Source organism: Terrabacter sp. NPDC080008 (assembly GCF_040702505.1).
Lineage (GTDB): Bacteria > Actinomycetota > Actinomycetes > Actinomycetales > Dermatophilaceae > Terrabacter.
Genome location: NZ_JBFBLC010000002.1, coordinates 331,652 through 557,643, shown reverse-complemented (window position 1 = coordinate 557,643; position 225,992 = coordinate 331,652). Strand labels below are relative to the sequence as shown.

Sequence of the window (225,992 nt, the reverse complement as noted above, 5' to 3'; positions counted from 1 at the left end):
CGTCGTGACACCGTCGGCCGCCACCGTGAACTCGGAGACGGCCGAGTCGGCCAGGTCCCGGTCGATGACCTGTGCGCGGGTCGCCGCGACGGCCCGGGCGTCGGCCGCGCCGTGCAGCTCCTTCGAGCGCCGGGCGAGGCGCGCCTCCTCGGAGGCCGTCAGCAGGATGCGGACCGGGGCGTCGGGTGCCACGACGGTGGTGATGTCACGGCCCTCGGCGACGACACCGCCGGTCGCCTGCGCCGCCTCGCTGATCAGGCGGCGCTGGAGCACCCTGAGGATCTCGCGGACCGGCAGGACCGTCGCGACGGCGGAGACGTTGGTCGAGATGCGCGGCTCGCGGATGGCCGCGGCGACGTCGGTGTCGCCGACGGCAACCGTGGGCGCGTCGGGGTCGGTGCCGATCGCGAGGGGGAAGTCCTCGGCCGCGGCGATGACGGCGTCCTGGTCGGCGAGGTCGACGCCGCGCTCGAGGCACCACCACGTGAGTGCGCGGTACATCGCGCCGGTGTCCAGGAAGCCGTAGCCGAGGGTCCGCGCGACCTGCTTGCTCACGCTCGACTTGCCGGAGCCGGAGGGCCCGTCCACGGCGATGACGAATCCGGAAAGCTGGTCCTCAGGCGCGGCAGGCATGCCGCCGAGGATAGTGCCTCGGTGTCGAGCGCCCCGACCGAGGCCGAGACCAGGAGGGCCGTGACGACCCCCCGGATGTCACGGGTGTGTGGAGGCGCTCAGTCGTGGACGCGCCAGCCCAGCCGCTCCAGCTCGGCACGCAGCGGCTCGACCGACGCAGGCACGACCGACAGCTCCGCCACGCCCACCGCCTGGCCGAGCCCGTGCTCGAGGTGCAGGTCCTCGAGGTTGATGCCCGCCTCCCCCACGTCGCCGAGCAGCCGCGCGAGGGCGCCGGGCTCGTCGGGCACGACGACGGACACCACCTCGTATGCCGCCGGTGGCGCCCCGTGCTTGCCCGGGATGCGTGCACGGCCGAGGTTGCCGGCCTCCAGCACGCTGCTCAGCGTGCCCAGCGCGCCCGCGCCGTCGGAGTCCACGAGCGAGTCGAGGGCCGCGACGACCTCGTCGACCTGCTCACGCACGTGGCGCATCACGTCGCGGACGGCAGGTGCGTTGCCGGCGAGGATCTGGGTCCACAGGCGCGGGTCGCTCGCGGCGATCCGGGTCACGTCGCGCAGGCCGGGCCCTGCGAGGCCGACGGCGGACTCGGGCAGGTCGCGCAGGCAGGCGGCGACGATGCTGGCCGCGAGCTGCGGCACGTGCGAGACGGCGGCCACCGCCTCGTCGTGCTCGTGGGCCGGCATGACGAGGACGAGCGACCCCACGGCCAGGGCGATCTCGCGTACGCCTGCGACCGCGGCGTGCGTCGAGGCCTCGTGCGGCACGACGACCCACGCCCGGCCCTCGAAGAGGTCGGCGCGCGCGGCTGCCGCACCGGACCTCTCGCGTCCGGCCATCGGGTGCGACCCGACGTAGCGGCTCGCGTCGGCGCCGGAGTCCAGGACGGACGTCAGCACCGACTCCTTGACCGACGCCACGTCGGTGACCACCGCGTCGGGCCAGTGTTGCAGGGAGGAGACGACGACGTCGGCGGCCACGTCGGGCGGCGCGGCCACGACGACGACATCGGGTGCAGGTGTCCGTCCGGTGGCCACGTCCCCCGCCCTGAGGTCACGAGCGAGGCGGACCGCGGTGGGCGACGGGTCCTCGAGGGAGACGGCGAAGCCCTTGCTGGACAGGGCGATCCCCAGGCTGGTGCCGATGAGACCCGCACCGATGATGCGGACGTGGGTGGTCACGGCGTCACGGTAGCCGGGGGTACGACGGGCGGCGGCTGCGGGTCACAGCCCGGCGGCCTTGTACAGCGCGCCGATCTCCGCCTTGTTGAGCCGGCGGGTGCGTCCCGACTTGAGGTCGGCGAGGCGGATCGGCCCCACCTCGGTGCGCACGAGCTCCAGGACCGGGTGCCCCACGGCCTCGAGCATGCGGCGCACGACGTGCTTGCGACCTTCGTGCAGCACGACCTCGACCATCGCCTTGCCGGGCTGGTGGTCGACGATGCGGAACGAGTCGACGCTCACCGGCCCGTCCTCGAGCTCGACGCCCTCGCGCAGCCGCTTGCCGACGTCGCGCTGCACCGGTCCGCGGATCGTCGCGACGTACGTCTTGAGCACGCCGTATGCCGGGTGCTGCAGCCGGTGGGCGAGGTCGCCGTCGTTGGTGAGCAGGAGCAGACCCTCGGTGTCGGCGTCGAGGCGGCCGACGTGGAAGAGGCGCTCCTCGCGGTTGCCGACGTAGTCCTCGAGGGAGATGCGGCCGAGCTCGTCGTGCATCGTCGTGACGACGCCCTTGGGCTTGTTGAAGGCGAGGTAGACGCGGTCCTCGTCGAGGTTGACGCGCACGCCGTCGACGTGGACGACCTGCGTGCGCGGGTTGATGCGCACGCCGAGCTCGGTGACGACCTGGCCGTCGACCTCGACACGTCCCTGCTCGATGAGGTTCTCGCACACCCGGCGGGAGCCGACGCCGCCGGCCGCCATGAGCTTCTGCAGCCGCACGCCGTCCGGGTCGTGGACGTCGATCTGCGGGGTGGGCTTGCGCTCGGGCAGCTTGGTGGGCTGGCTGGCCTTGGTGGAGCCGGCGAACCGCGGACCCGCGGTCTTGCCGCCGCCGCTGCGTGCGCCGCCCTTGCCGCCGGCGACGGGACGCCCGGTGCGGCCCTTGGCCCCCGCGCCGCCGGGACCGCCGCGCCGGCCGCCGGCGCCGCCGGCACCCGAGGAGCCGGACCCCTTCTTGCGGGGCTGGCGGGGTGACCTGGAGTACTCGCTCATGCGTGTCCTTCCTCGATGAGCTCGTCGATGACGTCGGCGTCCGGTAGGTAGGGCGCCAGCGCCGGGAGGTCGTCGAGCGACGACAGTCCCATCCGCTGCAGGAAGTAGGGCGTGGTGCGGTAGAGCACCGCCCCGCTCTCGCCTGCGTCCTCCACCTCTTCGATGAAGCCGCGGGAGGTGAGGGTGCGCACGACGCCGTCGACGTTGACCCCGCGCACGGCGCTGACCCGAGCGCGGGACACGGGCTGGCGGTAGGCGATGACGGCGAGCGTCTCGAGCGAGGCCTGCGTGAGCTTGGCCTGCTGGCCGTCGAGGACGAACTTCTCCACGACGGGGGCGTAGTCGGCCCGGCTGTAGACCCGCCACCCGCCCGCCACGCTGCGCAGGGTGAACCCGCGCTGCGCGGCGGCATACTCCTCCTCGAGGGCGTACAGGTGGCCCCGCACGTCCTCGACGGGAAGCTCGAGCGCCGAGGCGAGGGCGACCTCGGTCACCGGCTCGTCGACGACCATGAGGACGGCCTCGAGGGCCGAGCGGGCGCCGCCCGGGAAGTCGTTGATGTCGAAGGCGATCTGCTCCTCGGCACCCGCGGGATCGTCGAGTACCTCGGGCTCGGCGGTCGCGTCGGGCCCCTGTGCCGACTGGTCACTCATCGTCGTCTCCTGTCCGTGCTGGTCCCTCGCCGACCGACGGGTCCTTGCCGCCGCCGTCGTCGCGCGCGGCGTCGTCGTGTGTGCGGTCGTCCTGCGTGCCGGCCGCGGCCTCTTCGTCGAACTCGTCGTCGATGGCGACCTCGCCGGCCCCGGCGCCGGTCCACCGGATGTCCAGCTCACCGAGCGCCTCGGCCTGCTCGAAGGCGATGGCAGCCTCCTTGAACAGCTCGAGCAGGGCGAGGAACCGGGCGACGATCACCAGGGTGCTGTCGGCGTCGGCCACGAGGCTGCGGAACGAGACCTGCCCCCGGTGGCGCAGCCGCTCGACGAGGATGGCGGCCTGCTCGCGCACGCTCACCTGCGGGGCGTGCAGGTGCTCCAGTCCGACGGTCGGGGCCACCTTCGGCGTCATCGCGCGTGCGGCGATCTTCGCGAACTGCTCGGGGGTCACGGCGATGACGAGCTCGGGCAGCAGGCTCGCGAACTCGGGGTCGAGGCCGGCCTGGCGCGGGGTGATGCGCCCGGCGGTGGCCATCCGGTCGCGGAAGGTGCCGGCGATCTGCTTGTAGGCGCGGTACTGCAGCAGCCGAGCGAAGAGCAGGTCGCGGGCCTCGATGAGCGCGAGGTCCTCTTCGTCCTGCGGTCCGGACTGCGGGAGCAGGCGCGAGGCCTTGAGGTCAAGCAGGGTCGCGGCGATGAGGAGGAACTCCGAGGCCTGGCCGAGGTCCCAGTCGCTGTCGGCCGCCTGGGCCGCCTTGATGTGCGCCACGAACTCGTCGGTCACCTTGGCCAGCGCGACCTCGGTGATGTCGAGCTTGTGCTTGCTGATGAGGCCGAGGAGCAGGTCGAAGGGACCGGAGAAGACGTCGAGGTGCACCTCGAACGGTGTCGAGGCCCGGCGCGTGATGACCCCGCCGGGGGTGAGCTCACCGTCAGGTGCCGCCAGCGTGACGGGGAGGTCGACCAGCCCGTCGACGCCGGGAGCCTCGGCGAGGTCCGTCGGCGACGCGGAAGCAGCCTCGTCGGCGTCGACCGCTTGGCGGTCGACGGTGTCCTGCTCGGTCATCGGCTCGGGAGTGCTCAGGCGGCGCCGCCGCGGGCGATCAGCTCTCGGGCGAGCTGGCGGTAGGCGTTGGCCCCCGAGTGCTCGGACGAGTACGACGTGATCGGCTCGGCGGCGAGGGTCGCGTCCGGGAACTTCACGGTGCGGCTGATGACGGTGTGGAAGACCTGCTCACCGAAGTGGTCGACGACCGAGCGCACGACCTCGCGGCTGTGCAGCGTGCGGCCGTCGTACATCGTGGCGAGGATGCCGTCGACGGTCAGCCGCGGGTTGAGGCGGTCGGTGATCTTGTCGATGGTGTCGATGAGCAGGGCCACGCCGCGCATCGCGAAGAACTCGCACTCGAGCGGGATGATGACGCCGTGCGCCGCGGTGAGGGCATTGACGGTCAGCAGTCCCAGGGAGGGCTGGCAGTCGATGAGGATCACGTCGTACTCGTCGACGACCGGACGCAGCACGCGGGCGAGGATCTGCTCGCGGGCCACCTCGCCGACGAGCTGCACCTCCGCGGCGGACAGGTCGATGTTGGCCGGCACGACGTCGAGGTCGGCGGTACGCGTCTGCTGGATGACGTCGTGGATCTCGTGGCCGCGCTCGACGAGCAGGTTGTAGATGGTGACGTCGAGGCTCTGGGCGTTGACGCCGAGCCCGACGGACAGGGCGCCTTGGGGGTCGAAGTCGACGACGAGCACCTTGCGGCCGAGCTCGGCCAGGGCGGCGCCCAGGTTGATCGTCGTCGTCGTCTTGCCGACGCCGCCCTTCTGGTTGCACATCGCGATGATGCGCGCGGGGCCGTGGCTGGAGAGCGGCACGGGATCCGGGAAGTCGGGCAGCGGGCGCCCGGTCGGTCCCATGGCGCCGGAGCCGGCGGTCTCGGTGCCGGGCAGGTGGGCGACTCGAGGCACGGCGCTGACCGGACCCTGGTCGAGCTGGTCGAGGTCCCCTGCCGGCACGGACTGCATGGTGTCGTGTGACTCCTCGTTCACCAGGTGTTCCACTCCGCTCGGCCTAGCCTTCAGTTTGCTGCGGTCAGCCTCGCGCTGATCACGTGTGACCCTATCAGCGGGCACGGGGGTGGGCGCCCGCATAGACCTCGCGGAGTCGGTGCACCGAGACCATGGTGTAGATCTGCGTCGTCGTCACCGAGGCGTGCCCGAGCAGCTCCTGCACGACGCGCACGTCTGCGCCGCCGTCCAGCAGATGGGTGGCGAAGGAGTGCCGCAGCGTGTGCGGCGACACGTGCTCCGTCAGGTCGGCGCGTTCGGCCGCCCGGCCGATGATCGCCCATGCGGACTGGCGCGAGAGACGGGAGCCGCGCTGGTTGAGGAAGAGGGCCGGACCCCCACGGCCGTTGGCCGCGAGGGCGGGACGCCCGCGGACGAGGTATGCCGTGACGGCCTCCACCGCGTACCGCCCGACCGGGACGATCCGCTCCTTGCCGCCCTTGCCGTGCAGGCGCACGGACGAGGCAGCCCCTCCGGTGCCGTCGGTCCCGGTGTCCGCGCGGGAGGGGTCGACGTCGTCGACGTCGAGGCCCACCGCCTCGGAGATGCGCGCCCCGGCCCCGTAGAGGACCTCCAGCAGGGCCCGGTCACGCAGCGACTCGGGGGTGTCGCCGACCGACGCGGCGGCGAGCAGCCGCTCCACCGCCTCGACCGGGATGGCCTTGGGCAGTCGTGCCGGCGGCTTCGGCGGGGAGACGTTGGCGGCGGGGTCTGCCGGCACCAGGCCCTCGAGGGCGAGGAAGCGGTGGAAGCCGCGGACGGCGACGAGGGTCCGGGCCGCGGAGGACGCCGCCAGGCCCCGCTCACGGAGGGAGGCCAGGAAGTCGGTGACGTGGGTCTCGCGAACGGCACGGGCGTCCGTCACGCCGTGCTCGGCCAGGTAGGTGGCGTATGCCCTCAGGTCACGCGCGTAGGACTTGAGGGTGTTCTCCGAGGCCCCTCGCTCGACGCGGACGTGGTCGAGCCACCCGCGCACGTCACGCTCGAGGGGCGTCGGACGGGCTGCGGGTGGCTCGGTGAGGACCTGCTGGGTCAGGAGAGGGCTTCCTCGAGCGACACGGACTCCATGCCGTGGGCCTCGGCGACACCGCGGTACGTGACCTGGCCGGCGTGCGTGTTGAGGCCGAGGGCGAGCGCCGGGTCGGCGCGGAGCGCGTCGTGCCACCCCAGGTTGGCCAGCTTGACGACATACGGCAGCGTCGAGTTGGTCAGGGCGTAGGTCGAGGTGTTCGGCACGGCACCGGGCATGTTGGCCACGCAGTAGAAGACCGAGTTGTGCACGGTGTAGGTGGGGTCCGCGTGGGTGGTGGCGTGGCTGTCCTCGAAGCACCCGCCCTGGTCGATGGCGATGTCGACGAGCACCGAGCCCGGCTTCATCTGCGAGACCAGCTCGTTGGAGACGAGCTTGGGGGCCGCGGCGCCGGGGATGAGGACGGCGCCGATCACCATGTCCGCCTCGAGCACCTGCTCCTGGACCGTCAGCCGCGACGAGGCGAGCCCGTGCACCCGGTTGTCGTAGCGCCAGAACGACATCCGCAGCTTGTCGAGGTCGGTGTCGAGGAGGGTGACGTCGGCGCCCATGCCGAGCGCGATGTTGGCGGCGTTCTGGCCGGAGACGCCGGCGCCGAGGATGACGACCTTGGCGTTGGCCACGCCACCGACGCCGCCCATGAGCACTCCACGGCCGCCCTGGGCGCGCATCAGCGCGTGTGCGCCGACCTGCGGGGCCAGGCAGCCGGCGACCTCGGACATCGGATAGAGCAGCGGCAGCGCGCCCGAGGGCAGCTGCACGGTCTCGTAGGCGATGCCGGTGACCTTGCGGGTCATGAGCTCCTCGGTGAGCGGCCGGTCGGCGGCGAGGTGCAGGTAGGTGAAGAGGGTGAGCCCTTCACGCATGCGGTGGTACTCCTCGGCCACGGGCTCCTTGACCTTGAGCACCATGTCGGCCTCGCCCCAGACGTCGTCGGCCGACCCGATGATGCGGGCCCCTGCCGCGACGTAGTCGTCGTCGCTGATCTGGGAGCCGACACCGGCGTCCTTCTCGACCAGCACGTCGTGACCGTGCTGGGTCAGCTCGTGGACACCCGACGGGGTGATGGCCACGCGGTACTCGTTGTTCTTGACCTCACGGGGAATGCCGACCTTCATGTCCGACGCACTTCCTTCTGTGGTGATCCGTGCTGGCAAGCAGGTCCGGTCGGCGCTGACCGGCGAGCCAACTCTATCGGCGAACGCGGACAGGACCGGGGCGGATGGCGTCCCGGCTCGCCGTAGGTTGGGTCGCACCGGATCGAGGAGGTCCCACGCATGAAGCTGTATGCCGATGCACCGGCGCGCCGCACGCGCCAGCTGCTGGCCGACGCCCTGGTCCTGCTCTGGGTGGGCCTGTGGGTGTGGCTCGGTCGGCGCACCCACGACGTCGTCGACGAGCTCCGGGGCCCTGCCGACTCGCTGACCGCGGCGGGCACCTCGGTCCACAGCTCGCTGACCGGGGCGGGCGACCAGGCCGGCCGGCTGCCGCTGGTGGGCGACCAGCTGCGGCAGTGGCTGGGCCAGGCGGCCCGGTCCGGCACCACCCTCAGCGACGCCGGGACCTCGATGGCCACGACCGTCGAGCGGGTGGCGCTCGTTTTCGGCCTCGTCGTCGCAGCCGTGCCGATCGTCCTCGTGGTGTCCCTCTGGCTCTATGTGCGGGTCTCGTTCGTGCGGAGGGCCTCGGCGGCCCAGCGCTTCCTCGACAGCTCCGCCGACCTCGACCTCTTCGCCCTGCGCGCGATGTCCCGGCAACCGCTGACCGTGCTCGCCAGGGTCAGCGACGACCCGGCCGGCGCCTGGCGTCGGGGGGACACTGCCGTGATCCGTGAGCTGGCCACCCTGGAGCTCCGGGACGAGGGGCTGCGGCCGCCGCGCGTCTGACGTCGTTCCGGCCGATGAGCCGATCCGTCCCAGCCAGGACCGCTGAGGCGGGACGGCCGACGTACGCGGCTGCCTCCGCCTCAGTCCGCCACGCGGGTCACGACCGGGTGGAGGTCCTCGACGGGAGGCGCCCACGACTCGGCAGAGGCGGGCACCTGCTCGCCCGAACGGATGTCCTTGACCTCGTCGCCGGACTCCCCCGCGTCCGGGAACCAGACGAAGGGGATCCCGCGTCGTTCGGCGTAGCGGATCTGCTTGCCGAAGCGCGCCGCCGTCGGCGCGACCTCGCACGCAATCCCCCGGCGGCGCAGCGCCGTCGCGACCGCGACAGCCCGGTCGCGGGCGTCGTCGTCGGCCAGGGCCACGAGCACTGCCGCCGGCGTCGAACGTGACGCGGTGACGAGCCCACGGCCGATGAGCAGTCCGAGGATGCGGGTGACGCCGATCGAGATGCCGACGCCCGGATAGGTGGTGCGGCCGTCGCTGGCCAGGGCGTCGTAGCGGCCACCGGAGCAGAACGAGCCCCACGACTCGTGCCCGACGAACTGCGTCTCGTAGACGGTGCCGGTGTAGTAGTCGAGGCCGCGGGCGATGCGCAGGTCGGCGACCAGCTTTCCCGGTGCGTGCGCCATGCCGGTGCGGATGACGTTGGCCAAGGACTCGAGCCCCTCGTCGAGAAGCGGGTGCTCGACGCCGAGGGCGCGGACCTGCTCGACGAAGGAGAGGTCGGCGGACCGGATGCCGGCGAGGGCCAGGCACTGGTCGGCCTGTTCGTCGGTGGTGCCGGACTCGACGAGCAGCGCCTTGACCTTCTCGGGCCCGATCTTGTCGAGCTTGTCGACGATGCGCAGCGTCCCGATGACGTCGGAGATGCCGATGCCCTGGTAGAAGCCGTTGGGGATCTTGCGGTCGTTGACCTGGATGACGAACTCGCCGACAGGGAACTTGCTGAAGACGTCTGCGATGACCAGGGGCATCTCCGCCTCGAAGTGCGGCGAGAGCTGGCCCACGTCGACGACGTCGATGTCGGCCTGGGTGAACTCGCGGTAGCGCCCTTCCTGGGGGCGCTCGCCGCGCCACGCCTTCTGGATCTGGTAGCGGCGGAACGGGAAGGCGAGCTTGCCGGCGTTCTCGAGGACGTAGCGCGCGAACGGCACCGTCATGTCGAAGTGCAGGCCCCAGCGCGCGTCGTCGTCACTGCCGCCGGCGAGCCGGGAGACGGCGTAGATCTCCTTGTCGGCATCCTCGCCCTGCGAGCTCAGCCGCTCGATCGGCTCGATGGAGCGCGTCTCGATGGAGGAGAACCCGTGCAGCTCGAAGGTCTCGCGGATGACGTCGAGGAAGCGCTGCTCGACGATGCGCTCGGACGGGAGGTACTCGGGGAAGCCGCTGATCGGGGTGACCTTGCCGGGCTTCGAGGCGGGACGCGTGCTCACGCGGGCAAGTCTCTCAGGTAGGGGTTCGTCGCCCGCTCGTGGGCCATCGTCGTCGCCTGGTAGTGCCCGGGCAGCACGAGGGTCGTGTCGGGCAGGGGCAGCACGACGTCGCGCAGGCTGCGCTGCATCGCCGCCGGGTCGCCCCCGGGCAGGTCGGTGCGCCCGACGCTCCCGGCGAAGAGGACGTCGCCGGTCACCATGGTGCGGTCCACGTCGACCTGCCCGCGCAGGCCGTCGGGCACGCGGTCGATCCCGAACATCACCGACCCCTCGGTGTGCCCGGGAGCATGGAGCACGTCGAACTCCATCCCGCCCAGCGTGAGCCGCGTCCCGTCGCCGATCTCGACGACGTTCGTCGGCTCGGTCCACGTGGCGGCCACGCCGAACTGCTGCTCGAACATGGCGATCAGGCCCGGGTTGCTGCGGCCGAGGAGGTCGTGCAGCCGGTAGCGGTCGTCGGCGTGGATGTAGGCGGCCGTGTCGGAGCCGCAGACCGGCGTGACCGAGTAGACGTGGTCGACGTGTCCGTGGGTGAGCAGGACGGCGGCGGGCCGGAGCCGGTGCTCGGCGAGGACCTCGCGCAGCGTCTCGACGACACCCACCCCGGGGTCGACGACGACGCACTCCTCCCCCGCCTGCGGGGCGAGCACGTAGCAGTTGGTGTCGAACGCCTGGGCCGGGAACGCGATGGTGAGCACTCCGGGAGCCTAGCGACGGCACCCGCGTGCGAACCGCGCGTCACCCGTGGCCCGGCCACCCGGCATACGTCCTCGGAGCGCTCCCGGAGACGACCACGGGTATGCCGTCAGGGCCGTGACGCGGCACGTTCCCTCTCCGACCGGCAGATGTCACGGACTCGTGACCCTCCCGCCGCACGCTCACCCCGGTCGTTCCATAAAATGACCGGACGCCCGGGGACGACCCACGAGGCCCGTACGAGGAGAGGTTCGTGACCAAAGAGCAGGAACGCGCACGTGCGCGCCGCCGCCACGAGGAACAGCTGAAGACCGCCAAGCCCCCGGTGGGTGACGCGACCCGCGACAAGCAGGTCTTCGGTGTGATCCTCGCGGTCATCCTCGTCATCGCAGCGGTCATCGCCGTCCCCAAGCTCGTCGGCAGCTCCGACGGGCCCACCCCCGCAGCAGGCGGGGCCACCACCCCGGCGACGGGCGAGACCAGCACCAGCGCCGCCGCCAAGGGCGGCCTGCAGGCGGGGCAGAAGCTCGCCGCCGGGTGCACCGCTCCCCCGCCGCTGCAGGCGACGCCGAAGAAGCAGAAGCAGGTGCCGGCGAAGGCGACCGCGGCGGGCAAGACGTTCGTCGCCACCGTGAAGACGACGTGTGGTGACATCACGCTCGAGCTCGACGGGGTGCACGCGCCCCAGACCGTAGCCTCGTTCATCAACCTGGCCAAGACCGGCTACTGGGCCCCGAGCCCCTGCCACCGCGTCACGACCGAGGGCATCTTCGTGCTGCAGTGCGGTGACCCGACCGGCACCGGACAGGGTGACCCCGGCTACGGGTTCGGCATCGAGAACGCCCCCAAGGACGGCAAGTACGCCAAGGGGGTCCTCGCCATGGCGCGCACCCAGGACCCCAACAGCAACGGCGGCCAGTTCTTCATCACCTACAAGGAAACGCAGTTGCCGACCGACGGTGGTGGCTACACGATCTTCGGGAAGGTCACCAAGGGCCTCGACATCGTCGAGAAGATCGCCGCCAACAAGGCCCTGCCTCCCAGCCCGCAGGACGGCACCCCCGTCTCCCCGATCAGCATCCTCAGCGTCAGCGTGACGGAGAAGAAGGCATGAGCGACATCCAGAACCCCCAGCCTGACGAGACCACGGCCTCGGACGCGCAGGTCGAGACCCAGCCGGCGACCGAGGCGCACCAGGGCGACCAGCCCGAGGTCGCTCCGGCTGAGACCGAACAGTCCGAGGCCGAACAGGGCGCCGTCACCCCGGCGGCTGAGAACGCTGAGACGGTGCAGACCACGGAGCCTGTGGCCGCAGCGGCCGAGCTCGCGGACACCGTCGCGTCCGTCAGCAGCACCGAGGTCGGTGACACGGCCGAGGCACCGGCACCGGCACCGGCAGAGCCCGCCGCTCCCGGCACGCCGGAGCCGGCCACCCCCGAGCCGGCCGCGAGCAAGCCTGCGCCCAGCGCCCCGACGCCCGCGAGCATCCCCAAGCCCTCGGCGATCCCCACACCGGCGGCTTTGGCCAAGGCGGTCCCCCACCCGGCGGTGACGCCGGCTGCCCCTGCGCTGATCACCACCGACCACTCGGCCTCGGCGGCCTTCGGGCGGGTCGACGAGAACGGCACCGTCTTCGTCCGCACCCGTGACGGCGAGGAGCGCGAGGTCGGCTCCTACCCCGGCGCGAGCGACGAGCAGGCCCTGATCTACTTCGCTCGCAAGTACGACGAGCTGTATGCCTCTGCCGTGCTCCTCGAGCAGCGGCTGGCGCAGCCGGAGGTGCCCTCCAAGGACGTCGCCGAGGCGCTGAAGACGCTGGCGGCCCAGGTCAAGGAGGCGACCGTCGTCGGCGACCTCGACGCCCTGGCCACCAAGCTCGACGAGATCCAGTCGGGCCTTGCCGCCAAGCGCAACGTCGAGCAGCAGCACCGCGCCGAGGCCCGCGCCGCCGCCACCGCCGAGCGCGAGAAGATCGTCGCCGAGGCGGAGGCCATCGCCGCACAGCCCGAACAGCGCATCCAGTGGAAGACCAGCGGGGCGCGTATGCGTGAGCTGCTCGACGAGTGGAAGGCGCACCAGCGCTCGGCCACCCGCCTCGACCGGGAGACGGAGTCCGCGCTGTGGCAGCGGTTCAGCGCTGCCCGCAACAGCTTCGACAAGGCCCGTCGCAGCCACTTCGCCGGTCTGGACGCGCAGCACTCCGAGGCCAAGGCCGCGAAGGAGCGCCTGGTCGCCGAGGCCGAGAAGCTTTCGACGAGCACCGACTGGGCTGCTACCGCCGGCGCCTTCAAGCGCCTCATGGACGACTGGCGGCGCGCCGGGCGGGCCAGCAGGTCCGACGACGACAAGCTGTGGGCCCGGTTCAAGGCGGCCCAGGACCGCTTCTTCGCCGCGAAGGACGAGGTCGTGGCAGCCGAGGAGGAGCAGTACCGCGGCAACCTCGAGGTCAAGGAGGCGCTGCTCGTCGAGGCCGAGGCGATCCTGCCCGTGACCGACCTCGAGAAGGCCAAGGCCCAGCTCCGCGTCATCCAGGACAAGTGGGACGCCGCCGGGAAGGTGCCGCGCGCCGACATGGAGCGGGTCGAGAAGGCGATGCGCCGGGTCGAGCAGACCGTGCGCGACGCCGAGGACCGCAAGTGGAGGTCGAGCAACCCCGAGGTCGCTGCCCGCGCCCGGGCCATGGTCGACCAGCTCGAGCGGGCGGTCGCCGACCTGCAGGACGACCTCGCCAAGGCCGAGGCGTCGGGCAACGCGGGCAAGGTCAGGAAGGCCCGTGAGGCGCTCGAGGCGCGCCAGGTGTGGCTCGACCAGGCCCGCGCCGGCGTCGCCGAGTTCGGCGGCTGAGCGAGGCCCCAGCCGACGCAAAGTGCCCACTCGACTTTCTCCAGTCGAGTGGGCACTTCGCGACATCGAGTGGGCACTTTGCGACGTGGCGCGAGCCCTCCGAGCTGTGGACAACTGCAGGAAAGTGCCCACTCGACGTGTTCAGTCGAGTGGGCACTTTGCGGTCGCAGCGCCGGGCCCATGCCGCCGGCGCCGCACTCACATGGTCGACTTGCCGCCGTTGACACGGTAGACGTCGAAGACGCCGTCGATCCGGCGCACCGCCTTGATGACGTGGTCGAGGTGCGCCGGGTCGCCCATCTCGAACGTGAACCGAGAGATCGCCACCCGGTCTCGCGAGGTCTGCACCGACGCCGACAGGATGTTGACGTGCTGGTCGGACAGGACCCGAGTCACGTCGCTCAGCAGCCGGTTGCGGTCGAGCGCCTCGACCTGGAGCTGGACGAGGAAGACGCTGGCCGAGCTCGGCGCCCACTCGACGTCGATGAGCCGCTCGGGGTTGGCGGTCAGCTGGTCGGCGTTGGTGCAGTCGACGCGGTGCACCGAGACGCCGTTGCCGCGGGTCACGAAGCCGATGATCGGGTCACCGGGCACGGGCGTACAGCACTTCGCGAGCTTGACCCACACATCGGCCGTGCCGACGACGACGACGCCCGGGTCACCTGCCCGCCGACGTGACGCGGCCCGGGTCGGGACGGTCGCCTCGGCGAGATCCTCGGTGGCGCCATCGACGCCGCCCATCGAGGCGACGACCTTGCTGACCACGTGCTGCGCGGAGACGTGCCCCTCGCCCACGGCGGCATACAGCGCCTCGATGTCCTGGTAGCGCAGGTCGGTGGCGACGGCCGTCATCGAGTCGTGGCTCATCAGCCGCTGCAGCGGGAGGTTCTGCTTGCGCAGCGCCTTGGCGATCGAGTCCTTGCCGGCCTCGATGGCCTCCTCGCGCCGCTCCTTGCTGAACCACTGCTTGATCTTGTTGCGGGCGCGCGGGCTCTTGACGAACTGCAGCCAGTCGCGTGAGGGACCGGCACCGTCGGCCTTGGAGGTGAGCACCTCGACGACGTCGCCGTTCTCGAGGGTGGACTCGAGCGGCACGAGGCGGCCGTTGACGCGCGCGCCGATGCAGTGGTGTCCGACCTCGGTGTGCACGGCATACGCGAAGTCGACGGGGGTGCCCCCGGCGGGGAGCGCCACGACGGAGCCCTTGGGGGTGAAGACGTAGACCTCGCTGCTACCCATCTCGAAGCGCAGCGAGTCGAGGAACTCGCCGGGGTCCTCGGTCTCGCGCTGCCAGTCGAGCAGCTGGCGCAGCCAGGCCATGTCGTTCTGCGGGGTGACCTCGCCGGGTCGGGCGGTGCCGCCGCCGTTGTTCTGGTCCTTGTACTTCCAGTGGGCGGCGACGCCGTACTCGGCCCGCCGGTGCATCGTGTGGGTACGGATCTGGATCTCGACCGGCTTGCCCTGCGGGCCGATGACCGTCGTGTGCAGCGACTGGTACATGTTGAACTTCGGCATCGCGATGTAGTCCTTGAACCGGCCGGGGACCGGGTTCCACCGCGAGTGCAGCGCACCGAGCGCCGCGTAGCAGTCGCGCACCGTGTCGACGAGCACCCGGACGGCGACGAGGTCGTAGATCTCCTCGAAGTCGCGGCCGCGCACGATCATCTTCTGGTACACGGAGTAGTAGTGCTTGGGCCGGCCCGTCACGACCGCCTTGATCTTGGCGGCGGCGAGGTCCTCGGTGACCTGGGCGCGCACGCCGGCGAGGTACTCCTCACGGGCCGGGGCGCGCTCGGCGACGAGGCGCACGATCTCGTCGTAGACCTTCGGGTAGAGCGTCGCGAACGAGAGGTCCTCGAGCTCCCACTTGATGGTGTTCATGCCGAGGCGGTGCGCGAGCGGGGCGTAGATCTCGAGCGTCTCGTTGGCCTTGCGCTTGGCCGACTCGGCGCTGACGTAGCGCCACGTGCGCGCGTTGTGCAGGCGGTCCGCGAGCTTGATGACGAGGACGCGGATGTCGCGGGCCATCGCGATGACCATCTTGCGCACGGTCTCGGCCTGGGCGGCCTCGCCGTAGGTCACCTTGTCGAGCTTGGTGACGCCGTCGACGAGCATCGCGATCTCGTCGCCGAAGTCGCGACGCAGCTCGTCGAGGCCGTATGCCGTGTCCTCGACCGTGTCGTGCAGCAGCGCCGCCGCCAGGGTGGGCGGCGTCATGCCGAGCTCGGCGAGGATCGTGGCGACCGCGAGCGGGTGGGTGATGTACGCGTCGCCGCTCTTGCGCATCTGGCCCTGGTGCGCGCGCTCGGCGACGGCATACGCCCGCTCGATGACCGACAGGTCGGCCTTCGGGTGGTTCTGGCGGACCGCCGTCATGAGCGGCTCGAGCACGGGGTTGCCGGCCGGACGGGTGGCCCCGAAACGCGCGAAGCGCGCCCGGACCCGCGACGGGGTGGACAGCTCGCTCCGGACGTCCTCGCTCATGAACAGAGTCTAGGCGGTCCCGCGAAGGTCACACCGTGAGGATCGCGTTGACCGGCCGGTGGGCCAGCCGCTTGCGCCCCTCGAGGAAGGCGAGCTCGAGCACGACCTCGATCGCCGCGACCTTGGCGCCGGCCCGCTCGACGAGCAGCGCCGTCGCCTCGGCGGTGCCGCCGGTGGCCAGCACGTCGTCGATGACGAGCACCCGCTGGCCCGGCTCGAAGGCGTCGGTGTGCACCTCGATCTCGGCCGTGCCGTACTCGAGGGCGTAGCTCTCGCGCAGGGTCTCCCCCGGCAGCTTTCCGGCCTTGCGGACCGGCACCATGCCGAGCTCGAGCTCGTAGGCCACGGCCGCGCCGAGGATGAACCCACGCGCCTCGATGCCCACGATGACGTCGACCGAGCCCGCGTAACGCTGGGCGATGTCCCGGACGAGCTCGCGCAGGGCCGGACCGTCGGAGATGAGCGGCGTGAAGTCCTTGAACATCACCCCGGGCTTGGGGAAGTCGGGAATGTCACGCAGCTTGCTCGCGACGAGGTCGCTGATCTGGCTCACGCCGTCTCCTTGGTGGGTGTGCGGGCTGTGCCGGGCGAGCCCGACGTCAGCGCCGCGACTTCGGCGCGCGTCGGGGCTGGTTGCGCGGGCCGGCCTGCGCGTACTTGTGGACCGGACGGGGGGAACCGGCAGCGGGGGCGTCGCCAGCGGTGCTCCCCGCAGCCGCGGCCCCGGTCGTGTCGGCGCCGACGGCGACCGGCTCGGGGGCACCCTCGGGGCTCTCGGGCCGGGTCTTGGCACCGTGCCGGGCGACGTACTTGTCCAGCTCGCGCACACCGGTCTCGTTGCGGCGCAGGTCCACCAGCAGCGGGGTCGCGATGAAGATGGAGGAGTAGGCGCCGACGGCGATGCCGATGAACAGGGCGAGCGACAGGTCGAGCAGGGTGCCCGGGCCGAGCAGCGTGAAGCCGACGAAGAGGACGGCCGCGATCGGCAGCAGGGCGACGACGGTCGTGTTGATCGACCGCACCAGGGTCTGGTTGACCGCGAGGTTGGCCGCGGCGGAGTACGTCATGCGCCTCGTCCGGAACGCGTCGGTCGTGTTCTCGCGCACCTTGTCGAAGACGACGACGGTGTCGTAGAGCGAGTAGCCGAGGATCGTCAGGAAGCCGATCATCGACGACGGCGTGATCTCGAACCCGAACAGGGCGTAGATGCCGACCGTGATGACGAGGTCGTGCAGCAGCGCGACCAGTCCGGAAACCGCCATCTTCCACGTGCGGAAGTAGAGCGCCATCACGAGCGTGACGAGGACGAGGAACACGACCAGACCGCGGATGGCCTGCTGGCTGACCGACGCTCCCCAGGACGGCCCGATGAGCGAGGCGCTGACCGCGCTCTCGTTGACACCGAACTTCTGCGCCAGGGACGTGCGTGCCTCGTCGGTGCGCTCGGAGGCCGCCTCCGACTGCACCCGGACGGTGTTCTGGCCGATGATCGTCGAGGTGACGTTGCCCGAGATTCCCGCCGTGGAGATCGCCGACTGCGCCTTGTCCTCGTAGCCCTGGGTGTTCGTCACGCCCTGGACGCGGAACTCCGAGCCACCGCGGAACTCGATGCCGAAGTTGAGGCCCTTGACGAAGATGCCGACGAGGGCGAGCACGATGAGCACGCTGGAGATCGCGTACCACGTCTTCTGGCGCTTGATGAAGTCGATCGAGCGCTTGCCGGTGTAGAGGTCGTTGCCGACCTGGGCGAAGTTGATCATGCCTGGGCCTTCCCCTCGGCGAGGCGGGCCGAGCCCACGGTGGCGGGCGGGCGCTGCGCGCCGGGTGCCCCGAACTGGCCGCGGCCGCGGTAGCGGACCGACTCCTTGGCGCCGAGGCGCTGGGGGTCCAGGCCCGACCACTTGTGGCCGCCACCGAAGAACTTCGTGCGCGCCAGCAGCTGCACCGTCGGGTGCGTGAACAGCACGACGATGACGAGGTCGATGATGGTCGTCAGACCCAGCGTGAAGGCGAACCCACGCACGTTGCTCGAGGCGAGGACGTAGAGCACGAGCGCCGCGATGAAGTTGACGGCGTCGGCGGCGATGATGGTGCGCCGGGCACGCTTCCAGCCCGTCTCGACGGCTGCCACGAGCGGGCGCCCGTCGCGCACCTCGTCGCGGATTCGCTCGAAGTAGACGATGAAGCTGTCGGCGGTGACACCGATGGCCACGATGAGGCCCGTGACGCCGGCCATCGTCAGGCGGAAGCCGGAGGTCGTGCCGAGCACCGTGACCGAGAGGTAGGTGATCACGGACGCGACGACGAGCGAGGCGACGGTGACCAGGCCCAGGGCGCGGTACTGCAGCAGCGAGTAGACGACGACGAGCAGCAGGCCGATCAGACCGGCGAGCAGGCCGATGCGCAGCTGCTCCTCACCCAGCTGGGGGGTGATGTTGTCCTGTGTCTGCAGGGCGAACGAGATCGGCAGGGCGCCGAACTTCAGCTGGTCGGCGAGCTGCTTGGCCGAGTCGATGGTGAACGAGCCGGTGATGGAGGCACGCCCGTCGGTGATGACCGCGCGCGCCTGGGGGGCGGTGATGACGGCCTTGTCGAGGACGACGGCGAACTGGTCGAGCGGGGGCTGACCCTGCAGCGCGAAGAGGCGCTTGGTCACGGCCGCGAACTTGGCCTTGCCGGTGTCCTTGAACGACAGCGCCACCTCGACGATGGAGGTCGGCTGGCCGTTGGGGCCGGGCTGGTAGCCGCTGGTGGCGTCGGCGATCTCGCTGCCGTCGATCTCGCTCGGGCCGAGCACGTACTTGGTCACCCGGTCCTGGCCGCAGGTGGCCAGCGGCTGGGCGGGGTCGTCGACGATCTTGTCGAGCGCCCCGGGGGTAGCGCAGTCGAGGGCGGTGTATGCCTTGGCGACCTTCTCGGCGGCCGCGTCGGCCTTCGCCTTGTCCCAGCCGAGGCCGACGAGGCTCTTGCTCGTCTGGTCCTTGACGGCGGCCTCGGTCTGGGCGGCCGTGGGCGCGGCAGGCGTCTGCGCCGGTGTCTGGGCAGGCGCCGGTGCACTCGTGGTGGCCTTGGCCGCGGGGGTGCTGGCCGCGGGGGTGCTGGGCGCCGGGGTCGGGGCCGTGGTGGCGGCGCGCAGCGCGTCGGGGATGACGCCGTTCTGGGCCGTCTTGGAGACCGACGGCGTCGCGGACGCGGTGGGCTTGGGCGTCGCGGGCGCCGAGGGGGTGCCGGACGGGCTCGCTGTGCCAGTCGGCGTGCCGGTCGGGGTGCCACCGGGGTTGGCCTGCGCCGCGTTCTGGTCGACGGCCTGGACGAACACGGCGCGGAAGCGCAGCTGCGAGGGCTTCCTCAGGGCGTCGAGCTGGTCGGCGGTGGGCTGCCCGGGGATCGACACGACGATGTTGCGGCCACCCTGGGTCGCGATCTCGGCCTCGCTGACGCCGTTGGCGTCGATGCGCTGGCGGATGATGTCGACGGCCCGGTTGACCTGGCCCTCGCTGATCGTCTGGTTGCCGACGAGCTGGGGCTGCAGCACGAGCTCCGTGCCGCCCTCGAGGTCGAGTCCGAGGCGCGGGGTCAGCGAGCCGCCGCCCCACTTGGTGAGGCCGCCGGCGAGGGCGGCGAGGCCGAGGATGACGACGACCAGCGCGAGCAGGTGCCGTCTCGCGGACTTCTTGGTGGAGCTGCGTGCCACGAAACCCTCACTGACCGTTCTGCTGGATGCCCGGGGTCGAGCCCGGCTCGTCGGAGTCCGGGCCCTGGACGGCGTCCGTGCCGGTGGGCTCGGCCTGCTTCATGGCGATGGCGCGGCGGTCGATGCGGATCGTGGTGCCCTCCGCGACCTCGAGCCAGGCGCTGGTCTCGTCGAGGTGCTTGACGGTGCCGAAGATGCCGGAGGTGGTGACGATCCGGTCACCGACATTGAGGGAGGAGCTGAAGTCGCGCGCCTGCTTCATCCGCTTGTTCTGGGTAAAGAACAGCCAGCCGAGAAGCAGCAGGGGCAAGGCGAAAATCAGCAACGAGAAGGTCCCGTTGTTGTTCATGTCAGCTCAGTCCTTCATCGTGTCGTCCGGTCGTCGCACCCGCGCGCCACAACCCGTGTGTTCGGGGTCGGATGTCGCGTCAACGACCGGGAGCACCGGATGGTGCCGCGGCAGCGGCGATGGTGCCCGCAGGAGTCTACGTGCGCCCGTGCAGTTTGTCAGACGGGACGACACGCGCGAGGTGCACTGACGTGTCACGTTTTGGCAGCGTTCTGCAGCGCTTGACCCGCGGCTGCCGAGCGGCCCTCGCGAAGCCGCGCTCAGCCCTCGAACCGGCCGCCCCCGGCGTCGTCGATGGGCAGCGTCGCGGTCCACAGCGACTGCGCCTCGACGGGCGGCGTCAGCCCCAGGTGCTCCCACGCGAGGCCCGAGGCGGCACGGCCGCGAGGGGTGCGCACCATGAACCCCTCCCGGACGAGGTAGGGCTCGGCGACGGTCTCGACGGTGTCGGGCTCCTCGCCTACGGACACGGCGAGCGTCGAGAGGCCCACGGGGCCGCCGTTGAAGCGCCGGCACAGGGCCTCCAGGACCGCGCGGTCGAGCCGGTCGAGGCCGCGCTCGTCGACGTCGAAGAGGGCCAGGGCCTGGCGCGCCGCCGTCTGCGTGACGCGGTCCTCGCCGTGCACCTGCGCCCAGTCACGTACGCGACGCAGCAGCCGGTTGGCGATGCGAGGGGTGCCGCGAGACCGCAGGGCGATCTCGCGGATGCCGTCGTCGTCGGCGTCGAGCCCGAGCAGCCGCGCGGACCGCTGCACGATCGTGACGAGGTCGGAGGCGGCGTAGTAGTCCAGGTGACCGGTGAAGCCGAACCGGTCGCGCAGCGGCGCGGGCAGCAGCCCGGCCCGGGTGGTCGCGCCGACGACGGTGAACGGCGGCAGCTCGAGCGGGATCGCCGTCGCACCGGGACCCTTGCCGATGATGACGTCGACGCGGAAGTCCTCCATCGCGAGGTAGAGCATCTCCTCGGCCGACCGCGACATGCGGTGGATCTCGTCGAGGAAGAGCACCTCGCCCTCGGCGAGCGAGGAGAGCACCGAGGCGAGGTCGCCGGCGTGCTGGATCGCGGGACCGGAGGTGATCCGGATCGGCTGCTCGAGCTCGCCGGCGACGATCATGGCGAGCGTCGTCTTGCCGAGCCCGGGTGGCCCGGAGAGCAGGACGTGGTCGGGCGGCGTGCCGCGGCGCTTCGCCGCCTTGAGGACGAGCCCGAGCTGGTCGCGCACCCGGGTCTGGCCGGGGAACTCGTCGAGCCGCTTCGGACGCAGTGCCGCCTCGACCTGCCGCTCGTCGGTGTCGCCCGCGGCATCCACGATGCGCGCGGTCGCGTCGAACGAGCCGTCGTCCCAGACCTGCCGCTCCCCCTCGGCGTCGTCCCACGGGCCGACGCTCATCGACCGAGCTCCTGCAGGGCCGCGCGCAGCAGGGCCGAGACCCCGGCCCCGTCGGCGGCGAGCGGAGCCACCTTGTCGAGCGCGTCGTCGGCTTGGCGGGCCGTCCAGCCGAGGCCGACGAGGGCCTCCCGGACCTGCTCGCGCCACGCCTCGCCGGTGTCGGCCGGGACGGGCTCGGCGTGGCCGGCCGAGCCGGGCAGGGCGCCCAGCTTGTCCTTGAGCTCGAGCACCATGCGCTCGGCGCCCTTCTTGCCGATGCCGGGGACCTTCGTGAGTGCCACGAGGTCGCCGGTGCCGAGGGCGACCCGGACGGCGTCGGGCGAGTGGACGGCGAGCACCGCGAGGGCGAGGCGCGGCCCGACCCCGGAGACGGTCTGCACCGTCTCGAAGACGTGCTTCTCGTCGTCGGTGGCGAAGCCGTAGAGCGTCAGGGAGTCCTCGCGGACGACGAGGCTCGTGGCCAGCTCGGTGGGCTGGCCGAGCCGGACGGACGACGCTGTCGCCGGAGTGGTGTGGACGAGCATCCCGACGCCGCCCACGCCGACCACGACAGAGTCGAGGCCGACCTTGAGGACGGTTCCGGAGAGCGAGGCGATCATCGGGGCTGGGCTCCAGGGTGGGGTGGCTGGGGTCGGTCGGTGGCGGCGCGGGCGCGGCTCGTCTGGGTCGTCGCGGCACGGAGGCGCTGCACCGGCGGCGCGGCACCCGGGGGCACCCGACGGGGTATGCCGCTCCCCCGGCTCCCGGTGCGCGCCAGGACGTCGCGCCGGGCCTCCTCGAGCCGGTTCTGCGTGCCGCCGCGCCAGACGTGGCAGATCGCGAGGGCGAGGGCGTCGGCGGCGTCGGCCGGCTTGGGCGGCGTGTCGAGGCCGAGCAGGCGGGTCACCATCGTGGTCACCTGCGCCTTGTCGGCGCGGCCGCTGCCGCTGACCGCGGCCTTGACCTCGGTGGGCGTGTGCAGCGTGACCGGCAGACCGAGGCGCTCGGCGAGGATCATCACGATCCCCGTCACCTGCGCGGTGCCCATCACGGTCGAGACGTTGGTGTCGGCGAAGACGCGCTCGATGGCGACCGCCTCGGGCCGGTGACGGGCGAACCACTGCCGCATCTCGTCCTCGACGACGACGAGACGCCTGGGCGTCGGGTCGCTCGAGGGGGTCCGGATGACCCCGACCTCGACGAGGGAGAGCTTGCGTCCCGGGACCCCGTCGACGACACCGACGCCGCACCGGGTGAGCCCGGGGTCGACCGCGAGGACGCGCACGGCATACCTCCTCGGGGTCGATGGGAGCGGGTCGGTGGGTGGGTCGTCGAACGGGACGGACCCGAACACCTGTTCGGGACAACGCTAACGGGCAGGCCCGGAAAGCACGGGAGGCACGCCGGTCACCGGCGCGCCTCCCGACGTGGGCCGAGCCCCGTCACTCCTCGTCGTCGTCGAGGTCCGCGAGCACGTCGTCGGGGATGTCGCCGTTGGCGTACACGTTCTGGACATCGTCGCTGTCCTCGAGTGCGTCGATGACGCGGATCATCTTCCGGGCGCCGTCGAGGTCGAGCGGAACCTGCAGGTTGGGCACGAACGAGGCCTCGGCGGAGTCGTAGTCGATGCCGGCGTCCTGGATGGCCTGGCGGACCGCGACGAAGTCGCTCGCCTCGGACACGATCTCCCAGGTGTCGCCGTTGTCGTTGACCTCCTCGGCGCCCGCGTCGAGGACGACCTCGAGGATGTCGTCCTCGCTCTTGTCGGCCTTGGGCACGGTGACGACGCCCTTGCGGTTGAAGACGTAGGCGACCGAGCCGGGGTCGGCGAGCTGGCCGCCGTTGCGGGTCAGGGCCGTGCGCACCTCGGCCGCGGCGCGGTTGCGGTTGTCGGTGAGGCACTCGATGAGCAGCGCGACGCCGTTGGGGGCGTAGCCCTCGTACATGATCGTCTGCCAGTCGGAGCCGCCGGCCTCGGCGCCCGAGCCGCGCTTGACGGCGCGGTCGATGTTGTCGTTGGGGACCGAGGTCTTCTTCGCCTTCTGGATGGCGTCGTAGAGCGTCGGGTTGCCGGCGGGGTCACCGCCGCCCTGACGGGCCGCGACCTCGATGTTCTTGATGAGCTTGGCGAAGAGCTTGCCGCGCTTGGCGTCCTTGGCCGCCTTCTGGTGCTTCGTGGTGGCCCATTTGGAGTGGCCGCTCATGCAGTGTCCTCGCGTTCCGGTGACTGGCGTGCGCCCGACTGCTGGAGTCGGTGCTCTCTGACGATCGAGACGAACTCGGCGTGGATCCGGTGGTCGGCCCCCACCTCGGGGTGGAAGGACGTGGCCATGAGGTTGCCCTGCCGGACCGCGACGATCCTACCGGCGGCCTGTCCCTCGCTCACGCGGGCGAGCACCTGGACGTCCGGGCCCACCTCCTCGACCCAGGGCGCGCGGATGAAGACGGCGTGCACCGTGCCGGTGTGGTCGGGGCTGCACCAGGCGTAGTCCAGCTCCTGCTCGAAGGAGTCGACCTGTCGGCCGAAGGCGTTGCGCCGCACCGTGATGTCGAGGCCGCCGAGCGTCTGCTGGTCGGGGCGCGCGTCGGCGATGCGGTCGGCCAGCATGATCATCCCGGCGCAGGACCCGTATGCCGGCATGCCCTCTCCGAGTCGCCGCAGCAGCGGCTCGCGCAGCTCGAAGGCGCGGACGAGCTTGTCCATCACGGTGGACTCGCCGCCCGGGATCACGAGGCCGTCGATCGCCTCGACCTCGGCCGGTCGGCGCACGGTGACGGCCTCGGCCCCGAGGGAGGTCAGGGCGGCGAGGTGCTCGCGCACGTCTCCCTGCACCGCCAGGACGCCGATGCGCGGCCTCGGCTCGTCGGGGCGCGCGTCGCCGGGTGCGGGGCGGGCGGGGCTGGTGGTCGTGCTCACCGGGTCAGCCTAGAACGCGAGAGCTGCTCGGTCCGCCACGGGTGGCGACGACCGCTCGTCTCGCTCCCGAGACACCCCGGGCGCCGTCGCTCTGACGCCGCGGCCCGTGGACCGGATACGTTGCGGCCATGACGACGGTGCACACCCACGACGCCCTCCTCACCCGCGCGCGGCAGGCCGACGACGCCTCTCCACTGCGCGGAACGCGAGAGCTCTTCGAGCTTCCCGACGACGTGATCTACCTCGACGGCAACTCGCTCGGGGCGCTGCCCCGCGCCGTGCCCGGGGTCGTCGACGACGTCATGCACCGGCAGTGGGGCGAGCGACTGATCCGCTCGTGGAACGAGGCCGACTGGTGGGGCGCCCAGACACGGGTCGGTGACCGGGTGGGTCGCCTCGTCGGAGCCGCTCCCGGCCAGGTCGTCGTCACCGACTCGACGTCGGTCAACCTCTTCAAGGCCGTCATCGGGGCAGGACGGCTGCGGCCGGGACGGCGCGTCGTGCTGACCGACCCGGACTCGTTCCCGACCGACCTCTACATGACCGAGTCGGCGGCCGCGCTGGCCGGGCTCGAGGTGCGGCGCGTCCACCCCCGTGAGGCGGTGGCGGCCATCGCCGAGGTGGGCGACGACCTCGCCCTCGCGTCCTACTCCAGCGTCGACTACCGCACCGGCGAGCTGTGGGACCTGGTGGCTATCACAGACGCCGCGCACGCCGTCGGGGCGCTGGCCTGCTGGGACCTGTGCCACTCGGCCGGCGTCGTCGAGGTCGACCTCGACGACGGTGGCGCCGACCTCGCCATCGGCTGCGGCTACAAGTACCTCAACGGCGGCCCCGGCGCGCCCGCCTTCATCTACGTCGCGGCCCGGCACCAGCACGACTTCCACCAGCCGCTGACCGGCTGGCACGGACACGCGCACCCCTTCGCGATGGGGCCGGACTACGAGCCGGCCCCGGGCATCACCCGCGCGAGGGTCGGCACCCCGCCCCTGCTGTCGGTGCTGGCGCTGGAGGCCGCGCTCACGGCATACGACGGGCTCTCCCCCGCCGACGTGCGCGCCGCCTCGCTGTCGGTGACCGGCATGTTCATCGACGCGCTCGACTCGCTCGGCGTCGACCTGCCGCTCGCGACGCCGCGCGAGCCGGAGCGACGCGGCTCGCAGGTGTCGCTGCGCCACCCACAGGCCTTCGCGGTCGTGCAGGCGCTCATCGCGCGCGGCGTCATCGGCGACTTCCGCGAGCCCGACATCATCCGGCTGGGCTTCCCGCCGCTCTACGTCACGCACGTCGACGCGGTGCGGGCCGCGGTCCACGTCAGGGAGGTCCTCGAGGGGCGCGAGTTCGAGCGGCCGGAGTTCGCCGAGCGCGGTGCCGTCACCTGACGAGTGGTGTGGCGGATGGTCCTGCGCCCGGTGGGGTGATCACCCCACCGGACGCAGCATCATCCGCCGCTCGATCCCCTCGGCGCCCGGCGCAGGGCCGGCCGGGTCAGCACGTCGACGTTGTCGCTCCACTGCTCGACGGCGCCGACGCCACGCGGCAGGGCGCGCACGACCGGGTCGGTGATCCTCTCCGCCAGGACCGTGACGGCCGAATCGCGCACACCGCGGAACGGACGGTCCCAGAACGGCCCGACCGGGTCGTCCACCGCGGGCAGCCCCGCGTCGGCCTGCACGGCACTGAGCTGCCGCAGGGCCGAGACGAGGCCATCCTCGCGGCCCTGCCAGTCGGCTGCCCCGAGCGCCGACTCCAGTGACGTGGCGGCCACGCCGGCCCGCGGCAGCTGGGCGAAGCTCGTGCCGAGCCACTTCGCGTAGGGCGGCCAGCAGCGCTCGAGCAGGTGCCCGAGGTGCAGAGCGATCCCCGCGAGCCGCGCCGCCACCACCCGGGAGCCGAGGTCGTCGCCGCGCTCCCCGGTCCGGCCGACGAACGGCAGCTCCTGGGCCAGCCGTGCCCAGTCCGTCGCGACGAGGTGGCGCCAGAGGTCGTCGGGATACCAGGCGAGCCGTCGCCGTATGCCGTCCAGCTGGCCCGTGTGGTCGACGAACACCTTCCCGGCGGTGAGCTCGAGGACCGCCTGGCCCGTGAGCGTGAGCCACTCGGTGACACCGAGGTCGCCGGTCGCGTCGACCCCGAGCCGTGCGAGGGCGAGATCGCGGGCGGTCGAGACCTGCACCCGGTGGCGGATGCTGGGGTCCCAGGTGGTCGGGAACCGCACGGGATGGCCCGCGAAGGTCTCGGGAAGCACCTCGTCCAGGTGCGCGTCGACCTGCGCCACGCGGTCTGCCGGCACCAGCAGGTCCAGCCGCAACCCCCAGTCGTGGTCGCGCGAGCGCTCGTCGTCGAGGCCGAGGACCTCGGAGCCGCTGCCGAGCCGGGCAGCGGCATACGGCATTCCCGGCCAGCGGGCCTCGACGACCGGGCGCACGACCTGCTCGAAGTACGACTGCGAGAGCTGGGTTCCGGAAGGGCTCACCCCCCGATGCTGCCAGTTGCCGGCCTCCCCCAGCGCCGTGTGCAGAGGTCGGCGTCAGGACCCCGGTTCCTGCACACGGCGGTGCTCAAGACGACGTATGCCGCCGCGCCCGGTGGGGCACGGCGGCATACGTCAGCGGGTGGCTGGGAGTGCGGGCGTCACCAACCGCGCTCGGCGAGCCGGTGCGGCTGCGGGATCTCGTCGACGTTGATGCCGACCATCGCCTCGCCCAGGCCGCGGGAGACCTTGGCGATGACGTCGGGGTCGTCGTGGAAGGTCGTCGCCTTGACGATGGCCTCGGCGCGCTGGGCGGGGTTGCCCGACTTGAAGATGCCCGAGCCGACGAAGACGCCCTCGGCGCCGAGCTGCATCATCATGGCGGCGTCGGCGGGGGTGGCGATGCCGCCGGCGGTGAAGAGCACGACGGGCAGCTTGCCGGCCTCGGCGACCTCCTTGACGAGGTCGTAGGGGGCCTGCAGCTCCTTGGCGGCGACGTAGAGCTCGTCCTCGGGAAGGCTCTGGAGGCGGCGGATCTCCTGGCGGATCTTGCGCATGTGCGTCGTCGCGTTGGAGACGTCGCCGGTGCCGGCCTCGCCCTTGGAGCGGATCATGGCCGCGCCCTCGGTGATGCGGCGCAGGGCCTCGCCGAGGTTGGTCGCGCCACAGACGAAGGGCACGGCGAACTGCCACTTGTCGATGTGGTTGGCGTAGTCGGCCGGGGTGAGCACCTCGGACTCGTCGATGTAGTCGACGCCGAGGCTCTGGAGCACCTGGGCCTCGACGAAGTGGCCGATGCGGGCCTTGGCCATGACGGGGATCGAGACGGCCTCGATGATGCCGTCGATCATGTCGGGGTCGCTCATGCGCGACACGCCGCCCTGGGCGCGGATGTCGGCGGGGACGCGCTCGAGGGCCATGACGGCGACAGCGCCGGCGTCCTCGGCGATGCGGGCCTGCTCGGCGGTGACGACGTCCATGATGACGCCGCCCTTGAGCATCTCTGCCATGCCGCGCTTGACGCGGGTCGTGCCGGTCGTGCTGCCCGTCGCGTTCGTGCCGGACTGCTGGTCAGCGGCGGTGCTGCCCGAGGTCGGGGTGGTGCTCACGATGTCCTGCTTTCCCGTGTACTGGAGTGGTGCTGGACAAAGCGTAGGCCCACGCGGGACGTCGTCACGACACGGTCCACGCCGCGGTGGCCGGCGACGGCAGCGGCGACGGGCGCGGCCGGTCACACCGGGGTCAGGTGCTCCGGCGCCTCGTCGTTGAACTCGACCGTGTGCGGCATCGGCGTGTAGCCGGCGAGGTGGAAGAGGCGGATGGCCCACTTGCGGCGCACCCGGCGCACGTCGGTGACGGCGTCGTTGTGGAAGCGCCGGGCCAGCTGCACCCGGGTGCAGGCGGATCCGACGCGCGAGAGCACGTCCTGCCCGAGCGGGGTCGAGCGCAGCTCGGCAACGGCCTCGGGCGTCAGGGCGAGGTCGAGGGCCTCGGTGAGGTCGTTCTCGGCGAGCTCGCGCTCCTCGCCGTGGTCGGCGGGCGCCTCGAGCGACCCGGCCGCGGCGTTGGCGAGGATGAGCGACGTCGCGCCGTCGAGCAGGCCGCTGTTGGCCAGCTCGACCGCCGCCTCGGCCCGGCGGACCAGCCGCGCGTCGAGGGCCGCCAGGGTGCCGCTCAGGCGCACGTGCAGCCGATCGAGCCGGGCGGCGGTGTAGGAGAGGTACCAGGCGGCGACGACGAGGAGGAAGAGCGCCGCGAAGACCCAGGAGAGCACCTCGCTCATCGGCCACCTCCGCGCAGGAAGCGGTTCCAGCGGCCCTGCGGCTCCCACTGGGCGGCTGCGCGGCCCTCGATGACCGTCTCGTAGACGGCGAGGATCTCGTCGGCCACGACCGACCAGTCGAACAGGCGCGCGCGGTGCTGCCCGGCGGCAGCGAGCTCCGCCCGCCGCTCGGGGTTGCGGAGCAGGTCGACCAGGACCCTGGCCAGCTCGGCGGGCTGCTCGTTGGCGAACATCGCACCCGCCGCGCCGCCGTCGAGCACCCGGGAGAAGGCCGGCAGGTCGCTGGCGAGCACGCAGGCACCGGCACTCATCGCCTCGATGAGGATGATCCCGAAGCTCTCGCCGCCGGTGTTCGGGGCGATGTAGGCGTCGACCGAGGCCAGCAGCGAGGCCTTGTCGTCGTCGGAGACCGCGCCGAGGAAGTGGCAGGCGGCCCGAACCTCGGGTGGCCAGCCGTCGGTGACCTCGTCGACGTCGCCGGGGCCGGCCACGAGGACGCGCAGGCGCGGGATCTCGCGCAGGACGCCGGGCAGGGCGGCGGCGAGGACCGGCAGCCCCTTGCGGGGCTCTCCCATGCGACCGAGGAAGGCGATGGTCGGCGAGGCGGGCGTGCCGACCCAGGGCGCCTTCCGCGGCGCGTCGGCGAAGCGGTCGACGTAGACGCCGTTGGGGATGACGACCGCGTCGCCGCCGACGTGCGTGGTGACCGTGCGGCGCGCGTCCTCGCTGACGGCGATGCGCCCGGCGATCTTCTCCAGGCTGGGCCGGACGATGGGGTATGCCGCCTGCATCGTGCGCGACCGCAGCATCGAGGTGTGGAAGGTGGCCACGATGGGCCCGTCGGCTGCCATCAGTGCCAGCACGCTGATGCTGGGCGTGACCGGCTCGTGCAGGTGGAGCACGTCGAAGTCGCCGGTGTCGAGCCACTTGTTGACCTTGGAGGCACTGACCGGGCCGAAGTTGAGCCTCGCGACCGAGCCGTTGTAGCGCACGGCGGTCGCGCGACCGGCGGACGTCACGTAGTCGGGCAGCTCCGTGTCGCTCTCGGCGGGCGCGAGCACCGACACCTCGTGCCCCTGGCCGATGAGGTGCTCGGCGAGGTCGCGGACGTGGAACTGCACCCCGCCGGGCACGTCGAACGAGTACGGGCAGACGATGCCGATCCTCATGGAGCCTGTCCCGCGACGGGAGCCGTGGCCGCCGGCGCTGCCGGCGCATCGAGGTCGTTTCGGTCGTCGAGGTCGTCGACGAAGACGCGCTGCAGCATGTGCCAGCTCGAGGTGTGCTCCCGGATGGTCACGGCCAGGTGGTCGGCGCACTGCTGGACCAGGTCGGCGGCCCGGACGGCGGTCGTGCCCGAGACGCGGGGCAGCAGCCGGTCGCTGAACTCGATGACGGTTCGGTGGCCCCCGAGGCCTGTGCCTGGTGCGGCGGGTTCGTACCAGATCCGGGCTGCGTAGAGCGGCGCGCCGGTCATGAGCGAGAGGACTGCCGGGCCCTTGGCCATGCGGGCGCGGTGGCCGAGCAGGTCGACCTCGACACCGCCGTTGGTCAGGTCGCGGTCGGCCGCGAGGGCGATCATGCGGCCACCACCGCGGGCGGCGGACAGGAGCCCGTGGAACGGGTCGTCTCCCCCGGTCAGCGGCAGGATGTCCATGTCGATGCTGCGCCGGAACGCCACGAACTCCTGGTAGACCTCCTCCGGCTTCAGCCGCTCGGCCACGGTCGTGACGGGCATGAGGTTGCCCGCCGACCAGGCGGCCGCGAGGTCGAAGTTGCCGAGGTGGCCGACGAACGCGATGACGGACTCACCGCGGGCACAGAGCTCGCGCACCTCGGCGTCGCGCCGCACCTCGACGGCGCCGTCGATCTGGGCGCGCGAGAGCGACGGCAGCCGGAACGCCTCGCAGTAGTAGCGCATGTAGGAGCGCATCCCCCGCCGCACCAGGGCGTCGAGGTCCCTCTCGGACAGCTCGGGTCGCACGCGGCGGTAGTTCGAGCGCAGGCGCTCGATGCCCTTGCCGCCCCGGCGGACCAGCACGTCCGCCACGCGGTCGAAGAGGGCGTATGCCGTCCGCTCCGGCAGGGCACGCACGGCCGACCACCCGAGCCGGAACCCGAGCACGCTGACGGTGTCGGTCGCCCGGCGGGCGATGCCCGTCACGCGCCCACCTCTCCGGAGGCCAGGGCCTGCCGGCGGACGGTGAGCATCCGCTGCAGCACGGTGATGAAGCTGGCGACGGCCAGCAGCCCGAGCACCACGCCGAGCAGCACCGTGGAGTTGAAGACGTCGGCGAAGAAGGCGGCCACGAGCACGGCGACGAGCCGGTCGGCGCGCTCGGCGATACCGACGTTGGCGGTGTAGCCGAGGCCCTCGGCGCGGGCCTTGGCATAGGAGACGACGCTGCCGAGGATCAGGCAGGCGAGCGCCAGTCCGGCCATGAGCTGGTTGTTGCCGCGGCCGGCGTAGAAGAGCACGAGGCCGCCGAAGATGGCGGCGTCACCGATGCGGTCGAGCGTCGAGTCGAGGTAAGCGCCCCACTTGCTGGAGCGGCCGGACTCGCGGGCCATGATGCCGTCGACGTTGTCGGAGAAGACGAACGCGGTGATGACGAGCACGCCGACCCAGATCTGCCCGCGGGGGAAGAAGGCGAGCGCCCCCACGCACACCCCCAGCGTGCCGACGATCGTGACGATGTCGGGGCTGATGCCGAGCCGGAGGAACAGGTGGGCGATCGGACCGAGGAGCTTGGTCATCGACGCGCGCAGGAGTCTGTTGAGCATGGTGGGACCAGCGTACTGATGGCAGCCGGGACCCCGGGCACCGCACGGACAGCGGCGCGCCGTGCACGGCAGGTGCGGTCAGTCGCCGTCAGGCGCCGTCAGGCGCGGTCAGTCGCGCTCAGGAGGCGGGCGCGGCCCCGGGCCAGGCCGCGACGAGGCGCGAGCGGGTGTCCTCCAGCAGCACCGGCAGCGCCTTGGTCTGCCCGATGATCGGCAGGAAGTTCGAGTCGCCGCTCCAGCGCGGCACGACGTGCTGGTGCAGGTGCGCCGCGACGCCGGCCCCGGCGACGGCGCCCTGGTTCATGCCGAGGTTGAAGCCGTGCGGCCCGGACGCAGCCTCCAGGGTGCGCACCGCCTGCTTCGTCAGGGTGGTGAACTCGGCGGTCTCCTCGTCGGTCAGGTCGACGTAGAGCGAGACGTGGCGGTACGGGCAGACGAGCAGGTGCCCGGGGTTGTAGGGGAAGAGGTTGAGCACGACGTAGCAGTGCTCGCCGCGGTGGACGACGAGGCCCTCGGCGTCCGACTTGCCGGGCGCCGCGCAGAACGGGCAGCCGGTGCCGGCCTCGTCCGTCGGCTTCTCGCCCTCGATGTAGGCCATCCGGTGCGGCGTCCAGAGCCGTTCGAAGCCGTCCTCGACGCGGGCGAAGTCGTGGGCGGGCTCGACCGAGGGCTCCACCGGCGGCTCGGCCGTGGGCTCGGCTGACGTGTCCGTCGCGTCGGCGTCCGGCGCCATGGTCGCGCCGGGCATCGTGGGGCCGCTCGCCTGCCTCGTCATGACACGTGATCCTAGGCCGCGCGGCTCGTCGGGCGAGGACCGGACCCGCGGGCGAGAATGAGGCGTGACCGCCGCCGACCCCAGCTCCGAGCTGCTCGCGACCTGGACCGAGGCGTGGACCACCGAGCACGCCGGCTGGGACTTCTCGGACGTCGCCACGGGCATGAGCGAGGGCCCGACGCCGTGGGACTTCGACGCCGAGTGCGTGCGCGCCCTCCGGGCTGCGGGGTCGGTCCTCGACATGGGCACGGGCGGGGGCGAGCAGCTGCTGCGACTGCTCGACGCGGTGGGCCCAGCTGCCGACGGCAGACGTGTCGTCGCCACGGAGGGCTGGCCGCCCAATGTGCCGGTGGCGCGGGCAGCCCTCGAGCCACGGGGCGTCGAGGTCGTCGAGCACGACGCCGACCGGTGCGTGCCGCTCCCCCTGGCCGACGGGTCCGTCGACCTCGTCACGAACCGGCACGAGGCCTACGACCCGGCCGACCTGGCGCGGCTGCTGGCGCCCGGCGGAGTGCTCCTGACCCAGCAGGTCGGCTCGCGCGATGCTGAGCAGGCGCGGGAGTGGTTCGGCACGCCGGCTCCCCGGACGTGGACGCTCGAGCGCGCCGCTGCGGACCTCGAGCAGGCCGGGATTGTCGTCGAGGACAGCGCCGACGCGGTCGGCGTGTACCGCTTCGACAGCGTGAGGGTGCTCCTTCGCTACTTCAGCCACGTGCCGTGGGACCTTCCGGTCGGGTTCCGTCCGGAGGACCACGTCGACGTCCTCGGCGACCTGCACGCCCGTGCCGGCCGCGGCGAGCCGATCGAGATGACGCACCACCGGTGGTGGCTGCGGGCCGTGAGGCGTTGACCCGCCGCGTGTCGATTTCGCGTCGCGCGTCCCCGTTGGGTTCAATGGGGAAGGCCCTGCGGTGTGTGAGACCGCAGGGCCCTCTCGTTCCCGTTCCTGCTCTGAACGCGGTTCGGCCCCTCGGGTGTGAGAGCCGCAGGGCCGGGACGGTGAAGGCCCGGGAAGTATGAGTTCCCGGGCCTTCTGCTCCGGCTCGCCGAAGCGATTCGGAGAACCGTTCCGCCGGAGCGGTTCGGTTGTTCCTTTGTAGCACGGGCACCCCTGCCGCGCGGGCCTTTTCGAGAAACGAACCAGCGGACGTATGCCGTCCCGCGGGGCCGGCGGGACGGCATACGTGGCATGGGGTGAGGACTCAACCGAGGGACACGGCATAGACCTCGAAACGGGCGTCGTTCGGCAGGGTCACGGACTGCAGCTGCTTCGCGGGGTCGGCCGCCACCGTGGTGCCGAAGAGCTGGACCGGGGGTCCGTCGACGCCCGAGCCGCGCTTGATCCGGTGGTCCATGGCGATCGCGACCGAGTTGCCGTTGTGGCCGCTCCCGGCGGCCCAGTCTGTCAGCGACACCGGGACCGACTGGACGCTGCCGTCGGTGTAGGTCAGGCGCAGGGCCGTCGTCACGTCGCCGTTGTGCGTCGACCCGATGAGGTGGATCGCGCTGCGGCTGCCGGCCTCGACGAGCAGCGTCTGGCCCCTGCCCTCGACGAAGTTCGGCGTCGGGCCGGCGGTCACCGGGGCGGCATACGTCACGCCGTTCCAGTCCCAGGCGCCCGGGGCGGGCAGCAGGGCCGCGTCGTAGCTCCAGCCGCCGCCGTCGAAGTTGCCCTCGTCCGGCGCTGCCACGGTGGCGGTGCCGTCGTGGTTGCGGGCGTCGCCGAGATCGACGGCGCAGCCCGTGGCTCCGGACAGGCACTGCAGCGCCTCCTGGAGCTGGACCGTGACGGTCCTCGTGACGGGCTCCACGCCCGGGGCCGACGCCGTGACCAGCACGTCGTGGGATCCGACACCGAGACCGGCGGGGAGCGTGAGCGTCACGGGCAGCGAGGCGCTGGCGGGGACGCCGTTGCTGTGCAGCACGGTGACGCCGTCGCCCTTCGAACCGGCGGCCGCCTTCCAGCCGTCCGGGACGGCGACGGTGACGTCGACCGGGAGGCCCTTCGGCGCCTGACCGACGAGGTCGACGCTGAAGCGGGCCTCGCGGGCGCCGGTGGGCACGACCACGGGGTTCGGGTGCGCGCTCATCGACAGCGACAGGCGCGGGTCACGCCCGGCCTGGACGGCCGACGGCGGCACGTCGGAGGGCCGGGTGCCCCACCGGCTGGGCGTGCTGCCCACCGTGTGCTCGAGGCTGCCGCCGCCTCGGATGGCGTCCCAGCCGACCCAGCTCTTGGTGCTCTTGCGTCCGTTGACTGCCAGGGTCTGCACGTAGCGGTTCTCGTCGGAGACGCCGGGAGCCGTGATGGTCAGGCGGCCGCCCTGGCCCGTGCGCGTCGTCGTGGGCGAGGCGACGTCGATGTCGACCCGCTCGAACTGGGGGGAGCTCACGACGAAGTAGTTCGCGCCGCTCATCGTCGGGTAGAGGCCCCACGAGGAGAAGACGTACCAGGCGCTCATCGTGCCGAGGTCGTCGTTGCCCGTCATGCCGTCGGCGCCGTCGGTGAAGAGTGTGAAGGCGGCGCGGGCCACGGTCGCGATCTTGGCCGGCTGCTGGACCCACGCGTAGACGTAGGGCGCGAGCAGGTCGGGCTCGTTGTTCGGGTTGTAGGTCGGCTTGCTGTAGTAGGCGTAGGTCGCCTCGATCCAGTCGGTGCGCGCCGTGCCGGCCGGGTCCTCGAGCAGCTTCGGGTAGGCGAAGAAGTCGTCGAGGCGCTTCTCGGCCGCCGCGCGGCCGCCCATGAGGTCGACGAGACCGGCAGGGTCCTGCGGGGCCAGCCACTGGTACTGGTACGAGCCGCCCTCGTGGAAGGCGTGTGCCCCGTCGACCGGGTCGTACGGGTCGAGCCACGTGCCGTCGGCCAGGCGCGGGCGGAAGGTCTGCGTGCCGGCGTCCCAGAGGTTCTTGTACCAGCCGCTGCGCTCGGTGAACATCGCCGCGTCGGCGGTGTGGCCGAGCGCCTTGGCCATGATGGCGAGCGAGCCGTCGGCGGCGGCGTACTCCATGGTCGCGGACGCCGGGTGGGCGCAGTCGTTGTCTCCGCCGTGGGAGACACAGTCCGTGCCGACCTGCAGGCCGAACGGGATGTAGCCGAGCTTCTCGTAGTAGTGCTGGCCGGCGCGGCCGTTGTACTGGCTGTCGGCGGGCGGGCGCTCGGTCGCGTTCTGCTTCAGCAGGGCGTACGCCTCGTCCTCGTGACCGGCGAGGAAGCCCTTGCTCCAGCCCTCGACGAGGAACGGGGTGACGGGGTCGCCGGTCATGATGTTGGTCTCGCTGTTGACGAGGGCCCAGCGGGGCAGCCAGCCGCCCTCGCGGCCGATGGCGAGGACCGAGAGGTAGGAGTCGCGGGCGACGTCGGGCGCCAGCACCTCGAGCAGCTGGTTCTGGGGGCGGTAGGTGTCCCACAGCGAGAAGTTCTGGCGAGGCGTGTAGCCCTGTGCCACATGGTTCTTCCCGTCCCAGCCGTGATACGTCCCGTCGACGTCCGAGGCGAGGTTCGGGTGCATGAGCGAGTGGTAGAGCGCGGTGTAGTAGGCCGTGCGCCGCTCGGACGTGCCGCCGGTGATGCGGGCGTGGCCGAGCTGCTCCTCCCAGCGCTGCGTCAGTGCGGTTCGGGTGGCGTCGAAGTCGAAGCCGGCGCCGGTCTCCTTGGCCAGGTTGGCGCGGGCGCCGTCGACGCCGGTGTAGCTCAGGCCCACCTTCATCGTGACCGACGTCGTGCCGGCCGGGAAGGTGAGCGCGGCGCCGTTGCCCCCGCCGGTGGTCGCAGCGTCGCGCCGGCCGCTCGTGAGGGTCGACCCGCTCCACGTGCCGAAGGTGTCGAACGGCCGGTCGAACTCGGCCCGGAACCAGACCGTGTGCTGGTCCTTGCCGGCGCAGAAGTTGCCGTCGTGGATGCGGCCCTCGACGACGCGGTCGCCGACGACGTGCACCTCGGAGTCGAAGACCTTCATGTTGGCCTTGCCCGTGTTGAGCAGCACGTTGGCCTGCTTGCCGGCCGGGAAGGTGAAGCGCTGCCAGCCCGTGCGGTCGGTGGCCGTCAGCTCCGCCTGGACGCCGTAGGTGGGCAGTCCGACACGGTAGTAGCCCGGCTCGGCCTGCTCGTCCGAGTGCGAGTAGGTGGAGCGGTAGCGCGTCGGGTCGACCGTCGTGACGCTGCCCGTCGTCGGCATGACGGGCAGCTCACCGACCACCGGGCATCCGACGCCGGACAAGTGGGTCTGGCTGAAGCCGTAGATGGCGTTCTGCGAGTAGTCGTAGCCGCCCTCTCCCCCGGTGTCCGGGCTGACCTGCACCATGCCGAACGGCGCGCTGGCGCCGGGGAAGGTGTTGCCGTTGTCCTGGGTGCCGATGAACGGGTTGACGGAGCGGACGAGCGGATCTGCAGCAGCAGCGGACGGTGGGGAGCCGGAGGGCAGGACGGGTCCGAGGGCGGTGGCGGCCAGCACGACGGTGCCGGCCGCGCGGAGCACGAGGCGCATGGGCGTTCCTTCAGGGGTGCGACGACGGTGTCCCGCACGACACTCCTGACGCGCACTCTGCCCGGCAACCCGAAGCGCTGTCCTGTCCGATGGACGCACGACATCGGACAGGAAGAGGACGTATGCCGTCCCGCTGGCTCAGCGGGACGGCATACGTCCTCGGGGTGCGCGGGGTCAGACCTGCGCGCGGCTCTCGATGGCGCCCAGCACCTCGGCGATGGCGTCGTCGATCGGGACGCCGTTCTTCTGCGAGCCGTCGCGGTAGCGGAAGGAGACGGCATTGGCGGCCCGGTCCTCCTCGCCGGCGATCAGCGTGAACGGGACCTTCGACTTGCTGGCGTTGCGGATCTTCTTCGGGAAGCGGTCGTCGCTGGCGTCGAGCTCGACGCGAACTCCCTTGCGCTTCATGCGGCCCAGCACGTCGGCGAGGTAGTCGGCGTAGTCCTCGGCGACCGGGACGCCGAGCACCTGGACCGGCGAGAGCCAGACCGGGAACGCGCCGGCGTAGTGCTCGACGAGGACGCCGAGGAAGCGCTCGATGGAGCCGAACTTCGCCGAGTGGATCATGACCGGCTGCTGGCGGGTGCCGTCGGCGGCCTGGTACTCGAGGCCGAAACGCTCGGGCTGGTTGAAGTCGTACTGGATCGTCGACATCTGCCAGGTGCGGCCGATCGCGTCACGTGCCTGGACCGAGATCTTCGGGCCGTAGAAGGCGGCGCCGCCCGGGTCGGGGACGAGCTCGAGCCCCGAGGCGACGGCGACGTCCTCGAGGACCTTCGTCGCCACCTCCCACTGCTCGTCGGTGCCGATGAACTTGTCCTTCTTGTCGCCGTCGGTGTCACGGGTCGACAGCTCGAGGTAGAAGTCGTCGAGGCCGAAGTCGCGCAGCAGCGACAGGACGAAGTGGAGCAGGTGCTGGATCTCGGCCGGGGCCTGCTCGGCGGTGACGTAGGAGTGCGAGTCGTCCTGCGTCATGCCGCGCACGCGGGTCAGACCGTGCACGACGCCCGACTTCTCGTAGCGGTAGACGGAGCCGAACTCGAAGAAGCGCAGCGGCAGCTCACGGTAGGAGCGGCCGCGCGAGGCGAAGATGAGGTTGTGCATCGGGCAGTTCATCGCCTTGAGCTGGTACCTCGAGCCCTCGAGCTCCATCGGCGGGAACATCGTGTCGGCGTAGTACGGCAGGTGGCCCGAGGTGTGGAAGAGGCCGTCCTTGCTGATGTGCGGGGTGCCGACGTAGTCGAATCCCTCCTCGATGTGCCGGCGGCGGACGTAGTCCTCCATCTCGCGCTTGATGACGCCGCCCTTGGGGTGGAAGACGGGCAGGCCCGATCCGAGCTCGTCGGGGAAGCTGAAGAGGTCGAGCTCGGCGCCGAGCTTGCGGTGGTCGCGGCGCTCGGCCTCGGCGAGCCGGTCGAGATAAGCCTTGAGCTCGTCCTTGGTGGGCCACGCGGTGCCGTAGACGCGCTGCAGCTGCGGGTTCTTCTCCGAGCCGCGCCAGTAGGCGGCGGCCGAGCGCATCAGCTTGAAGGCGTTGCCGATGAGCTTGGTGTTGGGGATGTGCGGGCCGCGGCACAGGTCGCCCCAGGCGCGGGTGCCGTCGCGGCGGATGTTGTCGTAGATCGTCAGCTCGCCGGCGCCGACCTCGACGCCGGCGCCCTCGGCGGCCTCGTCGGCGTTGCCGCCCTTGAGGCCGACGAGCTCGCACTTGTACGGCTCGTCCTTGAGCTCCGCGAGGGCCTCCTCGTCGCTGACGACGCGGCGGGCGAAGGTCTGCCCCTCGTTGATGATCTTCTGCATGGCCTTCTCGAGGGCCTTGAGGTCATCGGGGTGGAAGGGGGTGTCGACGTCGAAGTCGTAGTAGAAGCCGTCGCGGATGGGCGGGCCGATGCCGAGCTTGGCGTCGGTGCGCAGCGACTGGACGGCCTGGGCGAGCACGTGGGCGGTGGAGTGGCGCAGGACGGACAGGCCGTCCTCGCTGTCGACGGTGACCGCCTCGACGACGTCCCCGTCCTCCAGGACGTGGAACAGGTCGCGCAGCTGGCCGTTGACCCGGGCCACGACGACGGCGCGGTCACCCTCGAAGAGGTCACCCGCCGTCGTCTGCTCCGCGACCGATCGCTCGCTTCCGGCGACGGTGACGGTGATCTGTGCAGACACGGTTGGTGCTCCTCGTTCGGCAGGGACCCGTCGACGGGCGACGGGTCGTGGTTGGCGCCGCTCCGACGGACGCGGGCGGCCTCCGCAAGCGTATCGAGATGCCGCCACCGCCAGCGACGCGGTTTGCCCCCACCCGTCGAGAGGCCAGACTTCGCGAAACCTCGAAGGGTCATGACTCGCGAGGTTTGGCCTTTCGACGGTTACCAGGTGTTCTCGACGACGGCGTGCTCGACCTCGCCCTTGGCGTTCTCGAGGACCGAGAGGGTCGCTGACTGCTCGAAGGCGGTGCGCAGGCGCACGGTCGACGGCAGGCGCACCGGTTTGCGGAACCAGACCCGGCTCGTCAGCCCGGACTCGGGCAGCCTCGGTCCGAGCGAGGCGAGCACCCGGGCGTAGGAGTACATGCCGTGCGCGATGGCGGTCGGGAAGCCGAGCGGTCGCGCGGTCAGCGCGTGCACGTGGATGGGGTTCCAGTCACCCGACACGGAGGCATACGCCCTCCCCGTCCCTTCGCCGAGGCGCCAGACCGGCCCGGCCGTGACGCGCTCGAGCGGCGCCGTCGACGGCGGCTCGGACGACGGTGCCTCCGGGTGCTCGGCGCCGCGGGAGAGGTAGGTGCTCGTGCCCCGCCACGCCACCTCGCCGCGCACGCTCACCTCCGAGACGAGGTCGACCTGCCGTCCGCGGCGGTGCGGTCGCAGGTCCGACGCCCAGACCGACACGTCGAGCGGGTCGTCGAGACCGATCGGCCGCACCACCTCGATGCGGTTCTCCACGTGGACGGCGCCGAGCAGCGGCAGCGGGAAGCCGTTGCTGCTCATCACCGCCATCTGCAGCGGGAACGCGACGAGGTGCGGGTAGGTCGGCGGCAACGTGCTGCCGACGCTGAAGCGGCAGACGTGGGCGTAGGCGACGAGCTCGTCCACGTCGACGCGTATGCCGGCCCGCGAGTAGCGCACGTCGGGCAGCGTCTCGCTCGAGCTCCCCCGCCGGAGCGCAGCGGTGGCGTAGATGCGGCGCAGGTCGGGGGCCTGCTCGAGCACGATCTCCCTGGTCACGGCTGCCTCACGCCCCGAGCAGGCTCTGGCCGCAGACGCGTACCACCTGGCCCGTGACGGCTGCCGCGCCGGGTGAGGCGAACCAGGCGATGGTCTCGGCGACGTCCTTGGGAAGCCCGCCCTGCTGCAGCGAGTTCAGCCGGCGCCCCATCTCCCTCGTGGCGAACGGGATCCGCGCGGTCATCTCGGTCTCGATGAAGCCGGGAGCGACGGCGTTGACGGTGATGCCGCGATCCCTGACCTGGGCAGAGAGAGCGGTCACGAGCCCGATGACGCCGGCCTTGCTCGCGCCGTAGTTCGTCTGGCCGCGGTTGCCGGCGATGCCGGCGATCGAGGCGACGCAGACGATGCGGCCGCCGTCGGCGAGCCCGCCCTCGCCGAGGATCGCCTCGTTCATCCGGAGGATCGACCGGAGGTTGACGTCGATGACGCTGCGCCAGCGGACCTCGTCGAGGTTGACGAAGAGCTTGTCGCGGGTGATGCCGGCGTTGTGCACGACGATGTCCAGGTGCCCGTGGCGCGTCGTCGCGTGCTCGACGATGCGACGGCCCGCGTCCTCGGCCGTGACGTCGACCTGCAGCGCGGTGCCCTTCACCTCGTTGGCGACAGCCGCGAGGGCGTCGCCGGCCGCCGGCACGTCGACGGCCACGACCGTGGCACCGTCGCGAGCCAGGACCCTGGCGATGTCGGCCCCGATGCCCCGCGCGGCGCCGGTCACGACGGCCACCTTGCCGGCCAGCGGTCGCACGGCGTCCACCGTGTCCGTGGTCGACTCGTCGACACGGACCACCTGCCCGTCGACGTAGGCCGAGCGTCCCGAGAGGAAGAACTCGACGGCCGAGCGCACACCGCCGGTCGCCCCCCCCTGCGCGAGAACGAGGTTCGCGGTGGCCCCGGCGCGCAGCTCCTTGCCCAGCGAGCGCACCGTACCTTCGAGGGCTCGCTGCGTCGCCACCTCCGCGACCCCGGAGAGCGTGGCCGGGTCGGTGCCGACGACCACGACCCGCCCGTTGCGCTTCAGCGCCTTGACGGCGGGGGCACCGACGACCCGCAGCTGGTCGAGCTCCGCAGGGTCGGCGGCAGAGCTCAGGTCGAGCACGACGGCACCGACCTTCTCCCCCGCCTCGGGCTGGGCGCGCACGGTGGCGACTCCGATGTCGTCGAGCCAGGACGCGATGCCGTCGGCGAAACGCCCGCTGCCGGCCACGAGCACGGGCCCCTCGCACAGCGGCATGCCGGGCTCGTAGCGGCGCAGCCGGGTGGGCTGCGGCACGCCCACCCGCTTGGCGACCGGCGAGCTGATGATGGTCGTGAACAGGTCGCTCATGTCAGGCCTCCAGGATGGCGACGACGCCCTGCCCGCCGGCAGCGCAGATGGAGATCAGGCCGCGCCCACCGCCGGCCTCGTGCAGCTGCTTGGCCAGTGTGGCGACGATGCGCCCACCGGTCGCCGCGAAGGGGTGCCCGGCCGCCAGCGAGGATCCGTTGACGTTGAGCTTGCTGCGGTCGATCGATCCGAGGGGTGCGTCGAGACCCAGCCGCTCGCGGCAGAAGTCGGCGTCTTCCCAGGCCTTGAGGGTCGTGAGCACCGTTGCGGCGAAGGCCTCGTGGATCTCGTAGTAGTCGAAGTCCTGCAGGGAGAGTCCGTTTCGCGCGAGCAGTCGCGGAACGGCATACGCGGGAGCCATGAGCAGGCCCTCCTCGCCGTGCACGTAGTCGACGGCCGCCGTCTCGGCATCGACGAACCAGGCGAGGGGCGTGAGCCGGTGATCGGCCGCCCAGTCCTCGCTGGCCAGCAGGACGGCGGACGCCCCGTCGGTCAGGGGCGTCGAGTTGCCGGCGGTCATGGTGGCACCCTCCCCCTTGCCGAAGACGGGCTTGAGCTTGGCGAGCTTCTCGACGCTGGAGTCGGGGCGCAGGTTGGTGTCACGTGCGACCCCGAGGTAGGGCGTCACCAGATCGTCGAAGAACCCTCGCTCGTAGGCAGCGGCGAGGTGCTGGTGGCTGGCCGCCGCCAGCTCGTCCTGGGCCTCGCGGGTGATCCCCCACTGTGCCGCGGTCAGGGCCATGTGCTCGCCCATCGAGAGGCCGGTGCGCGGCTCGACGTTCTCCGGGATGGCCGGGACCAGGTGGCCGGGGCGCAGTCCTGCGAGCGCCTTGGCGCGCTCCCCCGCCGACCTGGCCCGGTTGGCGGCGAGCAGCGTCTGGCGCAGTCCCTCGCTCACGGCGATGGGCGCGTCGCTGGCGCTGTCGACGCCACCTGCGATGCCGGCGTCGACCTGGCCGAGGGCGATCTTGTTGGCGACGAGGATCGCCGCCTCGAGGCCGGTCCCGCAGGCCTGCTGGATGTCGTATGCGGGCGTGGCCGGGTCGAGTCGCGTGCCGAGGACGGTCTCGCGGGTCAGGTTGAAGTCACGGCTGTGCTTCAGCACGGCACCGGCCACCACCTCGCCGAGCCGCTCCCCGGCGAGACCGTGGCGGGCGACGAGCCCGTCGACGGTGGCCGTCAGCATGTCCTGGTTGGAGGCCTTGGCGTACGGGCCGTTCGACCGGGCGAACGGGATGCGGTTGCCGCCGAGGACGGCGACGCGCCGGGGTGCGCGCGGCGTGGTCTGTGAAGCCATGGGGTCTCTCCTGATGCTGGATGCGGACCGGTCGTCCCGACCAAGATAACCGAAACTTCCAGTAGTCGATACAGCAAGTACCTGTTACTTTCGAGGAGTGGACGACGACGTGGTGAGCCTCTCGGCGGGGCGTGGACCGGCCCGGGACGGGCGTGACGCCCGCTGGGAACAGCACCGTGAGCAGCGGCGCGAGGCGCTCGTGGACGCAACCATCCGGGCCATCCGCAAGCACGGTGCGGGGGTCGGCATGGACGACATCGCGGCCGAGGCCGGCACCTCCAAGACCGTCGTCTACCGCCACTTCGACGACAAGGCGGGGCTCTACCGTGCCGTCGCCGCCCGGATCGACGCCCGCGTCGTCCGCAACGTCGGAGCGGCCCTTGCCAGGGCGAACGGGCCGTCGGGCGCAGCCCCCGCCGGCGCCCGAGAGCTCGTCGCCTCCACGGTCGAGGCCTACCTGTCCCTCGTCGAGTCGGACACCGAGGTCTACCGCTTCGTCGTGACGAGACCCCTCGTCGACCGGCCCCTGGCCGACGACCCGGTCGACGAGACCGTCGTCCAGGTCGCCGACCAGCTCACCGGCCTCCTCCTCGACTCGCTGACGGCGCCCGGCACCGACCCCTCGCGAGCCCGCACCTGGGCCATCGCCCTCGTCGGCGCGGTCCGCGCCGTCGCCGACGACTGGCTGGCCACCCCGGTCCCCGACCGTCTCCCGCGCGCCGTCGTCGTCGAGTCCCTCACCGAGCTCGCCTGGCACGGGCTCGCCCCCGCGCTCGCCTCGCCCACCCCGACCGAGTCCACCCCGATCGAGTCCACCGCGACTGCCCCCACCACGAGACCGACCCACTGAGGTCCACACCGGAAGGCACCAGATGTCCACGGCCACCGACACGCCCGCCGAGTCCTCGGCACCCGAGCCCACCGACCACCCCGCACCGACGCCGGCACCGAGGCTCGCGGCGGACGACCCCACGGCGCTCGTCGCCGCGCTCCGGCGCCACCTCGACGGGCCCTTCAGCGACGTGCGCGAGCACTGCCGGGCCCTCGACGCCGCGACGTTCGGGGCGCTGCCTGAGCCCCTTCCGATGGAGGAACACCGGGCCCGCGTCACCTCCCAGCTCGCCGCACTGGCCGAGCAGCCCTACGCCGCAGCGGGATTCCCGGCGCACCAGGGCGGGACCGCCCGCTACGGCGAGGCCGTCGCCGCCTTCGAGATGCTGGGGCACAGCGACCTGTCATTGTTCGTCAAGGCCGGGGTCCAGTGGGGCCTCTTCGGCGGCGCCGTGTCGCTCCTCGGGACGAGCCGCCACGACGACCTGCTCCCCCGGATCATCTCCGGTGAGCTGCAGGGTTGCTTTGCGATGACCGAGACCGGTCACGGCAGCGACGTTCAGAGCCTGCTCACGACGGCCACCTTCGACCCCGCGACGGACGAGATCGTCGTCCACTCGCCCGAGCCGGCCGCCCGCAAGGACTACATCGGCAACGCCGCCCGGGACGGCCGGATGGCGGCCGTCTTCGCCCAGCTCGTCGTCGACGGCGAGTCCCGCGGCGTCCACTGCGTGCTCGTCCCGATCCGCCACGACGACGGCACGCCCGCCGACGGCGTCACCATCGAGGACTGCGGGTCCAAGCTCGGCCTCGCCGGCGTCGACAACGGTCGCCTGCTCTTCGACCACGTCCGCGTCCCGCGCACCAACCTGCTCGGCCGCTACGGCGACATCGGCGACGACGGCACCTACTCGAGCCCCATCGACAACCCGAGCCGGCGCTTCTTCACCATGCTCGGCACGCTGGTTCGCGGACGCATCTCCGTCGCCGGCGGGGCAGGCGCCGCGGCGCGCTCCGCGCTCGCCGTCACGACGACGTATGCCGCCGGCCGCCGCCAGTTCCCGGCCCCGGGCACCGACGTGGAGACGACCGTCCTCGACTACCTCACCTACCAGCGGCGGCTGCTGCCCAGGATCGCGACGGCATACGCCCTGCAGGTGGCCCAGCACGAGCTGGTCTCCGCCATGGACGATGTGCTGAGCGGGCGCACGGCCTCCGAGCAGGACCAGCGCCGGCTGGAGACCAGGGCGGCGGGCATCAAGGTGCTGACGACGCGGCACGCGACCGACACCATCCAGGAGTGCCGCGAGCTGTGTGGCGGCGCCGGTTACCTCTGGGCCAACCGCATCGCCGCGCTCAAGGCTGACACCGACATCTTCACCACGTTCGAGGGCGACAACACCGTCCTGCTCCAGCTCGTGGCCAAGTCGCTGCTGGCGGAGTACCAAGCGACCTTCGGCGACCTCGACACCGCGGGCATCGTGCGCTTCGGGGCGCGCCTGGTCGGCAGCACGGTCATCGAGCGGTCGTCGGCCCGCGGCATCGTCCAGCGCATCGTTGACGCGGCGCCCGGACGCGAGGAGGTCGTCGCCTTCGGGATCCGCGGCACGCAGCTGCGCCTGCTGCGGGAGCGGGAAGCGCACCTCATCGAGGGCCTGGCCCGGCGCCTGCGCCGCGCGACCGCTCCGGAGGCCGACGCGTTCGCCGTCTTCAACGCCACCCAGGACCACCTCGTCGAGGCGGCCGTCGCGCACGTCGAGCGCACCGTCGCCGAGTCCTTCGCCGCCTCGGTCGAGTCGTGCACCGACGAGCAGGCCCGCCGACTGCTCGCCCGCGTGTGCGACCTTCACATCCTGTCCACGATCGAGCGGCACAAGGCGTGGTACCTCGAGCACGACCGGTTGAGCCCCGCCCGGGCCAAGGCGCTCACGGCGCTGGTCAACGACCTCTGCGCCGAGCTGCGACCGCACGCGACGACGCTCGTCGACGCGTTCGGCATCCCCGAGGGGCTGCTGACGACGGAGATGTCGGGCACCGCCTAGGGGCGGCGCTCGTAGCGGCCCCTCCGGTGCACGAGCACGTCGTCGTCCCCGCCGATGACGACGTGCTCGACGGTCGCCTCGACGAGCACCGACCACCCGACCTCACGAACGCTCGAGGGATCGAGGCGCACTCCGGCCCAGGTGTGCGCGGACAGCGCCCTGGGCCCCCACTCGGTCTGCTCCCACTCGGCCAAGCGGAACGGGCCGCCGGGTGCGGGCATGGTGCCGGCGAAGGCCTCGGCCAGGCGCTCGTCCCTGGCCCCGAGCAGCGACACCACGGCCGTGCCCGTCTCCTGCAGCCGGTCCAGCAGGTCCGAGTCCGGGTGCAGCAGCCCCACGACGCGTCCCGGGTCGCCGGTCGCGACGAGGTAGGACGAGACGGTCAGGCCGGCCCGCTCGACGCCCTGGCCGGCGGTCCAGAGCGACACCGCTGAGCCGACACGGCCGCGGAGGCGGCGGACCTGGTCACGCTCGTCCTCGGGCGTGGCGAACGGGTGGCCGCTGTGGATGGTCATGGTGCGACGGCGCGGCCGGTCACTCCGGCTCGCCCACCAGCAGGGAGTCCTCGACTGACACCGTGCCCGGCTCGACGACGCGCGCGTAGACCCCCGCGCACTGAGACGGCGTCTGCGTCACCTCGAGGGTGCAGTCGCCGAGGCGCACGACGCGACCGACGAGCTTCTCGAGGGCGGAGGAGTCCATGTCGAGGACGATGTTGGCCTTCGGGTGGGTCTCGACGTAGTCGTCGACCGACACCAGGTGCACGGCGTGCTTCTTCGAGCGGTTGCCCTCGGGCCCCGACTCGTTCACCTGGACCGAGTCCAGCTCCTGGCCGGGGGCATCCGAGTCGGGGTAGATGTAGAGGCTGGCCACCGTGGCGATCATGCCTCCCACGCTAGTCCGCTGCACGGCCGTCGGCGCCACGCCGCTCCGCGCCGGGTCGCGGCACGTCAGAAGCCGGACGGTTCGGTCTCGAGCTCCGGCTCGGTGGGGCGTTCCTCGTGGTGGACGGGCCGCAGCGCCGTCGTCTCCTCGAGCCAGAGCAGGGCGTCGTAGCGCCCTCCCATCCGCGTGGGGACGTAGTTGCCTCGCTCCCGCTCGGGGTCGTAGACGACACCGATGGCGCGGTGCCCGGCCGACAGGGACAGCCACGGACCGCACCTGTCACCGGGGAAGACGAGCACCGCCGGAGTGCCGAGCACCCCGTGGAGCAGCGCCTCGTGGCTCCCGGCCCGAGCGGGCGGAACGGGGAACACGGTCTCCGGCGCTCCCCACGCCTCGCCGGCAAGCACGGTGCCCCGGTAGCCGGCGAAGCCGACGAGCGCCACGTCCTCGGCCGGGTGGCGCTCGCGCAGGAGCTGACCGACGTTGACCATCCCGCTGCGCGCCATGTCGGTGGCGCGTGCGTCACCGATGTGCGTGTTGTGCTCCCAGACGATGCCCTTCGACCGGGGGCCGCCGTGCCGGGCGAGGCGCTCGATAGTGTCGACCATGTGGTGGTCGCGCACGTTCCACGAGCTGCGGTCGCTGCGCACCATCGCGCGGTAGTAGCGCTCCGCGTTGCCGGCGACCTCCGCGTTCTGCACGACGTCGAGCAGGTCGCCGCTCGGGTCCACCATCCGTGCGCGGCGACGCACCTCGACGAGCAGCCGGACGACCTCCGGCTCGCATCCCTCGGGCACCAGACGCGTGCTCCTGGCGTACCGGTGGGGGTCGCCACCGAACGGCACGAAGCACTGCCAGGCCTGCATCGCCGTGGGCAGCGAGTCGGGGGCGTTGGCCTGCAGCCAGGACATCACCTCCCACAGGGAGTCCCAGAGCGAGTAGACGTCGAGCCCGTAGAAGCCGACGCGCTCGCCGGGCGGGCGCCCCAGGTTGTGGGCGCGTAGCCAGGTGAGGAACTCGGCGACGTCGGAGTTGGCCCACATCCACGTCGGCCAGCGCTCGAACCGGCGTAGGACGCCGACGGCGTCGAGCTGCTGGTCGGCCTCTCCCCTGACCCACTGGTTGATGCGCCAGCAGTCGGGCCAGTCGCCCTCGACGCCGATCCAGGTGAACGCGTGCTCCTCGACGAGGCGGCGGCTGAGCACGGCCCGCCACCGGTAGTAGTCGGTCGTGCCGTGCGACGCCTCCCCCATGCACACGAAGCGGGCCTGCCGTATGCGTTCGACGAGCTCGTCGAGGTCGGCGGGCTCGTCGAGGGGCCGGGCGAGGGAGGCCAGCTCGGCGGCTGCGCGTGCGTCATCGGCGGTGACAGGGGTGACAGGAGTGATGGTCATGACCGGCCCTCCCCCTGTGCTTCCGCCCTGACCTGCTGCCCGGTCGGCCGGGTGTCGGCCCCGAGGTGCGCGACGAACCAGTCACGGGCGAGCTCGGCGGCGCGGGCGAGCGTCCCGGGCTCCTCGAAGAGGTGGGTGGCGCCGGGCACCACCGCCAGCTCGCTCGGGCAGTTCCGGAGCTCGGCGAGCGCTTCACGGTTGAGGGCCAGCACCACGCGGTCGTCACCTCCGACGACGAGCAGGGTGGGCGCGCGTACGTCGGCCAGGCGCTGCCCCGCCAGGTCCGGACGACCGCCGCGCGACACGACGGCCCCGACCCGCGAGCCGGGCTCGGCGGCCGCCCACAGGGCCGCCCCGGCGCCGGTGCTCGCACCGAAGTAGCCGACCCGGCACGCCGCGGTCTCCTGCCGCTGCGCGAGCCAGTCGGTCGCGTCCCTGAGGCGACCGGCGAGCAGCGCGATGTCGAAGACCTTGGCGCGGTCGCCCTCCTCCTCGGGCGTCAACAGGTCGAGCAGCAGCGTCCCCAGCCCTGCCTGGTGGAGCACGTCGGCCACGTAGCGGTTGCGCGGACTGTGCCGGCTGCTCCCGCTGCCGTGCGCGAAGACGACGACACCGGTGGCGCCCGGGGGCACTCTCAGGTGCCCTTCGATACGGACTTGGCCGCTCGGGATGACGACGTCCTCGTCGCTGTCGCGCACCGCCGGGTCGGCCGCGACACCGGACGCACGGCTCGAACGGCGATCGGCCTCCTTCAGCAGGGCCACGACCTCGTCGTCGGACGTCGGCGAGAAGTCCTCGTAGTGCGCACCGACGGCGCGGAAACGCGCGGGTGCGGAGACGCAGACGACCTCGTCGGCCTCCGGCAGGCGCGCGAGCGTGTCGGCGGGGGCCACGGGGACCGCGAGGACGACGCGGGCGGCCCCGAGCTCCCTGGCCACCTGGCAGGCCACGCGCGCCGTCGACCCGGTGGCGATCCCGTCGTCGACGACGACCGCGACACGGCCGCGCAGGTCGACCCGAGGCCGCCCTTGGCGCAGCCGCTGCACCCGGGCCTGAAGGACGGCCCGTTCGCGGCCCTCGACAGCCTCGAGCTCCTCCTCGCTCACCCGGGCCCGCCTGACCATGTGCCGGTCGACCACACTGGTCCCACCCTCGCCGATGGCGCCCATGGCGAGCTCCGGCTGGAAGGGCACGCCGAGCTTGCGCACGACGATCACGTCGAGGGGGGCGCCGAGGGCGCGAGCGACGACGGCCGCGACGGGCACCCCACCGCGGGGCAGGCCGAGAACGACGACGTCCTCACCGTCGAGGAAGCCCAGCTGCCCGACGAGCCGGCTGCCGGCATCCTGCCGGTCCTCGAAGACGACCATGACGCCTCCCTGGGATGGGCGCTCTCCCTCCCATCGTGGACTGGCGGGGGACGTCGTGGGCAGAGACCATGGTCCCGGGCGGCAGCTGAGCCGGCGCGGCAGCCAGACCCGACGACGACGAACGGCCCCCGTCCGCGGAGCGCGGTCGAGGGCCGTTCGGTGGTGCGTGGTGGACGTGAAGGGACTCGAACCCCTGACCTCTCGCGTGTGAAGCGAACGCTCTAACCAACTGAGCTACACGTCCGGGCGCCCTGCTGCCGACGAGGCGTCGGGGCGACGGTTGCAAACAATAGCCGCAACGGACTCCGTCGCGGAAATCGACCCACCGGCAGGGCGGCTCGGCGGCGCCTCACTCGATCCCGGGCACCTGGGACAGCAGCTGGTCGGCCCACTCGGGCACGAACTGCGGCACCCCGGCCACCGCGAGGTAGGCCCAGACCACGACCCACACGATGGCGAGCGTCCCGAGGCCCACCAGCCCGCGGACCCACACCGCCTGGCCCATGATCCAGTCATTCCATCGGCTCACGTGGTGCTTGGCGAAGTCGAGCCAGCGCTGCGCGAACTCGAACTCGCTGGCGAGGATGAGCAGCCCGAAGAAGACGACGAGCCAGCCGGGGCCGGGCGCGGGGACCATGATGAGCCCGGCGACCGTGACGAGGCCACCGACGACGCCCACGACGGTGCGCCACACCGCGTGCGTCACCGGGTTGTGGCGCAGGCGCGCCCGCCAGGCCCAGCGGTCCTCGTCGGCGTCGAGCGTCACGTTGGCGTCGGAGTAGTCCACGGGGGTACGCGTGTCCTCCCGCGCGCGGTCGCGGGGTGCGGCGGGCTCGGTCACGGGTCGGCGTCCCGCTCGGCGTTGTCGCGGAAGACGCGCTGCAGCTCGTCCGTCACCGGGTGCGCCTCGGGCAGGGTGCGGTCGTCCACCGCGTGGATCGGCAGGACGTCCTTGGTCGTGCTCGTGATGAACACCTCCTCGGCGGTGCGCAGGACCTCGAGCGGCAGCGGCTCCTCGCGGACGTCGATGCCTGCTGCCCGGCCCCACTCGATCGTGAGCTCGCGCGTGATGCCGGGCAGCAGCCCTGAGTCGGTCGGCGGGGTGAGCACGGTGCCGTCGACGACGACGAAGACGTTGCTGCCGGTGCACTCGCACAGCTCGCCGCGCGTGTTGGCGAAGACGGCCTCGACCGCGCCGTGCTCCTTGGCGCGGGCCAGGGCGACGACGTTCTCGGCGTAGGAGGTGGTCTTGAGCCCGGCGACCGCGGAGCGCTCGTTGCGGGTCCACGGCACGACGGTGAGCTTGCCGCTCTGCGGCGGACGGGCCTGCGGTGCAGCGAGCACGATGTAGGTCAGCGCGGCGTCGTCGCGGTCGGACCCGAGGGGGCCCGGTCCGCCGGTGACGCTGTAGCGCAGCCGCCCGAAGTCGATGGGCGGGCCGTCGAGGACCGCCGCGACGCCCTTGTCGACGACGGCGAGGTCGAGCGGCGGCAGGCCGAGGCCGGCGGCGGAGCGCTCGAGCCGCCGGTGGTGGCGGCTGAGCGCGAAGGGGCTGCCGTCGACGATCTTGGCGGTCTCGAAGACGCCGTCGCCGACGGTGACGGCGTGGTCGAGGGCGGAGACGGAGGGGCCTGTCGGGTCGACGAGGTCGCCGTTCACCCAGACGCGTGTGGTCGTGCTCATGTCCCTCTCGAGTCCCTTCCCGTGGAGCGCGGAAGCCACCGGGAGGGCGGCCGTCCGGCAGTGCTCATGGTGTCACAGCGCCCGCGGCGAGCCCGATGAGCCGCGCCGCCTTGAGCTCGGTCTCGGCCCACTCGCCCTCCGGGTCGGACTGCCAGGTGATCCCGGCGCCGGTGCCGAACCTCAGCCAGCGCCGGCCGGTGCCGTCGCGCTCGGCCCAGAAGGTGCGGATGCCGACTGCGAGGACGGCCTCGTCGCGGTCGGCGTCGACCCAGCCGACCGCGCCGCAGTAGGGCCCTCGTTGGGCCGTCTCGAGATCGCGGATGGCATCGAGGGCGCTCGACTTGGGGGCTCCCGACACCGAGCCGGGCGGGTAGGCGGCGGCGAACACCTCGGCCCACCCCGCGTCTTCACGCTGCTGCCCGCTGACCGTCGAGACGAGGTGCACGAGCCCGGGGTGCTCTTCGATCTCGCAGAGGCCGTCGACCGAGACGGACCCCGGCTCGCAGACACCGGACAGGTCGTTGCGCATGAGGTCGACGATCATGACGTTCTCCGCGTGGTCCTTCGGCAGCATCGCCGCAGCCGTCGTCGCGGTGCCCTTGATGGGGCGGGTCACGAGCCGCCGGCCGTGCCGCGAGAGGTAGAGCTCCGGCGAGGCGCTCACGACGTCGAGACCGGCCGCGTCGCAGCGGATGCGCGCCGCATGCGGCGCCGGATTGCCGTGCCGCAGCAGGGCGTCGAGCGCGTCGAGGTCGGCCTCGGCCGCGAGCTCGTGGCTGAGCACGCGGCACACGTTCACCTGGTAGACGGTGCCGGCGGCGATGCGCCGCTGCACCTGCTCGACCGCGTGCACGTATGCCTTCCGGTCGAGTGACGTGCGCCAGTGCCGGTCGAGCGGGCGCCAGGCCACCGCGGGTATCGGCGCCCTCGCGGGACCGGGGGAGGCGGCATACGCCCCCGTCGTCACGTGCTCGAAGCGCACGGCCGTCACGTCGCCCTCGAAGGTGGCCACAACGGCCCAGAATCCCCCGGTGGACAAGGCCTGGAGGGCGTCGGGGCCGTGACGGACGTCGAGAACGCCGTGAGCCTCCCTCTCGGCGAAGCGGGCGTGGTCCACCCGCCGATCGTAGGGCCTGCGGCTACGCGGCCCCGAGAGCCGTCTCGATGTCCGCGGCCAGGTCGGCCGGCTCGGTGTTCGGTGCGTACCTGGCGATGACCGAGCCGTCGCGCCCGACGAGGAACTTGGTGAAGTTCCACTTGATCCGCGCGCCGAGGAGGCCGCCCTTCTCCGACTTGAGCCACGCGTAGAGCGGGTGCTCCCCCGAGCCGTTGACGTCGATCTTGGCGAACATCGGGAAGGTGACGCCGTAGTTCTTCTGGCAGAACACGCCGATCTCCTCCTCGGTGCCGGGCTCCTGGCCGCCGAACTGGTTGCACGGGAAGCCGAGGACCGCGAAACCGCGGTCGCGGTAGGTCTCGTGGAGGGTCTCGAGACCGGCGAGTTGCGGGGTGAAGCCGCACTGGCTGGCGGTGTTGACCACGAGGACGACGTCGCCGGCGTAGTCACGCAGCGACACCTCCCTGCCGTCGAGGGCGGTGGCCGTGAAGTCGTGCAACACCGTCACGGTGTCTCCTCTGCTGTCGATCCTGCTGTCGGTCTGTTCGATGCGGGTTTCGGGAGTTCGGTGCGGGTGCCGCGCCGGATGGCCCCGCGAATGTGACGGGCTCAGCCCGACGTGTCCTCGGGCTCCGGCGGGAGGTCCTTGCCGCTGCGCTCGTCGCGCTCGGCCCACTCGAGCAGCGGGCGGAAGTCGAAGACGGCGTCGTCGATGCCGGCGTGCAGGTCACCGAGGCGGGCGAAGCGCTCGGGCATCGTCGCGATGGTGAAGTCCTGCGGCTCCGCGTCGGGGATCTCGTCCCAGTTCAATGGTGCCGAGACCGTGCCGCGGGGGTTGCCGCGGACGCTGTAGGCCGCGGCGATGGTGTGGTCGCGGGCGTTCTGGTTGTAGTCGACGAAGAGGTCCTTCGGTGAGCGGTCGCGGCGCCACCACGTCGTCGTCACCTCGTCGGGCAGCCTGCGCTCGACCTCGCGGGCGAAGGCGAGCGCGCCCCGTCGCACGTCCTTGAAGCCCCACTGCGGCTCGATCCGCACGTAGACGTGCAGGCCCGCGCCTCCCGACGTCTTGGGCCAGCCCACGGCTCCGAGCTCGTCGAGGATCTCGTGGGTCGTGGCGGCCGCGCGGCGTACCGTGTCGAAGCTGCACTCGGGCATCGGGTCGAGGTCGATGCGCCACTCGTCGGGCTTCTCGGTGTCGGCCCGCCGGCTGTTCCACGGGTGGAACTCGACGGTCGACATCTGCACGGCCCAGATGACGTCGGCCAGCTGGGTCACGCACAGCTCGTCGGCGTGCAGGCCGTAGCGCGGGAAGTGCAGCCGCACGGTCTGCACCCACGGTGGCGCGCCGGCCGGCAGCCGCTTCTGGTGGACCTTCTGCCCGTCGACGCCCTTGGGGAAGCGGTGCAGCATGCACGGCCGCTCGCGCAGGGCGTTGACGATGCCCGGCCCGACGGACAGGTAGTAGTCGGCCAGGTCGCGCTTGGTCTCGCCGCGCTCGGAGAAGTAGACGCGGTCGGGGTTCGAGAGGCGCACCGTGTGGTCGCCGACCTCGAGCTCCACGGCGGGGGTCTTGCTCGACGCAGCCATGGCCGACAGCCTACGGACCACGGGCGGACGCCCACGGCATACGACTCGCCCCGACGAGGCGTGCCGCGGACGGTGAAGGGCCCGTCGACCGGAGTCGACGGGCCCTTCGAGCGGAGCGGACGACCGGGCTCGAACCGGCGACCTCAACCTTGGCAAGGTTGCGCTCTACCAACTGAGCTACGTCCGCCTGCAACCGTCCGGGCCATCGGCCCGGGGTGCGAGGTAGACCATAGCGGACGGTCGGCCCCAGAGCGAAACCCGCTCTGCGCGTGGTGCTTCGGCAGGTCCGCGGCTACTTCTCGACGGCCATCTCACCGAGCTCGGACCACTGCGTGCCCTCCACCGTGGTGTTGACGATCCTGGGTGTGGCGGACAGGTAGGACGGCAACTTCGAGGTGGCCTCCTTGAAGTGGTCGCTCTGGACGTGGGCGGCCCCGGCCGCCTCGTCGCGGAACGCCTCGACGAGCACGTACTCGTTCGGGTCGTCGAGGCTGCGCGACCAGTCGAACCACAGGCAGCCCTCCTCGGCGCGGCACGCCTCGGTGAAGGCGCGCGACAGCTCGGGCCAGTCGTCGGCGTGCTCGGGCTTCACAGGGAACTTCGCGGTGATGAAGATCAAGGTGCTTCCTCCTGGGTCGGGACGGCTGGGGGCGCCCGGGGCGGGCGTGCAGTCGCTGGTGGCGTACCCGTGTCGACACCGGGACGCACCGCGCCTCGTCTGCCGGGGGTGCCGCGGGTGCTCCGTGAACCACCGGGGTATGACGCGGCCGTGACCCCACTCGACCGACCGCGTACTTCCGTGAGCCGCGCCGTACGCCTCACCGACCACCCGGGCGACCGAGCGCAGGACGCGCTGGCGGCCCTGCTCGACGACCTCGGGAACGGAGCGGACCCGGCGTCCGCACTGGCCCTCGTGCGGAGCCGGACCGAGCTGTTCCCGCTGCCGGGGACGGGCGAGACCACGCGGCTCTGGGAGTCGCTCGCGTCGGTCGCGTCCGTCAGCCTGAGCGCGGCGCGTGCGATCGAGCCGCACCTCGACGCACGCGCCATCCTCGCCCAGGCGCGCACCGCCGGACACCTCACCCTGGGGCTCGACGAGGACGCCGTCTGGGGCGTGTACGCGGCGGAGGGTCCCGGGGTGCGGCTCGAGGCGGTGCCGGCAGGCGGGGCGGGCGAGCCGTCGGGCGGCGAGGCGGTCCGGTTGCACGGCACCAAGCCCTGGTGCTCCCTCGCCGGGTCGCTGTCCCACGCCCTCGTCACGGCGTGGGACGGGCCCTCGACGCGCCGGTTGTATGCCGTGGCCCTGGGTGCGGCGAACGGCGTGACCGTCCACGAGTCGGCGTGGTTCGCTCGTGGGCTCGTCGACGTGCCGAGCGGGCCGGTCACCTTCGACGGCTCGCTGGCCAGCCCCGTCGGTCCGGCCGGGTGGTATCTCGAGCGTCCGGGGTTCGCCTTCGGAGGCATGGGGGTCGCCGCCATCTGGTACGGCGGGGCCGTCGGGGTGGCGCGGCGGATGCTCGTGGCCGGCCGGGAACCGGACCAGGTGGCGTTGATGCACGTGGGCGCGGTCGACGCGGCCCTGTGGGCGGCCCGGGCCACCTTGGCCGACGCGGCGCAGCGGGTCGACGACGGCCGTGCCGAGGGGTCGGAGGGTGGGGCGCTCGCCCTGCGCGTGCGGCACGTGGTCAGCCGGGCTGCGGAGCTCGTGCTGCAGCGCGTCGGGCACGCGACGGGACCCGCTCCCCTCGCCCTCGAGGACGAGCACGCCGGCCGCGTAGCGGACCTGCAGCTCTACCTGCGGCAGGAGCACGCGGAGCGCGACGAGGCCGCGCTCGGCCGGTTGGTCCTCGGCCGTGAGGTCAGTGCCTGGTGGTGACGTCGCAGCAGTGACGCCGGATCAGGTCAGGGCAGGCGCAGGTCCGCCACGACGAGGTTGTGGTCGGATGGCCGGGCGCAGTCGGTGGTGGTCATGACGTTCTCCCAGCGCGGCGCGCCCCGGACGCCCTTGACGGCGACGACGTCGAGCCGGCTCCCCCATCCGCTCCCGGGCACCGCGAGCGTGCAGTAGAAGTGGTTCATCGTCGTGAAGCGGACGTTGACCTGCGTCGTCGCCGCGGCGGTGTCGTAGTAGCCGCCGGCGATGAGCGCGTCGTGCGCGTCGTAGCCGCCCTGGTTGTTCTGGTAGGTGTTGAGGTCGCCGGCGAGAACGACGGGGAGCTTGCCGGTGTTGAGCTGGTCGATCCGCGCCAGCACGGTCCTGACCTGCGTGGCGCGCAGCTGCTCGTAGGTCCGCTCCACGCTCGGGGTGGTGCTGTGGCGCTGGTCCAGGTGCGCGGCGACGACGTAGAAGGAGCGTCCGGACGCCCGGTCGGCCAGGACGGCGTAGGAGGCGCGGCGCTTCGTCCAGGCGCTGTCGCCGGCCAGGGTCGGGAGCAGGACGGTGCACGAGCTCGACCAGCTGTTGTCGCTCAGCGGCAGGCTGTCCGACCGTTCGGGGCAGGCGCTGGCGAGGCGGTAGCGGGTGGTGTCGTAGAGGATCCGGGCGCCCTGGATCGCCTCCGGCGTGCCGGGCGCCACGAACCGGGTGCTGCGCACGAGCTGGTAGCGGCCCCCGCCCTGGGCGCGCAGCGTGTCGAGCAGGCTGCGGATCTGGGTCAGCGTGGTGCCCATGGCGGGTGTGCTTCCGCCGTCGGCACGCCCGATGCCGAGCTCCTGCAGGCCGACCACGCCGGGGTTGCGCGACAGGATCGTCTTCGCGACGCCCGGCACACGGGTGAGCCAGGGCCGCACGCCGGCGGACGGCGTGGCCGTGTGCACGTTGTAGGTGGCGACCCGCAGTCCCACTCCCCCGCCGGCGGGGGTCGCCGGCTTGACCGGGACGTTCTGCAGCGAGGGCCACGCGCGCACCGCCGTGCCGTATGCCGTCGTGTGCACGGCCTTGAACCGGTAGTAGAGGTGGTTGGCCGAGCCCACGGGAGCACCGGCGGAGGCGACCTGCGCCGCCGACAGCGTGACGGAGCGTCGGTTCCCCGGCACGGTGAAGTACGTGGCCCGGCGGCCGTGGTCGGGAAGCGTCGGGTCGCCGACCTTGAAGGTCGTCAGGCCCGTCTCGATGACGAACGAGGTGGTGTTCGCGCCGGTGGCCGTCCACGAGAAGGTGACCTGGCCGGCATACGGCCCGGGCTTGGCGGAGACGGCCGAGATGGGGCCCGGGGTCGACACGGCGGCCTGCGCCGGCGGTGCTGCCGTCGTGAGCAGGGCGGTGGCGGCCACCAGGGCGGAGACCGTCGCAGGGACGGCGAAGGTGGCGGAACGCATACGGCGCATGGCAGGTCCTCGGGGTCGGGCTCGGGCGCCGGAAGCGTAACCAGCGCTCCGCGCCCACCGCAGGCGTTTCGGGCAAATCGGACGTCTCCGCGCGGACCGGATTCGCCCTCGCGGGGTGATGCCCCCGGCGACCCGCCGGGTGTCGACTGAGGACATGTGCCGCTGGATGGTGTACTCAGGTGACCCGGTCCTCGCGGAGGACCTGCTCTTCAAACCGGAGCACTCGCTCATCGAGCAGAGTCTCCACTCCCGGATGGGGGCGACGACCACCAACGGGGACGGCTTCGGGATCGGGTGGTACGGCCTGGGTCCCGTGCCGGCGATCTTCAAGAACGTCGACCCCGCCTGGAACGACCGGAACCTGCAGGAGCTGACCCGGCAGGTGCGCACCGGCCTGCTCTTCGCCCACGTGCGGGCCTCCACGGGAACGCCCGTGCAGCGCAGCAACTGCCACCCGTTCCGGCACGGTCACTGGCTCTGGATGCACAACGGGGCCATCTCCGGCTTCCACGAGCTCAAGCGCGACATCATGTTCGCCGTCGACCCGTCCCTCTACCCCGACGTCGAGGGGTCGACCGACTCGGAAGCCTTCTTCTTCCTCGCCCTGACCTTCGGTCTCGAGGACGACCCCATCGCCGCCGTGGCCAAGGCCGTGGGGTTCATCGAGGACCTCGCCGAGCGCCGCGGCGTGGCCGATCCCGTCCAGGCCACGGTGGCCACCAGCAACGGGCACTCGGTGTGGGCCTTCCGCTACTCCTCCCAGCACCAGAGCCGGAGCCTCTACCACTCGACCGACGTGACCCGGCTGCGCGAGCTGCACCCGGAGGTCGAGATGCTCCGCACCCTCAGCGCCGACACCCGGTTCGTGGTCTCCGAGCCGCTCCGTGACCTGCCCGGGGCCTGGCGCGAGGTGCCCGAGTCGACCTGCGGCATCATCCAGCCGGGCGAGGACGAGATCCGCCCGTTCGAGCCGACCCGTCCAGTCCTGGTTGGCTGACAGCAGTCGCAGCCTGACTCGCCGGCCGCGTCGGGCCGGCGAGTCGTCACCCCGCGGCGAGATGTCACCCGCAGAGGGCGATGGCGCCGCGCCCCGGCCGGGTGATCGTGAGAGCTGGGAGCGGTCCCCTTGACCGCAACGTCGCTCAGTCATGGGAAAGGACTGGCTCACCATGGACTTCTGGAGCTTCTTCTGGCTGCTTGTGTGGTCCTTCTTCTTCGTCGCCTACCTGATGATCCTCTTCCACATCTTCGGGGACCTGTTCCGGGACAAGGAGCTCGGAGGTTTCGCCAAGGTGGTGTGGGTCGTGGTGCTGCTGGTCTTCCCGTTCCTCGCCGCGCTGGTCTACCTGATCGTGCGCGGGCACGGCATGGCAGAACGTCAGCTGCAGGGCGCCATGGAGCAGAAGGCCATGCAGGACGAGTACATCCGCAGTGTCGCCGCACCGACGGCCGCGTCGCCCGCCGCCCAGCTGTCCCAGGCCAAGGCCCTGCTCGACAGCGGCGCCATCACCAGCGCCGAGTACGACGCGCTGAAGTCCAAGGCCCTCGCCTGAGCGGGTGAGGCCATGAACTTCTGGAGCTGGTTCTGGCTGCTGGTGTGGACGTTCTTCTTCGTGGCCTACCTGATCATGCTCTTCCACATCTTCAGCGACCTCTTCAGGGACCGGGAGCTCGGTGGCCTCGGCAAGGTGGCCTGGGTGGTGGCGTTGCTCGTCGTGCCCCTGCTCTCCGCGCTCGTCTACCTCGTGGTCCGCGGACGAGGCATGGCCGAGCGGCAGATGGAGCGGACCGTGGGTCGCGAGAAGGCCCGGCAGCAGGCGGTCGGCGGCCTTGCGGTGGGCGACACGTGGTCACCCACCGACGAGCTGACCCAGGCGAAGTCGCTCTTCGACAACGGCGCGCTCACCCCGGAGGAGTACTCGCAGATCAAGGCACGAGCCCTGTCCTGAGCCGACCCCACCGGCGCGGGTCCACTACACCTGGGGTGCGGGACTCAGCCAGTAGTGCAGAGCTCGGGGGCCGGGGGTGCCGTGGTAGCGGCCCCAGGTCTCCGCGCGGTCGACGACGAACCCGTTCCGGGTGAAGATCTCCTTCGCCTTGCTGTCACCGATCATCAGTTGGTGCATGTCGTCCGGCTTCTCGTGCTGGTCGAAGGTGAGGTAGGCGCGGCCGTCCGGCTTGAGGTAGCCGCGGAGGTTCTTGATGGCAGCCTCGAAGTCGTACCCGTGGTCGAGGGCGTTCACCGACACGATGAGGTCCGCACGGCCGTGCAGCTCGGCGATGTCCTTCTCCACCGGCACGCCGTAGATCTCCGCTGCCTGGTCGAGGTCCTGCCACTCGACCTGGGCGATGAACTCCTACGCCAGCGGCTCGATGGCCGCGATCGTGGCGCCGCGGAAGTAGAGCGTGCGCAGACGGCTCCCGGCACCGACGTCGACCACCACTTTCCCGTCCCAGCCGTCGGGACTGAAGTGTCGTCTGGCCCAGAACTCGGAGTTCTTGCTCTCCCACTCGCCGCTGGAGCGAAGGTTCGGTCGTTTGTGATAGGCCAGCTCGCCCCGCTGCGCCACGTCGCTCCACGTCTCGCTGCTGATGGTGGTCGGGCTCTCCAGGCGGTGCAGCCGGCTCAGGATCTCGGCGAACTGCTCGTTCTGCCTCTCCAGCGCCTTCATGATGCGCTTCTCCGACTGCCGTACTGCGCTGTCGCCTCGTGCTCGCTTCACCCACTGCCGGATCTTGGACATGCGTCACCCTAAATCGCGTCGAGGGCCGAGTGGCGGGATCAGGCGGATTGTTCCTGAGCGGGCGGCGCTGGGTCGGAGCCCGGGGCGGTGCGCGCCCAGGGCGCCAGCTGCTCGAGCTGCGCGGCCACCGACAGCAACAGCGTCTCACCGCCGTCCGGTGCGACCAGCTGGACCGCGAGCGGCGTGCCGGTGTGCGGGTGCACCCCCGCTGGGACGGACATGGCCGGGTAGCCGGCGAAGTTCCACGGGGCCGCGTACGGCGCATACCGGGCGTTGGCCGAGAAGACCCGCGGCCACCGCCGCCGCCCCCACCGCGCAGCCTCGATCGGCGGGGTCGCGAGGGTGGGCGTCACCAGGACGTCCACGTCGGCGAAGAAGCGCTCGAGCCGGTGCCGGAAGCTCGCGCGCTGCCTGTCGTCGACGTAGTCCCGTCGGCGCACCACGTCACCGAGGGCAGCGTGCCGGCGTACGGCTGGGTCGAGCCGTGCACGGTCGAGGCCGTCGGCGTCGTGCGACGTCCCGGCGACCCAGCGGGCCAGGACCGGCAAGGGGTTGGCCGGGTACGGCGGGTGGGCCTGCGCCACGTGGTGACCGGCCTGCGCCAGGAGCCGCGCCGCGCCGGTAGCCGCAGCCGCGTGGTGGCGGTCGGGCCGGACCCCCGCCACGGGCGAGCGGGTCGACACCGCGACCCGCATCGGGGCCTGCGGCTGCTGCACGGTCGCGAGGTCGGGCCGGGCTGCCATCACCGACAGCATGAGTGCGGCGTCCGAGACCGTCGTGGCCAGCGGGCCGTTCTCGGCCATGCCGAACCAGTCGTTGGCCCCGAGACCCGCTGGAACGACACCGCTTCCTGGCTTGATGCCGACCAGCCCGCAGCACGCCGCGGGGATGCGGATGGAGCCCATGCCGTCGTTCGCGTGTCCGAGGGGAACCATGCCAGAAGCCACCGCTGCTGCCGAGCCTCCGGACGAGCCCCCTGGTGTGCGAGCGAGGTCCCACGGGTTGCGGGTGATGCCGAACGCCGAGTCGGTGGCGCCGAACACGCACAGCTCGGGGGCGCGGGTGATGCCGACGACGACGGCACCTGCGTCCCGAAGGCGTTGCACCACAGGGTGATCGGTCTCTTGTGGGTCGTCCGGCGTCGCCCAGCTGCCGTGGCGCATCGGCTCGCCGGCCACCGCGACGTTGTCCTTGACCGCCACCGGGACACCCGCCAGTGGCAGGCGCGCCAGGTCAGCGCGCGCGGCGACCGCGCCGGCCTCCGCGAGCGCCTTTTCGGCGCGCACCAGCTGGAACGCGCCGAGCCGGTCGTCACGCGCCGTGATGCGGGCGAGCGCGTCCCGGACGACGTCGTCGGGCCTCAGCGCGCCGCTGCGCACGCGCTCGGCGATGTCGGCCGCAGTGGGGGTGGTTGGGAAGGACACGCGGTCAGCGTAGCCGCGCAGGAACGGCTGGCAGGAGCGGGACTTTCGTCTCTGTCGAGGCCTCGACCTCCGGGTCAGCATGGACGGGGAGGCCCGCGCGAGAAAGGGAGAAGCATCGTGGCGCCTGGTGGTCCGATCGCCACATCGCTTCACCGACGGCCCACGTCAGCGGGGACTCCCGGGCACGACGAGGGGGAACCGCCGGGGCCGCCGGATCGTCCGGGCGGACGCGAGATCCGTCCGCCCCAGCACCCTGTCGTCCGGACCGCTGTGCGCGGCGTCGCGGCCGCGGCGCTGGCCGTCGGCGGCTCGTTCGCCGCCTCCGCGCATCTCGGCACCGCCGTCCTCGCCGGCGGGGCCGCGCTGTGCCTCCTGCTCTTCCCCATGGACGGACTGGTCGACCGGCTCGTGGCCTTTTTGGCGATGGAGGGCGCGATCCTCATTGTCGTCTGCCTCGTGGGACCGGTGTGGCCGACCGTCTACGCGCCCCGCGCGCTGGGCGCGGCCGCCATCCTCCCCGGTGCGGTCGCTCTGGTGATCGGACGGCCCCTGCGCCGCGTGTCGCGGCCGGTGTTGGCACTCGACCTGATGGTCGTCGCAGCTGCCGTGGCGACGGCGGCCCAGTTCGCCGCCTACACCTCCGGCGACCGGGTGACCCGGCTCGCGGCGATGGTCCGTGGCGGGACCGACTACCTCGCGCACTTCGACTACCTGCAGAACGTCTGGCTGCATCACGGGTTCGCGTTCGTCAACGCGAGCGGTCCCCTCGTGGAGTCCCGCGCTGACCTGCGCGCCACCCCCACGGGGTTCGAGGCGGTGTGGTCCGCGCTGGGAGTCCTCGTCAACGGGAGCAGCTCCCTGCCGGGGCCGTACGCCTTGTTCGACTTCTTCTCCATCGCCCAGCTCTGGCTCCCGGCGCTCCTCGTGCTCACGAGCGTCTGGGCACTCTCCCGCGTCCTGCGCAGCGCTCGCGTCGGGGTCGCCGCGTCCCTGCCCGCGCTGGTGTTCATGGCGGCGGTCACAGCGGTCGGCCCGCTGAGCTCACTCGTGGTCATCGGGTTCAACAGCTTCACACTGGGCCTGGCGGTGACCTCCATCGCCACCGGCTTCGCGATCACCACGTCCGGCACCGACTGGCGCGCCCACGGACTCGCGACGTGGGCCGCTGCGGACGTCGGCGCCTTCACCTACACCTTGCTGATCCCGGCGCTGGGCCTGTTGTGGCTGATCCACGTCCAGCGCAGCCGGCCGTCGTGGCGCCTCCGTAGGCGTGACCGGGCGTACGTCCTGGCGACCACGCTGCTGCTGGGTTGCGCGTTCGCGGCCGCCACCCTGAGCGTCTGGCCGAACGGCTCGGCCATCGACGCCAGCGGCGGCATCCAGTCCCTTCCCCGCGGACTTCTCCTGGCGTCAGCGATTCTCGGACTGGTCGTCGCGTGGCTGGCAGGTACGCGGCTCCCAGCCTCCGTGCGGCTGCTCGCCGCCTTCTCGGGCGTCGTGGGACTCATGGCAGCAGGCTTCGCCGTCGCGCAGATCCTCCTGGTCGGCTGGATCCACTACTACGCCGAGAAGGTCGGCTACGTCTGGCTCATGCTGGCACTTCTGACGGTGGCGGCGGAGGCCGCAGTCGGGCTGGATCTGCTGTTCCGGACGAGCACCGTCGGCCGGCTCAAACCTGTCGTAGTGCTGTTGGCATGTGTCGCAACCGCCTGGTCGTTCGGGTACGTCGGCCCTGGGATCGACCGCGTGACTCCCAGGGCTGAGGCGCGACCCGGGGTGGTCACCTGGTCGGAGGCAGCACTGCTCCCCCCTGCCGAGCGGGCCCAAGCCGCAGCCATCGCAGCCGCCGTCTGGGACGGCTTCGCCCGGACCGACGATCGACTGCCACTGCTCTGGCAGGCCGGCGTCGCCACTCGGCACAATCGCTGGATGGCCGTCCTGGGCCACCGCTGGAGCAACCAGGCGGACGACCTCATCCTGACGTTGGGACAGCAGCAGGGGGTCATCGACTGCAGCCCTGAGCCCCTCGTGACCTGGCTCCGCGCCCATCCTCGCCAGGAGGTCGCCCTGCTGGCATCGGGGCAGGACTGCACACGGAGCGCCCAGGAGGCCTCGCGGGTCCTCGAGCCGGGACAGGTGTCCGTCATCAAGCCGGCGGGCGGACCCGGCTAGCTCTCGGCTCACCGCGGATGTCCCGAGGGGTGCGGCCCTGTGGCCGACCTCGGCGTCTGCCGACGCCACCTACCACTCGACGCACCTTGCGTTGCTGGCCACGGACGGCACCACCCGCGGGCCGGGCTTCGTCGAGAACTTCCACCCCAACGGACCGAACGTCTACGCCCATGAGCAGTATGTGCTCCAACACGCAGGCCCCCGGCACCTTTCATCAGGTGACCCTGCACATCCATAGGGAGTGCCGCACTGCATCGTCTGGACGGTGAGCGCCGGCCAAGGCAAGAGCTACGCCTCCGGGTGCGAGACAGTCGTCCTCGACTGATGCACCCGTTCGCCGGGGTCGGCGCGATGAGCGACCCGGTGACGCGGGCGTAGGGACTGGCTCAGCGACACGGCATACGCCATCACGTCTCCCGGGAACTCAGGCAAGCCTGCGCATCAGCTGCTGACGAGCTGACGAGTCCTGCCGTCGACAATCTCGGTGACCCGGTCGGCGGACTGCAGGTGCTCCTGGTTGTGGGTGACCATGACGGTGGTCAGACCCCGGTCGGTGGTCAGCCGCCGCAGCAGGCTCAGGACCTCGACCCCACGCTGGCTGTCGAGCGCGCTCGTGGGCTCGTCGACCAGCAGCAGTGACGGCTGGTTCATCAGCCCTCGAGCGATGGTGACTCGCTGTCGCTGCCCTCCCGAGAGCTGGTGGGGGCGCCTGTCTCGCTGGGCGGCGAGCGCGACAGCGTCGAGCAGCTCGTCGGCGCGCTCCGAGGCGACGCTCATGTCGTCGCCCGCCATGTGGGCGACGACCAGCAACTGGTCGCGGGCAGTGAGCGAGGCCAGCAGGTTCGAGCTCTGGAAGATGATGCCGATCTGCTGTCTACGGACGGCGGCAGTGTCAGCGGGCCTGAGCCCCGCGAGGTCGCGCCCGTCGAGCAGCACGCGGCCCGAGTCGGGAGCGATCAACGTGGCAGCGACGGCGAGCAGGCTGGACTTGCCAGAGCCGGAAGGCCCGACGACTGCGGTCAGGGTGCCGCGTTCGGCGGTGAGGCTGACGTGGTCGAGGGCAGTCAGGCGCTGGTCCCCGTCGGGATAGGTGAGGGTGACGTCATCGAGCTGGAGGGTCATCGGGCACTTCCCAGGGCAGTGAGTGGGTCGACAGTGGTGACGGTACGAACGGAGACCGCGGCCCCGGCGAGGCCGAGGACGATCATCACGACGGCGGGCAGCAGCAGCGTGGGGGCATCGAGCACGAAGGGCACGACTGAACCGGCGGTGGCGGTGAGGATGGCTCCGATGCCCGCGGCGAGTGCGGCGCCGGCCGCGGTACCGAGTGCGAGAAGAGCCAGTGCCTGGCCGAGGGCGTCCTTGAGCAGGTAACGGGTGGACGCGCCGAGGCCCTTGAGGATCGCGATCTCGCTGCGTCGCTGGACGGTCCAGACGGTGAAGAAGGCGCCGATGACGAGCGCGGAGATCGCGAAGAGCAGGGCTCGCATCAGTTGCAGTGAACCGTTCTCGGACGTGTATGAGCCGATCGCTGACAGTGAATGGGCCGGGGTGAGGGTGGTGGTGCCGAGGCGCTGGTCGGCCGCGTCCAGAGAGGCTGCGTCCGACGTCGCCCCGTCGGTGGTCAGGGCGAGGAACGTGGCAGAGCCCGGTTCCTGGCCGGTCGGCGGAGCAGTGGTCGCCGCGGCCCAGATGACCGGTGCGTGGGAGAACTCGTCGTCGCCGGACACCGCTGCGACGGTGACGGGCCGACCGGACACGTCTATCCGGTCTCCCGCCGCGACCTCGAGGGCGGCGGCCGCTTTGGAGGACAAGACCGCTCGGTCGGTCGCGACCTCGGGAGCCAGCTCGGATCCGGCGGGGACGGCGAAGAGAGCGATGCCGGCGGTGCGTCCACCCGCTGCCGCCCGCGTCATGGCGACGGTGACCGGCTCGGCCCGCTCGACGCCCGGCACCTGGGACCAGCCGGCCTGCACCGAGGGTGGGAGGGACGAGTCGGTGAACGCCAGCTTGGCTCCGGAGGCGGGCGCGGCGAACACCAGGTGGTCAGCGGGCAGGTCGGTGATGGCGGAGGTGTTACCACGGCCGAGCCCGGCAGTGAGACCCGAGAGCAGGACGACGAGCAGGGTGATGAGGGTGACGACGGCGCCCATGAGGGCGAACCGTCCTTTGGCAAAACGCAGATCTCTGAGGGCGACGAACACGCCGCGACTTCCTTTCACGAGGGCCCGTCGCCGGCACGCTCCTCCGTGTGGGGCGTCGGGCCGGGTGCGCCGCGGGGTGCGGCGTCGACCTCCACGGTCCTCGACCCGGGCACCGCCCGGCATCGCCAAGCGGGTTGGTTGCACGTCGTCGTAGGACTGGGCCGGCGATCAAACCTTCGATGGATGCCGCGCCCGAGGCAGCGCCGTAGGGTGACCGAGACATGTCTGCTCACCCGCCGGCCGCTCCGGATCCCGCCGTCGACGGCGTCCCGCTGGACCGGGTCCCGGTCCCGACGGCGCTGCGTTGGGGTGTCCACGTGCTCGTCGTGGCACTGCTCGTCCTCGCCGTCATGCGTGGGGTGGCCGCGGGGACGCCGGGGTGGCCCATGGTGGTCATCCTCGCTGGACTGGTCGGGGTCGTCTACGCCGTCGGAGCCGGATCGCCGAGGGTGAGCCGGTCGCCACGTGCGGCGCGGATATGGCTCGCGCTGCTGCTGGTCGCGTGGCTGGCGTTGCTGGCCTTCAGCCCGGAGGCGGTCTACCTGGCCTTCCCCTGGTTCTTCCTGTTGCTCCACCTACTCCCCCGCCGCGCAGGGCTCCTCGCCATCGGCGTGGTCACCGTGACCGCAGTCGCGGGATTCGCTTGGCACCAGAGGACGCTCACCGCTGCCATGGTCATCGGCCCCGTCCTCGGCGCCGGCGTCGTCATCGCCACCGTCCTCGGCTACCAGGCCCTGTATGCCGAGTCGGAGAACCGCAGGCGGCTCATCGTCGAGCTCGACCGCGCGCAGTCCGAGCTGGCTGCTGCGGAACGCCGGGCCGGGATGATGGCCGAGCGCGAACGGCTGGCCCGAGAGATCCATGACACCCTCGCCCAAGGCCTGTCCAGCATCCAGCTGCTGCTCCGAGCCGCCACCCGGTCCCTGGAACCGGAGCGTGGGGTCGACCCGGGCCGGGCCCGGGACCTCGTCGAGCAGGCTCGTCACGAGGCGCACGAGAACCTCGCGGAGGCGCGACGGTTCGTGCGTGCCCTGGCCCCCGGCGACCTCGAGCAGTCGACGCTCACAGGAGCCCTGCAGCGCCTGTGCGAGACGACGACGTCGCGCGCCGGCATACCGGTGTCCTTCCACGAGGTCGGGCCTCCCGTGGCGCTGGCCACCCCGGTCGAGGTGGCCCTCCTGCGCATCGCCCAGGCGGCACTCAGCAACACGACGCAGCACGCGAGGGCGACGCGCGCCGACGTCACCTTCACCGTGATGGACGGCGCCGTGTCCCTCGACATCGTGGACGACGGGATCGGCTTTGCTCCCCGGCCCGACGCGGCGGGTCGCGAGCCGATCGACGGCAGCAGCGACGGCAGCAGCGTCGGCGGCTTCGGACTCCGGTCGATGGCGTCCCGTGCCGCGGAGCTCGGCGGATTGCTTGCGGTCGAGTCGCAGCCAGGGAGTGGCACGGCGATCTCGGTGCGGTTCGAGCGAGCCGCCGTCGCTCCCGCAGCCGCCGCTCACCGCGAAGCGGGTGGGAGCAGATGAGCACGATCCGGCTCCTGCTCGCCGATGACCACCCGGTCGTACGCGCCGGGCTGAGGGCGGTACTCGAGTCCGAGCCTGACATCGCGATCGTCGCCGAGGCGGCAACGGCCGAGGACGCCGTCGTGCGCACCGAGACCGGAGACGTGGACGTCGTGCTGATAGACCTGCAGTTCGGAAGTGGAATGGGCGGCAGCGCAGCCACCCGGGCCATCACCGCCAGGGAGGGGTCGCCGCGCGTCGTCGTGCTGACCACGTACGACACCGAAGCGGACATCATCTCCGCCGTCGAGGCGGGCGCCTCGGGCTACCTCCTCAAGGACGCACCAGCCGATGAGCTCGTTGCTGCCGTCCGGGCCGCAGCGGCCGGGCAGTCGGCACTCGCGCCCGCGGTCACCGACCGGCTCATCGAGCGGATGCGGACCCCGGCGACATCGCTCAGCGTCCGGGAGACAGAGGTGCTGACACTCGTGGCAGATGGTCTGTCGAACCAGCAGATCGCCCAGCGGCTCTTCCTGTCGCAGGCCACTGTCAAGTCCCACCTGGTGCACATCTTCGCCAAGCTCGACGCAGACTCCCGCACGGCGGCTGTGGCCGTGGCTGTGCAGCGCGGCCTCATCCGACAGAACCGGACACCGCCCGCAGACAGGTGATCACGGGCCGCTCATGCGAGGCCCTCCCATCCGCGCCAAGCGCCTGGCGGGAGCTCGTCGGCTGGCGGAGCTCGTCGGCCGGGGTGGGGCCATACGTGGCTACGGCCCACGCCCTCCGGCCCTCGCCGCAAGTGCGCCCATTGCGCATGGAAAGGGTCGTCTTCGACGTCGAGATGGGGACGTCCTACGGATCGGAACGCCTGCGGCACTGTTGCTCCCGGAGGAGACTCGGAAGAACGAGATCCTCCCGACCTGCCCAGCCGAGTCGGTCGGGCACCTCTGACGAGGAGGCCCCGATGACCACGACGACCGCCCATCACGAGGGTCACCGCGGCTCAGGGGAGCGTCCCCGCGGCCTCGGGCGCTGGTCCGCGGCACGGACCATGAGCCCACCGGGCGCACGGCGGCTGCTCGGCGCGATCATCGCCGGCGTCTCCGTCGTGGCAGCCCTCATCTTCTCGGCCAGGCCGGCCTTCGCCGCCAGCCTCGCGGTCGACACGACGGTCACCACCCACCAGGGCACCGCGTCCACGACGATCACCTCTCCCGTCATCACGACGCATCAGACCAACGAACTGTTGATCGCATTCCTTGCGTCGGACGGCAACCTTTCGGGGACTCAGAGCTTCTCGTCGGTCACGGGTGGGGGTCTCACCTGGACCCGGCGAGCCGCCTCCAACCAAGAGCCCGGGACGGCGGAGATCTGGCAGGCGGCTGCGCCGAACCTGCTCTCGAACGTCACGGTGACGGCAACGAGGACCGTCGGGGGTTACGTCGGGTCGATGGTCGTCGTGGCCTTCAGCGGCGCCGATCTCACGGCGTCGGGCGCGACGTCGACGAACAGTGCCGCAAGTGGCGCGCCGAGCACCTCACTGACCACGAAGTCAGCGAACTCGTGGGTGTGGGGCGTCGGTAACGACTGGTCGACCGCGACAGGCCGCTCGCCCGGTTCCAACCAGACGCTCGTCGACCAATTCCTCCCGTCCGTCGGCGACACCTACTGGGTCCAGCGGCAGAACACCACGACTGCATCCGCGGGTACTACGGTCACCATCAACGACATCGCGCCGACCTCCGACGTGTGGGACCTCGCTGCCGTCGAGGTCGTCGCTGCCGGCGGTACGACCACACCCCCTCCCTCGACGCCGACCAACCTGGCCGCCAACGTCGTCAGCGCGGGTGAAGTCGACCTGGGCTGGACCGGCTCCACCAGCTCCGTCGGTGTCGACCACTACACCGTCTCGCGCGATGGGACGAACATCGGGACGTCGACGACCACCTCGTATGCCGACAAGACGACGGCGGGCGGGAACACCTACAGCTACACCGTCGCCGCCGTCGACACCCAGGGGAACGTGAGCGCACCGTCCAACACCGCCACGGCAGTCACGCCGGCTGCAGGCGCCGACGTCATGGGGCAGGTGGGCTCGATCATCCCGTGGCCCATCGTCTCCATCCACGCTGCCCTCACCCCGTCAGGGAAGGTCCTGACCTTCCAGGGTGACTTCACGCAGGGTGGTCAGCAGTACCTCTGGGATCCGGCGACCAACGTGCAGAAGCAGATTCCCAACGCCGCAGCCGACCTCTTCTGCGCCGGCCAGGCCGTGCTCGCGGACGGCCGCGTCGCAGTCATCGGTGGCACCAACACCACGGCAGGCCTCGGGATCCCGGACGTCACGGCCTTCGACTGGAACACCGAGCAGTGGCAGAACCTCGCACCCATGCACTACCCGCGCTGGTACCCGACGGGGACCACGCTCGGCGACGGCAAGGTCATGGTCAACTCGGGCGCCAACACCTCCGCGGCGGACATCGTGGCTACCCCGGAGATGTACAACCCACCGACCAACGCCTGGACCACGATGACGGCGGCGGCGCACTCCATGCCGATCTACCCCTTCATCTACCAGCTGACCGACGGACGCATCCTGCACGCCGGCGGCTCCGAGACATCCACGGCGACCGAGGCGCTCGACCTCAACACCAACACGTGGTCCACCGTGGACTCGCGCGCCATCGACGGCGGCAGCATCGTCAACTACGCGCCGGGCAAGTTCATGAAGGCCGGGTCGGCGACCGACAGCGGCGGCTCCGGCGCGTCGACCAACACGGCATACACGCTCGACATGAACCAGCCCAATGCGACGTGGCAGCCGACCGGGTCCATGGCCCATCCGCGAGCGTTCCTCAACCTGACCGCGCTCCCCGACGGCTCCGTTCTCGCCAGTGGCGGTGACACCGAGAAGTCCGGCTACAACGACGCCAACGGCGTGCTCCCGATGGAGATCTGGAACCCGGCGACGGGGCAGTGGAAGACGGTCGCCTCGTTGACGGAGCCGCGGCTCTACCACTCGGTGGCGGTCCTGCTTCCGGACGGTCGCGTCTTCATCTCGGGCGGCGGCGGCGACGCCGGCGTGCCAGACCACAAGACGGCACAGCTGTACTCGCCGCCCTACCTCTTCAACGGTCGGCGCCCCACGATCAGCTCCGTCAACAGCACGGTTCAGTACGGGGGCTCCACGTTCGTGCAGACCCCGGACGCGGCAAGCATCACGAAGGTGACGTTGATCCGCACCGGTTCACCCACTCACTCCTTCGACCAGAATGCGCGAGCGCTCACCCTGTCGTTCGCCCAGGGCACCGGCGGCATCGACGTGCAGCTGCCCGCGAACGGCAACTACGCGCCGCCGGGGTACTACCTGCTGTCCATCGTCAACGGCAACGGCGTCCCCTCGGTCTCGTCGGTCGTCCGCTTCCCGGCGCCGTACGAAGACACGCAGCCTCCGTCGGCAGTGACCGACCTGGCGGCAACGGCGGACAGCTCGACGCAGGTGACGTTGAGGTGGTCGGCGTCGACCGACAACCAGGGAGTCGTCGGTTACAACGTCTTCCGCAACGGGGTGCGCCTGACGTCGACGCCCACGCCTGGCTACGTCGACAAGACGGCCGTGGGGAGCACGACGTACAACTACACGGTGACGGCGTACGACGGTGCCGGCAACACGAGCGCCGCCTCCAACACCGCCACCGTGACGACACCAGGAGATACGACGCCACCGGTGATCTCCAACGTCGCGGTGAGTCCCTCGTCCAGCTCGGCAACGGTCACCTGGACGACTGACGAACCGAGCAGCAGTCAGGTGCTCTACGGCCTGGACGCGACCTATGGAAGCACGACGCCGGTGGACGCACACCTCGTGACGTCCCACTCCCAGACGCTCACGGGTCTGGTGCCCAGCACGACGTACCACTTCCAGGTCACGAGCGTCGACGGCGCGTCCAACGCGGCGACCAGCGCCGACGGAACCTTCACGACAACCGCCCCGGCGCTTCTCGCCGTCGACGCACGGGTGAGCGCACATCCGACGTCGAGCTCGACGAGGCTTCGCTCGCCGACGTTCACCACGACGCAGGCCAATGACCTGCTGGTCGCGTTGATCTCGGCGGATGGGCCCAGCTCGTCCGGCTCGCAGTCGGTCACCGGTGTCACCGGTGGAGGAGTGACCTGGACGCTCCAGGCCCGCTCCAACGCACAGCCGGGTGACGCCGAGATCTGGACTGCGACTGCGCCCACGGTGCTGACGAACAGTCAGGTGACAGCCTCGTTGAGAACCAGCGCGGTGGGGTCCGTCACGGTCGTGGCCTTCAAGGGCGCAGCTACGGGAGTGAAGGGAAAGACGGCCGTTGCCTCCGCTGGAACCGGTCCACCGACCGCGACCGTCACGACCTCGCGTGCCAACTCGTGGATCTGGGGAGTGGGCACCGACTGGAGCAGCGCGATCGCGCGTACGCCTGGCGCAGGGCAGACCGTGGTCGACCAGTACCTCGCGCCGGTCGGTGACACGTACTGGGTTCAGAGGCAGAACAACGCCACCGCCGGCGCGGGCACCGCTGTCGCGATCAATGACACCGCACCGACATCGGACAGCTGGAATCTCGCGGTCGTCGAGATCCCAGCACAGTGACCGCCCCTCTCATGCCGGCTCGAGCACGAACCACACCGTCATCCCAACGGCGTCGAGCTCCGAACCCCACCGGGTGGAGAGGGCGCTGACGATCTGCAGCCCACGACCGTGCACCGCCAGCGGTTCCGCCGGGGCACCGCGGAGATCTACGACCATCTTCGACCCGCCGTCGCGGACGGTCGTGGTGAGCACACCACGGTCGAGGACCGCACGCAGCTCACAGCCGGCTCCGGTGTGCAGGATGGCATTGGTTACCAACTCGCTCAGGCACAGGACCGCCGTGTCGACGGTCTCCAGATCGAGGGCCCAGGCGACGAGCGTGCTGCGCAGGAAGTGGCGCGCGGGTGCGACAGCGCGAGGGTCCGCGCCCACAGAGCAGGTGACTGCCAAAGCCCCATCCGGCACCGGCTCGTGCACCAGCGACCTGCTTGCGCGAGGGGTGGCGCGTTGTACGCGGCGAAGCGCGCCGCCCAAGGTCATCCCCAGCTCGTGGAGGTGCGTCAGCTGGGGGCGGTCGAACCGCTGAGGGGTCCCGTAGTAGAGCGCGTATCCGCCCTGGACGTGACCGGCAGTCCAGAACGGGAAGCAGGCGAGAGCACAGGTGGTTGAGAGCTGCCGGCGGATGAACTCGGGGTAGCTACCGGCCAGGTCGTCAAGGGAGCCCACCACATGCTGGCCGGTACGCACTGAGTGGTTGAGCGGGACGTCCTCATAAGCGTCGATCTCACACCAGTCGACGCTGCGCCCATTGTCGCGGTCGCTCGAGCTGAAGAGCAGACGTCGTCCGCCGCCCTCGGCCAACGCCACGCCCGCCCGTTGTACGCCGGGCAGGTTGCCGAGCTGCTCCAGCGCAAACCGCACCCAGGTGTCCCCGTCCGGGGACGGCCTGTTCGCGACCGTCTGCGCCACCTTGTCAGCATAGGTCCGCGGGACCATGGCAAGGAACAGTCGCGTGCCGACCGCCCATAGTGGAAGCAGCACCGACAACCACTGCATCCCGAGATGCCAGCAGCCCCTGACCGGCGTTTCCGCTGGTCAGGGGCTGTCTCGTGCTGATGGACGATACAGCCACCATGGGCGTCTCCGGACGTCCATCTGAGCACGAGCCGGATGCGCCACCGTCCCACGAGGTCCCTGCAGAACGGCTGTCGTTGTCAAGCCGTAAGTCAAGCAGCCTCGTCTGCAGCGCGCTTCCGTTTCCGCCCGCATGCCGCCAGAGAGACAGGCTCCCCCGCGCGCGGTCGGACATCCGTTGGGAGCGCTGTCGGTCTGGTTGCAGCCGTGCGCTCTCGCTGGGCTCATGCCCACCCGAGCGGCTCACATCTCACGTGCGGTCTTGCGCGAGCCGGGTGCGCCGCTCCTCCTCACGCTTGGAGTACGCGGCCGCGCGGATTGCTTCCTCGGACTCGAGACCGCTGCCCAGCGCACCGCCGACGGTCGCCACCGACGCCACGAACCAGGCCAGCAGGAAGATGTCGCCGTAACCGAGGGAGGTTCGGGCATTGCGGCTCATAACGGCGGGGTCGAGCACGAACAGCGCCCACGCCAGGTTGAGGACGTAGAGCGCGAGGTAGCAGATGATCACCCCCACCGACAGGGTCAACAGCGTCGAGGTGTTGTAGAGACGTGACCTCTCCCGCGCGTCGGGAGACTCATCCTCCGGACGGTCCCAGAGCTTGCCGTCGATCACGAGCCAACCGACGACGAGTGCCATGGAGGCGATCATCGCTACGATCAGTCGCCACAACGGCAACGACCCCGCCAGCTGCCACACCGTGGAGTTGATGGTGGCGATTCCGCCCGTCGTGAGTGCCGCAACCAGCGCTGACTTGAGCCCGGGCACGAGCAACCAGGGACGGTTGGCCAGCACCATCCCCAGCAGCAGTCGCGAACGCCCACTGCGCCGAGGAAGCGGCACGCGACGTCTGCTCCGCGAGTCGGGGTCCGCCATGCCTCTGACGAGCTCGCTCAGCGCGTGTCTGCTGCGCGCGTGCATGCGAAGGCCGCCCAGCGCCGGCAGGGACAGCATCGCCGTCTGTCGGCGCGGGTCACTCTCGATCAGCACGTATCGGCCGTCGTCGTGCCGAAGTGGGAGTTCGGTGAGACCGATGACCAGGTCCCACCGATGTTCCTCGGCTCGGTCCGTCAACCGTGACAGCGCGGTGCCCACGTCCTCGCAAGCCAGAGTGAACGGCTCGCTCACGACCTCGATGTCCCAGGCCTGTGGATCCTCGCCGTCCGGCGCGCCACGGTCGCCCATCTGGCGCGCGATGTCAGTGGGCTTCGCAGGATCTGCAACAAGGCCGACGCGAACCGGATCCATAGCGGCCGAGTACCCGGACCGCCCAGCTGTAAACGCCGCAGCGACCGGGCGACCGCTGTCCGCACCACCCGGACGTCGATCGTGAGCCGTCGGTCAGTAGTCGATCCCCTTGACCGGAACAGCCAGCGGGCCGACTGCGATACGTCCCGTCGCATCCTTCAGGAGTGACTGTGGCTCACCGTTGAAGAGGTCCACGCCCTCGGCGATGCAGATCATCATCGAGTCGAGTGACCTGACGGGAAACGTCCATTTCAGTCCCACCTCATCGGGCAGTCCGCCCTCATGAGCTGTATGCGGGACAGCCCGGTCCGCGCACCCCGCCATGAGCCGCCTTGCACGAGCCATGCACCGGTGCTGCCCAACAACTCACATGACGTCGCCGCGGCGTGCGGCGTGAGTCCGTCGGTGTCCAGGATCACCCGCACACGTACGTTGCGTGACTGCATGGCCTCAACGAGCGCGGACACGTCATGGACCAGTCGCTGACCACCGTCGGCTACCAGCCGGTCGGCGTCCGCCAGCATCCCGAGGTCCGTCGCGCCTTGATCTGCCAGCGATCCGGCTTCCGCGAGCAGCGCAGAGGTGCAGAGCGACTCCACGGCGCCGCCACTGCGCCAGCCGGGGATCGTGACCAGCCCGACCGAGGTTCCGGCCAAGCGCGCACCGGCGGTGGCCACGAAGCCAGGTAGCACGACCACGCCGGCCAGACCGTGGCACACGGCATACGCACAACCCTCGTCCACGTCCTGACAGGTCTCGCCCGAGGCGTAGAGCCGGTGCTCGAGCCTCGCTGCGACTTCGCCGACACTCAGGAGTCGCCGCTCCACTGCGAATGGCCCGGATCCATGGGTCGTCATTTCATGCGCTGTGCTCACACGGATTCCCCCTGAGCTGAGTAGTGCCGCCAACGGGTACACGGGGACGAGGGAAGGGATACCGAATCTGGGGCCGAGCGGTCCCGAGGAGGTGGGGGTGCATCCCGGGACCGCTCGCTGAGTTGCCAGTGGGGTAGCTGGCGACCCATATGTGGCTTGCTCGGATCGCTCCTCCTTCGCCACAACCCTCGGATCTCGCCGACCGTCGCCTCGGAGCACCGGCCCCGCTTTGGGACCTCGGTGCTGAGTCCGCACGTGAGGAACGGCTGGCAGAACATCCGCCACCATCCAAACGGGCCCTCATCACCTTCGACTAGCCATGCCGCGCAGTGCCTATGGCCGAATCACGCAATATCTGCCCTGTGTGCTCATCACGTCCCTATGTCGGGTGCCGCCTCAGGGTGTGCGAGGGCAGCTCCCCGAATGCCTGGCGGTAGGCCGCAGCAAAGCGGCCGAGGTGCACCATTCCCCAGCTGTACGCAACTGTCTCCACGGTCGTCGTACCAGGAGATGCCCGCGTCAACTCATCATGGATGCCTGCTAGCCGCAGGTCGCGCAAGTACGTCATGGGCGGCTTGCCGACATGCTTGAGGAACCCGCTCTGCAGTGAGCGCACACTTACGTGTGCCTCTCTGGCCAGGACGGTGCTCGACCAGGCGTCCGCTGGGCGGTCGTGGAGCAGGTCGATCGCGCGCATGACGGCCACGGGAGCGGCCGGCAGGTCAGGACGGTTGGGCTTTTGGACGTTGTTGTACGCGTGCCCCAGGAGGAGTGCGTCGAGCAGCGTCCTTTCCAGCTGTCGTCCGGCTGAGGGGTGTGACAGGAGACGTCCTCGAGTGGATATTTCCCCAGCGATCACGTTCACCATGCTCCGCCAGACTCGTCCCTCGGGCGTGTCGAGGCGCATGTGGAACGGCAGATGCAGGGGTCGTTTGACGGAATGCCCCAAAAGCTCTTCGAGCTCGCGCTCCAGCGTTGAGCTGGGGATCATGATGCACAGCTGGACAGCGTCCTGACTCCACTCGATGTGAGCGGCCTCGCCGACCGGAAAGACGGCCGCCTGCCTGCTCGAGGTCATCAGCGGCGCAGAGCGGCCCACACGGGACACGACCGTCCCCGCCACCGGCGTGTTGACGTGGATGTGGCCGGCCTCTTCCGTCACCAGGCGCATGCGGCGTCCGTATCCCAGCTGTCCCACGGTGGTCGTCCCCAGGCGCACGGCGGCCAAGCGCATGGCCAGTGCGCCCGGCTCCAACTTTTCCAGGCGGTTGGGCAGGTACACGTCGGCTACAGCTGCCTCAGCCTCATCGCATGCAGAGGCCGTCACGACCTTCACCGCCCGCACTCCTGCCGCGAGCCTGTCCTTGGTGGATCTCGGTTCGTGAGGCCACCCCGGCGACCCTTCCGCGCGCGCACTGTCACATCCATCGCGCGTTCGCCCAAGGCGTGCGCGCGCGCCACCATGACTGTTCATACGTGCACCAACGGCTTCGACAGTGGGACCTGGTCAGGTGCGCCACTATAGGCAGTTGACGCCGAGCAGCGGCACAACTGACTCTCAGCCCGCGGCCGCACTCCTACCGACGCGACGCACATCGCCGACCGGGTCAAGCTCTCTCGTTCTCGCTCCTCTGCCGCTCCTGTCGAACCTCCACGCGGGCGGCCTGCCAGGCGGACCAGTGGCCGGAGACGAGCGCCCAGATGCTCAGCGCGGACACGTAGACGACCGAGTTGAGCCAGCCGAACCACATCGAGATGGGGATCATCACGATCCAGAAGATGGCCAGCCAGCCGTTGACCTTCCGCATGAAGGTGGGGTCACGCTGGATGGAAGCCCACAGGCTCTTCACGACGCTCACGGGCGTTCCTCGACCGACGCGATGAGCTGCGCCATGGCACATCTCCTCCTAGGGCTGTCTCGACTCGTACGGTCAGTCGGGGTCGGCTTCTGCCTCGGGCTACACGTCTGCGGCCCGAGCACGCGACAACGCGCGTTTCACCACGAGGTAGCTCGCCGCGCCGGCACCAATCCACGGAGCCCCGACGATGAAGGGATCCATCCACTGGTGCTTGATGTCAGTGCGGTTGTGGCCCAGCCGCGAGCGAATGCCGTGGTACTTGGCCTCAGCCAGAACACCGGTCTCCGTGATCGGGTTGTCGGGATGCAGCGTCAGCAGTGAGCGCATCCCGCTTTCGACGGTGTCGACCCGGTCGGCCATCACCAGCAGCAGCCAGTGGGCGGTCTGGCCCTCGCTGTACTTCGCGTAGGAGTACTTGCGAATGACGCCCGACAGACCTTTCGGTGGGCACGTCGTGCCGAACACCGGGGGAAGCTGCGTGTGCTCCACCGACCGTTCCCGAGGCCACTTCTCCGGCTGCCGCTCCGGGTACTCCCAGTGCGCCCCGGAGAATGTCGGATCGAACCGCTCCCGTGGGACCGACGGACGGTCGGCGGGGTCCAGATCGGCGCCCCAACCGGGGATCCGGGCCCGGAGGGTGTCGCTTTCCTCTGCCAGCGGGGGCTTCTGAGGTGTGTACGTGTAGGTCATGAGGGACTCCTCCTGTGGCTAGGCCGCGCTGGGCACCACGATCGGTTTGATGCAGTTGTCGAGCTTGGACGAGAACAGGTGGTAGCCCTCGGAGATGTGCTCGAGCGGGATGCGGTGCGTGATGACGTCGCTGGGCTTGAAGTGGCCGTTGCGGATGTGCTCGAAGAGTCGCGGCCACTGCCGCTTGACGGGGCACTGGTTCATTCGCAGTGTCAGGCCCTTGTTCATCGCGTCACCGAACTTGACGGCGCTGAAGAGCGGCCCGTACGCCCCGACGACCGACACCGTGCCGCCCTTCCGAACGGTGTCGATCGCCCAGTTGAGCGCGACGGGCGACCCACCTTGGAGCTTGAGCTTCGCCGCCGTCACGTGCTGCAGGAAGTTGCCGTCGGCCTCTGCGCCGACCGCGTCTATGACGACGTCTGCGCCGAGGCCGTCCGTGAGGTGCTTGATGTGGCGGACGATGTCGGCGTGCTCGGTGAAGCTGATCGCCTCGGCGTGGGCGAAGTCGCGCGCCTTCTGGAGCCGGTAGTCGAGGTGGTCCACGACGATCACTCGACCGGCTCCCATGAACCACGCCGACCTGGCCGCGAACAGCCCCACCGGGCCGGCCCCGTAGACCACGACGACGTCGCCCTCGACGATGTCGCCGAGCTGGGCCCCGAAGTATCCGGTCGGCAGGGCGTCGGTGAGCAGGACGGCGTCGTCGTCATCCATCCAGTCCGGGATGAGCCCCGGCCCGACGTCCGCGAAGGGCACCCGGACGTATTCCGCCTGGCCACCGTCGTACCCACCGCAGGTGTGCGAGTAGCCGTAGATGCCACCGACCGCCGTGGCGTTGGGGTTCACGTTGTGGCAGTTGGAGTAGAGCCCTCGCGCGCAGAAGTAGCACGTCCCACAGAAGATGTTGAACGGCACCATGACCCGGTCCCCCGGCCGCACGTTCTCCACGGACGACCCCACCTGGTGCACCTCGCCGATGAACTCGTGCCCGAACGTCATGCCGACGCGGGTGTCCGGCATCATCCCGTGGTAGAGGTGCAGATCCGATCCGCAGATCGCCGCCCGGGTGACGCGCACGATCGCATCGTTCGGATGCTCGACCGCCGGGATGTCCTTCTCCTCGACACGAACCCGGTAGGGCCCGCGGTAGACCATCGCACGCATGCGCGTCTCCCTTCAGCGATCCCCGCTGGTGCATGACCACCCGTTTGCGGCCATCCCGGTCCATCCGGGAGCGACGTCGCGTTTCTCCATTAGAGGGGGCCGCCGCCCACAGTGGTATCGGCAGAGCTGCCCATAGCGGCCTCGGCACCTTGCCCGAGACCGCTGCGACCGGGCGTGCTCCGTACGCCGACGGTCGGCGGGTGCGCAGCGGTGCCCGAGCGTCGGCGTGATCGCCGAGGTCAGGACCGGGCACATGAGCACGGCGCGACGACGAGCCGTCCGGCGCTCGCGCCGTGCGTCATCGTTGGCGGCTGGGTCCGCCGCTTCGGCGGCCGAGGTGGACGTGGTGCCGGGCCCGCCTAAGCGCCCTCGATGACCTCGCTGATCCTGTGGGCCAGCGCGACGTCGAGGTCCGTGACGACTCCGCGTGCATGCGTCCAGACGCGGAACGTCGTTCCGTCCGGCTGCTCCTCCACCACGGCGTGGTGGTTCGTGTCGTGCTCGACCCGAGCAATGCGGTCGCGCAGCTCCTGGCCGACTCCCGGGGGAAGGACCACAGTCCGCTCCAGGGCACGGACGTCTCCGGTCCACCCCGGAAGGGAGGCGAGGGCCTCGGCGACTTCTTGCGCCGTCAGGTCGGTCGGCTCAGGAAGCGCGGCCGTCGCCGCCCTGTCGGGAGGAGGTCCGTCCCCGGGCGCAGCGAAGAGGTCCCCGAAGTCCTCCGGCAGCTGGCTCCGGACGGTCTCAGCCGTGGTGGCGTCCTCGTCAGCGAGCGCGGACAGGACCGCTTGCGTCAGGACGCGGGCCCGCTCTGGGGAGGTCTCGAGGTCGGCAGCCACCGTCTGCAGGAACGCAGTGCTGGACTCCGGGCGGTGGAGCGGAGCCGACCCCTGAACGAGTCTCGACAGCTGGTTGGGCAGCGTCTGCCCGAGAGCCTCTCGACCGGCGCGGTCAAGCCGTCCGGCGATGCCCACGAGGATGACCTCTACCGGCCGTTTCGCGGCATCCGGGGGGTCGAGCCCGGCTCGTGATGCGATGTCGGCGAGGAGTTCGCGATGAGCCAACAAGAGTGCAGTCCTTCCTCTGGCGGGTGTGATGTGGCGCGCCCTGGCGGACCGGATCGCGCGCTCCCCCACCGCGGACGCGATCCCCTTGGTCGAGCCGCTGAGTGCGTGGCCAACCCGGGAAAAGTTCGTTCACCTGGGTCACCGCCAGCCACCCGGTCGGGGTGGCTGGCGGGAGCCGATGGACGAGCCGAGCGGCGGACCGCCGGGACGGCCCGGCGGGCGCGGATTCCGCAGGCGCGGAACCCTCGCCACCGTCGTTCCAGGGTGCCGACGTCAGGAGCCGCCTACGTCGGCGGTCTCGGGAGCCTTCGCGAACTCCTGGACGATCCTCTCGCAGAATGCCGGGAGGTCGTCCGGCGACCGGCTCGTGGTGATGTTGCCGTCCGTGACGACCTCCTCGTCGACCACCTCCGCGCCGGCGTTGCGCAGGTCGGTGCGGACGCTGGGCCACGACCTCAGCCGGCGCCCTCTCGCGACATCGGCCTCCACGAAGTTCCACGGGCCGTGGCAGATGGACGCGACCGGCTTGCCGGACTGGACGAAGTCGCGGACGAATCGCACCGCGGCGGCTTCCATCCGCAGCTTGTCCGGGTTCACCGTCCCTCCCGGCAGCAGCAAGGCGTCGTAGTCGTCCGGCGAGACGTCACCCACCAGCTGGTCGACGGAGAAGGTGCCGGCGTCCTCCAGGTCGTTGTTCCGCGCCTGGATCTCCCCCTGACTGATCGAGACGAGCACGGTGCGAGCACCGGCGTCGTCCAAAGCCTGCCGCGGCCTCTCGAGCTCCACGCGCTCCACGCCGTCCGCAGCGAGGATGGCGACCCGCCGTCCGTCGAGCGCTCCCGCCATGTCAGTCACCCGCCATCGCCGGGTGCAGGACGATCTTCGTCCATCCCTCGTCGCGGTTGTCGAAGTGCTCGTAGGCCTCGGGCGCCTTGTCGAGCGGCAGCTCGTGGCTGACGATGAACGACGGCTCGGCCTTGCCGGCGGCGATGAGGTCGCGCAGCTGGCGGTTGTACTTCTTGACCGGCGCCTGGCCGCTGCCGATGTGCTGGCCCTTGAACCAGAACATCCCGTAGTCGAAGGCGAGCTTGCCCTGCTTCGCCAGCTCGTCCTTCGCTCCGGGGTCCTGGGGCACGAAGACACCGACGTTGCCGATCTTTCCCGTGAAGCGCACCGAGGCGACAAGCCGGTTCATGGTCAGGTTGGCCTGCTCCTGACCGTCCGGCTCGTGCGCCTGGTAGCCGACGCACTCGCACCCGTTGTCCGCACCCAGCCCCATGGTCTGCTCGAGCACCGCCTCGACCGGGTCGACCTTCGAGTCGTCGATGGCGATCGCGCCGATCGACTCGGCCAGTCGCAGCCGGTCGGGATGCCGGTCGACGACCATCACCTTGCTGGCTCCGCGGATGGTCGCCGACAGGGCCGCCATGAGCCCGACCGGTCCCGCTCCGTAGATGACCGTCTGGTCACCGGGTTGTACGCCGGCGAGCTCGGTCGCGTGGTAGCCGGTCGGGAAGATGTCCGCGAGCATGACGTAGTCGGTCTGGCGCTCTTCCGCGTCCTCGCCCAGCCGTAGGCAGTTGAAGTCACCCCACGGCACACGTAGCAGCTCTGCTTGCCCTCCTCCGTACGGTCCCATGTCGGCGAAACCGTACGCGGCGCCGGCCATCTTCGGGTCCGGCTGCGCGGTCAGGCAGTAGTTCGTCAGCCCGCGTTCGCAGTTCTTGCAGTGCCCACACGCGATGTTGAACGGCAGGACGACGTACTCCCCCACCTTCACCTTGTCGACGCCGTCTCCGACCTCCACCACCTCGCCCAGGTTCTCGTGCCCGAACCAGCGACCGGTCTCGAAGTCGGTGCGGCCCTCGTACATGTGCAGGTCCGACCCGCAGATGTTCGCGGACGTGACGCGCACCAACACGTCGGTCGGCCGCTCGATGCGCGCATCGGGCACGTCCTTGACGCTGACCTTGCGGGGTCCTTCGTACACCACTGCCTTCATGCTGCCTCCTCGTCGTGAGATGAGCAGCCACCCGCCGCTCGGGCGGCCGTCTCCATTACAGGCGGACGACCTCCGGGCCCGGTATCGGCAGAAGTGCCCATACCGGCACGGCACGGCACGCACGGCATCCTTCCTCGCACCTCGAGGGTCACGTCCCACGTGGTGGGCACATCGGGGCCGGGTGAGCGGACGACGAAATCGGTTCGGCATCGACGCGTGGGGTACGCGGGAGGTGCCCCTCGATGCGAATCTCTCCGGCCGCGGCTCACGAGCTTGCGCGCGTGGCACCGCGCGGACGTCGCGTCCGCTTCTGGTTGCGAGTCGCGGAAGGAACCCCCGTGCCGAACGATGTGCCCATTGCCGAGATCGTCGACATCGCCGCCTCCACCGTTCCCCTGCTGGAACGGGCACGAGGCATCGTGGAGAGCCTTGACGCCTGGTTGCCCGTCGAAGCCATCTGGTTGACCCTCTCCGATCCGCAGTCGCACGTCTACGCAACCATCGGAAGCACAGGGCTGGAGCGACCCGTCCTCGACTACCTGGACCGTCCGACGGTTGCACGAGAGATCCAGCTTGCCGAGCTGAACAAGGACCGCCCGCCCGTCGCTGTCACGGAGCTGCCTGTTCCCATCGAGGAACTGCCGACGTGGGCGGACTGCCTGATCCCGGTCGGCTTCCGCGATGGCCTGGCCGTGCCTCTCGTCGAGCCCGGGGGCCCCTACCTGGGGATGCTCAGCCTGCTGCACTCGAGTACAGAGCTACCCGCAGGTGTGGTGCGAGACAGCGTCGGGCAGCTTGCTCCGTTGATCGCTCGGGCAGTGTCCCCGCTGCGTTCGCTGCTGTCGACCGCGCGCCTCGTTCAGGGTGCGAGGGCGGGTGCGGTCCTGCTTCGCGACGGCAGCACCTATCCCCTTCCCGGGCTTGAGCCCCACCCGTCTCTCGTTCACTCGCTGGTCCTGGACATCGCCCGGCGCACGCTGTTGGAGGGCGTCGTGTACCGGTCGTTCATGTGGCCGCTGCAGAACGATGGCGGCCTCGACGCCCACACGCGCGTCACCGTCATCGCAGCAACCGACGTACCGGCTTTCGTGCTGGGCACTCTCCTGCTCACACCGGATGCCGAGTGCCACGGCCTCACACTCCGCGAGATGGAGGTGCTGGGCCTGATTGTCGACGGGCGCTCGAACCAGCAGATCGCGACGCGACTCACCATCGCCGCTCGCACCGTGGCCGCCCACGTGGAACACATTCTGCGCAAGTTCGACGCACCGACGAGGACGCTGGCTGCGGTGCAGGCGGAGCGCGAAGGATGCCATGTCCCCCCAGCCCTGTCAGTGCCGTCGAGGGGCCGGGGTTACTGAGGGGCTGGGCCGCAAAGGGGGTGGGCCGCAAAAGGGGTGGGTGGTGCGGAAGGAGCGCTTTACCCGTGCCGACGTTCGAATTACCGTCGAGGACCGGGAGAGCGTTCCGGCACGGGGACTCTCCGGCTTCGGCCGCCGAATCGATGACCTGGTATGGGGGCGATGGTGAGCGGGAACGCGTCGCTGCGCGCCGAGATGGCGCAGATAGCCACAGAGGCAGGCGCCGTCGAGCAGCGAGCAGACGCGCTGTTGACGTGTCTGAGCCGAGCACTGCCCTACACCGCGGCCTGGATCGGGTTGCGTGATCCGGAGACCCGGGTCCACCACCGGGTCGGCTCCTTCGGCGATGGCGACGCCCTGGTGCGCTACTTCGCACATCCGGAGGCCGACGAGGAGGTGGAGGCGTTGGGGCTCAACCGGTGCCAGCCGCCTGTGCCGGCCTCGAGCCTCGGGGTTCCTCTGGCCGAGACGCGGGCTTGGGGGGAGTACCTGCTTCCGGCAGGGTTCGTCGACGGGGTGGTCGTGGGGCTGTTCGCCGAGGATGGTCGGCACCTTGGCTTCCTGAGCCTGCTCAGCGCTGACCCGGCTGAGCGCGCCGGCTCCTACGCCGCTGCACTCGCCGACCTTCGACCCATCATCGTCGATGCGGTCGATCGGCTGCCGTCGTTCTCCGCCGCAGCTCGTCTGGTCGGTGATGCGATCGGGGGCCTTGTCATCACCCGGGCAGGCCGCTCGGTGCCGGTGCCGGGCCTCCGCACCCATCCGTTGCTGGCCGAGGGGTCCGCGACGCTTGCCGCCGCGCGCCGGCATGCCAGCGCGCCGGGCACGGCCGCGACGTTCATCAGCCCGTGGTCAGGGAGTCTGCTGGCGATCAGCGTCCTCGACTGTCGTGACGCCACCGACCACCTCAGCGCACTCGTGCTGGTTCGTCCGGCAGATCACGCCGGTGGCCTCGAGATGCCCGAGCTGCGGCTGCTCGGCGCGCTGGTGGAGGGCTGGGATGACGACCGCATCGGGGCAGCCCCCGGCCTGATCCGTACCTCTGGTGACGCGTTGCGACTCGCTGAACGGCTGGGACTGCCCTCCGTCGAGGCACTCGTGCAGCACGCAGCGCGGAAGGGCTGCTACGTCCCCTCCGCGCTGTGGCCATGATGGGCTGGGTCCGGAGCGATCCGTCTACGGCCAGAGCCGGCGGTTCCTCAGCGTGTTCTCGAGCCTGGAGAGTGCCGCGGGCGGTGCCGTCGCCCGGCGTCCAGGCTGCTGGGTTCCCGCATGCGGCCACGCTCCGAGGCTCAGTCGTGCGAGCGTTGACGCGGTGTCAGCGAGCCGGTAGCGCCCGCTTGGCAAGCACTGCTGCGCCGGCCCCGGCCAGGGCGGCGGTCAGGAGCCTCGGCGACCACCGCGTCGCTGCCGTCACCAGTTGCGGTGGGCTGCTGCGCTGCGGATCCGACCGCGAGTCTGAGTCCGAGCTCGTCACCGCAAGCGATCCGTCCGCGAAAGCGTCGAGCATGGCGGGTATGAAGGCCGCCATGTCCTGAGGTCCCCGACTGGTGGTGAGGTTGCCCTCGCGAACGACCTCCTGGTCGAGCCACGTGGCACCCGCGTTCACCACATCGTCCCGGATGCCCGCCCACGAGGTGAGGGTGCGTCCCTCGAGGACACCGGCCGACGCGAGCACCCACGGCCCGTGGCACAGCGTGACGACCGGCTTGCCGCTCTCGACGAACTGGCGGACCAGCTCGCGCGCGGGTGCGGACTGGCGGAGCAGGTCCGGGTTGATGAAGCCGCCCGGCACCAAGAGACCGTCGTAGTCGCCGACGCCCGCCTGGGCCACAGTCCTGTCGACGCGCACCCGCGTGGCCGGCAGGTTCAGGTTCAGACCGCGGATGCGGCCCTTCTGTAGCGATACCACGTCGACCTTCGCGCCCGCCGCCTTCAGCGCGCGCAAAGGGACGGTCAACTCGACCTTCTCGAACCCGTCAGCAGCGAGAACCGCGATTCGGCGGCCCTTGAGGTTTCGTCTGTCGGACATTGCTCCACCTCCTGTGAGTCGCCGGGACGCGTACCCAGTCCCGGGCATCCGACACCCCGTCACTTCCCATGGCGTATCGGGCGTTCTGCCGATAGCGGCTCCCCTTCGCCGCACGGTTCGATGGGGAGGACCGGCGTCTCGTGACCCGCCGGGCGGCGCGTCCGACCCGTGCAGAAGGAGGGGAGACCATGGACCGGTACCAGTCGGCCATCGGCGGCCAGGCGGCAGGCATGCGATGCTGAGCAGGCTGCGAGTCCAGCGCTTCATCCACTCGAGCCTGTGGCTGTTGCCGGTCGGATGCCTGGTCGCGGGCGTCGTCCTTGCTCTCGGCGCGCTCGCACTCGACCGACTCACGGCATACCAGCTCGTTCCGAGCAGCCTGACCGGGACACCGTCCGACGCCCAGACGATCCTGTCGACCTTCGCCGGCGCCCTGGTGTCGCTGACCACACTCGTCCTGACGGTCACCCTCGTCGCGGTCCAGTTGGCGATGGAGCAGTTCTCGCCCCGCATCGTGGGGGCTCTGCTCGCCGACCGGTGGAGCCAGCTGGCGATCGGGTTGTTCGGCGCGAGCTTCGTCGTCGTGGTGCTGACCCTGCGTGAGATCCGCGGCTCCGACAAGGGCACGGTGCCCGGAGCGTCCATGGTCCTGTCCTACGTTCTGATGCTCGCCAGCATCATCGTGCTGATCCTTTTCGTGCACCACGCCGGGCAAGGCCTGCGGGTCGCCGGGCTCATCGATCTCGTCGGTGACCGCAGTCGCGCGTTCATCGTCCGCGAGCACGGGGAGCTGCCGGTGGTCTCTGCTGGCCCGGGCGAGATCGTCGCCGCGGGGCCGGGCAATGTGGTCCGCGTCGATCGCCCCGCCCTAGTCGCCGCGGCCCGCCAGGCGGACTGCGTGCTGGAGATGGTCCCCGTGATGGGGGACTTCGTGGTCGGCGGTGCACCTCTGTTCCGTGTGCATCCGCGCACCTCCTCTATGCCGACTGCCGACGCAGGTGCCGCCACAGGTGCTGCCGCTCGGCTGCAGGCCGGCGATGTGGCCCGTCACGTGCTGCTCGGACCCGAACGCGTCCACACCGAGGACCTTGCCTACGGCTTCCGCAAGCTGGTCGACATTGCTGTCCGGTCCATCGCTCAGCCCTTCAACGACCCCACCACGGCGGTCCAGGCTCTGCATCGGCTTCACGACCTGTTGCGTCAGATAGCCGCTCGCCCACTGCCCGGGGGCGAGCACCGTGACGAAGACGGCGTGATCCGCCTGATAGAGCGCACAGTCAGCTGGGACGGCTACGTCAGGCTGGCTTTCGACGAAGTCCGCCTGGCCGGGGCGTCGGAGCCGCAGGTGACCAGGAAGATGTGCGCGGCACTCACCGACCTCAAGTCCGTCGCACCGCCCGAGCGACAGGGACCGCTGGACCACCAGCTGCGGCTGCTCACGGCCGCCGTCCACCGCTGTCATGAGGATGAGGAGGACGTCGTCGCGGCGCTCACCCCGGACACCGAAGGGATCGGGTCGGGTGCCGACGTCACGGTGGCACCGGATCTGGGGTGGGTCCCGGACGTCGCGGCATTCGGTGTCCGAGTTCCCCCGCGCTAGCCCTGCCCTCTTAGCAGTAGGCGGTTGCTCGGTGCGCCGGGCTCCAGGGGCTGAAAGGTACCGGGCTCGCTAGCCGGGAGAGGGGCAGACGCGCAGGTCACCAGGGCCCGGAACGGCCGCGGGGCGGATGACCGCCGACGCGAGGAACGCGCGGAAGAGAGCGCCCAGACTCCCGACCTTCGATGGAGGTCGCCAGCTCCCGGTTGATCCAGCGCACGATCACCTCGACCACGTAAGCCCGCTCACCGCCGTCGAGCCGATGCCCTTTCCCGATGCCGTGCCACGTCTCCAGGCAGCTGCGGCAGCAGGTCCCGGTGGCGTGCTGGGCCACGAAGACCGGGTGATTGCGGTACGGGGTCTGCCGTCCGTCGTTGCGCGGCTCGGCCGGCGCCAACCGCTCCGCGATGATCTCCGCGGCATGAGCACGCATCGTCTGCGGACCGCGGAGTTCGGCCGTGGCCCGCTCGCGCCCGCGTAGATGGAACCGCCGCCCGAACGGTCGCGCGCTCGCGCGGTCGATCCGCGCATCGATCTCGGCAGGGTCGGCCATGACCACAGACTAGGCACAGTGCGGACGCGAACCGCCACGGACCGAGCAGGGCGAGCCTCGACTCCCGATGCGACAGCGCCGCCGAGGGCGACTGGGAGACGTCGTGCTCAGGCCAGCCCCTCGTTGTGCGGCTCGATGCTCGCTGAGGGGTCGACCCCCTCGTCGGCGTCGGGCTGGACAGGGCCCTCGCCCGGCTCGGAACCGGAGCCGGCCGCAGTGTTTCGAGAGGACCTGTCCGGGTCTGTCACGTCGGTGGTCGTCGGCGCCTGACCGATGCGCTTGGCGGCCTCTCCAGTCCCGGTGTCCTCCAGCTCTGAATCGCTCATTTCTCCTCCTTGGATTCCATTCGCTGCTCGCGCACACGCCGGTGGGCTGCGCGAGCGCAATCTGTCCGACGTGCGTCGTAGGTCTGTCTTCGTCGCCGACACCCGCCGTCAGGCTCGGCTCGATCCGGGCAGGAGCCCGGCGAACTCCCTGCCCAGTTGGGCGAGCACGTCGTCGAACTCACCCGGCGAGACAGCCTCGCGGGTCGTGGCGAGCACGGCGACCATCCCGTTCCGAGCCTCCTCCTTCGACAGGCGCGCCATCCGCGCGACCCGCACGGCGAAGTCCTCGGATTCGAAGGAGTGCGCCTCCGGCTCCGGGGGGATGAGGTCGCTTTGCAGGGGCCGGGGCAGCTGAGCACGTAGGTCGTATGCCTCGTCGGCATTCAGCCGCTCGGCCAGCACTCTCAGGGTCGCGTGGACGAGCGTCTCACTCTCGTCGCGTGGGCGCCCGATGCGAGCCTGCACGGACCAGATGAAGTCGTCGTACCGCACTGCTCCTCCTCCATCAAGAAACCAGTCGGCTCACGCGCCGGCCACTGCTCCACTCTGGACGTCGGTGCCTGAGGAAGTACATCGGCAACCCTGCCGATCTGCTCCGCCGTCGGCGACCAGGACGCCTGTGCCGAGCGGCTCGCATCGGCAGACCTGCCGATGCCCCATCGCGACTTCAATCCGTAGTGTCGAGTGCATCCCGACGAGAGGACCATCCATGACCATCGACCGCGGACTGCTGGCCATCCTGAAAGCCAAGCCCGGCAAAGGCGACGAGCTCGGGGCGTTCCTCCAGCAGGCCCGCCAGCTGGCGACCCGGGAAGAGGGCACGGTCAACTGGTACGCCTTCCGAATCGACGACACGACGTACGGGATCTTCGACACGTTCGAGACCGAGGAGGCCCGACAGGCACACGTCAACGGCCAGATCCCCGCGGCACTGCAGGAAGCGGCCCCGGACCTGCTGGCCGAAGCCGCTGACATCAAGCCGATCGACGTGCTCGCGGTCAAGTAGCCGCCTTCTGCTCGGTGCTCTCGATACGCGTCGGGTGTCGAACCACCCGGCTCTGCCGCGGCTTCGTCGTTGCGGGCAGTGCTGTGGGCGCTGCTGGGCCCAACAGCTGCCTGGGGGCCGAGCGCGTGAAGCACCCCAGCGGCGGGTAGAAGACGCAGACCGAAACCGGCAAGCACAGCGCACGTCACCGGACGGAAGAGGAGGACCCGAGATGAACCAGACACCCGAGGACGCCGACCAGCGAAGGGCCGTCGATAGTGCCGAGCCGGACCAGGACGAGGTCTTCGATGACGTCAACCTTCCGGAGGATGACGGGCTTCCACGGCCGAATCGGCAGGGCCATGCCAAGATGCCGGAGCGGCTTGACGACGACGCGTTGGAGCGTGCCGTTGAGCGTGAGAGAGCAGACGCGGGCATTACCGACTACGCCCAGGCAGATGTGCCACCGGCAACGGATCCCCTTCCCGAAGGGTCGTCGCAGGCGGCGGACCTCGCTCAGCGGGGCCTGACCGACGAGCAGGCGGGTTGAGCGAGGCGCCGGAGTGTCTCGACGGCGCTGTCGCGGACCGGACGTCTGCATCGAGGCGGTCGGTATGGAGGCGCACTCCCCGGGGCCGCTGCACGTGTACGACCAGGTCAAGCAACAGCTCCGGCTTCAGACGGACCGGCCCACGGCCGTGCGCGAGGCGATCTACGCCTGTCGCAAGGGCGGGTCGGTGTTCACCCACGGTGTCTTCGGCGGGGTCGTGGACAAGTTCCCGCTCGGGGCGGTGATGAACAAGGCGCTGACGCTGCGAGGCGCCCAGCAGCACGGACATCGCTACATCCCCGAGATTCTCGACCTCATGAGCCGCGACGAGGTCAGAACCGAGCACCTCGCCGCCCACGTCATGCCGCTCGACGACGGTCCGAGGGGCTACCGGATGTTCAAGGAGAAGGAGCATGGATGCGTCCGGGCGGTGTTCCGACCGAACGCCTGAGTGGCGAGGAGGCCTCGTCCCAGCCTGAACTTCCACGGGTGGGACGGGGTCTCCGTCCGGTGGCGCCAAGGGGGAGCCATCACGGAGAACGGTCGCCCCTCCTCGGTCTCGAAGGTGTCCAAGGCCGTACGTCGTGTCGTCGATCCAGGATGCGTACCAGGTGACGGTGCCCTGTTCGTGGGTCGCCAGCTCGCAGGCCTGCTGGCGGGAAGACGAGCGGGGAAATGAAGAAGCACGTGTGATCGCGCTTCGTGCTCTTCGCACGTGGCGGTTCAAGATCCCCCACCCTGATAGCGACGGAGAACCCGATGTCGAGCCAACCGGTCCCGCAGGTACGACTGCCCGCTGGGGAGACGATTCCCGTGATGGGGCTGGGCACCTGGTACCTGGGCGAGGATCCGGCCCGGCGGGACTCGGAGCTCGCGGCCCTGCGCCTGGGCATCGACATTGGGCTCACGTTGATCGACACCGCCGAGATGTACGGCAACGGCAGGGCGGAAGCGCTGGTCGGCGAGGCGATCGCCGGCCGCCGCGACGAGGTGTTCCTGGTTACCAAGGTGCTGCCCTCACACGCCTCGTACGCGGACACGATCCAGGCGTGCCGCCAGAGCCTGGGCCGGCTCGGCACCGATCGGCTCGACCTGTACCTGCTGCACTGGCGCGGCCAGGTGCCGCTCGAGGAGACCGTGCGCGCCTTCGAGGAGCTGGTCCGGCTGGGCATGATCCGCTACTGGGGCGTCAGCAACTTCGACACCCAGGACATGGCCGAGCTGCTGAGCGTCCCCGGCGGGCAGGCGGTCCAGACGAACCAGGTGCTCTACAACCTCACCCGCCGGGGCATCGAGTACGACCTGCTGCCGGCCCTGCAGCGACAGGGCATCCCGGTGATGGCCTACTCACCGATCGAGCAGGGCCGGCTGCTGGACCACCCCGCGATCATCACGGTGGCGAACGAGCTCGAGGCCACCCCGGCACAGGTCGCCCTCGCCTGGGTGATGACCCGGGACGGTGTGAACCTCATCCCCCGTGCCGGCACGCACCAGCACGTTCTGGAGAACCGGGCAGCGGTGGGCCAGCGTCTGACCGAGCAGCATCTGCGCGCGCTGGACGAGGCGTTCCCGCCGCCCCGCCGACCCAGACCCCTCGAGATGCTTTGAGGTCCTGCCGTGCCCGGTGGAGTGGCGACCGCGATGCCCGTGGACCACGGCGACGCGACAACCCGTTCGCACGCTGCAACATCGACGGGCCCGTCAGGAGCGACATGACCGGACGAACTCCTCCACGCGGCTAGAGCGCGACTCCCGGACCACGACAGCGCCGCCCGGGTGGTTCTGCGCAGCCTGGCACTCAGGTACGACCCGTGCCGGGCCGTGGAGGCTGGGGCAGCTCGCCGGTCTCCAGGAAGGTCTGCGCGACCTCCCGCAGCTTGATGTTCGCGTTCTGCGAGTGGCGCCGCAGGACGTTGAAGGCCGCGTCGCTGCTCAGGCCGTGGCGCTGCATCAGGACCCCGACGGCCTGACCGATCATCTCGCGGGTGCCCAGGGCATGCCGCAGGTTCTGGGCCGAGTGCACCCAGCCCACGAGAGCCGACGCGGTCACCCGGCAGCTCTCGGCCAGGTTGAGGGTGTCGGTGTCCAGCCGGTGCGGGCGCTCCCAGTAGAGGCCCAGCGCCCCCAGCGTGCGACCCCCCCCAGACGAGCGGGACCGCCACGGTCGAGTGCACGCCGGCCGCTTGGGCTGCGGCGCTCCAGCGAGGCCACCGCCGCTCGACAGGCAGTGAGTCGCTGACCACGGTCAGGCCGGTCGTGATCGCCTCGAGACACGGTCCCTCCACGAGGGGCACCTGAAGTCCGTGCACCTCGGCGATGAAGAGGTCCGACGCGGCCCTGGACACGACATGGGGCGCTCGACCGACGATGGCACCTGCATGCTCGAGGACCGGCACGAGCCTGGCGGCGGTGGCGAGTACCTCGGTGAGCGTGTCTTCCACGGTCCGCGCGCCGTACGGCGGCCTGCTGGACCCGGCAGTCGTGCTCGCAACGTCAGGGGCGTCCATGGGAGGTACCTCCGCGGGTCCCAGGTCCTCTCGTTCTTGAAAGTCCCGTTCCGGGAGTCGAGCCATGTCGAACCCCGTGCCCTGACCTGAAAAGTACTGAGCGGGAACCCCGCCCCGATATCGGCAGATCTACCCATTTCGCGGGCTGGCTCCTGCCGAGTCGGTGCCCGACTCGCGGACCTGGGGACATGACGAGACAGCCCCTGACCCGCGTCTCCGCTGGTCAGGGGCTGTCTCGTGCTGGTGGGCGATACTGGGTTTGAACCAGTGACCTCTTCCGTGTCAAGGAAGCGCGCTACCGCTGCGCCAATCGCCCTTGGGTGTTGCTGGTACTGCTGGGTCCTGCGTGGTGTCTCACCGAGGTGGAGACGGGATTTGAACCCGTGTACGCGGCTTTGCAGGCCGCTGCCTCGCCTCTCGGCCACTCCACCGTGGAAGGCAAGTGGATCTTTGCCTCCGAGCGGACGACCGGGCTCGAACCGGCGACCTCAACCTTGGCAAGGTTGCGCTCTACCAACTGAGCTACGTCCGCGGGAACACCAGCGGTGTAACTTCCCCGCTCGGTGCGTGGTAGACACTATCCGATCGCTCCGGGAGATACAAAACCGGCTCCGGCACCCTCGTCAGGGCCGGTTTCCGGGCGGGTTCGGCACCGGATCCGGCGCCTCGTCGACCTCTTCTGCACCGTCCGTCCGGGCCTGTCCCACTCCCCTTCGGATGGCGGCCCCCAGGGGCCCCGGCTCCCTGCTGCGGAACTGCTGGTCGCGCCCACGCTCGTCCCCGTCGGCCTCTCCTCGCGCAGCCTCTGGCTCAGCCGATCGCGAGTCACCGCGCGCCAGCAACGCGCCGGCCCCCTCCTTGGCCCAGTTCACGAGCCGCACGTCGGTGCCCTCGTGCAGGTCCACCGGCCACAGGATGCGCACCGCGGCGTTCATGCCGGCGCCGATGAGGATCGCGACGGCGAGCGCGTAGAGCCACACGAGCAGGACGATGGGGGTGCTGAGCGGGCCGTAGATCGACGAGCCGCCCATCGAGGCCTCGAGCGAGACGCGTACGACGTAGGAGGCCCCGATCCAGATCGCCATGGCGAGCACCGCACCGGGCAGGTTGCGCCGCCAGGGACTGCGGTGCGGCGTGGACACGTGGTACATCGAGGCGAGCAGCACGACGCCGAAGGCGAGCAGGGTCGGCCAGTAGAGCGCCCGCGTGACGGCCGCGGCCAGGTCGGGCAGCCACGAGGCCAGCAGTCCCGGACCGAGCAGCATGAGCGGCAGCACGAGCACGGCCGACACGATCCCGAAGGAGTAGAGCAGCAGGCTGAACGCGCGCATGTGCACGATCCCACGGGCACCGTTCTGCCCGTACATGATCGACACGGTGTCGACGAAGACGTTGAGCGCTCTCGACCCCGACCACAGCGAGAGCAGGAAGCCGACCGAGACGATGTCGACGCGACCGCCGCGCAGCACGTCCGTGATCGTCGGCAGCAGCAGCTCGTTGATGCTCGACTCGGAGAGGAAGCGGGACGCGTACTCCTCGATGGCCGACACGATCCGCTGGGTCGTGTCCGGACCGATCCACCCGCCGACGAAGCCGAGGCCGCCGAAGAGACCGAGCACCAGGGGCGGCAGGCTGAGCAGCATGAAGAAGGCGCCCTCGGCCGCGAGCCCGGTCACGCGGTAGCGCAGGCAGACCCGGATCGTCTCCCGCGTCAGCCTGCCGAGCCGCAGTCCCCACGGGACCCGCTCCAGCACTGCCCGCGTCCTCGTCCGCACGCTCATCGTGTCCGAGGCTAGTGGGAGGCGGCGAACCGACGGCAGGTGACCGGCCCGACACCCCGTGCGCGGTCGGTCAGCCGACCTCCCGACCTACGCTCTGCACGTGAGCACACACGAGGTCACCAACCAGGTGCCGCCCTTCGTCGGCAGCGACTTCCTCCTCGACGACGCGACGCTGCGCGAGGCCGTCGAGCGCTGGGCCGGCCCGTCGGCCGCGGCCGAGCTCGCGCCTCTTGGCGCCCTCGCCGGCACCGAGGAGGCGCAGGAGCACGCCCGGCTCGCCGACACCCACCCGCCGGTCCTGCGCACCCACGACGCGCGGGGCAACCGCATCGACGAGGTGGAGTTCCACCCCTCGTGGCACTGGCTCATGACTCAGGCGGTGGGGGCCGGGCTCACCGCCGAGCCGTGGACGCGGCCCGCTGGCTCGGGCGCCCACGTGCGCCGCGCCGCCGGCTTCCTCCTCTGGTCGCGCGTCGAGGCCGGCCACGGGTGCCCCGTGTCGATGACGTATGCCGCCGGGTCGGCCCTGCGGCACGACCGCACCCTGGGCGACCGCTGGCTGCCTGCTCTCGCGAGCCGCGACTACGACTTCGGCATCCGGCCCGTGTCGGTCAAGGCCGGCGCCGTCGCGGGCATGGGCATGACCGAGAAGCAGGGCGGCTCCGACGTCCGCGCCAACTCCACGCGCGCGGTCCCGGCGCCCGGCGGGCCGCTCCCCGGCGAGACCTACCGCCTCACCGGGCACAAGTGGTTCTGCTCCGCACCGATGAGCGACGTCTTCCTCGTCCTGGCCCAGGCTCCCGGCGGACTCACCTGCTTCGTCGTGCCGCGTGCCCTCGACGACGGCACCCGCAACGCCTTCGCGCTCCAGCGCCTCAAGGACAAGCTGGGCAACCACTCCAACGCCTCCAGCGAGGTCGAGCTGGACGGCACCTGGGGCAGCCGGCTCGGCGACGAGGGCCGCGGCGTCCGCACCATCATCGACATGGTCGGTGCGACCCGCCTCGACTGCGTCCTGGGCTCGAGCGCCACGATGCGCGACGCCGTCGCCCGCGCCGTGCACCACGCGCGGCACCGCTCGGCCTTCGGCGCGCTGCTCGTCGACCAGCCGCTCATGCGCAACGTCCTGGCGGACCTGGCCCTCGAGTCGGAGGCCGCGACGCTCCTGGGGATGCGACTCGCGCACGCGGTCGATGCCGGCGAGACCGAGCTGGCGCGCCTCGGCGTCGCCCTCGGCAAGTTCTGGGTGTGCAAGCGCACCGCTCCCCTGGTCGCCGAGGCGCTCGAGTGCCTCGGCGGCAACGGCTACGTCGAGGAGAACGGTCTGGCCCGGCTCTACCGGGAAGCGCCGCTCAACTCGATCTGGGAGGGCTCGGGCAACGTCAACGCCCTCGACGTGCTGCGCGCGGTGACCCGCGAACCCACCACGCTGGAGGCGCTGACGAAGGAGCTGCACGAGGTGCGCGGGGCCAGCACCGAGCTCGACGCCCACGTGGACTCCGCTCTGGCACAGGCCCGCTCGCTCGACCCGGCATCGGCCGACGCCGCCTTCGGCGCTCGTTCCATCGTGGAGCGTCTCGCGCTCGCCCTGCAGGCCAGCCTGCTCGTGCGCCACTTCCCCGGACCCGTGGCCGACGCGTTCGTCGCCAGTCGCATCGCCGGGCACCGGGGCCACACCTTCGGCTCGCTCGACGTCGACCTCGCCGGTGCCGCCTCGGCGCTCGTCGAGCGCGCCGGCTGACCCCACGCAACACCGGGTCGAGCTACAGCCCTCAGCTGAGGGACAGGCGCTTGCGCTCGCCCTCGACGTCGAAGTCGGCCGGTGGCCACTGCAGGTTCATCCCCCGCAGGGCGTCGAGCAGCAGCTGCTGCACGGCCAGCCGCGCGTACCACTTGCGGTCCGCGGGCACGACGTGCCAGGGAGCCCCCACCGTCGAGGTCTTGTCGAGGACCGCCTGGTAGGCCTGCATGTAGTCATCCCACCGGCCCCGCTCGTCCACGTCCCCGGGGTTGAACTTGTAGTACTTGTCGGGCCGGTCGAGGCGCTCGAGCAGGCGCGCCTTCTGCTCCTCCTTGGCGATGTGCAGCATGACCTTGACCACGGTGGTCCCCGATGCGACCACCTTGCGCTCGAACGCGTTGATCTGGGCGTAGCGCTTGGACCACACCTCCTGGGGGACGAGGTCGTGCACGCGTACGACGAGCACGTCCTCGTACTGCGACCGGTCGAAGACCCCGAGCTGCCCCGGCGCCGGCAGCGCCTTCTCGATGCGCCACAGGAAGTCGTGTGCCAGCTCCTCCTTGGTGGGCGCCTTGAAGGCGGTGGCCTTGACACCCTCGGGGTTGACCGAGATGACGTGCCGCATGATGCCGCCCTTCCCGGAGGTGTCCATGCCCTGCACCACGAGCAGGACCGCGCGCTTGCTCCCGGCCGTCGACTCGGCGAAGAGGCGCTCGAGCTGGTCCGAGAGCTCCGCCTCGCACGCCCTGAGCGCTGCCTTGCCGTCGAGCTTGCCGCCCGAGAACCCCGGCGTGCCGGAGGTGTCGACGTCAGCGAGCACGAAGCCCTTGCCGACGCACAGGGCGTTGCCGACGTCCTTGATCTCCGTCACCGCGTCGGCCTCGTGGGCCGCGAGGCGCTCCTCCTCCTCGGCGGCGCGCTCCACCTCCTCGGCGCTCGGTGCGGCGCCGGCGCTCATCCCGCCCTTGCCCTTCTTGTGCTTCTTGCTCTTCGCGCCCTTGCCCATGGCGTCATCCTGCCCGAACGGAACGCCGCGCGACGGGAAGCGTGCAGACCGCGCGCACGGCCCGTCACCGATACTGGCGGGCATGCGACTGCTCGTCCCCGGCCGTTCCGGCCTCGCCCCGCTCGCCGAGCTCGACGACACAGGCCTGTTCCGGGCGTATGCCGCCCCGGCCGGCCCGTGGGTGCGCTGCAACATGATCACCTCTCTCGACGGAGCTGCGACCGGTCCCGACGGCCGTTCGGGGTCGATCAACAATGCCGCGGACCACGCCGTCTTCGAGGTGCTGCGGGCGATGAGCCACGTGGTCGTCGTCGGCGCCGGGACCATCCGCGCGGAGGGCTATCCGCCACTGTCGGTGAAGGACTCGCTGGTGGGCCTTCGCCGGCAGCTGGGCCTGCCTGACGTGCTGCCGCTCGTCGCGGTGAGCAACCGCGGTGACGTGCCCGAGACCCTGCGTGGCTGCCGGGACGGCCGCGCTCTCATCGCCCTGCCGGCCTCTGCACCCGGTCTCACTGCGGCCCGTCGCGACCTCGGCGACGAGCACGTCCTCGTGTGCGGCGATGACCGCGTGGACGTCCCCGCCCTCGTCGCCGCGCTGCACGAGCGCCGTTGGGGCCAGGTGCTGACCGAGGGCGGCCCCACGTTGCTCGCGGCCTTCCTCGCCGCCGGCGCGGTGGACGAGCTGTGCTTCACGGTCGCCCCGCACGTCGTCGGTGGTGAGCACCCGCGTCCCGTGGCCGCACCGGGCACGCCGGCCGAGCTAGAGCTGGGGCTGCTCGTCGAGCAGGACGACACCCTGATGGGGCGGTGGCTCGTCCGCCGCTGAGCGACCGCGCTCCTGCACGAGCCTCGCGCACCGACGTCAGGCTCGGAACCCGTCGACGAACTCGCGCACCACGCTTTCCCACCGCTGCGGCTCGACGTTCCACTCGCGACAGTGCCCGGCCGTGCCCCACCGCTCGAGGCGCACGAGGTCGGGCCGTCGTCCGGCGAGGGCGACCGCGGGCCCGATGGGCACGAAGTCGTCGCCGTCGGAGGCGATGACGAGCATGCGGTGCCGCAGCTCGCCGGCCCGCGCCACCCAGTCGGTGCGGGCCACGTCGATCGGCTCGTGGACGCCGACGAGGCGTCGGCTGCGGCGCGAGCCCATCAGGTCGGTCGCCACGCGGACCAGCGGACCCGGCACCTTGCGCAGGCGACCGTGGTGGCGCAGCACGACCCCCCAGTCGATGACGGGCGAGTCGAAGACCACCCCGACGACGTGACGCGCCAGCGGTGACCGGTCGAGGGCCTGCAGCACGATGGCACCGCCCATCGACCACCCGAGCAGGAGGATGCGTCGCGCACCCCGCGACACGGCATACGACATCGCGGCCTCGACGTCGCGCCACTCCGAGAGCCCGAGGCTGTAGCGCCCGTCGAGGCCCCGCGGGGCGTCGCGGTCGTTGCGGTAGGCGGTGACCAGGCTGGTCCAGCCGGCAGCGTGCAGGACCGGCACGGCCCGCAGCGTCTCCTCCTTGCGCGCGCCACGCCCGTGGACGAGCACTGCCCAGTCGGTGCCGGTGGCGCCGCCCTGCGGTGACACCAGCCAGCCGGGCAGCGGCCCGATGTCGGAGACGATGACGACATCTTGGTCGGGCAGGCCGAGGCTCACCGACGGGCGGTCCCAGAAGTAGTACTGGTTCCACCGCGCCGGGCCTGCCGAGATCCGCCCCCGGTCGACGGCGAGCAGCCGGCGCGTCACCGCCCCCTCCGTTCGGGCGACGACCTCGCCGACGCGGGCGTGCCCCGCTCCCCCGTCGAGCCAGATGCCGTAGCGACCGGCCGACGCCGTCTCCGCCGCCTCGTTGAGGGTCACGGTGTCGGCGTCGTGGGCGAGGACCTCGATGTCGTCGGGCTGCAGCTCGTCGGGCGTCACGACCTTGCGCGCGAAGTACGCGGCCGCCGCGACGGACCCGCTCGCGGCGCCCAGCAGCGAGCCGGTGCCCGCAGCCGCTGCCACGAGCACCGGTCGGGAGATGACGCGGCGCACCTGCACGAGGCCATCGTCGCAAAGAGCGGTGACCGTAGCCGGGAGGCGCGAAGGGACCGGCGGGGCGGGCACAAACGGGGCGCGCCTGGCGTTGGGAAGGGCATGAGCGAGCACACCACCTCCCAGAAGCCGTATGCCGTCCAGCGCACCGACGAGGAGTGGCGCGCGGCACTGACCCCGGCCGAGTACAAGGTCCTGCGCCAGGCCGGCACGGAGCCCGCCTTCCGCGGGGAGTACACCGACACCAAGACCGAGGGCGTCTACTCGTGTCGCGCGTGCGGCGCGGAGCTCTTCCGCAGCGACACCAAGTTCGAGTCGCACTGTGGCTGGCCGTCGTTCTACTCGCCGCTCGCCGGTGACTCGGTGGAGTACATCGAGGACCGCTCGTTCGGCATGAAGCGGGTCGAGGTCCGCTGCGCCACGTGCGGCTCGCACCTCGGCCACGTCTTCGAGGGCGAGGGCTACGACACCCCGACCGACCAGCGCTACTGCATCAACTCGATCTCGCTGCGTCTGCAGCCCGCTGCCGAGCCGTCGACCACCGAGGACTGACCCAGAGCCTCCCGGGTTCGGGGGTCGTCTGTCGACGACCCTCGTCCTCGCCTAGATTCGAGGCATGGACGACGGGGACATCCGGATCAGCAACACCGAGCGTGAGGAGGCGCTCTCCGCGCTCGCCGAGCACCGCGCCGCGGGCCGGCTCGACGCCGACGAGTACGAGGACCGGCGCGGTCGGGCCACCGACGCGCTCGTCCGGCGGGAGATCACCGAGCTCTTCGTCGACCTCCCCGAGCCGCACCCGCACCTGGGCTCGTCGGTCACCACGCCGGCGCCCGCCCCCTCGGATCGTCAGGACGTGGTGGACGCCCCGACTTCCACACGGGCGAAGTGGGCCCGGACCCTCGTGAGCCTGTCGCCGTTCATCGCCCTCGCCATCTTCTTCCGGACCGGGCAGTGGCTGGCGTTCCTGCTGGTCCCGGTCATGGCGATCCTGGCGAAGACCCTCGACGACTGACACGTGACGCAACAGGGCCCCGCTCCGGTGGAGCCGGGCCCTGTTGCGTTGGCGGGCGGTCGCCCCGGGACAGGTCAGCGCAGGTTGGCGACCAGCTCGGCGGGCTCGACCTTCGGGCCGGTGAAGAAGGGGATCTCCTCGCGCACGTGCAGGCGTGCGCGCGAGGCGCGCAGCTCGCGCATGAGGTCGACGATGCGGTGCAGCTCGTCGGCCTCGAAGGCCAGCAGCCACTCGTAGTCGCCCAGGGCGAACGAGGCGATCGTGTTGGCCCGCACGTCGGGGAAGTCACGGGCCATCTGGCCGTGCTCGCGCAGCAGGTCACGCCGCTCGTTGTCCTCGAGGAGATACCACTCGTAGGAGCGGACGAAGGGGTAGACGCAGAGGTACTTGCGCGAGACCTCGTCGGCCATGAACGCCGGGATGTGGCTCTTGTTGAACTCGGCCGGGCGGTGCAGCGCCGCGCTGCTCCACACGGGCTCGAGGTGCGAGCCGAGCTCGGTGCGAAGCAGCCGGTGGTAGGCCGACTGGAGCCGCTCGATCGTCTCGGCGTGCCACCACACCATGAAGTCGGCGTCGCCGCGCAGGCCTGCCACGTCGTAGAGGCCGCGCACCACGACGCCCTCGGCGGCGATGTCCTCGAGGAACGTCTCCAGCTCGGACACCAGCTTCTCGCGGTCGTCACCGAGGGGGGTGACGCTGCTGAACACCGACCACATCGAGTAGCGGATGGTGTCGTTGATCTCTCGCATTCGTGCCGGGGTCAGGCGCTCGCTCATGCCCCCATCATTGCAACTTCCCCGAGGTCGGGGCTCAGGGGGTCAGGACGGCCTGCGCGGCCGCCCTCCCGGAGGCGATGCAGGCCGGGATGCCCACCCCGTCGTATGCCGCCCCGCACAGTGCGAGACCCGGCGGCAGGTCGCGCGTGGGCGCCAGACGCGTACGGTGCCCGACGGCATACTGCGGCAGGCCGCCGCCCCACCGCTGCACGTGCGCGGCGACGGGGGTCGGCAGCTCGGGCCCCAGGACCGTGCGCAGGTCCCGGAGCGCGACCCGCACCAGCTCGTCGTCGGAGCGTTGGAGCGTGCTCTCCTCCCGGTGCCGCCCGACGGACGCGCGCAGCAGCGTGCGGTCCGGGTGCGCCACGGCGAGCCACGGCCACTTGACGGTGCTGAACGTCGAGGCCTTGATCGTCAGCGGCTCGGTGGGCGGCACCAGGAAGCCGCTGCCGTCGAGCAGCGCCGGCGGCGGCCCGTCCAGGGCGAAGGTGACGATGGCCATCGACGCGTACTCGACGCCGGCCAGGGCCGCCGCGGCCGTCGGGACGACCTCGCGCAGCAGCCGTGAGGTCGGGGCGGCTGGCGTGGCGAGGACGACGGCGTCGAAGCGCTCCTGCACGACATCGGTCGTCGGGCCGGTGGACACGACCCAGCCCGTCTTGTCGCGGCGCAGCTCACGGGCGACGGCGCCCGTGCGCACGGTCACGCCGTCCGAGGTCAGCCGGCGCTGCAGGACCTCCGGCAAGGTGCCGAGGCCGCCGACGAGGGAGGCGAAGACCGGCTTGCCGGCGTTCGGGCCGCTCACGGCGGCCTTGGCAGCCGCGCGCGCCACCTCGCCCAGCGGGCGCCCGTCGCGGGCGGCGGCTGCCAGCGCGGGAACCGCCTGCTCGGCCGAGATCTCCCGGGCGTGGCCGGCGTAGACGCCTGCCAGGAGCGGCTCGACGAGCCGGTCGGTCACCGCGGGGCCAAGCCGGCGGTCGACGAGGTCGCCCACCGATACGTCGCCCGCCTCGACGCCGTCGAGCACCTCGCGGGCGAGCCGGTCGACCTCGTCGTCGCTCAGCAGGCCGCGCACCGACTCGGGGTCGGACGGCACACCCATCACCGTGCCGCGGGGCATCGGCCAGCGCCGGCCCCGCGAGACGATGGAGGCGCCCACCGCGGCCGGGTGGGTGACCAGGTCGTCCAGGTCGAGCTCGGCGAACAGGTTGATGGCCTCGGGCCTGCGGGCCAGGACCGACTCGGCCCCGACGTCGACGCGCACGCCACCCACGTCCTCGAGACGCAGCTTTCCCCCCACCCGGTCGGCGCACTCGAGCAGGGTCACCTCCACGCCGGGCTCGCGACGGCGCAGCTCCCACGCCGCCGTCAGTCCGCTGATCCCACCGCCGATGACGGCAACCGCTCGTGCCATGGCGCCACTCTCCCACTCCCGCGCGAGGACCCGCCGCGCGGGGGCGGGTGCCCCGTGGCCGCCCGGAGCCGTACGTCGAGGCGTGCGTCGCGGCGTGCCTTGAGCGTGCGTCGACAGGAGCCGTCGAACGGCCGCGCAACGACCCGGACTGCTCACGTGTCTCTCGTAGCACCACGTCGCCGCGAGCCTGGCCCCGTCGCTTCCATCGTGACGCCCGGCCGGGAGGCGACCCGTCGAGAGGACCACCGATGACCACCATCTCGCACCCGTCACCTCGTCCCCGGGCGTCGCGCCTCCACCGACCCCGCGGCCGGCTCGTGGCGGTCGTCGCCGTCGTCGTGGTCCTGGTCGCGGTGGCCGTGCCGCTCGGACTGCGAGCCACCGGTGGTGGTGCGTCGTCGGTCGGGGCGAGCGTGGCGGCCCGACCCGGAGCCGCTGCGAACGGCAGCGCCGACAGCACCGGGTCGAGGGGCGCCTCCGGATCGGCGGGTGCCGGAGCCGACGCCGGAGCCGGCTCCCCACCGGGGGCGGCGGCCTCGGGAACCGCGTCAGACGTCGTCATCGGTCCCAAGGTGAGCCGCTCCGCGTGGTTGGGGCTCAAGGTGTCCGACCTGGGCACCGCCTCGGCCCGCGCCCGGGTGGTCGCCACGCACGCCGGTGGGCAGGTCACCTCGGAGAACGTCGTGACCTCGGTCGACCCGACGGGGGGGCAGGTGGGTGACCCGCAGAACGGCGGCGTGGGGTCGTCGTCCACCGACACGGCGCCGTCGCCCGGAACAGGCAGCCCCACTGGGTCCACCGCTCGGAGCACCCCCGGGTCCGCCGGCTCGCCTGCACCGTCGGTCCCGCAGGTCGGTGTGGACCAGGCCCGGATGGTGCTCAACGTGCCGTCGAAGGCTCTCGACGAGGTGCTGACCCAGCTCTCCGCCCTCGGCGCGGTCAGCTACCGGTCGTCACAGTCCGAGGACGTGACGGACACGTACATCGACACCAAGGCGCGCATCCAGCCTCTGCAGGACGGGATCGAGCGGGTGCGTGCACTTCTCGCCAAGACGACGGACCTGCAGCAGGTCATCACCCTCGAGAGCGAGCTGAGCCGGCGCCAGGCCGACTTGGACTCGCTCACGCAGCGCCTGGCGCAGCTCGACGCCGAGACGACCACGAGCGATGTCACGGTGTCGATGTGGACCGACGCCACCCCACCGGCGCAGACCGCTCCAGGGTTCATCGGCGGCCTGCACAGTGCTTGGGACAGCCTGCTCGGCTCGCTGACGGTCGTCCTGACCGGTCTCGCCGCGCTCCTCCCGTGGCTCGTCCTCCTCACCCCGCTCGTCCTGCTGGGGCTGCGCGTCCGGCGGCGGCGCGGCACAGGGGCATCTGCGGCACGCAGCTCGTCTCAGGCCGCGGACTGAGCAGACCGGGCGGCGAGCCGCGAGTGCGACCGTCAGCGCGCCAGCCGGCGGCGCACCATGTCGGAGACCTGGCGCACCTCGCGCACGTGCAGCGCGTGCGCGACACCGAGGTAGATGACGATGAAGACGAGGCCGGTCAGGCCGATCTCGAGGGCGCTGGCGAACATCCGCTTGGCGACGGAGGCCGATGCGTCGATAGCGCCGGCGGTGATGGGGTGGACCACCACCGTGACGGCCCAGGCGACGAGCCCGGCCGCTGCGGCGGCGAGGCCGACGCGCGACGCGGTGACGACGGAGCCCATGAGCCCCAGGCTGCCGGTGCGACGGCGCAGCAGGAAGATCCCCACGCCGGAGCTGACGACGTTGCCGACGGTCTGCCCCAGCGCCATGATGCCGATCGCCCACACCGGGTTGATGAAGATCGTGATGACGCCGGCGAGGGCGCTGACTCCCGTCAGCAGCGCCTGCATGACCACCGTCGGCTTCCCGTCCTCGAGGGCGAAGAACATCCGGTAGCAGAGCAGGTCCAGCCCGAAGGGCACGAGGCCGAGGATCATGATGACGAGCACGCTCGCCGTCACCTCGATCGACCGCGGGTTGGTGCCGCTCGGGTAGAGCAGCGCCACGATGGGACGTGCCAGGACGATGACGAGCACCATGATCGGCACGTTGGCCACCAGCGGCATCATCAGTCCTCGACGGAAGTCGCGGCGAAGCGTGTCGTTGTCGCCCGCAGCGGCAGCCGTCGAGAAGCGTGGGAAGAGCGCCGTGATGATCGAGGTGGTCACGAAGGCGTGCGGCAGCATGAACAGGGTGAAGGCGACGCCGTAGGCCGCCGGGCCGCGCACCTCGGCACCCAGGCCCATCCGCTCGGCCGCGCTCGTCGCGTTGTTGAGCACGCCCTGGCTGATGAAGAAGCCGAGTTGCGAGATGGCCAGCCCCGCGAAGGCCCAGAGGGCGAGACGGCTGACACCGCCGAGCCCGACACCGCGCACGCCCCAGCGCGGGCGGTAGCGGAAGCCCGTGCGGCGAAGGGCGGGCAGAAGCGACAAGGCCTGGACGACGACCGAGAGGGTGGCCGAGCCGGCGAAGAGCCAGATCATCGGGCCGGTCCATTCGGACGGGTAGCGCGAGCGGGGCTGGCCGGCCCCGTCGACGAGGTGGGGTTGGGGGAATACGACAAGGAAGAGCAGCAGCCCGGCGACGGCGACCACGTTGGCGATGAACGGCGCCCAGGCGAACGCCCCGAACCGCCCTCGGGCATTGAGGATCTGGCCCAGCAGCGCGAAGAGGCCGTAGAAGAAGATCTGCGGCAGGCAGATCAGCGAGAACGCGAGGGCCAGGCTCTTGAAGTCGGGTGAGCTGTTGCGGGCGAGCAGCCAGACGAAGCCTCCCGCCCCCGCCATGACGAGGACCGTGATGGCCGCCATGCCGGCGAGGGCCACCGTGATGACGCGGTCGGTGAACTCCTGGCCGCCGTCGTCCAGCTTCATGGCCCGGGCGAGCGACGGGATCAGCACCGCGTTGAGGATGCCGCCGGCCGCCAGCACGTAGAGCACGTTGGGCAGCGTGTTGGCGAGCGAGAAGGCGTCGCCGGCGAGGGTCAGGCCCACGATCGCCGTGATGAGGGCGTTGCGAACGATGCCGAGCACCCGGGACGCCACCGACCCACCGAGCATGGTGAGGCTTGAGCGAGCGACCGAGGGTGCTCCCTTCGTCATCCTGGGCGCCGTCGCCGTCATCAGCGGCTGGAGCACTCGTGCACGAGTGCCGTGACCCGGGTGAGCACGTCGGGGTCGACGTCGGGCAGCACACCGTGTCCGAGGTTGAAGATGTGTCCCGGGGCCTTCTCGCCCTCGGCGACGATCTCGCGTACGCGCCGCTCGAGCGCCTCCCACGGTGCGAAGAGCAGCGCGGGATCGAGGTTGCCCTGGACGGCGTAGCCGGGACCGAGGCGGTCGACGGCGTCGGCGAGCGACACGCGGTAGTCGACGCCGACGACGTCCGCGCCCGCCTCCCCCATCAGCTCGAGCAGCTCGCCGGTGCCGACGCCGAAGTGGATCCGGGGGACGTCGAGGTCAGCGACCGCCGAGAGGGCCACGGTCGAGTGCGGCATGGCACGCGCGACGTAGTCCGCCTTGGACAGCGCCCCGGCCCAGGAGTCGAAGAGCTGCACGGCACTGGCACCGGCCTCGGCCTGCACCCTCAGGAACTCGCCCGAGATCTGCGCGAGCCTGGCGCACAACGCGTCCCACAGCTGCGGGTCGCCGTGCATGAGCGCCTTCGTCTTCACGTGGTTCTTCGACGGGCCGCCCTCGACGAGGTAGGAGGCGAGGGTGAACGGCGCCCCGGCGAAGCCGATGAGCGGGGTCCCGTCCAGCTCGCGGACGAGCGACTGCACCGCCTCCGTGATGAAGGGCACGTGCTCGGGAGTCAGCTCGACCAGCTGGTCGAGGTCGGCGGCGGTGCGCACCGGCCGCGCGACGACCGGGCCGACACCCGGCACGATGTCGAGGTCGACACCGATCGCCTTGAGCGGCACGACGATGTCGCTGAAGAAGATCGCCGCGTCGACGCCGTGACGCCGGACCGGCTGCAGGGTGATCTCGGTGACCAGCTCGGGGCGCATGCACGACTCGAGCATCGGGATGCCCTCGCGGATCGCGCGGTACTCGGGCAGCGAGCGCCCGGCCTGGCGCATGAACCACACCGGGGTGCGGCTGACCGGCTCCCGGCGGGCAGCGCGCACGAGGTCGCTCTGTCGGGTGTCTGCTGGGGCTGCGGTCGGCACCGGTCAATCCTGCCACGGCACCGAGGGGTCCCCGAGCCACGAGCGCCCGGCGTGCCTGAGGACAGATCGCCCGCACGCGGCATACGCTCGTCCGGTGCACACCCGAACGTTGCCGGGCAACCACGGCGCGGTCTTCGCCAGGACGCTGAGCGCCCTGCGGGACGTCCGTCTGCGCTCCGAGGTGCGCCTGACCGAGGTGCCGGCCCCCACCCGGATCGCGCCGTATGCCGCCGCGATCACCGCCGACGTCATCGACGTCGCCGATCCCGAGGAAGACCTGGCCACGGGGCGCTTCGTGCTGCTGCACGACCCCGCCGGTCCCGAGACGTGGGACGGGCAGTGGCGCATCGTCACCTTCGCCCGCGCCGAGCTCGAGCCCGAGCTCGCGGGCGACCCGATGCTCGGCGCCGTCGGCTGGTCGTGGCTCAGCGACTCGCTCTCGGGCCGAGGGCTGACCTGGACCGCAGAGGCGGGCACGGTGACACGCGTCGTCAGCGAGAGCTTCGCCGGCCTCGCCGACCGCGATGCCAGCGTGGAGATGGAGATCCGGGCGTCGTGGACACCGGTGGTCGGCGAGCCTGCGGACCACCTGCGGGCCTGGGCCGACATGCTCTGCACCATCGCCGGCATCCCTCCCCTGCCCGACGGTGTCGTGCCGCTGCCGGGACAACGACGGTGACGGCGGAGCCAGCCGACCCGGCGGCCACGACATCCGACCCGGCACCGCACGAGATCACCGACCAGTCCAGCGGCGAGAACAGCGACGAGGTCGCTGCGGGTGCGCCGCCCGAGGCGCCTGCGCTCGTGCCGTTGACCCACCCGCGTGACGGGGTGCCCGACGTCGTCGTCGACGAGCGCACCCTGATGCAGGCCGCCGAGGCCATCGCCGCCGGCACGGGGCCGGTCGGCATCGACGCCGAGCGCGCCTCCGGCTACCGCTACGGCCAGCGCGCCTACCTCGTCCAGATCCGCCGTGAGGGCTCCGGGACCTGGCTCATCGACCCCATCGCGTGCCCCGACCTCTCCCCCGTCGGTGACGCGATCGGCGACGCCGAGTGGATCCTGCACGCGGCGACGCAGGACCTGCCGTGCCTGACGGAGGTCGGCCTGCGGCCGCACGCGCTCTTCGACACCGAGCTCGGGGGCCGCATCGCCGGACTCCCGCGCGTGGGCCTCGGCGCCATGGTCGAGCACTACCTCGGGCTGCAGCTGGCCAAGGAGCACTCTGCGGTGGACTGGTCCGTGCGGCCGCTGCCCGAGCCCTGGCTGCGGTATGCCGCACTCGACGTCGAGGTGCTCGTCGACCTGCGTGACGCGGTGGCCGCCGAGCTCGCCGCGCAGGGCAAGGCGGCCTGGGCGCGCGAGGAGTTCGAGTCGCTGCTCGACTTCACCGGGCCCGAGCCCCGCGTCGACCCGTGGCGTCGCACGTCGGGCATGCACAAGGTGCGCGGCCGTCGGGGGCTCGCCATCGTGCGCGAGCTGTGGCAGTGGCGTGACGCGACGGCCCAGCAGCGCGACACCTCGCCGGGTCGGGTCCTGCCCGACGCCGCCATCAGCGAGATCGCCATCGCCAACCAGCGCGCGACGTCTGCGCCGCGCACCGTCTCCTCGAGCGAGCCGCGCCTGGCGCGATCGATCCGCCGCAACCAGGATGCGATCATCGAGGCGGTGGCCCGGGCCCTCGCCCTGCCCGACTCCGACCTGCCGCCGCTGACGCTCCCACCGACCGGTCCGCCGCCGCCCAAGGCCTGGGCCGACCGCGACCCGGTCGCGGCGGCACGCCTGACGCGGGCCCGCGAGCTGCTCGGGGCCGTCTCCGAGGAGCTCGCCGTGCCGGTCGAGAACCTCCTGACACCTGACCTGCTGCGCCGTTTCCTCTGGGAGGGCCCAGCCGCGCCGACCACGTCCGAGGTCGCCGAGGCCCTGTCGTCCATGGGCGCCCGGCGCTGGCAGACCACCATCGCCGCACCGCTGGTCGCGCTGGCCTGCAGCGAGAACCCGGCGGGCTGAGACCCGGAACGGACGAGCCCGACGTCCGCTCGGTCGTGCTGCTCGTCCGGCTGCGTCGGCCACTGCAGTGGCGCACCACCGGGGAGGGCGTGACCGTCACGCCCTCCCCGGTGGACTGTCAGCGCCGGAGAGCCTCGCCCACCGTGTGCCGGCCCGTGGCGGCCGGGGCCGACGACGGAGCGGACGACGCTGCTGCCAAGCGTCCTGCGCTCGCGCCGGCGGTTGCCGGCGGCGTCACCCCGAGCGCGTGGTAGCTCGACGGGAAGAGCTCGAAGCTGCCCGCCACGTCGTAGAGCACGTTGGCCGTGCCCGCGTGGTTGTAGCCCTTGAACCGGTTGCCGCTGCCGAGCTCGACCGTGGCGCCGTTGGCGACGATCTGTGCCGCTCCCGCGTTGACGTTGCTCGTCGGCGGCCGGTTGTCGTCGACGGCGAACTGGGTGAGGTAGCTCGCGCGCGTCGGCTGGACGAGGGTGGCGTTGCCGACGAGGGCCCAGGTGTCCCAGCCCGCGACCGACGACGGCGCCGAGACAGTGCGGGTGGAGCCGACTGTCCAGGTCTTGGCGCCGAGGCCGCGCCGGCTGTCGACGATGCGCGTCGGCACGGACAGGGGCTTGAAGCGCAGGTGGCCCTCGCCCTCGGTCGCCTGGACGTAGACCCCCACGATGTCGACGATGACGTGCGCCAATCCGGACGACATGCCGTTGTAGACGCCGAAGCCGGGTCCGTACGTGCCGGAGCGCGTCGCGTAGGACGCCTGTGCGACCACGGTGTTGGCCCGGGTCGCACCCTTGACGAAGTTGACGGTCGACGAGCTCCTGGGGTTCTCGACCCCGCTCCAGACGGTGAGGTAGCCGGGGCCGGTCGATCCGGTGACCGTCACGTTGAGGGCGTACGCCTGGACCTGGCCGACGGAGGCGTCGTAGGCCCAGGCGAGGTCCATCCAGTAGCCGGCACGCAGTGGCAGCCCTCGCTGCCGGGTGTCGACGACGCGCTCGGGCTGGACGACGACGTAGTCGCTCTCGGCAGGGGCGGCATTGGTCGACCGGTAGAAGCCGGTCACGTCGGCCACGAGGTTGACCGAGCCGGAGTGGTTGTAGACCGTCACGGCCCCCTTGGCCCCGGGGCGCACCGTCAGGGTGTTGGCGCCGGTGTAGCCCCTGGGCGCGTTGAGGCCCGACGCGTTGGGCCGGGCCGAGCCCGCCGGGTAGGCGGTCAGGTAGGTCGTGGCAGTGGTCCCGACCGCGGTCACGTTGAGCACCACCGCGCCGACACCCGACGACGGGACGCCGCCCCGTCCCAGCACGGTGAAGGTGACGGAGCCACCGGGGCCGACGACCGCCTTGCGGGCGCCGAGGCCCGAACGGGTGTCGAGCAGGCGAGCCGGCGAGAGGGGGCGGTAGGTGCCCTTGGCGCCGAAGGCCCCGTCGACGCTGAGCTGCGCCAGGCCGTAGCTCGGCCCGGACTTGCCGTCGCCGAGGCGCACCGCGGCGTAGCCGGTCGTGCCCGAGCGCGGGGCGGCCTTGACCGACACCGAGCACGTCTCGTCAGGCTTGAGCGTCTGGCCGGCGCAGCCGTCGCGCGAGACGAGGAACCACGAGGCCTGGTCTCCGCTGATGACCGCCGCCGGCACGGTGACGGGCTGGGTGCCCTGGGCGGTCCATGTGATGGTTCGGGCGGCCGACACGTCACCGACCCAGACCTTGCCGAAGGAGGTGGCGACCGTGGGCGGTTCCAGACCGGAGTAGCCGGTCGTCGCGTTCCACCGGACCTGGCCCGAGGTCCGGTACGTCGTGGAGCCGGAGGTGCACGTGCCCTGCCAGTCGGCGGCCAGGGACGTGAGCGCCGACGAGTCGTCGCGGGTCAGCTCGAGCACTGAGACCTGACCGGTGGCCGGGGTGCAGGAGCTGCCCTCCGGAGCCGAGACGTAGACGAGCACCCCGCCGGGGACGCCGCGCTCTGCCAGCGGATAGGTGCCGCCGGCCGTGAGGCCGACGTCCGAGGCCGGGACGATGGTCGCGGTGAGGCCCTGGCCGTCCCTCCTCGTCGCCGAGACGACCAGCTGGTCGCCCTCGTCGGAGAGAGCCGTGGCTCGGGTCGGGTCGGATACCGCCGATGCGCCTCCCGACTGGGCGAACGCGATGCCGCCGATCGTGCCGACGGCGGTTGAGGCCGTTGCGGCCACGGGCGCGAAGCCGGCGGCGCCGGTCGCGATCGCGCTGGTGATGCCGACCGCTGCAAGGCAGCGTCGCAATGAAGTTCTCATGGGTCCCCTGTGTGGTGAGCGGACTCGCCGGGCGAGCCCGTCCGCTGTGATGTGCGCACGCTAGCGCTGAGCACCGACCCTGGGGGCCGAATGCGACGAGCCGGCTTGTGGTGAGGTCCGCGCGAGGTGGAGCGAGGGGTGAGTGCCGTCACGGGCCACCCCCGTTGGCGAGCAAGTTACCGAGAAGTAGTCTCGGGTCGACCGCCCCGAGAACCACACCAGGAGGCACTGTGCCCCGCGCACTCAATGAGGTCGTCTTCGTCGACGGCGTCCGCACGCCCTTCGGCAAGGCCGGCGAGAAGGGCATGTATGCCCAGACCCGCGCCGACGACCTCGTCATCCGGTGCATCCGCGAGCTGCTGCACCGCAACCCGAACCTGCCCAAGGACAAGGTCGAGGAGGTCGCCATCGCCGCGACCACCCAGATCGGCGACCAGGGCCTGACCCTGGGCCGCACGGCCGCCCTCCTCTCGGGTCTGCCCAACACGACCCCGGGCTACTCCGTCGACCGGATGTGCGCCGGCGCGATGACCGCCGTCACCAACACCGCGAGCTCCATCGCCTTCGGCGCCTACGACGTCGCCATCGCCGGCGGCGTCGAGCACATGGGCCGCCACCCGATGGGCGAGGGCGTCGACCCCAACCCGCGCATCGTCAGCGAGAAGATCGTCGACCCCGACGCGCTCGTCATGGGCAAGACCGCCGAGAACCTGCACGACCGCTTCCCCCAGCTGACGAAGGAGCGCTCCGACGCCTTCGCCGTCGGCAGCCAGGACAAGCTCGCGAAGGCGTACGCCGACGGCAAGATCCAGCGCGACCTCGTCACCGTGGCGACGCGCCACGCCGAGCAGGGCTGGGGCCTCGCCACCGCCGACGAGCCGCCGCGCCCGGGCACCACGGTCGAGGACCTCGGACAGCTCAAGACGCCCTTCCGCGCCCACGGCAACGTCACCGCCGGAAACGCCGCGGGCCTCAACGACGGCGCGACCGCGTGCCTGCTGGCCTCCGAGCAGGCCGCGACGGAGCTCGGCCTGCCCGTCCGGATGCGCCTCGTCTCCTACTCCTTCGTCGGCGTCGAGCCCGAGGTCATGGGCGTCGGGCCCGTCCCGGCCACCGAGAAGGCCCTCGCCAAGGCGGGGCTCTCGATCGAGGACATCGGCCTCTTCGAGCTCAACGAGGCCTTCGCCGTGCAGGTCCTCGCCTTCCTCGACCACTTCGGCATCGCCGACGACGACCCGCGCGTCAACGAGTACGGCGGCGCCATCGCCACCGGCCACCCGCTCGCCAGCTCCGGCGTGCGCCTCATGACCCAGCTCGCCCGCCAGTTCGAGGAGCACCCCGAGGTGCGCTACGGCCTGACGGCCATGTGCATCGGCATCGGCATGGGCGGCGCCGTCATCTGGGAGAACCCCCACCACGCCGACTACGTCGCCAGCGTCAACGCCCCCTCCACCGCAACCGAGGAGATCGCCAAGTGAGCACCACCACCAGCGAGAAGCCCACGGCGGCAGCCGTTTTCGCCTCCGAGGTCGTCACGCACACCCCGGTTCGCGACGTCGCCCTCCCCGGCGGCGCCGGCACCCTGGCCCTCGTCACGCTCGACAACGGCTTCGACCACACCAAGCCGAACACCTTCGGGCCGCAGTCGATCGCGGAGCTCACCGCCACGATCGACGGCCTGCGCCGCCGTGCCGAGGCCGGTGAGATCGTCGCCGTCGCCGTGACCGGCAAGCCGTTCATCTTCGCCGTCGGCGCCGACCTCACGGGCGTGCCGTTCATCGGCTCCCGCGACCAGGCCCTCGAGATCGCACGGGCCGGCCACGCGGCATACGCACGCTTCGCCGACCTGCCGGTGCCGACGTTCGCCTTCGTCAACGGCGCCGCCATGGGCGGCGGTGTCGAGCTGGCCCTGTCGGCGACCTACCGCACGATGAGCGCGGGCGTGCCCGCCCTCTCCCTTCCCGAGGTCTTCCTCGGGCTCGTGCCCGGCTGGGGCGGCTGCTGGATGCTGCCCAACCTCGTCGGCATCGACAAGGCCATCACCGTCGTCATCGAGAACCCGCTGAGCCAGAACCGGATGCTCAAGGGCGTCGACGCGTTCAAGCTGGGCCTGGCCGACGTGCTGCTCGAGCCGGCCGACTTCCTCGAGGAGTCGATCGCCTGGGCCGCCCGCGTGCTGTCCGGTGAGGTCACGGTCGAGCGGCCCGAGGTCGACCGCGACGAGGCGGCGTGGGACGCGGCAATCGCCAAGGCCCGCAAGCTCGCCGACGCCAAGACCGGCCGCCAGGCCAAGAGCCCGTATGCCGCCCTCGACCTCCTCGCCGCCGCGCGGACGGCGACCCGCGAGGAGGGCTTCGCCGCCGAGGACGAGGTGCTCGCCGACCTGCTCATGAGCGACGAGCTGCGGGCCGGGCTCTACGCCTTCGACCTCGTACAGAAGCGTGCCAAGCGCCCGGCCGGGGCGCCCGACAAGAGCCTCGCCCGCAAGGTGACCAAGGTCGGGATCGTCGGCGCCGGACTGATGGCCAGCCAGCTCGCGCTGCTGTTCATCCAGCGCCTGCAGGTGCCGGTCGTGCTCACCGACATCGACGACGAGCGCGTCGCCAAGGGTGTCGGCTACGTCCACGCCGAGCTCGACAAGCTCGCCGGCAAGGGCCGCCTCAAGCCGGACAGGCTCAACCGCTACAAGGCCCTCGTGACCGGGTCGACGAGCAAGGACGGCTTCGCCGACGCCGACTTCGTCATCGAGGCGGTCTTCGAGGAGATGTCGGTCAAGCAGCAGGTCTTCGCCGAGGTCGAGGCCGTGGTCTCGCCCGAGTGCGTGCTTGCCACCAACACCTCGAGCCTCTCGATCGCCGAGATGGCCTCGAAGCTCTCCCACCCGGAGCGGGTCGTCGGCTTCCACTTCTTCAACCCGGTCGCCGTCATGCCGCTGCTCGAGGTCATCCCGGGCGAGCGCACCGACGACGCCACTCTCGCAACGGCGTTCGCCGTCGGGAAGGCGCTGAAGAAGACGTGCATCCGCGCTGCGGACCGCCCGTCGTTCATCGTCAACCGCCTCCTCGGCCGGTTCATGGGCGAGGCCGCGAAGATCCTCGACGAGGGCACCCCGATCGAGGTCGTCGACCGCGCCTTCGCAGGGCTCGCGCCGATGCCGCCGTTCGTCCTCATCGGGCTCGTCGGACCGGCCATCGCGCTGCACAACGGCGAGACGCTCGTGCGGGCCTTCCCGGACCGGTTCTACGCCTCCCCCAGCCTCCAGCGCATCGTCGCGGCGGGCAAGCGCGGCTTCTACGACCTCAGCTCGGGCCGTCCCGTGCTCGACCCCGAGGTCGCCGAGCTCATCGAGAAGCCGGCCGAGCCGGTCGTGCTCGACCTCGCCGAGGTGCGCCAGCGCGTGCTGACCGTCCTCGCCGACGAGGCCCGCCGGATGCTCGACGAGGGTGTCGCCCAGGCCCCGATGGACATCGACCTCGCCATGATCACCGGCGCCGGGTTCCAGTTCTGGAACGGCGGTATCACGCCGCTGCTCGACCGGACCGGCGTGGCCGAGGCGGTCACGGGCGCGCGCTTCCTGCCCGTCGGGGCGGCCAACGCGCCGGCCTGAGCGGCAACGTCGGGCACCTCGGCCCGGCACACGGCATACGTCCTCGTTGAAGGCCACGGTGGATGCCACGGGCGCGGGAGACCTCGCATCCGTGGCATCACCCGGAGTGGCTGATTTGCCCTAACTCATATATGAGTTAGCCTCGTCAGCGTGACTCAGACCTACCTCACCCGGATCGGCGGACTCATCCGCGACGCCCGACGCCACAAGGGGATGACCCAGTCTGACCTCGCCGAGCTGCTCGGCAGCTCCCAGGGTGCGGTCACCCGGATCGAGCAGGGCAAGCAGAACCTCAGCCTCGAGATGCTCGCCAAGATCGGCGACGCCCTCGACTCGGAGTTCGTCTCGCTCGGCCACTCCGGACCCCAGCACCTGCGCATCGTCGGCGGCCAGAAGCTCACCGGCGCGATCGACGTCAAGACCTCCAAGAACGCCGCCGTCGCGCTGCTGTGCGCCGCGCTGCTCAACCGCGGACGCACGACCCTGCGCAACCTCGCCCGCATCGAGGAGGTCAACCGCATCCTCGAGGTGCTCGCCTCGATCGGCGTGCGCACCCGCTGGCTGCCCGACAGCAGCGACCTCGAGATCATCCCGCCCGCCGAGCTGAACCTCGAGGGCATCGACGTCGCCGCGGCGCGCCGCACCCGCACGGTGATCATGTTCCTCGGCCCGCTGCTGCACGAGCACGAGAGCTTCCAGCTGCCGTATGCCGGTGGCTGCGACCTCGGCACCCGCACCGTCGAGCCGCACCTGAGTGCACTGCGCGCCTTCGGGCTCGAGGTGACGGCCACCCACGGCTTCTACGAGGCCCACTCCGACCGGTCGGTCAACCCGCAGCGCGCCATCGTGCTCACGGAGCGCGGCGACACCGTCACCGAGAACGTCCTGATGGCGGCCGCCCGCCACGCCGGCACGACCGTCATCCGCAACGCCAGCCCCAACTACATGGTCCAGGACCTGTGCTTCTTCCTCGAGAAGCTCGGTGTGCGCATCGAGGGCATCGGCACGACGACGCTCACCGTGCACGGCGTCGCCGAGATCGACGTCGACGTGGAGTACTCCCCCAGCGAGGACCCGATCGAGGCCATGAGCCTCATCGCGGCCGCGGTCGTGACCGACAGCTCGATCACGATCCGGCGCGTGCCGATCGAGTTCATCGAGATCGAGCTCGCGACGCTCGACGGGATGGGGATGAAGTACGGGCTGACCGAGGAGTACACCTCGGCCAACGGCAAGACCCGCCTCGTCGACCTCACGACGATCCCCGGGCCGCTGCACGCCCCCATCGACAAGATCCACCCGATGCCGTTCCCCGGGCTCAACATCGACAACCTGCCGTTCTTCGCGCTCATCGGTGCCGTCGCCGAGGGCAGCACGATGATCCACGACTGGGTCTACGAGAACCGCGCCATCTACCTCACCGAGCTGACGAAGGTCGGCGCCAAGGTGCAGCTGCTCGACCCGCACCGGGTCATCGTCGAGGGCCCCACCCGGTGGCGCGCCGCCGAGGTCATGTGCCCGCCCGCCCTGCGGCCCGGTGTCGTGGTGCTGCTGGCGATGCTCGCCGCGCCCGGCACGTCGGTGCTGCGCAACGTCTACGTCATCAACCGCGGCTACGAGGACCTCGCCGAGCGCCTCAACGCCCTCGGCGCGACGATCGAGGTCTTCCGCGACATCTGATCCGGACGGCGCACCAGGCGCCCTGCCCGGGCTACACCAAAGGACGTAGCACCCCCTACTGCCGGGAGGGGACGTGCACGAGGCCGCCCTTACGCAGAGTTGGGGTGTCACGTACACAGCTCGGGGCTAGGGGGCCTGATGAAGCCACGTCCGAAGTTGCGTCAACGCTCCATCTCGGCCACGACCAGGCGGCGACTCGTCGCCGCGGTCGGGGCCCTGACGCTGGCGGGCGCCCTGGCGCCCGTCGGTGCCGCGAGCGCTGCACCGACCTATCTCTACGTCCGCACCACCGGCTGCTCCGACACCGGGTCGGGCACGGCGACCCTGCCGTACTGCACGATCGTCAAGGCAGCCAAGGTCGCCGTGGCCGGGCAGACCGTCGTCGTCTCAGCGGGCACCTACACCGGTGAGGTGGCCCCCTGGCACTCGGGGGTGTCGGGATCGCCGATCACCTTCCGTCCGGCCACCGGTGCCGCCGTCGTCATCTCGGGCCCGCGCCACGGGTTCACCATCTCCAACCAGAGCTGGATCACCGTGTCCGGTTTCCGGATCCAGAACACGACGAGCTCCGGCGTCTACGTGTCCAACGCCAAGGGGCTCACCTTCACCGGCAACCGGGTGCAGACCTCGGGGCGAAGGGTCTCGGGAGCATCCGCGTACGGCATGTACTTCACCGCCATGAGCTCCTCGTCGGTGAGGAACAACGTCGTCACCAACAACGCCGGCACCGGCATCTTCATGGCCGGTGCCTCGAGCGGCAACCAGATCACGGGCAACGAGGTCTCGTACAACGCGTACGGCTACGTGCGCAACGCGGTGGGCATCGACGTCCGCGGACCGGGCAACGTCATCAGGGCCAACCGGGTCCACCACAACGAGGACTCCGGCATCCAGCTCTTCAAGGGCGGGGACCGCAACCAGGTCGTCGACAACGTCGTGTACGCGAACATGGGCTTCACGACCACCGTGCAGACCAACTGCACCCACCCGAGCACCGGCAACACGGCCGGCTGCATGACCGGCGACCACGGCATCGACAGCTCCGGGGCCATCGGGGTCACCATCGTCGGGAACACCGTCTACGGCAACGCGACCTCGGGCATCAACGTCGAGGGACTCACCGCCGGCACGACGAGTGGCATCACGATCGCCAACAACATCTCGGCCGACAACGGCATCCGGTGCCCGAACGGCGCCGGCGGGACGGTCAAGTGCCCGAGGACGGGTGGCAACATCCGCGTGGACACCAACTCGAGGCTGGGGACCAGCGTGAACTTCGACCTCGTGAACCTGAGCTCGCCAGGGGCCTTGATGGTCTGGGGCACGACCTCGTACACCACGCTGGCGGCCTTCCGCACCGCCAGCGGCCAGGAGGGGCGGGGTCTGCAGGGCGACCCGCGCTTCACCAACGCAGCCGCCGGCACCTTCACCCTCGCGGCCGGGTCACCGGCCATCGACTCGGCCAACTCGGGAGCCCCGGGACAGACGACCACCGACGCGCTCGGCCACCCGCGGAAGGACGACTTGACTGTCCGGAACACCGGCATCGGTCCTCGAGCCTTCGACGACCGCGGCGCCTACGAGCGCCAGCCGTGAACCACGTCGTGGGGAAACGCCACACGGGGCATTCCTGACGACGCCTCGGCGACTGCGGATCCCTCCCGACCGCATCGCGGGGCCGACGCCCGACCAGTCTCGGCGGACTGGTCGGGCGTCGGCCGCGCCCCCTTCGCGACCATCTCGGGCTACCTGTTCTGTTCAGCGATGCCGCCGGCGTGAAGAGGTTCGCGGTCGCCAACGTCGTGGCCTTCGTGCCCCGGCGCCCTGTTGCCGCTGGTGACGCGCCGCACCGGGATCTGGACGAGCGTCTTGGTCGTCCTGTGTGCCAGCGTCGCGGTCGAGGTCGTCCAGGGCGTGTTCGGACTCAGGGCCTCGGACATCGACGACGTCATCGCGAACACTCTCGGCGGATTCCTCGGTGTCGCATTCTTCACCCTCCTGCTCGTTCTCGTGCGCCGATGGAGCCGGGTGATGGCGGTGATGGCCGTGCTGTCGCTCCTGGCGGTGCCGATGCTCTCCTACCCTCTGTTTGCCGTCAGGCTGCGCCTGTAGTCCCGTCGAGCCAGTCGTGCGCCCGGCGTGCAGTCGGCGGTATTTCGGTTGACCCTGTTGCGGGGTGTTTGTGAGCCTGCCGGCATGCGGTCCTTCGAAGAGCTGGTGGCGGAAGCCGAGTCGGCGGACGTCACCGGTTGGGGCTTCCAGTGGCTGGAGGGCCGAGCGACGGAGGAGCGGCCGCCGTGGGGCTTCGCGCGCCTGCTCGCCGACCGCCTGGCGAACGCGCAGTCGGCTCTCGACATCGACACCGGCGGTGGCGAGGTGGTGGCGGAGGCGTCGACGCTGCCGCCGACGATGGTTGTCACCGAAGGGTGGCCGCCCAATGCTGCCCGTGCCCGCGGGCTACTGGGTCCGCGCGGCGTCCAGGTCGTCGAGACCGCCGACGGCTCACTCCCCTTCCCGGACCACTCGTTCGAGCTGGTCACGGCCCGTCACCCCGTACGGCCGAACTGGGCCGAGATCTGCCGGGTCCTGCAGCCCGGGGGACGCTACTTCGCCCAGCACGTCGGGCCGGCCTCCGCCTTCGAGCTGATCGAGTACTTCCTCGGACCGCTACCCGTCGAGCGACAGGGCCGCGACCCGGCGCGTGAGGTCGCGGAGGCGCAGCACCATGGGCTCGAGGTCGAGAGTCTGCAGCGGGCACGGTGCCGGATGGAGTTCCACGACATCGGCGCCGTCGTGTGGATCCTGCGCAAGTGCGTGTGGTGGGTGCCCGACTTCTCCGTCAGCAGGTACGAGAAGCAGCTGCGGGAGCTGGACGCGCAGCTGCGCGGCGGCGAGCCGTTCGTCGCGCACTCCAGCCGGCACCTCATCGACGCTCGGCTGCGCACCGGCCTGGGGTGAGCCTCCCTCGCCCAGTCCTCCCGAGGTCCTACGCGGCCTGGAGCGGATGAAACGCACGAGCTTCTCGACGTACCGACCCGGTTGCTCGACGAAGGCGAAGTGTCCCGCTCCGCGCAGGGTGCCGACGTCGTGCCGCGCGGTCACCGCCTCGCGGTACCGGTCGATGACCTCCCGTGGAGTCACCAGGTCGGACTCGCCGTGGAGCAGCAGGCTCGGGCAACTCAGCTCGGCCAGCGCGGCGGTCCGGTCCCGGTACCTGTCGTGCATCAGGTCCAGGTGCGAGGCGCCCCGTCCCCAGTCGAGACCGCCCGGCGCGGCGCTCGTCAGCCGCCCGTCGGCGCACACCCCCGCGCCGTAGCCGGTGTTACGTTGAGCCTCGGGCGCCGACGGCGCCCGCTGGCCCGGCGCCGAGCGGTCAGCACATCACCGCTCACGACACCGGAGTCATGCATGCGTCGCACCGCCAGCGCCCTCCTTGCCACCCTCTGCGCCGCGGCCCTCGGGCTGACCTCTGCCGCTGCGGCCGGCGCCAAGTCGACCCCGCCAACCGCGAACGGACACTCGATCAAGACCTCCTCGCACTACGTCGCCCTCGGCGACAGCTACGCCTCGGGGGCCGGGATCACGCCCTTCGTCGCGGACGCCCCGGCCACCTGCAGCCGCTCCCGGCTCAACTACTCCCACGACATCGCCGCGGTGACGCACCCCACCTCCTTCAACGACGCCTCGTGCAGCGGTGCCAGGACGAGCGACTTCTTCTCGTCGCAGGGGCCCGGCGTGGCTCCGCAGCTCGACGCCGTCACGAAGGACACCCGTCTCGTCACGATGACCATCGGCGGGAACGACGAGGGCGTCTTCGCGAACTCGTTCTTCGGCTGCGTCGCGCTCTCCTACGCCGACATGGGCGGCAATCCCTGCCAGCGCGCCTACGGCACGGCCTTCACCGACCAGATCGAGAAGCAGACCTACCCGCACCTCGTCGCCGCCCTGACGGCCGTGCGCAAGAAGGCGCCAGCCGCCTCCGTGGTCATCCTCGGCTACCCGCAGATCCTGCCGGCCACCGGTCAGCCGTCGTGCTACCGCTCGATGCCCATCGCGATGGGCGACGTCCCGTGGCTGCACCACGAGGAGGAGGTGCTCAACGAGGTGGTCAGGCGGGCCGCTCGGGTGACCGGCGCGAGGTTCGTCGACATGACGGCCGCGTCCCAGGGCCACGATGCCTGCCAACCGGTCGGCCAGCGCTGGATCGAGCCGGCCGTCGCGCCGATCAACGCCCTCCCCGTGCACCCGAACGCGCTCGGCGAGGCCGCCATGGCACGCCAGACGCTGCTGCAGATCGGTCACTGACATAGCGACGAACGCCGCGGCACCTCCAGCCGGTTCACCACCGGGTCACAGGTGCCCGGCCTAGCGTCGGGGTATGAGGAGCGCCTCGACCGTGGCTGCGGTGCTCGGCCTCGGCCTCCTGCTCGCAGGATGCTCGACCGGCTCTCCCGCCAGGTCTGCGACGAGCCACCCCCTGGGCGGCAGTGCTTCCGCGTCCGCCAACACGGCACCTCCCGGTCCTTCATCGGGTATGCCGTCCGCTGGCCCCACGCACGCGACCACCCCGTCCCAGCCCACCGCCGCCTCGAGCCTCACGAGCCCGTCCACGCCCGCGGGCTACCGGGTGGCAGTGGTCCACCGCGGCGCGGACCACCCGGACGACCTCGTGCTGGACCCGTCGGGAGGCCTGCTCTACAGCGACTACACCGACGGGACCATCAGCCGGCTGGAGGCCGACGGCACGGCGACCGTGCTGCACCGTGGACTGCCCGGGCCCGAGGGCATGGTCTTCCTCTCGGACGGCTCCCTCGTCGTGGCCGAGGAGGACGCCAACCGACTGGTCATCTTCCACCCCGGCCAGTCCACACCGTCCGTCCTCGCGAGCCTGCCCGGCACCTCGGTCAAGGCGACGTGCCACCAGGGGGTCGACGGCATCGCCTGGGACCCCACGACGCACAGTCTCGTGGTGCCCGATCCCGTCACCGGCACGGTCTACCGGATCAGCCCCGACGGGGCGACCCGGACGGTCCTGGCTCGCGGCTTCGTCCACCCGGTCGGCGCAGCAGTGGACGCCCACGGCACCGTCTACGTCGCCGACGAGTGCGGCGGCGGGGCCTGGCGCCTCGGCGCCGGGGGCAGCCGGGTGCGCGTGGCCGACGCGGTGATGCCCGACGACCTCGCCTTCGACGCCACCGGCAACCTCCTCGTGACCGACGTGCGCCACACCCGGCACGACGTCCGCCGGTGGCCTGTCGGCGGCGGGGCCTCGACCGTGCTGGCCCGGGGCGGCCTCATCGAGCCGCAGGGCCTGCTCGTCACCGCCAGCGGCACCGTCTATGTCGCCGACGACCAGGCCCGCGTCATCCTGCGCCTGACACCACACCCCTGACCGCCCCGGCCACGAGCGCGCACGTCGACCTCACGCATACGCGCCGTCGAGCGGTCTCGGGGGACGGATCTCAGCGCCGGTAGTTCCGCCAGATCAGGCGGTGCACCCCGAGGTGCTTCGGCAGCGTCCGCAGGCCGGGGATCCACGGGATGCAGATGAAGCCGGTGCTCAGCAGGATCATCAGCGCCCACACCTGCACGTCGGCGTTGTCCGACGTCGAGAACGGCGGCACCTGGTACCAGAAGGTGTAGAGCCACAGCCACGGCTGCCCCGGGTAGTTCCCGGTCTCGTTCATGATCCCCCACTGGTCGCCGCCGAGGTTCTGGGCACGGGCCTGGTCCTCGAGGTGTGACCCGTCGGCGAGCAGGAGGAGCGGCTTGGTGCTGTTCACTCCGAAGAAGCTCGTCCGTGACGTCAGGAGCCCCTCGAGGGCGCCGCTGGACGCCAGCGCGAGCACGCCCTGTGCGAGGACGGGCACCGGACCGTAGTCGCCGGCCGCGACCTTGGCCGGGTCGCCCTCCGGCGCCTTGGCCAGCGCGTCGGAGTACGCCTGCGCCCACTTGGTCTGCTGGTCCGACGATGCCGCCGACCACCGGCGCAGAGCCGCCGCCATCAGCGGCTGGGCGGCCAGGGTGCGCAGCGGGGCGATGACGAAGTCGTTCGCCGGGTCGATCGGCTCGGTGACGCCGGGCAGCTTCTGCAGGTTGACCGGTCCCAGGGCCTGACCGTCTCCGGCGGTGTTGTAGGGCGGTCCGTAGCCGGCGGAGGTCGTCGTGCCGGCGAGCTCGCCCGCGGCTGTGGCGACCACGTCGTTGGGGGCCTGTCTGGCCCACTGCTGCAAGGAGATCGCCGGGTCGTCCGGTGAGGAGAAGATGATCGCCGCGACGAGGCTGAGCACGAGCATGACGCCGAGGGCGATGACGAACTCCCTCACCAGGTCGTAGCGCCTGGTCGGGAAGGCGTGTGAGTCCGGCGCCCACGTGGCGACCCGCCGCTCGCCGCTGGCCACGCGTACGGTGCTCACGGCTGAACCCCCGAGTGGGTCCGGGCAGGCTCCGGGTGGCTCTCCTCCGGAACCGGCGGCGGTTGGGCCACCGAGGGTTCGGCGGTGGGCGGCTCCGGACGACTCGGCTGCTCTGTCGGCACCACGGCGGCCGGGGCCTCGGCGCCGATGGGCGGCACGACGCCGTGCCGACGAACCAGCAGCAGGTGCAGGCCGACGATGACGCCGACGACGATCGGCAGCAGCGAGACGTGCCAGAGCACCATCTGCCCGACGTTCATGACGTTGAAGTAGGCGCCGATGCCGGCGGCGTTGAGGCCGTCCTTGGCCTGCGTGCTGATCCACTGCGAGTCGAAGTTCGTCTGGATCAGGTAGCCGGTGAACGCGGTCCCGAGCGAGCCGAAGAAGGCCAGGGCGCCGGTCGCCCAGGTGAGCCCACGGTGGCCGCGCCAAGCCGCCATGAAGAACTTGCCCCACAGGTGGATGACCATGGTGGCGAAGAACAGCTCGACGCTCCACAGGTGCACCGAGTTCACGAAGTGGCCGAGCGAGCTGGAGTGCCACCACGTCAGCCCCCCGAGCGTGAGCACGAGGCCGGACAAGATGATGACGACGAGGCTGGCCAGGCAGGCGACGCCGAAGACGTAGACCCACGAAGCCACGTAGGCCGGTTGCCGGTCGGGCAGCCACTGCCCCTTGGGGACCAGCCCTTCGATCCATGCGCTCAGCCGGGAGGTCCACGTCGTCGACGCGGAGGCCGTGGGCCGGGGCTCGGCGGCCCGCGTGCTCACTGCCCGTCCTCGTCGTGCGAGCCCGGGAAGGGCAGGAGGACCGCGAGGACGAAGACGGCGATCATGAGGAGGATCGTCACCAGGTTGGCCGCGGTGATCGTCAGGAAACCCCACTGGACGACCGCGCCTGCCGGCGTCGGTTCGGCTGCTGCGGCGAGCTGGGCGGACTCGGTGGACATCGAACACCTCCGGGAGGGAGAGGACCACGGGTCGCCCCTGCTCGAACCGTCCTACTACATGTTGTAAGAGTAGGAACGCTGCCGCTGTAGGGCAGGCGGATCCACGGATTCACAGGCATCGTCCAGAGTCGATGGCACCTGCCCGAGGGTGTGGCGCCCCGTCCACATGGGATCGGCCGTTTTGTGTACGGCCACCACACAGGGACCCAGCGAGACGCTGCCTAGTCTTCCCGCATGCCCGACGCCCGCGACGACGATCGCGAACCAGCCACGCAGCTCCCCCACCGCACGGCCTCCACCGCCAACGAGCCGGTCGACCTGACGGGCCGGACGGCCCTCGTGACCGGGGCGGCGAGCGGCATCGGTGCGGGCGTGGCCCGCGCCCTGGCGGCCGCGGGAGCCAGGGTGCACGCGGTGGACCGCGACGCCGACGGCCTGTGCGACCTCGCCGCGAGCGCGGTTCCCGGCGCCGGGTCCATCGAGACCATCACCGCCGACCTTGCTGACCTCGACGGGTTGTCCGCGCTGCCGACGGCGGTCGACATCCTCGTCAACAACGCCGGCGTGCAGCACGTGAGCCCCATCGAGGAGTTCCCCGTCGACCGGTTCGACTTCATCCTCGACCTCATGCTCATCTCGCCGTTCCGGCTCATCCGCCAGACCCTCCCGCACATGTACGCCAACGGCTGGGGCCGCGTCGTGAACATCTCGAGCGTCCACGGCCTGCGCGCGAGCGCCTTCAAGTCCGCCTACGTCACGGCGAAGCACGGCCTCGAGGGGCTCTCGAAGGTCGTGGCCGTCGAGGGCGGGCCCCACGGGGTCACCTCGACGTGCGTCAACCCGGCCTACGTGCGCACGCCGCTGGTCGAGGCCCAGATCTCGGACCAGGCCCGCACGCACGGCATCCCCGAGGCGGACGTCGTCGAGAAGATCATGCTCGAGCCGGTCGCGGTCAAGCGGCTCGTGGAGCCCGAGGAGGTGGCCGCCCTCGTGCTCTTCCTCTGCGGGCCCGCCTCCGCCTCCGTCAGCGGCACGTCCTTCTCGATGGACGGCGGGTGGACCGCGCACTGAGCCGGAGACTGCCCGAGACTCCGCGACCTCGCGGGCTCGCCCGGCCCCGCTGCCCGATACCGTCCACCTAGGATCTGCGCGTGACTCCCAGCCCCGAGACGCGGACCCACGCCGACCCGCCGACCTCCGGCGAGCTGGTCGCTCCGCCGGACCCGGCCTATCCGGTCGGCCAGGTGGTGCACCTGCTCGAGCTCCTCGCCGGCGACGCCCCGGTGGCCGCCGTCGCCGGCGCGGACGCACCCGTGGAGGCCCGAGACCTCGCGCTCCGGATCGCGAGCGCCCGCGAGGTGCACCGCCAGCGCGAGGCGGGGCTCGCGGCCCTGCTCGACACGGCCCGCGAGCTCGCGACCGCGAACGACCCCGGCTCGGTCCTCGAGGCGATCGTCCGGCGGGCCCGACGGCTCGTCGGGACCGACCTGGCCTATCTCACGCTCTACGACCCCGAGGCCGGCGACACCTTCATGCGGGCCACCGACGGCTCCGTGTCCGCCGCCTTCCAGTCCGTGCGGCTCGCGCTCGGGGCCGGACTGGGAGGCCTCGTCGCCTCGACCCACAAGCCGTACTGGACTGCGGACTACTGGGCGGACGAGCGCTTCCGGCACACCCGGGCCATCGACGGCGCGGTCGGCGAGGAGGGCATCATCGCGATCTGCGGCACCCCCCTCATCGTCGAGTCGAACTTCGTCGGCGTGCTCTTCGCGGCCAACCGCTCGTCGCGGCCGTTCACGCGCGAGGAGGTGGCGCTGCTCGGCAACCTCGCCACCCTGGCGGCCCTGACGCTCGTGCAGACCCGAGCCCTCGCCGACGCCGAGAGCGCCCTCGCGGCGCTCTCCGAGGCCCACGAGACGGTCCGGCAGTACGCGCAGGGCGTGGAGAAGGCGGCCGCCGCGCACGACCGTTTCGCCTCCCTCGTGCTCGGCGGTGGCGGCGTCGACGACATCACCCACGCCCTCGCCGAGCTCCTCGGCGGCTGGGCGGTGCTCGTCGACCAGAACGGGCAGCGCACGAGCGCCGCCGGGCCGGCGCCGGAGCCGACCCGTCCCGGAGCGGACCCGCTCGCCCCCTTCGACGCCCTGCCCGGCCTGGACGCCGGTCGGCTCGTCGAGCGTGACGGGGTGTACGCCGTGGCGGTGACCGCCGCCCGGGAGCGGCTCGGCACCATCCTCGTCGGTGGCCTGACCCTGAGCGACCCGGACCAGCGCACCGTCGAGCGGGCCGGTGTCGTCACGGCGCTGGTCCTGCTCTTCGAGCGCCAGGCGGCCGACGCCCGGCAGTCGGCGCGCAACCGGCTGGTCAGCGACCTCGTGATCGCCCGGGGATCCCGCGAGGAGCGGCTGTCACTGGCCCGCACCGTCGGTTTCGACCCGCAGCGGCCGTTCTGCCTGCTGGTGCTGCGCGGTGACGACCCGAACGGGCACCGGGCGCTGCTCATCTCGGCCAGTGCCGCCACGGGCGAGGCGTCGCTGGTCGGCAGCCACGACGGCGACGTCGTCGCGCTCGTGCCGGGCGCCGACGCGGACGGGCTGGCCCGTGCCGTCGCCTCACGTATCGGCCGGCGCACCTGCGTGACAGTCGCGGGCGCCGGGGCGGTGAGCGACGTCGACGACATCTCGAGGGCGTACGACGAGGCGCACCGCACCGTCGCCGCGCTCATCGCCCTCGGGCACCGCGGCAAGGGCGCGGCCGCACGGCAGCTCGGCTTCGCCGGGCTCATCGTGGGCTCCGAGCCGGACGTCGGCGAGTACGTCCGCGGCCTGCTCGGCCCGGTCCTCGACTACGACGAGCGGCGCGGCACCGACCTCGTGGGGACGCTCGCCGCATACTTCGCCTCGGGCGGCAGCCCGCGCCACGCGGCGGTCACGCTCCACGTCCACGTCAACACCGTCGCACAGCGGCTCGAGCGCATCACCGCCCTGCTCGGCGACACCTGGCAGCAACCGGACCAGTCGCTCGAGCTGCAGCTGGCCCTGCGACTGCGGGCCCTGCAGACCTCAACCCGCGGCGCCGGCCCGCGCGGCTGACGGGGCGCCCGCCCGCCGGCGCAGGGCCTTGCCGGGTCCGTCAGCCGACGAGGAGGCGGTCCACCGCGTCGGCGACGGCCGTGGTGCCCGGTCCGCCGAGGATCACGTCGTAGTGGTTGGTGTCCACGCGCGTGGTGCGCACCGCCGGCGGAAGGTGAAGCGCCGCGAGCCGACCCTCGTCGTAGAGGCCCTGCGGCTCGTCGAGCAGCCCACGCTCGGCCCAGACGAGCTCGACGTCGACACCGCCTGCGACAGCCGCCGCCAGTGCCGCGTGGGTCTCGGGGTCGGCCAGCACGTCCGCGCCGTCGGCTCGCACCGCGTCCAGCACGCACGTGCTCAGCCACTGCCCGTCCTCGGGGTCCTGGACGAGGTCGTGCTCGAGGTAACCGCGGGTCACCTCGCCCGCAGGGCCGCCGAGGATCGGCCCCAGCGCGGGGTGCCCGGACCAGAACGCGACGTACGCGGCAGGGTCGGGGAAGCGCATCGACAGGCGGTCCATGGCCGGCCCGATCACCGCACGCAGCGCCGCGTCGACGTCGACGCCCGCCGGCACCGGGAAGGCCGCTCCCCCGTCGACGAGCACGGCGGACGGGAACCGCTCGGGGTGCCGTGCGGCCGCGAGCGCCGCGACGAAGGCACCCATCGAGTGACCGACCAGGACCGGTGCCGCGCCGAACACCGTTGCGATCGAGGCCAGATCGTCCACGTGGGCGGCGAGCCCGTAGGGACCGGGCGCCGAGCGGCTGTCCCCGCGGCCCCGCAGGTCGGGGGCCAGGAACCGGACGGCGCCCGGGCCGTGGCGCCGGCCGACCTCGTCGGCGACGCGTCGCCACGAGAGCCCGTTGGCCGTGATGCCGTGCACCGCCAGCACCACCGGCGCGTCGGGGGCGGGTGTGCCGAGGCTGAGGTCGTGGATGGCGAGGCTGCCCTCGGGCAGCTCGATGACGAACGCGGCAGGGATCGTGCTCATCGGGATCCGGTCCTCCTGACCAGCCGGCCGCCGAGCCCGGTCAGGCCCGACGGTGCGAAGTAGACGACGACCACGAAGAAGGCGCCGAGGATGAAGAGCGGCTGCGACAGCACCTGCCGCACGACCTGCGGGAGCGAGGCCAGGATCGGCGCGCTGCTGACCTCGACCAGGCGCGCGTCGGCGTAGGTGTAGAGCACTCCACCGAGCAGCGCGCCCCAGCGGCTGCCGGCTCCGCCGAGGACGACCATGACGAGCAGCGACAGGGTGAACTCGGAGGTCGTCAGGTGGGGGCTGGATCCCCCGAGCACGAGGGCGTGCACGATCCCTCCGAGGGACCCGAGGGCCGAGCCGAGCACGAAGGCGAGGAGCTTGACCCGGTAGGTGCCGAAGCCGAGCACGGCCGCCCGCTGCTCGTTCTCCCGCACGGCCGCCATCGCGTGTCCGGCGTGCGACCGCACCACGAGCGTCACGGTCACCCAGGCGACCACGACGAAGGCGAGGGCCAGCCAGTAGCGGTAGGGCGCGTTGGCGACCCCGACGAGCAGGTCCGGCAGCGCGTCTCGGTCGAGCGTGCGGCCCTCCTCGCCGCCCGTCACTCCCCCGGGGTTGCGCAGCACGACGATCGAGGCCGCCTGGGCGAAGGCCAGCGTCACCATGGCGAAGGCGATGCCCCCGACCCGCAGGGCGATCGCGCCCACGACGAGCGCGAGCACCGTGGAGAGGCCCAGCGCCGCGAGGAGCGCGAGCGGCAGGGGCATCGACCACTCGGAGACCGAGACGGTGAGCAGGTAGCTCCCCGCCGCGACGAAGAGCGCGTGCCCGAAGCTGAGCAGGCCGGTGCGCCCGAAGAGGACGTCGTAGCTCAGGGCCACCCCGCCGACGACGAGGCACGTTGCGAGCAGCTGCATGGATCCCGGCCCGTTGACGCGCCCCGGGAGGATGCCCGGCAGGTCGACCGGCAGGTAGGGAAGATAGGCGAGCAGGGCGAGCACGAGCACAGCAGGGATTACGGTGCGCAGGCGGCGGAGCCCGCGGCGGCGCGCCGTGCCCGCGTCGGGCCCCAGCGACCCGTCCTGCTTGCGCTGCGAGGGATCGGGTGACGAGGGAGGGGTCGTATGCGTCGTGCTGAGGTGGTCGGTGGGCGACGTCATGCCGTCGCTCCCTTCAGGGAGGTCGGTCGGAGCAGGAGGACCAGCGCCAGGAGCAGGACCACGGAGAGGTCGCCGACGCCGGTCGCGGCGTAGTAGTTGGCCAGCTGCTGGACGAGACCCACGACGACCGCGGCCACCCCGGTCCCCGTGAGCGACCCCATCCCGCCGATGACGACGACGATGAAGGCGAAGATCAGCAGGGAGCCACCCTGCGCCGGCGAGACCGCCCCGGCGTACTGGGAGTAGAGCACGCCGGCCAGGCCCGCAGCGGCCCCTCCGATGGCGAAGACCAGAGTGAAGGTGCGGTGGACGTCGATGCCGAGTGCCTCGACCATCGTGCGGTTCTCGACGCCGGCGCGGATGACCAGCCCCAGCCGGGTCAGGTGCAACAGCGCGAGTAGGCCGGCGAAGAGCACGAGGGCCACGAGGACGTAGACGAGACGGTCGTTGGGCAGCCGTGCCCCGAGCAGGTCGGTGGTGCTGGCCATCCAGGTGGGCCTGTCGACCGCCCTCGGGTCGGCTCCCCAGATCCCCTGTGCCGCAGCGACGCCGGCCAGCGAGAGCCCGACGGTGACGAGCACCTGCTGGATGTGGCGCCGGTAGAGCGGCCGGATCAGCACGACCTCGACGACCAGGCCCACCAGGCCGCCGACGACGATCGCGGCGACGACGCCCACGACGAGCCGGCCGGCCACCGGCCACCCGGCGGGGAGGGCGCCCATGACGAGCCACGCGGCATACGCGCCGGCCGTCATGAAGGCCCCGTGGGCGAAGTTCAGCACCCCCATCAACCCGTAGATGAGGCTGAGACCGCTGGCGGCGATGAAGTAGAGGGCGCCGAGGCCCAGACCGGTGACGAGGATGAGGACCAGGTCGCTCATGCCGCTCCCTCCCGGCGCATCGAGACGCCCAGCAGCTCCCGGGTGCGCCCGGCGTCGGCGACGAGCTCGGCCGCCGACCCGCGGTGCACGACCTCGCCCGCGTCGAGGACCACGACCCGGTCGGCGATCCGTCGCACGAGCGGCAGGTTCTGCTCGACGAGCAGGATCGGCGTCGTCCGGCCGACCTCGGCCAGCACGTCGGCGACCTCGGTGACCAGCTTCGGGGCGAGTCCCTTGGTCGGCTCGTCCACCAGCAGCAGGGCGTTGTCGCGCAGGAGCACGCGAGCCAGGGCGACCATCTGCTGCTGGCCTCCGGAGAGCGTGCCGGCACGCTGGCCGCGACGCCGCACGAGCTCGGGGAAGAGGCGCTCGACCACCGGCGCCTCGACGCCTCGCTCGGGGTCGACGAGACGCAGGTTCTCCTCGACGGTGAGCCCGCCGAAGACCTCCCGGTCCTCGGGGACGTAGCCGATGCCACCGCGGACGATGCGCGCGGTCGTGAGCCGCTGGATCTCCGCGCCCCGGAAGAGGACCCGGCCGGTGCGAGGCGCCAGGCCGATGACGGCCTTGAGGGTCGTGGTCTTGCCGACGCCGTTGCGTCCGAGCAGCGCGGTCACCCCGGTGGCCGGCACGTCGAAGGTCACGCCCTGCAGGATGTGGGAGCCGCCGTAGCGGACGTGGACGTCCTCGAGCTGCAGGACCGGTTCTGCGGGACCCGGGTCGGGTGTGGTGCGGCTTCCTTGTGTCACAGTGCTTCTCCCAGGTAGGCCTGCTGGACTCGGTCGTCTGCCGTCATCTCGGACGGTGGGCCGACCGCGAGCAGCTGGCCGTGGTGCAGGACCGCCACGCGGTCGGCGAGCCCGAGCACGACGTGCATGTGGTGCTCGACCATGGCGACGGCGACACCGGAGTCACGCACCTCGCTGATGATCTCGGCCAGCCCGTCGACGTCCTCGGCGGAGACGCCCGCCATCGGCTCGTCCAGGAGCAGCACCGCCGGCTCGGAGGCCAGCGCCATCGCCAGCTCGAGCTTGCGACGGTCACCGTGCGAGAGGTCACGGGCGAGCGTGCCCGCGCGACCCGGCATACGCACTCTCGCAAGCAGCGACTCGACGGCCCCGGACGACGCCGAGCCCGGGGCGCGGAACGGCGAGAGCGCGGACGCCCCGGCCGCCTGCACCGCCAGCCGCACGTTCTCCCCCGCGGTCAGCCCGTCGAACAGGGCCGAGGTCTGGAAGGAGCGCGACAGCCCCATCCGCGCCCGCCGGGTGGCACTGGCTCGGGTGACCTCCTTGTCCTGCAGCGTGATCCGCCCGCTGGTCGGCCTCGTCACCCCGCTCAGGATGTTGACGAAGGACGACTTCCCCGCGCCGTTGGGGCCGATGATGCCGAGCAGCTCACCGGCCCCCACGGACAGCGAGACGTCCTCGAGGATCTGTGCGCCGCCGACCCTCCAGCCGACCGCCTCTGCCGTGATCACCTCGCGCGCTGTCCGGTCACTTGAACGGGGTGACGGGCGGGGCGACCGCGGCCGGGTCGAGCGTCTTGACCAGCTGCGGGACCTCGTTCGAGCCCTCCTTCTTGAGGGTGGCCGTGAACATCGGCTGCAGCAGGGCGTGGTCCTCGGCGCGGATCTCGAGGGAGCCCTTGGGCCCCTCGAACTTCCAGCCCTCGAGCGAGGTCACCATCTTGTCGACGTCGTTGCCGCCCGCCTCGAGGGCGTGCACGATCATCTGCCCCGCGACGAAGCCGTCGTTGGTGAACAGGTCGACGCTCGCGCCCTGCTTCTTCAGGCCCGCGTCGAGGGCCTGGTAGGCGGCGTTGTCCGCGGCGCCCTCGAAGAAGTGTGAGAGGAAGTCGATCTTGGTGGCGACCGGCCCGAAGAGGGCGTGGGTGGCCTTGATGTCGAGACCGGTGACGACCTTGGTGGCGTCGAAGACCCCCTGCTGCCCGAGCGTCGTCCACATGGCCGTGGCGTTCTCGCCGGCCCAGGCGACGAAGAGCAGGTCGGGCGCCGCTGACTTGATCTTCGTGGCGAACGGCGTCAGGTCGGTGGCGGCAGCCGGCACCTCGACGGCGCTGACACTGGCCCCCTTGGCGCCGAGCACCGCGGTCACGGCGGCGACGTTGGCCTTGCCGAAGGCGCTGTCCTGCGCGAGGACCGTGACCTTCTTGCCCTTGACGTCACCCAGCATGGTGCCGGCGGTCGCGACGTCCTGGTAGGTCTGACGACCCGACCGGAACGTGTAGCGGTTGGCCCCGGTGACGGCGTCGGCCGCAGCGGGACCGGAGATGAAGAGCACCTTGTTGTCCTTGGCCAGCGGCGCCACCTGCAGGGCCACGCCGCTCGCCGTGGAGCCGGCGATGATCTTGTTCCCCTGGCCGATGAGGTCGGTCGCCGAGGCGACGGCCTTGGCGGGGTCACCGGCGTCGTCCTGCTCGGTGATCTGGATCTGGTGACCGGCCACCGCGCCGGTTCCCTTGGTGGCGTAGTCGATCCCGGCCGTGAGGCCCTGGCGGTACTGCTGGCCGTAGCTGGCGAGGGGCCCGGACTTCGAGTAGACGAGCCCGACCTTGTAGGGGCCGCTGGACGTGCCGCCGCCCGCCGCCGTGCCGTTGTCGGCCGCCGCTCCGGGCTGGCCGGGCGAGCCGCAGGCCGCCACCGACAGCGTGATCATGGCGCTCGCGAGCGCGAGACTCCACCGCTTGGACACCGTTGTCCTCCACCTCTGGTGGGCGCTCGCGCCTTTGCCGCAACGAGATCCGTCGACGCCCAACCTCCCGGCGAAGGTAGATCAGCGCGTGATCGGCCACGGTGGGCCCGAACACCACATTGCCGGAACGCTCATGTGCGTCCCCGCCACGTCGCCGGGACCATCGGCGCCCGGGTGTCACAGCAGCGGTGGCTGTCTCGTCTGAGTTGGCGTAGGCAGACAACGCGATGAGGAGCTGAGATGAGGATCCTGGTGGCAGGAGCGACCGGTGCGATGGGGCGGCAGCTGGTGCCGCGCCTGGTCCGGGCCGGGCACGAGGTGCACGGGATGACCCGCAGCGAGTCGAAGCAGGTGTTCCTGCGTGGGCTCGGCGCGGTGCCGGTCGTGGCCGACGCCCTCGACCCCGACCAGGTGGCGCGCGCCGTCGCCGCGTCGCGGCCGGAGGTGGTCGTGCACCAGCTGACGGCGATCGGTCCGATGGACCTGCGGCACTTCGACCGGGCCTTCGCCGGGACGAACCGCCTCCGCACGGAGGGCACCGACCACCTGCTCTCGGCTGCCCGCGCGGTGGGAGTGAGGCGCTTCGTCGCCCAGAGCTTCTTCGCGGGCTATGACCGCGTCGGGGGCCCGGTGAAGACCGAGGACGACCCCTTCGGCACCGAGCCTCCCAGCGGGATGCAGGAGACCGTGGGAGCCATCCGCCACGTCGAGGACAGCGTGCTCGCTGCGTCGTGGACGCAGGGGCTCGTGCTGCGATACGGCGGCTTCTACGGCCCGCACACCTCGCTCGGGCCCCGGGGCGAGCAGACCGAGGCCGTGCGCCGTCGCCGGTTCCCCGTGGTCGGGGACGGGGCCGGCGTGTGGTCGTTCGTCCACATCGCCGACGCGGCCGAGGCGACGGTGGCCGCTGTCGAGCGTGGCGCCCCGGGCGTCTACAACGTCGTCGACGACGAGCCGGCGAACGTGGCCACCTGGCTGCCGGTCCTCGCCGAGTCGCTGGGCGCCAGGCCGCCGATGCGCGTGCCGCGCCTGGTCGGCAGGCTGCTGGCGGGCGAGACTGGCACGGTGATGATGACCGAGCTACGAGGCGCCTCCAACGCCAAGGCGAAGCGGGAGCTGGGCTGGGCACCCGGGCACGCGTCCTGGCGGGAGGGCTTCCGGCAGCTGGCGGTCGAGGACCGCGCCGAGAGCGGCACCCCCGCGTGACCGACGAGAGGCAGCCCACGACCGCCGTTCCCGAGCGCGAGCGGCTTCTCGCCGACCTGAGGCCGATGGCGTTCGGCATCGCCTACCGGATGCTCGGAAGCGTCACGGAGGCTGAGGACGTGGTGCAGGAGGCGCTGCTGCGGGTGCACCGCTCGCTCGAGGCGGGCGAGCAGATCGCCTCACCCCGCGCGTTCACCGCCACCGTGACCACGCGCCTCGCGATGGACGAGCTGCGGTCGGCGCGGGCACGCCGCGAGCGGTACGTCGGGGACTGGCTGCCCGAGCCGATCCTCACCGACGGGCACAGCGCCGAGATGGACCCGGCACGATACGCCGAGACCGCCGACACGCTGTCCATGGCACTGCTCGTCGTGCTGGAGAGCCTGTCGCCCGAGCAGCGCGCGGTTCTGCTGCTCCACGACGTGTTCGGCTACTCCTACGGCGAGGTCGCGGCCATCGTCGGCAAGGGTGAGAGCAACGTGCGCCAGCTCGCGGTCCGTGCGCGTCGCCACGTCGAGGACCGCCGGCCCCGCTTCACGACCACTCCCGAGCAGCAGAGCGAGCTGGCGAGCCGCTTCTTCGCCGCTGCGCGGTCGGGCGACCTCGCCGGCCTCGAGTCCCTCCTGGCCCACGACGTCGAGCTCGTCGGCGACGGCGGCGGCAAGGCACCCTCGCTCGCGCGCTCCCAGCACGGCCGCAGCCGGGTCGCGCACACCCTCACCAACTGGCTGCGGGTGCTGCGGAGGCTGCCGGACATGGAGATCCGGCCGGTCGAGGTCAACGGTGACCCCGGCGCGACGTTCCTCGTCGACGGGCACCTCATGGCCGTCTGGGCCCTGGAGATCCGGGACGGGCAGGTGGCCGGCGTCCGCGCGATCGTCAACCCCGACAAGCTGGCCCACCTCGGGCCGGTCGGCGACGCGAAGGCCCTGATCCGCCGGCTCGGCGCATCAGGGCCCGGCGCTGAGAGCCCGGTGACGGAAAGCCCGCGCCTCAGCGCCGGCGGTCGGCCACGGCCCACGAGGCTGCCGCGCTGAGGGCAGCGACCGTGAGGACGGAGGGCCAGGCGCCGATCCGCTTGGCCAGCGGGTGCGAGGCGCCGAAACCACCGAGGTAGAGCGCCGCCAGACCGGCGGTGGCCGGAGCCCCCGCCTTGGTCAGCCAGGTGCGCCCGGCGTACAGCCCGGCCGCTCCGAGCACGACGCCGCCGAGGGGGCGGATGCCGGTCTCGCGGGCGGCGACATAGCCGCCGACCAGCCCGAGGGCTGCAATGGGCGCCGTGCTCACGTCTGCTGCGTTGCGAAGCTGCATGCCCCGATCGTAGGCAGCCGCCCTGTGCACCCATCTCGGGGGCCGCGCCGGCTCGCCCTGGCGACGTGACCGTCAGAGCTTCGGCTCGAGGTCCGCCACGACCTGGTCGGCGGTCAGGCCGAGCTCCTCGAGGATCTGCCCCCGTGAGGCGTGCTCGAGGAAGCGCTTCGGTATGCCGTAGCCGTGCACGGGCGCGTCGACGCCGGCCTCGCGCAGGGCGAGCGTCACGGCCGCGCCGACGCCTCCGCTGACGAGGTTGTCCTCGACGACCGCGACCGCCTTGGCGCGGCGGGCGAGCTCGACGACGTCGTCGCTGACCGGCAGCACCCAGCGCGGGTCGACGACGCGGACGCTCCGGCCGTGGGCGGCGATCTTCTCCCCCGCTTCGACGGCCAGGCCGCCGAAGGCGCCGACGCCGACCACGAGCAGGTCGACGTCGTCACCGGCGTTCTCGAAGAGCACGTCGACCGCACCGATCCGGCGTACGGACTCGAGCGGGTCGGACACGTCACCCTTGGGGAAGCGGATGACGGTGGGGCCGTCGGAGACGTCGACGGCCTCGCGGAGCTGCCGGCGCACCTGCTCGCCGTCGCGTGGCGCGGCCAGCCGCAGCCCGGGCACGATCGACGTGAGGGTCATGTCCCACATGCCGTTGTGCGAGGCCCCGTCGCTCCCGGTGATCCCGGCCCGGTCGAGGATGAAGGTCACGCCGGCCTTGTGCAGCGCGCAGTCCATGAGCAGCTGGTCGAAGGCGCGGTTGAGGAACGTCGCGTAGACGGCGACCACCGGGTGCATCCCGGCGTACGCGAGGCCGGAGGCCATGGTGACCGCGTGCTGCTCGGCGATGCCCACGTCGAAGACGCGGGCGGGGTAGGCGGCGGCGAAGCCGTCGAGACCGACGGGGATGAGCATGGCGGCGGTTAGGGCGACGACATCGGGGCGGTCGCGACCGATCGCGACCATCTCCTCGTTGAACTCGTCGGTCCAGATGCGCCCCGACACCTCGAACGGCAGGCCGGTCTCGGGGTTGAACTTGCCGACGCCGTGGAACTGGTCGGCCTCGTCGTCGATGGCCGGCTGGTAGCCGCGGCCCTTCTGGGTGATGACGTGCACGAGGACGGGTCCGCCGAAGTCCTTGGCGTTGCGCAGCGCCCGCTCGAGGGCCTGCTCGTCGTGCCCGTCGACCGGGCCGAGGTACTTCAGGCCGAGGTCCTCGAACATCCCCTGCGGCGCAACGATGTCCTTGATGCCCTTCTTGACGCCGTGCAGCGTCTCGAACATCGCGCCACCGACGACCGGGGTCCGAGCCAGGGAGCGCTTGCCCCAGTCGAGGAAGCGCTCGTAGCCGCGCGTGGTCCGGAGGGTGGCCAGGTGCTCGGCGAGGCCCCCGATGGTCGGGGCATAGGAGCGCTCGTTGTCGTTGACGACGATGACGAGCGGCAGGGTCTTGTCGACGGCGATGTTGTTGATGGCCTCCCAGGCCATGCCGCCGGTGAGGGCGCCGTCGCCGATGAGCGCCACCGTGTGGCGGTCGGTCTCGCCGGCGAGGCGCCGGCCCTTGGCGATGCCGTCGGCCCACGACAGGGCGGTGGAGGCGTGCGAGTTCTCGACGACGTCGTGCTCGGACTCGGCACGGCTCGGGTAGCCGGAGAGACCGCCCTGCTTCTTGAGCTTGCTGAAGTCGTGGCGACCCGTCAGCAGCTTGTGCACGTAGGACTGGTGGCCGGTGTCGAAGACCAGCGTGTCGAGCGGGGAGTCGAAGACGCGGTGGAGGGCGATCGTCAGCTCCACCACTCCGAGGTTGGGGCCCAGGTGGCCGCCCGTCTTGGAGACCTCGGTCACGAGGAAGGTGCGGATCTCCTCGGCCAGGGCCGGCAGCTGCTCGGCCGGCAGCGCCTTGAGAGCAGCGGGGCTCGTGATCGTCTCCAGCAGAGCCACGCGGCGCCGTCCTTCCGGTCCTTGTCGATCGAGCGTCGACCCCCGTCGGTCACCGGTGGGTCGCGCCCGAGTCTACGGCGCGGGCCTTGCGCGGGCCGAACCCTGCGCACGAGCCCGTGACGAGCGCCTCACCCACCTTTCACATCCGTCACAGGCGCGGCGCGAAGACCTTCCCCTGCAGCGCCTCGTGGAGCAGGCGCGCCGACCGCGACGCCGCAAGCAGGCGGATGCCCTCTGCCTCGATGTGGCCGAGGATCTCGGTCAGCGCCTCCGCGGGCACGTGCGGCCCGATCGCCACCCGCGCCTCGCGCCACGCCTCGCGCATCGCGACCACCTGCCCGTCGATGTGCCGGCCGGCCAGCCAGGCGAGCGCGATCGGGTGACGCCGCCACCCGGCATACGCCCGGTAGTCCGGGGGGCACTGGTCGAGCAGCCAGAGGACGGCCCGTTCCTCCCAGCCCGGGGTATGGGCCGGTGGCACGCCCGGAGGCCAGCCGGGCGGCGTGTGCCCGGTGGGCGCGGAGCGCGGCGGAGTCGGCATGCGAACAGTCTGCCTCGCCTACGCTCGGAGCATGACGAGGGTCAGCTGGCTCACGGCCTTCCTCGACCTACCGCCCGACGTCCACGCGGTGGGCACCCGCTTCTGGGCCGCGGTCACCGGGTATGCCGTGTCGCCGCCCCGGGGGGACGAGGCGGAGTTCACGACGCTCCTGCCGCCCGTCGGGGACCCGTTCCTGAAGATCCAGCGCACCGGGTGCGGTGAGGGCCCGACCGACCCGGGGGTCCACCTGGACCTGCACGTCGCGTCGGCCCCGGAGTCCGCGGCGCGGGCGGAGGGCCTGGGGGCGCAGGTGGTGGACCGCTCCGAGCACGGCTACGTCGTGCTGCGCTCCCCCGGCGGCTTCACGTTCTGCTTCGTCCACGAGCAGCTTCTCGAGCGCCCGCTGCCGACGCGGTGGCCCCAGCAGCACGAGAGCATCGTCGACCAGGTGGCGCTCGACATCCCGGCCGGCGACTACGACGGCGAGTGCGGCTTCTGGTCCGCGCTGACGGGCTGGCCGGTGCGCCGGTCGGTCAGCCGGCCCGAGCTGCGCCACCTCGTGCGGCCCGACGGCATACCGCTCCGGCTGCTGCTGCAGCGGCTGGACGCCGCATCGGGGCCGGTCACGGGGCACGTCGACCTCGCCTGCGACGACCGCCCGACGGAGGTGCACCGGCACGTCGGTCTCGGCGCGACGGTTGTGGCCGACCACGGCGGCGGCTGGACGACGCTGCGCGACCCCGCGGGCCTGCTCTACTGCGTCACCGACCGCGACCCGCGGAGCGGACTCGGCCGCTGAGCGTCGCAAAGTGCCCACTCGACGTGGCCGGCGTCGCAAACTGCCCACTCGACGTTTGGGGCGTCGCAAAGTGCCCGCTCGACGTGGGGGGGTGTCGCAAAGTGCCCACTCGACGTGAACACGTCGAGTGGGCACTTTCCGACAGTCGAGTGGGCACTTTGCTACAGGGTCACCAGTTCGGCTCGGTGCGCGGCGGCCGGGGCAGCCGGTGACGCTCGGGGTGGATCACGTAGACGATGCCGCCGCTGTGCGGCACCCACACGTTCTCGAACTGCTCCCGGTCGTAGACCACGCGCACCTGGGCGTTGTCGCGGAGCAGGTGCGAGGCGGGGTCGTTGCAGACGACGTTCCCCTCGCGGGTGAAGCCGACGATGACCATGAGGTGACCGTTCGTGCCGTAGCCGGCGCCGTCGAGCTCGCCCTTCTTGAACGAGACCGAGGTGACGAGCGGGATGCCGGCAGCGATGAACTCCTCCGCCTCGGTGAGGGACCGCAGGCGCGTGACGAACCCGCGCATCCCCGGTCGTGTCGCGGCGTAGGCGGGGTTGAAGGGCCAGTTGCCCGCGCCGTCGTAGGTGTAGTCGTAGACGTTGCGCGCGGCGAAGTCGACCTGCGGGTCCGTCTCGTCGGGGATGGCCTGCGTCACCCAGGCCGTCTCGTCACGGCGGGGGCCGGCGCCCCAGTACGCGAGGACCATCGCGGTCGAGGTCGGCGAGCACCAGGCCTCTCCCCCGTTGTCCCACTGCGGGAAGTGGCCGATGTGCTTCTCCTGCGAGAAGGTCGGCACGTCGAGGACCCGGCCGCGGGCGCGACCGTTGGGGCTGCGGGGCACGCGCGGGTCGTCCGGCAGGTCCGAGGCCATCGCGCCGACCGAGCGCAGCCGCGGGGTGTCGTGGGTGCCGGCGGGCCGCATCAGGCGGACGACGAGCTGCCACGCGTCGAGGGTGTGCCCCGAGCGGGTGGCGAGCGTGTCGGTGTAGACGGTGGCCACCGTGTCGCCCTGGCCGTTGACGGACGTGCGGTGGATGCCGCCGCCCTGGTCGGGGTCGTAGCGGCACCAGCGGCCCAGGACGTACTCCTTGGTGGCGGCTCCCTGGCTCCACCCGCGGACCGACACCTCGACCCAGGACCTGCCCGGGGTGTCGGCGTTCCACGACGAGACGAGCTCGGTCAGGCCGAAGCCGGGGCGCACGACGGGAGAGACCCAGGTCGCGACGTCGTAGGACCGGGAGGTCGCGGTCGGGTCGAAGGGGTCGACGTAGTCGCGCGTGCTGGTGAAGCGGCCGACGTGCAGCTCGCGGCCGCTCCACTCGCGGTAGGAGATGTGGCGGTCGCCGGTGTCGTAGTGCGGCGAGGACACGGGGGCTGCGGACGGCGCCGCGACGGCGGGCGCAGCGCCCGCTGCTCGGGCGCCGGCGATGCCGAGCAGGGTGGCTCCGGCGGCGGAGCCGAGGACGACGCGTCGGCTCGGGGAGCCGGCGGAGGAGGACTGGAGCGACATGGGCACACCTTCCGGACGGGGCTGGGCGCGGTCAGTCAACACCGCGGCGCCTCACCGTGGGGCGGTTGACGTGCAAAATTCTCGCGATGCGGGCCTCTGGCGCAGGAAATTTACGCGCCCTTGACCGTGCGTGCCGCGATCACGCCCAGTTGGCCTCCGCCGGAGGCTGCGGGAGGACCACCTCGCGCGGGTGCATGACGTACGCCAGGCCGCCGTCGGTGCCGAGCCACACCTTCTCGAACTGGTCCCGGCGGTAGACGGTGCGCACCTCGTCGTTGCTCGCCAGCCGGTGCGAGTTCGGGTCGTTGGAGACGACGTCTCCCTCGGCAGTGAACCCGACCACCGTGAGCAGGTGCCCCTTCGTGGAGTAGCCGGCGCCGTCGAGCTCGTCCTCGTCGAACGTCACGGACACCACGAGCGGCACGCCCGCCGCGACGAAGGCCTCGGCCTCGGTGAGGTCCCGGAGCCGGGTGACGTAGGCACGCAGCCCGCGCGCGCCGGCGTAGGCCGTGTTGAACGACCAGTTGCCGGCACCCCCGTACGCACGGTCGAAGACCCGGCGCACGCCGTGGACGACCTGTGGGTCGGTGTCGTGCCCGACCCACGCCGACTCCGTGGCCGCCGGGGCCAGCCCCCAGTGGGCCAGGACCATCGTGGTCGACGTCGGCGAGCACCACGACTGACCGCCGCTGTCCCAGTGCGGGAAGGAGTCGACGTGCAGGCGCTGTGAGTAGGCCGGCACCGCCACCTCGTGTCCACGTCCGACACCCGGGCTGCTGGTCGGCTCGCCGGGCTCGATGCGCATGCGGCTGGCTACCGCCGACACGAGCGAGACCTCGGGCCAAGGCCGCTCGTCGCCCGCTCCCGTCAGGGCGGTCACGCGCAGCTGCCACCGGTCGAACTCGTGCCCAGCCGCGGCGAGCCAGGTGTCGGACGCGACGCGCCCCACCTCGAACGCCTGGCCAGGCACCGACGAACGGACGACCGGGGACTCCCCCGCGACGTCGTCCTCGGCCCAGCGCGCGAAGGTGAACCACGGTGACCAGCCGCGCTCACCGGCGACGCGTCCCTCGACCGTCAACCACGTCCCGGGCGGGGTCAGCGCGTTCCACGAGGGAATGAGCTCGGTTGCGCCCCAGTCGAGCTCGACCACGGGCGACTCCCACGAGCGCGCGCGGTAGGTCACCTCCGGAGCGCCATCGACGTGGGGGTCGGCGTAGCTGACGTCGGGCACCCCGGTCCAGTCGAAAGCGTTCTCCCACAGGCTCAAGGACGCGTGTCGCTCACTCACGCGAGCAGCATGCCACCTGCCGACGTATGCCGTCGGGCGGGGTCCCGGGCGAAACGAGTGGGCCCCGCACACCGCGCGATGTGGCATACGGGGCCCGTCGTGGCGTGCGGCTCCGGTCAGGCGCTCACGAGCGAGCGCAGGACGTACTGGAGGATGCCGCCGTTGCGGTAGTAGTCGGCCTCGCCGGGGGTGTCGATGCGCACGACGGCGTCGAACTCGACCGTCTCGCCCGACTCCTTGGTGGCGACGACCTTGACGGTCTTCGGCGTCGTGCCCTCGTTGAGGGCGGTGATGCCGGTGATCGAGAAGGTCTCGGTGCCGTCGAGGCCGAGAGAGTCGGCGTTCTGGCCGGCCGGGTACTGCAGCGGCATGACGCCCATGCCGATGAGGTTGGAGCGGTGGATCCGCTCGTAGCTCTCGGCGATGACGGCCTTGACGCCCAGCAGGCTCGTGCCCTTGGCGGCCCAGTCGCGCGAGCTGCCCGAGCCGTACTCCTTGCCCGAGAGGATCACGAGCGGGGTGCCGGCCTCGGCGTAGCTCTGAGCGGCGTCGTAGATCGTCGTCTGCTCGCCGCCCTTGGTGAAGTCGCGCGTGAAGCCGCCCTCGACGCCGTCGAGGAGCAGGTTCTTCAGGCGGATGTTGGCGAAAGTGCCGCGGATCATCACCTCGTGGTTGCCGCGACGCGAGCCGTAGGAGTTGAAGTCCTTGCGCTCGATGCCGTGCTCGGCGAGGTACTTGCCGGCGGGGCTGTCGTTCTTGATGGCACCGGCCGGGCTGATGTGGTCGGTCGTGACCGAGTCGCCCAGCTTGGCCAGCACCCGGGCGCCCTCGATGTCGGCGACCGGGGTCGTGTCCATCGACATGCCGTCGAAGTACGGCGGCTTGCGCACGTAGGTCGACTCGGCGTCCCAGGCGAACGTGTCGCCCTCGGGGGTCGGGAGCGACTGCCAGCGCTCGTCACCGGCGAAGACGTCGGCGTAGTCCTCGGTGAACATCTCCTGGCTGATCGAGTCGGCGATGGTGCGCTCGACGTCGGCCGGAGCGGGCCAGATGTCCTTCAGGAAGACGTCGTTGCCCTCGGGGTCCTGGCCGAGCGGCTGCGAGTCGAAGTCGAAGTCCATCGTGCCGGCCAGCGCGTAGGCGATGACGAGGGGCGGGCTCGCGAGGTAGTTCATCTTCACGTCGGGGTTGATGCGCCCCTCGAAGTTGCGGTTGCCCGAGAGGACCGACGTGACCGCGAGGTCGTTGTCGTTGATCGCCTTGGAGATCTCGTCGTTGAGCGGGCCGGAGTTGCCGATGCACGTCGTGCAGCCGTAGCCGACGAGGTGGAAGCCCAGCTTCTCCAGGTAGGGCCACATGCCGGCCTTGTCGTAGTAGCCGGTGACGACCTTCGAGCCGGGCGCCATCGACGTCTTGACCCAGGGTGCGACCGACAGGCCCTTCTCGACGGCGTTCTTGGCGAGCATCGCGGCCGCCATCATCACCGAGGGGTTGGACGTGTTGGTGCAGCTGGTGATCGAGGCGATCGAGACGATGCCGTGGTCGATCTCGAACTCGCGGCCCTCGGCGTCGGTGACGCTGACCTTCTTGCTCGGGCGGCCGTCGGTGGCGCCGTCAGCGGGCTTGTCGCCGCCGTCGTCGAGGCCGGGGTCGCTCGCCGGGAAGGAGCGCGCGTCGCCCGGGTCGCCCTCCTCGTGCGAGACGTAGGTGGGCAGGACCTTGCGGAAGGCCTCCTTGGCGTCGCTCAGCGCGATGCGGTCCTGGGGACGCTTCGGGCCGGCGATGGAGGGCACGACCGTCGAGAGGTCGAGCTCGAGGTACTCGCTGTAGCGGGCCTCCGGCTGGTCGGCGCCGGCCGTGAGCCACATGCCCTGCTCCTTGGCGTACGCCTCGACGAGCGCCACCTGCTCGTCGGAGCGGCCGGTGAGGCGCAGGTAGTCGAGGGTGACGTCGTCGATCGGGAAGATGGCGCAGGTGGAGCCGAACTCGGGGCTCATGTTGCCGATGGTGGCGCGGTTGGCCAGCGGCACCTGCGAGACGCCCTCGCCGTAGAACTCGACGAACTTGCCGACGACGCCGTGCTTGCGCAGCATCTCGGTGATCGTGAGGACGACGTCCGTGGCGGTCGCGGCGGTCGGGATGGCGCCGCTCAGCTTGAAGCCGACGACGCGCGGGATGAGCATCGAGACGGGCTGACCGAGCATGGCCGCCTCGGCCTCGATGCCGCCGACGCCCCAGCCGAGGACGCCGAGGCCGTTGACCATCGTCGTGTGCGAGTCGGTGCCGACGCAGGTGTCGGGGTAGGCGACGCGCTCGCCGTCGATGTCGCGGACCATGACCGTGCGGGCCAGGTGCTCGATGTTGACCTGGTGGACGATGCCGGTGCCCGGGGGGACGACCTTGAAGTCGTCGAAGGCGCTCTGGCCCCAGCGCAGGAACTGGTAGCGCTCCTTGTTGCGCTGGTACTCGATCTCGACGTTGCGCTCGAAGGCGTCGGAGCGGCCGAAGACGTCGATGATGACGGAGTGGTCGATGACGAGCTCGGCCGGCGCGAGCGGGTTGATCCGGGCCGGGTCGCCGCCGAGGTCGGCGACTGCCTCGCGCATCGTGGCGAGGTCGACGACGCACGGCACGCCGGTGAAGTCCTGCATGATCACGCGGCCGGGCGTGAACTGGATCTCCGTGGAGGGCTCGGCGTTCTCGTCCCAGGAGCCGATCGCGCGGATGTGGTCGGCGGTGATGTTCGCGCCGTCCTCGGTGCGCAGGAGGTTCTCGAGGAGGACCTTCAGGCTGTACGGGAGGGTCTCGTGACCCTCGACCCCGGCCAGCCGGTAGATCTCGTAGGACTGGTCACCCACCTCGAGGGTTCCCTTGGCCTTGAAGCTGTCAACACTGCCCACGACGGGCTCCTTCCAGCGACTCTGGTGTCACGCTGCGTCATTTATCTTGACGTCAAGATATCTAACCACACGGGCCGGTTCTTGTCAGTGCACCCCTACCCGCCAATCCTTCACCGCTCCCGCACCCCTGTCGCGCCCCGTCTCGCCCGCCCTCAGGGCGAGGGACTGACCGCCTGGTCGACGCCAGAGGACTCGAGCGCCTCGCGGAAGCCCGGGTCGAGGTCCGCCTTGGCGCCGGCACCGCTGTCGAACCAGACGTAGGTGATGACGCACGTCGCCGTGAGAAGGGGCACCTCTCCCCTGCGCCAGATCTCGTGGCGCAGAGTGAACGACGAGGTGCCGACGCGGTCGACGACCACCTTGATGTCGGCGTGATCCAGAGGCTTGAGGCTCGCCGTCCAGTCGATCTCCGCGTGCCGCACCAGCGCGAGGCGGCCGTGCTCGCTGAACCAGTAGGGCCCGTAGCCGACGTCGTCGAGGAAGGCCATCTTCGCGTCCTCGCACCAGGTGAGGTAGTGCGAGTTGAAGACGACACCCGCCAGGTCGATCTCGGAGAACTTGACGGCCACGGGATAGCTGAACGACATGAGCTCCATCGTCCCCCGTGCCGTATGCGTGCCCGGCACCGCCCCATGGACCCGCCCGAACCCGGGCGGGCGGTCAGTCCCGGTCGGTCGGCTCGAGCACCGCGATGCACTCGACGTGGTGGGTCATCGGGAAAGCATCCCACGCCTCGAGCGACACGAGCGAGTAGCCGTGCTCCCCCGCCGCCTTGACGTCGCGAGCCAGGGCGGAGGGGTCGCACGCGACGTAGACCACCCGGCGCGGCCCCATCGAGGCGAGCTGCGCCATGACGTCCTTGCCCGCTCCGGTGCGAGGCGGGTCGAGGACGGCAAGGTCGGCGGTCACGCCCTGTCCGACGAGCGAGCGCAGCTCGCGGTCCACCCGGTTGGCGCGCCACTCGACGTTGTCGAGGTGCTCGGTGTTGCGGCCGCCGTTCTCGACCGCGCCGCGGTCCCCCTCCACGCCGAGGACGAAGCCGTCGGGCGCCACGAGCTCGCCGAGCCGCATCGTGAACAGGCCGGAGCCGGCATACAGGTCCACGACCTTGTCGCCGGGCGCGGCGCCCAGCAGCGCCTCCACCCGGGAGAGGAACGTCGAGGCGGCGCCCGGGTGCACCTGCCAGAAGCCGCGTGCGGCGACGACGTACTCGCCCTGCCAGTCACCGGACCGCACGAGCTCGCCGACCAGGCCGCCGCTGCCGTCGGACCCCTCGGGGGCGGGCAGCGGCACGAGCACCGGCTCGTCGGGGTGGGCGGCGTCGATGACGTCCACCGCCTCCACGTCGGGCCACTCGGTGTCGAGCACGCCGGAGTCGAGGACACCCTCGGTCGCGATCAGGCAGGTGTCGACCGGCAGCACGTCGCGGGAGCGGTGCCGCCGCAGGCCGGCGCGGCCGGCCGGGTCAACGGCGAACTCGACGCGGGTGCGCCAGCGCAGCCCCTCCTCGTCGCCCGGCACCGCGCGCACGACCACGTCGACGTCGAGCCCTGCGACGCGGGCGAACTGCTCGCGGACGACGGCGGCCTTCAGCGCCCGCTGGGTGTCGAGGGAGGCGTGCTGGAAGTCGCAGCCGCCGCACAGGCCCGGTCCGGCATACGGGCACGGCGCCTCGACGCGTCCTGCAGCGGCCTTGAGGACTTCGACGGCGTCGGCGCGCACGAAGCTGTCGCCGACCCTTCCCTCGGTGACGAGGGCCACGACGCGCTCACCGGGAAGGGTGTGGCGCACGAAGACGACCTGCCCCTCGTGACGGGCCACGCAGTGGCCACCGTGGGCCACGGGGCCGACGTCGAGCGTCCAGCGCTCCCCGACCAGCGAGGGCCCGCGTTCGGCCCGCTCACGCGTACGGCGACCGCTCACAGCGCTCCCCCGCGCACCGAGCCGCTGATCGGCGGCTCGTCGATCCAGCCGCGCTCGGCACCTTCGGAGGACTGCAGCTGCCAGGGCACGCTGACGACCATGACGCCGGGGGTGAAGAGCAGCCGGGCCTTCAGGCGCAGGGCGCTCTGGTTGTGCAGCACCTGCTCCCACCACTTCCCGAGGACGTACTCGGGCAGGTAGACCGTCACGATGTCGCGCGGGTTGCCGCTGCGGATGGAGCGGACGTAGTCGAGGATCGGCTTGGTGATCTGGCGGTAGGGCGACGCGAGGACCTTGAGCGGCACGGGGATGTCGCGCTTGTCCCACTCGTCGAGCAGCGCCTGCGTCTCGTCCGGGTCGACGTCGACGGTGACCGCCTCGAGGTACGACGGCCGGCTCGCCCGCGCGTAGGCGAGGGCTCGCATCGTCGGCTTGTGCACCTTGGAGATGCAGACGATCGCGTGCACGTGGCTCGGCAGCATCGGCCGCTCGATGCTCCAGTCGATCTCGAGCTCGTCGCGGACGCGGGCGTAGTGCTTCTTGATGCCGAGCATCAGCACGAAGAGCACGATCATCGCGAGGATGGCGTACTTGGCGCCGGCCTGGAACTTGGTCAGCAGCACGACGATCAGGACGATCGCCGACATCGCTGCACCGACGCCGTTGATGATGCGGGAGCGCTGCATGCGGGCCCGCTCCTTGCTGTCACGCTCGAGCCGCAGGTGGCGGGTCCAGTGCCGCACCATCCCGATCTGCGAGGTCGTGAACGAGACGAACACCCCGACGATGTAGAGCTGGATCAGCGCCGTGACCTCGGCCTTGAAGACGATGACGAGGACGATCGCGGCGCCGGACAGGATGAGGATGCCGTTGCTGAAGGCGAGCCGGTCGCCGCGCGTGTGCAGCTGTCGCGGAAGGTAGCCGTCGCGAGCGAGGATCGAGCCGAGCACCGGGAACCCGTTGAAGGCGGTGTTGGCGGCGAGGACGAGGATCAGGCCGGTGACGATCGAGACGAAGACGATGCCGGCCGGGAAGTGGGCGAACACGGCGGTCGAGAGCTGGCCGATGGCCGTCTGCTGCACGTAGCCGTCGCCGACAGGCTGCCCGTTGCGCAGCAGCTGCGTGGCAGGGTCGTTCGCGATCTTGATGCCGGTCCACTGGCTGAGGGCGATGATCGACCCGAGCATGCAGACCGAGATGGTGCCCATGAGCAGCAGCGTGGCCGCCGCGTTGTCACTCTTGGGCTTCTTGAAGGCGGGCACCCCGTTGGAGATGGCCTCGACCCCGGTCAGTGCCGCGCAGCCCGACGAGAAGGCGCGCAGCAGCAGGAACGCCGCGGCGATCCCGGTCACGCCCTGCCCCTCCTGCGGCACGAGGGTGAGCGGGGCGCTCTCGGCGGGGGTCAACGATCCCGTGAAGTGCTGGATGAAGCCGTAGATGCCCATGCCGATGATGGCCAGCATGAACGCGTAGACCGGGACGGCGAACGCCTTGCCCGACTCGCGCACGCCGCGCAGGTTCATCGCCGTGAGGAACACGATGAGCGCCACGGCCACGATGACCTCGTGGCCGCGGACGAAACCCAGGACGGTGGCAGCGTTCTGCACGCCGGAGGAGATCGACACGGCCACGGTGAGGACGTAGTCGACGAGCAGGGCGCTCGCGACGGTCAGTCCCGCCTTCGGTCCGAGGTTCTCCGTGGCCACCTCGTAGTCGCCGCCGCCCGAGGGGTAGGCGTGGACGTTCTGCCGGTAGGAGGCGACGACCACGACCATGACGAGGACGACGGCGACGGTGATCTGCCAGCTGTGCGTCGTGACGAAGGCGCCACCGGCGAGACCGAGCATGAGCAGGATCTCGTCGGGCGCGTACGCCACGGACGACAGGGCGTCGCTGGCGAAGATCGGCAGCGCGAGTCGCTTGGGCAGGAGGGTCTCCCCCAGCTTGTCGCTCCGCATCGCGCGACCGACGAGGAGGCGCTTGAACAGCGAACCGGTACCGGGCACGACGACAGAGTATGACGGATCGCGGAGGTGCCCCGACAGCCGCCTGCGGCCACCGAGGACGTATGCCGTGTGCGCCCTTCCCCGCGCGTCGCGAGCCGGACGGTGGGCTCGGTCCCCACGGTGTACCGTCGCGTCCGTGCACTTCGTCATCATGGGCTGCGGCCGCGTCGGCTCGACCCTCGCGCGCACCCTCGGCCGGGCCGGTCACGACGTCGCGATCATCGACTCGGACGCCTCGTCGTTCCGTCGTCTCGGCACCTCCTTCGAGGGCCAGACGGTGACCGGCATCGGCTTCGACCGCGACACGCTCGTCGCCGCCGGCATCCGCGAGGCCTACGCGTTCGCCGCCGTGAGCAGCGGCGACAACTCCAACATCCTCGCCGCTCGTGTCGCGCGGGAGACCTTCGGTGTCGAGCACGTGGCCGCGCGCATCTATGACCCGCAGCGGGCCATGGTCTACCAGCGGCTCGGCATCCCCACGGTCGCGACCGTGCGCTGGACGGCCGACCAGATGATCCAGCGGCTGCTGCCCCAGGGCGCCGTGCCGGAGCTCACCGACCCGAGCGGCAAGATCGTCATCGCCGAGGTGCCGCTCGCCGAGCCGTGGGTGGGCCGGCACCTCACGGACCTCGAGGAGCAGACCGGCGCCCGCGTCGCCTACGTCACCCGTCTCGGTGAGGGCATGCTGCCGCGTCCCGACATGGTCGTGCAGCAGGGTGACCTCGTGCACCTGGCCGTCCCGCGCGACGACCTCGCCCGGGTCGAGAGCGTCTGCGACCAGGCCCCGGCCCCCCACTGACCGGCACCCAGGAGAGAACCCCCATGCGCGTCGTCATCGCCGGAGCCGGAAGCGTCGGCCGGTCCATCGCCCGCGAGCTGCTGGCCAACGGCCACCAGGTGCTGCTCATCGACAAGGACGCCGACGACGTCCAGGCCTCCCGGGTCCCCGAGGCCTCGTGGCTGCTGGCCGATGCCTGCGAGCTGGCGGCCCTCGAGGAGGCCCGCCTGGAGGAGTCCGACGTCTGCGTCGCCGCCACCGGCGACGACAAGGCCAATCTCGTGCTGTCGCTCCTGGCCAAGACCGAGTTCGGGGTGCCGCGCACCGTGGCCCGGGTCAACAACCCCAAGAACGAGTGGATGTTCGACGAGTCCTGGGGCGTCGACGTCGCCGTGTCCACGCCGCGCCTGATGACGGCCCTCATCGAGGAAGCCGTGAGCATCGGCGACCTCGTGCGGATCTTCGAGTTCCAGCAGGGGCGTGCCTCGATGGTCGAGATCACCCTCCCCGACGGCAGCCCTTTCGCGGGGCGCCGGGTGGGCGACGTCGAGTGGCCGACCGACACGGTGCTCGTGGCCATCATCCGGGAGGAGCGCCCGCTGGCCCCGACGAGCGACGACGCGATCGAGGCCGGCGACGAGCTGCTCTTCATCACCACGACCGAGCAGGAGGACCGGCTCCAGGAGCTCGTGGCTCCCGCGGAGCGCCACCGGCTGGCGGCCGAGGGCTGAGCCCGAAGGCTGACCGGCCGACTCGGCCCCGTGCTTGAGCGCCAGGCGATGCGTCAGGAGACGCGGCTCGGGTCGATCGGCGTCCGGCCGCGCAGCAGGATGGCTCCCATCGCCGTGATCGCGACGAGGTAGGCGGGCCAGCCGAGCACGACCTTGGCGATGCCGAGGGCAGCGACCTGCTCGGCGAGGTAGAGCGGCACCATGATCGCCAGGCGCACCACGTTGAGCGCGATGAGCACCCACGCCAGCCGGGCCGCGACCCTGACGATGCCGGAGTGGCGACGCCACCAGGTCGGGTTCTCGGCGAAGGCCTCGGGCTCGGCGACCCCGACGACGAAGCCGAAGAGCGGCCACCGCGTCAGGTTCGTCACGAGCAGGAGCACGAGCAGGCCGGCGTTCTGGAGCATCCCGGGGAGGAAGGCGTCCTCGGCGCGACCCGACCGGAGCGCGAAGAACGCCGAGATGCCCACGCCGGCAGCGGCATACGCGACGAAGCGCGCGTCCTGGCGCTGCACGAGACGGACGACCAGCAGCAGGGCGACGCACGCGCCCGCGACGACGAGAGCGGTGCGGAGGTTCTCGGTGCGGGCCCACACCAGTGCGAACGCCAGGGTCGGGACCGCCGACTCCACGGCGCCGCGCCATCCGCCGAGGGCCTCGGAGAGCTTGTCGCGGAGCAGCTCCTCGACGTAGACGTAGCGGCGCAGGTCCGCCTCGGAGCGCGCCACCGCGTCGGCGCCAGGCTCGACCTCGGAGGTGCCGGGGACGGCGTCCTCGCGTGGCGTCTCAGCCATGCGCCTGCCCCGCCCGGCCGACGATCTCGTAGGCCGGGTTGAACATCACCCGCAGCTTGCGGCGCGTGGTGATGCGGCCGGTGGCGCGCACCTTGATGCCGGGCACGATGCCGGCGATGCGGCGACGGCCGAGCCACACCAAATGCAGCGACTCGGTGCCGTCCCACACCTCGACGTCGAGGGCCGGAGTCTCTTCGCGAGGGCGCAGCGTCACCGAGCGCACCTCGCCGCAGATGGTGACCTTGGTGCGCAGCCGGGCCTCGCCGATGTGCACCACGCCGAGCAGGTCGGAGGACTCGCGCCGCAGCTCGGCGGCCTCCAGCTCGTGCGAGGAGCGGGTCAGCCGCTCGGTCAGCCGGCGCAGCGCGCCGGGCTGGCCCGCGCTCACGGGCGCATCCCCGCCGGGATGGGTGCGGCGCAGCGAGCCGCACACCGGCCGTCCATCACCGCACCTCGGTGATCTCGGGACCGCGCTCGAAGGGCTGGAGGTCGTCGGCGTCGCGCGGGCCGCCCTGCGGCGCTGCCGGGCCCTCGGCCTGCTCGGCGCCCTCGGCGTCGGGCAGTCGAAGCGGCAGCAGCTCTCGCGGCGGCATGGCCTCGTCGCCACGGTCGATCACGGTCGTGCGGATCACCTCGTGCACCGCCTCGGCCGCAGTGGGCTCGATGGCAGCCCGGCCCGACACGACCGCGCGCAGGAACCACCGCGGCCCGTCGATGCCGACGAAGCGGGCCGGCATGAAGACGGTGCGTCCGTCGGGACCGGCCTGCGGCATCCGCGTCAGCAGCTCCTCGCCGAACTCGCCGGTCATGACCTCGGCGGTGCCGCCGGCGTCGACGATGCTCGCCGCGATCTCGTTGCGGATGTCGACCCAGACACCCTCGGTGCGGGGCGCCGCGAACGCCTGCAGCTGCACGGCGGACTCGCCGAGGACGGCCGTCACGCCGGTGATCTGCTGCTCCTGCTCGTTGACCTCGAGCCGCAGCTCCATGCCCTGCTGGCCGCGCAGCCAGATGGCTCCGAGGTTGAGGTAGTCGCTGTCGTCGGGGACCTGCGAACGGTCGAGCGGCCCCGCGGTGCCGTCGCCCGGCACGTTGCCCTGTGCATCGGGCTCGCCGACCACCGCGTCATCGGGCTCGCGCTCGTCCTCGAGGTCGACGTCGCCGGCGAGGTCGTCCGCGCGCTCGGCGTCCACGGCACTGGTGTCCGGGCGGTCCTTCGACTTGCCCCGGCTGAAGAGTCCCACGTCAATCCGTCCTTTGAAGTCCTGCAACCCGGCGGGCGCGCTGCCCGTCCGTGTCCGTCAGTGGCCGTCGTGGCGCTGACGCAGCGCCCGGCGAACCGTATCCGATGATGTGGCCGTGCCGGGCGACTAGCCCGGTGTCGGCGAGGCGGCGTCCCCCGGACCGAAACCTCCGGTCGACCCATGTCCAGTGTCACCCCGACTCGTCTCGTCGAGCGAATCCACGTCGAGAAAGCGGACCCGCTCGACTCGCTGCACCACGAGCTGGGCGATGCGGTCGCCGCGCCGCACGGTGAAGGGCTCCCGCGGGTCGAGGTTGACCAGGTTGACGAGCAGCTCGCCGCGGTAGCCCTCGTCGACGGTCCCCGGGGCGTTGACGATGGAGATCCCGTGGCGGGCCGCGAGCCCCGAGCGCGGGTGGACGAAGCCGGCGTGCCCGGGCGGTAGCGCCAGCGCGACGCCCGTCGGCACCAGCACCCGCTCGCCGGGCTGGATAGTCACGTCGACGCGCGCGCACAGGTCGGCGCCGGCGTCTCCCGGGTGCGCGTAGGACGGCAGCGGCAGGTCCGGGTCGAGCCGGCGGACCGGGACAGCACAAGGGTCGGTCACGAGGACCGACCCTACTTGCTCCTGAACCTGCCGCCGGCGCGACCGGAGTGCGATCAGGCGGCGCACTCCGTGCAGATCATCACGCCGTTGCTCTCCTTGGCGAGCTGGCTGCGGTGGTGGACGAGGAAACACCGTCCACACGTGAACTCGTCGGCCTGCTTGGGCAGCACCCGGACCGACAGCTCCTCACCGGAGAGGTCAGCGCCCGGGAGCTCGAAGCCCTCGGCCTGCTCGGTCTCGTCGACATCCACGCTCGACGACGTCTTGTCGACCCGACGGGACTTGAGCTCCTCGATCGAGTCTTCGCTCAGGTCGTCGTCGGTCTTGCGTGGCGCGTCGTAATCGGTTGCCATCTGGATTTCTCGCTTCTACTCGTGATGCGCCTGCGGCCTGTGACGCGGAGAACGCTCGTGGACCCGCGCTTGTTCCCAAGGGATTTCCCGGGTGGACCGGCGCGGCGGAAGGCGTTCTCGAGGGGTCCGGAACATGTCCGCGTGCGCGTATGGTGCCCGATCGACCGGCCGTTGTCATCTTGCGGTCTCCGAGGGGCGGGACAGCCCGTCCCACGGCGCACCACACCTACCCTTTCCGGACCAACCGAACACCGCCGCTTTGCCTTCCACCGACCGACGGGGGTGCACAGTGGGGGTCCCACGGCACGGTAGGGTCTGCGAACCCGACCGAACGACAACCCCAGACGCGGAGGTGCACCATGACCGAGTTCGTCGACCAGATCAGGAAGCGTGTCAACGACACACTGGGCGACCTCGCCGAGGCCAAGCGGGCCGGTGACGACTACCGCGTGCAGGTCTGCACCGGTGAGCTGGAGTCCTACGCCCGGCTGGCGGCCGAGAACGGCGTCCGCGTGCCCGAGCTGGCACGCTTCGAGGCTGCCTGAGCCGTCGCCGAGGCCGTATGCCGCCGGCACCCGACCACGAGGAGCGCCCCACCCAGCACGGCCAGGTGGGGCGCTCCTCGTGTGCCCGAAGGCGGGTCAGTCCGGGTCGGGAGCGTGGTCGCGGTCCTGGTCGGGCTCGTCGGCCGTCGTGAAGAGGGCGTGCACCTCCCCCACCAGGCCCGGGCCGGCCGCGACGGTGAGCGCCTTGCCGGGTGGGCCGTCGAGGTCCTGCCCGACGACGACGCCGCCGGCCTCCTCGACGACGAGCCATCCGGCGGCGAGGTCCCACGCGTTGAGCCCGGACTCGGCGTACGCGTCGACGGAGCCGTCGGCCACCCGCACGAGGTCGAGGGCCGCGCTGCCGATGCGCCGGATGTCGCGCACCCGTGGCAGGACGCGCAGCAGCACCCGGGCCTGACGGGCCCGGACGTCTGCGGAGTAGCCGAAACCGGTGGCGAGCAGCGCGCGCGCCAGCCGCTCCTCCCCCGACACCGACAGCCGCACCGGGGTCCGGTCGCTCGTCGCGTCCTCCTGGCTGGTCCAGGCGCCGGTGCCCCGGCCTGCGTGGTGGACGAGGCGCAGCGAGGGGTCGGCGACCGCCCCGGCCACCGGAGTCCACCCGGCCTGCCCATGAGGGTCGCCGACGACGACGGCGACCGAGACGGCATACGCGGGGATCTCGTAGAGGTAGTTGACGGTGCCGTCGACGGGGTCGAGGACCCACGTCAGCCCCGACGTGCCGGCGACGTCGGCGCCCTCCTCGCCGAGGATGCCGTCGTCCGGTCGGGAGCGCTGGATCAGGGCGTGCAGCAGCTCCTCCGAGCGACGGTCCATGACCGTGACGACGTCGGTCTCGCTCGACTTGGTGGCGGAGACCCCCATCCGCGGTGGCCGCTCGTCACGGATGAAGCGCGCCGCCTCGGTGGCGAAGGTGATGCAGAGCCGCTCGAGCTCGGCCACCGTGACGCCGCCGGGCAGGCCCGGGACGGGATGCGTGCCCACGGCGGGTCAGTCGCTGCCGCAGAGCGCCGGGCGGGCCTGGCGCAGGTTGGGACAGCACCCCGGTGCGCACACGGAGGGCATGCGCCCCTCGAACTGCGGCACGGACTCGCCTCGGGCCTCGGCGGCGCGCTCGAGGAGCGCGTCGACGAGGTCGCGCACGAAGACGGGGTCGACTCCGACGGTCGGCACGCGGACGTGGGTCAGGCCGAGCTCGTCGGCGGTCTCCTGCGCCTCGGTGTCGAGGTCGTAGACGACCTCCATGTGGTCGCTGACGAACCCGATGGGTGCCGTCACCACGGTGCGGATGCCGGCCGCAGCCAGCTCTCGCATCCGGTCGTTGACGTCCGGCTCCAGCCACGGCTGGCTCGGCGGGCCCGAACGGGAGCAGAAGACGAGCTCGCCGGTGAGGTCGCGGCCGAGGACGCGGTTGGCCTCCTCGGTCAGCTGCGAGGCGAGCGCGAGGTGCTGGCGCTGGTAGAGGTTGCCGTCGCCGTCACCCGGACCGGACGTGTCGTCCATGGCGTCCGGGATGGAGTGCGTGACGAAGAGCAGCGCGATCTCGCTGTCGGGTGCCCCGTCGAGGGCCCGGAGGGCCTGCACGAGCACGCCGGCGTTGGCCTCCGCGAAGCCGGGGCGGCGGGCGTACTGCGCGACCTTGTCGATCCGCAGGTCGATCCCCTCCTCGGTCACCGTGGCGAGGGCGTCCGCGAGGTTCTCGCGGTACTGCCGGCAGGAGGAGTAGCAGGAGTAGGCGCTCGTCGTCAGCGCCACGACACGGCGGTGGCCCGCCGCGTGGCTCTCGCTCAGGGCGTCGTCGATGAAGGGGGCGCTGTTGCGGTTGCCCCACACGATGGGCGTGTCGATGCCGCGGGCGTCGAGCTCCGCGCGCAGGGCGGCGATCAGGGCCCGGTTCTGGTCGTTGATCGGGCTGCGGCCGCCGAAGTGGTGGTAGTGCTCCCCCACTGCCTCGAGCCGCTCGTCAGGAATGCCGCGACCGGCGGTCACCCGGCGCAGGAAGGGCATGACCTCGTCAGGCGCCTCGGGGCCGCCGAAGCCGAGCAGGAGCACGGCGTCGTAGGGCGCGAGCGGGGGCTGCGACGTCTCGGGTGTCGGGGCTGCTGGTGCTGTCATGTCTCCGCCTCGTTGGGTGAGCTCGTCGGGTGAGCTCGATGGGTGGCTGGGTGGTGGACGGGTCGGTGGCGCGCGCAGGTTCAGGTCACGGTGGAGCGCAAGGAAGTCGGTGCGTTCAGGTCGAGCCTGACGGCGAGCACGCGCAGGGCGAAGACCATCCCGGCGGCGCTCCACAGCACCCAGTCCTGCAGCGACCCGAGCCCGGCGGCCACGACGACGGTGACGGCGCCGAGGGCGGCGGGCACGGCATACAGCTCGCGGCGCAGCACCTCCGGCACCTGGCCGGCGAGCAGGTCACGGACGACCCCGCCTCCGACCGCCGTGATGATGCCGACGAGGACGGCGGCCACCGGCGAGACGCCGTGGGTCGTGATGGCCTTGAGGCTGCCCGCGACCGCGAAGGCGCCGAGGCCCGCTGCGTCGAGCACGCGCACGAAGCGGCTGATCCTCTCGACGCCAGGGTGGTAGACGAACGTCACGAGGCCGCCGAGGGCGGCGGCGGTGAGCAGCCGCCAGTCGCTGATGCCCACGGGTGGGACCGCACCGATCAGCAGGTCGCGGACGATGCCGCCGCCGAGGGCCGCAGCGCAGGCCAGGACGAGCACGCCGAACAGGTCGAAACGCTTCTTGACGGCGACGAGCCCACCGGAGAGCGCGAAGACGAACACGCCGACGAGGTCGAGGGCGAGCTGCGCAGACGCGAAGGAGGTAGGCATGCCAGGGCAAACGCTACCTCTGCGGCGTGGTCGCTTTGGTGCGTGCCCATGGCGGTGGCATGCTCGACTGCACGACCCGCCCACCCGAACCGACCTCGGGCACAACGGGAGCCGCGCCCCGCACGATCCGGGCCGCACCAGCACGACCGCTACGGCACGACCAGTACGGCACGACCCGCAGACTCGCCACCGGGAGACCCACCCATGCAGCACCTCAGGCTCGTCGGCGTCCACGAGGACGGACTGCACCTGCTGCTGGCCGACGACGAGGGCAACCGCTTCTCCCTCCCGCTCGACGAGGCGCTGCGCGCCGCCGCGCGGCGCGACCGTCCCCGACTCGGCCAGCTGCAGATCGAGACCACCGGCGGACTGCGCCCCAAGGACGTCCAGGCCATGATCCGCGCCGGCATGACGGCCGAGGACGTGGCCGAGCGTGCCGGGTGGACCGTCGAGAAGGTCCACCGCTACGAGGGCCCGATCCTCGCCGAGCGCGAGCACGTCGCGGGCCTGGCCCGTCAGGTGCGGTTGCGCGCCCGGGGCGGTTCGCAGGGCGGCGCCCCGACGCTCGAGGCCCGGGTCACCGAGCGGCTGCGCACCCGGGAGATCGATGCCGGCAGCGCCCGCTGGGACTCGCGCCGCACCGACAAGAGCGCCTGGACGGTCGTGCTGCTCTTCAACGCCGGAGGCCGGCAGCGCGAGGCGCTGTGGCAGTTCGACCCGCTGGCCCGCACGGTCTCGGCGGTCGACGACGAGGCACGCTGGCTGAGCGAGGACGAGGACCAGCAGGCGCCCGGTCCCATCCCGGCTCCGCACCTGAGCGCCTCCAGCCGGCCGAGCCGCGTCTACGACGTGGAGGCCGAGGGTGGCGTCGGCGCGTCCCCGTCGCGGCGGCGCCAGGGCGAGACCGTCGACCTAATGGCGGCGATCCGTGAGCGCAGCTCGCAGCGCGGCCGGCGACGTCGCCCCAGGTCGACCGAGGTGCCCGGCCTCGACGAGGCCCCAGAGGAGGCCCTGCCGCTCGAGGAGCTGGCCCGCGACCCGCGCGAGGAGCTCCCGCCGCCGGCGCACACGCACCCCGAGGACGACCCCGAAGTCGTCAAGACCGGCACGGTCGAGCAGCGCGTGGGTGTCGAGGCGGCCCGACGCAAGGCCCGTCGCACCGAGCCCACCCAGCCGGTGCGCCAGGCACGCGAGACAGCGGCCGCGCCGGACGCCCCCGACGAGGCCGCCGGGCAGACTGGACCCGAGCCCGACGCCCCGGCACCGGTGCACGAGGAGGCCGGCGCGGTGCCGGCACAGGACGTCGACCTGCGCGACGACGTCTCGCCCGCGGACGACGTCGCCGCGGCGGGTAAGCTCGCCACCGGCGAGGACGAGACCTCGGACCAGACCGAGATGCCGGCTGGCACGCACGCTGTCGAGGCGGAGGACGACGGCGAGCTCGCTGCGGAGGAGCCCTCGGAGACACCTACGGCTGCTCGGGCGACCGAGCAGTCGACCGACGAGGCCTCGTTCGAGGAGCCGGGGCTTCGCCCTGCCGGCCGCCGCCGCGATGGGTCCCGCCCAGGGGTCCGAGTCGACGGCGAGGACGCTCCGCGCCACACCAGGGACCGCCGCGACGGGGGCGTTCGAGCCGACCGTGGTCGTCGCGCTGACGACGACGACACGTACGACGTCGTCGAGCAGCGCCCTGCCGCCTCGGCCGCCAAGCCGTCCCCACGCCCGGCTCCGCCGGCGCGCAAGTCCGGCCGCCCGAGTGTCCCGAGCTGGGACGACATCATGTTCGGCCGCAAGAACGACTGAGCCCGAGTCGCCCGAACGAAGCCCTGACGGCATACGCGCTGGGCCGCGGACCTGCCGTGGCGGCAAGATTGCGGCCCCACGTACCGGCCGGGCCCCACGTACCGGCCGGGCCCCGCGATGCCGACATGGCTGCTAGCTGCCGTCTCGTCCGCGACAAGGCGCACGCTCGTACGCCATGGTTGTCTGAGTGCGACGCACCCAGTCACGCGGGCCCGCTCAGCTGCATCGACGCGAGGACCTTGGAGCGGGTTCGCGCAGCGGCTAGGTCAACCCAAGGCGCGCCATAAGAAACCGCGGAAGTGTCCTTCCTGTCATGCCGATGAGCGGTAGTTATGAAAACCTCGCCGTGGGTGAGCTTCCTGCGAAGCGCGTGATCGCCGATCATCGCCGAGAACGCAACGTTCACGCGCTCTTGAGTGTCAAATGGTCATAGTTGAACCACGTTGCCCGGCTCCGCGCTGGGCGGCGGCGATTCGTATTCCCGCCGCAATGCTCCATTGAGGAAGAGCCATGACATCTATCCGGAGAACGCCATCGGTCATGTTCCTCACCGGCGCGCTGGTAGCCACGGTGGTTTCCGGGTGTGGGCCCAGCGTGGCACCATCCGCCCCTCAGGGCGCTGGAAGCGAGGGCATCACGACATCCAGCGGTGGGCCGCTGAGTGCTGTCCCCGTTACCAGCGCGGTGCCGGCATTCGCCGACAGTTCGGGCGGAACCCTCGCCCCCGCCGGCGCCACCACGTTCCCGCTGACCGCCGGGGCGGTACAGGCGCTGCTGGCCAAGGATGGCGCATCGGCCCCCTGGGTCGCCGACTCGCCAACACTGCTCGTGCAGTCCGGCATGTACTACGGCTTGACGGCAGCAACCCTTGGGTCCAAGCCGTCCACTTCAACTGAGGGCATCCCCGCGTACGTGTTCAGTCTGGACACGGGGCCATGCCCACCATCTAGCGGTGGCGGGGCCGGTACGCCGGCGCCCGGTTCCACCCAGCCGACGACGTGCACCGGAACTGTCGTTGCTAACGCAGCGACCGGCGACATCATCGACGTGGAAATTAGGCCCAAGTAGACCGTCAGCCGGGAGGTCGAAGGACCGCTGCAGCCGCGAACAAGCCTCCACGCTCTAGGCTCCTTCAGCCGTGCCGGCGCGATCGCTCATGCCGCGATTGGCGGAGACATGCTTCGCCTAGTCAGCCGCGCGCGACTGCCTCTGGCATCGTGACCTCATGACACGAAGGAGCCGGGCCCCGCTTGTGGGCATCCAGTTGCCGCTCCACGTCAACGCCAGCGACCGTGACCGCATCTGTCGTGCCCTTCTGGATGTGACGCGGCACCGACTGGAGGACATCACTGTCGACGCTGCACCGCTAGAGGGCGAGTGGCCGGAGGACGTCCGATGGGCCGCCGCGGAGCTCGAGGGTCGGATCAAGCCGAAAATCAGTCGCCTGACTGGCAGGACCAAAGTGCCGATGAACCCAACGGTGGATCTAGATCCCAGCGCCGATGGCGACTTCGCTATCGCGTGCGCTTTGGCTGCGCACACCTGGATGACTGCGATCTCCGCGGATCAGAGCATCGCCTTGGACACAGAGACATTTGTCGAGCTCTGGGTGAGCCCCAGCGAATATGTCGAGCTGGTCGAGCGCGTGCGCGAGAGCGGAGGAGACGTCCGCCTGCTTGAGCCCGACCCCGGCCTGAAACCCACTTACACCTGAGCGTGCTTGGCCGAGCCAGTCCAGTCATGGATCGCCTTCCGGACATGCCGCGGGCAGGGAGCGTCAGAACAGGGTGTTCTGCCCGAGGCTCACACCACTGACCCGCGGGTCAGCCGCCACCCGGGTCCTGATGTCCCGCAGGACCTGCCGAGCGGCAGCCCATGTCTCGACATCGAGCCAGAGCTCGTTCCACTCGCTATCACCCTGCTCGACGCGAATGAGTGAGGCATAGGCCGACCTGACCACTTCGTCGGACAGGTCGATACGGAGACGGCCAGCGAAGTCTCGCAACTCTGGCTCGAGTTCTCGCGCATCGTCGATGCATGTGTCGACTAGTGCTGCCGCGGCGATGGCTGTCGCACCGCGGGGGTATTCAATACGTCCTGAGGGCACACGCAGGGCCCACTCAACCCGTTGGTGAGCCTCGGTCACACTGCCCCGGACGAGCTCATCCACAAAGTCAGCGGCGTCGTCATTTTCAAACGGCCCGACACCCCATGCTCCCATCGTCGAAGACTCTCTTCCTATGTGCGGGGCGTCAACTTAGGGGCCCACGCCGTAACTGGGGAACGTCCTCTTTTGCCGCGGTTGGCGCGGTCGTGTCGATGTGCGCATTTCGAGCCGGGTGAGCATCGGGTCGAGCGTCAGTGGTGAACGGACAAAGGTGGTGGGATCTGCCGAGGTGAGCAGCGGAGAGAGCTCTGCTCGGTGCGACTCGGCGGAACTTCGTGGGCCAAGCGATTCAATGGGTCATGGGCACGTTGCCATCGGGGACGGTAACGCTCCTGTTCTCGGACATCGAAGGTTCGACCGTGCTGCTGGGCAGGCTGGGTCCCGCCTATGCCGACGCCTTGGGCGCGCACCGTCGCATCCTCCGCTCGGCCTGGGCCGCGCACCGGGGCACCGAACTGGGAACCGAGGGAGACAGCTTCTTCGTCGCGTTCGAGGCGGCCGGTGACGCGGTGTCAGCCGCTGTCCGGGCTCAACGCGAACTGACGAGGTTTTCGTGGCCGGAGGGTGAGCGAGTGCGGGTTCGGATGGGCATTCACACCGGGGCGCCGACGGCATACGACGGCGGTTACGTCGGGATGGACGTGCACCGATGCGCTCGGGTGGCCGGGGCCGCTCATGGGGGCCAGATCGTCATCTCGGAGGCCACGGCTGAACATCTCGGCGGCCGGTTGGCCCAAGATGTGGGGCTGCTCGACCTCGGGTTGCATCAGTTGAAGGACCTGCCCGAGTTGGAGCGCCTGCACCAGGTGGTCGCCGACGGCTTGCCACGCCAGTTCCCGCCGTTGAAGTCGCTGGGTGCGGTCTCTCGGCTGCCCAGTCCTGCGACGCCGTTAGTCGGGCGTCAGGACGAACTGGCGCAGTTGGCGGCCTTGGTGGGGCGAGACGCCGCTCGGTTGGTGACCTTGACCGGTTCCGGGGGATCGGGCAAGACCCGACTCGCCCTTGAGCTGGCCCGTCGATGCGTCGACGACTTCCCCGACGGGGTCCACTTCATCCCGCTGGCGGAGGCCCGTACCGCAGACCAGATGTGGGACTTCCTCGCCGAGGGCTTGGGGACCGCGCCGGGACGCACCGCGGTGCTCGGGCGCCTAGGTACCCTGCGGCTCCTCCTGGTGTTCGACAACCTCGAGCAGCTGGACGGTGCGGACGGCGTGGTCGCCCAAATCCTCCGGGACGCCCGAGGGGTGACGCTAGTGGTGACCTCACGCAGTCCGCTGCACCTTGCAGAGGAGCACGAGTACCCCGTGTCGCCGCTCGCTGTTCCGCGGGACGAGAACTTGGCCTCGGCGCAGGCTTCACCGGCGGTGCAGTTGTTCGTGCAGCAGGGCCAGCACGTGCGGCCCGACTTCGAGCTCCGCGCGGAAAACGCCGCCGATGTGATGGCACTGTGCCGCGGACTGGACGGACTGCCGCTGGCAATCGAGATCGCCAGTGCCCGACTCAAGGTGCTCACGCCGCACGCGCTCGTCGCCCGACTGAACACCCGGCTGGACTTGTCCACGACGATGCACGACGTCGCTGACCGGCAACGAACCCTGCGCAACACCATTGCCTGGTCCTACGACCTGCTCCCACCCGGGGCCCAGTCAGTGTTCGCACGTCTCGGGGTTTTCGACTCCGGGGCCGACCTGGCCGCCGTCTCCGCCGTCCTGGACGACGGATCCGACCCGGCAGGCGCCGATCCGCTCGAGGCGATCACCCCCCTGGTCGATGCCAGCCTCCTCATGGTCACCGAGAACCACGACGGCGAACCGCGCGTCGAGCTGCTCGAGACCGTCCGCGCCTTCGCCGTGGACCGGCTCGTCTCCACAGGCGCCCTCGACAGCGTCCGTGCACAGCACGCACGGCACTACCTACGCGTGGTCGAGACCGTCGGGCGCCAGCTCCGCGGAGACCGGTTCTGGCAGGCCCGTGAGGAGCTCGATGCGGAACAGAGCAACGTCCGCGCCGCGCTGCGCTGGTGCCTCGACGCCGAGGCTGAAGCCGGCACTGACATCACCGTGGACCGCTCCGAGCTGGCCTTGAGGTTGTGTTGGGGTCTGTGTGACTACTGGACCGATGGCGCGAAGTATGTCGAGGCCCGCCAATGGCTCGAGCCGGTCATCGACCGCGCGGGCACCACGAGCAGCAGTGAGCTGGCTCGGTGCCTGTCGTTCCTGACCGGTGCCCTGGCAACCATCGGCGAGGCGGAGGAGGCTAGGCGTCGCGGCCTGCAGGCCGTCTCGATGCTCCGCGACCTAGGGGACACGGGGTATGAGCTGGCCGAGGCCCTACGGGTCTATGCCGTTGCGACACATTACTGCGGCGACCCGGGTGCGGCCCGTCTCCTGTTGGAGGAGGCCCTCGAGGTCGGCCGGGGTTTGACCGATGGAGGGCCATACCATCGCATTCTGGACAACCTCGCCAACGTCGAAAGCCACGAGCGCAACTACCACCGGTCTCTTGAGCTGCACGAGGAGGCGATCGCACTCGCTCAGGCCGCCGGCCATTCCGGAGCGGCCCGCGTCTGGCAGCACAACAGGGCCTGCGTGCTCAGACTGGTCGGCCGAGTTGCTGAGGCACGCGACGAGATGCTCGACCTGATCCCAGCGGCGCTCCGACACCCGAGCACATGGAACCTCATCACCATCGCCGAGGACTTCGGCGCGATCCTCGCTGACTTGGGGAAGCATCACGACGCGGTAAAGCTGTTGGGTGCGGTCGACGCTTTGCGCGAGCGCAGCGGATACCCGCGAGCTCGTCTACAGGAGAGCGAGATTCATGACGCCTTTGCGGCATCCGAGGCGTGCCTGTCGCCACGGGACTGGCAGGACACATACCAATGGGGTCGCAACACCAGCGTGAACGTCTTGCTCGAGGCACACGTTACAGACTGACCGGCCGAGCGCCCAGTCTTCGTCGAGGTCTGCGTGGCCGGACAGTGCACGGTCGAACCGTCAGTGGCCAGCACGACCGAGCGGCTCTTCGTCATGAACCGTGGTCTTGTCTCGGGATGGCCTACCCCTGTACGCGTTACGGTTCGCCGTCAATGGTCAGAGGCCTTGGTCGCTGGGCAGACGACGAGGGTCGTCCCGACGGCGTATCAGCCCAACGGACCTGATTGCGAGCCAACAGTCTGGCGCGCGTTCGTCACGGTCACTCCAATGGCCTGAGGTAGCTGAGGGCTGTGCCGCGAACGGAGGGACAAGACGCGACGGGCGCCAGCGCAACGCACTCATCTGCCGCTCCGCGGAAACCCGGGCACAGGCGCGCGGAGCCGTACGCACAGTCCACCGCCGTGATGCGACTTACAGCGAAATCGTGACAAGTGCCTCCGTGTCCGTCACGGTAGAAACCGTTGGGCGCCGTGTCGCCCGCACGGCCCTCGTCGGACTGGGAGAGAGTCGCGGGGCTCCGGGCCGGGACCGGCCCGTAGATCTGCGTCCGTGCCGCGGGGGCGGCCGACAGGGGGGTGCGATATGGGCAGGAGGCGTTCACCACGGCCTTGGGGTGCATTCAGTGCCGGCGCTCTGAGCGCTGCGCTGCTGGCCGGCTGCGGCCAGGTCAGCGCCGATGCGCCGGCGAGTACCGCCGTGGCCGCGGAGGGGCAGCCGAGCCCGACAAGTCAGCCCGGTCAGCTCGGCCACACGCATCGTCCGCACGGGGGGCCGCCCACACCGACGGCGCCGATACTGGCTCCGCCTGGCCCGTACCGGCCCGTGAGCAGCCCGCAGACGAACAGTGCCGGACGGACTTCAGCCCCCGTGGATCTGTCCCAGTTCGCGCCAGGGGTGCGCCACCTTCTCGAAGACCTCCAGTCGGGGGCTCTGAGCCCGTACGAGTTTTGCAGGCTGACCTTGGCCAAGCTGTCTCTGCGACCGGTGACGCTGCCGGCCCGCTACACCGACCGTGCGGGGAGCCTGACGCAGGTGGATATGGCCACTCTGGCGCTGGTGTCCCGACAGGCGGCCTCGTACCTGAGCGCTGAGCAGATCGCGACCTTGAAGTCGGAGGCGACGGCGCAGCGCTGAGGGAGGGGCCGGTCCCGCCGTTGTCGGCCGCATCTGCATTGGATCGGATCCGGCGTCTGCGGGAACGCGATGGTCACGAGGATGAACGTCACCAGATCTAGGGCGAGCCCCGCGAGAGCGCCGCTGACGAGGGCAGCGGCGACGGGCCTTGTCCGGACCACCGCGGAGGAGCATCCCCCCGTGACAAGGGCCAGGGCGGATGCGAGCAGGGCCCGTGTATTTTGCCGCCGCGAACGGCGGCCCTGAGGGCGCGCGGCAACATCCGGAAATGCCGCTACCCGCGCGAAGGCCTGGAGGAGGATTTGCGTGCTTTGCCAAGCCGTGTGCTCGGTGAATGAAAGCATCAGAAGATGAGCACCTCCTGGCGCGCGACCGGCGGTGCACTGGCCATCGCCGCAGCGGCCACCTTGGCATTGGCCGGTTGCTCGTCCTCGGGCCTGAATGAGTCGAACGCGGATCGACCCATCACGAACGCCGTGTCGACCGATTCCGCGGGCACGAACTTGGCCACTGAGACTGTCGGCGGCGGGTGTCAGAGTGCATCGCTGAGCGCGAGCGAGAACCAGGAATCTGTGACGCTCACCCTGCATGTGAAGACACGAACCGTCGGCGGGGCCTGTGCAGCATCAGAGCACCGCATGCGTGCCGAGGTTCACCTTCAGCATCCATTGGACGGACGCACGCTCCTTGACGGGATCACCGGTTCCAAGTTGACCGTCTCGACCAACGGGTGAGCTCTGCGCGGAGCCCTACTCGTCCGAACATGCCGCTCTGAGGGCGACTACGATCGCCCGACCATGCCGCTGATCGCTCTACCAAGGTGCGGGCGACGTGCAGCCCTATACGGTTGGCGGGTGCCGCGAATCGTGTTGGCAACGAGCGTCCCTGCATCGGCTCAACGGTGCTTCGAGCTGAGTCTGTCTGTCGATGCCCACACCGCATCCATGTCTCGATCGGGTGAGCGCGTCGTCGGTGGCGTCCGTGCTGGCGTGATGGAGCTTGGCGACACTGTCACATGGCGTGCCCGACACTTCGGCCTACCGTTCACCATGACGTCTCGGATCACCGATCTGGTCGCTCCCAACCGCTTCGTCGACGAGCAGGTATCGGGACCGTTTGCACATTGGTGGCATGAACATGTCTTCGAGCAGCGCGAGAAGACGACTTTGATGACTGACACGGTGGAGTTCACATCACCGGCCGGCCCGATCGGCCGTCTGGTCGACGCCGTGATCCTGACCAAATACATGACCCGCCTGTTGACGCAGCGCAATCGTTGGCTGGTCCACGCGCTCTCATAGGCCCCCCGAGAACGTCCGGATTTGCCGCTGTCCGCGCGGTCCTGCCGAGTTGAGGACGTTGTCGAAGGCGATCCCAAGCCGCGAAGATTCCGTCGAGGAGGAGCGCATGGACGTCGAATGGACCGTGATACCACCAGCAACCGGACGGGCTCACCAGGTGCTGAGAACCTCGGAACACGAGGACTATCGCCAGCAGTTGGCCCAACTGTTGCGTCAAGGAACCGGCTACACGGAAGTCGCCAGGGCCGGCTCCGCCTACCCTGCACTCACCCTGTCGATCAACGAAGACCTGGCCGTCGTTCACCGCTTCGACGATGCCGAGACATGCCTCCTTCTCGAGGGCACCGGGCAAGTCCCGGCTGACGAGATCCGCGACTTCCAGATTCAGGACGACCCCGCGGGTTTCACTGGCAGGTTCATCACGACAGCAGCTCGCGGTATCGACGTCCTCAACGCGTTCGCGAAGGGTGCCGACGTCGAAGGCCTAGGCGTGTGGGTGCGTCTCTGACGCGCGGGACCGCACTACTTTGCCGCGATCCGCGGTCCTGCCGATGACAGGGCGTCGTCAGAGTCGAGTTCGAGATTCCCGCCATGCGGCTGCACATCAGGGGCTGGCGAACTGGCCAAGTGGGGCGCGGTCGGCTACCACGCATGGCGCATCCGCACGGCGTGGCCTGGCGCTGAGTCCCCGGATGGCTCGACATGCTCGTCGCCCGCGCGGCAAGGCTGAGTATTGTCTGATAACAAGCGGGGAGAAGGTGAAGCGCGCCGTGGTTCTTATCTGGCTTGGTATCGCAGTCGGCATCTACACGACGTTGGCGTCGTGAGGCGGAAGCTCTGTCGAGATCACAGTGTTCTTGTACTTCGTCTGCGCTGGCTGCGTTGTCGGGGGCGCACTTCAGCTTCGGCGATTTGCCACGATCGCTTGGTGCCTCGCAACTGCAGCCGCATTCCTGCGGGCGATGCTGTACATACAGAGCGTGCGGGATAACGGCACAGGGGAAATCGTCCCCCTAACCACGTGCTTCGCGCTCTTGGGACTCGCATGCCTCGCCGTCGCAGTCACAGTGATCGTTCGCCTCTGGCTACCAACCACAAAGCATGGACAGCCGGACACGCAGGCAAGGACGAGCGAGTGATGAGATCGGCCACCGCCCGAGCATCAGCGTGAGACGTCTACCGCTCATGCCGCGCTACGCGCCTAGCCAGCTACGGCGAAATCCCAGACTGCGTGGAGGGCCAAGAAGATGAAGAAGCATCCAAGGAGCCCGGCGCCTCCCCAGAGCACAGCCGCCGGAAGGCGCCAATCAACATCAGCGCGCCGGGCCCAGTAACGCATATAGGCCGGCGTAGCGGCCGTGTAGGTGCCGCGCGCGGCGGCTGGGTGCTCGTCAACGTACGCCCGCACGAGTCGCGCCGAGGCCGCGTCCAGCAGTGCAAACGAACCAACGGCCACGGCAAGCGGCCAGGCCTCCCCCGTCGCGAAAGAGAGAGCCACGCAGAGGGCCAGAACTGCAGGGATCGCAGCTGGGAACCAGAGTGCCCGTAACGCTGCCCGTCGGTCCGCTTGGCCTGCCACGACGGTCACGGTAGGCGAATCTCCGGAACGACCGACGGGCGTCGCACGAGTCTTGCCCCGCCTCGTCAATCTGCCAAAGCCGTTTACCGCTCATGCCGCGGATGGTGCGACCGATCGTGCCGAGATCCTGATGTTCCTGAGGCGCCGCAGTGCGCACCACACTGAAGAGCGCGGCTCAAAGGTTGCCGATTCATCGTCTAACGGGCCCCGTGCGCTCTACCGTGACCTCCGTGGAGAGAGACCCGGCCATTCCTCACCTGACGAAGGACGTCAGCTGGCCGGTGCAGCCTCCACGCAAGCTGGCCCAGCCCCGGAAGCCGGTGGTCTGGACAGGCCGCGACATCGCCGGAGGGCTCGCGGCCCTGCTCACAGGCGTGGCGGTCCTCGTGGCGTCGTGGCCCGGGGTCAAGCACCCGTGGCCGGTCGGCTTGAAGTATCTCGGGATCGCCTTGATCGGCAACGCCGGCGGTGTTCTGGCGGTCGTAGTGTTCGCCGCGGTGGCAGGTCGCCCGCTCCTCGACCCGTTCGGCCGAGCGAAGCCAGGCTGGGTCCAGCGCATCGCCTTCCTGCACGTCGTGTACTTCGCCGGCGCTGCCGCTTTCTCGTTCATGGCCGCCCCTACCGCGTCCGGGTGGCTCTGGGTCTGTGGCCTGTTCTGGGTCGCAATGACAGTCTGGCGCGTTCGCGCCGGCTGGAGGGCTGGACACCCGTAGGTGAGGCGGAAGCGAGCAACCCGCCAACGTCCGCACATGCCGCGCGTGGTGCGTTTGCAGTCCCCGAAGTGCGAGGCTTCCCCGATGGACGTAGTCGATCAGACCTCGGATGACCTGACTGCGATCGAACGGGCGCGCTTGCATTCGATCGTCACTGCCGACGGGCCAGCGTTGTGGGCCTTGCATGACCCGGACTTCGTCCTGTGTAGCCCGGGTGGCGGTATCTGGGATCGGGAGCGATACGTCGGCGGCCTGTGCGACGGCTCAGTGAGCTACACCCGATTCGAGGCCGTCACTCCGATCGAGGTCCTGCGCAGCGGCGACCTAGCCGTTGTCCGGTACCTGTCGGTCATCGACCTCAAGACGCCACACGGCGGCGGCCATCTGGAGTGCTGGCATATGGACTCCTACCTACGTGATGCCGTTGCGGGCTGGCGCTGCCGATGGTCTCAGGCCACCGACACCATCCAGGACTGAACCGAGAACGCGCGGATCTGCCGCGATCAGGCTCTCTCGATCACCGATAGCAACTCGGCCGCCGTCTCAACGAAAACGACGTCCTCCGTAAGCTCTTCAGGAAGTTCATCGTGTTGCCCCGGCTGAGTGAGGCACGTGGGCCTGTCCATCGGCATGATCACCCAGTTCGCCGCCTGAGCTCCTGCAAGGAGCACGTGCCACGGGTCTTGCCCGGAGATGTGATTTGCCATCATCCCGTCATCACTCAGGTACACATCGGCCTGACCATCGCCGATCTGCACCCGCCAGAACGACCCTTTCCGCGTCATGACGTAGGGCGCTAGCACTTCGCGCATCTGGGAGCCGCCATGCTCTGACGACTCCCCTGCGATGAACCCTTGGAAGAAGACATCGAAGGACACCAACGCAGCGTGCCAGACGCACCTTAAGGACGCACTCATTTGCCGCTTAGTGTGCGCGGGGAGCGCGCGATCTGGGGCGTCCGGGTGACCGCGCTTCCGCGTCGACGGCGTGCAGCTTCAAGCCAGATGAGGGGACCTGCGCTAAGCGGGCCACCCTGTATGACAGGGCCAGGCTCATCCCACATCCCCTCCGGAGGCTTGCTGCTGCAGCTGCGCGAGGTCGCGCTCGGCGTACTGCCGGTGCTCCCACTCCTCGTTGAGCACGATGCGCAGGCAGTCCTTGACCGTTAGCTCGTACGCCGGAGTAGGCCAGCCGCCGTCGGCGGGCGGGCGGAACGGGGCGGCGAGCGCTTCGTCGGTGAGGCCCTCAATCACGCGGCGCACAGCGGCCTGTCGCTCGCGGCGTATCTCCAGCACGTCATCCAACGTGGGCCGCGCGTTGAGGTCGCGGGGAAAGCCCCGGTCGGTCGGCGCCTCGTCCCAGGGACGGTCGAGTGGGTGCCAGGGCGCAGAGTCTCCGTCGATCGCCCGCGCGATCCATGCCGCGGTCGCGAAGTTGAGATGACGCAGCGTCTCGATGAAGGACCACTCGCCGTCGACCCGTTCGTGCAGCAGCGCGGGGTCGAGGTGCCGCGCGCGCTCTACGGTGCCGCCCCACACCTCCTCCAGCAGATCCCACGCCTCGCGGAATCCCGCCGGGTCGTCGGGGCGCATCTTTATCCGGTCGGGATTGCGCCGGTCCATTTCGTCGGCGACGAACTGCGTGACGTCAACGCCGTTTATCCGCAGGCCCTCTATCTCGCCGCTGATGTCGACGTCGATCAACTCGACGCCGGTCATCTTCACATGATGCAGGTCGGTGCCCCGGATGGTCACGTTGCTCAGCGACGCCGCGCGGAAGGTCGACCCGCTCAAGTTGGTCCAGTCGAATGTTGAACCGCTGAGGTCTTCATTGCCGAATGTCGCCATGCCAGTCCTCTCGTGGGCGTGGTTCGACAATAGGGGGGATTCCGGGCGGAGCGCTTCCGGATCGGAGGCTGCGCTTCGGAAGAGGCCGAATCCGGTGGGGTAGCAGGGCCGCACCCGCGGCATGCGACACCTCGAAACCGTTCTCGGCTGAGGTTCACGCAACAGCCGGGGACAATCGGCACCGCCTGACGGCCGTCCGTCTGCGAATGCACACTTCTGCCGCGGGCGGCACGTTTGATGGTCCTAGTAGTGCAAGGCTTCCCCGATGGACGTAGTTGATCAGGCCTCGGATGATCTGGCAGCGAATGAGCGAGCGCGCCTGCGGGCGATCGTCAGCGCCGACGGGCCAGCGTTGTGGGCATTGCATGACCCGAACTTCGTCTTGTGCAGCCCGGGCGGCGGGATCTGGGATCGGGAGCGATACGTCGGCGGCCTGTGCGACGGCTCAGTGAGCTACACCCGATTCGAAGCCATCACCCCGATCGAGGTGTTACGCAGCGGCGATCTGGCTGTTGTCCGTTACCTGTCGGTCATCGACCTCAAGACACCGCACGGCGGCGGCCATTTGGAGTGCTGGCATCTGGACACCTACCTACGTGATGCTGCTGCTGGCTGGCGCTGCCGCTGGTCTCAGGCCACAGACACCATTCAGGACTGAACCGAGGACGCGCGGATCTGCCGCAACGCGTGAGACTGCGTCAGGTGCCGGGGTGATTCAGTCGGTAAGGGCAGTGGCAACCCAGGCGTGCAGGCCGCCGTCGTTGAGGTCGACAGGAGAGCGAAGGATCGTCACGGTCGCTCGCAGCTGCGTCCACCTGCGGGCTCGCTCGCGATCGATGTGCGCGGCTTCCGCGAAGACATCGATCCTGCGCCGCAGCGCTCGTTCGGGCTGGTCCTGATGGTGGAGCTCGACCCACCGGTCGCGCAGGTGGGTGAGACACTCAGTAGCCAGGTCACCCACCACGCCGAGCGGGTCGATCGCCAGCCATTCTTCTCGCGTTCCACGCAGGACGTTGTTCTGATGCAAGTCTCCGTGCAGGACCGTGTCGGGCTGCTCTGAGCCGAGGTCGCGACAGGACGCCACGGCAGCGGCGACGGTGCGGTCCGGCAGCGCCCGGCCGCAGCGTCGGTTCATGTCCGGCAGCTCGAGCGCCCACTGCTGATAGGCCTCAGTCAGCCGAGGCAGGCCTTCCGGGGCCGGCACGGCTAGTCGGCGAACGAGGCCGCCCACCACCGCCATCGACACTTCCGCGTCCTCGACCTCGGCAAGCGAACGGTCCTCAAGGTTCTCCAGCAGCCGCGCCCCAAGCTCGTCGTCGCGCTCCAGCAGCAGGACGGCACCCCGGCCGCCCCAGACGCTCAGGACTGTGGACTCGAAATCGTCCCTGTCGCTCGGAAGCGACATCTTCAACACGGCGCGGGTGCCGTCGGCGCGACGCACCGGCACGACGACCCCGCCGTGCCCGGCCCGTACGTCGCCGGCCGGCACGCAGGACCAGCGAGCCATCAACTGCGTCGACAAACGAGGTAGCTGCTCCAGCCAGTCACGCACTGACTCTCCGCGGTGGGTTAGCCAATACTCTCGAGACTTCGCCGGGACGAGCACGTCTCACAGCCCCCGAGGTGAGCCCGTTTGTCCCATTGTCCTCACGTTCATGATGTAACCAATCACCCAGCGCAATCGCCAGTCGACTTCCGGACATCAGCGTGCGGCATTTACCGCTCATGCCGCCGACGGGTCATGCCTCGAGGCGCCAACCTTGAGTCGCTGCGCTGATCGCATACGCGCGCGCTCTTGCGCTCTAGGGTGCATCCGTGAGGACCTATAGCCTGCGAAGGCCGATCGCGCTGCTCGAGTCTTTCCTCCTGCCCTCTGTCCTTTCTGTCCTCGTGCTCCTCGCAGTACGACCGTTCGTCTTCGCGCTACCCGTGGTGCTCGTCCTTCTTTGCTTCGGGGCATGGACCCTACGTCGGGTGTCCCGGCGCACACTGACGGTGACAGAGGCCGGCATACAGCTCCAGCGCGACAACTACCGACTGGAGGCCCCATGGGGCGCGATAGTCGGCGTGGAGCGGGGGCGTCGACGCGGACTGGTCACTGCCGATGAACTGGCTCTCGGTGAGAGCACGATCCTCGCGCTGGACCGCAGCGACAACACCACGACGCTGCCTCAAGGTCTGGCGGGCCATCCGGCCACACGGCGAGTACAGGTCAGCCTGTACGACCGCGACTGGGCCACTGGCCCCCTGGGTGAGCGTCTGAAGGCTCAGGGTCTCGCCGTCTGACCTTTCCGGTCATGCCGCGCTGAGGACGGCTACGCTCGTCCGACTTTGCCGCATTGCGCGCGAAGGCCAGACCGTCAGCGGTGCGATCCGTCAGAATCCGCTCATGCCGACGGTCCTGCTGAACCGCGTCGTTCACACGGACTACGGCCAGCTCGACGTGGGCTGGCGTTTCCCCTTCGGTTTCGACGGCGACTTCGACCGGTTCTTTGAAGGGCAGCTCAACGGCCTGGTTGGGGCTGCCGACGCGAACGGCGTCTACCTCAACCTCGCACGACGATCCGGGGGCTCGAGGGTGCGGATCGAACTGGTTGAGCACGCTCCGGACCCTCATCTCGAGACGTGGGAGGACGTCGTAGAGGTGTCGGTGACGATTCCGGAAGGCGCTGATCCTCGGTGGTCATCGTGGGCCGGTGAAGACGGGGGCGCCTTGCTCATCCCTGCCGGGACCTATCGCCTCCGGGTGAGCGCACGCGGTCGGGACGCCGGCCGAGACGGCGAGTTCGCCGAGGGCGTCCTGGACACCTATCTGCTCGAGTTCTGGGCTGCACCGATCGAACTGGACGCCGTCGTGCAAGTCAGCAGTGACGATGCCGCCTATTGGCATCGGGAGATCGGCGGTCGGCGCTGACGCGCGATCATGCCGCCGACCGGTCGAGCCGAGTTAGGGACGCTGGCTGACCCCATGAGGACGGGTCTTACCACTCCGCCGGCGGCAACCGGGCCCCTTCCCCGGAAACCACTCGGCATAGGAACATCCTCGGTATGTGCTCTGACTCCGACCGGACGCCTTACATCCCGTCCGAGGCCGGCGTCGTCGGCGGCTGGTACGCGCTTTCTGCGGACGGGCCTACCCACGCGGCGGATGAGTCGAGGCCGACTGCGGACGATGGCGGCCTCTTCCTGGATGAGGAGTCGACGGACGCCCGCGAGGCAACTCAGGAGCCAGCGGCCGGGACAGGCGTCGTTTGGATCATCAGGGTTGGCGGCGAGTCTGCGGACGAGATGTCGGGCAGTGAAGCTGGGCCGTGGCATGCATCGTGGCAGGGCGAGGGCAATGAGCACGTCACGTTCGACGGTGAACGGGCCGCGGTGATCGAATGGGCACGGGCGCGGGGCGCCGCCAAGATCATGATCTCCGAGGCCGGCGCCCAACACATCCCGCTCGACTGACTGCAAGAAGCGCGACCGCCGTCTCAGGCACCTGGACGTTCTCGACCCGGCCCGGACACACTCTCACGGTGGGCCGTACCGCTCCCAGATTAGGTCACGGGCACTGCCCTCTAGCGGCCTGGCGTCGAACATGCCGCCTTGGGCGTATGAGCTCTCAAACTTGCCTTGCTCCAACTCCGGAACGATTGTCCACGGTTCGTAGTCCTCCTCCGGCGGCTCCGAGCGCCCGTCGAGCCAGCAGACTCTGCAGAAGAGCCACTCGTGATACCTGCGCCCGAACGGCCAGTAGCGGAAGTAGGTCACCTGCGTCACAAGATGCGCTTCGAGCCTGCCGTTTCTGCTCAGCTCCCAGACGGCGTCCCGGTACAGCTCGAGTCGTGGATCTCGCGGACGAGGACCTTCCGATGACATGTGCCCTTGTCTACAAGCCCTCGAACCGGGAAGCACCTGCAATCGCACGCAGGACTCCAGAATCCCCGCCGCGATCAACCCGCCGCTCAGTACGAGCGACAGGAAGCAGGGCGATGCAACGGGACTCTTGACGTCCTGAGCAGACATCCGGACATGCCGCGGATCGTGCCCATCGTCATTCGTTCGCGGTATCCGCGTGGCGGTGGACCACCCTCCACGCGCCGTCCTCGCGGCGGTACACCTGAGTGGCCCGCAAGGTGTAGGTGCGGGGCTCGCTGTCGACGGAAGCCGATGTGTGCTCGAGGCCTGCGGTGTAGGCCATGTCGCCCATGAGGTCGTACGCCTGCAGCTCGAACGTGTAGGAAGTGCACTCGGAGAATGAGTTGCCCAAGGCGGTGAAGAGCTCGTCCAGTTCGGCTTGGCCATGTGCGCTGCGCCATGCACCTAGGACGCTTACCGGTTCCTCTCGGGACCATAGCGCCCGTCGTGGCGCGGGGTCGCCGTTGTGAAGGGCGAGCTCCGCCTGGTACAGAGCCGTGCTCACCCAAGCGAGGAAGTCGTCACGATCGGTCACGTCAACGAGCATGGCTGCCTAGTCACGGCCTTGGGCGAGAACGCCTCGCGTCGCATCCGGAACTGCCGCTAGGAGGGCAACCTCGGACCCTGCGACGACCGGCCGCTTCGTCGCCGATGGAGCGTGCCACACCTGTGCGGCTCGTTCCGGCGGGTCACGCCTGACGAAGATGGGCCGCAATCGCGCCCAGGGCTTGGTTTCGCTCCGCTGGCGTCCAGGGCCGCCCGTCGAGGACGACCCACGCGACGCGCGTGGGTGTCAGGAACGCGACCGCGTCCGCTTCATCCACGCCGCCACTCATCGACGGGAGCACGCCGATGACGGCAGACAGACCCTGCTCCCGAGTCACAGTGCCATCAGCGCAACGTCGGAACGCCCGCTGCATGAAGTCGGCCAGCCCCTTCGGGTCGGTGCCACCGAGTTCGAGCTCGACGTAGGAGAGCGAGCGCGACACGTGCCGGCCTGAGCTCGACCGGCCCTCGTCGGTAGTGATCGCGACGCGGCGGAGCCGGGTGGCGCCTGACGCGATGGTGAACCGGTCCATGCCCATGGACGCCCACGGCGGTGGCTGCCCGCACCAGACGTCATCGCCGCCGGGGAGCACCGCGCCGCAGCGGCCGAAATCAGCCGCGTCGACCCCCAGCACGAACTCGTCATTCGCGTCGATACCGCGGGCGACCCTTCCCTCGAACAGACCTGTGAACGGAAGGCCAGCTCCCCCGCCCTCGCCAAGGTTCTGGTGACTGACACACTGGGCAGCCTCGGGCACCGCTGTCATCCTCGGCGCGGACGCAGTCCCTTGCACCGCGGACGGGCGCGGCGCCGTGGGTCCTCCGCTTGTGCAGCCTGCGAGCAACACGACGACGGCGGCCGTAACCGCTAGGGCAGGCGCCCGGCGCGGCGAGCGTCTGGCGCCTCGCGAGTCGTTGCCCATGGCCCGGAGTCTGCCAGCCAAACTCGCGCCGGCATTCAAGACGCGCATGGAGAGCCCCGCCAGTTCCTCAGCGTCGGAGCCCTGTCCCACGTCCGGGACTGCCGCTTCGCGGAGAACGGCATTCACTTGGCTAGGACGCATGCGAGCCACGGATGCTCTGGGTCCTGGCCTACCAGAGCGGCTCGCAGCCATTCCCGCCGGACGGACGGCAGCACCGTGAGCGTTGCCACCAGGTCCGTTTCGTCCTTCGGCCTACGAAGAGCGGCCTTGTAGGACATGACGATCTCCGGGTTCAGGTAGCGGATCCCGTCGTCGGCGACGAAGGTCACCTGATCCAGGTCGGCCACGTGCTCCGGATCGCGCTTGTTGGTCCACCGGCCCTGACGGTCCGGGGTCAGAGGGACGTCGAGCACCCATGGGCTCGAAGCGTCCTTGCGCACCCACAGCTGGCTGCCGGGGTCGTCGACGCTCTGCCACTGCCCGCCGAGCGGGTGCAGGACTCCGCCGACGTTGTTCCACACATGCCAGTCACCGGACAGATGGGCCACAAAGGCGGGAACGTCACGAGCTAACAACGAGATGTCGGTGTCCTCGTGCTCACGCCGGTAGCCGGTCGCGGCCTCGATCGCCCAACCACCGACCACCCACCACGGCCGGTCGAACCCGGTTAGCAGCCCGGCGACCTCCATCGGCGTCAGCGGCGACCACCGACCGTAAAGCGCCTGGAACTCGTCTTCTTGGCGCTGCTCTCGCGATGAACGCCTCAGCGGCTCACGGTCTTCAGGCATACGGCATCTTCTCCCGCGGCGTGTCCGGCGCCGTCTGACAAGGCCGCGCGGAGGACGTTCTTCCGACCCTGCCGTCGACGACGTGTCGGTCGAGGGTGGGCATCACCTGCGCTGTCGCGCCCGGTCCTTGATCTGCGTGATGACCTCCGTCTTGGCGTCGGCGTAAGCATCCATACTGGGCCAGTCCTGCACGACGAGATCGCGTTTGGTACGCGCGTAGAGCTCGCGGTCGGCTTCGTCGCGGCGAAGGTGGTCACGTAGGAGGAGGTACTCGGCGATCTGCGGGTCGTCGGTCTCGAGGATGTGCACGTGGACATCACGCTCCGGTGTACGAACCAGGCGGTGGCCGGGCTCGCGGACCCGCAGGACGTAGCCGGCGGCGAGGAGCTGGGGCAGGTAGTCCTCTTCGGCGGTGATGTCGTTGACGACGACGAGGATGTCCACAATCGGTTTGGCGGCGAGGCCGGGCACGGAGGTCGATCCGATGTGCTCGATGGCGACGGCACCCCGCGGCCCGAGCGCGTCGCGGATGCAGTCCTCGTGGCGTCGGTAGGTCTGGGGCCACGTGGGATCGGGATCGACGATGACGAGCTCGCGCTTCTCGATGCCACCGACCAGCTCGACGGTGGTCAGGTCTGCCCGTCGATGCGGGCGTTGCGAAGTAGGCATCCGAGGAGCCTAAGCAGCCCCCATTACTGCCGGCAACTGTGAACGCGGACGTCCCCAATGCCGCTGATCGGTGCTGTCGATGTACGGCGTAGCTCGAGCCCTGAGGAAGGCCGAGCTGTGAGCAGTGGAGGCCCCGGCACGGTGCCGTCGCACGTGAGCGGCTCGTTGATCGTGGACGACTCGTCCTTGGCGAGTCTCGAGGGCAACGACTCGGCCTGGTCAAGCCAGACGAGGAAGGTCCGACGGTCGGACTCGTGAAACATTCGGTTCTCCGCTTCGTGGCATGGCGGCATGGTCCGTCGTGACCGAGCCGGAGGCCGGCGACCAAGACGAGACCGTCAGTCGGGACCAAAGGCCCTCCCGGCCGAGGAGATGGAAGTGACACCATCACCACCATGCCCGACTACGCCGTCCGTGCCGCCTTCGACGAGGTGCTGTCCGTGGAGGTCGACGAGCGTCTGCTCGCCCTCGTGCCCGGCACGGTCGTCTCGCACCCACTCAGGGGAGGAACAGAGGTAGCCGTGCCTGCGACGGCGAGAAACGTCCTTCAGGTCGCGGGTGACCTCAGCCGCGTCGCAACCCACCTGTGGGGCGTCGCCGGCGTCGACCCGGTCGCGTTGACGATCGAACGGCTGGAGGGCTGAGGCGCTCTTGCCACCGTGCGTGCTCGGCGCCGCCGGCTGGCTCTAGTCGGCCTGGGTGATCGGCAGCGGCGGCACCGGGCACACGTCGAGGTCGAAGGGCAGGACCTCCGGGGAGATCGCAGCTGCCCGCGCGGCGTGCGAGGTCATCCGTCTCATGTAGTGGCGGCGGCACAGCACCTCGTACTCGACCAGGCCGGAGCTGCCCGGGTTCGTGTCGCCGACGACGACCTGCTCCCCCTCGACGACCATGACGCCGTCCATCACGCGGGCGTTGGTCGTGGCCTTGCGACCGCACCAGCACAGCGCCTCGACCTGGAGCACCTGGACTCGGTCGGCGAGCTCGATGAGCCGCTTGCTGCCCGGGAACAGCTCGGTGCGGAAGTCCGCCGTGATGCCGAAGGCGAAGACGTCGACGTCCATCTCGTCGACGATGCGGGCCAGCTGCTCCACCTGCTCGCAGGTGTAGAACTGCGCCTCGTCACAGATGAGGTAGTCGATGCGGGTGCCGGCGGTCGCACGGTCGACGATGGCGTCCCAGAAATCGAGGTCGTCGCGGACCTCGAGCGCGCCGGTCGAGAGACCGAGGCGCGAGCTGAGCACGTTCGCGCCGGCGCGGTCCATCTTGGTGAAGATGAGGCCGACCCGTCCGCGGGCGCTGTGGTTGTGGTCCATCTGGAGGGCCAGCGTCGACTTGCCGCAGTCCATGGTCCCGGAGAAGAAGACGAGCTCAGCCACGAGGCACCACCCTAGCCACGTCGGGGCGGCACCACGATGACCGGCACGGCCAGCTCGGCCTCGCTCGTGGATCCGTGCAGGCCCAGCAGGGCCACCACCTGCGGGCGCATGAGGCCCGAGTGGACCACGGCGAAGGAGCCGCGGGTCACCACGACGAGGTCGCCGACCCGGGCCTCGACACCAGGGCGCACCGCTCCGATCCACCCCTCCTCGATCACCTGCTCACGGGTCAGCAGACGGACGGCGTCGCCGAAGCGCGCGCCCCAGGTGGACGCGACGTCGCTGACCGCCCCCGGCTCGGTGTAGAGCTGCAGGTTGCGGGGCTCGCCCCCGAGGTGCCGCACTCCGGCCATCAGCGCCGGCTCGTCGGCGAGGTCGACGCGGCGCTCGAACGGGACGTCGGTCATGCCGTGGTCAGCGGTCACGACGATCGACGTGTCGTCGGGGACCCGGGCGGCGAGCTGTCGCAGCGCCCCGTCGACGGCCTCGACCTCTTCACCCCACTGCCATGACTGGCAGCCGTGGACGTGGCCGACCTTGTCGACGTCGCCCCAGTAGAGGTAGACGAGTGAGCGGGGCGTGGCGCGGACCGCGGCCACGGCGGCCTCGACGCGGTCGTCGAGGGTGCGTCCGGCCCGGAACCGGCCCCCGCGCAGCGCGGCCGTCGTCAGCCCGGACCCGTCGAAGTAGTGCGGCCCGACCATCGTCACCGACACCCCGGCGTTCTCGGCGGCCTCGAAGACCGTCTCGTTGGGCTGCCAGGCCCGCGCGTCGGGCCCGTCCTCCCAGGAGAGCTCGTTGAGCAGCCGGTCGGTGGAGGGGTCGAGCACCTGCATGCCGACGAGGCCGTGCGCCCCGGGCGGCAGGCCCGTGCCGAAGGTCCCCATCGAGGTGGCGGTCGTCGTCGGGAAGCCACACGGGACGCGGCTGGCCGTGCCCAGCAGGCTCCGCAGGAAAGGCGCGTGGCCGCTGCGCTGGCGCAGCAGGTCGTAGCCGAGGCCGTCGACGAGCACGACGACCGTGCGCTGGACCGCGGGAAGCGCGAAGACGTCGCGACCGGCATACCGCTGCACCCCGAGCCGGTCGGCGACCGAGGGCAGCACGGACGCGAGCGTGCCGGCGGACCAGTCGGGAGGTCGCAGTGCGCCGTCGTCGGGGGCGTCAGCCACGTCGCTCAGTGGGCCGTGCCGCCGCCGATGCTCGCCGAGAGCACGCGAGCGAAGTGCATCGCGCGCCCGACGGCGTCCTCACCGTCGGCGGCGGAGCTGATCCGCAGCGAGATGTCGTCGGAGGCGATGGTGCCCTCGAAGCCGTGGTCGGCCGTGCAGTCGGGGTCGCCGCACGCGGCCGGGATCATGTCGACGCGGCTGACGGCGCCCCAGCCGAGGGTCAGGGTGAGGTCGCGGCCGTGCGTGCCGGGCGAGAACGAGTCGGGCTGCGCAACGACGTGCGTGAGCATCACCCCGCGGACGGCCGCCAGCGGCACCGTCTCGGTGGTCGCGGTGGCCATCAGCCGGTCCTCGGACTCGGCGTGGTCGTCGGCGTGGGCGATGACGAGGCGCAGCGGCGTGACGACGAGGACGGTGACGTGACGGCGCACCGTCTCGTGGTCGAAGGTCGTCTCCTGGTGGACCAGGTGGGCCACGACCTCGTCGTCGGCCACCGCGGACTCGACGACGTCGCACACCAGCGACGGGTAGTAGCCGGCACGGGTGATCGCCTCGGTGAGGTCGTCGGGAAGGCTGTGGGTGGTGCCCGGGGTGGCGCGTCGCATGCCACCATCCTTGCACCCACCGGGCGGTGCCCCGGTCAGCCGCCCACAACGCCCTCGCCGTCTGCCAGCCTCAGGTCATCCGGCGGCGGCCGGGGTCCTTGCGCACCAGCGCGGGCCGCACGACGACCTCGGCACCGAGCACGTCGACGCCGCCGGTCCAGGCGTTGACCGGGTTGAGCTCCACCGAGGCGAGCTCCGGGTGGTTGTCGGCCATGACCGATAGCCGGGCGACGAGGTCGGCGAGCGCCGCGCGGTGCACCGGCGCCGACCCGCGGTGGCCGCTCAGCAGCGGCGCCGCCTTGACGCCGTCGATGAGGTCGGTGACGTCCACGTCGGTCAGCGGCGGGATGCGGTGCGCCACGTCCCCCAGCAGCTCCGTGGGCGGCCCTGCGACGGAGAAGCTGACGACCGGGCCGAAGAGCGGGTCCTCGCTCGCCCGGATGACGCAGGAGACGCCGGGCACCGCCATGCGCTGCACGACGAAGCGGTCGGCGCCGAGCGGTCCGAGGCGCTGGGTCAGCGACGCGTACGCGTCCTGGACCGCCTCGGCGTCCACCAGGTCGCCGCGCACGCCCGCGATGCCCGGCTGGTGCCGCACGACCGGCGAGGTCGACTTGAGGATGACGGGGTAGGTCAGCTCATCAGCCGCCGCTACGGCCTCGTCGGCGCTCGTGACCTCGACCGCCGGCCACAGGCGTATGCCGTAGGTTCCGAGCAGCTCGCGCGCCTCCTCCCGGGTGAGCGCGCGCCCGTCGGGGCTGCCGGCGAGGCAGGCCTCGATGAGCGACTCCGCGCGGAGCCGGTCGATGCCGACCGGGGACACCGGGGTGCCGCGGTCGCGCTGGCGCCACAACGCATACCTGGTGACCGCGTTGAGCGCGCGGATGCCGTCCTCGGGCATCGAGTACGCGGGCACGGACCTCCGCACGCCCGCTTGCTCGTACGACAGGCCGTCACCGACACCGCGCATCCCGAGGAAGGTCGCGACGCAGGGCTTCTCGTAGTGCGCGACGACCTCTCGCACGGCGGCGTGGACCTCCTCGTCCTGCGTGACGAGCGGCGGGATGAAGGCGGCCACGACGCTGTCGACGTCGGGGTCGGCGAAGGCCGCGTCGAGGGCCGCGGCGAACTCCTCGGCCGACGCCTGCGGCTGCAGCGACACCGGGCCGTGGGTCACCTTGAGGCCCCAGCTCAGGCAGGCGCTCGCGCTCAGTGCCCCGAGGGCGTCGGAGTTGCCGACGATGGCCACCCGGTCGCCCTTCGGCAGCGGCTGGTGCAGGGTCAGCTGGGCGACGTCGAAGAGCTGGTGGACGTTCTCGACACGGATGACGCCGGCCTGGCGCAGCAGCGCGCGGAACGCCTGCGGCGGCACGTTGGTCACGCGGGTGCGGTGGCCGGGAGGGGCGGCGTAGCTCGACACGCCCGAGCTGACGACGATGACCGGCTTGACCGTCGCGAGGTGGCGCGCGATCCGCGAGAACTTGCGCGGGTTGCCCATCGACTCGAGGTACAGGCCGACGGTGTCGGTCTCCTGGTCGTCGATCCAGTACTGCATGAGGTCGTTGCCGGAGACGTCGACCCGGTTGCCCGCGGAGGCGAAGACGGAGATGCCCAGCCCGCGCCGGGCCGCCGACGCGAGCACGGCAACCCCCAGCGCGCCGCTCTGCGCGAAGAGACCGAGGCGCCCCCGCTCGGGGATGACGGGAGCGAGCGTGGCGTTGAGCCGCACGCCGGGGTCGTTGTTGACGAGGCCGAAGCTGTTCGGACCGACGAGGCGCATTCCGGCCCGGCGCACGCGACGGCGCAGCTTCTCCTGCAGGCGCACGCCCTCCTCCCCCGCCTCGGCGAACCCGGCCGACAGCACCAGCAGCGCCCTGACCCCGGCCTTGCCGCAGTCCTTGACGACGTCGACGGCCTGCGCGGCCGGCACGACGATGATCGCCAGGTCGACCGGCTGGGGCACGTCGTGGATGGTCGGGTAGGCCCTGATGCCCTGGATCTGCTCGGCCTCGCGGTGGATCGGGTAGAGCTCGCCCTGGTAGCCCGCGGCGAGGATGTTGCGCATGACGAGAGCGCCGATCGACTCCTCCCGCCGGCTCGCCCCGATGATCGCCACCCGCTCGGGGAAGAGGATCGTGTGCATGCTGCGCGACTCGGCGCGGTGCTCGCGCGAGAGCTGGACGGCCTTGCTCTTCTCCGTGGGCGAGATGTCGAAGGACACCTCGACGACGCCGTCCTCGATGTGGTGCCTGACCTCGTAGCCCGCCTCCTTGAAGACGGTGAGCATCTTGCGGTTCTGCGGCAGGACCTCGGCCACGAACCGGTTGATCCCGAGCTCCTGGGCGATCGCGGCAAGGTGCTCGAGCATCACCGAGCCGATGCCCTTGCCCTGGAAGTGGTCGGAGATGTTGAAGGCCACCTCGGCCGAGGTCGGGTCGATCCGGTCGTAGCGGCCGATGCCGATGATCTCGCCGTCGAGGGTCGCGACGAGGGCCACGCGGTCGTGGTGGTCCACGTGGGTGAACCGGTGGATGTCGCGCTCGCTCAGCTCGCGCAGCGGCGCGAAGAAGCGCAGGTAGATCGACTCCGCCGACTGCTTGCTGTGGAACTGGCGTATGCCGTCCGCGTCCTCCGGCGTGATGGGCCGGACGTGCGCGACGGTGCCGTCGCGCAGGACCACGTCGGCCTCCCACTCGACGGGCGCCCCGGCGGCCCGCGCGGCAACCCGCTCGAAGACGCCGGTTTCGTCGCTGGGCTCGCCGCGATCCATGCGCTCATGGTGCCACGTCACGGCTGCGGAGCCTCGCGGCTGGCAGGGTGGTCGCATGGAGTTCACCGAGGTCGTCCGCGCCCGCCGCATGGTCCGCCGCTATGACCCCGACCGGGCCGTGCCGCGAGAGGTCGTCGAGCGCTGCCTCGACAACGCCGTCCGCTCCCCCAGCGCCGGGTTCAGCCAGGGCTGGGACTTCCTCGTGCTGTCCACGGACGCCGAGCGCGAGGCCTTCTGGTCGGCCACGACGGAGCCCGGCGGTGACCCCGATCCCTGGCTGGACGGCATACGTGCTGCCCCCGTGCTCGTGCTGTGCCTTTCTCACAAGGACGCCTACCTCGACCGCTACGCGGCGCCCGACAAGGGGTGGACCGACCGCGACGAGGCCCGCTGGCCGGTGCCGTACTGGGACGTCGACACGGGCATGGCCTCGCTGCTGATCCTGCTCACCGCCACGGACGAGGGACTCGGCAGCCTCTTCTTCGGCGTGCCGCCCGAGCGGCACGCGGCCGTCCACGAGGCCTTCGACATCCCGGCGAGCCGCACGATCGTCGGCGTCGTCTCGATCGGGTATGCCGTGCCGGGACCCAGGAGCCCCAGCCTGCGCCGGCACCGCCGGTCGGGTCGCGAGGTGGCGCACTGGGGCCGCTTCGGGGCGGGTTCCGGCGTGGCAGGTGAGGAGGCCTGAGCGGCCTGCGCGATGATGGGGCGTTGATCCGCTAGCGGCAAGGAGCACCACCCGGCATGGCCCGTCGAACGACCACCCCGCCTCCGCCCGAGGACTTCGAGGAGAAGATCGTCGGCATCGACGTCGAGGAGGAGATGCAGAACGCCTTCCTCGAGTACTCCTACAGCGTCATCTACAGCCGGGCCCTGCCCGACGCGCGCGACGGCCTGAAGCCGGTCCAGCGGCGGATCCTCTACGGCGCCAACGAGCTGGGCCTGCGGCCCGACCGCGGCCACGTCAAGAGCCAGCGCGTCGTCGGCGAGGTGATGGGCAAGTACCACCCGCACGGCGACCAGGCGATCTACGACGCCCTGGTGCGCATGGCGCAGCCCTTCACGCTGCGCCTGCCCCTCATCGACGGGCACGGCAACTTCGGCTCGCTCGACGACGGCCCCGCCGCCGCGCGCTACACCGAGGCCCGGATGGCCGACGCGGCGCTGCTCATGGTCGGCGGCCTCGACGAGGACACCGTCGACTTCGTCCCCAACTACGACGACACCCAGTTCCAGCCCGGCGTGCTGCCGGCCGCGTACCCCAACCTGCTCGTCAACGGCGCGTCCGGCATCGCCGTCGGCATGGCCACCAACATGCCGCCGCACAACCTCGTCGAGGTCATCGGCGCGGCCCGGCACCTCATCGCCAACCCCTCGTGCTCGCTCGAGGACCTCATGAAGTTCGTCCCCGGCCCCGACCTGCCGTGCGGCGGCAAGATCGTCGGGCTCGAGGGCATCCGCGACGCCTACCTCACCGGGCGCGGCAGCTTCCGCACCCGGGCGACGGCTCGGATCGAGTCGCTCACCCCGCGCCGCAAGGGCATCATCGTCACCGAGCTGCCCTACCTCGTCGGCCCCGAGAAGGTCATCGACAAGGTCAAGGACCTCGTCCAGGGCAAGAAGCTGCAGGGCATCGCCGACCTCAAGGACCTCTCGGACCGCCAGCACGGGCTGCGCCTGGTCATCGAGGTCAAGAACGGCTTCAACCCCGACGCGGTGCTCGAGCAGCTCTACAAGCTGACGCCGATGGAGGAGAACTTCGGCATCAACAACGTCGCGCTCGTCGAGGGCCAGCCCCGCACCATGGGCCTCAAGGAGCTGCTGCGCGTCTACGTCGACTTCCGCACCGACGTCGTCCGCCGGCGCACCGCCTACCGCCTCGCGAAGCGCGAGGAGCGGCTGCACCTCGTCGAAGGGCTGCTCATCGCCATCCTCGACATCGACGAGGTCATCCAGGTCATCCGCTCCTCCGACGACGCCGCCACCGCCCGCGGTCGTCTCATGGACGTCTTCGACCTGTCCGAGGTCCAGGCGACCTACATCCTCGACCTGCAGCTGCGCCGCCTGACGAAGTTCTCGCGCCTCGAGCTGGAGAACGAGAAGACCGAGCTCGAGCGGGCCATCGAGGAGCTGCGGGCCCTGCTCGAGAACGAGAAGCTGCTCATGAAGCTCGTCTCGACCGAGCTGGCCGAGGTCGCCAAGGCGCACGGCACCCCGCGTCGCACGGTGCTCCTCGAGAGCTCCGGCGCGAGCGCCGCCGCGTCGGCCACCTCCCCGCTCGAGGTCGCCGACGACCCGTGCTGGGTGCTGCTGTCGTCCACCGGACTGCTCGCGCGCACCGGCACGGCCGACCCGGTGTCGGCGGAGGGCTCCCGCTCGAAGCACGACGTCATCACCGGTGCCGTGCTCACCAGTGCTCGTGGCGAGTTCGGCCTGCTGACCTCTGCTGGGCGCATGGTGCGGCTCTCGGCACTCGACCTGCCCACCCTGCCCCCGACCAACGGCGCACCGACGCTCTCGGGCGGCGCCCCGCTCGCCGCATACGTCGACCTGGCCAAGGGCGAGGAGCCCATCACGATCCTGGCGGTCGGCGAGAACGCGCCGGTGGTGGCGCTCGGCACGGCCGGCGGCGTGGTCAAGCGCGTGACGCCCGACGCGCCCAAGAGCAACGACTGGCCCGTCATCGCGCTCAAGGACGGCGACCGGGTCGTGGGCGCCGGCGTGGCCGACCGCGACGACCTCGACCTCGTCTTCGTGACCACCGACGCCCAGCTGCTGCGCTTCCCCGCGAAGTCGGTACGCCCGCAAGGCCGTTCGGCCGGTGGCATGGCGGGTATCAAGCTGGGTGGCTTCGGCCGCGCGGTCTTCTTCGGCGTCGTCGACCCGGCCCGGGACGGGGTCGTCGTGACGTCCGCCGGCTCCTCAGGAGCCCTCCCCGGCACTGAGGGAGGCTCGCTCAAGGTCACGCCGTATGCCGAGTACCCCGCCAAGGGACGCGCCACCGGAGGCGTTCGCTGCCACCGCTTCCTCAAGGGCGAGGACACCCTGGTGCTCGCCTTCGTCGGCAACACGCCCGCCCGCGCCGCTGCCGCGAACGGCGTCGCGATCGAGCTCCCGGCGGCCGACGGTCGACGCGACGGTTCCGGGCTGCCCACGACCACGGTCATCGCTCACGTCGCCGGGCCGCCGCCGCAGGACCCCCCGGCAGCGGGAGCCGCCGCGGGTGACACGGACGACGCTGAGCACGGAGACGCGGCGCCGGACGATGGGAGCACCTCGTGACAGGCGCGCCGGCCGAGGAAAGCAACCCCGGAGGCAACCCCGGGAGCAAGGCCGCCCGGCGAGTCGCCGCGGCAGCGTCGGCGAAGGCATCGGAGGTCGTCGAGTCGGTGAAGGAGGCGCTCGGCGCCTCCGCCCCGAAGGACGCGCCGGAGCACGCCCCGGAGCACGCCACGCACCCGGCAACGGCCGGCTACGGCACTCCCTCCCCGGAGGCCTGCTCGGTGCTCTGGGACCAGGACGCCACCAGCGCGTACGGCACGGCAGCGTCCGCGCTGTTCTTCATCGCGATCGAACAGCCCGGCCCCTGGGGTCGCGACGCCGCCCGCGAGTCCGGCCTCGACCCGGAGCTCGCAGCCGAGCTCGACGCACGCACCAGCGGGGCCGGTGGCCGGCTCATGCTGATCCGCCGGCCCGGTGGCCACCCGGCCAAGGCCGGACCGCGGCGCGTGCTCGTCGCCCACGCAGGCCGGCGCCCGGCTGACGCCTGGCTGCTCACGGCTCTCGTCGCCGACGTCGGTGACCTGCTGGGCCTGGACTGGGGCGCTCTCGCCCGGGGCAGTCGCGCGCTGGTGCAGGCCTCGCTCCTGGGCTCGGAACCGGCCGAGCCGGCCCTGCTCGTGTGCACCAACGGCCGCCGGGACGTCTGTTGTGCGGTGCGGGGCCGCCCGCTGGCAGCGCACGCAGCACGGGTGGCGCCGGGCCGCGCCTGGGAGGTCTCGCACACGGGTGGGCACCGGTTCGCCCCCACGGCGGTGCTGCTGCCCTGGGGCCAGACCGTCGCACGCCTCGACGAGCAAGCCTGCGAGTCGCTCCTGGAGTCCAGCGCGGACGGGCACCTTCCCGAGGAGCTGCTCGGCCCGATCCACGACCGCGGCCGCTCGGCGGTGCCGGGGGCTGCGCAGTGCGCGGAGTCGCACATCCGTGTCGAGATCGGCGAGGTCCGGTTGGAGGCCCTGTGGGCCGGCGAGCCGGAGCCGGTCGACGGCGGCTCGGAGGTCATCGTCACCCACACCGACGGGCGACGCTGGCGCGTGCACGTCACCCGGGAGCCGGTGGGGCTGGCGCGGCCGGAGTCCTGCGGCAAGAAGCCCGTCGACGTGCTGGAGCACCGCGCCACCACCCTCGAGGCCTGGTTCTGAGCAGGCCGAGCCCGACCGCCCCGACCTCCGCCGCCTTTCGACGGTTCTGGAGGGCCGGTGCCGTGTCGGGCCTCGGCTCGTACGTCACGGTCTTCTCGCTGCAGGCTCTCGTCGTCCTCACGCTGCACGGCACAGCCACCGACGTGGGATGGCTCAATGCGGCTCGCTGGCTGCCCTACCTCGTCTTCGGGCTCGTGGTGGGCGCCGTCGTCGACGGGAGACGGCGTCTGCCCCTCATGGTCGGGACCGACCTCGCGCAGGCCGGCCTGCTCCTCGTGGTCCCGCTGCTGTGGTGGCTCGGGGCTCTGTCCCTGCCCGCTCTCCTGGTCATCGTGGTGCTCACCGGGACCGCCGCGGTCGTGGGCGGCGCGGCCGAGATGTCGTTCCTGCCGCGACTGCTCGAGCCGCGCCACCTGCAGCCGGCGCACGCTCGCATCGACGGCACCGACGCCGCCGCCTCGACCGCCGGCCCCGCGCTCGGCGGCGTGCTCGTCAACGCGGTGGGCGCGCCGCTGGCCGTCCTGCTCGACTCGGTGACGTACGTCTACTCCGCCCTCACGCTTCGCCGCATCGTGGTCGACGAGCCCGTTCCACGCACGGGTGTGACGGTGCGAGGACTCGCCACCGAGGTCGTCGAGGGGGTCCGCTGGGTCTACCGGTCCTCGGGCCTGGCCACGATCGCGGTCGCCACCCACGCCTGGTTCGTCGGCAACGCGATCATCGGGGTCGTGCTCGCCCCGTACGCGCTGGTCACCCTCGGCCTGACGGCGTTCCAGTTCGGCATCGCGGGTGCGGCCGGTGGCGTCGGTGCGGTCGTCGGCGCGGTGCTGACCACCCGGGTCGGACGGCTGCTCGGCACCGGCCGCACGATCATCACGTGCCACGTCATCACGACCGCCGGAGTGGTCGCCCTGGTGCTCGCCGGGCACGGCGGTGTGCCAGCCCTTCCCGCCGTCCTGACCGGCCAGTTCCTCTACGGGCTCGCGATGGGCATGAGCAACTCCCACGAGATGAGCTATCGGCAGCTGATGACCCCTGACGGGCTGCAGGCCCGCACCAACACCACATTGCGGTCGTTCAACCGTGCCGTCGCCATGGTCGTGGCGCCGCTCGCCGGCATGCTGGCGGACTCCTGGGGCATCACCCCGACCCTGCTCGTCGCGGCCGGCGTCTTCGCGCTCGTCGCGATCGGCTTGTCCCTCAGCCCGTTTCGCACCGTCCGCGCGCCGGCCTAGCCCAACAGGACGGGCCGGCGCCGGCGCGGGTCAGGACAGCGGCAGCAGCGCGCGGCAGGCGTCGAGGTCGTGCAGCCGTATGTCGTCACGCCGCCCCTGCTCCCAGACGTCCCTCGTCAGGCGCCACCGGTTGAGCAGCGCCGGCTCGCCCTGCCGCGTCGCCCAGTCGAAGCCGTTGGGCTCGTAGCCCAACGCCCTCGATACGGCGTTGGAGGCATGGTTGTCGACGAAGGCGTCGCTGGCGGCCTCCTTCGCGCCCAGACCCTCGAAGGCGAGGTGGAGCACGGCTGCGCGCATCTCGCGCCCGATCCCCCGGCCGCGCTCGTCCGTGGACAGCCACGAGAACGTCGACACGGTCCCCAGGGCGGCGAAGTCCGTTGCGATCAGGGTCTGCTCGCCGACAGGTCGACCATCGACCATGACGACGAAGTACAGCCGCCAGGCATCGGGCTCTATCATGCCGCGACGGCGCCAGATGGCCCGCAGCCAACGGGCGACGCGGATGTCGGGGTCCTTCTCGTAGAAGGACATCGGGTCGTCGTACGGGGCGGGGTCGGCGTGGGTCTTGCCGGCGCGCACGATGTCGGCGAGCTCGTCGAGCAGGTCGTCGGTCGCGGCGCGCAGCTCCAGCGCGGGGGTGCTGACGCGTACGTCCAGCAGCGGGTAGTTCCTCATGGGCTCATCACGTGTGGGCGCACGCTGGAGGGCGTGCGCGGGCGGACGGTCGTGCAGGGCATGCACGACGCATCGTCCCAACCCGCGACCCGGTGCGCCAGCCACTTTGCGCGCGACCGTCCGTCTGCCGCCTTTCACCCCAACGCGGCAGACGGACGGTCGAGGCGTCAGCTCAGACCAGTGCGGCGCACTGCCCTGTCGCCTTGTGGCCCACGACGTTCACGCTGCCGGGGACGAAGCCGCCGGAGACTCCCGGCTTGAGGTTGGTGCAGTTGAGGTTGCGCCCGACGGTGTTGCGCACGATGTAGACGCCCGGCGCACCTGGGTGCTCGTCCATGACGGTGATGTCGCTCAGGTTGACGTTGCCGCCGACGCGGTTGAACATCACGCCCAGCCACGCGTTCCTCTGCCCACTCATCGTGAGGTTGCCCGCGACGGTGTTGTTCTTGACCGACCACGGGATGTCGGAGCCGCCACCGGTCAGCGTGACGTTCTGGCCGACCGTGACGCCGTTGAGCAGGACGGCGAGCGCATCCGTGCCCGTGATGTTGCCCTTGACGGTGATGGTCGAGTGCCCCTCCGGGTCGACCATGCACTCGTGGGCGGAGTTGCCTGTGTAGGAAGGCGGCTGGCAGCCCAGGCCGACGAGCGACCCTGCGGCAGCGGTGACGTCGTGCCCGACCGTGATGGTCGACGGTGCGCTCTGCGCGTCGAGCATGGCACCCGCGGCGACGTCGATGTTCCCCGTGACGTTGATGACGGTACCCGAGGGCACGGAGCACATCCCGGTGACGGTGATGCTGGCGTAGCTTCCCGACGGAATGTATCCGCCGGTGCACGTGTATGCCGGCGAAGACGCTGCGCTGGCTCCGGCTGCGAGCGCCGGAGCCCCTGCAAGCGCGAGTGCTCCGGCAGCGGCCATGGTCCCCAGAACACGGAGTCCCTTGGCTTTCGGCATGTCCCACCCCTATCTCTATCGCGGCCCTCGGCCAGGCCGACCCCACCGGGTCTACACCCCGAACGGGGCGACCCGGGGGGAAATCGACCAAGCCGACGGGGCCGCGCCGGGCGCGCCGGACGGCATACGGGACGAAAGGCGCATCCCGGGCTGCGAGCCACGAAAACGCCTCTGCCGCAGGGGGGTCAGCGGCCTTCGAGCTGGTGCTCCTCGACCGCCGCTTCGTGCGTCGTCTCGTCGATGTAGGCCTGGGCCCGGTCGTCCGGAAGGCGCATCCGGTACGCCATGACGTAGATCGCCAGCGACACCACGAACAGCACCGGGATCGCCGTGCCGAAGCCGATCAGCCCGAGACCACCGTCGTAGTCACCGAGCCACGAGACCAGGGTGAGGGCGCCGAGCCACGGCAGCACCCAGGAGCCGGCCTTGAAGTCGAGGGACTGTCCACGCAGCACGCCGGTGGCGGAGAAGATGGCGAGCAGGACGAACCCCAGGAGCACGGCGACCATGAGCTTCCAGTCGGTCTGCCAGCCGGACCAGTAGACGATGAGGTTCGAGCCCCAGAAGGCAAGGAACGGCACGACGTGCCCGCCGGGGAGCCGGAACGGACGCTCGGCGTCGGGGACCTGACGGCGCAGGGCCGCGAGCACCAGCGGGCCCGAGGCGAAGGAGAGCACCGTCGCGGAGGTGATGAAGCCGACGAGCTGCTGCCAGCTCGGGAAGGGCAGGAACGCGATGAGCCCGATGACGAACGCGAGGATGAGGCCGACCACCGGCGCGCCGCGCTCGCTCGTGCGGCCGAGCGCCTTGGGGGCGTTGCCGTTGCGCGCCATCGCGAAGGAGATGCGGGAGGTGACCGTCGTGTAGATCAGGCCGGTGTCGCCGGGAGAGACGATGGCGTCGATGTAGAGCAGCACCGCGAGCCACCCCATGCCGAGGATCGTCGCGAGGGCAGCCAAGGGGCCGAAGTCGTTCTTGAACGCCAGCGTGGCCCAGCCACCGGAGGACGAGAGGGTCGACGGCTCCAGCGCACCGATGAAGGCGACCTGCAGCAGGACGTAGATGACGGCCGTGATGAGCACCGAGCCGATCACCGCGAGCGGCACGTTGCGCTTCGGGTTGTCGGTCTCACCGGCCAGCTCGATCCCCTGCCGGAATCCGAGGTAGGAGAAGACGATTCCGCTCGTGGCGATCGCGGTGAAGACCCCGTGCCAGCCCGAGGGGGTGAACCCGTGGCTCGTGAAGTTCTCGCCGTGGAACGCGGCGAAGAAGAACGCGATGATGACGAGCAGGATGATGAACAGCTTCCAGGACACGAGCGCGTTGTTGATGCGCGCGAACCAGCGGACGCCGTAGTAGTTGATGACCACGAAGATGGCCATGAGCACCACCGCAGCCGCGTAGCCGAGTGGCGTCAGCGTGTAGACCGGCTCGCCGCCGATCATGTGCTTGGTCGTGAAGTCGGCGTACTGCGTGCCGTACTGCAGTGCCGCCTCGACCTCGATCGGTGCCGTCGTGCCGACTGCGACGTAGGTGATCCAGCCGCTCGTGAAGCTCGCGAAGTTGCCGAACGCCATGTGCGGGAAGCGCACGACGCCTCCCGACAGCGGGAACATCGTCCCCAGCTCTGCGTAGCACAGGGCGATGAGCAGGATGAGGATCGCTCCGAAGACCCACGAGATGATCGCGGCGGGCCCGGCCTCCTGCGACGCGTTGAGAGCGCCGAAGAGCCAGCCCGAGCCGATGATGGAGCCCACGCTGGCGAAGAGGAGGCCCACGACCCCGACGTGCCTCTTGAGGACCGGGGTCTCCTGCTGTTGTCTGGTCTCGACCGTTGCCATCGGGTGCCTCTCCTCGTGGGTCAGGTCGTTGCGCCCGTGCAACGATGCCAGCGAGCCACCTACCCGCATCCGGGCGAATCGAACCAAACCGCCCACCGGTGCTCCCTCCCTGCCCGACCCGGTGGTTGCTCCACCCGTGGGTGGAGATCGCGACGTCCACCCGTCGGCCGACGCGAGCGTGCTCCCCGGCTCCCTACCGTCCTGCTTCAGAGCGCACGCCACGTCGGCGGCGCGGAGAGGTAGGTATGTCGCTCGCCCAGTACGCCCTCAACATCGGGCTTCTCGTCTTCATCCTCGCCAGCAACGTCGGTACGCGTGAGGTGACCCGACGCCGTCTGCTGCAGCCGCTCGTGCTTGTGGCGGTCGCAGCGGCCGTGTTCCTGCGAGACGTGCCCACCCTGGGCAACGACGGCCGTCTCGTGGCCGTCGGCCTCGTGGCCGGCGTCATGCTCGGCGTCGTGGCCGGCCTGCTCGTCACCGTGCACGAGCGCTCGGGATCGCTCGTGATGACGGCCGGCACGGCATACGCCCTCCTGTGGGTGGTCGTCATCGTCGGTCGGGTGCTCTTCGCCTACGGCGCGGACCACTGGTTCACCGGCTGGATCCGGCGCTTCTCGCTCGAGAACCGCATCACCGGCGCGGACGCGTGGACGGCAGCCTTCATCGTCATGGCTCTCGCCATGGTGGTCGCCCGTGTATCCGTCACGTGGGTGCGCGTGGCCCGGGCCCGACGCAGCAGGCGGCACTCGGCCGTGGCGGTGACGGCATGACGCCCCTGCGACGGGCCCTGGCCCTCTGGGCGGCCGTCGTGGCCCTCATCGCAGCCGGTGGCCTCGTCACCCTCGTCCTGCTGCCCGACGTCGGCGGGACGATTCGAGCCCTGCTCGTCACCCTGGTGCTCTTCGCAGCGGTCCTGGTCGCCCGGGCCAGGTGGTGGAGCTGGAAGCAGGTCGGCGTGACCCGGCCCGATCTGCGCAGCCATCTCCCGGTCCTGGCGGTCCTGTCGGCAGTGGCCCTCAGCCCGCTCGTGGGGGGTGTGCGCATGCCGGCCGACGGCCTGGTCGTCCTCGTCACCGGCTATGCCCTGACGGGCTTCACCGAGGAGCTGCTCTGGCGCGGGATGGCGCAGCGCGTGCTGGCGCCGCTCGGCCCGGTCCGGGGCGTCGTCGTCACCGCCGCGCTGTTCGGGGCGTCGCACCTGGCCAACGTGCTGTTCCGCGAGAGCGTCGCCCTCGTGGTGGCGCAGGCCTGGGGCGCGTTCTGCTTCGGCATCGCCTACGGGGCCGTGCGCAACCGGCTCGGGAGCATCGTGCCCCTCATGGTGCTGCACGCCGTGACCGACCTCGCGGCAGCCGTCGGGGCCCTGCCGAAGATCCCGGTGCTCGTCGCCGAAGACGTCATCCTTCTCGCACTCGGCATCGTGCTGCTCGCGCGGGACCGACGTGTCGCCGTCGAGGGCGTCCGCCGGCGCGAGCCGGCCGTAGGGTGACCTCAGCATGAGCACGACGACGCGCCGGGACGACGCCGCGTTCCCCCTCGCCACCGCGAGCGGGGACCGGCGCTGGCGTCGCGGCGTCCGGGCGCTGGGTCTCGTCGTCGCGTTCGCGACCGTGGCCGCGAGCCTGCACGACCTGCACGGCTCTGCGGCCGCGCTCCTCGTCGTGGCAGCCGCGCTGTGGGTGGTCGAGCTGCTCGCCACCCCGACGGACGTGCGGGTCGAGGCCGGCCTGCTGCTCCTCATCGGCCTCGGTGGCGCGGGCCTGAACGCCCTGGCCGCCGAGTCGGCCGGGTTCCTCTTCGCCTACTTCGCGGCGGCCGCGATCGGGCTGCGGCTGCCGACCCGGCCGGCCGTGGCCGTGCTCGGCGTCCTGGTCCTCGCCATGGCGGCTGCGGTCATCGCCCGAGGCGGCAACCACACAGCCTCCTCCCTCGCCGCCGACCTGCTGGGCGTCGCCTTCGCCGGGTCCGTCGCCGCCGCGATGCGCAGCGCCCGCCAGGCGCACGCTCGTTCGGCAGCGCTCGTCGAGGCCCTCGAGCAGTCCCGGGCGGCGCAGGCCGAGGCGGCCGCGCTCGCCGAGCGAGCTCGGCTGGCCCGGGAGATCCACGACATCCTCGCCCACTCGCTCTCCGGTCAGGTGATGTCGCTCGAGGCCGCGTCGATGCTCGCCGAGCGCACCGGCGCCGACGAACGCGTACGCGACCAGATCGACCGCGCCCACCACCTGGCCCGCGCCGGACTCGACGAGACCCGACAGGCGATCCAGGCCCTGCGCGGACAGGACGCCCCCGACTCCCGGCGCATCGCCGAGCTCGCCCGCGACGCCTCGCGCAGCCACGGCCTCGACGTCGAGCTCACGACGACCGGGACACCGCGACCGCTCGCGCCGGAGGCGGCGCTGACCCTCTACCGCACCGTCCAGGAGGGGCTGACCAACACCGCGAAGCACGCCGGACGGGGAGCTTCGTGCACCGTCCGCCTCGACTGGAGTGAGCAGGAGGTCGAGCTGACCATGACCGACCGCCGGCCCACCACTCCGTCTGCCGCATCCGCGACGTCCGAGACCTCCGACGTGACGGGCCGGCCGGCCCTGCCCGGCAGCGGCTACGGACTGACCGGCCTGCGCGAGCGGGCCGAGCTCGCGGGAGGTGGCCTCGAGGCGCACCCGACGGTGGGCGGCTTCGCCCTGCGTCTCACCCTCCCTTACCTCGATGGGACAGCCCCGTGACCGAACTGCGCGTCCGCGTCCTCGTGGTCGACGACCAGCGGATCGTCCGAGAGGGACTGACCACCCTCCTCGGCCTGCTCGGGACGCTCGAGGTCGTCGGCGCCGCCGCGGACGGCATCACCGCCCTCGAGCTCGTCGACGAGCTCGACCCGGACGTCGTGCTCATGGACCTCAACATGCCGCGCCTGGACGGGATCGAAGCCACGCGCGCCCTCACCGAGCGCCATCCGCACGTGCCGGTCGTGGTGCTGACCACCTACTCCGACGACGAACGCCTCCTCGCGGCCCTCCGGGCCGGCGCCCGCGGCTTCCTCACCAAGGACGCCGGCGCGGCCGAGATCGAGGCTGCCGTGCTGGCCGCCGCCGGAGGCCAGGCGGCCCTGACTCCCGAGGTCCAGCTGCGCCTGCTCGACGCCCTGCGGTCCGGAGCGCATGCCGGGGTGCCGCAGGAGTCCGGGGCCACGCTGACCAGCCCCGGATCCGCTGCGATCCTCCAGGGCCTGACCCCACGCGAGAGGGACATCGTCGGCCTCATCGCGCAGGGACTGTCCAACGGCGAGATCGCCGAGCGGCTCTTCGTCTCGACAGCGACCGTCAAGACCCACGTCAACCACATCTTCGCCAAGACGGGGGTCCGTCACCGCGCCCAGCTCGTCGCCCAGGCCCTGCGCGCCGAGAGATCCTGAACGTCCTCGGTGCCTCGACGTCCGGCGAGGCGGACTCAGCCGATGAGCGCCCGTCGCGTCGCGCTGACCGGCACGATCTCCTTGCCGAGGGGCATGAGCGAGATCGGGATCATCTTGAAGTTCGCGATGCCGAACGGGATGCCGATGATCGTGACGCACAGGGCGATGCCGGTGGCCACGTGGGCGATGGCGAGCCAGATGCCGGCCAGCAGCAGCCAGATGACGTTGCCCAGCATCGAGCCGACGCCGGCCGTGCGCTTGTCGACGACGGTGCGCCCGAACGGCCACAGCGCGTAGACGCCGATGCGGAAGGACGCGACGGCCCAGGGGATGGTGATGATCGGGAGGCAGAGCAGGATCCCTGCGGCGACGTAGCAGACGAAGAGCCAGAACCCGGCCAGCACCACCCAGATGAGGTTGAGCAGCGTGCGCATGCACTCATCCAACCACTGGCCGCCGCGCCTCGAGCTGCCGTTCGGATCGCCTCACAGGTCACCACGGCTTGGGATAGGTCGGTGAACCGTCCCCCGGGATCGTGTCCTCGTTGCCCTGCTGCTGGTTGCGCTCGATGGTGTTCCGGCGCTGCTGCTCCTTGAGGTAGTCCTGCTCCTCTTGGCTGGGGGTCTGCCCCGGGTCGGGGGTGGGCTGCGCCGGCTGGCTCGGTGCCGGCTTCGGCCCTGGGTCCTGCTGTTGCTGCTGGTCCTGCGGCGGCGCGTCGGAGCGCTTGCTCTCGAGGCGCTGCTGGGCCTGTTTCAGCTGCTCACCGGTCTGGCCGCCCTCGGGCGCCTCGCACAGCGGCGGCCGCTCCTTCGTGATGCGGATGCCCTTGTCGTAGAACTGCTTCCACTCCTCGGTGCGCTCTCGCGCCTTGGCCGCGTCGCCGAGCGCCTCGTAGGTCAGGCCGAGGTTGACCCGCACCTTGCAGTCGTCGATGCCTCCCTTGGGGACCTGCTCGAAGGCCTGCTCGAACCACGGACGGGCGAGGTCGTAGTGCCCCGAGAGCACGTGGGCGTCACCGATCGCGAACGGCGAGCGGAACCGCTCCACCAGGTTGACCCACCCCTGCCGTTCGCCCCACTGCAGGGTGCGTGGCTTGTCGCCCGCCTGGTAGGCCGCGAGGGTCTGGGCGTGCACGAGGTTGAGGGTCAGCAGGCGCGCCGCCACGACGACGAGGAGCACCACGACGGGCGCCGACGCCAGCAGCATCCGGCGCCGCCGGCGTCGCAGGTGCGGCGGGAGCGGCTGGCGCGCTCGGCCGTCGCCTCGTCGCAGCAGGCGCCGGCGTGCGGACGCCTGCTCCGGGGACGCGGTCGCGCGTCGCGGGTCGTCGAGCAGCGTCATGGGCGCGTCTCCGTGCGTCGCCGGGTCTGGAGCAGGGCGGTGGCGGCAGCTCCGAGCTCCCAGGCTGCGATGCCGGCCACCCCGAGCAGCAGCGGCCAGTAGAGCTCCCTGCGGGCGAGGACCTTCTGCCGCTCGATCTGCTCGCTCGTGCCGAACTGCTGCAGGTCGATGCCGTCCACCGCGGCACCGATGTCATCGCCCGGCTGCCGGTGCAGGTAGGGCACTCCGAGCTGACCGGCGATCGAGCGCAGCGTGTCCTCGCTGATCACCGAGCGGGCGTCCTCGCCCGTGGTCGGGTCCTTGATGTAGCTGCCGCTCGTGTCGAAGCGGGAGCGGGTGGCCTTCATCCGGCCGCCGGCGCTGGTGCCGTAGCCGAGGACGGCCCCGCCGTTGATCAGACCGCGGTCGATGGCGAACGGGGCCGGTGGCTCGGCCGCCGTCTGCTCACCGTCGCCGAAGTAGTAGACGACCCGTCCGCGCTCCGGGGTGCGGGCGTCGGCCTGCTGCAGGAGCGTCCGGAGCCGGTCGTTCGCCTCGGTGACCGACGAGCCGTGCGACACCTCGTACGACTCCGGCTGCAACGTCTCGACGGCGGCGTCGAGGGCCGTGGTGTCGGTCGTGAGCGGCAGGCGCACACGCGTGTCCTGGTCGAAGGTGACGATGCTGTAGCGCGCTCCCGGGAGGGCTGCCGCGATGGCGGAGATGTCCGCGGCCACACCCTCGATGCGGGGCCGGTCGGTGCCGTAGTCCTCGGCGATGATGCTGCTCGTCGTGTCGACGACGAAGTAGACGTTGAGGTTGGCCGCCGTGGTGTCCGCCAGGTCGCCGGGGACCCCCGGCCGCAGCGCGGCTCCTCCGAGCAGGAGCACGGCGGCCGTCAGCCGCCAGTGCGTCGCGCGCGACTCCCCAGGGACCGACCGCGACGGCGGGTTCCACCAGACGGCGGCCAGGGCCGCGACGGCGAGAACGAGCAGCACCGGCCACGGTGCGACGGGAAGCAGGCTCACGACGCCCACCTCCGGCTCGCACCGACCAGGACGAGCAGCCCGACGCCTGCGAGCGCGATGGCCAGTGCCGGGTTGTCGGAGTGGAGGGAGCGCGACGCCGCGTCGACGAGGGTCGCCTCCTGCGCCTCGACGGCGTCGACGATGCCCTTGATGGCGGACTGGTCACTCATGGCGTAGTAGTGGCCGCCGGTGCCGGTGACCAGCTCGCGCATCTGCACGGCCTCCTCGTCGGGCCCGTCCTCCTCGGGGTTGAGGCCGTAGACCCGCACCCCCTTGGCCTTGGCCAGCTCAATTGCCTGCTCGACGTCGATGATCGGCCGGCCCGCGAGGTGGTTGTCGGTGGCGAAGACGACCGACCGGGCGCGCTGGGTGTCGACCTTGTCGAAGCTCGAGACGCAGGTGGCCAGCCCGTCGCCGATCAGGGAGGTGCCGCGACCGTTGAAGGTGCCGGCGAAGAACGAGTCGGACTCCGAGCCACCGGCCAGGGCCCGGCCGGCCGTGTCGAGCTCGTCGTTGATGAAGTCGTAGTCGTCGGTGAGCGGGAAGACGGTGGCAGCCGAGCTGTTGAAGATGACCAGCCCGATCCGCTCGCCCTCGAAGCTCTTGACGAGGGTCTTGAAGGTGGAGACCAGGGTGGCGTCGTAGGCCGCCATGGACCCGGAGATGTCGAGGCACAGCAGGATGTCGCGGTTGCGCGCCTGGGGCTTGTCGACGACCGTGTCGAGGGGACGTGCCGCCCCCACCAGGGCTGCCCCTGCGAGCAGCACGGCGCTCAGCGCCAGCACCGCCATGCGGATGCGGTGCAACCGCAGCGCCCGTTGGTACTCCGGGAGCCGGGTCAGCGCCTCGGAGTTCGCGACGGCCGCCGACGCACGCGTCGAGCGGCGCGCGAGGCGCAGGTGGACGGCATACGCGATCAGCAGCGCGAGGACGGCGCCGACGGCGAGGACCGCGGGCCACTTGAGGTCGGGACCGTTCAGCTCCAACGCGCCACCACCTGCTTCGCGACGGTGCCCGCGCCCGCGAGCGTGGCCGTCTCGCGGGGACCGAACTCGCCCGGGTAGAGCGCGCCCACGACCTCGGAGACGGGGGTCAGGCGCGACCCCCTCTCGGTCAGCTCGGTCAGCGTCATCATCGGCGCCTCGATGCCCGACACCTCCTGCACGAAGTGGCGCACGAGCACGCTCAGCTGCTGGTGCGCGCGCCGCTGGCTGATCTCCCCCGCCGCGGCACGGGCCAGCACGGCGTCGATGCGGCGGGTGTACTCGGCGCGCAGGGCGGCCACGCGGTCGGTCGCGACCGGGCGGGGCGCCGGGACGGTGCGCTCGCGCGTCGACCACCAGACGAAGGCGTACCAGAGGGCGATGAGCGCGAGGATGCCGACGCCCACCCACAGCCAGCGGGCGGCATACGGGTCGGGGGCGTAGAAGCCCGGCGGCGGGGCGTCAGCGACGGGCACGGCGCTGCCGTTCGAGCAGGGCGAAGACGGTCGAGACCACCTCGTCGGACGACCCGATCCGGGCGTGGTTGACGCCGCGCCGGTCGAGCAGCTCGCTCGTGCGCTGCACGCGCTCGGCGACCGAGGCGGCATACGCGCCGCGCACGCGCGGGTCGAGCCGCACGAGGGTCGGCAGCGTGTAGGTGTCGGCCACGTCGTATGCCGTCCGGTCCCCGCCGATGGCCGTGGGGTCGGCGTCCTCGACCGTGATCCAGAGGATCTCGTGCTGCACGTGCAGCCGGCGCAGCAGGTCGTCGAGCGCCGGGTCCAGCTCCCGGTCGTCGGCTACGACGAGCAGCACCAGCCGGCGCCGGACGTGTCGCACGACCCAGCGAAGCTGCGTGGCCAGGTTGCTCTGGTCGGCGCGAAGGGTCGTGGCGGTGTCGATCGCCCGCAACAGCAGCTCGAGGTGGGCCTCGCTCCCCCGCATCTCGTGCGCGACCGTGGAGCCGGCCGTGCCGCGCACCAGGCCGACGAGGTCGCCGTGGCGCTGGGCCAGGTAGCCGACCAGCCCGGCGGCGGCGATGGCGACGGCCTTCTTCGGCTCCCCGCTGCGGGTCGCGGCCGCCATGCCGCGCCCGGTGTCGATGACGAGCATGACGTTCTGCTTGCGGGTGGCGACGTAGCGCTTGACGAGCGGGGCCTGGTGTCGCGCGGTGGCGCGCCAGTCGATGTCGCGCACCTCGTCACCCGGCACGTAGTCGCGCAGGTCGTCGTAGTCGAGGCTGCGGCCGTGGAAGACGGACGCGTACTCCCCCTCGAGCAGGCTGCGCGACCGGCGGTGGGCATGCACGAAGAGCGTGCTCTTCACCCTCGTCAGCAGCGTCGTCGTCATCCCGGGTCCTCGTCCGGCCGCCCGTCAGGGCGTGCGGATCCCGCCCACCATGGCGTCGATGACCGTCTCGACGGCCACGTCGTCGGCGACCGCCTCGAAGCCGAGCGTCACCCGGTGCCGCAGCACGCGGTGGGTCAGTGCCTTGACGTCGTCGGGCACCACGTGGTTGCGCCCGGCGACGAGGGCGCGCGCCCGGGCAGCGCTCGCGAACGCGATGCTGGCCCGGGGGCTCGCCCCGAAGCCGACGTATGCCGCGAGGCGGGGCTCGATGTAGTCGCGCGGGTGGCGCGTGACGTAGCCGATGCCGACGATGTAGTTGACGATCGCGGGATCGACGTAGACGCGGGAGACCAGGCCTTGCAGGCGCTTGACGTCCTCGATGGAGACGACCGGCTCCGAAGCGGCGTCGAAGATGCCCGAGTCGATGCGCCGCAGCACCTCCGCCTCCTCCGCCGGTGACGGGTAGTCGAGGACGTCCTTGAGCATGAAGCGGTCCATCTGGGCCTCGGGCAGCGGGTAGGTGCCCTCCTGCTCGATGGGGTTCTGCGTGGCGAGGACGAGGAAGGGGTCGGGCAGGGCGTAGCTCCTGTCGCCGATCGAGGTCTGGCGCTCCTGCATCGCCTCGAGCATCGCCGACTGGGTCTTGGCGCTGCTGCGGTTGATCTCGTCGAGCAGCACGAAGTTGGCGTGCACGGGCCCGAGCTGGGTCTCGAACGTGCCCGAGTGCTGGTTGTAGACCTGTGTGCCGACGATGTCGCTCGGCAGCAGGTCGGGAGTGCACTGGATGCGGTGGAAGCGTCCCCCGACCGCTTGGGCGATCGTCTGCGCGGCGGTCGTCTTGGCCAGACCCGGCACGCTCTCGAGCAGCACGTGTCCCTGGGTGAGCAGGGCGATGAGCAGCGTCTCCTGCAGCCGAGCCTGTCCGACCACGCGAGCGGCGTACGCGGAGGAGATGGCCCCGACGACCTCCTGAGCCCACTGCAGCTCGTCGGTGGTCAGGTAGCGAGCCGGGGCCGGCGCCGGGCTGGGCGCCTCGGGGCGGACCGCCGAGTCGGCCTCCGGCTGCAGGCCGGGCAGGTCGACCGGGAACGACTGGCCGTCGACGGCACCGTCGACGGCGTCGTCACCTGGGCCGTCACCTGCACCGTCAGCCGGGCGCTCCTGCGGCGCGGTGAAAGGGTCGTCCGCGACCGACTCCTCGGCGTTGACGTTGGCCACCATCGACTCCCCTTCTCGACGCGCCGGCGAGGTGAGTCGCGCCCGGCAGGCCCTCATCGTAAGCACGACACGGCCCGCCGGGCGGCAGGTGTGGACAGTCGCCGGCCGGCGGGCCGGCCGGTACTGCCCGGCGACTCGCGCGTCAGGCGTCGATGCGCTCGCGGTCGACCTCGGCCGCCGACTCGATGATGAAGTCCTTGCGCGGCGCCACCTCGTTGCCCATGAGCAGCTCGAAGACGCGCTCGGCGGCCTCGAGGTCGCGCATGGTCACCTTGCGCAGGGTGCGGTGACGCGGGTCCATCGTGGTGTCGGCGAGCTGGTCGGCGTCCATCTCACCGAGGCCCTTGTAGCGCTGCATCGGCTGCTTGATCTTCTTGCCGGACTTCTCCAGGCGGGCCAGCGTGCGCCGCATCTCCGGCTCGTTGTAGGTGTAGATCAGCTCGTTCTTCTTTGCGCCGGCGTTGATCACCTCGAGGCGGTGCAGCGGCGGCATGGCCGCGTAGACCCGACCGGCGTCGACGAGCGGGCGCATGTAGCGGAAGAAGAGGGTCAGCAGCAGGGTGCGGATGTGGGCGCCGTCGACGTCGGCGTCGGTCATGATGATGACCTTGCCGTAGCGCGCCGCGTCGAGGTCGAAGCTGCGGCCCGAACCGGCGCCGATCACCTGGATGATCGAGGCGCACTCGGCGTTCTTGAGCATGTCGGAGACCGACGCCTTCTGGACGTTGAGGATCTTGCCGCGGATCGGCAGCAGCGCCTGGAACTCGGAGTTGCGGGCCTCCTTCGCGGTGCCCATGGCCGAGTCCCCCTCGACGATGAACAGCTCGGAGCGCTCGACGTCGGTCGTGCGGCAGTCGCGCAGCTTCGAGGGCAGCGTCGAGCTCTCGAGGGCGTTCTTGCGGCGTTGGGTCTCCTTGTGCAGCCGGGCGCTGATGCGCGACTTCATCTCGGAGACGACCTTCTCGAGCAGCAGCGCGGCCTGTGCCTTGTCGCCGCGCTTGGTCGAGGTGAGCCGGTCGGTCAGCTCCTTCTCGACGACCTTGGCGACGATGGCGCGCACGGCGTTGGTGCCGAGTACCTCCTTGGTCTGGCCCTCGAACTGCGGCTCGGCCAGGCGCACCGTGACGACGGCCGTCATGCCGGCGAGGATGTCGTCCTTCTCGGGCTTGTCGTTGCCGACCTTGAGGCGGCGGGCGTTGACCTCGAGCTGCTTGCGGAAGACCTTGAGGACGGCCTGCTCGAACCCGGTGACGTGGGTGCCGCCCTTGGGCGTGGTGATGATGTTGACGAAGGACTGCACCTTCGTGTCGTAGCCCTGCCCCCAGCGCAGCGCGACCTCGACGCCGCACTCGCGCTCGAGCTCGGTCGGCGTCATGTGCCCGTTGACGTCGAGGACGGGGACGGTCTCGGTGAACGTGCCGGAGCCCTCGAGGCGCCACACGTCGGTGATGGGGGTGTCGGGGGCGAGGAACTCGACGAAGTCGGTGATGCCGCCGTCGTGCTGGAAGACCTCCTCGATGGTGCCCTCCTCGCCGGGCGTGCCCTTCAGGCGCCGCTCGTCGCGGATCGCCAGGCGCAGGCCGGGCACGAGGAAGGAGGTCTGCCGGGCGCGCCCGAGGATCGCGTCGTAGTCGAGCTCGGCGTCCTTGAGGAAGATCTGCCGGTCGGGCCAGAAGCGCACCCGTGAGCCGGTGACGCCGCGCTTGGCCTTGCCGACGACGGGCAGCGCGCTCTTGCGCTCGTAGGGGGTGAAGGACGCCTCCGGCGAGTGCGGCCGGCCTGCCGCGTCGGTGAAGGTGCCCGGCTCGCCCCGCCGGAAGCTCATGCCGTACGTCTTGCCGCCGCGGTCGACCTCGACGTCGAGGCGGGCCGAGAGGGCGTTGACGACGGAGGCGCCCACGCCGTGGAGGCCACCGGTGGCGGCATACGACGCGCCGCCGAACTTGCCGCCGGCATGCAGCTTGGTGAAGACCACCTCGACACCGGAGAGCCCGGTGCGCGGCTCGATGTCGACGGGGATGCCGCGGCCGTTGTCGCGCACCTCGATGGAGCCGTCACCGCTGAGGATGACCTCGATGTCGGTGCACACGCCCGTGAGGGCCTCGTCGACCGCGTTGTCGATGATCTCCCAGAGGCAGTGCATGAGCCCGCGCTGGTCGGTGGACCCGATGTACATGCCCGGGCGCTTGCGCACGGCCTCGAGGCCCTCGAGGACCTGGAGGTGGCGGGCGGTGTAGTCGCCGTTGCCGGAGGAAGCGGGTCGGGAGGCGGAGGCCACGGTGTGTCGATCTCTTTCGGTCGGGAAGCGGCCAGCGGTCGGGCTGTGGAGGAGCTGGCAGGGGCAGCCTAGCCATGAGCACCGACGGGCCCCCGCAGGCTCGCTGCCGCACCGACGTCACGGGTGCTGCGCCGGGCCCGGAGCGGGTACGAACCATCCGGACGGGCCACCGTCGCGAATCACCGACACGTAACGATGTTGGTATGACCGGCGTCTCAGCGACCGAGCCTTCTCTGCGGGAAGGTTTGCACATGGTTCACTGTTGGAACGTCCGCGAAGCACGAAGGGTCCACCCGCTGGACCGCTCGAGCGTCGCAGGCACATGACAGGGTCTCCCGTTGAGGAGGCCCCTGAGGGAGGAAAGAGGCGAAACACGATGACGACAGCACTGGCACCCGAGCTGACTGTTGCTGACCGCTGCGACCGATGTGGGGCCCAGGCCTACATCCGCGCCCGCCTCGTTTCCGGCGGAGAGCTGCTCTTCTGCGCACACCACGGTCGGGAGCACCTCCCGGCGCTGAAGGACAAGGCTCTCGACATCCGCGACGAGACGGACCGACTCAACGACGTACCGGGATCCGCTCCCGTCGACGAACGCTGAGACCAGCAGACGACTCCGACCCGGCCCTTTCCTGACCTCACCCCGACCCTGAGACCACCGACGGCTCTCCCGTGACCATCGCGACGGACGTTGTCGTCTTCGCCGCGATGCTCGTGGGGACCGTCGGTGTCGTCGTCCCGGTTCTGCCGGGACTGGTCGTGGTGTGGGGCGCGACGCTCGTGTGGGCGATCGCGCGTCAGGACGGGCCGGGTTGGCTCGTCTTCGGCGTGGCCACCGTGCTGTATGCGGTGGGCCTCGTCGCGAAGTACCTGCTGCCCGGGCGCCGGATGAAGCAGGCCGGCGTCGACGGGCCGGTCGTGGCGGTGGCCCTCGCGGTGGCGGTGGTCGGCTTCTTCCTCGTGCCCGTCGTCGGCGCTCCCCTGGGTTTCGTCCTGACCGTCTACGTGCTCGAACGGGTCAAGCACCGCGAGCACGCGGCGGCGTGGCGCGCCACGAGCCAGTCCATCCGTGCCGTGGCCCTCAGCATGGGGATCGAGCTGGGCACGGCCTTCGCGATCATCGCGGCGTGGGGCGTGGGGGTCCTGGTGACCCTGGGCTGAGGCTCGGTCGACCGAAGCGACCGGCGCCCGCATGACGAAGGACCCCGACGGCATCCGTCCGGGGTCCTTCGTCGTCGTCCTAGCGGGCTGTCACCACTGGTCGCGGCGTCGCTTGTCCCAGCGCTCCTCGAGGCGCTCCATGAAGGAGGCCGAGCGGCGGCTGGGCGTCTTGGTCTTGCCCGTTCGCGGCTTGGGAGTGCCGTCGGAGCCCACCGCGGCCAGCTTGGTCTTCGAGGGCGTGATGGCGTAGACGATGCCGGCGACCATGACTGCGAAGCCGACGGCTCCGAGCCAGATGTTGCTGCTCATCGCGGAGAACACGACGAGGGCGAGACCCGCAACGCCCGCGACGACACCGACCAGGACGCGGCCGCCGCCGAGGCCGCGTGACTTCGTCTTCTCGATGCGCGATGCGAATCGAGGGTCTTCGGCGTAGAGGGCTTCCTCCATCTGCTGGAGGAGTGCTTCCTCGTGTTCCGAGAGTGCCACCCGGCACCTCCCTGGTGCGAAATCGACTGTGCCCGAATCGTAGGCCGGAACCGTCGACGCGGACTTGTTTACCTCAGGATAAGTCCCCCCGAGCACGTTGGGAACCCGAGGGTGGATCAGCCATCAGTGACGCTGGACGCACCGACCCGGCACCGAATCGGGCGCTGGCGCGGTCGACGGCCCGGTCGGCCTCGCGCCACCCGTGCTCGGGCTCGTCGAGGGTCGCCTGGATGGGTGCGACCGCCGACGGGACGAGCCCTTCGAGCCGGACGCCGACGAGCCGGATCCGGGCACGCTGGAGCCCGAGGCGGTCGTAGAGCTCGCGGGCGGTGGCGAAGATGTCACGGGAGACGTCGGTGTGGTGGCGCAGGGTCTTGGCCCGGGTGATCGTCGTGAAGTCGGCGAAGCGGACCTTGATGGAGACCGTGCGTCCCGTCATCCCGGCCGACCTCGCGCGGGCGGCGGTGCGGTCGGAGAGCCGCAGCAGCTCGCGGTGGATGCGCTCCGGGTCGTCGATGTCGTGGGCGAAGGTCTCGTCGGCGCCGATCGACTTCTCGCGGCGCTCGGGCTTGACCGGCCGCGGGTCCCGGCCCCAGGCGAGGTCGTGCAGGCTGCGCCCGGACACGTCACCGAGAGCCCGCTGGAGCGTCTCGACCGGGGTGTGGGCGAGGTCGGCGACGGTGCGCAGGCCGAGCCGGTGCAGGTGCTCCTCGGTGCGGTCGCCCACACCCCAGATCGCGCCGACGGGCAGTTGGTGCAGGAACGAGACGACCTCCTCCCGCGGCACGACGAGCAGGCCGTCGGGCTTGGCGAGGTTTGAGGCGAGCTTGGCGACGAACTTCGTCGAGGCCACCCCCACCGAGCAGGTGATGCCCTGCTCGTCGGCGATGGTGTCGCGCAGCTGCTCGGCGATCCGGGTGGGACGACCGAGACGGCGTACGGCCCCGGAGACGTCGAGGAAGGCCTCGTCGAGGGAGAGCGGCTCGACGCTGTCAGTGATCGTCGCGAAGGTCGCCATGACGGCCTCGGAGATGGCGGCGTATCGGCGGTGGTCCGGCTCGATGATGACCGCCTGGGGGCAGAGCCGCTGGGCCCGCGCCATCGGCATCGCGGAGGTGACGCCGAAGGCACGCGCCTCGTAGGTGGCGGACAGCACGACCGACCGGCCGCTGGCCCCGCCGATGATGACGGGCCGCCCGCGCAGCTCGGGCCTCGAGATGAGGGAGGCGGACGCGTAGAAGGCGTCCATGTCGACGTGCAGGACGGTGCAGCCGGTGTCGTCGGGGGGCTCCGCGCTCGTGCGGGTCGGTGCGGTGAACTGCCGGCGGCTCATCGCAGGGCTGCCTGTCGTCGGGTCGAGGCCCGCGGCGTGGCTGCCTCAGCCGCGCCGGGCGACGACGTGCAGGGCACTGCCGAGGCTCCGGAGGAACTCGCGTCCCGGACCGGTGACGAGCAGCTCGTCGAGCTCGGCCAGGGCGGCCCGGTCCGCGTCGGAGTCGACGAGCGAGGCCGGCACGAGGTGGCCGAGGATGTTGGTGCCGCGTACGTGCACGTCGGTGAAGCCGGCCTCGGTGAGGAGGGCCTCGAGCTGCTCGACATCGAAGCGGCGCGGCAGGGGGTCGGTGCTCCCCCACCGACCGGACGGGTCGACGAGGGCGGCCCGGGCCTGGCCGAACTCTCCCGCGATGGCCTTGGCGAAGACGACGGACAGCCGACCCGAGACGAGCAGCGAGAGCACGCCGCCCTCACCGAGGGCCCGGGCGATCGCGTGGAGCGTCGCGGCGGGGTCGTCGACGAACTCGAGGGTGCCGTGGCAGCAGGCGAGGTCGACGTGGCGACCGGCGAGGATGGCCTCGAGCGAGTCACCGTCGCCCTGCACGCCGGTGACCCGATCGACGATGCCGGCCTCGCGGGCCCGGCGAGCGAGCGAGGCGAGGGCGTCGGGACTCGGATCGACGACGGTGACGCGGTGGCCGGCCTCGGCGAGCGGGACGGCGACACCTCCGGTGCCGCCGCCGAGGTCGAGGACCTCGAGGGGTCGGCCGAGCCGCGTCCCGTCGTCGTCGGCGATGCGGGCGACGGCGGCGACGACGGCCGACGGACGGGGCCCGCCACGTCGCTGGGGGCGCTGCTCGTCGGGCACGGGATCCTCCGTCGGGGAACGTGGTACGCGTGGTGCTGCGCGTGTGTCATCTGGCCCCTCACCCTAGTGCCCTGAGCTTCCCGGACTCGCGTGCCACAGCTTGCGTGGCGGCCCACCCACCGTGTCGGTGGGCACCAGCCCGCTCGTGGCCCGCGGCCCCCTGACGTCGTCACCGGCAGGCTTGATGTCGGCGTACGGCGACTGCTTGAACCCCGAGGCGTGCACGAGCACCCGACGCCCGTCCGGCCCCTCGCCGACGCCGCTCCCCTTCGCTCCGGCGCTTCCGGCGAGCGCAGTGGCCCGTTCCCAGGCTGCCCGGTCGGCGGCGTCGAGGGTGTCGCGGACAGCGGTGATGCCCCCGGCTGTCCACGCGTCCTGCAGGGCGGACAGCTCCCACGCCCCGGTGGCGCGGACCGAGACACCGCGGGGTCCGGTGCGGCGCACGACCCCCCGGCAGAGCAGCAGCCACGAGTGGAAGACGGTCGCGGCGTACGGGCCCTGGACGTCCTCGAAGAAGGTGAGGTCGGCCGGCCCGGTGGCGTCGTCGAGCGTGAGGAAGACGACGCGCCGCCCGGTGCGGATCGGCGGGGTCTGGGTGGCGACCTTGACGCCGGCGACGAGGACCTCGCGGCCGCTGCGCCCGGAGAGCAGGTCACGCGCCCGGGTCACGCCCAGCGCGTCGAGCATCGGGCGGTAGAAGTCGACGACGTGACCGCTCGCGTCGAGGCCGAGCACCTCGAGCTCGGCCCGGACCCGTTCGGGGCCGGTCATCTCCGGCAGGCCGCTCGTCGCCGAGAGTCGGGGCGTGTCGCCGAGGTCGAGCGTCAGCTGGGTGGCGACGTGGGCGGGTGCGCCGGCGGAGGCCTGCGACTGCGCCGCCGCGAGCGCCCGGATGTCGCCGGTGGCCGAGACCGACGTGACCCGTCCCCGGGCCGTGCCGGGCCCAGAGCCACGGCTCGCGGCGGAGACGCGCCGGCGGGAGGAGCGCTGCGACGCCGACCACCGGTCGAGCTCGGCGACGTGGAGCAGCAGGTCGCGCCGGGTGACCTGCCCACGACGGCCGAGGCCACCCCGGGTGCGGGCCACGACGCCCGCGGCTCCCTCGGCGATCCGGATGGGACCGCCGAGGTCGATGCCGTGCAGGGAGTCGAACGCCCCGGCGAGCACCAGCTTCTCGGCGACGGGTCGTGACACGTGCGCCCGCTGCCAGAAGTCGGACAGGCTGGAGTAGGGCTGTCCGGCGACGATCTGGGCGACCTCGGCCTCGCTGATGCCGTGGACGTCGGCGAGCGAGAGCCGGATCGCCTCGCCGCCGTCGTCGGTGCGCTCGAAGCGGTAGGCGCCGGTCGAGACGTTGACGTCGAGCCCGAGGATCGCGATGCCGAAGGTGCGGGCGTCATCGAGGATGAGCCGCTTGGGGTACATGCCCGGGTCGTGGGTCAGCACCCCGGCGAGGAAGGCCGCGGGGTGGTGGGTCTTGAGCCAGGCCGACTGGTAGGTCGGCAGGGCGAAGGCGGCGGCGTGGGCCTTGCAGAAGCCGAACGACGCGAAGGCCTTGAGGACCTCCCAGATCTTGTCGACGACCTCGGGCGCGTAGCCACGCGCCTTCGCGGCCGGCCGCCACCACCCCTCGATCCGCTGCTGCCCCTCCGGGGTGCCGAGGGCGCGACGCACCTCGTCGGCCTGGGCCAGGGTCACCCCTGTCGTCTCGGCGACGATCATGAGCACCTGCTCGTGGAAGACGACCACCCCCTCGGTCTCCTCCAGCGCGGGCACGAGCGAGGGGTGCAGGTAGGACGGGTCGTCCCAGCCCTGGCGGGCGTTGAGGAACGGGATGATCATGTCGCTCTTGACCGGGCCGGGCCGGAAGAGCGAGATGTCGATGATGAGGTCCTCGAAGCTGCGCGGCCCGAACTTGCCGATCAGCTCGCGCTGCCCCGGGCTCTCGATCTGGAAGCAGCCGAGGGTCTTGGTCGAGCGGACCAGCTCGAAGGTGGGCTCGTCGTCGAAGGGCACCTGGGACTCGTCGTCGAGGTCGACGTGGTCGCCGTCGACGCGCTCGACCTCGGCGACCGCGTGGGCCATCGCCGACTGCATCCGGATGCCGAGGACGTCGAGCTTGAGCAGCCCCATCTCCTCGACGTCGTCCTTGTCGAACTGGCTCATCGGGAAGCCGAGCCAGCTCGCCTCGACCGGGGTGCGGTCGAGCAGCACGGAGTCGGAGAGCACCACGCCGCACGGGTGCAGGGCGATGTGCCGGGGCAGCCCGTCGAGGCGCTCGACGATGTCGAACATCAGCTGCAGACGCGGCACGTCGAGCCCGCTCGCCCGCAGCTCGGGCAGCTCGGCGAGGGCGGCCCGCACGTTGCGTGCGGCGATGTGCGGGAAGGCCTTGGCCATCGCGTCGACCTCGGGTGGTGGTAGCCCGAGCGCAGCACCGGCGTCGCGGATCGCGTGGCGCACCCGGTAGGTGTCCATCATCGAGACGCAGGTGACCCGCTCGCCGCCGAAGTGGTCGAGGATGCGCTCGTAGATCTCGGTGCGGCGGGCGGACTCGACGTCGATGTCGATGTCGGGCAGCTCAGCCCGCAGCGGCGAGCAGAAGCGCTCCATGAGCAGGCCGTGGCGCATCGGGTCGACGCCGGAGATGCCGAGGAGGTAGTTGACGAGCGACCCGGCGCCGGAGCCGCGCGCCGCGACCCGCACCCCCATCTCGCGGATGAGGTCGCAGACCTGGGCGACGGTGAGGAAGTACGTGGCGTAGCCGAGCGTCTCGATGACGCCGAGCTCGTCCTCGAGGCGGTCGCTGACGGCTCGCAGCTCGGTCTCGGACCGCCCGGGGTAGCGGGTCGGGATCGCCTCACGGCACCGGCGGGCCAGGACGTGGTGGGGATTGGTGCCGGGCCGGATGCCGAGGATCCCCGGCTCGGGCAGGTGCACCGAGCCGATGCCGAGGTCGGCCCGAGGGTCCTGGATGCACTCGGCGGCGAGGGCCGTCGTGCGGGCGAGCAGCTCGCGCGCCTGCTCCCGGGCCAGGGACCCGCCGCCGACGAGGCCCGGCCCGGAGACCTGCACGACATCGAGGGCCAGCGCGTGCATCAGGGGCGTCGGCGACAGGTGCCCGGCGGTGGTGACCCGGTCGAGGTGCCGGGCGTCGAGGGCGACGAGCCGGCGCGCCGCGTCGAGCACGTCGACGATGGCGGCGTCCTGGGGGTCGGTGTGCCGCACCGCGGCCGTGATGACGCTCGGCACCCCGACCTCCCGCGCGAGCGCGAGCATGCGCGCGGCCTGTCCGAGGCTGCCGGGCTGGTGCTCCGGTCCGCCGTGGCACACCACCTCGACGACGACGGCGCCACGCGGCAGCAGCGCGACCCAGCGCTCGAGCGCCGCACGGGCCCGGTCGCGCCGCTTGGCGAGGACGGCGCGGCCCACGTCCGAGTCGGGCCCGAGCAGGACGACGAGGCGAGAGGGTGCCGAGCCCGCGGGCGACCCCGCCGCCGTGCGACGGGCCGAGCCGAGGGCGGACTGAGGTGCGCGCACGGACTCGGGTCCGGATAGGGGGTTGGGCGGCGCAGATCCGGGCGTCGGCTCAGGGCGGGTGCGTGCGTGCTCGGCGACGAGCCCGGCGGTGGTGACCGGGTTGCCGCGCTCACCGCGCAGGTGGGTCGCGGTGACGAGCCGGCAGAGCGCCCCCCAGCCCTCGCCCGGCGCGAGGCCGGTGCCGCTGCCCCGCGCCAGCACGGTGATCCGGGGCAGCCGTGGGTCGACGAGCGCACCACCGCGGACCGGTGTGCGCACGGGGCGGGGACGTTCGGGCCGGTCGGGCCCGAGGGCGAGGTCGACGCCGAGGATCGGGGCGACGTCGTGCTCCATGCACGCGCGCACGAACTTGACTGCGCCGTAGAGCCCGTCGCGGTCGGTCAGGGCGAGGGCCGGCTGCCCGAACGCGGCGGCCCGCTCGACGAGCTCGCGCGGCTTGGCGGTGCCGTAGCGCATCGAGTAGCCCGAGGCGACGTGCAGGTGCACGAAGCTCTCGCCGCCGGCGCCACCCGGGCCCTGGGCGGCGCTCCTTCCCGTGGTCGGGGCCGGGTTCGTCACCGTGTTCGTCACTGTGGTCGGGGCTGCGTTCGGGGTCGTGTCCACGGTCGAGTTCATGGTCGAGTTCATGGTCGAGTTCATGGTCGTGTTCATGGGCGTGGTGCTGACGGGCGGGCTGGTGGTGGGCATGCCGGTCTCACGCCCCGCTCGCCCGGCTCCTCGAGACGGGCGTGATCGACTGCGGCAGGGGGACGGTCAGCGGGATGCCGAGCAGGTCCTGAACGATCTCGAGGAACATCTCGGCCTGGCGCAGCAGGTCGTCGGACTCACGCGCACTGATGAGCTCACCGCGGTCGATGGCCGACCGGTGGGCCGAGCACGCCGCGAAGAAGGCGGCCCACTCCCCCAGCTCGGGCGCGACACCCGGGAGGAGCTGCCAGACGCTGCGCGGACGGGCACGCGGTGTGGGGGCGGTCCGGGCCGCCACCAGGGCTGCAGCCGCGCGGAGCGCCCCGAGATGGGCGCCGCGGTAGCGCTCGGAGGCGTCACTGGTGTGGCAGGCGGACTCGAGCGTCGTGCGAGCTCGCGCGAGCAGGTCGAGCACGGCCACCGAGATGGGCGGCTGCGAGACGGACGGGCGCGAGACGTACGGACCCGAGACGGGGGTGTGCGAGTGGGCGGCGGTCACGGTGGCCTTCTCTCCTCTGGACGGTGCAGCTGGTCAGTCGGCGACGCGCACGAGCGACCACCGGTCGCCCCGCGGGGACTCGTCGTGCGCGAGGTCGTAGACCCCTGGTGCGAACGACCACCCCGGGCTCGCCTCCACGCGCCAGACGTGCTGCTCCCTCGCTGCGGCGACGAGCGTCTCGCCGGGACGCACCTGCTCCTCGTCGGCCTCGAGCGCGTCATGCCACCAGGCGCGACGCTCGCGCCACTGGCCGAGCACCTGGCGCACGACATAGAGCCGGCCACGCCAGATGAACGCCTCCGGTGGCGGGCCGGCGACCCCGCCCTCGAAGGGCTCCGCCCCTCCCGAGGCGGCCGAACCGCCCGGCGCAACCGCACCGGCCGAGCCGGCGGGCTGGGCCACCCTGCACCGCTGACGCTCCTGCAGCCTCACCTGCACGGAGTCACTGAACCTACGCACCACGACACGTCTCCCTCGGACACGTCGAGGCCGGACATCACGACCCAGGCCACCCGCGCCCCACACGGGCGGCCCGACACCAACCGACGACTGAAACTGACAACCTGACTGGACCTGCCCGAGACCTCGGCCTCGGCTCGAACCAGTCCCGACGCCACTCGGCACGGGCCGAGCAAGGCGTTCGAACACTTGTTCGATGTTCAAAGCGTAACCCCTGCCGCCGACAGCCTGTCAAGGCAGTCCCGCCGGGTGCCCCGACCCTTTTGCGCAGCACCTCCCGCCGGCTCGGGCCACCCCACGTGAGTAGTGGTGCTCAGGCCCCCTGTCGGCGCCGACCGGCAGAGTGGGCCTCGCGGGTCCGGTCCGCGAACGGAGGGGTGCAGGGGTCCCGTCCGCCCGCGGACCGGGCCCGTTCTCCGTGCCTGCACGTCCCTCGAGCAGTGCACCGACACGCGGACCTTGGCACACTGGCGACAGCAGCACCGGCGCACCGACGGCGGCGCGCGACCCGAAGGAGTGCCGTGGGCGCCGAGCTCATCCCCCTCGCCTTCACCACCGGGTGGGGCAGCGGCATCAACGCGTATGCCGTCGTGCTCGTCCTCGGGCTCGCCGACCGGGTCTTCGGCATCAGCCAGATCCCGGACGCCCTCGCGCGGACCGACGTGCTCGTCGGCGCCGCGATCCTCTTCCTCGTGGAGATGCTCGCCGACAAGATCCCCTACGTGGACTCCGTCTGGGACTCGGTCCACACCGTCGTCCGACCGGCCGTCGGCGCGACCATCGGCTACCTCATCGGCCACGAGACGGCGAGCCTCGACGCTGCCATCGGCGCTGCCACCGGTGGCGTCACCGCACTCGTCTCGCACACCATCAAGGCCGGGCTCCGCGCTGCCGTGAACACCTCCCCCGAGCCGGCGAGCAACGTCGTCGTCAGCACCGCCGAGGACGTCACCGTCACCGGTGTCACTGCCCTCGCCATCGCCCACCCCTGGTGGGCGGCCTCCATCGCTCTCGTGCTCCTTGCAGCCGGAGCCTTCCTCGTCTACAAGGTGGCCGGCCGCATCCGTCGCTACAAGCGGCGCTACGACGCCTGGGGCGAGCGCGTCGGCATCACGGCCCCGAGCGGTCGGCAAGGACGCGGACCTGCCGGATCTGCTGATCCACGCCGTCCTCCGTCCCGCGGTGGTCCGCCGCGTCGCCGGAGGGCGCGAACCGACGGCGGACCCGAAGCGCCCTTCGACCAGGAGGCATGAGGCTCCCCACCGCCTCGTTCCCCACCGTCCCGTTCCCCACCGTCGCAGGCGGGCGGCCGCAAACCGGTTGTGCACGTGGACGAGCGCCGACGACGATGCCAGCGTGACTCCCAGCCCGACTCCCACGCCGTGGCCGCTCCGGGTCGGTCCGCTGCTCCTGCGCGAGGCCGGCGCCACCGACGTCGAGCAGCTGCTGACCTTCCGCAACGACCCCGCCGTCAACCGGTGGATGCTGCGGACGAGCGTCGACCCCGAGGCGTTCCGCACCGAGTGGCTGGCCGTGCCCGAGAGCCCCACCGACTTCTCGTGCGTGGCCGAGCTCGACGGGTCCGTCGTCGCGATGGGCTTCCTCGACGTCGTCGACGGCATGGGCCAACCGGGGATGCCCACCGGCACCGAGGGCGTCATCGGCTACATCGTCGACCCCCGGTTCGCGGGCCGGGGCGTGGCGACGAACCTCGCTCGGGGCCTGCTGGCCGGCGCCTTCGGCCGCCTCGGACTGCGGCGGGTGACGGCCGGGTGCAACGCCGACAACCTCGCGTCGGCACGGGTCCTGGAGAAGGCGGGGATGCGCCGCGAGCGCCACGGCATCGAGGACTCCTGGCATGCCGAGCTCGGCTGGGTGGACGGCTACGAGTACGCGATGCTGGCCCGGGAGTGGCGGCACTGGCGAGCAGGGCAGGACGAGGAGCCGCCGCCGCGGTCCTGACGCCCGCTCAGAGGTTGCCGTAGACCTCGAGCGTGGCCGAGGAGCGGTTCATGGTGATGAAGTGGATGCCGGGCGCTCCCTCGTCGAGCAGGCGGCGCGACGACTCCGTCGCGATCGCCATGCCCTCGGCCCGCACGGCCGCCTCGTCGTCGCCGTGGCGGTCGAGCCGGTCGGTCACGGCGCTCGGCATGGGCTGCCCCGCCAGCTGCGCCATCCGGACCACCTGGCGGGCGTTGGTGATCGGCATGATCGCCGGCACCACGGGAAGCCTCGAACCGCGCCGGGCGAGCTCGTCGCGCAGGCGCAGGTAGTTGTCCACGTCGAAGACCATCTGGGTGATCGCGAACTCGGCGCCCGCCCGTTCCTTGCGCACCAGCGTCTCCGCGTCCTCGCCGACGTCGCGGGACTCGGGGTGGCCGTCGGGGAACGCCGCCACCCCGACGGTGAAGTCGCCGAGGCCACGCACGAGCGCGACGAGCTCCTCGGCGTGGTCGAGACCCTCTGGATGCGCCGCCCACGGCTGGCCCAGACCGCTCTGCGGGTCGCCGCGCAGGGCGAGGATGTTGCGGACCCCGGCTGCGGCATACGACCCCACGATGCCGCGCAGCTCGGTGACGGAGTGCCCGACGCACGTCAGGTGCGCCATCGGGGTGAGCGAGGTCTCCTCGAGGACACGCTGGGTCAGCCTCACCGTGCGGTCGCGCGTGCCCCCGCCAGCGCCGTAGGTGATCGAGACGAAGCTCGGCGAGAGCTTCTCGAGGCGCCGGATCGCGCTCCACAGCTGGGCCTCGGCGGCGTCGTCCTTCGGCGGAAAGAACTCGAAGCTGAACGTCGGGGTGTCGGCCTCGATCATCGCGGGGATCGACCGCGTGAACCGTTCCGCCCGCGCCATCGAGGACGCCGTGCCGTATGCCATGTGAACACCCTAGGCGGACGCCCGTCCGCGCGCGTGCGGGCCGCGCACGGAGCGCACCGGCCTCCGCGTAGGCTGACCACGATTCCCGCGACTCGATGGAGGACCCCGTGCAGACCCCCACCGACCTGGACGTGCTGCGCCGTCGGGTGCAGCAGGCGATCGACGGGCAGATCGACGGGGCCACGCAGTCGCTCGCCGAGATCGGTGAGGAGATCGCGCCCCTCGTCTCGGCCGTGTCCGGGCTGCTGACCGGCGGGAAGGGCCTGCGTGCGGGCTTCCTCTACTGGGGCTACCGCGCCGCCGGCGGCCCCGACTCCGACGCGCTCGTGCGCCTGGCCGCGAGCATGGAGTTCTTCCAGGGCGCAGCCCTGCTCCACGACGACGTCATGGACCGCAGCGACACCCGGCGCGGTATGCCGTCCGCGCACCGCGCCGTCGCCTCGCTGCACTCGCAGCGTGGCTGGGCGGGCGACGCGGACCGCTTCGGCGAGGGCACGGCGATCCTGGCCGGCGACCTGTGCCTGACGTGGTGCGACGAGCTGTATGCCACGTGCGGGCTGCCCGACGAGCAGCTGGCTCGCGGGCGCCGCCTCTTCGACGCCATGCGCACCCAGCTCATGGGCGGCCAGTTCCTCGACCTGCTCGAGTCGGCCCGCGGCTGGGACGGCCTCGACCTGGACGCCCGGATCGCCTCGGCACGCAAGGTGATCCGCTTCAAGAGCGCCAAGTACACGATCGAGCACCCGCTGCTCATCGGCGCGCTCGTCGGGGGCGCCCCCCACGAGTCGCTGGCGCCGCTGTCGGACTACGGCCTGGCCCTCGGCGAGGCCTTCCAGCTGCGCGACGACCTCCTCGGCGTCTTCGGGGACCCCGAGGCGACGGGCAAGCCCGCCGGCGACGACCTGCGCGAGGGCAAGCGCACGGTGCTCGTGGCCCACGCCCTCGACGCCGCCTCCGACGGGGACCGCAAGAGCGTCGAGAGCCTGCTGGGACGCGACGACCTCGACCTGCTGGGCATCGAGTCGATCCGTCGCGTGCTCGTCGACACGGGCGCGGTCGATCGGGTCGAGTCGCTCATCGGCGAGCTGGCCCGCGACGCGCGTGCGGCGCTCGAGCGGGCCGGGGCGACGGGCTCCTACGACGCGTCGGCCCTCGACGTGCTCGGGGAGCTCGTGGCGGTCTCGACCGCCCGCCACTCCTGACCCGCTCGCCCACCCGGCCGCCCCGGAGGCCACACGCGGAACCTACCGGGGGCTACGGCATACCCACGCGTTCGCCGGGCGCCGGGGGTGTCAGAAGGCGAGCTCCTGGGCGCGCCTGCGGATCTCGGTCTTGTGCCCGGCCCGGATGGCGTCGATGGGTGCGCCCTCGACGGGCAGCGTCGGGTCGGGCGTGAAGAGCCAGCCGATGATCTCGCCGTCGTCCATGCCGCCGTCGGCCAGCACGGTGAAGGTCCCCCGCAGCTCGGGCCGCGGACCCGACTCGTCGAAGAACTTGGCCGGGATGGCCGGAACGTGACGCTCGCCGATGCGGGCGGCGAGCACCTCCCGGTCGGCGATCAGCTGACGCACGCGCGACAGGGGCACGCCGAGCCGCTCAGCGGCGTCGGGCACGGTCAGCCACTCGCCCACCAGGGACTCGAGGGACTGCTCACTGGGCTGCGGCACGGGGTTCTCGCTCACAGCACCAGAGTCTGCCACCGCACCGAGGCCCTGGTGGACGCACCGGCGCGTATGGGCGAAGGGCAGGGTCGAGCGGGGCCCAGGGGCGAGCACGCCGGTAACAGGGACAAAAGCCCCGGGGAATTACACCGATGTATTTATTCTTTAGTGCTGAAATTGTGCGCTATCGTCACACCAGTCCCTCGACTCACAACCGTCACACAGGACTTCGTCCGTCACCCCCGCACCTTCCCCGAACGCCCCTCCACAGCACCCAGCTCGGGCACCAGGAAAGGACTCCACCTCATGCCCCTCGCCGACGTCGCCGCGCTCGCCCTACCCGCCCACGCGGCCGTTGCGCCGGTAGCCACCACCTCCTGGAAGACCGTCTCGGTCCGCCCGGGCGACACCCTCTGGCAGCTGGCCATCACCCACCGCACGACGGTCCAGGCCATCGTCGAGAAGAACCGGCTGGGCAACGGCGGCTCGCTGATCATGCCGGGCCAGAAGCTGCTCGTGCCCACCTCGTCGAGCGCAGCGCCCGCGAAGGCCGCCGCCTCCACGTTGCGCACGGTCAAGACGACCGCCCCGAGCACGAGCGTGCGGCCGTCGACGTCCGACCGGGTCCACGTGGTCGTCTCGGGCGACACGATGAGCGGCATCGCACAGCGCTACGGCGTCTCGCTGACGAAGCTGCTCGCCGCCAACCGGCTCCCCAACGCGCACATGATCTTCGTCGGACAGAAGATCGTCGTGCCGGGCGTCGGCACCTCGACCAAGCCTGTGACGCCCACGCCGCAGCCGGCTCCGCCGGCGGGCTACCAGTACCCCAACAAGACGGCCCAGGCCGTGGCCGAGAGCAAGGCCAAGCTCGCCGCCAGGGACGTGCCCAACCGCACGGACACCTCGGCGATGATCCGGGCCACCGCCATCCGCAACGGGGTCGACCCCAAGCTCGCGCTCGCGATCGGCTACCTGGAGTCCGGCTGGTACCAGCGGGCCGTCTCCTACACCGACGCGGTGGGCGTCATGCAGATCATGCCGGTCTCGCAGACCTGGGCCTCCGACCTCGCCGGTCGCCGGCTCGACCGCTACGACACCCAGGACAACATCACCGCGGGCGTGCTCATCATCCGGGCGCTGCAGGCCGGCGCGGACTCCCGCGAGCAGGCCATCGCCGGCTACTACCAGGGCCTCTACTCGGTGCGCACCAAGGGCATGTACGACGACACCAAGCGCTACGTCGCGAACGTCCTGGCGATCTACGCCCGCATGTGACCGTCGCCGCCCTCTCGCGGGGCCGCCGAGAGGCGAGCCCCGCGAGAGCCGTGCGCGAACCCCTGGGAGAACCCGCGAGAACCCCGCGATGCGCCGGCTCGGGCCGGCCTGCGCCGGATGAGCGTCCCCTGCCCGTAAACTCCGTGCAGTGACGTCCAGCGTGGCGGACGCGCTCGTCGGGCGGGTGATCGACGGGCGGTACCGCATCCTCTCGCACCTCGCGGACGGTGGCATGGCCTCCGTCTTCGTGGCGCTGGACGGACGCCTCGACCGGGAGGTGGCCCTCAAGATCATGCGACCCGGCCTGGCCGCCGACGAGGTCTTCGTCAACCGGTTCCGGGCTGAGGCACGCTCGGCAGCCCGCCTCAGCCACCCCAACGTCGTCGCGGTCTTCGACCAGGGCGAGGACGCCGGCGAGGTGTTCCTCGCCATGGAGCTCGTCGAGGGCAAGACCCTCCGGGAGGTCATCCACGAGGAGGCGCCGCTCACCGCCCGCGAGGCGCTCGCCGTGCTCGAGCCGATCCTCCTCGCCCTGAGGGCGGCCCACGTCGCGGGCATGATCCACCGGGACGTCAAGCCCGAGAACGTCATCGTGCGCGGCGACGGCGAGGTGAAGGTCGCCGACTTCGGCCTGGCCCGCGCCATCACGAACCAGACGACCACGAGCCAGACCGGCGTCCTGCTCGGCACCGTCTCCTACCTCTCCCCCGAGCAGGTCGAGCGTGGGGTCGCCGATCCCCGCAGCGACGTGTACGCCGCCGGCCTGCTCCTGTTCGAGATGCTCACCGGGCACAAGGCCGTCACCGGCGGCACCCCGATCCAGATCGCGTACAACCACGTCCACGGGAGCATCCCGGCGCCCTCGTCGGTCGTGCCGTCGGTGCCGGTGGCCCTCGACGAGCTCGTCGCGCGAGCCACGGCCACCAGCCCGGACGACCGGTTCGAGTCCGCGGCGGACTTCGTGACGGCCCTGCGCGCCGTCCGGCGCGGCCTGTCCGGTGCCGAGCTCGATCGCCGCGGCGCGGCGATCGCACCCGACCCGGCCACCACGTCGGGTCGACGGCCCCTCGACGCGACCCAGCAGCATCCGACGATGCCCCAGCCGGGTGTCGAGCGTCCGGCCACAGCCGCGCGCGCCGCCCTCGCCGGACGCCCGGTCCACGACGAGCCGGTGCTGGAGCACACGGCAGCCATGCCGGTGGGCCGCCTCGACCGCTCCGCCGGACGCCGTCGGTGGCCGCTGTGGCTGGCAGCGGTCCTGCTGCTCGTCGCGGCCGGGGTCGGAGGCTGGTGGTTCACGGCCGGACCCGGCGGGTCGACCACCGTGCCCGCCGTGGTCGGCCAGCCGCTCAGCCAGGCCCGCGGCGAGCTCGACCAGGCCTCGCTCCAGGCCGACGAGACGCAGGAGTTCTCCGAGACGGCCGCCAAGGGCGTGGTGCTCCGGGTCGAGCCCGGGGCGGGGAGCCAGCTCGGCAAGGAGTCGACCGTGCGGCTCGTCGTGTCCAAGGGCAAGGAGCGGTATGCCGTCCCGCGCATCGTCGGGGCGAAGGCGGCCGACCTGAAGGCGAGCCTGTCGCCGCTCACGCTGCGGCTCGGCGACTCCGCCAAAGCATGGAGCGAGTCCGTGCCGGAGGGCGTGGTCATCTCACAGGACCCCGCGCCCGGCACCTCGGTCAAGCGCAACACCACCGTCTCGGTCGTCGTGTCCAAGGGACGCCAGCCCATCGAGGTGCCCACGGTCACCGGCTCGTCGTTCGACGCCGCCTCCGCCGCCGTGACCAAGGCGGGGCTCGTCGTGCAGCGGGGCGCCGACGTCAACAGCGACAGCGTGCCGGCCGGGCAGGTCGTCTCTCAGTCGCCGGCCAAGGGCACCCTGTTCCGTGGGGACCCGGTCACCCTCGTCGTCTCCAAGGGCCCGGTCATGGTCCAGGTGCCCAACGTCGTCGGGCGCCCCTCGGGCGACGCCGAGAAGACGCTGACCGACCTCGGCTTCACCGTCAAGAAGGAGGCCGGCCTCTTCGGCCCGGTGTTCGACCTGGTCCAGCACCAGAGCGTCAAGGCCGGCGACTCGGCGCCCAAGGGCAGCACCATCGTCCTGACGATCGTCTGAGCCGCCGTGGACGAGAGGGCGCGCTCGCGCCTCGCGACGATCCTGCTCGTGTCCCTCACGGCGGTCTGGGGCTCGACCTTCTTCCTCATCCACGACCTCGTCGTGCACGTGCCGCCGATCGACTTCCTGGCGGTGCGGTTCGCGATCGCCGCCGTGGTCATGCTCGTGCTCTTCTGGCGGCCGGTGCGCGCCCTGACGTCGCGGCAGGTGCTCGTCGGCGTGGGCCTCGGCGCGCTCTACGGCCTGGCCCAGATCGCCCAGACCGTCGGCCTGGCCACCACCCCGGCCTCGGTGTCGGGCTTCATCACCGGCACCTACGTCGTGCTGACCCCGCTGCTCACGGCGGTCCTGCTACGCGAACGGGTCGCTGCCTCCACGTGGCTCGCGGTCGCTCTCGCCACGGCCGGTCTTGCCCTGCTGTCGCTCAACGGCCTCTCGGTGGGCGCCGGGGAGGCGGTCACGCTGCTGTCGGCCCTGCTCTACGCCCTGCACATCCTCGGGCTCGGCCGCTACAGCGCGTCCCACGTCGCGACAGGGCTCTCCGTGGTGCAGATGGTCGTCATCGCCGTGCTGTGCGGCATCGGCGCGCTGCCCGGCGGGATCGTGCTGCCGCAGACGGCCGGCCAGTGGGCCTCGGTCCTCTACATGGTCGCCTTCGCCAGCATCCTCGCGTTGTGGGCGCAGACCTGGGCACAGGCCCACCTGCCGGCGACGCGCGCCGCGATCGTCATGACGATGGAGCCGGTCTTCGCAGCCTTCTTCGCCGTGGTCTTCGGCGGCGAGTCACCGACATGGCGCATGGTCGCCGGTGGAGCGCTCGTGCTCACCGCCATGTATGCCGTCGAGCTCGTCGCGACCCGGCGCCGCCCGCGCGAGCTGCCCGCCGAAGCCTTGCACCACGAGCTCTGAGCGCGCCCACTCCCCACGCTCGCAGTGACCGAACGCTGCGTTCGGTCTCGAAAACCGCGGTAGAGCACTAAGTTCGCGACCGAACGCTGCGTTCGGTCAGGGAAAGCGGCGGCGTCAGGCGGTCGGGGCGGACCGGACGAGTGCGGTGAGGACGTCGATCGCGACGTCGGTGCCTGCGTCGTCGACGTCGAGGTGCCAGACCAGGCGCACGGCACCCGGCCCGACGGCATACGTCCGCACCCCACCGGCCAGGGCCGCCGCGACGAAGGCGGCCGACGACCAGCCCGCGGCTGCCACGTCGAGGATGACGATGTTGGTCTCGACCGTGGCCAGGTCCACCACGCCGGGAGCCGCCTCGGCCAGCGCCTCGGCCGCTCGCCGCGCGCGGGTGTGGTCGTCGGCGAGCCGCTCGACGTTGTGCTCGAGGGCGAAGAGCCCTGCGGCGGCGAGGATCCCGGCCTGCCGCATTCCGCCGCCGAAGCGCTTGCGCCACACCCGCGACTCGGCCATGGCGTCAGCCGAGCCGACGAGCACGCTGCCGACCGGGGCGCCGAGGCCCTTGCTGAGGCAGACGGAGACGGTGTCGAACTCCCGGCCGTAGTCACCGACCGGCACACCGGAGGCCACGGAGGCGTTGAAGAGGCGGGCGCCGTCGAGGTGCATGGCGACGCCTCGCTCACGCGTGACCTGGCGGGCGCGCCGGATCTCCTCCAGCGACTGCACGGTGCCACCGCCGAAGTTGTGGGTGTTCTCGACGAGCACGAGCGACGTGCACACCTGGTAGGGGCCGACGCCGGTGATGATCAGCGACGCCGCGTCGTCGGCCCGGAACCGGCCGCGCTCGGAGACCCACGTGCGCGACGAGATGCCCGACAGGACCGCGGCCGCGCCGAGCTCGGCGCGGACGACGTGGGCCAGGGAGTCGCCGATGAGCTCCTCCCCCGGCTTGACGTGCAGGCGCACGCCGAGCTGGTTGGCCATCGAGCCCGAGGGCGTGAAGAGCCCCGCCTCGTGCCCGAGCAGCTCGGCGACGCGCTCCTCGAGGGCCCGCAGCGTCGGGTCCTCACCGAAGACGTCGTCACCGACCTCGGCGCGGGACATGGCCTCCCGCATGGCCTGCGAGGGCCGGGTCAGCGTGTCGCTGAGGAGGTCCGCCTTGAAGGCGTTTCCCGCGTCGCCCGAGGCCACCTCAGGCCTGGCCGAGCATCTCGGCGACGACGAACGCCAGCTCGAGCGACTGCTGGTGGTTCAGGCGCGGGTCGCACACCGACTCGTAGCGCTTCTCGAGGTCGGAGTCGATGATCTTCTCCGCCCCGCCCAGGCACTCCGTGACGTCGTTGCCGGTCAGCTCGACGTGGATGCCGCCGGGGATCGTGCCGAGCGACTGGTGCACCTCGAAGAAGCCGCGCACCTCCTCGACGATGTCCTCGAAGTCGCGGGTCTTGTAGCCGGAGGGGCTCTCGAAGGTGTTGCCGTGCATCGGGTCGCAGATCCACGTCACGGTCGCGCCGGACGCGGTCACCTTGTCGACGATCGCCGGCAGCGCGTCGCGGATGGTGCCCGCGCCCATGCGGGTGATGAAGGTGAGGCGCCCGGGCGTCCGGTGCGGGTCGACCTTGTCGATGAGGCGCAGCACCTCGTCGATGTCGGCCTTGGGGCCGAGCTTGACGCCGATGGGGTTGCTGATGCGCGAGACGAAGTCGACGTGGGCCCCGTCGAGCTGTCGGGTGCGCTCGCCGACCCACACGAAGTGGCCCGAGGTGTCGTAGAGCCGTCCCGAGCGGGAGTCGATGCGCGTCAGCGGCCGCTCGTAGTCGAGCAGCAGCGCCTCGTGGGCCGCGAAGAACTCGACGGTCCGCATGGTGTCGAAGTCGGCGCCGCAGGCCGCCATGAAGCGCATCGCCTTGTCGATGTCCTTGGCGAGCTTCTCGTAGCGCTGGTTGGCCGAGTTGGCGACGAAGCCGCGGTTCCAGTCGTGCACGTGCCGCAGGTCGGCGAATCCGCCTGTGGTGAAGGCGCGCACGAGGTTCAGGGTCGCGGAGCTCGCGTGGTAGGCGCGGACGAGCCGCTGCGGGTCGGGGACGCGCGCGGCCTCGTGGAAGGCGAAGTCGTTGACCATGTCGCCGCGGAAGGCCGGCAGCGTCACGCCCTCACGGGTCTCGACGGTCGAGCTGCGCGGCTTGGCGTACTGCCCGGCCATGCGGCCGATCTTGACGACCGGCACCGACGCGCCGTAGGTGAGCACCGCGGCCATCTGCAGGATCGTCTTGATGCGGTCGCGGATGTTGTCGGCCGTCGCCGACGCGAACGTCTCGGCGCAGTCGCCGCCCTGCAGGACGAAGGCCTCGCCGACGGCGGCCTTGGCCATCCGGTCGGTGAGGATGTCGCACTCGCCGGCGAACACGAGCGGCGGATACGACGCGAGGGTCTCGATCACCTCGGCCAGGGCGGCCGTGTCGGGCCAGGCGGGCTGCTGCGCGGCCTCGAGCTCAGTGGCCGCAGCCGTGAGGGCGGCGAGGGCCTCGGACCCGTCAGCGGGTGCGAGGCCGACATCGGCGGTGACGGTCCTCATGTTCACCCCGTAAGCGTAGACGCCGCCGGGGGCAGCCCCCGCCGGGGTCCGCATCCCGAAACCCGACCGCCGACCCGACGGAGGACCGGACCGTCAGAGGTCGTATGCCGTCCCGCGCGGCCTGCCGGGCACCGCCGAGTCCGTGATCGGGGGCCGCTGCGCTCAGGTGGGGTCGGCCAGGTCGAGCCCACGCTCCATGGCGAACCGGGCGAGCTCCACCCGGTTGTGCATCTGGAGCTTGCCGAAGATGTTCTGCACGTGGTTCTGGACGGTGCGGTGCGAGAGGAACAGGGTGGCGGCGATCTCCTTGTAGCCCATTCCGGTGGCGACGTACTTGAGGATCTCGGTCTCGCGCTCGGTGAGCTCGGGCACCGGACGCTCGGGCGTCCCTCCGCCGGCCGCCTTGACCCGCCGGAACTCGCCGAGCACCAGTCCGGCGAGCCCGGCCGTGAACACGGGCTCCCCGGCGGCGGTGGCACGGACCGCGGCGAGGAACTCCTCGCGTCCGGCCGACTTCACGAGGTAGCCGAGCGCCCCGGCCTTGACCGCGTCGAGGACGTCCTGGTGGTCCCCGCTGGCGGAGAGGATCAGCACGCGGCTCGGCACCTCCGCGGCGGTGAGCGCAGCGCACACCTGCGAGCCGCTGATGCCGGGGAGGTTGAGGTCGAGGACGAGCACGTCCGGCACGGTCGCGCGGGTGCGGGCGACGGCCGAGTGCCCGTCGTCGGCGGTCGCGACGACCTCGAACCCGGCGTCGGCGAGGTCGCGTGCCACCGCGTCGCGCCACATCGGGTGGTCGTCGGCAACGACGACCCGGATGTGCTCGACGCCGCCGCCGTCGCGGTGCGCGGGCATGCCGTCCTGCTGTCTCGTCACGATGCTCCTCGAACGTGGGTGTCGGACTGGGGAGTCGGGCGGTCGGAGCGGTCGGGGCCCTCGAGGTGATCCTTGCGGCGGCGGTCTCGGCCCCGGGACTGCGGGATGGGGACGCGCATCTCGACCGTCGTGCCGCCTGCGGGTCCGGAGGTGACGGTGGCGCTGCCGCCGAGATCGGCGAGCCGCCCGAGGATGCTCGAGGACACCCCGAGCCGGCCCTGCCCCGCCGCCTCCTGCAGCCGGCCCGGTGGCACGCCCGTGCCGGAGTCGCGGACCGTGACCTCGACCTGGTCGTCGTCGCCGTCGACGAGGACCCAGGCGCGCGCCCCCGCCCCGGCGTGCTGTCGCACGTTGTCGAGCGCTGCCTCGACGGCGGCGACCAGCTCGTCGGCCGTGCGTCGCGGCAGCAGCACCGGGTCGGCGGGCGACACGAGCTGCACGTCCTCGCGCTCGATGTGGCGCAGCAGCCCACGCAGGTCGGCGTCCCCGCTGACCGCGCGTCCGACCTCGGCAAGGTCGGTCTGGCTCACGAGGGTGCGCAGGATGCGCTCCTGCTCCCCCGCCATGGCACCGAGCCGGGCAGCCTCGCCACCGAGGTCGCCGGCCCGCCGGTTGATGAAGGCGAGGGTCTGCAGCACCCCGTCGTGGACGGTACGCGCGAGCCGGTCGCGCTCGGCCCGGGCGGCATCGAGGCGCATCGACTCCGCGAGGGCCGCGTGGCTGGCTCGGGCGAGGTCGACGCAGTAGCCGAGGCAGCCGCCGAGCATCAGCCCGAAGATCGAGTTCGTGAACGTGTTGGGCGTCGGCTCAACGACCTCGACGAACGAGCACGCCGCGACGATCGCGGCCGCCACGAGACCGCCCCGCCAGCCGCGGAGCACGGCGAAGCCGACGACCGCTGCGGTGGGCCAGATGGAGGGGACCGTCTTGGCGCCGGCTGTGATGACTGCGGGGTCGTCGACGAGCCGGGTCGCGAGGATCGCGGCACACCCGATGGCGAGCTCGACCGAGTAGGCGCGCACATCGCGCACCGGGCGGAGGGTGACGGCCAGGGTCCACGCCGCGAGGACCGCGAGGACGGCGACTGCGGTGGCGGGGTGCGCGATCGCGTCACGGCGCTCCCAGGCCGACCACACGGCATACGCGAGCGCCAGCCAGCGGAAGACGTCGATGACCCGCCAGAGCCCTCGTACGACGGCGTGCTCGTCGGCGAGGACCCGGCCGACTGAGGCGGCCTGGACGTCAGGCCCGTCTCCGGGGCGCGCGCCCGGCAGGGCCGAGCCGGCGGCCATGGCTCAGGAGGCCGCCACGACGGGAGTGTCCCCCTCGTCGTGGTCGTCGTGGTGGACCACGTCTCCGCCGGCGTCGCTACCGGCGTCGGCGTACGCGACGTCCGCGGCGGCGCTGGACTCCTCGGCGCGGACCTTGCCCTCGGCCGCGTCGAGGGCTGCCTCGAGCTCCGGCGCTGCCGTGCCCGGCTTGGCCGCCTCCTGCAGCTCGCGGGCCTTGGCGCGAGCGGCCTGCACGAGCCGGTCCTTCATCGAGGTGGCGTACATGTCGACGTACTCCTGGCCGGACAGGAGCATCAGCTCGTACATGATCTCGTCGGTGATCGAGCGCAGGACGAACCGGTCGTCCTCCATCCCCTCGTAGCGCGAGAAGTCGAGGGGCTTGCCGACCCGCACCCCAACCCGCATGATCCGCGGGATGACCTTTCCGGTGGGCTGGGCCTTGTCGGTGCCGATCATGGCGACCGGGATCACGGGGACCTTGCCCTCGAGCGCCATCCGGGCGACGCCGGTGCGGCCGCGGTAGAGGCGCCCGTCGGGTGAGCGGGTGCCCTCGGGGTAGATGCCGAGCAGCTCGCCGCGCCGCAGGACCTTCAGGCCCGAGTTGAGGGCGGCGTTGCTCGCCTTGCCGCCGGAACGGTCGACGGGCAGCTGACCGACGCCTTTGAAGAAGGCTGCGGTGAGCCGGCCCTTGATGCCGCGGCCGGTGAAGTAGTCGCTCTTGGCGAGGAAGGTCACCCGGCGCGAGACGACGAGCGGCAGGAAGATGGAGTCGGAGAACGACAGGTGGTTGCTCGCGAAGATCGCGGCACCCTCCTCGGGGATGTTCTCCTCGCCCTCGACCCACGGACGGAAGAGGAGCTTGATGATCGGCCCGATGACGATCGTCTTGAGGAACCAGTAGAACAACCGTGTCCGCCTTCCATCTGTGACCGGTCGAACTCTACGTCACTCGCGCGGGCCGGGCGCTGCATGCGAGGATCATCGCAACCAGTCGTTTCGCCCCAGGAGCCGTCGTGAGTGATCGTGACCTCGACGCCGAGTTCGCCCGCATCATCGCCGGCTGGGACGACGAGGCGCCGGACCCGCAGCTGCGCCGACCGTCGACGGACGACGTCCTGCCGGAGGCGGACGCTCCCGGTGACCCGGCCGGCTCTGTCGGTCCGGCCGAGTCCGGGTCGCCCGCTGCGGACAGCGAGCCGCGCGGGCCGGGCGGCACGGACCGGCCCACAGCCCAGGGCGCGGCAGTCACCGAGACCTCGGCCGCCGCGGGGCCTTCCGCCTCATCGGCGCTGCCGGCCCCGTCCGGCCAGCTGGACCTGCCCATCGCCCCCACGACGGCGCACGTGTGGCGCGGCAGCACCGCGGGTGGGGATGCCGGCGAGGAAGCCGACGGCGGGGTCGACGACGACGAGCACTTCATCCCCCCGTCGGAGATCGACCTGCCCTCGGCCGAGAACGACCCGATGTTCTGGGCGATCGTCGTCGGCCTGGCGGGCGGCCCGCTCCTGCTGCTCTACCTGCTGTTCTTCGACCGCGACGGCAGCGGCTGGTGGGTCGTCACGGGCGTCGCCATGGTCGTCGTCGGCTTCGTCCTGCTGGTGCTGCGGGGCGGCACCGAGCGGGACCCCTTCGACGACGGCACCCGCATCTAGCCCGGTCGCCCTGGCGCGGGCGCGGACACGTCGAGGTCGACCCAGACCGGGCGGTGGTCGGACGCCGCCTCGAGATCACGGAGGTCGAGGGGCACCGGGTCCGTGGGGAGCACCCGGAGCGCCGCTGCCGCGAACACCGCGTCGAGTGCTGCTGTCGGTTGTCGCGCCGGGAACGTCGGCGCGCCGGACGATGCGAGGGGGTAGCGCTCGGCGACGATGGCGTATGCCGTGCCGCCCGGTCCCTCGTTGAGGTCCCCCGCGACGACGGCTCGCTCCCCCAGCCGCTCGAGGACGGCCGCAGCGTGACGCGCCCGTTCGGCCGGCTTCAGCCCGAGGTGGATGCTGGCGACCGTGACAGGGGACGTCCTCGGGCCGTCACCCGGCAGCGAGACGGTCGCAGCGGCATACCCGCGGGTGCGGTCGGGGAAGCGCACGGGCAGGCGGCCGCGGAGCACCTCGTGCACCGTGAGGCCGGGAGCGGTCAGCACGGCGGTGCCGCCCGTGCCGAGGCGCCGGCGGTGCCAGACCAGACCGCAGGCCCGGGCCAAGCGCGGCACCCGCAGCTCGGTCGTGAGCCTCCT

Annotated in this window: 212 protein-coding genes, 5 tRNA genes and 1 pseudogene (2 of these 218 running past the window's edge); 75 read left to right on the top strand and 143 right to left on the bottom strand. The window is 71.2% G+C overall.

Annotated elements, in window-relative coordinates; genetic code table 11:
- The 8 genes from cmk to ald all read right to left on the bottom strand — a co-directional run.
- Positions 1-633, bottom strand: partial view of a (d)CMP kinase gene (gene cmk, locus AB0316_RS08590; RefSeq protein WP_366272230.1) — the 5' portion only. 75 nt of this gene lie to the left of the window's left edge; 633 of the gene's 708 nt are visible here — the first part of the coding sequence; its start codon is at positions 631-633; the stop codon falls past the left edge of the window.
- A 98-nt stretch (positions 634-731) separates the two neighbouring features.
- Positions 732-1,814: a prephenate dehydrogenase gene (locus AB0316_RS08585; protein ID WP_366272229.1), complete on the bottom strand. Its 1,083-nt coding sequence runs from the start codon at positions 1,812-1,814 to the stop codon at positions 732-734.
- Between the two features lie 42 nt (positions 1,815-1,856).
- Positions 1,857-2,846 (bottom strand): pseudouridine synthase, encoded by a 990-nt coding sequence (locus AB0316_RS08580; RefSeq protein WP_366272227.1) that lies wholly within the window; start codon positions 2,844-2,846, stop codon positions 1,857-1,859.
- Positions 2,843-3,499, bottom strand: a complete 657-nt coding sequence (scpB, locus tag AB0316_RS08575; protein ID WP_366272226.1) for an SMC-Scp complex subunit ScpB — start codon at positions 3,497-3,499, stop codon at positions 2,843-2,845. Before scpB ends, AB0316_RS08580 begins: the two co-directional genes overlap by 4 nt.
- Entirely contained in the window at positions 3,492-4,565 is a 1,074-nt protein-coding gene (locus AB0316_RS08570; RefSeq protein WP_366272224.1) for a ScpA family protein, read from the bottom strand. Before AB0316_RS08570 ends, scpB begins: the two co-directional genes overlap by 8 nt.
- Positions 4,566-4,579: 14 nt before the next feature.
- Entirely contained in the window at positions 4,580-5,416 is an 837-nt protein-coding gene (locus AB0316_RS08565; protein WP_366272829.1) for an AAA family ATPase, read from the bottom strand.
- A 205-nt stretch (positions 5,417-5,621) separates the two neighbouring features.
- Entirely contained in the window at positions 5,622-6,542 is a 921-nt protein-coding gene (xerD, locus tag AB0316_RS08560; RefSeq protein WP_366272223.1) for a site-specific tyrosine recombinase XerD, read from the bottom strand.
- Positions 6,543-6,598: 56 nt separating this feature from the next.
- On the bottom strand, positions 6,599-7,714 hold the full coding sequence (ald, locus tag AB0316_RS08555) for an alanine dehydrogenase (RefSeq protein WP_366272221.1): 1,116 nt from the start codon (positions 7,712-7,714) through the stop codon (positions 6,599-6,601).
- 159 nt (positions 7,715-7,873) lie between these two features.
- On the opposite strand from ald, the gene AB0316_RS08550 reads away from it, so the two are divergent.
- Entirely contained in the window at positions 7,874-8,482 is a 609-nt protein-coding gene (locus AB0316_RS08550) for a hypothetical protein (protein ID WP_366272220.1), read from the top strand.
- 80 nt (positions 8,483-8,562) lie between these two features.
- On the opposite strand, the gene hisS is transcribed toward AB0316_RS08550, so the two are convergent.
- Both hisS and AB0316_RS08540 read right to left on the bottom strand, forming a co-directional pair.
- A complete protein-coding gene (gene hisS / locus AB0316_RS08545) occupies positions 8,563-9,918 on the bottom strand; it encodes a histidine--tRNA ligase (protein ID WP_366272218.1) in 1,356 nt (451 codons plus the stop codon).
- The gene (locus AB0316_RS08540) at positions 9,915-10,616 is read right to left on the bottom strand and encodes an MBL fold metallo-hydrolase (RefSeq protein WP_366272216.1); all 702 of its coding nucleotides are present in this window, start codon (positions 10,614-10,616) and stop codon (positions 9,915-9,917) included. Before AB0316_RS08540 ends, hisS begins: the two co-directional genes overlap by 4 nt.
- A 251-nt stretch (positions 10,617-10,867) precedes the next feature.
- Here AB0316_RS08540 and AB0316_RS08535 point away from each other — a divergent pair, with 251 nt between their 5' ends.
- Together AB0316_RS08535 and AB0316_RS08530 are read left to right on the top strand one after the other, a co-directional pair.
- Positions 10,868-11,728: a peptidylprolyl isomerase gene (locus tag AB0316_RS08535; protein ID WP_366272214.1), complete on the top strand. Its 861-nt coding sequence runs from the start codon at positions 10,868-10,870 to the stop codon at positions 11,726-11,728.
- Entirely contained in the window at positions 11,725-13,458 is a 1,734-nt protein-coding gene (locus AB0316_RS08530; protein ID WP_366272212.1) for a DUF349 domain-containing protein, read from the top strand. The genes AB0316_RS08535 and AB0316_RS08530 overlap by 4 nt, the downstream gene beginning before the upstream one ends.
- Before the next feature lie 198 nt (positions 13,459-13,656).
- Here AB0316_RS08530 and AB0316_RS08525 read toward each other — a convergent pair whose 3' ends face one another.
- From AB0316_RS08525 to pdxT, 10 genes are all read right to left on the bottom strand, one after another.
- Positions 13,657-15,942, bottom strand: coding sequence for a bifunctional (p)ppGpp synthetase/guanosine-3',5'-bis(diphosphate) 3'-pyrophosphohydrolase (locus tag AB0316_RS08525; protein ID WP_366272210.1), 2,286 nt, complete (start codon positions 15,940-15,942; stop codon positions 13,657-13,659).
- A gap of 28 nt (positions 15,943-15,970) precedes the next feature.
- The gene (locus tag AB0316_RS08520) at positions 15,971-16,495 is read right to left on the bottom strand and encodes an adenine phosphoribosyltransferase (protein WP_366272208.1); all 525 of its coding nucleotides are present in this window, start codon (positions 16,493-16,495) and stop codon (positions 15,971-15,973) included.
- Positions 16,496-16,541: 46 nt separating this feature from the next.
- A complete protein-coding gene (gene secF, locus AB0316_RS08515) occupies positions 16,542-17,702 on the bottom strand; it encodes a protein translocase subunit SecF (protein WP_366272206.1) in 1,161 nt (386 codons plus the stop codon).
- Entirely contained in the window at positions 17,699-19,636 is a 1,938-nt protein-coding gene (gene secD / locus AB0316_RS08510; RefSeq protein ID WP_366272204.1) for a protein translocase subunit SecD, read from the bottom strand. Before secD ends, secF begins: the two co-directional genes overlap by 4 nt.
- 7 nt (positions 19,637-19,643) lie before the next feature.
- A complete protein-coding gene (yajC, locus tag AB0316_RS08505) occupies positions 19,644-19,985 on the bottom strand; it encodes a preprotein translocase subunit YajC (RefSeq protein WP_366272203.1) in 342 nt (113 codons plus the stop codon).
- A 260-nt stretch (positions 19,986-20,245) separates the two neighbouring features.
- Complete coding sequence (gene ruvB / locus AB0316_RS08500; protein WP_366272202.1) at positions 20,246-21,376, bottom strand: Holliday junction branch migration DNA helicase RuvB; 1,131 nt, start codon at positions 21,374-21,376, stop codon at positions 20,246-20,248.
- Positions 21,373-21,975, bottom strand: a complete 603-nt coding sequence (ruvA, locus tag AB0316_RS08495; RefSeq protein WP_366272200.1) for a Holliday junction branch migration protein RuvA — start codon at positions 21,973-21,975, stop codon at positions 21,373-21,375. Before ruvA ends, ruvB begins: the two co-directional genes overlap by 4 nt.
- Positions 21,972-22,640 carry a crossover junction endodeoxyribonuclease RuvC gene (ruvC, locus tag AB0316_RS08490; RefSeq protein ID WP_366272198.1) on the bottom strand — a complete coding sequence of 223 codons (669 nt, stop codon included), beginning with the start codon at positions 22,638-22,640 and terminating at the stop codon, positions 21,972-21,974. The genes ruvA and ruvC overlap by 4 nt, the downstream gene beginning before the upstream one ends.
- A gap of 157 nt (positions 22,641-22,797) precedes the next feature.
- Entirely contained in the window at positions 22,798-23,559 is a 762-nt protein-coding gene (locus AB0316_RS08485; protein WP_366272197.1) for a YebC/PmpR family DNA-binding transcriptional regulator, read from the bottom strand.
- A complete protein-coding gene (pdxT, locus tag AB0316_RS08480) occupies positions 23,556-24,203 on the bottom strand; it encodes a pyridoxal 5'-phosphate synthase glutaminase subunit PdxT (RefSeq protein WP_366272827.1) in 648 nt (215 codons plus the stop codon). Before pdxT ends, AB0316_RS08485 begins: the two co-directional genes overlap by 4 nt.
- A gap of 197 nt (positions 24,204-24,400) precedes the next feature.
- On the opposite strand from pdxT, the gene kynU reads away from it, so the two are divergent.
- Positions 24,401-25,654: a kynureninase gene (gene kynU, locus AB0316_RS08475; RefSeq protein WP_366272196.1), complete on the top strand. Its 1,254-nt coding sequence runs from the start codon at positions 24,401-24,403 to the stop codon at positions 25,652-25,654.
- Positions 25,655-25,713: 59 nt separating this feature from the next.
- Here kynU and AB0316_RS08470 read toward each other — a convergent pair whose 3' ends face one another.
- The 7 genes from AB0316_RS08470 to AB0316_RS08440 form a co-directional block, all read right to left on the bottom strand.
- Positions 25,714-26,748, bottom strand: coding sequence for a DUF4037 domain-containing protein (locus AB0316_RS08470; RefSeq protein WP_366272195.1), 1,035 nt, complete (start codon positions 26,746-26,748; stop codon positions 25,714-25,716).
- A 158-nt stretch (positions 26,749-26,906) separates the two neighbouring features.
- Positions 26,907-27,854 (bottom strand): pyridoxal 5'-phosphate synthase lyase subunit PdxS, encoded by a 948-nt coding sequence (pdxS, locus tag AB0316_RS08465; RefSeq protein ID WP_366272193.1) that lies wholly within the window; start codon positions 27,852-27,854, stop codon positions 26,907-26,909.
- A gap of 122 nt (positions 27,855-27,976) precedes the next feature.
- Positions 27,977-28,528, bottom strand: a complete 552-nt coding sequence (locus AB0316_RS08460) for a hypothetical protein (RefSeq protein ID WP_366272191.1) — start codon at positions 28,526-28,528, stop codon at positions 27,977-27,979.
- Complete coding sequence (locus AB0316_RS08455; protein WP_366272189.1) at positions 28,525-29,697, bottom strand: glycosyltransferase family 4 protein; 1,173 nt, start codon at positions 29,695-29,697, stop codon at positions 28,525-28,527. The genes AB0316_RS08460 and AB0316_RS08455 overlap by 4 nt, the downstream gene beginning before the upstream one ends.
- A complete protein-coding gene (locus AB0316_RS08450) occupies positions 29,694-30,692 on the bottom strand; it encodes a phosphatidylinositol mannoside acyltransferase (protein ID WP_366272188.1) in 999 nt (332 codons plus the stop codon). Before AB0316_RS08450 ends, AB0316_RS08455 begins: the two co-directional genes overlap by 4 nt.
- The gene (gene pgsA, locus AB0316_RS08445) at positions 30,689-31,312 is read right to left on the bottom strand and encodes a phosphatidylinositol phosphate synthase (RefSeq protein ID WP_366272186.1); all 624 of its coding nucleotides are present in this window, start codon (positions 31,310-31,312) and stop codon (positions 30,689-30,691) included. The genes AB0316_RS08450 and pgsA overlap by 4 nt, the downstream gene beginning before the upstream one ends.
- Before the next feature lie 118 nt (positions 31,313-31,430).
- A complete protein-coding gene (locus AB0316_RS08440) occupies positions 31,431-32,087 on the bottom strand; it encodes an HIT domain-containing protein (protein ID WP_366272185.1) in 657 nt (218 codons plus the stop codon).
- A gap of 64 nt (positions 32,088-32,151) precedes the next feature.
- On the opposite strand from AB0316_RS08440, the gene AB0316_RS08435 reads away from it, so the two are divergent.
- Positions 32,152-32,937 (top strand): class I SAM-dependent methyltransferase, encoded by a 786-nt coding sequence (locus AB0316_RS08435; protein WP_366272184.1) that lies wholly within the window; start codon positions 32,152-32,154, stop codon positions 32,935-32,937.
- 352 nt (positions 32,938-33,289) lie between these two features.
- Here the strand turns inward: AB0316_RS08435 and AB0316_RS08430 are convergent, their stop codons facing one another.
- From AB0316_RS08430 to AB0316_RS08410, 5 genes are all read right to left on the bottom strand, one after another.
- A complete protein-coding gene (locus AB0316_RS08430; protein WP_366272182.1) occupies positions 33,290-36,571 on the bottom strand; it encodes a GH92 family glycosyl hydrolase in 3,282 nt (1,093 codons plus the stop codon).
- A 174-nt stretch (positions 36,572-36,745) separates the two neighbouring features.
- The gene (gene thrS / locus AB0316_RS08425) at positions 36,746-38,731 is read right to left on the bottom strand and encodes a threonine--tRNA ligase (RefSeq protein WP_366272180.1); all 1,986 of its coding nucleotides are present in this window, start codon (positions 38,729-38,731) and stop codon (positions 36,746-36,748) included.
- Positions 38,732-38,931: 200 nt separating this feature from the next.
- Positions 38,932-39,789: a MaoC/PaaZ C-terminal domain-containing protein gene (locus AB0316_RS08420; RefSeq protein WP_366272178.1), complete on the bottom strand. Its 858-nt coding sequence runs from the start codon at positions 39,787-39,789 to the stop codon at positions 38,932-38,934.
- A gap of 7 nt (positions 39,790-39,796) precedes the next feature.
- Positions 39,797-41,116, bottom strand: a complete 1,320-nt coding sequence (locus tag AB0316_RS08415) for a 3-oxoacyl-ACP reductase (RefSeq protein WP_366272176.1) — start codon at positions 41,114-41,116, stop codon at positions 39,797-39,799.
- 1 nt (position 41,117) lies between these two features.
- Entirely contained in the window at positions 41,118-42,413 is a 1,296-nt protein-coding gene (locus AB0316_RS08410; RefSeq protein ID WP_366272174.1) for an acetyl-CoA C-acetyltransferase, read from the bottom strand.
- Positions 42,414-42,510: 97 nt separating this feature from the next.
- Between AB0316_RS08410 and AB0316_RS08405 the strand changes: the two genes are divergently transcribed.
- Positions 42,511-43,263 (top strand): TetR/AcrR family transcriptional regulator, encoded by a 753-nt coding sequence (locus AB0316_RS08405; protein ID WP_366272172.1) that lies wholly within the window; start codon positions 42,511-42,513, stop codon positions 43,261-43,263.
- 22 nt (positions 43,264-43,285) lie between these two features.
- Positions 43,286-45,286, top strand: coding sequence for an acyl-CoA dehydrogenase (locus tag AB0316_RS08400; RefSeq protein WP_366272170.1), 2,001 nt, complete (start codon positions 43,286-43,288; stop codon positions 45,284-45,286).
- On the opposite strand, the gene AB0316_RS08395 is transcribed toward AB0316_RS08400, so the two are convergent.
- The 12 genes from AB0316_RS08395 to AB0316_RS08340 all read right to left on the bottom strand — a co-directional run bounded on the left by AB0316_RS08395 (position 45,283) and on the right by AB0316_RS08340 (position 53,941).
- Positions 45,283-45,801, bottom strand: coding sequence for a flavin reductase (locus AB0316_RS08395; protein WP_366272168.1), 519 nt, complete (start codon positions 45,799-45,801; stop codon positions 45,283-45,285). The two genes, AB0316_RS08400 and AB0316_RS08395, sit on opposite strands and share 4 nt — an antisense overlap.
- Before the next feature lie 19 nt (positions 45,802-45,820).
- On the bottom strand, positions 45,821-46,171 hold the full coding sequence (locus AB0316_RS08390; protein WP_366272166.1) for a hypothetical protein: 351 nt from the start codon (positions 46,169-46,171) through the stop codon (positions 45,821-45,823).
- Between the two features lie 65 nt (positions 46,172-46,236).
- Positions 46,237-47,565, bottom strand: a complete 1,329-nt coding sequence (locus tag AB0316_RS08385; protein WP_366272164.1) for an erythromycin esterase family protein — start codon at positions 47,563-47,565, stop codon at positions 46,237-46,239.
- On the bottom strand, positions 47,562-48,935 hold the full coding sequence (locus tag AB0316_RS08380; RefSeq protein ID WP_366272162.1) for a phosphoribosyltransferase family protein: 1,374 nt from the start codon (positions 48,933-48,935) through the stop codon (positions 47,562-47,564). The genes AB0316_RS08385 and AB0316_RS08380 overlap by 4 nt, the downstream gene beginning before the upstream one ends.
- A gap of 167 nt (positions 48,936-49,102) precedes the next feature.
- Positions 49,103-49,179, bottom strand: a tRNA-Val gene (locus AB0316_RS08375).
- A gap of 105 nt (positions 49,180-49,284) precedes the next feature.
- Entirely contained in the window at positions 49,285-49,776 is a 492-nt protein-coding gene (locus AB0316_RS08370; protein WP_366272160.1) for a TIGR02611 family protein, read from the bottom strand.
- Entirely contained in the window at positions 49,773-50,618 is an 846-nt protein-coding gene (locus AB0316_RS08365) for an aminotransferase class IV (RefSeq protein ID WP_366272158.1), read from the bottom strand. Before AB0316_RS08365 ends, AB0316_RS08370 begins: the two co-directional genes overlap by 4 nt.
- 64 nt (positions 50,619-50,682) lie before the next feature.
- Positions 50,683-51,735 (bottom strand): chorismate-binding protein, encoded by a 1,053-nt coding sequence (locus tag AB0316_RS08360; protein ID WP_366272156.1) that lies wholly within the window; start codon positions 51,733-51,735, stop codon positions 50,683-50,685.
- A gap of 22 nt (positions 51,736-51,757) precedes the next feature.
- A complete protein-coding gene (locus AB0316_RS08355; protein WP_366272154.1) occupies positions 51,758-52,243 on the bottom strand; it encodes a glutathione peroxidase in 486 nt (161 codons plus the stop codon).
- A gap of 101 nt (positions 52,244-52,344) precedes the next feature.
- The gene (gene ligD, locus AB0316_RS08350; RefSeq protein WP_366272152.1) at positions 52,345-53,322 is read right to left on the bottom strand and encodes a non-homologous end-joining DNA ligase; all 978 of its coding nucleotides are present in this window, start codon (positions 53,320-53,322) and stop codon (positions 52,345-52,347) included.
- Positions 53,323-53,436: 114 nt separating this feature from the next.
- Positions 53,437-53,509: transfer RNA gene (locus AB0316_RS08345), tRNA-Gly, on the bottom strand.
- 105 nt (positions 53,510-53,614) lie between these two features.
- A complete protein-coding gene (locus AB0316_RS08340; RefSeq protein WP_366272150.1) occupies positions 53,615-53,941 on the bottom strand; it encodes a putative quinol monooxygenase in 327 nt (108 codons plus the stop codon).
- A gap of 180 nt (positions 53,942-54,121) precedes the next feature.
- Between AB0316_RS08340 and AB0316_RS08335 the strand changes: the two genes are divergently transcribed.
- On the top strand, positions 54,122-55,198 hold the full coding sequence (locus tag AB0316_RS08335; RefSeq protein WP_366272148.1) for an acyl-CoA dehydrogenase: 1,077 nt from the start codon (positions 54,122-54,124) through the stop codon (positions 55,196-55,198).
- Between the two features lie 26 nt (positions 55,199-55,224).
- Here the strand turns inward: AB0316_RS08335 and AB0316_RS08330 are convergent, their stop codons facing one another.
- Positions 55,225-56,640, bottom strand: coding sequence for an endonuclease/exonuclease/phosphatase family protein (locus AB0316_RS08330; RefSeq protein WP_366272146.1), 1,416 nt, complete (start codon positions 56,638-56,640; stop codon positions 55,225-55,227).
- A 175-nt stretch (positions 56,641-56,815) separates the two neighbouring features.
- On the opposite strand from AB0316_RS08330, the gene AB0316_RS08325 reads away from it, so the two are divergent.
- From AB0316_RS08325 to AB0316_RS08315, 3 genes are all read left to right on the top strand, one after another.
- A complete protein-coding gene (locus AB0316_RS08325; RefSeq protein ID WP_366272144.1) occupies positions 56,816-57,646 on the top strand; it encodes a class II glutamine amidotransferase in 831 nt (276 codons plus the stop codon).
- 172 nt (positions 57,647-57,818) lie between these two features.
- The gene (locus AB0316_RS08320; protein ID WP_366272142.1) at positions 57,819-58,202 is read left to right on the top strand and encodes an SHOCT domain-containing protein; all 384 of its coding nucleotides are present in this window, start codon (positions 57,819-57,821) and stop codon (positions 58,200-58,202) included.
- 12 nt (positions 58,203-58,214) lie between these two features.
- A complete protein-coding gene (locus AB0316_RS08315) occupies positions 58,215-58,598 on the top strand; it encodes an SHOCT domain-containing protein (RefSeq protein WP_366272140.1) in 384 nt (127 codons plus the stop codon).
- Positions 58,599-58,622: 24 nt separating this feature from the next.
- Here AB0316_RS08315 and AB0316_RS08310 read toward each other — a convergent pair whose 3' ends face one another.
- The 3 genes from AB0316_RS08310 to AB0316_RS08300 form a co-directional block, all read right to left on the bottom strand.
- Entirely contained in the window at positions 58,623-58,943 is a 321-nt protein-coding gene (locus AB0316_RS08310; protein WP_366272138.1) for a hypothetical protein, read from the bottom strand.
- 63 nt (positions 58,944-59,006) lie between these two features.
- Positions 59,007-59,393, bottom strand: coding sequence for a hypothetical protein (locus tag AB0316_RS08305; protein ID WP_366272136.1), 387 nt, complete (start codon positions 59,391-59,393; stop codon positions 59,007-59,009).
- Positions 59,394-59,431: 38 nt separating this feature from the next.
- Positions 59,432-60,817, bottom strand: coding sequence for an amidase (locus AB0316_RS08300; protein ID WP_366272134.1), 1,386 nt, complete (start codon positions 60,815-60,817; stop codon positions 59,432-59,434).
- A 270-nt stretch (positions 60,818-61,087) separates the two neighbouring features.
- Between AB0316_RS08300 and AB0316_RS08295 the strand changes: the two genes are divergently transcribed.
- Positions 61,088-62,989, top strand: a complete 1,902-nt coding sequence (locus AB0316_RS08295) for a hypothetical protein (protein ID WP_366272132.1) — start codon at positions 61,088-61,090, stop codon at positions 62,987-62,989.
- 441 nt (positions 62,990-63,430) lie between these two features.
- Here the strand turns inward: AB0316_RS08295 and AB0316_RS08290 are convergent, their stop codons facing one another.
- Complete coding sequence (locus AB0316_RS08290) at positions 63,431-64,111, bottom strand: ABC transporter ATP-binding protein (RefSeq protein ID WP_366272131.1); 681 nt, start codon at positions 64,109-64,111, stop codon at positions 63,431-63,433.
- Entirely contained in the window at positions 64,108-65,142 is a 1,035-nt protein-coding gene (locus tag AB0316_RS08285) for an ABC transporter permease (protein WP_366272130.1), read from the bottom strand. Before AB0316_RS08285 ends, AB0316_RS08290 begins: the two co-directional genes overlap by 4 nt.
- 272 nt (positions 65,143-65,414) lie before the next feature.
- Between AB0316_RS08285 and AB0316_RS08280 the strand changes: the two genes are divergently transcribed.
- The 3 genes from AB0316_RS08280 (at position 65,415) to AB0316_RS08270 (ending at position 71,340) form a co-directional block, all read left to right on the top strand.
- On the top strand, positions 65,415-66,725 hold the full coding sequence (locus tag AB0316_RS08280) for a sensor histidine kinase (RefSeq protein ID WP_366272128.1): 1,311 nt from the start codon (positions 65,415-65,417) through the stop codon (positions 66,723-66,725).
- A complete protein-coding gene (locus tag AB0316_RS08275; RefSeq protein WP_366272126.1) occupies positions 66,722-67,375 on the top strand; it encodes a response regulator transcription factor in 654 nt (217 codons plus the stop codon). Before AB0316_RS08280 ends, AB0316_RS08275 begins: the two co-directional genes overlap by 4 nt.
- Positions 67,376-67,671: 296 nt before the next feature.
- Positions 67,672-71,340, top strand: a complete 3,669-nt coding sequence (locus tag AB0316_RS08270; protein ID WP_366272124.1) for a galactose oxidase-like domain-containing protein — start codon at positions 67,672-67,674, stop codon at positions 71,338-71,340.
- A 9-nt stretch (positions 71,341-71,349) separates the two neighbouring features.
- Here the strand turns inward: AB0316_RS08270 and AB0316_RS08265 are convergent, their stop codons facing one another.
- The 11 genes from AB0316_RS08265 to AB0316_RS08215 form a co-directional block, all read right to left on the bottom strand.
- On the bottom strand, positions 71,350-72,336 hold the full coding sequence (locus AB0316_RS08265) for an ATP-binding protein (protein WP_366272122.1): 987 nt from the start codon (positions 72,334-72,336) through the stop codon (positions 71,350-71,352).
- 328 nt (positions 72,337-72,664) lie between these two features.
- Positions 72,665-73,663 carry a hypothetical protein gene (locus tag AB0316_RS08260; protein ID WP_366272121.1) on the bottom strand — a complete coding sequence of 333 codons (999 nt, stop codon included), beginning with the start codon at positions 73,661-73,663 and terminating at the stop codon, positions 72,665-72,667.
- 93 nt (positions 73,664-73,756) lie between these two features.
- The gene (locus AB0316_RS08255; protein ID WP_366272119.1) at positions 73,757-73,882 is read right to left on the bottom strand and encodes a hypothetical protein; all 126 of its coding nucleotides are present in this window, start codon (positions 73,880-73,882) and stop codon (positions 73,757-73,759) included.
- Positions 73,883-73,914: 32 nt separating this feature from the next.
- Positions 73,915-74,538 (bottom strand): hypothetical protein, encoded by a 624-nt coding sequence (locus AB0316_RS08250; RefSeq protein ID WP_366272117.1) that lies wholly within the window; start codon positions 74,536-74,538, stop codon positions 73,915-73,917.
- 379 nt (positions 74,539-74,917) lie between these two features.
- Positions 74,918-75,874 carry an AraC family transcriptional regulator gene (locus AB0316_RS08245; protein ID WP_366272115.1) on the bottom strand — a complete coding sequence of 319 codons (957 nt, stop codon included), beginning with the start codon at positions 75,872-75,874 and terminating at the stop codon, positions 74,918-74,920.
- Between the two features lie 271 nt (positions 75,875-76,145).
- The gene (locus AB0316_RS08240; RefSeq protein WP_366272114.1) at positions 76,146-76,397 is read right to left on the bottom strand and encodes a hypothetical protein; all 252 of its coding nucleotides are present in this window, start codon (positions 76,395-76,397) and stop codon (positions 76,146-76,148) included.
- 99 nt (positions 76,398-76,496) lie between these two features.
- Entirely contained in the window at positions 76,497-77,087 is a 591-nt protein-coding gene (locus AB0316_RS08235; protein WP_366272112.1) for a hypothetical protein, read from the bottom strand.
- Between the two features lie 18 nt (positions 77,088-77,105).
- A complete protein-coding gene (locus AB0316_RS08230) occupies positions 77,106-78,254 on the bottom strand; it encodes a zinc-dependent alcohol dehydrogenase (protein ID WP_366272110.1) in 1,149 nt (382 codons plus the stop codon).
- 359 nt (positions 78,255-78,613) lie between these two features.
- Complete coding sequence (locus AB0316_RS08225) at positions 78,614-79,390, bottom strand: DUF2267 domain-containing protein (protein ID WP_366272108.1); 777 nt, start codon at positions 79,388-79,390, stop codon at positions 78,614-78,616.
- A gap of 204 nt (positions 79,391-79,594) precedes the next feature.
- Complete coding sequence (locus AB0316_RS08220) at positions 79,595-80,167, bottom strand: type 1 glutamine amidotransferase domain-containing protein (RefSeq protein ID WP_366272825.1); 573 nt, start codon at positions 80,165-80,167, stop codon at positions 79,595-79,597.
- A 1-nt stretch (position 80,168) separates the two neighbouring features.
- Complete coding sequence (locus tag AB0316_RS08215) at positions 80,169-81,323, bottom strand: glutathione-independent formaldehyde dehydrogenase (RefSeq protein ID WP_366272106.1); 1,155 nt, start codon at positions 81,321-81,323, stop codon at positions 80,169-80,171.
- A gap of 338 nt (positions 81,324-81,661) precedes the next feature.
- On the opposite strand from AB0316_RS08215, the gene AB0316_RS08210 reads away from it, so the two are divergent.
- The gene (locus AB0316_RS08210) at positions 81,662-82,684 is read left to right on the top strand and encodes a helix-turn-helix transcriptional regulator (RefSeq protein ID WP_366272104.1); all 1,023 of its coding nucleotides are present in this window, start codon (positions 81,662-81,664) and stop codon (positions 82,682-82,684) included.
- A 162-nt stretch (positions 82,685-82,846) separates the two neighbouring features.
- Positions 82,847-83,836, top strand: coding sequence for a hypothetical protein (locus AB0316_RS08205; protein ID WP_366272102.1), 990 nt, complete (start codon positions 82,847-82,849; stop codon positions 83,834-83,836).
- Positions 83,837-84,002: 166 nt separating this feature from the next.
- Here AB0316_RS08205 and AB0316_RS08200 read toward each other — a convergent pair whose 3' ends face one another.
- Positions 84,003-84,716, bottom strand: coding sequence for a type 1 glutamine amidotransferase domain-containing protein (locus tag AB0316_RS08200; protein ID WP_366272100.1), 714 nt, complete (start codon positions 84,714-84,716; stop codon positions 84,003-84,005).
- A gap of 235 nt (positions 84,717-84,951) precedes the next feature.
- Between AB0316_RS08200 and AB0316_RS08195 the strand changes: the two genes are divergently transcribed.
- A complete protein-coding gene (locus tag AB0316_RS08195) occupies positions 84,952-86,316 on the top strand; it encodes a DUF2254 domain-containing protein (RefSeq protein WP_366272099.1) in 1,365 nt (454 codons plus the stop codon).
- Positions 86,317-86,413: 97 nt separating this feature from the next.
- Here the strand turns inward: AB0316_RS08195 and AB0316_RS08190 are convergent, their stop codons facing one another.
- The 3 genes from AB0316_RS08190 to AB0316_RS08180 form a co-directional block, all read right to left on the bottom strand.
- The gene (locus AB0316_RS08190; RefSeq protein WP_366272098.1) at positions 86,414-86,866 is read right to left on the bottom strand and encodes a DUF4186 domain-containing protein; all 453 of its coding nucleotides are present in this window, start codon (positions 86,864-86,866) and stop codon (positions 86,414-86,416) included.
- Positions 86,867-86,973: 107 nt separating this feature from the next.
- Positions 86,974-87,192: a hypothetical protein gene (locus tag AB0316_RS08185; RefSeq protein ID WP_366272096.1), complete on the bottom strand. Its 219-nt coding sequence runs from the start codon at positions 87,190-87,192 to the stop codon at positions 86,974-86,976.
- A 108-nt stretch (positions 87,193-87,300) separates the two neighbouring features.
- Positions 87,301-87,684 carry a DUF2267 domain-containing protein gene (locus AB0316_RS08180; RefSeq protein WP_366272094.1) on the bottom strand — a complete coding sequence of 128 codons (384 nt, stop codon included), beginning with the start codon at positions 87,682-87,684 and terminating at the stop codon, positions 87,301-87,303.
- Positions 87,685-87,901: 217 nt separating this feature from the next.
- Between AB0316_RS08180 and AB0316_RS08175 the strand changes: the two genes are divergently transcribed.
- The 4 genes from AB0316_RS08175 to AB0316_RS08160 all read left to right on the top strand — a co-directional run bounded on the left by AB0316_RS08175 (position 87,902) and on the right by AB0316_RS08160 (position 90,335).
- Positions 87,902-88,198 (top strand): antibiotic biosynthesis monooxygenase, encoded by a 297-nt coding sequence (locus AB0316_RS08175; RefSeq protein ID WP_366272093.1) that lies wholly within the window; start codon positions 87,902-87,904, stop codon positions 88,196-88,198.
- 211 nt (positions 88,199-88,409) lie between these two features.
- A complete protein-coding gene (locus tag AB0316_RS08170; protein WP_366272091.1) occupies positions 88,410-88,727 on the top strand; it encodes a hypothetical protein in 318 nt (105 codons plus the stop codon).
- Positions 88,728-88,791: 64 nt separating this feature from the next.
- On the top strand, positions 88,792-89,178 hold the full coding sequence (locus AB0316_RS08165; protein ID WP_366272089.1) for a hypothetical protein: 387 nt from the start codon (positions 88,792-88,794) through the stop codon (positions 89,176-89,178).
- Positions 89,179-89,429: 251 nt separating this feature from the next.
- Positions 89,430-90,335, top strand: coding sequence for an aldo/keto reductase (locus AB0316_RS08160; protein ID WP_366272087.1), 906 nt, complete (start codon positions 89,430-89,432; stop codon positions 90,333-90,335).
- Between the two features lie 190 nt (positions 90,336-90,525).
- Here AB0316_RS08160 and AB0316_RS08155 read toward each other — a convergent pair whose 3' ends face one another.
- The 6 genes and pseudogenes from AB0316_RS08155 to AB0316_RS08130 form a co-directional block, all read right to left on the bottom strand.
- The gene (locus AB0316_RS08155; RefSeq protein WP_366272086.1) at positions 90,526-90,777 is read right to left on the bottom strand and encodes an ANTAR domain-containing protein; all 252 of its coding nucleotides are present in this window, start codon (positions 90,775-90,777) and stop codon (positions 90,526-90,528) included.
- Positions 90,778-90,874: 97 nt separating this feature from the next.
- Positions 90,875-91,234, bottom strand: a pseudogene (locus AB0316_RS08150) (GAF domain-containing protein); the annotation flags it as partial.
- 241 nt (positions 91,235-91,475) lie between these two features.
- Positions 91,476-91,550: transfer RNA gene (locus tag AB0316_RS08145), tRNA-Val, on the bottom strand.
- A gap of 44 nt (positions 91,551-91,594) precedes the next feature.
- Positions 91,595-91,665, bottom strand: a tRNA-Cys gene (locus tag AB0316_RS08140).
- A gap of 28 nt (positions 91,666-91,693) precedes the next feature.
- Positions 91,694-91,766, bottom strand: a tRNA-Gly gene (locus AB0316_RS08135).
- Positions 91,767-91,857: 91 nt separating this feature from the next.
- Complete coding sequence (locus tag AB0316_RS08130; RefSeq protein WP_366272085.1) at positions 91,858-93,015, bottom strand: YihY/virulence factor BrkB family protein; 1,158 nt, start codon at positions 93,013-93,015, stop codon at positions 91,858-91,860.
- 100 nt (positions 93,016-93,115) lie between these two features.
- On the opposite strand from AB0316_RS08130, the gene AB0316_RS08125 reads away from it, so the two are divergent.
- Positions 93,116-94,756 (top strand): acyl-CoA dehydrogenase family protein, encoded by a 1,641-nt coding sequence (locus AB0316_RS08125; RefSeq protein WP_366272083.1) that lies wholly within the window; start codon positions 93,116-93,118, stop codon positions 94,754-94,756.
- A 31-nt stretch (positions 94,757-94,787) separates the two neighbouring features.
- Here the strand turns inward: AB0316_RS08125 and AB0316_RS08120 are convergent, their stop codons facing one another.
- Positions 94,788-95,762 carry a polyphosphate kinase 2 family protein gene (locus AB0316_RS08120; RefSeq protein WP_366272082.1) on the bottom strand — a complete coding sequence of 325 codons (975 nt, stop codon included), beginning with the start codon at positions 95,760-95,762 and terminating at the stop codon, positions 94,788-94,790.
- An 82-nt stretch (positions 95,763-95,844) separates the two neighbouring features.
- Here AB0316_RS08120 and AB0316_RS08115 point away from each other — a divergent pair, with 82 nt between their 5' ends.
- A complete protein-coding gene (locus AB0316_RS08115; protein WP_366272080.1) occupies positions 95,845-96,588 on the top strand; it encodes a dihydrofolate reductase family protein in 744 nt (247 codons plus the stop codon).
- Between the two features lie 36 nt (positions 96,589-96,624).
- Here the strand turns inward: AB0316_RS08115 and AB0316_RS08110 are convergent, their stop codons facing one another.
- Positions 96,625-97,800 (bottom strand): alpha/beta hydrolase, encoded by a 1,176-nt coding sequence (locus AB0316_RS08110; protein WP_366272078.1) that lies wholly within the window; start codon positions 97,798-97,800, stop codon positions 96,625-96,627.
- Between the two features lie 96 nt (positions 97,801-97,896).
- Between AB0316_RS08110 and msrB the strand changes: the two genes are divergently transcribed.
- Both msrB and AB0316_RS08100 read left to right on the top strand, forming a co-directional pair.
- Positions 97,897-98,346, top strand: a complete 450-nt coding sequence (gene msrB / locus AB0316_RS08105) for a peptide-methionine (R)-S-oxide reductase MsrB (RefSeq protein WP_366272076.1) — start codon at positions 97,897-97,899, stop codon at positions 98,344-98,346.
- A gap of 64 nt (positions 98,347-98,410) precedes the next feature.
- On the top strand, positions 98,411-98,809 hold the full coding sequence (locus AB0316_RS08100; RefSeq protein WP_366272074.1) for a DUF1707 domain-containing protein: 399 nt from the start codon (positions 98,411-98,413) through the stop codon (positions 98,807-98,809).
- 74 nt (positions 98,810-98,883) lie between these two features.
- Here AB0316_RS08100 and hemQ read toward each other — a convergent pair whose 3' ends face one another.
- Both hemQ and hemG read right to left on the bottom strand, forming a co-directional pair.
- On the bottom strand, positions 98,884-99,585 hold the full coding sequence (gene hemQ, locus AB0316_RS08095) for a hydrogen peroxide-dependent heme synthase (RefSeq protein WP_366272073.1): 702 nt from the start codon (positions 99,583-99,585) through the stop codon (positions 98,884-98,886).
- A 34-nt stretch (positions 99,586-99,619) separates the two neighbouring features.
- Positions 99,620-100,999 carry a protoporphyrinogen oxidase gene (gene hemG, locus AB0316_RS08090; protein WP_366272072.1) on the bottom strand — a complete coding sequence of 460 codons (1,380 nt, stop codon included), beginning with the start codon at positions 100,997-100,999 and terminating at the stop codon, positions 99,620-99,622.
- Between the two features lie 248 nt (positions 101,000-101,247).
- On the opposite strand from hemG, the gene AB0316_RS08085 reads away from it, so the two are divergent.
- Positions 101,248-102,411: a DUF4349 domain-containing protein gene (locus AB0316_RS08085; RefSeq protein ID WP_366272071.1), complete on the top strand. Its 1,164-nt coding sequence runs from the start codon at positions 101,248-101,250 to the stop codon at positions 102,409-102,411.
- Between the two features lie 32 nt (positions 102,412-102,443).
- Here AB0316_RS08085 and murJ read toward each other — a convergent pair whose 3' ends face one another.
- Positions 102,444-104,132, bottom strand: coding sequence for a murein biosynthesis integral membrane protein MurJ (murJ, locus tag AB0316_RS08080; protein WP_366272069.1), 1,689 nt, complete (start codon positions 104,130-104,132; stop codon positions 102,444-102,446).
- A 20-nt stretch (positions 104,133-104,152) separates the two neighbouring features.
- Positions 104,153-105,202, bottom strand: a complete 1,050-nt coding sequence (gene hemE, locus AB0316_RS08075; protein ID WP_366272068.1) for a uroporphyrinogen decarboxylase — start codon at positions 105,200-105,202, stop codon at positions 104,153-104,155.
- A gap of 94 nt (positions 105,203-105,296) precedes the next feature.
- On the opposite strand from hemE, the gene AB0316_RS08070 reads away from it, so the two are divergent.
- Together AB0316_RS08070 and AB0316_RS08065 are read left to right on the top strand one after the other, a co-directional pair.
- A complete protein-coding gene (locus AB0316_RS08070) occupies positions 105,297-105,881 on the top strand; it encodes a DUF3000 domain-containing protein (RefSeq protein ID WP_366272067.1) in 585 nt (194 codons plus the stop codon).
- Positions 105,878-107,212: a ribonuclease D gene (locus AB0316_RS08065; RefSeq protein WP_366272065.1), complete on the top strand. Its 1,335-nt coding sequence runs from the start codon at positions 105,878-105,880 to the stop codon at positions 107,210-107,212. Before AB0316_RS08070 ends, AB0316_RS08065 begins: the two co-directional genes overlap by 4 nt.
- 118 nt (positions 107,213-107,330) lie before the next feature.
- Here AB0316_RS08065 and AB0316_RS08060 read toward each other — a convergent pair whose 3' ends face one another.
- Complete coding sequence (locus tag AB0316_RS08060; protein WP_366272063.1) at positions 107,331-109,475, bottom strand: hypothetical protein; 2,145 nt, start codon at positions 109,473-109,475, stop codon at positions 107,331-107,333.
- Between the two features lie 230 nt (positions 109,476-109,705).
- On the opposite strand from AB0316_RS08060, the gene AB0316_RS08055 reads away from it, so the two are divergent.
- From AB0316_RS08055 to AB0316_RS08020, 8 genes are all read left to right on the top strand, one after another.
- Positions 109,706-110,953 carry a thiolase family protein gene (locus tag AB0316_RS08055; RefSeq protein ID WP_366272061.1) on the top strand — a complete coding sequence of 416 codons (1,248 nt, stop codon included), beginning with the start codon at positions 109,706-109,708 and terminating at the stop codon, positions 110,951-110,953.
- Positions 110,950-113,082 carry a 3-hydroxyacyl-CoA dehydrogenase NAD-binding domain-containing protein gene (locus AB0316_RS08050; protein ID WP_366272059.1) on the top strand — a complete coding sequence of 711 codons (2,133 nt, stop codon included), beginning with the start codon at positions 110,950-110,952 and terminating at the stop codon, positions 113,080-113,082. The genes AB0316_RS08055 and AB0316_RS08050 overlap by 4 nt, the downstream gene beginning before the upstream one ends.
- A gap of 150 nt (positions 113,083-113,232) precedes the next feature.
- Positions 113,233-114,762: a UDP-N-acetylglucosamine 1-carboxyvinyltransferase gene (locus AB0316_RS08045; RefSeq protein WP_366272057.1), complete on the top strand. Its 1,530-nt coding sequence runs from the start codon at positions 113,233-113,235 to the stop codon at positions 114,760-114,762.
- Positions 114,763-114,900: 138 nt separating this feature from the next.
- Complete coding sequence (locus tag AB0316_RS08040; RefSeq protein ID WP_366272055.1) at positions 114,901-116,358, top strand: right-handed parallel beta-helix repeat-containing protein; 1,458 nt, start codon at positions 114,901-114,903, stop codon at positions 116,356-116,358.
- 231 nt (positions 116,359-116,589) lie between these two features.
- Entirely contained in the window at positions 116,590-116,874 is a 285-nt protein-coding gene (locus AB0316_RS08035; RefSeq protein WP_366272053.1) for a VanZ family protein, read from the top strand.
- A gap of 84 nt (positions 116,875-116,958) precedes the next feature.
- Positions 116,959-117,720, top strand: coding sequence for a class I SAM-dependent methyltransferase (locus tag AB0316_RS08030; protein WP_366272051.1), 762 nt, complete (start codon positions 116,959-116,961; stop codon positions 117,718-117,720).
- A 450-nt stretch (positions 117,721-118,170) separates the two neighbouring features.
- Positions 118,171-119,067 (top strand): SGNH/GDSL hydrolase family protein, encoded by an 897-nt coding sequence (locus AB0316_RS08025; protein WP_366272049.1) that lies wholly within the window; start codon positions 118,171-118,173, stop codon positions 119,065-119,067.
- Positions 119,068-119,140: 73 nt separating this feature from the next.
- Complete coding sequence (locus AB0316_RS08020; RefSeq protein ID WP_366272047.1) at positions 119,141-120,154, top strand: hypothetical protein; 1,014 nt, start codon at positions 119,141-119,143, stop codon at positions 120,152-120,154.
- A gap of 70 nt (positions 120,155-120,224) precedes the next feature.
- On the opposite strand, the gene AB0316_RS08015 is transcribed toward AB0316_RS08020, so the two are convergent.
- Genes AB0316_RS08015 through AB0316_RS08005 form a run of 3 tightly spaced genes read right to left on the bottom strand, consistent with a single transcriptional unit; the run spans position 120,225 to position 122,127 of the window.
- Positions 120,225-121,178 carry a hypothetical protein gene (locus AB0316_RS08015; protein ID WP_366272045.1) on the bottom strand — a complete coding sequence of 318 codons (954 nt, stop codon included), beginning with the start codon at positions 121,176-121,178 and terminating at the stop codon, positions 120,225-120,227.
- On the bottom strand, positions 121,175-121,948 hold the full coding sequence (locus AB0316_RS08010) for a cytochrome b N-terminal domain-containing protein (RefSeq protein ID WP_366272043.1): 774 nt from the start codon (positions 121,946-121,948) through the stop codon (positions 121,175-121,177). The genes AB0316_RS08015 and AB0316_RS08010 overlap by 4 nt, the downstream gene beginning before the upstream one ends.
- Positions 121,945-122,127, bottom strand: coding sequence for a hypothetical protein (locus AB0316_RS08005; protein ID WP_366272041.1), 183 nt, complete (start codon positions 122,125-122,127; stop codon positions 121,945-121,947). Before AB0316_RS08005 ends, AB0316_RS08010 begins: the two co-directional genes overlap by 4 nt.
- Positions 122,128-122,361: 234 nt before the next feature.
- Here AB0316_RS08005 and AB0316_RS08000 point away from each other — a divergent pair, with 234 nt between their 5' ends.
- Both AB0316_RS08000 and AB0316_RS07995 read left to right on the top strand, forming a co-directional pair.
- Entirely contained in the window at positions 122,362-123,198 is an 837-nt protein-coding gene (locus AB0316_RS08000) for a 3-hydroxybutyrate dehydrogenase (protein ID WP_366272039.1), read from the top strand.
- Positions 123,199-123,278: 80 nt separating this feature from the next.
- Positions 123,279-125,219, top strand: a complete 1,941-nt coding sequence (locus AB0316_RS07995; RefSeq protein ID WP_366272037.1) for a helix-turn-helix domain-containing protein — start codon at positions 123,279-123,281, stop codon at positions 125,217-125,219.
- 40 nt (positions 125,220-125,259) lie between these two features.
- Here AB0316_RS07995 and AB0316_RS07990 read toward each other — a convergent pair whose 3' ends face one another.
- The 6 genes from AB0316_RS07990 to AB0316_RS07965 are packed head-to-tail and all read right to left on the bottom strand — an operon-like array spanning position 125,260 to position 130,935.
- Positions 125,260-126,189 (bottom strand): alpha/beta fold hydrolase, encoded by a 930-nt coding sequence (locus AB0316_RS07990; protein ID WP_366272036.1) that lies wholly within the window; start codon positions 126,187-126,189, stop codon positions 125,260-125,262.
- Positions 126,186-127,340: a branched-chain amino acid ABC transporter permease gene (locus AB0316_RS07985; RefSeq protein WP_366272034.1), complete on the bottom strand. Its 1,155-nt coding sequence runs from the start codon at positions 127,338-127,340 to the stop codon at positions 126,186-126,188. Before AB0316_RS07985 ends, AB0316_RS07990 begins: the two co-directional genes overlap by 4 nt.
- On the bottom strand, positions 127,337-128,221 hold the full coding sequence (locus tag AB0316_RS07980; protein ID WP_366272033.1) for a branched-chain amino acid ABC transporter permease: 885 nt from the start codon (positions 128,219-128,221) through the stop codon (positions 127,337-127,339). The genes AB0316_RS07985 and AB0316_RS07980 overlap by 4 nt, the downstream gene beginning before the upstream one ends.
- Positions 128,218-128,970 carry an ABC transporter ATP-binding protein gene (locus AB0316_RS07975; RefSeq protein WP_366272031.1) on the bottom strand — a complete coding sequence of 251 codons (753 nt, stop codon included), beginning with the start codon at positions 128,968-128,970 and terminating at the stop codon, positions 128,218-128,220. Before AB0316_RS07975 ends, AB0316_RS07980 begins: the two co-directional genes overlap by 4 nt.
- Positions 128,967-129,701, bottom strand: a complete 735-nt coding sequence (locus AB0316_RS07970; protein ID WP_366272029.1) for an ABC transporter ATP-binding protein — start codon at positions 129,699-129,701, stop codon at positions 128,967-128,969. The genes AB0316_RS07975 and AB0316_RS07970 overlap by 4 nt, the downstream gene beginning before the upstream one ends.
- Positions 129,702-129,717: 16 nt before the next feature.
- A complete protein-coding gene (locus AB0316_RS07965) occupies positions 129,718-130,935 on the bottom strand; it encodes a substrate-binding domain-containing protein (protein ID WP_366272027.1) in 1,218 nt (405 codons plus the stop codon).
- A gap of 240 nt (positions 130,936-131,175) precedes the next feature.
- On the opposite strand from AB0316_RS07965, the gene AB0316_RS07960 reads away from it, so the two are divergent.
- A complete protein-coding gene (locus AB0316_RS07960) occupies positions 131,176-132,141 on the top strand; it encodes an NAD(P)-dependent oxidoreductase (protein ID WP_366272026.1) in 966 nt (321 codons plus the stop codon).
- The gene (gene sigJ, locus AB0316_RS07955; RefSeq protein WP_366272024.1) at positions 132,138-133,178 is read left to right on the top strand and encodes an RNA polymerase sigma factor SigJ; all 1,041 of its coding nucleotides are present in this window, start codon (positions 132,138-132,140) and stop codon (positions 133,176-133,178) included. Before AB0316_RS07960 ends, sigJ begins: the two co-directional genes overlap by 4 nt.
- Here sigJ and AB0316_RS07950 read toward each other — a convergent pair.
- The 3 genes from AB0316_RS07950 to AB0316_RS07940 form a co-directional block, all read right to left on the bottom strand.
- Positions 133,135-133,452 (bottom strand): hypothetical protein, encoded by a 318-nt coding sequence (locus AB0316_RS07950; RefSeq protein ID WP_366272023.1) that lies wholly within the window; start codon positions 133,450-133,452, stop codon positions 133,135-133,137. The two genes, sigJ and AB0316_RS07950, sit on opposite strands and share 44 nt — an antisense overlap.
- 72 nt (positions 133,453-133,524) lie before the next feature.
- Positions 133,525-135,390, bottom strand: coding sequence for a 1-deoxy-D-xylulose-5-phosphate synthase (dxs, locus tag AB0316_RS07945; protein WP_366272021.1), 1,866 nt, complete (start codon positions 135,388-135,390; stop codon positions 133,525-133,527).
- A 148-nt stretch (positions 135,391-135,538) separates the two neighbouring features.
- Entirely contained in the window at positions 135,539-135,931 is a 393-nt protein-coding gene (locus AB0316_RS07940) for a hypothetical protein (protein WP_366272020.1), read from the bottom strand.
- Positions 135,932-135,962: 31 nt separating this feature from the next.
- On the opposite strand from AB0316_RS07940, the gene AB0316_RS07935 reads away from it, so the two are divergent.
- On the top strand, positions 135,963-136,730 hold the full coding sequence (locus tag AB0316_RS07935; RefSeq protein ID WP_366272018.1) for a VOC family protein: 768 nt from the start codon (positions 135,963-135,965) through the stop codon (positions 136,728-136,730).
- Between the two features lie 169 nt (positions 136,731-136,899).
- Here the strand turns inward: AB0316_RS07935 and AB0316_RS07930 are convergent, their stop codons facing one another.
- From AB0316_RS07930 to AB0316_RS07905, 6 genes are all read right to left on the bottom strand, one after another.
- Positions 136,900-138,231 (bottom strand): peptidase C39 family protein, encoded by a 1,332-nt coding sequence (locus tag AB0316_RS07930; protein WP_366272017.1) that lies wholly within the window; start codon positions 138,229-138,231, stop codon positions 136,900-136,902.
- A 139-nt stretch (positions 138,232-138,370) separates the two neighbouring features.
- A complete protein-coding gene (locus AB0316_RS07925) occupies positions 138,371-139,522 on the bottom strand; it encodes a peptidase C39 family protein (protein WP_366272016.1) in 1,152 nt (383 codons plus the stop codon).
- A 116-nt stretch (positions 139,523-139,638) separates the two neighbouring features.
- Positions 139,639-142,422 (bottom strand): aconitate hydratase AcnA, encoded by a 2,784-nt coding sequence (gene acnA / locus AB0316_RS07920; RefSeq protein ID WP_366272015.1) that lies wholly within the window; start codon positions 142,420-142,422, stop codon positions 139,639-139,641.
- A gap of 152 nt (positions 142,423-142,574) precedes the next feature.
- Entirely contained in the window at positions 142,575-143,009 is a 435-nt protein-coding gene (locus AB0316_RS07915; protein WP_366272013.1) for an acyl-CoA thioesterase, read from the bottom strand.
- 73 nt (positions 143,010-143,082) lie between these two features.
- Complete coding sequence (locus tag AB0316_RS07910; protein WP_366272011.1) at positions 143,083-144,345, bottom strand: TRAM domain-containing protein; 1,263 nt, start codon at positions 144,343-144,345, stop codon at positions 143,083-143,085.
- Entirely contained in the window at positions 144,342-146,303 is a 1,962-nt protein-coding gene (locus tag AB0316_RS07905) for an APC family permease (protein WP_366272823.1), read from the bottom strand. Before AB0316_RS07905 ends, AB0316_RS07910 begins: the two co-directional genes overlap by 4 nt.
- Positions 146,304-146,487: 184 nt before the next feature.
- Here AB0316_RS07905 and AB0316_RS07900 point away from each other — a divergent pair, with 184 nt between their 5' ends.
- Both AB0316_RS07900 and AB0316_RS07895 read left to right on the top strand, forming a co-directional pair.
- Positions 146,488-147,150 (top strand): TrkA family potassium uptake protein, encoded by a 663-nt coding sequence (locus tag AB0316_RS07900; protein WP_366272009.1) that lies wholly within the window; start codon positions 146,488-146,490, stop codon positions 147,148-147,150.
- 23 nt (positions 147,151-147,173) lie between these two features.
- The gene (locus AB0316_RS07895) at positions 147,174-147,860 is read left to right on the top strand and encodes a TrkA family potassium uptake protein (protein WP_366272007.1); all 687 of its coding nucleotides are present in this window, start codon (positions 147,174-147,176) and stop codon (positions 147,858-147,860) included.
- 53 nt (positions 147,861-147,913) lie between these two features.
- On the opposite strand, the gene AB0316_RS07890 is transcribed toward AB0316_RS07895, so the two are convergent.
- From AB0316_RS07890 to AB0316_RS07870, 5 genes are all read right to left on the bottom strand, one after another.
- Positions 147,914-148,654 carry a DUF3159 domain-containing protein gene (locus tag AB0316_RS07890; RefSeq protein WP_366272005.1) on the bottom strand — a complete coding sequence of 247 codons (741 nt, stop codon included), beginning with the start codon at positions 148,652-148,654 and terminating at the stop codon, positions 147,914-147,916.
- Entirely contained in the window at positions 148,647-149,042 is a 396-nt protein-coding gene (locus tag AB0316_RS07885; protein ID WP_366272003.1) for an OB-fold nucleic acid binding domain-containing protein, read from the bottom strand. Before AB0316_RS07885 ends, AB0316_RS07890 begins: the two co-directional genes overlap by 8 nt.
- A gap of 55 nt (positions 149,043-149,097) precedes the next feature.
- Positions 149,098-149,898 (bottom strand): DUF3710 domain-containing protein, encoded by an 801-nt coding sequence (locus tag AB0316_RS07880; RefSeq protein ID WP_366272001.1) that lies wholly within the window; start codon positions 149,896-149,898, stop codon positions 149,098-149,100.
- Positions 149,899-150,024: 126 nt separating this feature from the next.
- A complete protein-coding gene (gene dut / locus AB0316_RS07875; RefSeq protein WP_366271999.1) occupies positions 150,025-150,504 on the bottom strand; it encodes a dUTP diphosphatase in 480 nt (159 codons plus the stop codon).
- A gap of 53 nt (positions 150,505-150,557) precedes the next feature.
- Positions 150,558-150,857: a DUF4193 domain-containing protein gene (locus tag AB0316_RS07870; protein ID WP_142186733.1), complete on the bottom strand. Its 300-nt coding sequence runs from the start codon at positions 150,855-150,857 to the stop codon at positions 150,558-150,560.
- Between the two features lie 359 nt (positions 150,858-151,216).
- Between AB0316_RS07870 and AB0316_RS07865 the strand changes: the two genes are divergently transcribed.
- Positions 151,217-151,402, top strand: a complete 186-nt coding sequence (locus AB0316_RS07865) for a hypothetical protein (RefSeq protein ID WP_366271996.1) — start codon at positions 151,217-151,219, stop codon at positions 151,400-151,402.
- Positions 151,403-151,498: 96 nt separating this feature from the next.
- Here AB0316_RS07865 and AB0316_RS07860 read toward each other — a convergent pair whose 3' ends face one another.
- The 3 genes from AB0316_RS07860 to AB0316_RS07850 form a co-directional block, all read right to left on the bottom strand.
- Positions 151,499-152,404 (bottom strand): inositol monophosphatase family protein, encoded by a 906-nt coding sequence (locus AB0316_RS07860; RefSeq protein ID WP_366271994.1) that lies wholly within the window; start codon positions 152,402-152,404, stop codon positions 151,499-151,501.
- Between the two features lie 6 nt (positions 152,405-152,410).
- Positions 152,411-153,535: a ferrochelatase gene (locus AB0316_RS07855; RefSeq protein ID WP_366271992.1), complete on the bottom strand. Its 1,125-nt coding sequence runs from the start codon at positions 153,533-153,535 to the stop codon at positions 152,411-152,413.
- Between the two features lie 80 nt (positions 153,536-153,615).
- A complete protein-coding gene (locus tag AB0316_RS07850) occupies positions 153,616-154,251 on the bottom strand; it encodes a trimeric intracellular cation channel family protein (RefSeq protein WP_366271990.1) in 636 nt (211 codons plus the stop codon).
- 204 nt (positions 154,252-154,455) lie between these two features.
- Here AB0316_RS07850 and sepH point away from each other — a divergent pair, with 204 nt between their 5' ends.
- Complete coding sequence (gene sepH, locus AB0316_RS07845) at positions 154,456-156,054, top strand: septation protein SepH (RefSeq protein WP_366271988.1); 1,599 nt, start codon at positions 154,456-154,458, stop codon at positions 156,052-156,054.
- A gap of 1,252 nt (positions 156,055-157,306) precedes the next feature.
- On the top strand, positions 157,307-157,768 hold the full coding sequence (locus tag AB0316_RS07840) for a hypothetical protein (protein WP_366271986.1): 462 nt from the start codon (positions 157,307-157,309) through the stop codon (positions 157,766-157,768).
- Between the two features lie 63 nt (positions 157,769-157,831).
- On the opposite strand, the gene AB0316_RS07835 is transcribed toward AB0316_RS07840, so the two are convergent.
- Entirely contained in the window at positions 157,832-158,275 is a 444-nt protein-coding gene (locus AB0316_RS07835; RefSeq protein WP_366271984.1) for a DUF4259 domain-containing protein, read from the bottom strand.
- Between the two features lie 245 nt (positions 158,276-158,520).
- Between AB0316_RS07835 and AB0316_RS07830 the strand changes: the two genes are divergently transcribed.
- Both AB0316_RS07830 and AB0316_RS07825 read left to right on the top strand, forming a co-directional pair.
- Entirely contained in the window at positions 158,521-161,157 is a 2,637-nt protein-coding gene (locus AB0316_RS07830; RefSeq protein ID WP_366271982.1) for an adenylate/guanylate cyclase domain-containing protein, read from the top strand.
- An 867-nt stretch (positions 161,158-162,024) separates the two neighbouring features.
- Positions 162,025-162,291, top strand: a complete 267-nt coding sequence (locus AB0316_RS07825; protein WP_366271980.1) for a hypothetical protein — start codon at positions 162,025-162,027, stop codon at positions 162,289-162,291.
- Between the two features lie 343 nt (positions 162,292-162,634).
- Here the strand turns inward: AB0316_RS07825 and AB0316_RS07820 are convergent, their stop codons facing one another.
- Positions 162,635-162,802, bottom strand: coding sequence for a hypothetical protein (locus AB0316_RS07820; RefSeq protein ID WP_366271978.1), 168 nt, complete (start codon positions 162,800-162,802; stop codon positions 162,635-162,637).
- Positions 162,803-163,145: 343 nt separating this feature from the next.
- Between AB0316_RS07820 and AB0316_RS07815 the strand changes: the two genes are divergently transcribed.
- The 4 genes from AB0316_RS07815 (at position 163,146) to AB0316_RS07800 (ending at position 166,361) form a co-directional block, all read left to right on the top strand.
- Positions 163,146-163,592 (top strand): SRPBCC family protein, encoded by a 447-nt coding sequence (locus AB0316_RS07815; RefSeq protein ID WP_366271976.1) that lies wholly within the window; start codon positions 163,146-163,148, stop codon positions 163,590-163,592.
- Positions 163,593-163,698: 106 nt separating this feature from the next.
- On the top strand, positions 163,699-164,100 hold the full coding sequence (locus AB0316_RS07810) for a hypothetical protein (protein WP_366271974.1): 402 nt from the start codon (positions 163,699-163,701) through the stop codon (positions 164,098-164,100).
- 1,301 nt (positions 164,101-165,401) lie between these two features.
- On the top strand, positions 165,402-165,884 hold the full coding sequence (locus tag AB0316_RS07805; protein WP_366271973.1) for a hypothetical protein: 483 nt from the start codon (positions 165,402-165,404) through the stop codon (positions 165,882-165,884).
- An 84-nt stretch (positions 165,885-165,968) separates the two neighbouring features.
- Positions 165,969-166,361, top strand: coding sequence for a nuclear transport factor 2 family protein (locus AB0316_RS07800; RefSeq protein WP_366271971.1), 393 nt, complete (start codon positions 165,969-165,971; stop codon positions 166,359-166,361).
- Positions 166,362-166,387: 26 nt separating this feature from the next.
- Here the strand turns inward: AB0316_RS07800 and AB0316_RS07795 are convergent, their stop codons facing one another.
- Positions 166,388-166,762, bottom strand: coding sequence for a hypothetical protein (locus AB0316_RS07795; RefSeq protein WP_366271969.1), 375 nt, complete (start codon positions 166,760-166,762; stop codon positions 166,388-166,390).
- 174 nt (positions 166,763-166,936) lie between these two features.
- Positions 166,937-167,731: a DinB family protein gene (locus AB0316_RS07790; RefSeq protein ID WP_366271967.1), complete on the bottom strand. Its 795-nt coding sequence runs from the start codon at positions 167,729-167,731 to the stop codon at positions 166,937-166,939.
- 265 nt (positions 167,732-167,996) lie between these two features.
- On the opposite strand from AB0316_RS07790, the gene AB0316_RS07785 reads away from it, so the two are divergent.
- Positions 167,997-168,389 carry a nuclear transport factor 2 family protein gene (locus AB0316_RS07785; RefSeq protein WP_366271966.1) on the top strand — a complete coding sequence of 131 codons (393 nt, stop codon included), beginning with the start codon at positions 167,997-167,999 and terminating at the stop codon, positions 168,387-168,389.
- A gap of 57 nt (positions 168,390-168,446) precedes the next feature.
- Here AB0316_RS07785 and AB0316_RS07780 read toward each other — a convergent pair whose 3' ends face one another.
- Positions 168,447-169,283 carry an aminoglycoside phosphotransferase family protein gene (locus AB0316_RS07780; RefSeq protein ID WP_366271964.1) on the bottom strand — a complete coding sequence of 279 codons (837 nt, stop codon included), beginning with the start codon at positions 169,281-169,283 and terminating at the stop codon, positions 168,447-168,449.
- A gap of 263 nt (positions 169,284-169,546) precedes the next feature.
- Here AB0316_RS07780 and AB0316_RS07775 point away from each other — a divergent pair, with 263 nt between their 5' ends.
- The 3 genes from AB0316_RS07775 (at position 169,547) to AB0316_RS07765 (ending at position 171,187) form a co-directional block, all read left to right on the top strand.
- Positions 169,547-170,017, top strand: coding sequence for a hypothetical protein (locus AB0316_RS07775; protein ID WP_366271962.1), 471 nt, complete (start codon positions 169,547-169,549; stop codon positions 170,015-170,017).
- A gap of 103 nt (positions 170,018-170,120) precedes the next feature.
- Positions 170,121-170,645, top strand: a complete 525-nt coding sequence (locus tag AB0316_RS07770) for a hypothetical protein (RefSeq protein ID WP_366271961.1) — start codon at positions 170,121-170,123, stop codon at positions 170,643-170,645.
- Positions 170,646-170,779: 134 nt separating this feature from the next.
- Positions 170,780-171,187 carry a hypothetical protein gene (locus AB0316_RS07765; protein ID WP_366271959.1) on the top strand — a complete coding sequence of 136 codons (408 nt, stop codon included), beginning with the start codon at positions 170,780-170,782 and terminating at the stop codon, positions 171,185-171,187.
- Between the two features lie 63 nt (positions 171,188-171,250).
- Here the strand turns inward: AB0316_RS07765 and AB0316_RS07760 are convergent, their stop codons facing one another.
- From AB0316_RS07760 to AB0316_RS07740, 5 genes are all read right to left on the bottom strand, one after another.
- Positions 171,251-171,598: a hypothetical protein gene (locus AB0316_RS07760; RefSeq protein WP_366271958.1), complete on the bottom strand. Its 348-nt coding sequence runs from the start codon at positions 171,596-171,598 to the stop codon at positions 171,251-171,253.
- Positions 171,599-171,773: 175 nt separating this feature from the next.
- Positions 171,774-172,172, bottom strand: coding sequence for a nuclear transport factor 2 family protein (locus AB0316_RS07755; RefSeq protein ID WP_366271956.1), 399 nt, complete (start codon positions 172,170-172,172; stop codon positions 171,774-171,776).
- 154 nt (positions 172,173-172,326) lie between these two features.
- The gene (locus AB0316_RS07750; RefSeq protein ID WP_366271954.1) at positions 172,327-172,941 is read right to left on the bottom strand and encodes a hypothetical protein; all 615 of its coding nucleotides are present in this window, start codon (positions 172,939-172,941) and stop codon (positions 172,327-172,329) included.
- Positions 172,942-173,228: 287 nt separating this feature from the next.
- Entirely contained in the window at positions 173,229-173,894 is a 666-nt protein-coding gene (locus AB0316_RS07745) for a hypothetical protein (RefSeq protein ID WP_366271953.1), read from the bottom strand.
- Positions 173,895-173,996: 102 nt separating this feature from the next.
- The gene (locus tag AB0316_RS07740; RefSeq protein WP_366271952.1) at positions 173,997-174,563 is read right to left on the bottom strand and encodes a GrpB family protein; all 567 of its coding nucleotides are present in this window, start codon (positions 174,561-174,563) and stop codon (positions 173,997-173,999) included.
- Positions 174,564-174,958: 395 nt separating this feature from the next.
- Between AB0316_RS07740 and AB0316_RS07735 the strand changes: the two genes are divergently transcribed.
- Positions 174,959-175,207: a hypothetical protein gene (locus AB0316_RS07735; RefSeq protein WP_366271950.1), complete on the top strand. Its 249-nt coding sequence runs from the start codon at positions 174,959-174,961 to the stop codon at positions 175,205-175,207.
- 42 nt (positions 175,208-175,249) lie between these two features.
- Here the strand turns inward: AB0316_RS07735 and AB0316_RS07730 are convergent, their stop codons facing one another.
- The 4 genes from AB0316_RS07730 to AB0316_RS07715 form a co-directional block, all read right to left on the bottom strand.
- A complete protein-coding gene (locus AB0316_RS07730) occupies positions 175,250-175,942 on the bottom strand; it encodes a thymidine kinase (RefSeq protein WP_366271949.1) in 693 nt (230 codons plus the stop codon).
- 11 nt (positions 175,943-175,953) lie between these two features.
- Positions 175,954-177,111, bottom strand: a complete 1,158-nt coding sequence (locus AB0316_RS07725; protein WP_366271947.1) for a nucleotide pyrophosphatase/phosphodiesterase family protein — start codon at positions 177,109-177,111, stop codon at positions 175,954-175,956.
- A 5-nt stretch (positions 177,112-177,116) separates the two neighbouring features.
- Positions 177,117-177,716: a DUF5998 family protein gene (locus tag AB0316_RS07720; RefSeq protein WP_366271945.1), complete on the bottom strand. Its 600-nt coding sequence runs from the start codon at positions 177,714-177,716 to the stop codon at positions 177,117-177,119.
- 70 nt (positions 177,717-177,786) lie between these two features.
- Positions 177,787-180,486, bottom strand: a complete 2,700-nt coding sequence (locus tag AB0316_RS07715; protein ID WP_366271943.1) for a GNAT family N-acetyltransferase — start codon at positions 180,484-180,486, stop codon at positions 177,787-177,789.
- Between the two features lie 55 nt (positions 180,487-180,541).
- Between AB0316_RS07715 and AB0316_RS07710 the strand changes: the two genes are divergently transcribed.
- The 4 genes from AB0316_RS07710 to AB0316_RS07695 are packed head-to-tail and all read left to right on the top strand — an operon-like array spanning position 180,542 to position 186,142.
- The gene (locus AB0316_RS07710; RefSeq protein ID WP_366271942.1) at positions 180,542-181,174 is read left to right on the top strand and encodes a nitroreductase family protein; all 633 of its coding nucleotides are present in this window, start codon (positions 180,542-180,544) and stop codon (positions 181,172-181,174) included.
- Positions 181,175-181,230: 56 nt separating this feature from the next.
- Entirely contained in the window at positions 181,231-183,768 is a 2,538-nt protein-coding gene (locus tag AB0316_RS07705; RefSeq protein WP_366271941.1) for a DNA topoisomerase IV subunit A, read from the top strand.
- The gene (locus AB0316_RS07700; protein ID WP_366271939.1) at positions 183,765-184,907 is read left to right on the top strand and encodes a sucrase ferredoxin; all 1,143 of its coding nucleotides are present in this window, start codon (positions 183,765-183,767) and stop codon (positions 184,905-184,907) included. The genes AB0316_RS07705 and AB0316_RS07700 overlap by 4 nt, the downstream gene beginning before the upstream one ends.
- The gene (locus tag AB0316_RS07695) at positions 184,793-186,142 is read left to right on the top strand and encodes an MFS transporter (protein WP_366272821.1); all 1,350 of its coding nucleotides are present in this window, start codon (positions 184,793-184,795) and stop codon (positions 186,140-186,142) included. The genes AB0316_RS07700 and AB0316_RS07695 overlap by 115 nt, the downstream gene beginning before the upstream one ends.
- Positions 186,143-186,172: 30 nt before the next feature.
- On the opposite strand, the gene AB0316_RS07690 is transcribed toward AB0316_RS07695, so the two are convergent.
- From AB0316_RS07690 to AB0316_RS07680, 3 genes are all read right to left on the bottom strand, one after another.
- Entirely contained in the window at positions 186,173-186,817 is a 645-nt protein-coding gene (locus AB0316_RS07690; RefSeq protein WP_366271938.1) for a GNAT family protein, read from the bottom strand.
- A gap of 172 nt (positions 186,818-186,989) precedes the next feature.
- Complete coding sequence (locus AB0316_RS07685) at positions 186,990-187,601, bottom strand: hypothetical protein (protein ID WP_366271936.1); 612 nt, start codon at positions 187,599-187,601, stop codon at positions 186,990-186,992.
- A 359-nt stretch (positions 187,602-187,960) separates the two neighbouring features.
- Positions 187,961-189,616 carry an APC family permease gene (locus tag AB0316_RS07680; RefSeq protein WP_366271934.1) on the bottom strand — a complete coding sequence of 552 codons (1,656 nt, stop codon included), beginning with the start codon at positions 189,614-189,616 and terminating at the stop codon, positions 187,961-187,963.
- Positions 189,617-189,861: 245 nt separating this feature from the next.
- On the opposite strand from AB0316_RS07680, the gene AB0316_RS07675 reads away from it, so the two are divergent.
- From AB0316_RS07675 to AB0316_RS07660, 4 genes are read left to right on the top strand one after another with little or no spacing between them, the layout of a single operon-like run.
- Positions 189,862-190,386, top strand: coding sequence for a hypothetical protein (locus tag AB0316_RS07675; protein WP_366271932.1), 525 nt, complete (start codon positions 189,862-189,864; stop codon positions 190,384-190,386).
- Positions 190,383-191,105, top strand: coding sequence for a CPBP family intramembrane glutamic endopeptidase (locus tag AB0316_RS07670; RefSeq protein ID WP_366271931.1), 723 nt, complete (start codon positions 190,383-190,385; stop codon positions 191,103-191,105). Before AB0316_RS07675 ends, AB0316_RS07670 begins: the two co-directional genes overlap by 4 nt.
- A gap of 7 nt (positions 191,106-191,112) precedes the next feature.
- Positions 191,113-192,342: a histidine kinase gene (locus tag AB0316_RS07665; protein WP_366271930.1), complete on the top strand. Its 1,230-nt coding sequence runs from the start codon at positions 191,113-191,115 to the stop codon at positions 192,340-192,342.
- Entirely contained in the window at positions 192,339-193,028 is a 690-nt protein-coding gene (locus AB0316_RS07660; protein WP_366271929.1) for a response regulator transcription factor, read from the top strand. Before AB0316_RS07665 ends, AB0316_RS07660 begins: the two co-directional genes overlap by 4 nt.
- Before the next feature lie 35 nt (positions 193,029-193,063).
- On the opposite strand, the gene AB0316_RS07655 is transcribed toward AB0316_RS07660, so the two are convergent.
- From AB0316_RS07655 to AB0316_RS07620, 8 genes are all read right to left on the bottom strand, one after another.
- On the bottom strand, positions 193,064-193,462 hold the full coding sequence (locus AB0316_RS07655; protein ID WP_366271927.1) for a YccF domain-containing protein: 399 nt from the start codon (positions 193,460-193,462) through the stop codon (positions 193,064-193,066).
- A 58-nt stretch (positions 193,463-193,520) separates the two neighbouring features.
- Complete coding sequence (locus AB0316_RS07650; protein WP_366271925.1) at positions 193,521-194,369, bottom strand: tetratricopeptide repeat protein; 849 nt, start codon at positions 194,367-194,369, stop codon at positions 193,521-193,523.
- Positions 194,366-195,376 carry a VWA domain-containing protein gene (locus tag AB0316_RS07645; protein ID WP_366271923.1) on the bottom strand — a complete coding sequence of 337 codons (1,011 nt, stop codon included), beginning with the start codon at positions 195,374-195,376 and terminating at the stop codon, positions 194,366-194,368. Before AB0316_RS07645 ends, AB0316_RS07650 begins: the two co-directional genes overlap by 4 nt.
- Positions 195,373-196,362: a VWA domain-containing protein gene (locus AB0316_RS07640; RefSeq protein ID WP_366271922.1), complete on the bottom strand. Its 990-nt coding sequence runs from the start codon at positions 196,360-196,362 to the stop codon at positions 195,373-195,375. Before AB0316_RS07640 ends, AB0316_RS07645 begins: the two co-directional genes overlap by 4 nt.
- Entirely contained in the window at positions 196,353-196,835 is a 483-nt protein-coding gene (locus tag AB0316_RS07635) for a hypothetical protein (RefSeq protein ID WP_366271921.1), read from the bottom strand. The genes AB0316_RS07640 and AB0316_RS07635 overlap by 10 nt, the downstream gene beginning before the upstream one ends.
- On the bottom strand, positions 196,822-197,709 hold the full coding sequence (locus AB0316_RS07630) for a DUF58 domain-containing protein (RefSeq protein ID WP_366271919.1): 888 nt from the start codon (positions 197,707-197,709) through the stop codon (positions 196,822-196,824). Before AB0316_RS07630 ends, AB0316_RS07635 begins: the two co-directional genes overlap by 14 nt.
- A gap of 24 nt (positions 197,710-197,733) precedes the next feature.
- Complete coding sequence (locus tag AB0316_RS07625; RefSeq protein ID WP_366271917.1) at positions 197,734-198,930, bottom strand: AAA family ATPase; 1,197 nt, start codon at positions 198,928-198,930, stop codon at positions 197,734-197,736.
- A gap of 139 nt (positions 198,931-199,069) precedes the next feature.
- Positions 199,070-201,205, bottom strand: a complete 2,136-nt coding sequence (locus AB0316_RS07620; RefSeq protein WP_366271915.1) for a DNA topoisomerase IV subunit B — start codon at positions 201,203-201,205, stop codon at positions 199,070-199,072.
- Between the two features lie 376 nt (positions 201,206-201,581).
- On the opposite strand from AB0316_RS07620, the gene AB0316_RS07615 reads away from it, so the two are divergent.
- Both AB0316_RS07615 and AB0316_RS07610 read left to right on the top strand, forming a co-directional pair.
- Entirely contained in the window at positions 201,582-201,806 is a 225-nt protein-coding gene (locus AB0316_RS07615; RefSeq protein ID WP_142222803.1) for a hypothetical protein, read from the top strand.
- A 71-nt stretch (positions 201,807-201,877) separates the two neighbouring features.
- Positions 201,878-202,366 carry a DUF456 domain-containing protein gene (locus AB0316_RS07610; RefSeq protein ID WP_366271913.1) on the top strand — a complete coding sequence of 163 codons (489 nt, stop codon included), beginning with the start codon at positions 201,878-201,880 and terminating at the stop codon, positions 202,364-202,366.
- Between the two features lie 90 nt (positions 202,367-202,456).
- Here AB0316_RS07610 and AB0316_RS07605 read toward each other — a convergent pair whose 3' ends face one another.
- From AB0316_RS07605 to AB0316_RS07580, 6 genes are all read right to left on the bottom strand, one after another.
- Entirely contained in the window at positions 202,457-202,855 is a 399-nt protein-coding gene (locus AB0316_RS07605; RefSeq protein WP_366271911.1) for a DUF3040 domain-containing protein, read from the bottom strand.
- A gap of 73 nt (positions 202,856-202,928) precedes the next feature.
- Positions 202,929-204,188, bottom strand: a complete 1,260-nt coding sequence (dinB, locus tag AB0316_RS07600) for a DNA polymerase IV (protein ID WP_366271910.1) — start codon at positions 204,186-204,188, stop codon at positions 202,929-202,931.
- A gap of 45 nt (positions 204,189-204,233) precedes the next feature.
- Positions 204,234-204,998 (bottom strand): class I SAM-dependent methyltransferase, encoded by a 765-nt coding sequence (locus AB0316_RS07595; protein WP_366271908.1) that lies wholly within the window; start codon positions 204,996-204,998, stop codon positions 204,234-204,236.
- Positions 204,999-205,061: 63 nt separating this feature from the next.
- On the bottom strand, positions 205,062-209,225 hold the full coding sequence (gene dnaE / locus AB0316_RS07590; RefSeq protein WP_366271906.1) for a DNA polymerase III subunit alpha: 4,164 nt from the start codon (positions 209,223-209,225) through the stop codon (positions 205,062-205,064).
- Between the two features lie 7 nt (positions 209,226-209,232).
- Positions 209,233-209,724, bottom strand: coding sequence for an SAV_6107 family HEPN domain-containing protein (locus tag AB0316_RS07585; RefSeq protein ID WP_366271905.1), 492 nt, complete (start codon positions 209,722-209,724; stop codon positions 209,233-209,235).
- A gap of 33 nt (positions 209,725-209,757) precedes the next feature.
- Positions 209,758-210,183 carry a DUF6504 family protein gene (locus AB0316_RS07580; protein ID WP_366272819.1) on the bottom strand — a complete coding sequence of 142 codons (426 nt, stop codon included), beginning with the start codon at positions 210,181-210,183 and terminating at the stop codon, positions 209,758-209,760.
- Positions 210,184-210,704: 521 nt separating this feature from the next.
- On the opposite strand from AB0316_RS07580, the gene AB0316_RS07575 reads away from it, so the two are divergent.
- Positions 210,705-211,436: a DUF4126 domain-containing protein gene (locus tag AB0316_RS07575; RefSeq protein WP_366271903.1), complete on the top strand. Its 732-nt coding sequence runs from the start codon at positions 210,705-210,707 to the stop codon at positions 211,434-211,436.
- Between the two features lie 103 nt (positions 211,437-211,539).
- Positions 211,540-212,145 carry a GNAT family protein gene (locus AB0316_RS07570; protein WP_366271901.1) on the top strand — a complete coding sequence of 202 codons (606 nt, stop codon included), beginning with the start codon at positions 211,540-211,542 and terminating at the stop codon, positions 212,143-212,145.
- Between the two features lie 7 nt (positions 212,146-212,152).
- Here AB0316_RS07570 and metF read toward each other — a convergent pair whose 3' ends face one another.
- Positions 212,153-213,061 carry a methylenetetrahydrofolate reductase [NAD(P)H] gene (gene metF, locus AB0316_RS07565; protein WP_366271899.1) on the bottom strand — a complete coding sequence of 303 codons (909 nt, stop codon included), beginning with the start codon at positions 213,059-213,061 and terminating at the stop codon, positions 212,153-212,155.
- Between the two features lie 95 nt (positions 213,062-213,156).
- Between metF and AB0316_RS07560 the strand changes: the two genes are divergently transcribed.
- Positions 213,157-214,263 carry a polyprenyl synthetase family protein gene (locus AB0316_RS07560; protein ID WP_366271897.1) on the top strand — a complete coding sequence of 369 codons (1,107 nt, stop codon included), beginning with the start codon at positions 213,157-213,159 and terminating at the stop codon, positions 214,261-214,263.
- A 90-nt stretch (positions 214,264-214,353) separates the two neighbouring features.
- Here the strand turns inward: AB0316_RS07560 and AB0316_RS07555 are convergent, their stop codons facing one another.
- The gene (locus tag AB0316_RS07555) at positions 214,354-214,743 is read right to left on the bottom strand and encodes an Rv2175c family DNA-binding protein (RefSeq protein ID WP_366271896.1); all 390 of its coding nucleotides are present in this window, start codon (positions 214,741-214,743) and stop codon (positions 214,354-214,356) included.
- A gap of 285 nt (positions 214,744-215,028) precedes the next feature.
- Between AB0316_RS07555 and AB0316_RS07550 the strand changes: the two genes are divergently transcribed.
- The 3 genes from AB0316_RS07550 (at position 215,029) to AB0316_RS07540 (ending at position 219,019) form a co-directional block, all read left to right on the top strand.
- The gene (locus tag AB0316_RS07550; protein WP_366271894.1) at positions 215,029-216,000 is read left to right on the top strand and encodes a LysM peptidoglycan-binding domain-containing protein; all 972 of its coding nucleotides are present in this window, start codon (positions 215,029-215,031) and stop codon (positions 215,998-216,000) included.
- Between the two features lie 148 nt (positions 216,001-216,148).
- Positions 216,149-218,110 (top strand): Stk1 family PASTA domain-containing Ser/Thr kinase, encoded by a 1,962-nt coding sequence (gene pknB, locus AB0316_RS07545; RefSeq protein WP_366271893.1) that lies wholly within the window; start codon positions 216,149-216,151, stop codon positions 218,108-218,110.
- 6 nt (positions 218,111-218,116) lie between these two features.
- Complete coding sequence (locus AB0316_RS07540) at positions 218,117-219,019, top strand: DMT family transporter (protein ID WP_366271891.1); 903 nt, start codon at positions 218,117-218,119, stop codon at positions 219,017-219,019.
- Between the two features lie 114 nt (positions 219,020-219,133).
- Here AB0316_RS07540 and AB0316_RS07535 read toward each other — a convergent pair whose 3' ends face one another.
- The 5 genes from AB0316_RS07535 to AB0316_RS07515 form a co-directional block, all read right to left on the bottom strand.
- Entirely contained in the window at positions 219,134-220,207 is a 1,074-nt protein-coding gene (locus tag AB0316_RS07535) for a GntG family PLP-dependent aldolase (protein WP_366271890.1), read from the bottom strand.
- A 1-nt stretch (position 220,208) separates the two neighbouring features.
- A complete protein-coding gene (locus AB0316_RS07530) occupies positions 220,209-221,591 on the bottom strand; it encodes a class II 3-deoxy-7-phosphoheptulonate synthase (protein WP_366271888.1) in 1,383 nt (460 codons plus the stop codon).
- A 162-nt stretch (positions 221,592-221,753) separates the two neighbouring features.
- Positions 221,754-222,446, bottom strand: a complete 693-nt coding sequence (locus AB0316_RS07525) for a response regulator transcription factor (protein WP_366272817.1) — start codon at positions 222,444-222,446, stop codon at positions 221,754-221,756.
- A gap of 17 nt (positions 222,447-222,463) precedes the next feature.
- The gene (locus tag AB0316_RS07520; RefSeq protein WP_366271887.1) at positions 222,464-223,759 is read right to left on the bottom strand and encodes a DUF5931 domain-containing protein; all 1,296 of its coding nucleotides are present in this window, start codon (positions 223,757-223,759) and stop codon (positions 222,464-222,466) included.
- A gap of 3 nt (positions 223,760-223,762) precedes the next feature.
- Positions 223,763-224,665, bottom strand: coding sequence for a lysophospholipid acyltransferase family protein (locus tag AB0316_RS07515; RefSeq protein WP_366271886.1), 903 nt, complete (start codon positions 224,663-224,665; stop codon positions 223,763-223,765).
- 107 nt (positions 224,666-224,772) lie between these two features.
- Here AB0316_RS07515 and AB0316_RS07510 point away from each other — a divergent pair, with 107 nt between their 5' ends.
- Entirely contained in the window at positions 224,773-225,411 is a 639-nt protein-coding gene (locus AB0316_RS07510) for a hypothetical protein (RefSeq protein WP_366271884.1), read from the top strand.
- Here AB0316_RS07510 and AB0316_RS07505 read toward each other — a convergent pair.
- Positions 225,408-225,992 carry the 3' portion of an endonuclease/exonuclease/phosphatase family protein gene (locus tag AB0316_RS07505; protein WP_366271882.1) on the bottom strand. 99 nt of this gene lie beyond the right edge of the window, so 585 of the gene's 684 nt are visible here — the last part of the coding sequence; the start codon falls outside the window, past its right edge; the stop codon is at positions 225,408-225,410. The genes AB0316_RS07510 and AB0316_RS07505 overlap by 4 nt on opposite strands.

What these genes read in the sequence shown, in the direction of transcription:
- AB0316_RS08390 (WP_366272166.1), bottom strand. Translation starts at nt 46,171, where the DNA reads ATGATCGCCACGGTGGCCAGCCTCTACATCTACCCCGACTCGGATGCC.
- AB0316_RS07560 (WP_366271897.1), top strand. Translation starts at nt 213,157, where the DNA reads ATGGAGGACCCCGTGCAGACCCCCACCGACCTGGACGTGCTGCGCCGT.
- AB0316_RS07990 (WP_366272036.1), bottom strand. Translation starts at nt 126,189, where the DNA reads ATGAGCACGATCCCTGCCGCGTTCGTCATCGAGCTGCCCGAGGGCAGC.
- AB0316_RS08000 (WP_366272039.1), top strand. Translation starts at nt 122,362, where the DNA reads ATGCCCGACGCCCGCGACGACGATCGCGAACCAGCCACGCAGCTCCCC.
- AB0316_RS08430 (WP_366272182.1), bottom strand. Translation starts at nt 36,571, where the DNA reads ATGCGCCTCGTGCTCCGCGCGGCCGGCACCGTCGTGCTGGCCGCCACC.
- AB0316_RS08020 (WP_366272047.1), top strand. Translation starts at nt 119,141, where the DNA reads ATGAGGAGCGCCTCGACCGTGGCTGCGGTGCTCGGCCTCGGCCTCCTG.
- AB0316_RS08170 (WP_366272091.1), top strand. Translation starts at nt 88,410, where the DNA reads ATGAACCAGACACCCGAGGACGCCGACCAGCGAAGGGCCGTCGATAGT.
- dnaE (WP_366271906.1), bottom strand. Translation starts at nt 209,225, where the DNA reads ATGCCCACCACCAGCCCGCCCGTCAGCACCACGCCCATGAACACGACC.
- AB0316_RS08005 (WP_366272041.1), bottom strand. Translation starts at nt 122,127, where the DNA reads ATGTCCACCGAGTCCGCCCAGCTCGCCGCAGCAGCCGAACCGACGCCG.
- AB0316_RS08190 (WP_366272098.1), bottom strand. Translation starts at nt 86,866, where the DNA reads ATGGCCGACCCTGCCGAGATCGATGCGCGGATCGACCGCGCGAGCGCG.
- dinB (WP_366271910.1), bottom strand. Translation starts at nt 204,188, where the DNA reads ATGAGCCGCCGGCAGTTCACCGCACCGACCCGCACGAGCGCGGAGCCC.
- AB0316_RS07980 (WP_366272033.1), bottom strand. Translation starts at nt 128,221, where the DNA reads ATGAGCGACCTGGTCCTCATCCTCGTCACCGGTCTGGGCCTCGGCGCC.
- AB0316_RS07800 (WP_366271971.1), top strand. Translation starts at nt 165,969, where the DNA reads ATGGACGTAGTCGATCAGACCTCGGATGACCTGACTGCGATCGAACGG.
- AB0316_RS08400 (WP_366272170.1), top strand. Translation starts at nt 43,286, where the DNA reads ATGTCCACGGCCACCGACACGCCCGCCGAGTCCTCGGCACCCGAGCCC.
- AB0316_RS07710 (WP_366271942.1), top strand. Translation starts at nt 180,542, where the DNA reads ATGGAGTTCACCGAGGTCGTCCGCGCCCGCCGCATGGTCCGCCGCTAT.
- AB0316_RS08410 (WP_366272174.1), bottom strand. Translation starts at nt 42,413, where the DNA reads ATGGCTTCACAGACCACGCCGCGCGCACCCCGGCGCGTCGCCGTCCTC.
- AB0316_RS07670 (WP_366271931.1), top strand. Translation starts at nt 190,383, where the DNA reads ATGACGCCCCTGCGACGGGCCCTGGCCCTCTGGGCGGCCGTCGTGGCC.
- AB0316_RS07895 (WP_366272007.1), top strand. Translation starts at nt 147,174, where the DNA reads ATGCGCGTCGTCATCGCCGGAGCCGGAAGCGTCGGCCGGTCCATCGCC.
- AB0316_RS08330 (WP_366272146.1), bottom strand. Translation starts at nt 56,640, where the DNA reads ATGCGTTCCGCCACCTTCGCCGTCCCTGCGACGGTCTCCGCCCTGGTG.
- yajC (WP_366272203.1), bottom strand. Translation starts at nt 19,985, where the DNA reads ATGAACAACAACGGGACCTTCTCGTTGCTGATTTTCGCCTTGCCCCTG.
- secF (WP_366272206.1), bottom strand. Translation starts at nt 17,702, where the DNA reads ATGATCAACTTCGCCCAGGTCGGCAACGACCTCTACACCGGCAAGCGC.
- AB0316_RS07930 (WP_366272017.1), bottom strand. Translation starts at nt 138,231, where the DNA reads ATGTCGCTCCAGTCCTCCTCCGCCGGCTCCCCGAGCCGACGCGTCGTC.
- AB0316_RS08030 (WP_366272051.1), top strand. Translation starts at nt 116,959, where the DNA reads ATGCGGTCCTTCGAAGAGCTGGTGGCGGAAGCCGAGTCGGCGGACGTC.
- AB0316_RS08315 (WP_366272140.1), top strand. Translation starts at nt 58,215, where the DNA reads ATGAACTTCTGGAGCTGGTTCTGGCTGCTGGTGTGGACGTTCTTCTTC.
- sepH (WP_366271988.1), top strand. Translation starts at nt 154,456, where the DNA reads ATGCAGCACCTCAGGCTCGTCGGCGTCCACGAGGACGGACTGCACCTG.
- AB0316_RS07735 (WP_366271950.1), top strand. Translation starts at nt 174,959, where the DNA reads ATGCCCGACTACGCCGTCCGTGCCGCCTTCGACGAGGTGCTGTCCGTG.
- AB0316_RS07870 (WP_142186733.1), bottom strand. Translation starts at nt 150,857, where the DNA reads ATGGCAACCGATTACGACGCGCCACGCAAGACCGACGACGACCTGAGC.
- AB0316_RS08460 (WP_366272191.1), bottom strand. Translation starts at nt 28,528, where the DNA reads ATGAGCGAGGTGCTCTCCTGGGTCTTCGCGGCGCTCTTCCTCCTCGTC.
- AB0316_RS07675 (WP_366271932.1), top strand. Translation starts at nt 189,862, where the DNA reads ATGTCGCTCGCCCAGTACGCCCTCAACATCGGGCTTCTCGTCTTCATC.
- AB0316_RS08130 (WP_366272085.1), bottom strand. Translation starts at nt 93,015, where the DNA reads ATGAGCGTGCGGACGAGGACGCGGGCAGTGCTGGAGCGGGTCCCGTGG.
- AB0316_RS08395 (WP_366272168.1), bottom strand. Translation starts at nt 45,801, where the DNA reads ATGACCATCCACAGCGGCCACCCGTTCGCCACGCCCGAGGACGAGCGT.
- AB0316_RS08260 (WP_366272121.1), bottom strand. Translation starts at nt 73,663, where the DNA reads ATGGATCCGGTTCGCGTCGGCCTTGTTGCAGATCCTGCGAAGCCCACT.
- AB0316_RS08275 (WP_366272126.1), top strand. Translation starts at nt 66,722, where the DNA reads ATGAGCACGATCCGGCTCCTGCTCGCCGATGACCACCCGGTCGTACGC.
- AB0316_RS08115 (WP_366272080.1), top strand. Translation starts at nt 95,845, where the DNA reads ATGCGACTGCTCGTCCCCGGCCGTTCCGGCCTCGCCCCGCTCGCCGAG.
- AB0316_RS07520 (WP_366271887.1), bottom strand. Translation starts at nt 223,759, where the DNA reads ATGGCCGCCGGCTCGGCCCTGCCGGGCGCGCGCCCCGGAGACGGGCCT.
- hemQ (WP_366272073.1), bottom strand. Translation starts at nt 99,585, where the DNA reads ATGAGCGAGCGCCTGACCCCGGCACGAATGCGAGAGATCAACGACACC.
- AB0316_RS08455 (WP_366272189.1), bottom strand. Translation starts at nt 29,697, where the DNA reads ATGAGGATCGGCATCGTCTGCCCGTACTCGTTCGACGTGCCCGGCGGG.
- AB0316_RS07705 (WP_366271941.1), top strand. Translation starts at nt 181,231, where the DNA reads ATGGCCCGTCGAACGACCACCCCGCCTCCGCCCGAGGACTTCGAGGAG.
- AB0316_RS07740 (WP_366271952.1), bottom strand. Translation starts at nt 174,563, where the DNA reads ATGCCTACTTCGCAACGCCCGCATCGACGGGCAGACCTGACCACCGTC.
- AB0316_RS08485 (WP_366272197.1), bottom strand. Translation starts at nt 23,559, where the DNA reads ATGAGCGGCCACTCCAAATGGGCCACCACGAAGCACCAGAAGGCGGCC.
- AB0316_RS07790 (WP_366271967.1), bottom strand. Translation starts at nt 167,731, where the DNA reads ATGGCGACATTCGGCAATGAAGACCTCAGCGGTTCAACATTCGACTGG.
- AB0316_RS08265 (WP_366272122.1), bottom strand. Translation starts at nt 72,336, where the DNA reads ATGCAGTGGTTGTCGGTGCTGCTTCCACTATGGGCGGTCGGCACGCGA.
- AB0316_RS07890 (WP_366272005.1), bottom strand. Translation starts at nt 148,654, where the DNA reads ATGGCTGAGACGCCACGCGAGGACGCCGTCCCCGGCACCTCCGAGGTC.
- AB0316_RS08220 (WP_366272825.1), bottom strand. Translation starts at nt 80,167, where the DNA reads ATGGCGGGAGCGCTCGACGGACGGCGGGTCGCCATCCTCGCTGCGGAC.
- metF (WP_366271899.1), bottom strand. Translation starts at nt 213,061, where the DNA reads ATGGCATACGGCACGGCGTCCTCGATGGCGCGGGCGGAACGGTTCACG.
- AB0316_RS08550 (WP_366272220.1), top strand. Translation starts at nt 7,874, where the DNA reads ATGAAGCTGTATGCCGATGCACCGGCGCGCCGCACGCGCCAGCTGCTG.
- AB0316_RS07630 (WP_366271919.1), bottom strand. Translation starts at nt 197,709, where the DNA reads ATGACGACGACGCTGCTGACGAGGGTGAAGAGCACGCTCTTCGTGCAT.
- AB0316_RS08570 (WP_366272224.1), bottom strand. Translation starts at nt 4,565, where the DNA reads ATGACCGAGCAGGACACCGTCGACCGCCAAGCGGTCGACGCCGACGAG.
- AB0316_RS08530 (WP_366272212.1), top strand. Translation starts at nt 11,725, where the DNA reads ATGAGCGACATCCAGAACCCCCAGCCTGACGAGACCACGGCCTCGGAC.
- ald (WP_366272221.1), bottom strand. Translation starts at nt 7,714, where the DNA reads ATGAAGGTCGGCATTCCCCGTGAGGTCAAGAACAACGAGTACCGCGTG.
- ruvB (WP_366272202.1), bottom strand. Translation starts at nt 21,376, where the DNA reads ATGAGCGTCGGCCCGTGGGACGACGCCGAGGGGGAGCGGCAGGTCTGG.
- AB0316_RS07940 (WP_366272020.1), bottom strand. Translation starts at nt 135,931, where the DNA reads ATGCCGACTCCGCCGCGCTCCGCGCCCACCGGGCACACGCCGCCCGGC.
- AB0316_RS08440 (WP_366272185.1), bottom strand. Translation starts at nt 32,087, where the DNA reads ATGACGAGGCAGGCGAGCGGCCCCACGATGCCCGGCGCGACCATGGCG.
- AB0316_RS08235 (WP_366272112.1), bottom strand. Translation starts at nt 77,087, where the DNA reads ATGACCTACACGTACACACCTCAGAAGCCCCCGCTGGCAGAGGAAAGC.
- AB0316_RS07615 (WP_142222803.1), top strand. Translation starts at nt 201,582, where the DNA reads ATGACGACAGCACTGGCACCCGAGCTGACTGTTGCTGACCGCTGCGAC.
- AB0316_RS07770 (WP_366271961.1), top strand. Translation starts at nt 170,121, where the DNA reads ATGCCGACGGTCCTGCTGAACCGCGTCGTTCACACGGACTACGGCCAG.
- AB0316_RS07665 (WP_366271930.1), top strand. Translation starts at nt 191,113, where the DNA reads ATGAGCACGACGACGCGCCGGGACGACGCCGCGTTCCCCCTCGCCACC.
- AB0316_RS07680 (WP_366271934.1), bottom strand. Translation starts at nt 189,616, where the DNA reads ATGGCAACGGTCGAGACCAGACAACAGCAGGAGACCCCGGTCCTCAAG.
- AB0316_RS07785 (WP_366271966.1), top strand. Translation starts at nt 167,997, where the DNA reads ATGGACGTAGTTGATCAGGCCTCGGATGATCTGGCAGCGAATGAGCGA.
- AB0316_RS08385 (WP_366272164.1), bottom strand. Translation starts at nt 47,565, where the DNA reads ATGACCATCACTCCTGTCACCCCTGTCACCGCCGATGACGCACGCGCA.
- AB0316_RS08025 (WP_366272049.1), top strand. Translation starts at nt 118,171, where the DNA reads ATGCGTCGCACCGCCAGCGCCCTCCTTGCCACCCTCTGCGCCGCGGCC.
- AB0316_RS08195 (WP_366272099.1), top strand. Translation starts at nt 84,952, where the DNA reads ATGCTGAGCAGGCTGCGAGTCCAGCGCTTCATCCACTCGAGCCTGTGG.
- AB0316_RS08380 (WP_366272162.1), bottom strand. Translation starts at nt 48,935, where the DNA reads ATGGTCGTCTTCGAGGACCGGCAGGATGCCGGCAGCCGGCTCGTCGGG.
- AB0316_RS08255 (WP_366272119.1), bottom strand. Translation starts at nt 73,882, where the DNA reads ATGATGATCTGCATCGCCGAGGGCGTGGACCTCTTCAACGGTGAGCCA.
- AB0316_RS08040 (WP_366272055.1), top strand. Translation starts at nt 114,901, where the DNA reads ATGAAGCCACGTCCGAAGTTGCGTCAACGCTCCATCTCGGCCACGACC.
- AB0316_RS07960 (WP_366272026.1), top strand. Translation starts at nt 131,176, where the DNA reads ATGAGGATCCTGGTGGCAGGAGCGACCGGTGCGATGGGGCGGCAGCTG.
- ligD (WP_366272152.1), bottom strand. Translation starts at nt 53,322, where the DNA reads ATGGCTGCGTCGAGCAAGACCCCCGCCGTGGAGCTCGAGGTCGGCGAC.
- AB0316_RS07915 (WP_366272013.1), bottom strand. Translation starts at nt 143,009, where the DNA reads ATGTCGTTCAGCTATCCCGTGGCCGTCAAGTTCTCCGAGATCGACCTG.
- AB0316_RS07850 (WP_366271990.1), bottom strand. Translation starts at nt 154,251, where the DNA reads ATGCCTACCTCCTTCGCGTCTGCGCAGCTCGCCCTCGACCTCGTCGGC.
- AB0316_RS08165 (WP_366272089.1), top strand. Translation starts at nt 88,792, where the DNA reads ATGGAGGCGCACTCCCCGGGGCCGCTGCACGTGTACGACCAGGTCAAG.
- hemG (WP_366272072.1), bottom strand. Translation starts at nt 100,999, where the DNA reads ATGGCACGAGCGGTTGCCGTCATCGGCGGTGGGATCAGCGGACTGACG.
- AB0316_RS07905 (WP_366272823.1), bottom strand. Translation starts at nt 146,303, where the DNA reads ATGCGGAGCGACAAGCTGGGGGAGACCCTCCTGCCCAAGCGACTCGCG.
- AB0316_RS08415 (WP_366272176.1), bottom strand. Translation starts at nt 41,116, where the DNA reads ATGAGCGACCTGTTCACGACCATCATCAGCTCGCCGGTCGCCAAGCGG.
- AB0316_RS07835 (WP_366271984.1), bottom strand. Translation starts at nt 158,275, where the DNA reads ATGGGAGCATGGGGTGTCGGGCCGTTTGAAAATGACGACGCCGCTGAC.
- AB0316_RS07810 (WP_366271974.1), top strand. Translation starts at nt 163,699, where the DNA reads ATGGACGTCGAATGGACCGTGATACCACCAGCAACCGGACGGGCTCAC.
- AB0316_RS07865 (WP_366271996.1), top strand. Translation starts at nt 151,217, where the DNA reads ATGACCGAGTTCGTCGACCAGATCAGGAAGCGTGTCAACGACACACTG.
- AB0316_RS08565 (WP_366272829.1), bottom strand. Translation starts at nt 5,416, where the DNA reads ATGGGACCGACCGGGCGCCCGCTGCCCGACTTCCCGGATCCCGTGCCG.
- AB0316_RS07935 (WP_366272018.1), top strand. Translation starts at nt 135,963, where the DNA reads ATGACGAGGGTCAGCTGGCTCACGGCCTTCCTCGACCTACCGCCCGAC.
- AB0316_RS07625 (WP_366271917.1), bottom strand. Translation starts at nt 198,930, where the DNA reads ATGGTGGCCAACGTCAACGCCGAGGAGTCGGTCGCGGACGACCCTTTC.
- kynU (WP_366272196.1), top strand. Translation starts at nt 24,401, where the DNA reads ATGACGACGGTGCACACCCACGACGCCCTCCTCACCCGCGCGCGGCAG.
- AB0316_RS08185 (WP_366272096.1), bottom strand. Translation starts at nt 87,192, where the DNA reads ATGAGCGATTCAGAGCTGGAGGACACCGGGACTGGAGAGGCCGCCAAG.
- AB0316_RS07655 (WP_366271927.1), bottom strand. Translation starts at nt 193,462, where the DNA reads ATGCGCACGCTGCTCAACCTCATCTGGGTGGTGCTGGCCGGGTTCTGG.
- AB0316_RS07530 (WP_366271888.1), bottom strand. Translation starts at nt 221,591, where the DNA reads ATGAGGACCGTCACCGCCGATGTCGGCCTCGCACCCGCTGACGGGTCC.
- murJ (WP_366272069.1), bottom strand. Translation starts at nt 104,132, where the DNA reads ATGACGAAGGGAGCACCCTCGGTCGCTCGCTCAAGCCTCACCATGCTC.
- AB0316_RS07525 (WP_366272817.1), bottom strand. Translation starts at nt 222,446, where the DNA reads ATGCCCGCGCACCGCGACGGCGGCGGCGTCGAGCACATCCGGGTCGTC.
- AB0316_RS08215 (WP_366272106.1), bottom strand. Translation starts at nt 81,323, where the DNA reads ATGAAGGCAGTGGTGTACGAAGGACCCCGCAAGGTCAGCGTCAAGGAC.
- AB0316_RS08270 (WP_366272124.1), top strand. Translation starts at nt 67,672, where the DNA reads ATGACCACGACGACCGCCCATCACGAGGGTCACCGCGGCTCAGGGGAG.
- AB0316_RS08580 (WP_366272227.1), bottom strand. Translation starts at nt 2,846, where the DNA reads ATGAGCGAGTACTCCAGGTCACCCCGCCAGCCCCGCAAGAAGGGGTCC.
- AB0316_RS08200 (WP_366272100.1), bottom strand. Translation starts at nt 84,716, where the DNA reads ATGTCCGACAGACGAAACCTCAAGGGCCGCCGAATCGCGGTTCTCGCT.
- AB0316_RS07985 (WP_366272034.1), bottom strand. Translation starts at nt 127,340, where the DNA reads ATGACGTCGCCCACCGACCACCTCAGCACGACGCATACGACCCCTCCC.
- AB0316_RS08305 (WP_366272136.1), bottom strand. Translation starts at nt 59,393, where the DNA reads ATGTCCAAGATCCGGCAGTGGGTGAAGCGAGCACGAGGCGACAGCGCA.
- AB0316_RS08205 (WP_366272102.1), top strand. Translation starts at nt 82,847, where the DNA reads ATGGTGAGCGGGAACGCGTCGCTGCGCGCCGAGATGGCGCAGATAGCC.
- scpB (WP_366272226.1), bottom strand. Translation starts at nt 3,499, where the DNA reads ATGAGTGACCAGTCGGCACAGGGGCCCGACGCGACCGCCGAGCCCGAG.
- AB0316_RS08525 (WP_366272210.1), bottom strand. Translation starts at nt 15,942, where the DNA reads ATGAGCGAGGACGTCCGGAGCGAGCTGTCCACCCCGTCGCGGGTCCGG.
- AB0316_RS08290 (WP_366272131.1), bottom strand. Translation starts at nt 64,111, where the DNA reads ATGACCCTCCAGCTCGATGACGTCACCCTCACCTATCCCGACGGGGAC.
- AB0316_RS08175 (WP_366272093.1), top strand. Translation starts at nt 87,902, where the DNA reads ATGACCATCGACCGCGGACTGCTGGCCATCCTGAAAGCCAAGCCCGGC.
- AB0316_RS08230 (WP_366272110.1), bottom strand. Translation starts at nt 78,254, where the DNA reads ATGCGTGCGATGGTCTACCGCGGGCCCTACCGGGTTCGTGTCGAGGAG.
- AB0316_RS07550 (WP_366271894.1), top strand. Translation starts at nt 215,029, where the DNA reads ATGCCCCTCGCCGACGTCGCCGCGCTCGCCCTACCCGCCCACGCGGCC.
- AB0316_RS07765 (WP_366271959.1), top strand. Translation starts at nt 170,780, where the DNA reads ATGTGCTCTGACTCCGACCGGACGCCTTACATCCCGTCCGAGGCCGGC.
- AB0316_RS07760 (WP_366271958.1), bottom strand. Translation starts at nt 171,598, where the DNA reads ATGTCATCGGAAGGTCCTCGTCCGCGAGATCCACGACTCGAGCTGTAC.
- msrB (WP_366272076.1), top strand. Translation starts at nt 97,897, where the DNA reads ATGAGCGAGCACACCACCTCCCAGAAGCCGTATGCCGTCCAGCGCACC.
- AB0316_RS08100 (WP_366272074.1), top strand. Translation starts at nt 98,411, where the DNA reads ATGGACGACGGGGACATCCGGATCAGCAACACCGAGCGTGAGGAGGCG.
- AB0316_RS08120 (WP_366272082.1), bottom strand. Translation starts at nt 95,762, where the DNA reads ATGGGCAAGGGCGCGAAGAGCAAGAAGCACAAGAAGGGCAAGGGCGGG.
- AB0316_RS08325 (WP_366272144.1), top strand. Translation starts at nt 56,816, where the DNA reads ATGGTGTACTCAGGTGACCCGGTCCTCGCGGAGGACCTGCTCTTCAAA.
- pgsA (WP_366272186.1), bottom strand. Translation starts at nt 31,312, where the DNA reads ATGCTCAACAGACTCCTGCGCGCGTCGATGACCAAGCTCCTCGGTCCG.
- AB0316_RS08085 (WP_366272071.1), top strand. Translation starts at nt 101,248, where the DNA reads ATGACCACCATCTCGCACCCGTCACCTCGTCCCCGGGCGTCGCGCCTC.
- AB0316_RS07950 (WP_366272023.1), bottom strand. Translation starts at nt 133,452, where the DNA reads ATGCAGCTTCGCAACGCAGCAGACGTGAGCACGGCGCCCATTGCAGCC.
- AB0316_RS07690 (WP_366271938.1), bottom strand. Translation starts at nt 186,817, where the DNA reads ATGAGGAACTACCCGCTGCTGGACGTACGCGTCAGCACCCCCGCGCTG.
- AB0316_RS08060 (WP_366272063.1), bottom strand. Translation starts at nt 109,475, where the DNA reads ATGAGAACTTCATTGCGACGCTGCCTTGCAGCGGTCGGCATCACCAGC.
- AB0316_RS08320 (WP_366272142.1), top strand. Translation starts at nt 57,819, where the DNA reads ATGGACTTCTGGAGCTTCTTCTGGCTGCTTGTGTGGTCCTTCTTCTTC.
- AB0316_RS08280 (WP_366272128.1), top strand. Translation starts at nt 65,415, where the DNA reads ATGTCTGCTCACCCGCCGGCCGCTCCGGATCCCGCCGTCGACGGCGTC.
- AB0316_RS07715 (WP_366271943.1), bottom strand. Translation starts at nt 180,486, where the DNA reads ATGGATCGCGGCGAGCCCAGCGACGAAACCGGCGTCTTCGAGCGGGTT.
- AB0316_RS07745 (WP_366271953.1), bottom strand. Translation starts at nt 173,894, where the DNA reads ATGCCTGAAGACCGTGAGCCGCTGAGGCGTTCATCGCGAGAGCAGCGC.
- AB0316_RS08285 (WP_366272130.1), bottom strand. Translation starts at nt 65,142, where the DNA reads ATGGGCGCCGTCGTCACCCTCATCACCCTGCTCGTCGTCCTGCTCTCG.
- ruvA (WP_366272200.1), bottom strand. Translation starts at nt 21,975, where the DNA reads ATGATCGCCTCGCTCTCCGGAACCGTCCTCAAGGTCGGCCTCGACTCT.
- AB0316_RS07685 (WP_366271936.1), bottom strand. Translation starts at nt 187,601, where the DNA reads ATGTGCTCCGTGCCCTCGGGTACCGTCATCAACGTCACGGGGAACATC.
- AB0316_RS07720 (WP_366271945.1), bottom strand. Translation starts at nt 177,716, where the DNA reads ATGCGACGCGCCACCCCGGGCACCACCCACAGCCTTCCCGACGACCTC.
- AB0316_RS08365 (WP_366272158.1), bottom strand. Translation starts at nt 50,618, where the DNA reads ATGAGCACGACCACACGCGTCTGGGTGAACGGCGACCTCGTCGACCCG.
- AB0316_RS07650 (WP_366271925.1), bottom strand. Translation starts at nt 194,369, where the DNA reads ATGACGCTGCTCGACGACCCGCGACGCGCGACCGCGTCCCCGGAGCAG.
- AB0316_RS07855 (WP_366271992.1), bottom strand. Translation starts at nt 153,535, where the DNA reads ATGACAGCACCAGCAGCCCCGACACCCGAGACGTCGCAGCCCCCGCTC.
- AB0316_RS07830 (WP_366271982.1), top strand. Translation starts at nt 158,521, where the DNA reads ATGGGCACGTTGCCATCGGGGACGGTAACGCTCCTGTTCTCGGACATC.